At 65.7% G+C, this 227,656-nt stretch carries 206 protein-coding genes and 6 tRNA genes (2 of these 212 only partly in view); 100 read left to right on the top strand and 112 right to left on the bottom strand.

Annotated elements, in window-relative coordinates; genetic code table 11:
• Positions 1-929, bottom strand: partial view of a formate-dependent phosphoribosylglycinamide formyltransferase gene (gene purT, locus C8C96_RS06930; RefSeq protein ID WP_121941858.1) — the 5' portion only. Its footprint begins 274 nt before the window's first position; the window shows 929 of its 1,203 coding nt (coding positions 1-929); the start codon lies at positions 927-929; the stop codon falls past the left edge of the window.
• Positions 930-1,037: 108 nt separating this feature from the next.
• Between purT and C8C96_RS06925 the strand changes: the two genes are divergently transcribed.
• From C8C96_RS06925 to C8C96_RS06890, 8 genes are all read left to right on the top strand, one after another.
• Positions 1,038-2,669, top strand: a complete 1,632-nt coding sequence (locus C8C96_RS06925; protein ID WP_233584176.1) for a sigma-54-dependent Fis family transcriptional regulator — start codon at positions 1,038-1,040, stop codon at positions 2,667-2,669.
• Between the two features lie 234 nt (positions 2,670-2,903).
• Positions 2,904-3,815 carry a sulfurtransferase gene (locus C8C96_RS06920; protein WP_056745584.1) on the top strand — a complete coding sequence of 304 codons (912 nt, stop codon included), beginning with the start codon at positions 2,904-2,906 and terminating at the stop codon, positions 3,813-3,815.
• 84 nt (positions 3,816-3,899) lie between these two features.
• On the top strand, positions 3,900-4,469 hold the full coding sequence (locus tag C8C96_RS06915) for an OsmC family protein (RefSeq protein ID WP_008905298.1): 570 nt from the start codon (positions 3,900-3,902) through the stop codon (positions 4,467-4,469).
• A 43-nt stretch (positions 4,470-4,512) separates the two neighbouring features.
• Positions 4,513-5,670, top strand: a complete 1,158-nt coding sequence (locus C8C96_RS06910) for an acyl-CoA dehydrogenase family protein (protein ID WP_121941856.1) — start codon at positions 4,513-4,515, stop codon at positions 5,668-5,670.
• Positions 5,667-6,992 (top strand): FAD-dependent oxidoreductase, encoded by a 1,326-nt coding sequence (locus C8C96_RS06905; RefSeq protein WP_121941855.1) that lies wholly within the window; start codon positions 5,667-5,669, stop codon positions 6,990-6,992. The genes C8C96_RS06910 and C8C96_RS06905 overlap by 4 nt, the downstream gene beginning before the upstream one ends.
• A 156-nt stretch (positions 6,993-7,148) precedes the next feature.
• Complete coding sequence (locus C8C96_RS06900; RefSeq protein ID WP_055396334.1) at positions 7,149-7,727, top strand: DUF3455 domain-containing protein; 579 nt, start codon at positions 7,149-7,151, stop codon at positions 7,725-7,727.
• A 107-nt stretch (positions 7,728-7,834) separates the two neighbouring features.
• Positions 7,835-8,401 carry a sigma-70 family RNA polymerase sigma factor gene (locus C8C96_RS06895; RefSeq protein ID WP_055396332.1) on the top strand — a complete coding sequence of 189 codons (567 nt, stop codon included), beginning with the start codon at positions 7,835-7,837 and terminating at the stop codon, positions 8,399-8,401.
• Positions 8,398-9,168: an anti-sigma factor domain-containing protein gene (locus tag C8C96_RS06890; RefSeq protein WP_121941854.1), complete on the top strand. Its 771-nt coding sequence runs from the start codon at positions 8,398-8,400 to the stop codon at positions 9,166-9,168. The genes C8C96_RS06895 and C8C96_RS06890 overlap by 4 nt, the downstream gene beginning before the upstream one ends.
• A gap of 196 nt (positions 9,169-9,364) precedes the next feature.
• Here the strand turns inward: C8C96_RS06890 and cynS are convergent, their stop codons facing one another.
• From cynS to C8C96_RS06860, 6 genes are all read right to left on the bottom strand, one after another.
• Complete coding sequence (gene cynS / locus C8C96_RS06885) at positions 9,365-9,808, bottom strand: cyanase (RefSeq protein WP_008905293.1); 444 nt, start codon at positions 9,806-9,808, stop codon at positions 9,365-9,367.
• Positions 9,809-9,921: 113 nt separating this feature from the next.
• The gene (locus C8C96_RS06880) at positions 9,922-10,797 is read right to left on the bottom strand and encodes an ABC transporter ATP-binding protein (RefSeq protein WP_121941853.1); all 876 of its coding nucleotides are present in this window, start codon (positions 10,795-10,797) and stop codon (positions 9,922-9,924) included.
• Positions 10,787-11,656, bottom strand: a complete 870-nt coding sequence (ntrB, locus tag C8C96_RS06875) for a nitrate ABC transporter permease (protein WP_099731375.1) — start codon at positions 11,654-11,656, stop codon at positions 10,787-10,789. Before ntrB ends, C8C96_RS06880 begins: the two co-directional genes overlap by 11 nt.
• A gap of 1 nt (position 11,657) precedes the next feature.
• Positions 11,658-13,064 (bottom strand): CmpA/NrtA family ABC transporter substrate-binding protein, encoded by a 1,407-nt coding sequence (locus C8C96_RS06870; protein ID WP_121941852.1) that lies wholly within the window; start codon positions 13,062-13,064, stop codon positions 11,658-11,660.
• A 146-nt stretch (positions 13,065-13,210) separates the two neighbouring features.
• Positions 13,211-13,906 carry a response regulator transcription factor gene (locus C8C96_RS06865; RefSeq protein ID WP_121941851.1) on the bottom strand — a complete coding sequence of 232 codons (696 nt, stop codon included), beginning with the start codon at positions 13,904-13,906 and terminating at the stop codon, positions 13,211-13,213.
• The gene (locus C8C96_RS06860) at positions 13,903-15,111 is read right to left on the bottom strand and encodes a PAS domain-containing sensor histidine kinase (protein ID WP_108499167.1); all 1,209 of its coding nucleotides are present in this window, start codon (positions 15,109-15,111) and stop codon (positions 13,903-13,905) included. Before C8C96_RS06860 ends, C8C96_RS06865 begins: the two co-directional genes overlap by 4 nt.
• A gap of 89 nt (positions 15,112-15,200) precedes the next feature.
• Between C8C96_RS06860 and C8C96_RS06855 the strand changes: the two genes are divergently transcribed.
• Genes C8C96_RS06855 through C8C96_RS06845 form a run of 3 tightly spaced genes read left to right on the top strand, consistent with a single transcriptional unit; the run spans position 15,201 to position 17,913 of the window.
• Positions 15,201-16,052 carry an ABC transporter permease gene (locus C8C96_RS06855; protein ID WP_121941850.1) on the top strand — a complete coding sequence of 284 codons (852 nt, stop codon included), beginning with the start codon at positions 15,201-15,203 and terminating at the stop codon, positions 16,050-16,052.
• A complete protein-coding gene (locus C8C96_RS06850) occupies positions 16,049-16,564 on the top strand; it encodes a hypothetical protein (protein ID WP_121941849.1) in 516 nt (171 codons plus the stop codon). Before C8C96_RS06855 ends, C8C96_RS06850 begins: the two co-directional genes overlap by 4 nt.
• The gene (locus tag C8C96_RS06845) at positions 16,561-17,913 is read left to right on the top strand and encodes a GAF domain-containing protein (protein ID WP_121941848.1); all 1,353 of its coding nucleotides are present in this window, start codon (positions 16,561-16,563) and stop codon (positions 17,911-17,913) included. The genes C8C96_RS06850 and C8C96_RS06845 overlap by 4 nt, the downstream gene beginning before the upstream one ends.
• A 27-nt stretch (positions 17,914-17,940) precedes the next feature.
• On the opposite strand, the gene C8C96_RS06840 is transcribed toward C8C96_RS06845, so the two are convergent.
• On the bottom strand, positions 17,941-18,678 hold the full coding sequence (locus C8C96_RS06840; protein WP_121941847.1) for a hypothetical protein: 738 nt from the start codon (positions 18,676-18,678) through the stop codon (positions 17,941-17,943).
• Between the two features lie 188 nt (positions 18,679-18,866).
• The gene (locus C8C96_RS06835; RefSeq protein WP_121941846.1) at positions 18,867-20,456 is read right to left on the bottom strand and encodes a GMC family oxidoreductase; all 1,590 of its coding nucleotides are present in this window, start codon (positions 20,454-20,456) and stop codon (positions 18,867-18,869) included.
• Between the two features lie 128 nt (positions 20,457-20,584).
• Between C8C96_RS06835 and C8C96_RS06830 the strand changes: the two genes are divergently transcribed.
• The 11 genes from C8C96_RS06830 to C8C96_RS06780 all read left to right on the top strand — a co-directional run bounded on the left by C8C96_RS06830 (position 20,585) and on the right by C8C96_RS06780 (position 29,887).
• Positions 20,585-21,433 carry a 3-hydroxybutyryl-CoA dehydrogenase gene (locus C8C96_RS06830; protein WP_121941845.1) on the top strand — a complete coding sequence of 283 codons (849 nt, stop codon included), beginning with the start codon at positions 20,585-20,587 and terminating at the stop codon, positions 21,431-21,433.
• 81 nt (positions 21,434-21,514) lie between these two features.
• Positions 21,515-22,333 (top strand): crotonase/enoyl-CoA hydratase family protein, encoded by an 819-nt coding sequence (locus C8C96_RS06825; RefSeq protein ID WP_121941844.1) that lies wholly within the window; start codon positions 21,515-21,517, stop codon positions 22,331-22,333.
• Between the two features lie 271 nt (positions 22,334-22,604).
• Positions 22,605-23,069 carry a MarR family winged helix-turn-helix transcriptional regulator gene (locus C8C96_RS06820; RefSeq protein WP_056745613.1) on the top strand — a complete coding sequence of 155 codons (465 nt, stop codon included), beginning with the start codon at positions 22,605-22,607 and terminating at the stop codon, positions 23,067-23,069.
• Positions 23,070-23,141: 72 nt separating this feature from the next.
• Positions 23,142-23,558, top strand: a complete 417-nt coding sequence (locus tag C8C96_RS06815) for an organic hydroperoxide resistance protein (protein ID WP_121943912.1) — start codon at positions 23,142-23,144, stop codon at positions 23,556-23,558.
• A 4-nt stretch (positions 23,559-23,562) separates the two neighbouring features.
• Positions 23,563-23,949 (top strand): DUF1304 domain-containing protein, encoded by a 387-nt coding sequence (locus C8C96_RS06810; RefSeq protein WP_116748772.1) that lies wholly within the window; start codon positions 23,563-23,565, stop codon positions 23,947-23,949.
• Positions 23,950-24,083: 134 nt separating this feature from the next.
• A complete protein-coding gene (locus C8C96_RS06805) occupies positions 24,084-24,842 on the top strand; it encodes a metallophosphoesterase (protein WP_056745617.1) in 759 nt (252 codons plus the stop codon).
• A 1-nt stretch (position 24,843) separates the two neighbouring features.
• Positions 24,844-26,280, top strand: coding sequence for a bifunctional serine/threonine-protein kinase/universal stress protein (locus tag C8C96_RS06800; RefSeq protein ID WP_121941843.1), 1,437 nt, complete (start codon positions 24,844-24,846; stop codon positions 26,278-26,280).
• Between the two features lie 105 nt (positions 26,281-26,385).
• Positions 26,386-27,480, top strand: a complete 1,095-nt coding sequence (locus tag C8C96_RS06795; protein WP_121941842.1) for a DUF2855 family protein — start codon at positions 26,386-26,388, stop codon at positions 27,478-27,480.
• Between the two features lie 44 nt (positions 27,481-27,524).
• The gene (locus C8C96_RS06790) at positions 27,525-28,583 is read left to right on the top strand and encodes a serine/threonine protein kinase (protein ID WP_121941841.1); all 1,059 of its coding nucleotides are present in this window, start codon (positions 27,525-27,527) and stop codon (positions 28,581-28,583) included.
• A 166-nt stretch (positions 28,584-28,749) separates the two neighbouring features.
• Complete coding sequence (locus C8C96_RS06785) at positions 28,750-29,517, top strand: response regulator transcription factor (RefSeq protein WP_121941840.1); 768 nt, start codon at positions 28,750-28,752, stop codon at positions 29,515-29,517.
• 61 nt (positions 29,518-29,578) lie between these two features.
• Positions 29,579-29,887 (top strand): hypothetical protein, encoded by a 309-nt coding sequence (locus C8C96_RS06780; RefSeq protein WP_121941839.1) that lies wholly within the window; start codon positions 29,579-29,581, stop codon positions 29,885-29,887.
• A 175-nt stretch (positions 29,888-30,062) separates the two neighbouring features.
• On the opposite strand, the gene htpG is transcribed toward C8C96_RS06780, so the two are convergent.
• The 8 genes from htpG to C8C96_RS06745 all read right to left on the bottom strand — a co-directional run bounded on the left by htpG (position 30,063) and on the right by C8C96_RS06745 (position 39,645).
• Positions 30,063-32,036, bottom strand: coding sequence for a molecular chaperone HtpG (gene htpG, locus C8C96_RS06775; RefSeq protein ID WP_121941838.1), 1,974 nt, complete (start codon positions 32,034-32,036; stop codon positions 30,063-30,065).
• Complete coding sequence (locus C8C96_RS25400) at positions 32,033-32,191, bottom strand: ankyrin repeat domain-containing protein (RefSeq protein ID WP_370107390.1); 159 nt, start codon at positions 32,189-32,191, stop codon at positions 32,033-32,035. Before C8C96_RS25400 ends, htpG begins: the two co-directional genes overlap by 4 nt.
• A gap of 3 nt (positions 32,192-32,194) precedes the next feature.
• Entirely contained in the window at positions 32,195-33,130 is a 936-nt protein-coding gene (locus tag C8C96_RS06770; protein ID WP_056059691.1) for a hypothetical protein, read from the bottom strand.
• Positions 33,131-33,226: 96 nt separating this feature from the next.
• Entirely contained in the window at positions 33,227-34,528 is a 1,302-nt protein-coding gene (locus C8C96_RS06765; protein ID WP_233584175.1) for a triacylglycerol lipase, read from the bottom strand.
• Positions 34,529-34,572: 44 nt separating this feature from the next.
• Entirely contained in the window at positions 34,573-35,469 is an 897-nt protein-coding gene (locus C8C96_RS06760) for a pseudouridine synthase (protein ID WP_015012361.1), read from the bottom strand.
• Between the two features lie 281 nt (positions 35,470-35,750).
• Positions 35,751-38,087: a bifunctional diguanylate cyclase/phosphodiesterase gene (locus tag C8C96_RS06755; RefSeq protein WP_121941837.1), complete on the bottom strand. Its 2,337-nt coding sequence runs from the start codon at positions 38,085-38,087 to the stop codon at positions 35,751-35,753.
• Positions 38,084-38,692, bottom strand: a complete 609-nt coding sequence (locus tag C8C96_RS06750; protein WP_056060061.1) for a methylamine utilization protein — start codon at positions 38,690-38,692, stop codon at positions 38,084-38,086. The genes C8C96_RS06755 and C8C96_RS06750 overlap by 4 nt, the downstream gene beginning before the upstream one ends.
• A 59-nt stretch (positions 38,693-38,751) precedes the next feature.
• A complete protein-coding gene (locus C8C96_RS06745) occupies positions 38,752-39,645 on the bottom strand; it encodes a DUF4394 domain-containing protein (protein WP_121941836.1) in 894 nt (297 codons plus the stop codon).
• A gap of 405 nt (positions 39,646-40,050) precedes the next feature.
• Between C8C96_RS06745 and C8C96_RS06740 the strand changes: the two genes are divergently transcribed.
• Positions 40,051-41,766: a methyl-accepting chemotaxis protein gene (locus C8C96_RS06740; protein WP_056059694.1), complete on the top strand. Its 1,716-nt coding sequence runs from the start codon at positions 40,051-40,053 to the stop codon at positions 41,764-41,766.
• Positions 41,767-41,864: 98 nt separating this feature from the next.
• Here the strand turns inward: C8C96_RS06740 and C8C96_RS06735 are convergent, their stop codons facing one another.
• On the bottom strand, positions 41,865-42,590 hold the full coding sequence (locus C8C96_RS06735) for a Crp/Fnr family transcriptional regulator (protein WP_056059696.1): 726 nt from the start codon (positions 42,588-42,590) through the stop codon (positions 41,865-41,867).
• Positions 42,591-42,756: 166 nt separating this feature from the next.
• Between C8C96_RS06735 and C8C96_RS06730 the strand changes: the two genes are divergently transcribed.
• Positions 42,757-43,968: an ABC transporter substrate-binding protein gene (locus C8C96_RS06730; protein WP_099731395.1), complete on the top strand. Its 1,212-nt coding sequence runs from the start codon at positions 42,757-42,759 to the stop codon at positions 43,966-43,968.
• Positions 43,969-44,102: 134 nt separating this feature from the next.
• Here the strand turns inward: C8C96_RS06730 and C8C96_RS06725 are convergent, their stop codons facing one another.
• Positions 44,103-44,909 (bottom strand): general secretion pathway protein GspB, encoded by an 807-nt coding sequence (locus tag C8C96_RS06725; RefSeq protein ID WP_121941835.1) that lies wholly within the window; start codon positions 44,907-44,909, stop codon positions 44,103-44,105.
• 5 nt (positions 44,910-44,914) lie between these two features.
• Positions 44,915-46,657 carry an ExeA family protein gene (locus C8C96_RS06720; protein WP_121941834.1) on the bottom strand — a complete coding sequence of 581 codons (1,743 nt, stop codon included), beginning with the start codon at positions 46,655-46,657 and terminating at the stop codon, positions 44,915-44,917.
• 181 nt (positions 46,658-46,838) lie between these two features.
• Here C8C96_RS06720 and C8C96_RS06715 point away from each other — a divergent pair, with 181 nt between their 5' ends.
• The 9 genes from C8C96_RS06715 to C8C96_RS06675 all read left to right on the top strand — a co-directional run bounded on the left by C8C96_RS06715 (position 46,839) and on the right by C8C96_RS06675 (position 58,276).
• Positions 46,839-48,785 (top strand): long-chain fatty acid--CoA ligase, encoded by a 1,947-nt coding sequence (locus C8C96_RS06715; protein WP_056745640.1) that lies wholly within the window; start codon positions 46,839-46,841, stop codon positions 48,783-48,785.
• Positions 48,786-48,820: 35 nt separating this feature from the next.
• Positions 48,821-49,606, top strand: coding sequence for an ABC transporter ATP-binding protein (locus C8C96_RS06710; protein WP_056060064.1), 786 nt, complete (start codon positions 48,821-48,823; stop codon positions 49,604-49,606).
• Between the two features lie 15 nt (positions 49,607-49,621).
• The gene (locus C8C96_RS06705; protein WP_056059706.1) at positions 49,622-50,551 is read left to right on the top strand and encodes a branched-chain amino acid ABC transporter permease; all 930 of its coding nucleotides are present in this window, start codon (positions 49,622-49,624) and stop codon (positions 50,549-50,551) included.
• Positions 50,552-50,579: 28 nt separating this feature from the next.
• Positions 50,580-51,656, top strand: a complete 1,077-nt coding sequence (locus C8C96_RS06700; protein ID WP_056059708.1) for a branched-chain amino acid ABC transporter permease — start codon at positions 50,580-50,582, stop codon at positions 51,654-51,656.
• Between the two features lie 126 nt (positions 51,657-51,782).
• Positions 51,783-53,111 (top strand): ABC transporter substrate-binding protein, encoded by a 1,329-nt coding sequence (locus C8C96_RS06695; protein ID WP_056059709.1) that lies wholly within the window; start codon positions 51,783-51,785, stop codon positions 53,109-53,111.
• A gap of 227 nt (positions 53,112-53,338) precedes the next feature.
• Positions 53,339-54,151: an ABC transporter ATP-binding protein gene (locus C8C96_RS06690; RefSeq protein ID WP_056060067.1), complete on the top strand. Its 813-nt coding sequence runs from the start codon at positions 53,339-53,341 to the stop codon at positions 54,149-54,151.
• A gap of 222 nt (positions 54,152-54,373) precedes the next feature.
• Complete coding sequence (locus C8C96_RS06685) at positions 54,374-55,621, top strand: phenylacetate--CoA ligase family protein (protein ID WP_121941833.1); 1,248 nt, start codon at positions 54,374-54,376, stop codon at positions 55,619-55,621.
• Positions 55,622-55,968: 347 nt separating this feature from the next.
• Positions 55,969-56,955: a tripartite tricarboxylate transporter substrate-binding protein gene (locus tag C8C96_RS06680; protein WP_056059714.1), complete on the top strand. Its 987-nt coding sequence runs from the start codon at positions 55,969-55,971 to the stop codon at positions 56,953-56,955.
• 247 nt (positions 56,956-57,202) lie between these two features.
• A complete protein-coding gene (locus C8C96_RS06675) occupies positions 57,203-58,276 on the top strand; it encodes a Bug family tripartite tricarboxylate transporter substrate binding protein (RefSeq protein WP_370107388.1) in 1,074 nt (357 codons plus the stop codon).
• A gap of 111 nt (positions 58,277-58,387) precedes the next feature.
• Here C8C96_RS06675 and C8C96_RS06670 read toward each other — a convergent pair whose 3' ends face one another.
• Both C8C96_RS06670 and C8C96_RS06665 read right to left on the bottom strand, forming a co-directional pair.
• Entirely contained in the window at positions 58,388-58,702 is a 315-nt protein-coding gene (locus C8C96_RS06670; protein ID WP_121941832.1) for a DUF1840 domain-containing protein, read from the bottom strand.
• Positions 58,703-58,711: 9 nt separating this feature from the next.
• Complete coding sequence (locus C8C96_RS06665) at positions 58,712-59,998, bottom strand: class I SAM-dependent methyltransferase (protein WP_121943909.1); 1,287 nt, start codon at positions 59,996-59,998, stop codon at positions 58,712-58,714.
• A 113-nt stretch (positions 59,999-60,111) separates the two neighbouring features.
• Here C8C96_RS06665 and C8C96_RS06660 point away from each other — a divergent pair, with 113 nt between their 5' ends.
• Genes C8C96_RS06660 through C8C96_RS06635 form a run of 6 tightly spaced genes read left to right on the top strand, consistent with a single transcriptional unit; the run spans position 60,112 to position 67,091 of the window.
• On the top strand, positions 60,112-62,472 hold the full coding sequence (locus C8C96_RS06660) for a bifunctional salicylyl-CoA 5-hydroxylase/oxidoreductase (RefSeq protein WP_121941831.1): 2,361 nt from the start codon (positions 60,112-60,114) through the stop codon (positions 62,470-62,472).
• A 2-nt stretch (positions 62,473-62,474) separates the two neighbouring features.
• Complete coding sequence (locus C8C96_RS06655; protein ID WP_056059723.1) at positions 62,475-62,966, top strand: MarR family winged helix-turn-helix transcriptional regulator; 492 nt, start codon at positions 62,475-62,477, stop codon at positions 62,964-62,966.
• Positions 62,963-63,817: an enoyl-CoA hydratase family protein gene (locus C8C96_RS06650; protein WP_056059725.1), complete on the top strand. Its 855-nt coding sequence runs from the start codon at positions 62,963-62,965 to the stop codon at positions 63,815-63,817. Before C8C96_RS06655 ends, C8C96_RS06650 begins: the two co-directional genes overlap by 4 nt.
• Positions 63,818-63,821: 4 nt before the next feature.
• On the top strand, positions 63,822-65,018 hold the full coding sequence (locus tag C8C96_RS06645) for an acyl-CoA dehydrogenase family protein (protein WP_121941830.1): 1,197 nt from the start codon (positions 63,822-63,824) through the stop codon (positions 65,016-65,018).
• Between the two features lie 4 nt (positions 65,019-65,022).
• Positions 65,023-66,690 carry an AMP-binding protein gene (locus tag C8C96_RS06640; RefSeq protein ID WP_121941829.1) on the top strand — a complete coding sequence of 556 codons (1,668 nt, stop codon included), beginning with the start codon at positions 65,023-65,025 and terminating at the stop codon, positions 66,688-66,690.
• Between the two features lie 2 nt (positions 66,691-66,692).
• Positions 66,693-67,091, top strand: a complete 399-nt coding sequence (locus C8C96_RS06635) for a RidA family protein (protein WP_055400021.1) — start codon at positions 66,693-66,695, stop codon at positions 67,089-67,091.
• Here the strand turns inward: C8C96_RS06635 and C8C96_RS06630 are convergent.
• Positions 67,036-68,004 carry an EamA family transporter gene (locus C8C96_RS06630; RefSeq protein WP_121941828.1) on the bottom strand — a complete coding sequence of 323 codons (969 nt, stop codon included), beginning with the start codon at positions 68,002-68,004 and terminating at the stop codon, positions 67,036-67,038. The two genes, C8C96_RS06635 and C8C96_RS06630, sit on opposite strands and share 56 nt — an antisense overlap.
• A 97-nt stretch (positions 68,005-68,101) precedes the next feature.
• On the opposite strand from C8C96_RS06630, the gene C8C96_RS06625 reads away from it, so the two are divergent.
• The gene (locus C8C96_RS06625; RefSeq protein WP_056059735.1) at positions 68,102-68,563 is read left to right on the top strand and encodes an Lrp/AsnC family transcriptional regulator; all 462 of its coding nucleotides are present in this window, start codon (positions 68,102-68,104) and stop codon (positions 68,561-68,563) included.
• Between the two features lie 36 nt (positions 68,564-68,599).
• Here the strand turns inward: C8C96_RS06625 and C8C96_RS06620 are convergent, their stop codons facing one another.
• The 12 genes from C8C96_RS06620 to phnG all read right to left on the bottom strand — a co-directional run bounded on the left by C8C96_RS06620 (position 68,600) and on the right by phnG (position 78,303).
• Positions 68,600-69,184, bottom strand: a complete 585-nt coding sequence (locus C8C96_RS06620) for a phosphonate degradation HD-domain oxygenase (RefSeq protein WP_121941827.1) — start codon at positions 69,182-69,184, stop codon at positions 68,600-68,602.
• A gap of 13 nt (positions 69,185-69,197) precedes the next feature.
• Complete coding sequence (gene phnE / locus C8C96_RS06615) at positions 69,198-70,004, bottom strand: phosphonate ABC transporter, permease protein PhnE (protein ID WP_099731406.1); 807 nt, start codon at positions 70,002-70,004, stop codon at positions 69,198-69,200.
• 34 nt (positions 70,005-70,038) lie between these two features.
• Complete coding sequence (gene phnD, locus C8C96_RS06610) at positions 70,039-70,986, bottom strand: phosphonate ABC transporter substrate-binding protein (protein ID WP_121941826.1); 948 nt, start codon at positions 70,984-70,986, stop codon at positions 70,039-70,041.
• A 54-nt stretch (positions 70,987-71,040) separates the two neighbouring features.
• Complete coding sequence (gene phnC / locus C8C96_RS06605; RefSeq protein ID WP_121941825.1) at positions 71,041-71,892, bottom strand: phosphonate ABC transporter ATP-binding protein; 852 nt, start codon at positions 71,890-71,892, stop codon at positions 71,041-71,043.
• A gap of 112 nt (positions 71,893-72,004) precedes the next feature.
• Positions 72,005-73,159, bottom strand: a complete 1,155-nt coding sequence (locus C8C96_RS06600) for an alpha-D-ribose 1-methylphosphonate 5-triphosphate diphosphatase (protein WP_121941824.1) — start codon at positions 73,157-73,159, stop codon at positions 72,005-72,007.
• Positions 73,156-73,890: a phosphonate C-P lyase system protein PhnL gene (gene phnL / locus C8C96_RS06595; RefSeq protein ID WP_121941823.1), complete on the bottom strand. Its 735-nt coding sequence runs from the start codon at positions 73,888-73,890 to the stop codon at positions 73,156-73,158. Before phnL ends, C8C96_RS06600 begins: the two co-directional genes overlap by 4 nt.
• Complete coding sequence (gene phnK / locus C8C96_RS06590; RefSeq protein WP_121941822.1) at positions 73,887-74,675, bottom strand: phosphonate C-P lyase system protein PhnK; 789 nt, start codon at positions 74,673-74,675, stop codon at positions 73,887-73,889. The genes phnL and phnK overlap by 4 nt, the downstream gene beginning before the upstream one ends.
• Positions 74,672-75,133, bottom strand: a complete 462-nt coding sequence (locus C8C96_RS06585; RefSeq protein ID WP_121422103.1) for a GNAT family N-acetyltransferase — start codon at positions 75,131-75,133, stop codon at positions 74,672-74,674. Before C8C96_RS06585 ends, phnK begins: the two co-directional genes overlap by 4 nt.
• Entirely contained in the window at positions 75,130-76,050 is a 921-nt protein-coding gene (locus tag C8C96_RS06580) for an alpha-D-ribose 1-methylphosphonate 5-phosphate C-P-lyase PhnJ (protein ID WP_121941821.1), read from the bottom strand. The genes C8C96_RS06585 and C8C96_RS06580 overlap by 4 nt, the downstream gene beginning before the upstream one ends.
• Positions 76,047-77,150: a carbon-phosphorus lyase complex subunit PhnI gene (locus C8C96_RS06575; protein ID WP_121941820.1), complete on the bottom strand. Its 1,104-nt coding sequence runs from the start codon at positions 77,148-77,150 to the stop codon at positions 76,047-76,049. The genes C8C96_RS06580 and C8C96_RS06575 overlap by 4 nt, the downstream gene beginning before the upstream one ends.
• Positions 77,151-77,152: 2 nt before the next feature.
• Entirely contained in the window at positions 77,153-77,794 is a 642-nt protein-coding gene (gene phnH, locus C8C96_RS06570; protein ID WP_121941819.1) for a phosphonate C-P lyase system protein PhnH, read from the bottom strand.
• On the bottom strand, positions 77,791-78,303 hold the full coding sequence (gene phnG / locus C8C96_RS06565; RefSeq protein ID WP_121941818.1) for a phosphonate C-P lyase system protein PhnG: 513 nt from the start codon (positions 78,301-78,303) through the stop codon (positions 77,791-77,793). Before phnG ends, phnH begins: the two co-directional genes overlap by 4 nt.
• A gap of 75 nt (positions 78,304-78,378) precedes the next feature.
• Here phnG and phnF point away from each other — a divergent pair, with 75 nt between their 5' ends.
• From phnF to C8C96_RS06540, 5 genes are read left to right on the top strand one after another with little or no spacing between them, the layout of a single operon-like run.
• Positions 78,379-79,161 carry a phosphonate metabolism transcriptional regulator PhnF gene (gene phnF, locus C8C96_RS06560; RefSeq protein WP_121941817.1) on the top strand — a complete coding sequence of 261 codons (783 nt, stop codon included), beginning with the start codon at positions 78,379-78,381 and terminating at the stop codon, positions 79,159-79,161.
• Entirely contained in the window at positions 79,148-79,876 is a 729-nt protein-coding gene (locus C8C96_RS06555) for a DUF1045 domain-containing protein (protein WP_121941816.1), read from the top strand. The genes phnF and C8C96_RS06555 overlap by 14 nt, the downstream gene beginning before the upstream one ends.
• Positions 79,873-80,487: a phosphonate metabolism protein/1,5-bisphosphokinase (PRPP-forming) PhnN gene (gene phnN / locus C8C96_RS06550; RefSeq protein ID WP_121941815.1), complete on the top strand. Its 615-nt coding sequence runs from the start codon at positions 79,873-79,875 to the stop codon at positions 80,485-80,487. The genes C8C96_RS06555 and phnN overlap by 4 nt, the downstream gene beginning before the upstream one ends.
• Positions 80,484-80,906, top strand: coding sequence for an arsenate reductase (glutaredoxin) (gene arsC / locus C8C96_RS06545; protein WP_099731419.1), 423 nt, complete (start codon positions 80,484-80,486; stop codon positions 80,904-80,906). The genes phnN and arsC overlap by 4 nt, the downstream gene beginning before the upstream one ends.
• Before the next feature lie 39 nt (positions 80,907-80,945).
• Positions 80,946-82,145 (top strand): MFS transporter, encoded by a 1,200-nt coding sequence (locus tag C8C96_RS06540; protein WP_121941814.1) that lies wholly within the window; start codon positions 80,946-80,948, stop codon positions 82,143-82,145.
• A gap of 20 nt (positions 82,146-82,165) precedes the next feature.
• On the opposite strand, the gene C8C96_RS06535 is transcribed toward C8C96_RS06540, so the two are convergent.
• Positions 82,166-82,840: a DNA-3-methyladenine glycosylase I gene (locus tag C8C96_RS06535; protein WP_121943908.1), complete on the bottom strand. Its 675-nt coding sequence runs from the start codon at positions 82,838-82,840 to the stop codon at positions 82,166-82,168.
• 82 nt (positions 82,841-82,922) lie between these two features.
• Between C8C96_RS06535 and C8C96_RS06530 the strand changes: the two genes are divergently transcribed.
• From C8C96_RS06530 to C8C96_RS06520, 3 genes are read left to right on the top strand one after another with little or no spacing between them, the layout of a single operon-like run.
• A complete protein-coding gene (locus tag C8C96_RS06530) occupies positions 82,923-84,095 on the top strand; it encodes an aminopeptidase (protein WP_121941813.1) in 1,173 nt (390 codons plus the stop codon).
• Entirely contained in the window at positions 84,088-84,495 is a 408-nt protein-coding gene (locus C8C96_RS06525; RefSeq protein WP_121941812.1) for a polyhydroxyalkanoic acid system family protein, read from the top strand. The genes C8C96_RS06530 and C8C96_RS06525 overlap by 8 nt, the downstream gene beginning before the upstream one ends.
• A gap of 8 nt (positions 84,496-84,503) precedes the next feature.
• Positions 84,504-85,208, top strand: coding sequence for a nitroreductase (locus C8C96_RS06520; RefSeq protein ID WP_121941811.1), 705 nt, complete (start codon positions 84,504-84,506; stop codon positions 85,206-85,208).
• Between the two features lie 21 nt (positions 85,209-85,229).
• Here C8C96_RS06520 and C8C96_RS06515 read toward each other — a convergent pair whose 3' ends face one another.
• Positions 85,230-86,291: an ornithine cyclodeaminase gene (locus C8C96_RS06515; RefSeq protein ID WP_121941810.1), complete on the bottom strand. Its 1,062-nt coding sequence runs from the start codon at positions 86,289-86,291 to the stop codon at positions 85,230-85,232.
• A 201-nt stretch (positions 86,292-86,492) separates the two neighbouring features.
• Here C8C96_RS06515 and C8C96_RS06510 point away from each other — a divergent pair, with 201 nt between their 5' ends.
• A complete protein-coding gene (locus tag C8C96_RS06510; RefSeq protein ID WP_121941809.1) occupies positions 86,493-87,413 on the top strand; it encodes a hydroxymethylglutaryl-CoA lyase in 921 nt (306 codons plus the stop codon).
• A 64-nt stretch (positions 87,414-87,477) separates the two neighbouring features.
• On the opposite strand, the gene C8C96_RS06505 is transcribed toward C8C96_RS06510, so the two are convergent.
• Entirely contained in the window at positions 87,478-87,732 is a 255-nt protein-coding gene (locus C8C96_RS06505) for an acyl-CoA-binding protein (RefSeq protein ID WP_056745710.1), read from the bottom strand.
• A 149-nt stretch (positions 87,733-87,881) separates the two neighbouring features.
• On the opposite strand from C8C96_RS06505, the gene C8C96_RS06500 reads away from it, so the two are divergent.
• Together C8C96_RS06500 and C8C96_RS06495 are read left to right on the top strand one after the other, a co-directional pair.
• A complete protein-coding gene (locus tag C8C96_RS06500; RefSeq protein ID WP_121941808.1) occupies positions 87,882-89,516 on the top strand; it encodes a wax ester/triacylglycerol synthase family O-acyltransferase in 1,635 nt (544 codons plus the stop codon).
• A complete protein-coding gene (locus tag C8C96_RS06495; RefSeq protein WP_233584173.1) occupies positions 89,504-90,106 on the top strand; it encodes a DUF922 domain-containing Zn-dependent protease in 603 nt (200 codons plus the stop codon). Before C8C96_RS06500 ends, C8C96_RS06495 begins: the two co-directional genes overlap by 13 nt.
• A gap of 52 nt (positions 90,107-90,158) precedes the next feature.
• On the opposite strand, the gene C8C96_RS06490 is transcribed toward C8C96_RS06495, so the two are convergent.
• A complete protein-coding gene (locus C8C96_RS06490; RefSeq protein WP_121941807.1) occupies positions 90,159-90,767 on the bottom strand; it encodes a TetR/AcrR family transcriptional regulator in 609 nt (202 codons plus the stop codon).
• 89 nt (positions 90,768-90,856) lie between these two features.
• Here C8C96_RS06490 and C8C96_RS06485 point away from each other — a divergent pair, with 89 nt between their 5' ends.
• Positions 90,857-91,324 carry a nuclear transport factor 2 family protein gene (locus tag C8C96_RS06485; protein WP_056059789.1) on the top strand — a complete coding sequence of 156 codons (468 nt, stop codon included), beginning with the start codon at positions 90,857-90,859 and terminating at the stop codon, positions 91,322-91,324.
• A 33-nt stretch (positions 91,325-91,357) separates the two neighbouring features.
• Here the strand turns inward: C8C96_RS06485 and C8C96_RS06480 are convergent, their stop codons facing one another.
• A complete protein-coding gene (locus C8C96_RS06480; protein ID WP_121941806.1) occupies positions 91,358-92,305 on the bottom strand; it encodes a LysR family transcriptional regulator in 948 nt (315 codons plus the stop codon).
• Between the two features lie 119 nt (positions 92,306-92,424).
• Here C8C96_RS06480 and C8C96_RS06475 point away from each other — a divergent pair, with 119 nt between their 5' ends.
• The 4 genes from C8C96_RS06475 to C8C96_RS06460 all read left to right on the top strand — a co-directional run bounded on the left by C8C96_RS06475 (position 92,425) and on the right by C8C96_RS06460 (position 96,325).
• On the top strand, positions 92,425-93,363 hold the full coding sequence (locus C8C96_RS06475) for a dihydrodipicolinate synthase family protein (protein WP_121941805.1): 939 nt from the start codon (positions 92,425-92,427) through the stop codon (positions 93,361-93,363).
• A gap of 80 nt (positions 93,364-93,443) precedes the next feature.
• Complete coding sequence (locus C8C96_RS06470) at positions 93,444-94,418, top strand: tripartite tricarboxylate transporter substrate binding protein (RefSeq protein ID WP_121941804.1); 975 nt, start codon at positions 93,444-93,446, stop codon at positions 94,416-94,418.
• On the top strand, positions 94,408-95,106 hold the full coding sequence (locus tag C8C96_RS06465) for an SDR family NAD(P)-dependent oxidoreductase (RefSeq protein ID WP_121941803.1): 699 nt from the start codon (positions 94,408-94,410) through the stop codon (positions 95,104-95,106). The genes C8C96_RS06470 and C8C96_RS06465 overlap by 11 nt, the downstream gene beginning before the upstream one ends.
• Positions 95,107-95,158: 52 nt before the next feature.
• Positions 95,159-96,325 (top strand): mandelate racemase/muconate lactonizing enzyme family protein, encoded by a 1,167-nt coding sequence (locus tag C8C96_RS06460; RefSeq protein WP_121941802.1) that lies wholly within the window; start codon positions 95,159-95,161, stop codon positions 96,323-96,325.
• Positions 96,326-96,385: 60 nt separating this feature from the next.
• Here C8C96_RS06460 and C8C96_RS06455 read toward each other — a convergent pair whose 3' ends face one another.
• The 4 genes from C8C96_RS06455 to C8C96_RS06440 all read right to left on the bottom strand — a co-directional run bounded on the left by C8C96_RS06455 (position 96,386) and on the right by C8C96_RS06440 (position 101,755).
• Positions 96,386-98,026: a tannase/feruloyl esterase family alpha/beta hydrolase gene (locus C8C96_RS06455; protein ID WP_233584172.1), complete on the bottom strand. Its 1,641-nt coding sequence runs from the start codon at positions 98,024-98,026 to the stop codon at positions 96,386-96,388.
• Between the two features lie 186 nt (positions 98,027-98,212).
• Positions 98,213-99,187, bottom strand: a complete 975-nt coding sequence (locus C8C96_RS06450; RefSeq protein ID WP_056745727.1) for a LuxR C-terminal-related transcriptional regulator — start codon at positions 99,185-99,187, stop codon at positions 98,213-98,215.
• A 157-nt stretch (positions 99,188-99,344) separates the two neighbouring features.
• The gene (locus C8C96_RS06445; RefSeq protein ID WP_121941801.1) at positions 99,345-100,442 is read right to left on the bottom strand and encodes a M14 family metallopeptidase; all 1,098 of its coding nucleotides are present in this window, start codon (positions 100,440-100,442) and stop codon (positions 99,345-99,347) included.
• Between the two features lie 101 nt (positions 100,443-100,543).
• On the bottom strand, positions 100,544-101,755 hold the full coding sequence (locus tag C8C96_RS06440) for a M20 aminoacylase family protein (RefSeq protein ID WP_121941800.1): 1,212 nt from the start codon (positions 101,753-101,755) through the stop codon (positions 100,544-100,546).
• A gap of 77 nt (positions 101,756-101,832) precedes the next feature.
• On the opposite strand from C8C96_RS06440, the gene argE reads away from it, so the two are divergent.
• A complete protein-coding gene (gene argE / locus C8C96_RS06435; protein WP_121941799.1) occupies positions 101,833-102,990 on the top strand; it encodes an acetylornithine deacetylase in 1,158 nt (385 codons plus the stop codon).
• Between the two features lie 45 nt (positions 102,991-103,035).
• Here the strand turns inward: argE and C8C96_RS06430 are convergent, their stop codons facing one another.
• Positions 103,036-104,184 carry an ABC transporter substrate-binding protein gene (locus C8C96_RS06430; RefSeq protein ID WP_056745736.1) on the bottom strand — a complete coding sequence of 383 codons (1,149 nt, stop codon included), beginning with the start codon at positions 104,182-104,184 and terminating at the stop codon, positions 103,036-103,038.
• A gap of 137 nt (positions 104,185-104,321) precedes the next feature.
• On the opposite strand from C8C96_RS06430, the gene C8C96_RS06425 reads away from it, so the two are divergent.
• The gene (locus C8C96_RS06425) at positions 104,322-106,442 is read left to right on the top strand and encodes a molybdopterin-dependent oxidoreductase (RefSeq protein ID WP_121941798.1); all 2,121 of its coding nucleotides are present in this window, start codon (positions 104,322-104,324) and stop codon (positions 106,440-106,442) included.
• 146 nt (positions 106,443-106,588) lie between these two features.
• Here the strand turns inward: C8C96_RS06425 and C8C96_RS06420 are convergent, their stop codons facing one another.
• The 4 genes from C8C96_RS06420 to C8C96_RS06405 form a co-directional block, all read right to left on the bottom strand.
• Positions 106,589-107,269: a type 1 glutamine amidotransferase domain-containing protein gene (locus C8C96_RS06420; RefSeq protein WP_121941797.1), complete on the bottom strand. Its 681-nt coding sequence runs from the start codon at positions 107,267-107,269 to the stop codon at positions 106,589-106,591.
• Positions 107,270-107,414: 145 nt separating this feature from the next.
• Positions 107,415-108,428 carry an alpha/beta fold hydrolase gene (locus C8C96_RS06415; protein WP_199737519.1) on the bottom strand — a complete coding sequence of 338 codons (1,014 nt, stop codon included), beginning with the start codon at positions 108,426-108,428 and terminating at the stop codon, positions 107,415-107,417.
• Positions 108,429-108,679: 251 nt separating this feature from the next.
• Entirely contained in the window at positions 108,680-109,843 is a 1,164-nt protein-coding gene (locus C8C96_RS06410; RefSeq protein WP_121941795.1) for an iron-containing alcohol dehydrogenase, read from the bottom strand.
• Positions 109,844-110,096: 253 nt separating this feature from the next.
• Positions 110,097-111,014 carry a LysR family transcriptional regulator gene (locus C8C96_RS06405; protein WP_121941794.1) on the bottom strand — a complete coding sequence of 306 codons (918 nt, stop codon included), beginning with the start codon at positions 111,012-111,014 and terminating at the stop codon, positions 110,097-110,099.
• A 178-nt stretch (positions 111,015-111,192) separates the two neighbouring features.
• Here C8C96_RS06405 and C8C96_RS06400 point away from each other — a divergent pair, with 178 nt between their 5' ends.
• The 3 genes from C8C96_RS06400 to C8C96_RS06390 all read left to right on the top strand — a co-directional run bounded on the left by C8C96_RS06400 (position 111,193) and on the right by C8C96_RS06390 (position 113,987).
• A complete protein-coding gene (locus tag C8C96_RS06400) occupies positions 111,193-112,347 on the top strand; it encodes an alkene reductase (protein WP_121943906.1) in 1,155 nt (384 codons plus the stop codon).
• Between the two features lie 74 nt (positions 112,348-112,421).
• Positions 112,422-113,444: a zinc-binding alcohol dehydrogenase family protein gene (locus C8C96_RS06395; RefSeq protein ID WP_121943905.1), complete on the top strand. Its 1,023-nt coding sequence runs from the start codon at positions 112,422-112,424 to the stop codon at positions 113,442-113,444.
• A 129-nt stretch (positions 113,445-113,573) separates the two neighbouring features.
• Complete coding sequence (locus tag C8C96_RS06390; RefSeq protein WP_121941793.1) at positions 113,574-113,987, top strand: VOC family protein; 414 nt, start codon at positions 113,574-113,576, stop codon at positions 113,985-113,987.
• Positions 113,988-114,107: 120 nt separating this feature from the next.
• Here the strand turns inward: C8C96_RS06390 and C8C96_RS06385 are convergent, their stop codons facing one another.
• A complete protein-coding gene (locus C8C96_RS06385) occupies positions 114,108-115,085 on the bottom strand; it encodes a tripartite tricarboxylate transporter substrate binding protein (protein WP_056745756.1) in 978 nt (325 codons plus the stop codon).
• A 96-nt stretch (positions 115,086-115,181) separates the two neighbouring features.
• Positions 115,182-116,192 carry a fumarylacetoacetate hydrolase family protein gene (locus tag C8C96_RS06380; RefSeq protein WP_056059821.1) on the bottom strand — a complete coding sequence of 337 codons (1,011 nt, stop codon included), beginning with the start codon at positions 116,190-116,192 and terminating at the stop codon, positions 115,182-115,184.
• A 103-nt stretch (positions 116,193-116,295) separates the two neighbouring features.
• Between C8C96_RS06380 and C8C96_RS06375 the strand changes: the two genes are divergently transcribed.
• The 3 genes from C8C96_RS06375 to C8C96_RS06365 all read left to right on the top strand — a co-directional run bounded on the left by C8C96_RS06375 (position 116,296) and on the right by C8C96_RS06365 (position 118,766).
• Complete coding sequence (locus C8C96_RS06375) at positions 116,296-117,078, top strand: IclR family transcriptional regulator (RefSeq protein WP_056059824.1); 783 nt, start codon at positions 116,296-116,298, stop codon at positions 117,076-117,078.
• 23 nt (positions 117,079-117,101) lie between these two features.
• Complete coding sequence (locus tag C8C96_RS06370; protein ID WP_121941792.1) at positions 117,102-118,253, top strand: DUF3108 domain-containing protein; 1,152 nt, start codon at positions 117,102-117,104, stop codon at positions 118,251-118,253.
• A gap of 213 nt (positions 118,254-118,466) precedes the next feature.
• Positions 118,467-118,766 carry a DUF3567 domain-containing protein gene (locus tag C8C96_RS06365; protein ID WP_055392879.1) on the top strand — a complete coding sequence of 100 codons (300 nt, stop codon included), beginning with the start codon at positions 118,467-118,469 and terminating at the stop codon, positions 118,764-118,766.
• Positions 118,767-118,818: 52 nt separating this feature from the next.
• Here the strand turns inward: C8C96_RS06365 and C8C96_RS06360 are convergent, their stop codons facing one another.
• The 18 genes from C8C96_RS06360 to C8C96_RS06275 form a co-directional block, all read right to left on the bottom strand.
• On the bottom strand, positions 118,819-121,248 hold the full coding sequence (locus tag C8C96_RS06360; protein ID WP_121941791.1) for a tetratricopeptide repeat protein: 2,430 nt from the start codon (positions 121,246-121,248) through the stop codon (positions 118,819-118,821).
• Positions 121,249-121,371: 123 nt separating this feature from the next.
• Entirely contained in the window at positions 121,372-122,439 is a 1,068-nt protein-coding gene (locus tag C8C96_RS06355) for an AbrB family transcriptional regulator (protein ID WP_121941790.1), read from the bottom strand.
• 250 nt (positions 122,440-122,689) lie between these two features.
• Positions 122,690-123,169, bottom strand: coding sequence for a hemerythrin domain-containing protein (locus tag C8C96_RS06350; protein WP_233584310.1), 480 nt, complete (start codon positions 123,167-123,169; stop codon positions 122,690-122,692).
• Positions 123,170-123,294: 125 nt separating this feature from the next.
• A complete protein-coding gene (locus tag C8C96_RS06345) occupies positions 123,295-123,708 on the bottom strand; it encodes a ribonucleotide reductase subunit alpha (protein ID WP_121941789.1) in 414 nt (137 codons plus the stop codon).
• 45 nt (positions 123,709-123,753) lie between these two features.
• Positions 123,754-124,431, bottom strand: coding sequence for a nitroreductase (locus C8C96_RS06340; protein WP_199737448.1), 678 nt, complete (start codon positions 124,429-124,431; stop codon positions 123,754-123,756).
• 59 nt (positions 124,432-124,490) lie between these two features.
• On the bottom strand, positions 124,491-126,935 hold the full coding sequence (locus tag C8C96_RS06335; RefSeq protein WP_121941788.1) for an adenosylcobalamin-dependent ribonucleoside-diphosphate reductase: 2,445 nt from the start codon (positions 126,933-126,935) through the stop codon (positions 124,491-124,493).
• A 100-nt stretch (positions 126,936-127,035) separates the two neighbouring features.
• Entirely contained in the window at positions 127,036-127,713 is a 678-nt protein-coding gene (locus C8C96_RS06330; protein WP_015012284.1) for a carbonic anhydrase, read from the bottom strand.
• A gap of 36 nt (positions 127,714-127,749) precedes the next feature.
• Entirely contained in the window at positions 127,750-128,583 is an 834-nt protein-coding gene (locus C8C96_RS06325; RefSeq protein WP_121943902.1) for a peptidylprolyl isomerase, read from the bottom strand.
• A 147-nt stretch (positions 128,584-128,730) separates the two neighbouring features.
• On the bottom strand, positions 128,731-129,462 hold the full coding sequence (gene narI, locus C8C96_RS06320) for a respiratory nitrate reductase subunit gamma (RefSeq protein WP_121941787.1): 732 nt from the start codon (positions 129,460-129,462) through the stop codon (positions 128,731-128,733).
• Positions 129,459-130,160, bottom strand: a complete 702-nt coding sequence (gene narJ, locus C8C96_RS06315; RefSeq protein ID WP_108497439.1) for a nitrate reductase molybdenum cofactor assembly chaperone — start codon at positions 130,158-130,160, stop codon at positions 129,459-129,461. Before narJ ends, narI begins: the two co-directional genes overlap by 4 nt.
• A gap of 20 nt (positions 130,161-130,180) precedes the next feature.
• Positions 130,181-131,704 carry a nitrate reductase subunit beta gene (gene narH / locus C8C96_RS06310; protein ID WP_056745774.1) on the bottom strand — a complete coding sequence of 508 codons (1,524 nt, stop codon included), beginning with the start codon at positions 131,702-131,704 and terminating at the stop codon, positions 130,181-130,183.
• Between the two features lie 17 nt (positions 131,705-131,721).
• Complete coding sequence (locus tag C8C96_RS06305) at positions 131,722-135,525, bottom strand: nitrate reductase subunit alpha (RefSeq protein ID WP_121941786.1); 3,804 nt, start codon at positions 135,523-135,525, stop codon at positions 131,722-131,724.
• A gap of 34 nt (positions 135,526-135,559) precedes the next feature.
• Positions 135,560-136,969: a NarK family nitrate/nitrite MFS transporter gene (locus tag C8C96_RS06300; protein WP_056745778.1), complete on the bottom strand. Its 1,410-nt coding sequence runs from the start codon at positions 136,967-136,969 to the stop codon at positions 135,560-135,562.
• Positions 136,970-136,989: 20 nt separating this feature from the next.
• A complete protein-coding gene (locus C8C96_RS06295; protein ID WP_116748705.1) occupies positions 136,990-138,282 on the bottom strand; it encodes a nitrate/nitrite transporter in 1,293 nt (430 codons plus the stop codon).
• Positions 138,283-138,663: 381 nt separating this feature from the next.
• Entirely contained in the window at positions 138,664-139,359 is a 696-nt protein-coding gene (locus C8C96_RS06290; RefSeq protein ID WP_121941785.1) for an IPTL-CTERM sorting domain-containing protein, read from the bottom strand.
• A 149-nt stretch (positions 139,360-139,508) separates the two neighbouring features.
• Entirely contained in the window at positions 139,509-140,180 is a 672-nt protein-coding gene (locus tag C8C96_RS06285; RefSeq protein WP_121941784.1) for an IPTL-CTERM sorting domain-containing protein, read from the bottom strand.
• A gap of 88 nt (positions 140,181-140,268) precedes the next feature.
• Positions 140,269-140,940: a hypothetical protein gene (locus C8C96_RS06280; protein ID WP_121941783.1), complete on the bottom strand. Its 672-nt coding sequence runs from the start codon at positions 140,938-140,940 to the stop codon at positions 140,269-140,271.
• Positions 140,941-141,128: 188 nt separating this feature from the next.
• Positions 141,129-141,797 (bottom strand): IPTL-CTERM sorting domain-containing protein, encoded by a 669-nt coding sequence (locus C8C96_RS06275; RefSeq protein WP_121941782.1) that lies wholly within the window; start codon positions 141,795-141,797, stop codon positions 141,129-141,131.
• Positions 141,798-142,007: 210 nt separating this feature from the next.
• Between C8C96_RS06275 and C8C96_RS06270 the strand changes: the two genes are divergently transcribed.
• Positions 142,008-143,114, top strand: coding sequence for a helix-turn-helix transcriptional regulator (locus C8C96_RS06270; protein WP_121941781.1), 1,107 nt, complete (start codon positions 142,008-142,010; stop codon positions 143,112-143,114).
• A 130-nt stretch (positions 143,115-143,244) separates the two neighbouring features.
• Here the strand turns inward: C8C96_RS06270 and C8C96_RS06265 are convergent, their stop codons facing one another.
• The 4 genes from C8C96_RS06265 to C8C96_RS06250 form a co-directional block, all read right to left on the bottom strand.
• Complete coding sequence (locus tag C8C96_RS06265; RefSeq protein WP_199737447.1) at positions 143,245-143,616, bottom strand: hypothetical protein; 372 nt, start codon at positions 143,614-143,616, stop codon at positions 143,245-143,247.
• A gap of 130 nt (positions 143,617-143,746) precedes the next feature.
• Entirely contained in the window at positions 143,747-144,160 is a 414-nt protein-coding gene (locus C8C96_RS06260; RefSeq protein WP_121941780.1) for a globin family protein, read from the bottom strand.
• A 270-nt stretch (positions 144,161-144,430) separates the two neighbouring features.
• Positions 144,431-145,180 (bottom strand): response regulator, encoded by a 750-nt coding sequence (locus C8C96_RS06255; protein ID WP_121941779.1) that lies wholly within the window; start codon positions 145,178-145,180, stop codon positions 144,431-144,433.
• The gene (locus tag C8C96_RS06250; RefSeq protein WP_233584169.1) at positions 145,177-147,123 is read right to left on the bottom strand and encodes a type IV pili methyl-accepting chemotaxis transducer N-terminal domain-containing protein; all 1,947 of its coding nucleotides are present in this window, start codon (positions 147,121-147,123) and stop codon (positions 145,177-145,179) included. The genes C8C96_RS06255 and C8C96_RS06250 overlap by 4 nt, the downstream gene beginning before the upstream one ends.
• A gap of 71 nt (positions 147,124-147,194) precedes the next feature.
• On the opposite strand from C8C96_RS06250, the gene C8C96_RS06245 reads away from it, so the two are divergent.
• Positions 147,195-148,061 carry a ChaN family lipoprotein gene (locus tag C8C96_RS06245; RefSeq protein ID WP_121941778.1) on the top strand — a complete coding sequence of 289 codons (867 nt, stop codon included), beginning with the start codon at positions 147,195-147,197 and terminating at the stop codon, positions 148,059-148,061.
• 9 nt (positions 148,062-148,070) lie between these two features.
• Here the strand turns inward: C8C96_RS06245 and C8C96_RS06240 are convergent, their stop codons facing one another.
• Entirely contained in the window at positions 148,071-150,392 is a 2,322-nt protein-coding gene (locus tag C8C96_RS06240) for a bifunctional diguanylate cyclase/phosphodiesterase (RefSeq protein WP_056059861.1), read from the bottom strand.
• A 72-nt stretch (positions 150,393-150,464) separates the two neighbouring features.
• Here C8C96_RS06240 and purU point away from each other — a divergent pair, with 72 nt between their 5' ends.
• From purU to C8C96_RS06215, 5 genes are all read left to right on the top strand, one after another.
• A complete protein-coding gene (gene purU / locus C8C96_RS06235) occupies positions 150,465-151,313 on the top strand; it encodes a formyltetrahydrofolate deformylase (RefSeq protein ID WP_056059864.1) in 849 nt (282 codons plus the stop codon).
• Between the two features lie 12 nt (positions 151,314-151,325).
• Complete coding sequence (locus tag C8C96_RS06230) at positions 151,326-152,231, top strand: LysR substrate-binding domain-containing protein (RefSeq protein WP_056059867.1); 906 nt, start codon at positions 151,326-151,328, stop codon at positions 152,229-152,231.
• Positions 152,232-152,500: 269 nt separating this feature from the next.
• On the top strand, positions 152,501-154,000 hold the full coding sequence (locus tag C8C96_RS06225; protein ID WP_121941777.1) for an FAD-linked oxidase C-terminal domain-containing protein: 1,500 nt from the start codon (positions 152,501-152,503) through the stop codon (positions 153,998-154,000).
• A gap of 5 nt (positions 154,001-154,005) precedes the next feature.
• Positions 154,006-154,365 (top strand): CidA/LrgA family protein, encoded by a 360-nt coding sequence (locus tag C8C96_RS06220; RefSeq protein WP_056059873.1) that lies wholly within the window; start codon positions 154,006-154,008, stop codon positions 154,363-154,365.
• The gene (locus tag C8C96_RS06215) at positions 154,349-155,074 is read left to right on the top strand and encodes an LrgB family protein (protein WP_121941776.1); all 726 of its coding nucleotides are present in this window, start codon (positions 154,349-154,351) and stop codon (positions 155,072-155,074) included. The genes C8C96_RS06220 and C8C96_RS06215 overlap by 17 nt, the downstream gene beginning before the upstream one ends.
• Before the next feature lie 55 nt (positions 155,075-155,129).
• Here the strand turns inward: C8C96_RS06215 and C8C96_RS06210 are convergent, their stop codons facing one another.
• The gene (locus tag C8C96_RS06210; protein WP_121941775.1) at positions 155,130-156,425 is read right to left on the bottom strand and encodes a DUF445 domain-containing protein; all 1,296 of its coding nucleotides are present in this window, start codon (positions 156,423-156,425) and stop codon (positions 155,130-155,132) included.
• 33 nt (positions 156,426-156,458) lie between these two features.
• Positions 156,459-157,598 carry an aminotransferase class V-fold PLP-dependent enzyme gene (locus C8C96_RS06205; protein WP_121941774.1) on the bottom strand — a complete coding sequence of 380 codons (1,140 nt, stop codon included), beginning with the start codon at positions 157,596-157,598 and terminating at the stop codon, positions 156,459-156,461.
• A gap of 90 nt (positions 157,599-157,688) precedes the next feature.
• Here C8C96_RS06205 and C8C96_RS06200 point away from each other — a divergent pair, with 90 nt between their 5' ends.
• Positions 157,689-158,495 carry an AraC family transcriptional regulator gene (locus C8C96_RS06200; RefSeq protein ID WP_121941773.1) on the top strand — a complete coding sequence of 269 codons (807 nt, stop codon included), beginning with the start codon at positions 157,689-157,691 and terminating at the stop codon, positions 158,493-158,495.
• A 98-nt stretch (positions 158,496-158,593) separates the two neighbouring features.
• Positions 158,594-159,205, top strand: a complete 612-nt coding sequence (locus C8C96_RS06195) for a LysE family translocator (protein WP_121941772.1) — start codon at positions 158,594-158,596, stop codon at positions 159,203-159,205.
• Positions 159,206-159,233: 28 nt separating this feature from the next.
• On the opposite strand, the gene C8C96_RS06190 is transcribed toward C8C96_RS06195, so the two are convergent.
• Together C8C96_RS06190 and C8C96_RS06185 are read right to left on the bottom strand one after the other, a co-directional pair.
• Positions 159,234-162,506: a carboxyl transferase domain-containing protein gene (locus C8C96_RS06190; protein ID WP_121943899.1), complete on the bottom strand. Its 3,273-nt coding sequence runs from the start codon at positions 162,504-162,506 to the stop codon at positions 159,234-159,236.
• Between the two features lie 87 nt (positions 162,507-162,593).
• Positions 162,594-164,204: an AMP-binding protein gene (locus tag C8C96_RS06185; RefSeq protein ID WP_121941771.1), complete on the bottom strand. Its 1,611-nt coding sequence runs from the start codon at positions 164,202-164,204 to the stop codon at positions 162,594-162,596.
• 155 nt (positions 164,205-164,359) lie between these two features.
• Between C8C96_RS06185 and C8C96_RS06180 the strand changes: the two genes are divergently transcribed.
• The 3 genes from C8C96_RS06180 to ltaE all read left to right on the top strand — a co-directional run bounded on the left by C8C96_RS06180 (position 164,360) and on the right by ltaE (position 167,579).
• A complete protein-coding gene (locus C8C96_RS06180) occupies positions 164,360-165,010 on the top strand; it encodes a TetR/AcrR family transcriptional regulator (protein WP_121941770.1) in 651 nt (216 codons plus the stop codon).
• Positions 165,011-165,066: 56 nt separating this feature from the next.
• Positions 165,067-166,314, top strand: a complete 1,248-nt coding sequence (locus tag C8C96_RS06175) for a branched-chain amino acid ABC transporter substrate-binding protein (protein ID WP_056059897.1) — start codon at positions 165,067-165,069, stop codon at positions 166,312-166,314.
• Positions 166,315-166,508: 194 nt separating this feature from the next.
• On the top strand, positions 166,509-167,579 hold the full coding sequence (gene ltaE / locus C8C96_RS06170; RefSeq protein ID WP_121941769.1) for a low-specificity L-threonine aldolase: 1,071 nt from the start codon (positions 166,509-166,511) through the stop codon (positions 167,577-167,579).
• Between the two features lie 6 nt (positions 167,580-167,585).
• Here the strand turns inward: ltaE and C8C96_RS06165 are convergent, their stop codons facing one another.
• On the bottom strand, positions 167,586-168,305 hold the full coding sequence (locus C8C96_RS06165; protein ID WP_121941768.1) for a YggS family pyridoxal phosphate-dependent enzyme: 720 nt from the start codon (positions 168,303-168,305) through the stop codon (positions 167,586-167,588).
• A 37-nt stretch (positions 168,306-168,342) separates the two neighbouring features.
• On the opposite strand from C8C96_RS06165, the gene C8C96_RS06160 reads away from it, so the two are divergent.
• From C8C96_RS06160 to C8C96_RS06145, 4 genes are all read left to right on the top strand, one after another.
• Complete coding sequence (locus C8C96_RS06160; protein WP_015012257.1) at positions 168,343-169,386, top strand: type IV pilus twitching motility protein PilT; 1,044 nt, start codon at positions 168,343-168,345, stop codon at positions 169,384-169,386.
• Between the two features lie 67 nt (positions 169,387-169,453).
• Entirely contained in the window at positions 169,454-170,089 is a 636-nt protein-coding gene (locus tag C8C96_RS06155) for a Crp/Fnr family transcriptional regulator (protein WP_015012256.1), read from the top strand.
• Positions 170,090-170,147: 58 nt separating this feature from the next.
• A complete protein-coding gene (locus C8C96_RS06150; protein ID WP_056059906.1) occupies positions 170,148-171,284 on the top strand; it encodes a PilT/PilU family type 4a pilus ATPase in 1,137 nt (378 codons plus the stop codon).
• Positions 171,285-171,383: 99 nt separating this feature from the next.
• A complete protein-coding gene (locus tag C8C96_RS06145; protein WP_056059909.1) occupies positions 171,384-172,298 on the top strand; it encodes an NAD(P)-dependent oxidoreductase in 915 nt (304 codons plus the stop codon).
• Positions 172,299-172,502: 204 nt separating this feature from the next.
• Here C8C96_RS06145 and C8C96_RS06140 read toward each other — a convergent pair whose 3' ends face one another.
• The 3 genes from C8C96_RS06140 to C8C96_RS06130 form a co-directional block, all read right to left on the bottom strand.
• On the bottom strand, positions 172,503-173,168 hold the full coding sequence (locus tag C8C96_RS06140) for a BON domain-containing protein (RefSeq protein WP_056745822.1): 666 nt from the start codon (positions 173,166-173,168) through the stop codon (positions 172,503-172,505).
• Positions 173,165-173,764, bottom strand: a complete 600-nt coding sequence (locus C8C96_RS06135) for an SIS domain-containing protein (protein WP_056059914.1) — start codon at positions 173,762-173,764, stop codon at positions 173,165-173,167. The genes C8C96_RS06140 and C8C96_RS06135 overlap by 4 nt, the downstream gene beginning before the upstream one ends.
• A gap of 90 nt (positions 173,765-173,854) precedes the next feature.
• Positions 173,855-174,265 carry a YraN family protein gene (locus C8C96_RS06130; protein WP_121941767.1) on the bottom strand — a complete coding sequence of 137 codons (411 nt, stop codon included), beginning with the start codon at positions 174,263-174,265 and terminating at the stop codon, positions 173,855-173,857.
• Between C8C96_RS06130 and rsmI the strand changes: the two genes are divergently transcribed.
• The gene (gene rsmI, locus C8C96_RS06125; protein ID WP_121941766.1) at positions 174,265-175,194 is read left to right on the top strand and encodes a 16S rRNA (cytidine(1402)-2'-O)-methyltransferase; all 930 of its coding nucleotides are present in this window, start codon (positions 174,265-174,267) and stop codon (positions 175,192-175,194) included. The genes C8C96_RS06130 and rsmI overlap by 1 nt on opposite strands.
• Positions 175,195-175,295: 101 nt before the next feature.
• Here rsmI and C8C96_RS06120 read toward each other — a convergent pair whose 3' ends face one another.
• A complete protein-coding gene (locus C8C96_RS06120) occupies positions 175,296-176,549 on the bottom strand; it encodes an Hsp70 family protein (protein ID WP_121941765.1) in 1,254 nt (417 codons plus the stop codon).
• Between the two features lie 315 nt (positions 176,550-176,864).
• On the opposite strand from C8C96_RS06120, the gene C8C96_RS06115 reads away from it, so the two are divergent.
• From C8C96_RS06115 to C8C96_RS06075, 10 genes are all read left to right on the top strand, one after another.
• Positions 176,865-177,404 carry a helix-turn-helix transcriptional regulator gene (locus C8C96_RS06115; protein WP_370107351.1) on the top strand — a complete coding sequence of 180 codons (540 nt, stop codon included), beginning with the start codon at positions 176,865-176,867 and terminating at the stop codon, positions 177,402-177,404.
• Positions 177,401-177,739 (top strand): ogr/Delta-like zinc finger family protein, encoded by a 339-nt coding sequence (locus C8C96_RS06110; protein WP_121941763.1) that lies wholly within the window; start codon positions 177,401-177,403, stop codon positions 177,737-177,739. Before C8C96_RS06115 ends, C8C96_RS06110 begins: the two co-directional genes overlap by 4 nt.
• A 620-nt stretch (positions 177,740-178,359) precedes the next feature.
• Positions 178,360-178,605 carry a hypothetical protein gene (locus C8C96_RS06105; protein ID WP_121941762.1) on the top strand — a complete coding sequence of 82 codons (246 nt, stop codon included), beginning with the start codon at positions 178,360-178,362 and terminating at the stop codon, positions 178,603-178,605.
• Complete coding sequence (locus C8C96_RS24850; RefSeq protein ID WP_158605749.1) at positions 178,602-178,748, top strand: hypothetical protein; 147 nt, start codon at positions 178,602-178,604, stop codon at positions 178,746-178,748. The genes C8C96_RS06105 and C8C96_RS24850 overlap by 4 nt, the downstream gene beginning before the upstream one ends.
• Positions 178,745-179,470, top strand: coding sequence for a hypothetical protein (locus C8C96_RS06100; RefSeq protein ID WP_121941761.1), 726 nt, complete (start codon positions 178,745-178,747; stop codon positions 179,468-179,470). The genes C8C96_RS24850 and C8C96_RS06100 overlap by 4 nt, the downstream gene beginning before the upstream one ends.
• Positions 179,471-179,480: 10 nt before the next feature.
• Entirely contained in the window at positions 179,481-182,558 is a 3,078-nt protein-coding gene (locus tag C8C96_RS06095; protein ID WP_121941760.1) for a hypothetical protein, read from the top strand.
• Positions 182,559-182,665: 107 nt separating this feature from the next.
• The gene (locus C8C96_RS06090) at positions 182,666-183,118 is read left to right on the top strand and encodes a hypothetical protein (RefSeq protein ID WP_121941759.1); all 453 of its coding nucleotides are present in this window, start codon (positions 182,666-182,668) and stop codon (positions 183,116-183,118) included.
• On the top strand, positions 183,115-183,540 hold the full coding sequence (locus C8C96_RS06085; protein WP_121941758.1) for a hypothetical protein: 426 nt from the start codon (positions 183,115-183,117) through the stop codon (positions 183,538-183,540). The genes C8C96_RS06090 and C8C96_RS06085 overlap by 4 nt, the downstream gene beginning before the upstream one ends.
• A gap of 97 nt (positions 183,541-183,637) precedes the next feature.
• Complete coding sequence (locus C8C96_RS06080) at positions 183,638-183,844, top strand: hypothetical protein (protein WP_121941757.1); 207 nt, start codon at positions 183,638-183,640, stop codon at positions 183,842-183,844.
• A gap of 14 nt (positions 183,845-183,858) precedes the next feature.
• Complete coding sequence (locus C8C96_RS06075) at positions 183,859-184,584, top strand: hypothetical protein (protein WP_121941756.1); 726 nt, start codon at positions 183,859-183,861, stop codon at positions 184,582-184,584.
• 100 nt (positions 184,585-184,684) lie between these two features.
• Here the strand turns inward: C8C96_RS06075 and C8C96_RS06070 are convergent, their stop codons facing one another.
• The 24 genes from C8C96_RS06070 to C8C96_RS05955 all read right to left on the bottom strand — a co-directional run bounded on the left by C8C96_RS06070 (position 184,685) and on the right by C8C96_RS05955 (position 213,038).
• Complete coding sequence (locus C8C96_RS06070) at positions 184,685-186,463, bottom strand: fibronectin type III domain-containing protein (protein ID WP_233584168.1); 1,779 nt, start codon at positions 186,461-186,463, stop codon at positions 184,685-184,687.
• Between the two features lie 527 nt (positions 186,464-186,990).
• Positions 186,991-190,662 (bottom strand): hypothetical protein, encoded by a 3,672-nt coding sequence (locus C8C96_RS06065; protein WP_147455652.1) that lies wholly within the window; start codon positions 190,660-190,662, stop codon positions 186,991-186,993.
• Between the two features lie 77 nt (positions 190,663-190,739).
• The gene (locus C8C96_RS06060) at positions 190,740-191,993 is read right to left on the bottom strand and encodes an integrase arm-type DNA-binding domain-containing protein (RefSeq protein WP_121941753.1); all 1,254 of its coding nucleotides are present in this window, start codon (positions 191,991-191,993) and stop codon (positions 190,740-190,742) included.
• Positions 191,994-192,177: 184 nt separating this feature from the next.
• Positions 192,178-192,253, bottom strand: a tRNA-Phe gene (locus C8C96_RS06055).
• A gap of 60 nt (positions 192,254-192,313) precedes the next feature.
• Positions 192,314-192,997, bottom strand: a complete 684-nt coding sequence (locus C8C96_RS06050) for a response regulator (protein WP_060986598.1) — start codon at positions 192,995-192,997, stop codon at positions 192,314-192,316.
• Between the two features lie 42 nt (positions 192,998-193,039).
• The gene (locus C8C96_RS06045) at positions 193,040-195,334 is read right to left on the bottom strand and encodes an ATP-binding protein (protein WP_108498075.1); all 2,295 of its coding nucleotides are present in this window, start codon (positions 195,332-195,334) and stop codon (positions 193,040-193,042) included.
• A complete protein-coding gene (locus tag C8C96_RS06040; protein WP_121941752.1) occupies positions 195,331-195,942 on the bottom strand; it encodes a DUF4390 domain-containing protein in 612 nt (203 codons plus the stop codon). Before C8C96_RS06040 ends, C8C96_RS06045 begins: the two co-directional genes overlap by 4 nt.
• Before the next feature lie 10 nt (positions 195,943-195,952).
• The gene (gene rsmB, locus C8C96_RS06035; protein ID WP_233584167.1) at positions 195,953-197,425 is read right to left on the bottom strand and encodes a 16S rRNA (cytosine(967)-C(5))-methyltransferase RsmB; all 1,473 of its coding nucleotides are present in this window, start codon (positions 197,423-197,425) and stop codon (positions 195,953-195,955) included.
• Positions 197,426-197,443: 18 nt separating this feature from the next.
• Positions 197,444-198,052: a LemA family protein gene (locus tag C8C96_RS06030; RefSeq protein WP_121941751.1), complete on the bottom strand. Its 609-nt coding sequence runs from the start codon at positions 198,050-198,052 to the stop codon at positions 197,444-197,446.
• Between the two features lie 179 nt (positions 198,053-198,231).
• Positions 198,232-202,467 (bottom strand): DNA-directed RNA polymerase subunit beta', encoded by a 4,236-nt coding sequence (rpoC, locus tag C8C96_RS06025; RefSeq protein WP_121941750.1) that lies wholly within the window; start codon positions 202,465-202,467, stop codon positions 198,232-198,234.
• Between the two features lie 21 nt (positions 202,468-202,488).
• Entirely contained in the window at positions 202,489-206,601 is a 4,113-nt protein-coding gene (gene rpoB / locus C8C96_RS06020; protein WP_056745841.1) for a DNA-directed RNA polymerase subunit beta, read from the bottom strand.
• A gap of 266 nt (positions 206,602-206,867) precedes the next feature.
• The gene (gene rplL / locus C8C96_RS06015; RefSeq protein ID WP_008907085.1) at positions 206,868-207,245 is read right to left on the bottom strand and encodes a 50S ribosomal protein L7/L12; all 378 of its coding nucleotides are present in this window, start codon (positions 207,243-207,245) and stop codon (positions 206,868-206,870) included.
• Positions 207,246-207,285: 40 nt separating this feature from the next.
• Positions 207,286-207,810: a 50S ribosomal protein L10 gene (gene rplJ, locus C8C96_RS06010; protein ID WP_034695835.1), complete on the bottom strand. Its 525-nt coding sequence runs from the start codon at positions 207,808-207,810 to the stop codon at positions 207,286-207,288.
• A 241-nt stretch (positions 207,811-208,051) separates the two neighbouring features.
• On the bottom strand, positions 208,052-208,747 hold the full coding sequence (rplA, locus tag C8C96_RS06005; protein WP_056059944.1) for a 50S ribosomal protein L1: 696 nt from the start codon (positions 208,745-208,747) through the stop codon (positions 208,052-208,054).
• A complete protein-coding gene (rplK, locus tag C8C96_RS06000) occupies positions 208,748-209,179 on the bottom strand; it encodes a 50S ribosomal protein L11 (protein WP_008907082.1) in 432 nt (143 codons plus the stop codon).
• A gap of 160 nt (positions 209,180-209,339) precedes the next feature.
• On the bottom strand, positions 209,340-209,936 hold the full coding sequence (gene nusG, locus C8C96_RS05995; RefSeq protein ID WP_015012231.1) for a transcription termination/antitermination protein NusG: 597 nt from the start codon (positions 209,934-209,936) through the stop codon (positions 209,340-209,342).
• Positions 209,933-210,319, bottom strand: coding sequence for a preprotein translocase subunit SecE (gene secE / locus C8C96_RS05990; RefSeq protein WP_121941749.1), 387 nt, complete (start codon positions 210,317-210,319; stop codon positions 209,933-209,935). The genes nusG and secE overlap by 4 nt, the downstream gene beginning before the upstream one ends.
• A gap of 91 nt (positions 210,320-210,410) precedes the next feature.
• Positions 210,411-210,486: transfer RNA gene (locus C8C96_RS05985), tRNA-Trp, on the bottom strand.
• Positions 210,487-210,501: 15 nt separating this feature from the next.
• Positions 210,502-211,692, bottom strand: coding sequence for an elongation factor Tu (tuf, locus tag C8C96_RS05980; protein WP_099731469.1), 1,191 nt, complete (start codon positions 211,690-211,692; stop codon positions 210,502-210,504).
• A 74-nt stretch (positions 211,693-211,766) separates the two neighbouring features.
• A tRNA-Thr gene (locus tag C8C96_RS05975) sits at positions 211,767-211,841 on the bottom strand.
• Between the two features lie 60 nt (positions 211,842-211,901).
• A tRNA-Gly gene (locus C8C96_RS05970) sits at positions 211,902-211,975 on the bottom strand.
• 73 nt (positions 211,976-212,048) lie between these two features.
• Positions 212,049-212,134: transfer RNA gene (locus tag C8C96_RS05965), tRNA-Tyr, on the bottom strand.
• A gap of 102 nt (positions 212,135-212,236) precedes the next feature.
• A tRNA-Arg gene (locus C8C96_RS05960) sits at positions 212,237-212,312 on the bottom strand.
• A gap of 69 nt (positions 212,313-212,381) precedes the next feature.
• Positions 212,382-213,038 carry a TetR family transcriptional regulator gene (locus C8C96_RS05955; RefSeq protein WP_121941748.1) on the bottom strand — a complete coding sequence of 219 codons (657 nt, stop codon included), beginning with the start codon at positions 213,036-213,038 and terminating at the stop codon, positions 212,382-212,384.
• A 186-nt stretch (positions 213,039-213,224) separates the two neighbouring features.
• Here C8C96_RS05955 and C8C96_RS05950 point away from each other — a divergent pair, with 186 nt between their 5' ends.
• The 4 genes from C8C96_RS05950 to C8C96_RS05935 all read left to right on the top strand — a co-directional run bounded on the left by C8C96_RS05950 (position 213,225) and on the right by C8C96_RS05935 (position 220,131).
• A complete protein-coding gene (locus tag C8C96_RS05950) occupies positions 213,225-214,520 on the top strand; it encodes an efflux RND transporter periplasmic adaptor subunit (RefSeq protein WP_121941747.1) in 1,296 nt (431 codons plus the stop codon).
• Positions 214,521-214,533: 13 nt separating this feature from the next.
• Complete coding sequence (locus C8C96_RS05945) at positions 214,534-217,689, top strand: efflux RND transporter permease subunit (RefSeq protein ID WP_121941746.1); 3,156 nt, start codon at positions 214,534-214,536, stop codon at positions 217,687-217,689.
• Complete coding sequence (locus C8C96_RS05940; RefSeq protein WP_121943897.1) at positions 217,682-219,115, top strand: efflux transporter outer membrane subunit; 1,434 nt, start codon at positions 217,682-217,684, stop codon at positions 219,113-219,115. Before C8C96_RS05945 ends, C8C96_RS05940 begins: the two co-directional genes overlap by 8 nt.
• A gap of 155 nt (positions 219,116-219,270) precedes the next feature.
• A complete protein-coding gene (locus C8C96_RS05935; protein WP_121941745.1) occupies positions 219,271-220,131 on the top strand; it encodes a cytochrome c5 family protein in 861 nt (286 codons plus the stop codon).
• A 152-nt stretch (positions 220,132-220,283) separates the two neighbouring features.
• Here the strand turns inward: C8C96_RS05935 and C8C96_RS05930 are convergent, their stop codons facing one another.
• From C8C96_RS05930 to C8C96_RS05920, 3 genes are all read right to left on the bottom strand, one after another.
• Positions 220,284-220,832 (bottom strand): DUF2946 family protein, encoded by a 549-nt coding sequence (locus C8C96_RS05930; protein ID WP_121941744.1) that lies wholly within the window; start codon positions 220,830-220,832, stop codon positions 220,284-220,286.
• Positions 220,825-221,838 (bottom strand): YheT family hydrolase, encoded by a 1,014-nt coding sequence (locus C8C96_RS05925; protein WP_121941743.1) that lies wholly within the window; start codon positions 221,836-221,838, stop codon positions 220,825-220,827. The genes C8C96_RS05930 and C8C96_RS05925 overlap by 8 nt, the downstream gene beginning before the upstream one ends.
• Before the next feature lie 67 nt (positions 221,839-221,905).
• Positions 221,906-222,358: a nuclear transport factor 2 family protein gene (locus C8C96_RS05920; protein WP_056059073.1), complete on the bottom strand. Its 453-nt coding sequence runs from the start codon at positions 222,356-222,358 to the stop codon at positions 221,906-221,908.
• A 214-nt stretch (positions 222,359-222,572) separates the two neighbouring features.
• On the opposite strand from C8C96_RS05920, the gene C8C96_RS05915 reads away from it, so the two are divergent.
• From C8C96_RS05915 to C8C96_RS05895, 5 genes are all read left to right on the top strand, one after another.
• Positions 222,573-223,184 (top strand): LemA family protein, encoded by a 612-nt coding sequence (locus C8C96_RS05915; protein WP_121943896.1) that lies wholly within the window; start codon positions 222,573-222,575, stop codon positions 223,182-223,184.
• Positions 223,185-223,216: 32 nt separating this feature from the next.
• A complete protein-coding gene (locus C8C96_RS05910) occupies positions 223,217-224,140 on the top strand; it encodes a YgcG family protein (RefSeq protein WP_121941742.1) in 924 nt (307 codons plus the stop codon).
• Positions 224,141-224,244: 104 nt separating this feature from the next.
• Positions 224,245-224,682 carry a TPM domain-containing protein gene (locus tag C8C96_RS05905; protein WP_370107350.1) on the top strand — a complete coding sequence of 146 codons (438 nt, stop codon included), beginning with the start codon at positions 224,245-224,247 and terminating at the stop codon, positions 224,680-224,682.
• 578 nt (positions 224,683-225,260) lie between these two features.
• Positions 225,261-225,548 carry a hypothetical protein gene (locus C8C96_RS05900; RefSeq protein WP_056746105.1) on the top strand — a complete coding sequence of 96 codons (288 nt, stop codon included), beginning with the start codon at positions 225,261-225,263 and terminating at the stop codon, positions 225,546-225,548.
• 89 nt (positions 225,549-225,637) lie between these two features.
• Positions 225,638-225,934, top strand: a complete 297-nt coding sequence (locus tag C8C96_RS05895) for a hypothetical protein (protein ID WP_056062211.1) — start codon at positions 225,638-225,640, stop codon at positions 225,932-225,934.
• Positions 225,935-226,225: 291 nt separating this feature from the next.
• Here the strand turns inward: C8C96_RS05895 and C8C96_RS05890 are convergent, their stop codons facing one another.
• Both C8C96_RS05890 and atpD read right to left on the bottom strand, forming a co-directional pair.
• Positions 226,226-226,642 (bottom strand): F0F1 ATP synthase subunit epsilon, encoded by a 417-nt coding sequence (locus tag C8C96_RS05890; RefSeq protein WP_015012216.1) that lies wholly within the window; start codon positions 226,640-226,642, stop codon positions 226,226-226,228.
• A 75-nt stretch (positions 226,643-226,717) separates the two neighbouring features.
• Positions 226,718-227,656, bottom strand: partial view of a F0F1 ATP synthase subunit beta gene (atpD, locus tag C8C96_RS05885; protein WP_056058846.1) — the 3' portion only. The gene runs 468 nt beyond the window's last position; the window shows 939 of its 1,407 coding nt (coding positions 469-1,407); its start codon lies beyond the right edge, outside the window — the gene reads right to left on this strand; the stop codon is at positions 226,718-226,720.

Raw genomic sequence — 227,656 nt, 5'->3', positions numbered from 1 at the left:
TGCAGCTCGAACTCGCTCTGGTGCTGGGTGCACAGCGTGACCAGGCCCGTGTCGTGCGGGCGGGGGCTCACTTCGCTGAACCAGACCTCCTGGCCCTTGACGAACAGCTCCACGCCAAACAATCCCTGGCCGCCCAGGTTGTCGGTCACGGCCTTGGCGATCTGGCGCGACTTTTCGAGTGCGGCCGGGTGCATGGGGTGGGGCTGCCAGCTTTCCACATAGTCGCCGCTCACCTGCACATGGCCGATGGGGTCGCAGAAGCTGGTGGTGATCTGGCCGTCGGTGCCCACCGACCGCACGGTGAGCTGGGTGATCTCGTAGTCAAAGTCGATGAAGCCCTCGACGATCACGCGGCCGTGGCTCACGCGGCCACCGGCCATGGCGTAGTCCCAGGCCTTTTTCACGTCGGCGGGGCCGTCGATCTTGCTCTGGCCCTTGCCCGAGCTGCTCATGACGGGCTTGACGATGCAAGGGTAACCAATCCCGCCATCAATCGCGGCCTGCAACTCTTCGAGCGAATTACAGAATTTGTACGGGCTGGTGGGCAACCCCAGCGTCTCGGCGGCCAGCACGCGGATGCCTTCACGGTCCATGGTCAGGCGCGCTGCGCGGGCCGTGGGGATCACGCGCACGGTGCCCACGGCTTCCAGCTCTTCGAGCATGGGGGTGGCGATGGCTTCGATCTCGGGCACCACCAGGTGGGGCCGTTCGGCTTCGATCAGCGCCTTGAGCTGGGCCGGGTCGCTCATGGTGATGGTGCGCGCGTGGTGGGCCACCTGCTGGCCGGGCGCGTTGTCGTAACGGTCCACAGCGATGGTTTCCACGCCCAGGCGTTGCAGCGCGATCAGCACCTCCTTGCCCAGCTCGCCCGAGCCCAGCAGCATGACTTTGGTGGCATGGGGGGACAGAGGGGTTCCGAGGGTGGTCATGGTGGGGGCTTTCGAGAAGGTGAAAAAGTCGGTAAACGGCGGGACGCAGGCGACTTTAATGCACCCGGGCGCAGAACTTGCAATCGCCCTCACATGCCCCCACCGCCCATGCCCTCCCCTTCCAGCACGGCCCGCTCGCACAGCCCCACCGACTGGCACGCCCAGGAGCTGCTGCTGATGCGCGAGGTGATGCGCCTCATCGGCCGCAGCCTGGCGCCCGGCCTGGTGCTGCGCGAAATGCTGCACCTGATGAGCGAACTGCTGGGCCTGAACCGGGGGCGCATCGTGCTGGTGGACGACGCTCCCTCCTCCCCAGCCGGCGCGCCGCGCACCGCCTCCATCCAGCACGCCTACGGCCTCACCCAGGCCGAGGTGCAGCGCGGGCGGTACGCCTGGGGCGAGGGCATCACAGGCCGCGTGCTGGCCACGGGGCAGCCTGCCATCGTGCAGGACATTGATGCCGAACCGCTGTTCCTGGCACGCGCGGTGGAGCGCAGCCAGCTGCCGCCCGAGACGGTGGCCTTCATCGCCCTGCCCATCGAGGTCAACAACGCGCCCATCGGCGTGCTGGCCTGTCACCGCATCCGCAGCCGCCAGCGCCACCTGAACGACGACCTGGCGGTGCTGCGCGTGCTGGCCACGCTGGTCGGGCAGCTGCTGCAGCTGGAAGCCCTGGTGGCCGAGCAGACGCGGCAGCTGCAGGCGCGCAACGCCGTGCTGGCCAATGCGCTCAACACCAAAAGCGCGCGCTACGGGCTCATTGGCAGCTCGCCACCGCTGCTGCAGGCCTTGAGCGAGCTGGAGCGTGTGTCACAAACCCAGGCCACCGTGCTGCTGCTGGGCCAGTCGGGCACGGGCAAGGAGCTGTTCGCACGCGCCGTGCACCTGGCCAGCGGGCGGCGCGACCGGCCCTTCATCAAGGTCAACTGCTCGGCCATTCCGGACGCGCTGTTCGAATCCGAACTGTTTGGCTACGAAAAAGGCGCATTCACCGGCGCCAGCACAGCCCGCGCGGGCTGGTTCGAGCAGGCCGACAGCGGCACCATCTTTCTGGACGAGATTGGCGAGCTGCCGTTGGCCCTGCAGTCCAAGCTGCTGCGCACGCTGCAGGAGGGCACGCTGGTGCGCCTGGGCGGGCAGCGCGAGGTCAAGGTCAACGTGCGCCTGGTGGCGGCCACCCACCGCGACCTGGCGGCCGATGTGGAGGCAGGCCGCTTTCGGCAGGACCTGTACTACCGCCTGCATGTGATTCCGATCCATCTGCCCTCGCTGGCCGAGCGGCGCGAGGACATCCGCGCGCTGGCGCTGCACTTTGTGAGCCGCGCCAATCAGGCGCACCAGCGCAACGTGAACCTCTCGCCCGACGCGCTGGCGCGGCTGGAAGAACACCCCTGGCCCGGCAACATCCGCGAGCTGGGCAATGTGATCGAACGCCTGGTGCTGCTGACCAATGACACGCTGGTGGCGCGGGCGGAGCTGGACCGGTTTCTGCCGGCTGCGTCCGTGCCTTTGCCTCCGCAGCCCGCACCACAGCCTCCTGCAGCCACCACGGCAGCAGAACGCCCGGCCATTGCCCCGGCGCCGCTGGTGCGTGACTACGCGCCAGCCCAATCGCACAGCGTGTTGGTGCTGCAGACAGCACTGGCCGAGCACCACGGCAACCAGTCGCGTGCAGCGCAGAGCCTGGGGCTGACGCTGCGGCAGTTCAGCTACCGGCTGCGCAAGGCGGGTCTGAAGTGACGACGGACACTGTGTCGACAATTTGTAGACACAGTGTCTGGCGCGGTCTGCTCCACCCTGGCTACCGACAAATGGCCAAACCCAACTCACTATCAAATCAATAGCTGCCAACACATATTTCACTAGCGCTTCCAGCCATTTTTATTCAAATTTACCCATCTCCACCCGCTCTGGCACACCTGTTGCGATAAGGAAGGCAGGCATCCCGCCCACCACCGCACCGAAAGGTTTTCCATGAGCACCGTGACCGCCACCGCCTCCGACGCCGTCCTCATCTCACCCACCCAGTTGTTGGCCCTGCAAGCCGCAGAGCCTGTGGTGCTGATCGACACCCGCGACGCCGACACCTATGCTCTGGGGCACATCCCCGGCGCGGTGAACCTGCGCGAGACATTCACGTATCTCGCCACCTCCACGCCCCAAGGCCTGCAGGAGCTGAAAGACACCTTTGCCGCGCACCTGGGCGCCATCGGCCTGTCGGGCGCCGAGACGGCCGTGTTCTATGAAGATGCGCTCAACAGCGGCTACGGCCAGTCGTGCCGGGGCTACTACCTGCTGACCTGGCTGGGCTACCCCAAGGTCAAGGTATTGAATGGCGGCTACTCTGCCTGGAAGGCGGCAGAGCTGCCCGTCTCCACCGAGGCGGTGGTGCCCACGCCCGCCATCTTCCCCACCCAGCTGGCCACCACCGATGTGATGCTGACCAAGGAGGATGTGATCGAGGCCCTGGGCACCGACACCGTGCTGCTGGACGTGCGCGATGTGGACGAGTGGATTGGCGACAGCTCCAGCCCTTATGGCAAGGACTTCGCGCCACGCAAGGGCCGCCTGCCGGGCGCCAAGTGGCTGGAGTGGTACCGCTTCATGAAGCCCTCGCCCCAGGGTCCGGTGTTCAAGTCGCCCGACGAAGTGCGCGCCGAATGCGCCACGGCGGGCATCAGCCCGGCGGACACGGTGTACCTGTATTGCTTCAAGGGCGCACGCGCGTCCAACACCTTCCTGGCGCTCAAGCAGGCGGGCTTTGCCGATGTGCGCATGTACTTCGGCTCGTGGAACGAATGGTCGCGCGACGACAAGCTGCCGATCGAAAGCGGGCTGCCTCTGGTCAAGTTCCCCAAAAAGCCTGCGCTGGCACTGGCGGCCTGAGCCCCGTGCGTTGTTGCAGCGGGCATGGCCCGCTGCGAACCCTGTCCTTTTTTTGCATTCCCTTCTCTTTCTCCAAGGAACACCATGTCCACCGATCTGCTGGAACCCTCTGCCCCTGTCACCACCGTGCACACGCACCTGCGCCCCATCGACCGCGACGGGCTGATGGCCTTTGCCGACAAGGGACGCAACAACCCTGCCAGCCGGGGTACCAACAAGGTCCATACGGTGATGGAGGGGCAGTACCGCTCGCTGAGCTATGTGGGCAACCATGCGCCGGTGGTGGTGGACGAGCCCCTGCACCTGTTCGGCCAGGACACGGCACCTGCGCCCGGCGAGATCGTGCTGTCGGGCCTGGGCGGCTGCCTGGCCGTGGGCATCACGGCCGTGGCCACCTGGAAGCAGGTCAAGCTCAGCAAGATCGAGGTGTTCATGGAAGGCGACATCGGCAACCCCGCCGCCTGGGGTGCGGGTGGTGCATTGCAGAAGACGCCGCCGGAGATGGGCTTCCAGGCGATCCGCGTGAAGGTGCTGGTGGAAGGCGATGCACCGCGCGAGGTGCTGGACGAGATCGTGCAGCACGCCAACTTCTACTCGCCCGTGGCCAACAGCATGCGCAACCCCATTCCGTTCGAGATCAGCCTCGCGGACTAAACAGCCCCGCCACCGAGCCCGCCCTGCGCACCCAAGGAGCCCCATGAACCCCGCCGACCTCCCTCCCCAACTCCACCTGGACGGCGCCCTGCGGGGCGATGCGCTGCTGGCCGCCGTGCGCCAGATCGCGCAGGGCCCGCTGGCCGCGCAGGTGGAGGCAATTGACCGCACCGGCTACTACCCCTGCGCGGAGCTGCAGCAGCTGGCCGCCGTGGGCGCGATGAGCGCGCACCTGGACAGCACGGCCGGCCCGGCCGACTACGGCCTGGCCATCCGCGCCATGGCCGAGGCCTCGCGCGTGTGCGGCGCCACGGGCTTCATGATGTGGTGCCAGGCGGTGTGCGGGCTGTACCTGCAGCAGTCGGGCAACCCCGCGCTGATGGGCGATGTGCTGCAGCGCCACGCCAGCGGCGCAGGCATGGGCGGCACGGCGCTGTCCAACCCCATGAAGAGCTACGCGCAGATCGAAAGCCTGCTGCTCAAGGCCACGCCAGTGGAGGGGGGCTGCCTCATCAACGGCACCCTGCCCTGGGTGAGCAACCTGGGGCCCGACCACTACTGCGGCGCGATTGCGGCGGTGGTGGAGGCCGACGGCACGGCCAGCCAGCGCGAGGTAATGTTCCTGCTGCGCTGCGACGCACCGGGCGTGGAGATGCGCGAATGCCCCAGCTTCTCCGCCATGGAGGGCACGGGCACCTATGCGCTGCGGCTCAAGGACCATTTCATCGGCACGGCCGACATCATGGCCGACCCCACCCGCCCCTTTATTGCCCGCATCCGCGCTGCGTTCGTGATGCTGCAATGTGGCATGGCGGTGGGCATCACCCAGGGCGCCATCGACTCGATGTGGGCGGTGGAGGCCCAACTGGGCCACGTCAACCAGTTCCTGGAAGACCGGCCCGACGCCCTGCAGGCCGAACTGGATGCACTGACCGCACGCGTAATGCAACTGGCCCAGACGCCGTTCGACACAAGCACCGACTTCTTCATCGATGTGCTGGACGCCCGTGCCCATGGCGCGGAGCTGTGCCTGCGCGCCGCCCAGTCCGCCCTGATGCACCAGGGTGCGCGCGGCTACCTGATGAGCTCGGACGTGCAGCGGCGCGTGCGCGAGTCGCACTTTGTGGCCATCGTCACGCCCGCCATCAAGCACCTGCGCAAGGAGATCGCCCGGCTCAGCACCGAGGAGATGCCTGCATGACGCGCGCCCTCCCCACCGCCACCACGCCGTCGGTTACCTCCGAGTTCGTGTTGAGCGCGGCATCGCAGGCGCTGTGCGATGCGTTTGCCGACGCGGCCGCCCAGGCGCCCTGGCAAAGCTACATCTGCAACGCCTGCGGCTACGTCTACCACGAGGCCGACGGCGACCCCGATGGCGGCCTGCCGCCCGGCACGCGGCTGGCGGACATACCCGACGACTGGGCCTGCCCCTTGTGCGGCGTGACCAAGGCCGATTTTTCGCCGTACGAAGCCCCCACGCTGGAGGCGCTGCGGGCGCAGGCCAGCGCAGCGCCAGCCGCCTCCCTTCGCGTGCGTGGAGAGCCGGGCGTGGTCATCGTCGGCGCGGGCCGTGCAGGCTGGCAATTGGCCGAAACCCTGCGCCAGCACAGCGCCACGCTGCCCATCACCCTGGTGACGGCCTGCGCGGGCGACCGGTACGACAAGCCTTTGCTGTCGGTGGCCATGGCGCGCCAGCTGGACCCGCTGGCCCTGGTGTCCGAAACCGGCCGCGATGCGGCACACCGCCTGGGCGTCACCCTGCTGGCCCACACCCATGCCGTGCGCATCTGCGCCGCCACCCACCAACTGCGCACCACGCGGGGCGTGCTGCGCTACGGTCACCTGGTGCTGGCCCACGGTGCGCAGGCCGCCTTGCCTCCGGGCTTGCCCGCCAGCCTGTGCTGGCGCATCAACCACCTGGACGCCTACCAGCGCCTGCGCCAGCACCTGGGCGACCAGCCCAAGGACGTGCTCATCATCGGCGCGGGCCTGGTCGGCAGTGAGCTGGCCAACGACCTGGCACTGGGCGGCCACCACATCACGCTGCTGGACACGGCCACCGAACCACTGGCGCGCTGGCACGACCAGCAGGCGGGCCCGCAGCTGCTGGACGCCTGGAAAGACCTGTCCATCCGCTTTGAAGGCGGTCTGCAGGTGGAGCAGGTGGAACGCGTGGGCTCGCGCTACCGCGTCTCCACCACCAGCGGGCGGCGTTTTGCGGCGGACGAAGTGGTGGTGGCTGCAGGCCTGCTGCCCCCCCACCGCCTGGCGCAGAGTGCAGGGCTTGATTGGACCCATGGCATTGCGGTGGACGCAGGCACGCTGCAAACCAGCGTATCCCGCATCCATGCACTGGGCGATTGCATCAGCATCGACGGGCAGTGCAGCCGCTACATCGAACCGATTGCCCGGCAGGCGCGAACGCTGGCGGCCGCCATCCTGGGCCAACCGGTGACCCCCTATGAGCACCGGGCGGCCGTGGTGCGGGTCAAGACCACCACCCAGCCGCTGACCCTGCATTGAGGCAGCCTCGGGCCCGGGCGGCAATCTGGCCCGGTCTGGCACCGGCAAAAAATTTTTGGCATCCACTGCATCCAAACGGCGTTTTCGTGGGTAGTACCTTCAGCAGCGCATCTTGTTGCTGCTGTCCTATCAACCCACAGACCAGAGAGAAACGCCATGACCATACACACGTCCCCCATCTCCCGCCTGCTCCCCCTGACGGGCGCCATTGCTGCCGCCGTGCTGCTGAGCGCCTGCGGCTCGATGATGTCGTCGTCCTCCAAATCCATGTATTCGCAGGACAGCCTGCCCGACAGCATCAAGGTGCCGGCTGGCAACAAGGTGGCGATGGAAACCGTGGGCGTGGGCGAGATCACCTACGAATGCCGCGACAAGGCCAACATGCCCGGCCAGACCGAATGGGTGTTCGTGGGCCCCAAGGCCGTGCTGAATGACCGCAGCGGCAAACAAGTGGGCACCTACTACGGCCCGCCGGCCACCTGGGAGTCGAGCGACGGGTCCAAGCTGACAGCCACCCAGCTGGCCGTGGCGCCATCGGGCACGGGCAACCTGCCCTACCAGCTCGTCAAGGCCAACCCCGCCATGGGTTCGGGCGCCATGACCGGCGTGACCTTCATCCAGCGCGTGGCCTTGAAGGGTGGCGTGGCACCCGCTGCTGCCTGCACCACCGCCAACAAGGGCGAGCGCCAGATCGTGAAGTACCAGGCCGACTACATCTTCTGGAAGGCCGCGTAAACCACGCACACGCAATCCCCTGCCCAGCGGGGGCTACCGCCAGGCGGTGGCGGGTTTGCGGCTACGATGCGCCCACTCTTTAGACGAGGCCCCGCTGCCTGCACACCGTGCCCGACACCCCTGGCGATTTTGACTACGAAGCCGCTCTGGCCGCCTGCGCAGCGGGCGACCGGCAGGCCATGCACCGCCTGTACCAACAGGAGGGCGCGCGGCTACTGGGCGTTGCGCTGCGCATCGTGCGCCAGCGGGCCCTGGCCGAGGACATCGTGCACGATGCCTGCGTGAACATCTGGACCCGCGCCGCCAGCTACGACCCGCGCCGGGGCAGCGCACGCGGCTGGATCTACAGCGTGGTGCGCAACCTGGCCCTGAACGCCGTTCGCGACGCGGGCCGCCACGTTGATGTGGACGACACCACCACCCAAGCCCTGGAGGCCGACATGTCTGTGCAGGCCCACCATGAGGTCGAGGAAACCTTTGCGCTGAACGCCAGCCTGGGCCGCCTGCAGCATTGCCTGGAGGCCCTGGACCCCGCGCGCCGCAACTGCGTGCTGCACGCCTATGTGGACGGCTGCTCGCACGGAGAAATTGCGGAGCGCCTCGGCGCGCCGCTGGGCACCGTCAAGGCGTGGATCCGGCGCAGCCTGGTTTCGCTGCGGGAGTGCATGGCATGACCGACCAGCGCAACACACCGCCTACGCACTTGCCGGAAGACCTGAGCGTGCTGGCTGGTGAGTACGTGCTGGGCACCCTGCCCGCCGCCGAACGCCAGGGCGTGCAGCAACGCCTGCCAGGTGACAAGGCATTGCAACAGGCGGTGGCCGAATGGGAAGCCCGCCTGCTGCCGCTGACCCAGCTGGCGGAGCCCATCGCGCCGCCCGCTGCCTTGTGGGCGCGCATCGACCAGTCGCTGCAGGCCACCAGCGCACAGCCGACTGCGACACCCGTTGCCGCCCAACCCCGCGCAAAAACCGAGCGCAAGCCATCCGTGCGCTGGTGGGACCACCTGGGCCTGTGGCGGGCCCTCGCCGGCTCGGGCTTTGCCATGGCGGCGGTGCTCGCAGCAGTGCTCGTCACCCGCACCGCCCCAGTGGTCACGCCACCGCAGTTCTTGGTGGTTCTGGTCGCGCCACAGGACAAGGCCCCGGGCTGGGTGGTGCAGGCCAGCTCGCCCCGGCAGATCAGCCTGATTCCGCTGGGTATGGCCGAAGTACCGGCCGGTAAGGCCCTGGAGTTCTGGACCAAGGCCGACGGCTGGAGCGGCCCCGTGTCGCTGGGCCTGGTGCAGCCCGGTCAGCCGCTGCAGATCCCGCTGGACAAGCTGCCGCCGCTGCAGCCCAACCAGTTGTTCGAGCTGACGCTGGAACCGCCCACGGGCTCGCCGATTGGCAAGCCCACAGGGCCCATCCAGTTCATCGGCCGGGCGGTCAAGGTGCTCTGACTGTCTTCGTTACCCCACTCGGCGCAATGCATAGGCCCACGCCGGTGTAACAAGCACGGCCTATACCAGCGACCGCCGCGCAAGGGCCGCCAAGCCGCACAGGCGGCGCTTCGCTGACGGGCGCTGGCGGTGTCCCCCTTCCCGAATTGCGCAGCAATTCGAGAGAAAGAGGGAAGGCGCGAAGCGACTCAGGGGGTTAGTACTGTTTATACGGCAGGAATTTGCCGGACAGGACCACATTCACGCGGTCGCCATTGGGATTGGCCTCGCGCTGGATATCCATGCTGAAGTCGATGGCGCTCATGATGCCATCGCCAAACTCCTCGTGGATGAGCTCCTTGATGGTGGTGCCGTACACACTCACCACCTCGTACCAGCGGTAGATCAGCGGATCGGTGGGCACGGGCGTGGGCAGCGAGCCCTTGTAGGGCACCACCTGCAGCCACTTCTGCTCCTCGGCCGTGAGGCCGAAGATCTTGCCCACGATCTTGGCCTGCTCGGGCGTGGCCGTCATCTGGCCCAGGCACAGGGCCGTGGTCCATTCCTTGGACTGGCCGACTTTCTTGGCAATGGCCTCCCATTGCAGGCCCTTGGCGACCTTGGTGCTGATGATCTTTTCGGTAACGTCGTTGCGGTTCATGGTGATGGCTCCTTCGGTTGGATGGGTTTTGGAACAGGGAACAGGAACTTCAGGGTGCAGCACTCCCTGCCACCCCCAAGGGGCAACACGACAGTGCTGGGTTATTCAGGAAATCAGTGGGCTTTGGCGCGCGTCACCAAAAAGTCCACGATGTGGTTGCGCAGCGCGTAGTAGCCGTCCAGGTGGTGCAGGCTGGTGCGCGTACGTTCGCGTGGCAGTGGGTTCACCACCACCTCGGCGATGCCGCCGGGGCGGTAGCCCTCGGGCGTCTCGTTGCCGTTGCTCATGAGCAGGATGCGGTCGGCCAGCAAGATGGCTTCGTCCACATCGTGCGTGATCATGAAAACCGTCTGCTGCGTCTGGCGCACGATGGCCATCAGCTCGTCCTGGATGGTGCCGCGCGTGAGCGCATCCAGTGCGCCAAAGGGTTCATCCAGCAGCAACATCTTGGGCTGGATGGAGAACGCGCGCGCAATGCCCACGCGCTGCTTCATACCGCCTGAGAGTTGCGACGGCTTCTTGTCAATGGCGGGGCTCAGGCCCACCAGCGCCACGAACTTCTCCACATGCACATCCACCTGGCCCTTCTTCCAGTCAGGCCAGCGCGACTTCACGGCGAACGCGATGTTCTGGCGCACCGTGAGCCAGGGCATGAGCGCGTGGCTCTGGAACACCACGCCCCGGTCCAGACTGGGGCCGGCCACTTCGCGCCCGTCCATGATGACGGTGCCCGAGGTGGCGGTGTCGAGCCCCGCCAGCACGTTCAGGATGGTGGTCTTGCCGCAGCCCGAGTGGCCGATGATGCAGACGAATTCACCCTTGTCGAGCGTGAACGACACATCGGCAAACACGGGCTTGGCGGGCACAAAGGCTTTGCTCAGCCGGTCAATCTGGAGGAAGCCTTGGGTCACGGCAGAGGCCTTTCGTTGCGGGGCGTCAGTGGCAAGAGGGGCTGGAACAGCCGGGCGCTGGGCGACATCACTCCACATAGGTCACCACCTTCTGCAGCTGGCCGAAGGCCAGGTCGAGCAACATGCCCACCACGCCAATCACCAGGATGGCAAAGATCACGTTGGTGAGCGACAGGTTGTTCCACTCGTTCCACACAAAGTAGCCAATCCCCGTGCCGCCCACCAGCATCTCGGCCGCCACGATCACTAGCCAGGCGATGCCCATGCTGATGCGCATGCCCGTGAGGATGGTGGGCGCTGCGGCGGGCAAGATCACCAGGAAGGCCTTGCGCAGCGGGTTGACCTGCAGCGTGGCCGACACGTTGAGCCACTCGCGCTTGACCGATGCCACGCCAAACGCCGTGTTCACCAGCATGGGCCACACCGAGCAGATGAAGATCACGAAGATGCCCGAGATCGATGAGTCCTTGATGGTGTAGAGAGCGAGCGGCATCCACGCCAGCGGGCTGATGGGCTTGAGCACCTGAATGAACGGGTCGAACGCACGGCGCAGCAGCGGCGACATGCCGATGACGAAACCGAGCGGTATCGCCACCAAGCAGGCCAGGCCGAACCCTAGCGCGACCCGGCCCAGCGAATGCGCGAGCTGGATGGCGATGCCCTTGTCGTTGGGGCCGTTGTCATAGAACGGGTTGGACACGTGCCCCCACACGGTACGGCCCATCTCTGCCAGTGAGGGGAAGCCGCTGCCCTTGGCGCTGGCGCCTGGGTCCTTGCCCATCATCTTGGCGTACTCGATCTGCTCGGCGGTCATGCCGGCCGTGCTGTTGCCCGCGCCCGAAGAAGCGGTGGCGATGTACCAGATCCCCAGCAGGGCCAGGAAGATGAGCACGGACAACAGGCCCGCGCGCAGGTTGAGGTTCTTGGCGGGAGTCATGTCATGCCGCCTTGCGGATGGGGAAGCTCTTTGCGTACTCGCTCGCCTTGGCGGCATCGAATTCGCGCCCCATGATCTTGAACTTGGGGTATGCGCCTTCGGGCACCTTCTGGTCCAGCGCCTTCATCTGCTTTTTCGCATCGGTGATGAGGAACACCTTTTCGGCAATCTGCTTGTAGTCCACATCGCCCTTGATGTAGCCCCAGCGCTGCATCTGCGTGAGCATCCACACGGCCATGCTCTGCCACGGCATGGGGTCGAAGTCCGCGCGGTCCGGCACGTTCTGGATCTTGCCCAGGCCGTCGGCGAACTTTCCGGTGAGCACCTGGTTGAGCACTGCCTCGGGCTGGTTCAGGTAGGCCTGGGGCGCAATCACCTTGGCGATGAGCTCGCGGTTGGCCGGGTCGCGCGCCATCGCGGCCGAGGTGAGCACCGCGCGGTACAGCGCGGCAAAGGTGTTGGGGTTCTTCTGGATGAACTCGGTGCTGGTGCCGAAGGCGCAACAGGGGTGGCCGTTCCACAGGTCCTTGGTGAGCAGGTGGATGAAGCCGACTTCCTCGAACACGGCACGCTGGTTGAAAGGATCGGGGCCGAGGAAGCCGTCGATATTGCCCGCACGCAGATTGGCCACCATCTCGGCGGGTGGCACCACGCGCAGCTGCACGTCGGTGTCGGGGTTCAAGCCCGCCTCGGCCAGGTAGTAGCGCAACAGGAAGTTGTGCATGCTGTACTCGAAGGGGATCGCGAACTTGAAGCCCTTCCAGTTCTTGGGATCGCGGTTGTCCTTGTGCTTGAGGCTGAGCGTGATGGCCTGGCCGTTCACGTTCTGGATGGTGGCCACGTTCATCGGCATGGCGTTGGAGCCCAGGCCCATGGAGATCGCCAGCGGCATGGGGCTCAGGAAGTGCGTTGCGTCGTACTCCTTGTTGATCATCTTGTCGCGGATCAGTGCCCAGCCGGCCGTCTTGGTGACTTCCACGCTCAGGCCCTGCTTGCTGTAGAAGCCCAGCGGGTGGGCCATGATCAGCGGGGTGGCGCAGGTGATCGGGATGAAGCCGATCTTGAGGTTGGTCTTCTCCAGTGCGCCCTGCTTCTCTTGCGCCATGGCCTGCATGCTGGCCACAGGCAACACGCTCGCGATGGCCGCCATGGCCGTTCCCTTGCCCACCGCCTTGATGAAGCGGCGGCGTACTGCGTCTTGCGGAAACAGCGCCTTGACCAGCGTGGCTTCGATGAACTCGTTGCTGTAGAGCTCGAACTCACGGGTCTCGCTGCGCTGGCGCAGGGTGGCTGCGGCGGCATCGGCCGACACCTCGGTGTGGTGGTCGGCCACCGTGTGGTCGCGGCCACAGCTGCATTTCAGCATCAACGGGCGGTCGGCATCGTAGGGCGAGAAGAATTCGGACATGGCACACCTCGAAGAAGTTGGTGCCAGGCGTTACGCAAAGCGCGGGCCAGTTTTTGCCGGTGTCGGCCCGCTGTCATGAATTCGTGGGTGTGGTGTCTACAGCGTGTAGGGCCAGCACTACAAACCGGGCATGCAACGCACCGAATTCACTCTGCCGGTGCGCCACGCGCCAGCAGCGCAAGCTCCACATCGTTGCGCGCGCCGGTCTTTTCGAGGATGCGGGCGCGGTAGGTGCTCACCGTGTTGGGCGCGAGTTTGAGCTGCGCACCAATTTCGCTCACGCTCTGCCCGGCAGTGAGCAGGCGGAACACCTGGTGCTCCCGATAGGAGAGCGCGTCCACCCCGGCGGGCGTGCCCTGCTGGGCGGTACGCACCACCCCGGTGCGTTCCAGTGCACCTGCCAGGGCTTGCGCGGTCGCCTCTGTCAGGTAGCGCCCGCCTGCTGCCACCTTGCGCACGGCGGCCACCATGTCGTCGGGATCGGCGCTTTTGTGCAGGTAGCCCGCCGCGCCCATCTGGATGCAGCGCACCGCGTATTGCCGCTCGGGGTAGGTGCTGAGCATCAGCACCGGCAATGCAGGCCAGGCCTTGCGCAGCGCCTGCAACACTTCGAGGCCGTCCATGCCCGGCATGGCGATGTCCAGTAGCACCAGGTCCAGCCCCGGTGTTCCCGTGGCACCCCGCAGCGCCGTGACCTGCTCCAGCACCTCGCTGCCCTGGGTCGCCTCGGCCACCACGGTGATCTCGGGCGCGCCGTTGGCCGGGTCGCCAAGCACCTGCTTGAGCCCTTCCCGCACGATGCGGTGGTCATCCCCGATCAATACGCGAACCACGGAATTCATGACAGCTCCAGAGGAATCAGCAATTGCAGGCACGAGCCCTGCCCCGGCTCGCTGGTGATGCTCAACCGGCCCCCAAGCTGCCGTGCCCGCTCGCGCATGCCCATCACGCCATAGGCGGTGGGCGCCTCCAGGGCCTGGCGGGTGGCGCCCACGCCGTTGTCGCGCACGCGCAGTTGCAGCATCTCGTCCTGCACGTCGATGGCAATGTCGATGGCGCTGGCCTGCGCGTGGCGGCCCACATTGCTCAGCATCTCCTGGAAGATGCGGAACACGGCGATGGCGGCGGGCTCGGGCAGGTGCAGGGTGGCAGGCACCTCCATCTGCCACGCCAGCTCCAGTTCGGCCGACTGCACGAACTCCTGCGCCTGCCACTCCAGCGCCGCCCACAGGCCCTGGTGGTCCAGGATGCTGGGGCGCAGGTCGGTGATGATGCGGCCCACGTTGTCCACGGCGTTTTCGATCAGGCGGCTCATGTTCTGGCACTTGCAGCGCATCTGGGTGCGCATGTCGCCCGCGGCCTCGGGCGTGCGCTCGCCCTGCTCGCCCAGGCGCTTGTGCAGCCAGTTGACATCCATCTTCAGCGCCACCAGCAGGCTGCCCAGCTCGTCGTGCACTTCGCGGGCGATGCGGGTGCGTTCGTCTTCGCGCACCTGCTCCGAGTAGGCGGACAGCTCGCGCAGCTGCGCCAGCGCCTGCGACAGCTCCTGGGTGCGCGCGGCCACGCGACGCTCCAGCTCGTCATTGGCACGGGCCAGGTCATCGTGCGCGCGTTGCAGCTCATCGGCAGCACGCTTGCGGCTGGTGATGTCGACAAAGGCGATCACGGCACCCTGCACCTGATCGCCTTCCAAAATGGGGTGGCTCGAATATTCCACGGCAAACGCCGAGCCATCGCGGCGCCAGAACACCTCGGTGTCCACCCGGCAGGGCAAGCCCTGGCGGAACGCGTTGAAGATGGGGCAGTCGCTGTCGGCGTAAGGGCTGCCGTCAGGGTGGCTGTGGTGGGTGAGCGCGTGCATGTTGCGCCCCATCACCTCTTCGGGCGCAAAGCCCAGCATCTGCGCGCCCGCCCGGTTGATGAACACGCAGTTGCCCGCCAGATCAATGCCAAACACCCCCTCGCCCGTGGACTCCAGCAGCAGCCCCAGGCGGTTCTGCCAGAGGGCACTGGCACCGGCGGGCAGGTTCAGGACGTGGGTGGACATAGGGCACCCAAGCAATGGCCGTGCCCAGGTAGCGACCAGGAACACATCGGGGACTGTGCGCCCGCCCGCCAACATCGCACAATAAGCGGATGCAAACCGCTCACCCGCCCTCTGTGGCCACTGTGGCCCCGCCCCCGCCGTCGGTATGGCGCCCGCCCAGCCTGTCCGTGCGCTGGTGGCCCGTGTTCATGCGCAACCTGCTGGTCTGGCGCAAGCTGGCCATCCCCAGCCTGGTGGGCAACATTGCCGAGCCGCTGATGTGGCTGGTGGCCTTTGGCTACGGCATGGGGGCCCTGGTGGGGCAGGTGAACGTGGGCGGCGCGGCGGGCGACACCAAGGTGCCCTACATCCTGTTCCTGGCCAGCGGCTCCATCTGCATGAGCGCCATGAACGCGGCCAGCTTCGAGGCGCTGTACTCGGCCTTCTCGCGCATGCATGTGCAAAAGACCTGGGACGGCATCATGAACGCGCCGGTGAGCCTGGACGACGTGGTGCTGGCCGAAATGCTGTGGGCGGCGTTCAAGGCGCTATTCACCGTCACCGCCATCCTGGGCGTCATGCTGGCCCTCTCCATCAGCCACAGCCCCAAGCTGCTGGTGGCCTGGCCGGTGCTGCTGTTCGTGGGGGTGATGTTCTCCAGCATCGCGCTCATCTTCAATGCGCTAGCCAAGGGGTATGACTTTTTTACCTACTACTTCACGCTGGTGCTCACGCCCATGATGTTTCTCTCGGGCGTTTTCTTCCCGCGCGAGCAGTTGCCCCCCATCGTGCGCACCATCTCCGACTGGCTGCCGCTGACCAACGCGGTCGAGCTGGTGCGCCCGCTGTTCATGGACCAGTGGCCCGCCCACCCTTGGCGCCATGGCCTGGTGCTGGTGGTGACCACCGTGGTGGCCTTCTGGGTGGCGCTGGCGCTGACCCGCAAGCGCTTCAAGGCATGACCGTGCTGCTCGGCCCCAGCCATATCGCCATGGTGGCCAAGGGCGTGTCGGCCATCGTGGCGTCACGCGATGCGGCGCTGCGGCCGAGCATCATGCGGGCCGTGGGTAGCCATATCAGCGGCGATGGGCAGGAGGTCACGGTGTACCTGCGGCGCAGCCAGTCCGAACAATTGCTGCAGGACATTGCGCTCACCGGCGAGATTGCCGTGGTGTTCAGCGTGCCGTCCACCCACCAGACGCTGCAGCTCAAGGCCCGCCGGGCCACGCAGCGCCCGGCCACTGATGGCGACCTGCCGCTGTTGCAGGCCTACCTGCAGTCCATGGTGCAGGAGGTGGGCCAGGTCGGCTACGGGCCGCAGTATGTGGCGGCCATGCTGGCGGCGCCGCTGCAGGATGTGGTGGCCGTGAGCTTCACGCCCACCAGCGCGTTCGACCAGACCCCAGGGCCGCGCGCCGGCGCGGAGTTGTGTGCGTCGCCCGCACCACCCACACCCCCCGTACCGCAGCCATGAGCACCGCAGCGCCGTCCCTGCACAGCATCCGCCCCTGCCTGGAGGGGGCGATTCCGGCCATCATGGCGACCTGCGACCCTGACGGCACACCCAACGTGGCCTACATCTCGCAGGTGGTCTATGTGGATGCGGCGCATGTGGCGCTGTCGTTCCAGTTCTTCAACAAGACCCGCCAGAACATCCTGCGCAACCCGCGCGCGTCGGTGCTGGTGCTGGACCCAGTCACTGCCTATTTCTACCGCCTGCACCTGCTGTACGAACGCACCGAGGACAGCGGGCCGGTGTTCGAGAGCATGTGCGCGCAGCTGGCGGGCATTGCGTCGCATGCGGGCATGGCCGAGGTGTTTGAACTCAAGGGGGCCGACATCTACGCTGTGGAGCGCATCGAATCGGTGGCGGGCGAAGGCCTGCCGGCACCGGTGCCGCGTTCCGGCTTGCTGCACACACTGCGCCTGTGCAGCGAAAGCATCGCGCGCTGCTCGGGGCTGGATGAATTGCTGCAAGGCGCGCTGCAGGGCCTGCAGGACAAGCTGGGCATCCAGCACGCCATGGTGCTGATGCTGGATGCCAGCGCCCAGCAGCTTTACACGGTGGCCAGCTGTGGCTATGCCACATCGGGCGTGGGTTCAGAAATCCGGCTAGGCCAGGGAGTGATCGGCATGGCCGCGCGCGAGCGCACCCCGGTGCGCATCAGCCACATGACGCACGCTGCCCTTTACAGCCACGCCATCCGCGAAAGCATGGACGCGCATGCCGCGCCCGATGCGCCCCCGCTGCGCGGCATGGACATTCCCTACCCCGGCCTGCCCGAGCCGCACAGCCAGGTGGCAGTGCCGCTGCTGTCGGCCGGGCGCCTGCTGGGCGTGCTGTTTGCCGAGAGCCCCGAGGACATGCGCTTTGGCTTCGAGGATGAGGACCTGCTGGTGGCCATTGCGGGCCAGCTGGCCGCCGCCATCGATCTGCTGCAGGCCGCGCCCGATGCGCCCGAGCCGCTGCCTACTCCGACAGCGGCACCGCCAGTGAGCGGCAGCGCGCTGCGGGTGCGCCACTTTGCGGCCAACGACAGCGTGTTCATCAACGACGACTATTTGATCAAGGGGGTGGCGGGCGCCATTGTCTGGAAGCTGCTGCGCGACCACCAGCACACCGGGCGCGTGGACTTCACCAACCGCGAACTGCGGCTGGACCCCGCACTGCGCCTGCCCGATGTGGCCGACAACCTGGAGGCCCGCCTGCTATTGCTGCAGCGCCGCCTGCAGGAGAACTGCCCGCACATCCACATCGAAAAGACGGGGCGCGGGCGCTTTCGGCTGTGCGTGCTGCGCCCGGTGGTGCTGGAAGACGCCTGACGCCTTCACGCCACTGATTTCTCAGAGTCAGTGCATCAGACCCGGCACCACCGGCAGGCCCAGGCTGCGCATCAGCTTGGTCCACTCAGGCTGCGTGAGGTGCGGCTGCACTTGCGCCAGCACCGCTGCCAGCACAGGGGCAGGCGCATGTTGTTTCATGTCCGACAGCATGGCCGTGCGCTCGGCGGGTGACATGTAGGGCACCATCCAGCGGGCCACCACCATCATTTCCTGCGGCGGGATCGAGGCCACCAGCGCGTCGTGCACGCCCGCCAGTTCTGCGTCGGTGTAGCACTGCCAGAGCACGCGGTTGTGCGCAGTCTCTTCCTCGTGCATGTGCTCGAAGTTGTGCGCCACAAACAGCGCCAGCTGGCGGTATAGGGCCTGGGTGGCGGCGGGGCGTGCGGGCTTGGCACAGGCCATCAGGTGGTTTACACCGTCCGCCAAAGCGACGATGGCCTGTTCGTGCTCCACATGTTCACCGGCAATGCTCTGGCTGGATCCGGGCTGGCGCGCCTCCATGGCGGCGTGCACGAACTGGTTCTCATGGTGCAGGTGGGCGCGGCACAGGTCCAGCAGCTGCATCACGCGGTCGCAGGTGTGGGCAAACTCCAGGTCGTCCTCGACATCCATGCGGCCCAGGCCCAGCAGCGTGTCGGCCATGAAGGCGCGCAGCGCCTTGTGGATGCTGGCGTACATGTCCATGCGGGGGGCGGCGGGCTGGGCTTGTGTCAGTGCGGCAATTTCGCGGGCATCAATCTTCATCACGTTCTTTCATGGCCCCGGTGGGCTCTTTCAGCGCCTTTTTTTGGGCGCTGGGCCGGGTGCACCATGCACCCGTTTCCATGCAAAGAAGTCTAGAAATTCGCCACGCTTTTGCCTGTTAAAAACTCCTTAAACAGACCCTTTGAAAACCTTAAAAATCGCGTTCCGGGCGCCAAACGTGAAATCGTTCACGGCGCGGCGCGCAGCAGGTCCACCGCTTTTTCAGCAATCATCACCGTGGGCGCATTGGTGTTGCCGCTCACAATGCGCGGCATGATGGACGCGTCCACCACACGCAGGCCCGCGAGGCCATGCACACGCAGTTCGGCATCCACCACATCCAGCGGCCCGGGCCCCATGCGGCAGGTGCCCACGGGGTGGTAGATGGTGTCGGCGTACTGGCGGATGAACTGCTCGATCTCGGCATCGCTGCGCGCACTGGCCGAGGCCGCCAGCTCCTTGGCGCCGAACTTCGCGAGCGCCGGTTGCATGAGGATCTCCCGCGTGCGTTTGAAGCCACGCACCATGCGCGCCATGTCATCGGGATCGGCCAGGAAGTTCGGGTCCACCAAAGGCAAGGCCATGGGGTCGCGGCTGGCCAGCGTGACCGCGCCCCGGCTCTTGGGCTGCAGCAGGCACACGTGGGCCGAGTAGCCATGGCCGAACACGGTCTTGCGCCCGTGGTCCACCAGCTTGCCGATCACAAAGTGCAGCTGCAGGTCGGGCGCTGGCTCGGATGGGTCGCTCTTGATGAAGCCCCCCGCCTCGGCAAAGTTCGTGGTCAACATGCCCGTGCGGTGCTTGCGCCATTCGGCAATGCCGCGCAGCGTCTGCGCCATGCCCGACAGTGACAGGCCGAACAGGTCCTTGAGCTCGGGTGCGTCCAGCACCTGCACCACGTCGGGGTGGTCGTGCAGGTGCTGGCCCACGCCCGGCAGGTCGTGCAGCACCGGGATGCCGTGTTGCTGCAAGTGTGCGGCAGGTCCCACGCCCGACAGCATCAGCAGCTGCGGCGACAGCAGTGCGCCCGCACTCAGCAGCACTTCGCGTCCCGCCCGCACCTGCTTCAAGGCGCCGCCCTGGCGGTATTCGACACCCACGGCGCGTGTGCCCTCGAACAGGATGCGCGTGGCATGCGCACCGGTAATGACCTGCAGGTTGGGCCGCGCCAGGTGCGGCGTGAGGTAGCCTTTGGCTGCGCTATGGCGCTCGCCGTTCTTGTGCGTGACCTGGTACAGGCCCACGCCTTCCTGCGTGGCGCCGTTGAAGTCGGTGTTGTGCGGGTGCCCGGCCTGTACACCTGCGTCGGTGAAATATTGGCTGAACCGGTTGGGTGCACGCAGGTCTGCCACGTTGAAGGGGCCGCCCCGGCCATGCCAAGCGTTGGCGCCGCGTTCGTTGTTCTCGGCACGCACGAAGTAAGGCTTCACATCCTCCCAGCCCCAGCCCGGGTTGCCCTGCGCGGCCCAGTGGTCGTAGTCGGCGTGCTGGCCCCGGATGTAGACCATGGCGTTGATGGAGCTGGAGCCCCCCAGCACCTTGCCGCGTGGCTGGTAGCCGCGCCGGTTATTCAGCGCGGCCTGCGGCGTGGTGTTGAAGCCCCAGCCATTCAGTTCGAACTTGGCCATCACGGCCAGCCCAGCTGGGCAGTGGATGAGCACGCTCTTGTCGGCAGGCCCTGCCTCCAGCAGGCAGACGCGTACGGAGGGGTTCTCAGTCAGACGGCCGGCCAGCACGGAGCCCGCCGATCCGCCACCGATCACGATGTAGTCAAACATGTTTTGTGTCTCCTCCGCCATGCTGCGCAGCGGCTTGTTGGTTCAGGTTTGACGCACGATAACCGAACGGTCGTGCGATTCGCCTTACCATTCCGTCCATCCGTTTCACTTTGAAGAGGGCTCTCTATATGACGATTCAGACCGTAGGCATCATCGGCGCAGGCACCATGGGCAACGGCATTGCACAGGCCTGTGCGGTGTCGGGCATCAACGTGGTGATGGTTGATATCTCGGATGCTGCAGTGCAAAAAGGCCTGGCCACCGTGGCCGGCAGCCTGGACCGCCTGATCAAGAAGGAAAAGATCACCGAAGCCGACAAGGCTGCGGCCCTGGCGCGCATCCAAACCTCCACCAGCTACGACGACCTCAAGGCCGCGCAATTGGTGATCGAGGCCGCCACCGAAAACTACGAGCTCAAGCTCAAGATCCTCAAGCAGGTGGATGCCCTGGTCGGCCCCGAGGTGCTGATCGCATCCAACACCTCGTCCATCTCCATCACCAAGCTGGCCGCCGCCACCAGCCGCGCCGACAAGTTCATCGGCATGCACTTCTTCAACCCCGTGCCCATGATGGCGCTGGTGGAGATCATTCGTGGCCTGCAGACCAGCGATGCCACGCACGACGCTGTGAAGGCCCTGGCCGAGGCCCTGGGCAAGAGCCCCATCACCGTGAAGAACGCGCCCGGCTTTGTGGTCAACCGCATCCTGGTGCCCATGATCAACGAGGCCTTCTTCGTGCTGGCCGAAGGCTTGGCCACACCCGAGGACATCGATGCGGGCATGAAGCTGGGCTGCAACCAGCCCATCGGCCCGCTGGCGCTGGCCGACATGATCGGCCTGGATGTGTGCCTGGCCGTGATGGACGTGTACCTGACCGAGTTTGGCGACAGCAAGTACCGCCCCTGCCCGCTGCTCAAGGAAATGGTGGCCGCCGGCCGCCTGGGCCGCAAGACCGGCCAGGGCGTCTACACCTACTGACGGCCCTCAGCGCGCTGTCCCTCGGGGGACGGCGCGCAGTTTCCTTTGCGTTTTCAATCATGGGCCAGGAGACCTGCGCCCATGACAAACATCACCCCCACCACGCCCTCGCCCGAGGGCAGCATCGACACCCAGGTCATCGGCCATGTGCTGCTGATCGGCATCAACCGCCCCGCCAAGCGCAATGGCTGGACGCCGCCCATGTTCCGCCAGCTGGCCGAGGCCTACACGCGGCTGGACGACGACCCCGCCCTGCGCGTGGGCGTGCTGCATGCGTTTGGCGACCATTTCACCGCAGGGCTCGACCTGCCGGCCGTGAGCGCCTACATGCAGCGCGGCGAAAAAGCCATCCCCGAAGGCCTGGTGGAGCCGCACGACTACGGCCTGCCCGGCTACCGGCGCCGCACCAAGCCCATGGTGGTGGCGGTCAAGGGCATCTGCTTCACCGTGGGCATTGAGCTGATGCTGGGCGCCGACATCGTGGTGGCGGCCGACAACTGCCGCTTCTCGCAGATGGAAGTGCAGCGCGGCATCATGGCCACGGGCGGCGCCACGCTGCGCATGGCCGAGCGCGCGGGCACGGGCAATGCGCTGCTGCACCTGCTGACGGCCGACGAGTTCGGCAGCGCCGAGGCGTACCGGCTGAACTTTGTGCAAAAGGTGGTGCCCGCAGGCCAGGAGCTGCAGGAAGCGCTGCAGATTGCCCAGCGCATCGAAGCCCAGGCGCCACTGGCCGTGGTGGCCACGCGGCTCAACGTGCTCAAGGCCATTGAGCAGGGACAGGCGGCTGCGGTGGCAGAGTTCATCCCCGTGCAAAAGCAGCTGGCCAACAGCGAGGACGCGGCCGAAGGCGTGCGCGCGTTTGTCGAGCGCCGGCCCGCGCAGTTCAGCGGACGCTGAGGGCCTGGTGGTTTGTCGTCGCCCGAACCACCATGCGTCAAATTTCAAGCCCAATCGACTGCTAGCGTATATGAATCATGCGCCAGCAGCTCTGCTATTGATAGCATCTTCCGGAGAGTGACGGGGGCACGGCGCCCCCGCCTGCGCCAACGGCACGCGCGAATAGCACCGATGGCGCGGCGCCGCTCGCCCACCCACACAAGCCCACCCATTAACAAAGTTTTTCACAATTCAATTGCACGCAATTGAATTTGCACCCACAATTCACCCCATGCCCAGCCACAGCACACCCCACACTCCCAGCCCCGCCATCCTGCGGCTGGACAACCAGGTCTGCTTTGCGCTGTATTCCGCATCGCTGGCGATGACCAAGCTGTACAAACCGCTGCTCGACCAGTTCGGCCTGACCTACCCCCAGTATCTCGTGATGCTGGTGCTGTGGGAACAGGATGGCGTGACGGTGTCTGAGCTGGGCGAGCGCCTGTTCCTCGACTCCGGCACGCTCACGCCGTTGCTCAAGCGCCTGGAGGCACAGGGCCACATTGCCCGGTTGCGCGATGTGCAGGACGAGCGCCGTGTGCGCATCACCCTCACGTCGCAAGGCCGCGCGCTGCGCAACCAGGCCGAAGCCATTCCACCGTGCGTGCTGCAAAGCAGCCAGTGCTCGATTGCCGAGCTGACCACCTTGACCACCGAACTCAAGCAGCTGCGAGACCGGCTCAGCGAGCAACGCTGACGGCCTGCAGACAACGCAAGAACCGATTCCCTCCACCGCCCGCCAGTGGGCAACAACCGCAAGGAAGACACCATGACCAAGCTCGAAAAAGTCCTGTACACCGCCAAGTCGCACGTGACCGGTGGCCGCGATGGCGCCGCCAAGACCGATGACGGCCGCCTGGACGTCAAGCTGTCCTCGCCTGGTACGTCCGGCACCGGCACCAACCCAGAGCAGCTGTTTGCCTCCGGCTACGCAGCGTGCTTCATCGGCGCGATGAAGGCTGTGGGTGGCAAGATCGGCATCCCCGTGCCCCAGGACGTGTCCATCGACGCCGAAGTGGACCTGGGCCCCATCCCGAACGCCTACGGCATCGCTGCCCGCCTGGCCATCAGCCTGCCCGGCCTGGACAAGGCCACGGCCCAGAAGCTGGTAGACGCCGCCCACCAGGTCTGCCCCTACTCCAACGCCACGCGCGGCAACATCGACGTGACCATCACGATCGTCTAAGACCATGGGCCGCCTGCTGATCCCCCGCATCGCGGTGGCCCTGGTGGCCATCGAGCATGTGTACATCCTCGTGCTCGAAATGTTCTTCTGGAACAAGCCCCTGGGCATGAAGACCTTCAACCTGACCCAGGAGCTGGCCGACGCCACCACCACGTTGGCGGCCAACCAGGGGCTGTACAACGGTTTTCTGGCGGCCGGCCTGTTCTGGGGGCTGTTCACCGGCAACCGGGTGTTCAAGATCTTCTTCCTGGCCTGCGTGATCGTGGCCGGGGTATTTGGCGCCGCCACCGCAGCGCCCAAGATCTTCTTCAGCCAGGCGCTGCCCGCGATCATTGCGCTGGGCCTGGTGCTGGCGCTGGACAAAAAAGCCGCCGCACAGCGCAGCCTCTGAGTTACCAAAACCATAGCTGCCAGCGCTTGATCAATAAGCGCTGGCAGCTATTTTTGCTTTGAATCCACGCAGGTACTGCCACCTGCAAGCTGGCATTCAGCCATGCGCGCGATGATGGGGTTGGAGACAACCCCATGAAAATCGCCCTGCTGTCCGACATCCACGCCAACCGCCAAGCCCTGGACGCCTGCCTGCAACACGCCCGCGCACAGGGCGCCGAACAATTTGCGCTGCTGGGCGACCTGGTGGGGTACGGCGGCGAGCCCGTGGCCGTGGTGGAGCAGGTGCGCGACCTGGCCCAGCAAGGTGCCCTGTGTGTGCTGGGCAACCACGACGCCATGGCCCTGGCCCCGCCTGCCAACCCACGCAACCGCAGCGAGCTGGGAGCGCAATGGACGCACGACCAGCTCGGCAACAGCCACATCGCCTTTTTGCAGTCGCTGCCGCTCACGGCGCGGCTGGGCAGCAGCGCCTTGCTGGTGCACGCCAGTGCCGACATGCCCGCGCAGTGGCGGTATGTGGAGGACTCCAACGCCGCCGAGCGCAGCATGACCGCAGCGCAAGGCATCGACCCCGCCATCCGCTATGTGTTCTGCGGCCATGTGCACGAGCAGGTGCTGTACTTCCTCACGCCCACGGCCAAGCTGATGCGCTTTGCGCCCGAGCCCGGCGTGCCGGTGCCCGTGCCAACGCACCGCCAGTGGCTGGGCATCGTGGGCTCGGTGGGCCAGCCGCGCGACGGCGATGCGCGCGCCATGTACGCGCTGTTCGACGACACCGCCAAGCAGATCACGTTCTACCGCGTGCCCTACGACCACCTGGCAGCCGCCGCCGCCATCCGCGCGGCGGGCCTGCCCGGCTTCTACGCCGATCGGCTCGAAAAAGGCCAGTGACATGAAACTGCTGGAGCCCGGCACCGAGATCGACGGCTTCCGCGTGGTGGACTGCATCCACGCGGGCGGCATGGCCCACATCTACGCCGTGGAATACGCGCAGGCCGACCGCAGCCCCGGCTTTGCCATGGCGATGAAGATCCCGCGCATGACGGCGGGTGACGGGGCCGAGAACATCGTGAGCTTCGAGGTCGAGCTGCAGATCCTGCCCGTGCTCAGCGGCCCGCATGTGCCGCGTTTTGTGGCGGCGGGCGACCTGGTGCGGCTGCCCTACCTGGTCATGGAATACATCCCCGGCCAGACGCTGCAGCACTGGCTGGATGCACCGGGGCGCTGCGACATCGCCACCATAGCCCGCCTGGGCGCGGCCACGGCCCGCGCTGCGCACAGCCTGCACCAGCAGAACGTGTGCCACCTGGACCTCAAACCTGCCAATGTGCTCGTCAAGGAAGACGGCACGGCTGTGCTGCTGGACTTTGGCCTCTCGTGCCACGCCCACTACCCGGACCTGCTGGCCGAGGAAATGCGCCAAGCCGTGGGCTCGCCCGCCTGGATCGCACCGGAGCAGGTGGTGGGCGTGAGGGGCGACCCGCGCAGCGATATCTTCGCCATCGGCGTGATGCTGTACGAGCTGGCCACGGGCGAGCTGCCCTTTGGCGCCCCCACCACCAGCGGCGGCGTGCGCCAGCGCCTGTGGATGACGCCCGCGCCGCCGCGCAAACACCGCGCCGACATCCCGCCCTGGCTGCAGGAGGTCATCCTGCGCTGCCTGGAGCCCGAGGCCGCAAGCCGTTACCCCTCGGCCGCGCACCTGGCGTTTGACCTGTCCAACCCCGAGCAGGTACTCATCACCGAACGCGGCGAGCGCACCGAGCGCACGCCGCTGCGCACCCACCTGCGCCGCTGGCTGCGCGCAGCGGGCATGCACTACACCCCCAGCCCCCTGCCCTCGCAGCAGATCGAGGACACGCCTATCCTCATGGTGGCCGTGCCCCATGCCGACGTGACGGACGCCACGCTGTATTCGCTGCGCCAGGCGGTGGCGCGCTCCCTGGGCATCCGCCCCGGCGCACGGCTGGCCTGCGTGACGGTGGTGTCGCCCGGCGCCAGCAGCACCAGCGACAGCGAGCGCAGCGAAACCACGCTGCACCGCCAGCACATGGCGCGCCTGCGCCAGTGGGCCCAGGGGCTGGACCTGACCGGGCATGCCGTGAGCTACCACGTGCTCGAAGCGGGCGACGTCGCCCAGGCGCTGGTGCGCTATGCGGCCAGCAACCACGTGAGCATGATGATCCTGGGCGCCGCCACCCACGGGCTGCAAACCCAGCGCTTTTTTGCCACGGTGCCCATGCGCGTGGCGCGCGATGCGCCCTGCACCGTCATCCTGGTCAAGCAGGCGCTGCCGTTCGAGCAACTGGCCCAGCCCACGGCGGACTGAGCACGTCAGCATTCCGGCACTCCGGCGCACCGCCACGCCGCGCACCTGTCGCCCAGGCGGCGCGCGCTGCTTGAGCGCGGGCACGCTTTGGTTTAGCGTCGCGGCATGAGCACCACCACCCTTCTCGTGCGCCAGGACCAGCTGGCCACCACCCGCCTGTTGACCACCGACGACACCCCGCTGACCGAGGGCCAGGTCCGCGTGCGGGTCGAGTCGTTTGCCCTCACGGCCAACAACATCACCTATGCCGCGCTGGGCGACATGCTGAACTACTGGCAGTTCTTCCCCACCGGCGAGGCCGGCTGGGGCATCGTGCCCGTGTGGGGCTTTGGCACCGTGGTGCAGTCGCTGCACCCGGCCGTGGCGGTGGGCGAGCGGCTGTATGGCTACTGGCCCATGGCCAGCCAGGCCGTGCTGTCGCCCCAGCGTGTCAACCCCACGGGCTTCAGCGACGGCGCCCCGCACCGCGCGGGCCTGCATGCGGTCTACAACCACTACCTGCGCACCAGCACCGACGGGCTGTACCGCGCTGACAACGAGGACGTGCAGGCGCTGCTGCGGCCGCTGTTCATCACCTCGTGGCTCATCGACGACTTTCTGGCCGACCAGCAGTTCTTTGGCGCCAAGCGCATGCTGCTGTCCAGCGCGTCGAGCAAAACGGCCTACGGCACCGCCTTCCAGCTTGCACAGCGCGACGGCATCGAGGTCATTGGCCTCACGTCGCCCGGCAATGTGGCGTTTTGCGAAAGCCTGGGCTGCTACAGCCGCGTGGTCACCTACGACGCACTGGACCAGATCGACGGCGCCACACCCAGCGTCTACATCGACTTTGCGGGCAGCGTGGGCCTGCGCCAGCGCATCCACGCCCACTTCACGGGCCTGGCCTACAGCTGCTCGGTGGGCGCCAGCCACGTGCAGGACCTGGGCGGCGCAGGCCAGTTGCCCGGCCCGCGCCCGGTGATGTTCTTTGCGCCCGCCCAGGTCAAGAAGCGCCACGCCGACTGGGGCGCCCAGGGCCTGAACGAGCGCCTGGTGGCGGCGTGGAACCAGTTCAGCGCCGCCGTGTCGTCGGGGCCGCAGCCCTGGCTGGTGGTGCAGCGCCATGCGGGCCCCCAGGCCACGCAAACCCTGTTTGCCAGCGTGCTGGCGGGCAGCGGCGACCCGCGCGCGGGGCATATCGCGACGATGCTGCCCGCTTAAAGCCCGCAACCCGGCGGCCAAGGGCATGGCGGCGACAATGGGGCATGACCCCATTGCCCCCCGATACCGCTGCCAACGCCTCGAACGAGCAACACCCCTACGCCCGCCTCACCCCCGACCAGGTGCTGGACGCACTGGCTGGCGTGGGCCTGTACGGCGATGGCCGCCTCATGGCCCTGTCGTCGTACGAAAACCGGGTGTACCAGGTCACGCTGGAAGACGGCGAGCGCGTGGTGGCCAAGTTCTACCGCCCAGGCCGCTGGAGCGAGGCGCAGATCCTCGAAGAACACGCCTTTGCCGCCGAGCTGATGGCCGCCGAGGTGCCCGCCGTGGGCCCGCTGGTGCTGAACGGCACCACCCTGCACCAGCACGATGGCTTTGCGTTCTCCGTCAGCCCCTGGCGCGGCGGGCGCCAGCCCGAGCTGGACGACTTTGAAGTGCTGGAATGGATCGGCCGCTTTCTGGCCCGCATCCACACCGTGGGCGCCGCCCAGCCCTTTGCACACCGGCCCACGCTGGACCTGGCCACCTTCGGCACGGCATCGCGCGACTGGCTGCTGATGAACGAGATCATTCCGCTCGACATGCAAGCCGCCTGGAAGGCCCAGTGCGACAAAGCTCTTGATTTGATAGCTGCCAGCGCATATTCCACTGGCGCTACAGGCCAATTTGGCTTGAACAATGCCACCATGATCCGCCTGCACGGCGACTGCCACCCCGGCAACATCCTCTGGACCCCGCTGGATGAATGGGGCCGCGGCGGCCCGCACTTTGTGGACCTGGACGACGCACGCATGGGTCCGGCCGTGCAGGATCTGTGGATGCTGCTGTCGGGAGACCGGCGCCAGCGCACCCACCAGCTCGGCGCCCTGATCGACGGCTACGAGCAGTTCCGCAGCTTCGACCGCCGCGAGCTGGCACTCATCGAGCCGCTGCGCACCTTGCGCCTGATCCACTACAGCGCCTGGCTCGCGCGCCGCTGGCAAGACCCGATCTTCCCGGTGAACTTTCCCTGGTTTGGCACCAGCGACTACTGGCGCGGGCAGGTGGACATGCTGATCGAGCAGATCGAGGCGATGGAGGAAGAACCGCTGGTGGCCTGACAAGGCGGGCCGGGCGGGGACAGGCCCCACCAGCGCAGGCCTGGCCATTGCAAACGATTGTCAACCCGCGCGCACGGCGGGCAGATGTGGGGCAACATCAAAGCGCTCCCCAATTGGGGGTGTTTTGTTGATTCCAACGGGGTGCCAACCCCCAGAGCCCATCCCCATGCGTATCGCAGTCCTTGACGACGACCCGCTCCTGCTGGAGCAGATCAAGGGCACCCTGGAATGCCACCAGCACGTGTGCCACACCTTTGCCGACGGCACCAGCCTGCTGCAGGCGCTGCGCAACGACACCTTCGACCTGCTGATCGTGGACTGGCACCTGCCCGACATGGAGGGCACCGACGTGGTACAGACCGTGCGCAACACCCACGGCATGCAGCCGCCCATCCTGTTCATCACCCGCCGCAGCGATGAACGCGACGTGGTCGAGGCCCTGTCGCGGGGTGCCGACGACTTCATGAGCAAGCCCCTGCGCATGGGGGAACTGGTGGCCCGCGCCACCGCCCTGCTGCGCCGCGCCTTTCCCCAGTCCATGGGCGCCCGGCTGGAGTTTGGCGTGTACCGCTTTGACGCGGAACAACGCACCCTGCACATCCACGGCCAAGCCATCGGGCTCAAACACCGCGAATACGAACTCGCGCTGTTCCTGTTCCGCAACGCGGGCCGCCTGCTGTCCCGCTCACACCTGCGCGAAGCGGTATGGAGCGACGCCACCGACACCCCTTCGCGCTCCCTGGACACCCACATGTCGCGGCTGCGCAGCAAGCTGCAGTTGACGGAGGCCAACGGCTACACGATCACGGCGGTGTATGGGGTGGGGTACCGGCTGGATGCGGTGTCGCTACCGCAGAAAAGTGGAACTACAGCACCCGCTACCGAGCCATTGCCAGAGCGCAGCGACCTCCAGCCGCAACTGGCAACAAGCTGATGGCATTGCGGGCGACGCTGGGCTATGCTGCCAGGCATCCCACCCCGTACGCAGTGCCCCCATGAAAGACTGGATCCGCAACGCCCTATCGATCCGCCAACCGCGTCGGCCAGCGCCTGTGGGCTCGCTGCCTGTTGTGGGGGTGTTCATCGTGCGGGGAACGGTGAAGATGCTGGTCACCCACCCTGTGTCCACTGAGTTGTGGGACTGGCTGGTGCTATCGGGCTGGCGCAACATGCCGGTCAAGGCCGATCGCCGCAAAGGCCTGCTGCTGCCCGACGGTGCACTCAAGATGCTGATCGACGCCGACCCGGCGGAGCGCAACCAGGCGCATGCACGCATCCTGGAACTGGCCGAGTCCCAGGACTGACGAACCATACGGACCCTCGCCACCAGGGGCAAAAAACCCAGCCGCAGCGTCTGCCACCGTCCGTCGGCAAGAAAAAATCCCGGTGATGCCTGGCACCACCGGGATTCAAATTTGATAGCAGCCAGCGCATATGGAACTAGCGCCCGCTGCCGTTTTACCGGCAAAACGTCCGGGGTCAGACCAGCAAGGCGTTCACACGCTTCACATAGGCCGCGGGGTCTTCTGGCAAGCCGCCTTCGGCCAGCAGGGCCTGGTCGAACAGGATGTGCGCCAGGTCATGAAAGTGCACGCTGCCGTCGAGCTTCTTGACCAGCGCGTGCTCGGCATTCACCTCCAGCACGGGCTTGGTCTCGGGCGCCTGCTGGCCGGCCTGCTTGAGCATGCGCGCCAGCTGGGTGCTCATACCGTCGTCCTGCACCACCAGGCAGGCGGGCGAGTCGACGAGGCGGGTGGTCACGCGCACGTCTTCGGCCTTGTCCTTCAGGGCTTCCTTGAGCTTGGCGAGTACGGGCTTGAACGCCTCGGCAGCCTCTTCAGCGGCCTTCTTCTCGGCCTCGTCCTGCAGCTTGCCCAGGTCCACAGCGCCCTTGGCCACGCTTTGCAGCGGGGTGCCGTCAAACTCGTGCAGGTAGTTCAGTGCCCACTCGTCCACGCGGTCGGTCATCAGCAGGACCTCGATGCCCTTTTTCTTGAAGACTTCGAGCTGTGGACTGTTCTTGGCAGCAGCCAGGGTGTCGGCAGTGATGTAGTAAATCGCCTCCTGGCCTTCCTTCATGCGGGCCTTGTAATCGGCAAAACCGACCGTCACGGCGTCGCTGGTGGTGGATGCAAAGCGCAGCAGCTTGGCCAGGCGCTCGCGGTTGCCAAAGTCTTCACCCAGGCCTTCCTTCAGCACGGCGCCAAACTCGGCGTAGAACGCGGTGTACTTGCCTTCCTTGGCCTTGTCATCGGCATCCACCACGTCGGTCACGCCGTCGGCGCCCGCTGCGGTGTCGTGCTTGTCGTGCTTGGCCAGGTCTTCCAGCATCGAGAGCACGCGCTTGGTGGAGCCTTCGCGGATGGACCGCACGTCACGGCTTTCCTGCAGCAGCTCGCGGCTCACGTTCAGCGGCAGGTCGGCCGAGTCGATCACGCCCTTGACGAAGCGCAGGTAGGTGGGCATCAGCGCTTCGGCGTCGTCCATGATGAACACACGCTTCACATACAGCTTCACGCCAGCCTTCTTGTCGCGGTTCCACAAATCGAACGGCGCCTTGGCGGGGATGTACAGCAGCTGCGTGTATTCGGTGTTGCCTTCCACGCGGTTGTGCGCCCAGGTCAGTGGGGCTTCGTGGTCGTGGCTGATGGTCTTGTAGAACTCGGCGTACTGCTCGTCGGTGATGTCCTTCTTGGGACGCGTCCACAGGGCGCTGGCCTTGTTGATGGTTTCCCACTCGCCGGTCTTGACCATGCCGCCAGGCTGGCGGCCGCCGGCTTCGTCGCCGGGGGTGATCAGCTCGCCGTCTTTCCACTCTTCCTTTTCCATCAAGATGGGCAGGCTGATGTGGTCGGAGTATTTGGCGATGACCTGCTTGAGCTTCCAGGCGTTGAGGTATTCCTCGGCGTCGTCGCGCAGGTGCAGGATGATGCTGGTGCCGCGCTGGGCGCGGGTGATGGTTTCCACCTCGAAGTCGCCCGTGCCGCCGCTGATCCAGCGCACGCCTTCGTCGGCCTTCAGGCCCGCACGGCGCGATTCCACCGTGATCTTGTCGGCCACGATGAAGCCGGAGTAGAAACCCACGCCGAACTGGCCGATGAGCTGGGCATCCGCCTTCTGGTCGCCCGAGAGCTTGCCCATAAAGTCCTTGGTGCCGCTCTTGGCGATGGTGCCCAGGTGGTCGATGGCCTCCTGCTGGCTCATACCGATGCCGTTGTCGGTGATGGTCAGCGTCTTGGCTGCCTTGTCGAAGGTCACGCGCACTTCAAGGTTGGGCGCGTCTTCGTACAGGGCGGGCTTGTCCAGCGCCTCAAAACGCAGCTTGTCGCAGGCGTCCGACGCGTTGGAGATCAGCTCGCGCAGGAAGATTTCCTGGTTGGAATACAGCGAATGGGTAACCAGGTGCAGCAGCTGGGCCACTTCGGCCTGGAACGACAGGGTTTGCTTGCTCATGGAGGGGTTCTCTCTATGGAAATCGGTCTGAACGAATACGAATGGGATCGGCACAAAAAATCACGCCTGCCGAACCAGCAGGCGTGATGTAGGGGCGTGCGCCCGTTTTTCAAGGGCCGGGCATGGGGGTCGTTGACCGCCCGGCCCGGCCTCAGTGCTCAGCCGTCGGTGGTGATGCGCTCGATCAGCGTCTTGAGCATGGTGTCGGCCTTGTCGTTGGCCACCTGGCAGGTGCCCGCCGCCGCATGGCCGCCGCCGCCAAACTCCAGCATCAGGTTACCCACGTGGGTCTTGCTGCTGCGGTCCAGGATGGACTTGCCGGTGGCAAACACCGTGTTCTGCTTCTGCAGGCCCCACATCACGTGGATGGAGATGTTGCACTGTGGAAACAGCGCATAGATCATGAACCGGTTGGTGGCCCAGATGGTTTCCTCGTCGCGCAGGTCCAGCACCACCAGATTGCCGATGCGAATGGCACAGCTTTGCAGCTGGGCCTGGGCCTTGGGGGCGTGCTCGCGGTACAGATTGACGCGCTCTTGCACATCGGGCAGCGCCAGGATCTCGTCGATGGTGTGGTCGCGGCAATACTGGATCAGGTCCATCATCAGCGCATAGTTGCTGATGCGGAACTCCCGAAAACGCCCCAGGCCCGTGCGCGAGTCCATGAGGTAGTTCAGCAACACCCAGCCCTGGGGGTTGAGGATGTCGTCGCGTGAATACTGCGCCGAGTCGGCCTGGTCCACGGCGGCCATCATCTCGTCGGTGACGCGCGGGAACGCGGCCTTGCCGCCATAGTGGTTGTAGACCACGCGCGCGGCCGAGGGGGCGTGGGCCTCGATGATGTGGTTCTCGTCGCGGCGACCCGAGTTGCGGATGGTTTCGGACTCGTGGTGGTCAAACACCAGGTGCGCACCCGGCACGTAGGGCAGGTTGGTGGTGATATCGCGGCTGGTGATCGGCACCTTGCCGTCCTGCATGTCCTTGGGGTGGACAAAAGTGATCTCGTCGATCAGGTTCAGCTCATTGAGCAGCACCGCGCAGACCAGGCCGTCAAAGTCACTGCGGGTCACCAGGCGGTATTTCGCATCACTCACTAAATTCTCCTTGTTACGTAGCGCACCGCGACATGGTAGCCGCGCCCCGGCCCCTGGCAAGCGCCGCCTGCGTCAAAAAGCAGGCCGCCCAGGTACTCATACCTGCATCCATTCCTGAAGCTGCCGGGCCACGCCCGCATCTGCCAGCAGGTCCAGGTGGCCCAGGCGGTAGAACACCGCCTGCCGGGGCTTGGCAAAGCCCAGCGTCCTCTCGGGATCATCGTGGATGCCCAGCGCACTGTGCAAGGGCACCAACCCGTCCCCCACCAGCCGCTCGCCCACCGGGCTGCGCCGCGCAGCCAGGGTGGCCGCCACCGCGTGGCACGCCACTGCGGCAGGCAGCGGCACCGGGGTGCGCTGGTCGGGGCTTTTGCGAAAGCGATCGCGCCCCTGCCAGTCCGTATCGAGCACATGGCCGTAGCGCAGGTCGGTGATGCCCGCACTGCGCAACTGGGCCAGGCGGGCAAAGGGGCGTGAGTACGCGGTGCTGCCCAGCAGCACATCCACCCAGTGGCCCGCGCGCTCCAGGGGGGCGCCGTGGTGCGGGGTGCCCAGAAAAACCAGGTGGCGCAGCCGGGGCAGCCAGCCGCCGGAGCCTGCCGGGGCCTGTGCAGCATGGTGACAGGCGCTGCGCGCCACCAGCCCACCCATGCTGTGGGCCAGGATGGACAACTCCGTCACTGGCACGGGCCACGAAGCCACCAGGGATGCAAGCAGGGCCGATAACTCGGCACCGTTGGTGGACGTGTGCTGGCCCGTGTTGTAGCGCAGGTAGACAGGGGTGTAGCCCAGGGCCTCGGCCAGATGGGCGCCATGGTCATGGCCGTGGCGCAGCCACTGCAAGTCGTTCATGCACAGGCCATGCACCAGCACCAGCAGCTTGCCGGTGGCGGCGCCCGGGGCGGCCAGCGCGTGCAAGTCCAGAGGCAGACCCTGCTGGTACCAGCCCATGGGCGTGCACAGCGGGTTGCCGTCGCGCTGCAGGCGGTCGCCCATCACACCGTTGAGTGCAGCAATGACCGCCTCGCGCTCCCAGTGCACCTCGTCGGCCGACGAGGTCGGGGCAAAAAACGGCTCCAGCCGTGCCAGGCCGGCCTGCAGGCCCGTATCCACCAGCTGCGTCACCCCCCGGATGCTTTGGTACACCAGCCCGGTCAGTCCCCGCGTGCGACCCGGCTCGGCACCACCTGGCAGCCCCAGCGTGCCCAGCACCGACTGGTGCACCCCCTCGGCCACCCGGCTGATGCCGGTAGTGGCCTGCGTGGCCAGGCGCGCCACAGCGCGCAGGTCGGAGGCGCGCAACTGGCGCAGCGGGCTGGCCGTCGCCGCCTTGGCGCCGTCGCCCGCTGGGGTGGAAGCAGCAGGCTTGCGCAGCCGAGGCGCGGAAGGAGGGGGCATGAGAGGGGCTCCGTTTAAAAATGCTTGGAAGGAGCCCGGGGCTCTCAGAACCGTTCGTTGGGCGACAGGTAACGCCACTGGCCCACGGGCAGGTTGCCCAGGGTCACGCGGCCGATGCGGATGCGCTTGAGGCCCACCACCTTGAGCCCCACCAGCTCGCACATGCGGCGGATCTGGCGCTTTTTGCCCTCGGTGAGCACAAAACGCAGTTGCTCGGGGTTCTGCCAATCCACCTTGGCGGGCTTGAGCGGCTCGCCGTCCAGGCTCAGGCCGTGGCGCAGGCGCTCCAGCAGCTCTTTGGGAAACACCGCCTGCACATTGGTGCTGACGGGGTCACGCTCGTTGATTTCTTGAAGCGGCGCGGAGCGCTCCCCGGGATGGCGGGGCGCCGCCTGGCCCGGGGCCTGGTAGACCACGCGCACCAGGTACTCCTTTTCCATCACGGAGTCCTCGCCAATGATCTGCCGGGCCACGCGGCCGTCCTGCGTCAGCACCAGGAGGCCTACGGAGTCGATATCGAGCCGCCCACAGGGCGCCAGGCCCCGCAGCTGCGGCGGCGAGAAGCGGTTGCGGCTGGGGTCCTCGCGCCAGTGGGTGCGGGGGTTGATCAGCGCCACGGCGGGCGTGTGGCCGTCTTCGGCCTGGCCGCTCACGTAGCCGATGGGCTTGTTCAGCAGGATGGTGACGCGCTGCTCCTGGAAGCCCTGGGCAATCTTGTCCACCTCGATGCGGTCGGCCGCCGTGACCTGCTGGCCCATGGTGGCCACCACGCCGTTGACCTTGACCCAGCCCTGCTCCACCCAGTCGTCGGCCTCGCGGCGCGAGCACAGGCCCAACTCGGCCATGCGCTTGTTCAAGCGCGAGGTGGGCAAGCCGCCCACGGTGCCCGTCGCCGGCGCAGGCACCTGGCGCACCGGGGCCACAAAAGCGCCCGAGGCCACGCGGTAGTTGGAGGGTGCAGGGGCGCGGGACGGCCGTGGGGCCCGGGGCGGCGGGGCGGGCCGCGCAGAAGCAGGCCGTGCAGGTGCGGGCTTGGCCGTCAGGGTCGGGCGGCGCAGCACCGGCCGACCGGCGGCTGGCGCAGAAGACGATGGGCCGCCAACGTCGGAGGCTGGAGCGGCGGCAGAGCCCGCAGGCGGGCGAGAGGAGGAGGAAGACATTGCGCGTATTTTCGCCTGTGGCCGCCCGGACCCAAAATTGAGATGCAACGGCCTGGCGCCAGCTACCCCTGGCGGGCCTGCCAGGCCAGAAAATCATCCACCGGCAGGGGCCGTGCAATGTGATACCCCTGCGCCTCGTCGCAGGCCAGCGCACGCAGGCGGTCCTGGATGGCGGCGGTCTCCACGCCTTCGGCCACCACGGTGAGTCCCAGGTTGTGTGCGAGGTCGATGGTGGAGCGCACGATCATGGCGTCATCCTCACCGGTCTCCATGCCCATCACAAACGATTTATCAATCTTGAGTTCATCCACCGGCAGGCGCTTGAGGTAGGCCAGCGACGAGTAGCCGGTGCCGAAATCGTCGATGGACAGCTTGAAGCCCTGCTCCGACAGGCGGTTGAGCATGGCCTCGGCGCGCTGCGGATCGTCCATGATCGCGCTTTCGGTGATCTCCAGGCAAAAGGCACTGGCCGCCACTCCGTGGCGCGCCAGGATGTCAGCCAGCCGGTGGCTCAGCTCGGGGTCAAGAAGGTCGCGGGTGGAGAGGTTGACCGACACCCTGAGCGGCAGGCCCTGCGTGCGCGGGTCGGCCAGCAGGCGCGCGACTTCTTCAAACATCCACAGCGTGAGGTGGCGCACAAACCCGGTCTGCTCGGCAAACGGGATGAACTGCATGGGCGGCACCAGCCCGCGCTGCGGGTGTTGCCAGCGCACCAGCGCCTCGGCCGCCAGGCCCGGCTGCCCGTGCAAGGGCACCTTGGGCTGCAGGTACAGGCGCAGCTCATGGTGCTCCACGGCGTGGCGCAGCTCGGTCAGCAGCGACAGGGTCTGCGCACTGGACGAATCAAACGCTGCGTCGTATTGCAGGGCTCCGCTGAGCTTGCGCTTGGCGGCATACATGGCGATTTCAGAGCGGCTGAGCAGCGTGTCGGCGTCACCCGCATTGCCCGGCCAGCAGGCAAAACCAATGCCTGCGCTCAGGTCCACCGTCTGGTCCTCAAAGGCCAGCGGTTGCTCGAAAGACTGGTTGATGCGCTGGGCAATCTCGTGTGCCGCAGCGGCGTCGGCGCGCTGCAGCAGGATGGCGAACTCATTGCCCCCCAGGCGCGCCACCATGTCTTCGGGCGAACGCACCTGCTGGCTCAGACGCTCGGCCACGGCCTGCAGCAGGCGGTCGCCAAAGGCGTAGCCCAGCACGTCGTTGACATGCTTGAAGCGGTCCAGGTCCAGCGTGAGCACTGCCAGCGGCTGCGCAGGATCGGCACTTGCGGCGATGGCCTGCACCACGGCGTCACGAAAGCGCTCCCGGTTGGGCAGGCCCGTCAAGCGGTCCCAGTAGGCGAGGCGGCGGATTTCGGTTTGCTGCGCGCCGATGTCCACGCGCATGTGGTCGAACGAACGCGCCAGGTTGCCGATCTCGTCCGTGCGGTCGGTGTGCTCCAGCGGCACATCGTATTCACCGCGCGAGAGCCGCTGCGTGGCCGCCAGCAGCGAGCGCAGGGGCGTGGTGAGCCGTTGCGCCACCAGGCCCGTGCCTGCCGCAAACAGCAGCACGCCCGCCACGGTGATGATGGCCAGCAACACCTGCAGCTGGCGATAAGGCGCCACCACCTCGTCCACCGAACGCAGCAGCAGCGAGTGCACCTCCCCCCCCACGCTGTCGAGCTTGCTGGAGCGCGCGAGCAAGGTGCCCTCGACTGTCTGCAGCTCGCCTGCCGCGCCACCGGTGCTCAGCAGCAAGGCCCGCGCATCTGCGGGCAAGGTGCTGACAGACAGGGTCATCGCTCCCTCCGGGGACTTGATCATCAGGGCCACATGCACCGACAAGAGCTGCCGCATTTCGTCGGCACGCGACTGGTCGATGCGAAAACCCATCAACACCCAGCCAATGACCACAGGGGCACGCATGGGCACCATCACGAACTGGTAGGGCACGCCATCCATCACCGCGATCTGGCTGCCCTGGGGCTGCTGCGCCAGGCGCGGCACCACCTGCCGCAGCGTGGCCGGGAATTGCTCCATGCTGTCGGACAGGCTGACCGCGCGCAGCTCCAGGTCCGTTGCGAGCAGCGCAGTCACGGCTGCGCCGATGCGGCTGCCATGGTTCTCCAGCACCGACTGGATGGTTTCCTCGTCCCCCGAGTTGACCGCCGAGCGAAAGCCATAGTCAGCCGCGAGCAGGGCCGATCCCTGGCGCAGCTGCTCGGCATTCTGGTCGAGCAGGCGGCGCCAGATGTTTTCGTCCAGGTCCAGGGCCCGCGCGATCTGGGCGCGGGCATTGCGGTCGATGGAGGCCCGCACCACGGCAAACCCTGCCGCCTGCACGATGAGCAGCAGCAGCAGCGACAACCCCACCAACCGCAGGATCAGGCTGCGCCGGGCCAGGCGCAGCCGCTTCAAGGTTGCAACCCCGTCATGCGCACCGACGCCGTGGCGGAGCCTGTAGCGGGCACGGTCAGCGCCTGCTCCAGGGCTGGGGCACCCACCGGCAGGCGGGTGTGCCAGGTGCGCAGCGTGTAGGTGCCGGGCGGCACATTGTCGAGCTGCGCCTTGCCCGTGGCGGCGGGGGTACGGGCGTAGTACGGCGTGTCCACCACCAGCACCCAGCCCACCATCTGGTCATGGATGTTGCAGCCCAGGGCCACCACACCGGCCTTGTCAAACAGCACCGGGTTGGATGGCGTGCCGCTGTAGAGCTTGAGTTCGAACTTCTTGGCCGGCGAGAAGGAGTACACATGGTGCCGCACCGAGTCGCGGTTGGGGAACAGCACCTCGGTGCCCACCGGCACCACCAGCAGGCCGGGCACAAACTGCCGTTTCTCCTGCGCCATCTCCACACCGGTCAGCGGTTTGACCTGCTTGCGCGCCTCGGCCGAGTCCAGGAACACCACCGCATCGGCCACAGGCTTGCCCGCAGCGTCGGACACATCCACCTGCACGGTGCCTGCCTGCGCGCCGCCGGCCACCAACGCCAGCGCAGCGAGTGCCGCTGACGAGGTACGCATGGCGTGACGCAAGGCTTGGTGCACCGCGCGCGGCCGCAGCGTCGGCAGGCCGTCCGGCCTCATGGTTCGATCGCCAGGCCCACCAGGGGCGCGCCATCGCCCACCAGGCCCAGGGGGCGGGTGGCGCCGGTTGCCAGGTCCACCTGGTGCAGCCGGGTCTGGGTATCGGCGGCGGTGCGCACGGCGATGAGGGCGGTGTTGCCGACGTCGGCAATGTCAAAACTCACGTCCGTGAGCGGCCCCAGCCCCAGCGGGCCCACGGTGCGCAGCTGCCCGGCGTTGGGCGACACCACGGGCTGGGTGCCCTCGCGCGAGCCCTGCATCACCAGCACGCCCAGCGCACGGTCGATGGCGTAGTTGGTGGTGATCTTGCTGTCGTTGGGGTTGTAGGTGTAGGCGGCACCGGCAATGTCGGGCCTGCGGCGGGCGTTGACGTCGCCCCAGGCGTAGCGCAGGCTGGGGTCGGGCTGCACCCCTTCCACCGCAGTGTCGCCATCGACCACCGCCCCGGTGTCGGGGTGCAGACGCAGGTTCTGTCCGGTGTTGGACACCACCCGGATACGGTCGGCTGCCGGGTTGAAATCAAAGCCGAAGACTGCGCCTTGCAGCGCCAGCGCGGCGGGTGCAGGGCCCACCGGGCGCAGCGCGCCGGTGGGGATGTCGAGCGTGTACAGGCGGCCCGCCTGCGACAGCGCATAGAGCACGCCCTTGGCCACGCGGAAGTCGATGCCCACCAGCCGCTCGCCGGGCGCCAGGCCCGTCAAGGGGCGCCGCTCCAGGATGCGCTCGGGCTGCGCGGCCTGGAAGGTAATGAGCTCATGCGAGGCCGTCACGGCCACCAGGGTTTCGCGCAAACCGGCGTCTGGCCGGGGTGCCGCGCAGCCGGCCAGCAAGGCCAGGGCGGCTGCAGCGAGGGCGGTGCGCAGCGTGGAAGAGGGAAAAAACGGATGCATGAAAGACCTCGCAAGTGTTACAGGTTTATACCTGATCGGTAGCGCCCGTGGTGTGGACAAGGGCAAACCCCAAGCCCCACATTCACTTTGTTTTTGATAGCAACACAGGCATTCATTACCGGCGCCCGCGAAGGTTTTGCGAATAATTTCAGCGCCACCTTCTGTTGCACTTTGGCGCCAGTGCACCAGGGTTGTGCGTCGCGGTATTTGTAACAAATGCGGCTATGCAGATCGGGCATGGGACCATCCTCAACGCTCATGACACATTTTGTTGTTATTGCCTACACTGCACCGACTCCAGCGCCCGTTCAACGGACGCGCGGCGGCCGGTGGGCACCGTTATTGCTTTGCGCAGAGGCCCCCGTTTGATCACGCTTTGATCCTTTTCGATACCCAAGGACCCCCATGCCGGCTGCTTCCACCTTCAAATCCCTGTCGATTTCCAGCCGGCTCAGCCTGGGGTTCGGCTGCATGCTGGTACTCCTGGTGGCGGTGGCGGCAGTGGGCCAGCTGTCCGTGGGCAAAGTGCACGATCAGATGACGCAGATCACCGGCGTGGGCGCCAACAAGGCCAAGCTGGTCAACGGCATGCTGGAAAGCGTGAGCGCCATCGGCATCCAGAGCCGCTCCGCCGCCATGCTCAACGACATCGACCCCAAGCAGGCGCGCGAGCAGATCGTGGCCGTGGGCAAGACGCTCAAGGAATACGCCACGCAAGAAGCTGCTCTGACCCAGCTGCTCACCCCTGCCACGGCCACCCCCGCAGAACTCAAGCTGCTGACCGAGGTGCAGGCCCTGGGCGGCAAGACCCGCCCCGAACTGGACAGCGCCATCAAGGCCGCTGACGACGGCGACACCGTGAGCGCCACGCTGGCGCTGATGACCCGCGTGGCCCCCGCAGAAACCGCCTGGCGCGCCAAGCTGCGTGAGCTGATCGAGCTGCAAAACACCTTGAATGCCGAGGCCACCGTCTCGGCAGAGCAAACCCAGAGCAGTGCCCGCGTGGTGGGCGGGCTGCTGGTGCTGCTGGCCATCGGGCTGGGCGCGCTGATTGCCTGGCGCATCACGGCCAGCATCACCGCCCCCATTGGCCGCGCAGTCGTGGTGGCCGAGCGCATTGCACGCGGCGACCTCACCTCGCAGGTCGAAGTGCGCATCCACGACGAAACCGGCCGCCTGCTCGAAGCCATTGCCGCCATGCAGGAGCGCCTGCGCACCCTGGTGGGCGAAATCGGCCAGACCGCCGACTCCATCCTGGTGGCCAGCTCCGAAGTGGCTTCGGGCAACCTGGACCTGAGCCAGCGCACCGAACAGACCTCGCACAACCTGCAGGGCGCCGCGACAGCGCTGGTGGACCTGACCGGCACGGTGTCGCAAAGCGCCGACTCGGCCCGCCAGGCCAACCAGCTCGCGTCCACCGCGTCCGATGCGGCCACACGCGGCGGCGAAGTGGTGGGCCAGGTGGTGCGCACCATGGACACCATCAGCGCCAGCTCGCGCAAGATCGCCGACATCATCAGCGTGATCGATGGCATCGCGTTCCAGACCAACATCCTCGCGCTGAACGCGGCGGTGGAAGCCGCCCGTGCGGGCGAGCAGGGCCGCGGCTTTGCGGTGGTGGCGGGCGAGGTGCGCAACCTGGCGGGGCGCTCGGCCCAGGCCGCGCGCGAAATCAAGGCGCTGATCGGAACCAGCGTGGACCAGGTGCAAGAGGGCAGCACGCTCGTCAACCACGCCGGCAAGACGATTGAAGAACTGGTGCAGTCGGTGCGCCGCGTCTCCGACATCATGGGCGAGATCACGGCGGCCACGCAGGAGCAAAGCCAGCGCATCGGGCATGTGAGCCAGTCGGTGGGTGCGCTGGAAGAAATGACCCAGCAGAACGCCGCCCTGGTGGAGGAAGGCGCAGCCGCTGCCGACAGCCTCAAGGACCAGGCCGGGCGCCTGACACAGATGGTGGGTACCTTCCGCCTGACGCGCGACGGCGGCGACGAAAACAGCTGGGGCACAGCCAGCGCCTCCGCATCGCCCACCGCAGTGCCAGCGCCCACGCGCACGGCAGCCCCGCGCCATCTGGCCTCAGCCCCATCATCCCGCGCTCCCGCACTGCCACGTAGCTGACGGGACTTTCAATCGGGCGCACTCCACGCCAGGGGCGCCAAGCAAGGACCGCCCCGCAGCGAGGGCGTCGCCCCCTCAGGGGGAAGGCGCACAGCGCCTCAGGGGGGAGTCACACTCGATCGCAGCGCCGCCAGGTCCAGCACCCGCAGGCCGCCGTACTCCACCCGGATCGCCCCCTGCGCCTCCAGCGCCGCCAGCGCCTCGTTCACCCGCTGACGCGACAGCCCCACCAGATAGGCCAGCTCTTGCTGCGTGATACGCAGCACCTCGCCCACGCCCGGGTACAGCACGGGGTTGAACAGCGACGCTAGGCTGCGCGCCACACGCACATCGGGGTTGTTCAGGCGGTCGATCTCGCGGGCTGCAATGAACTGGCCCAGGCGCTCGTTGAGCTGGTTCATCACAAAGCGGTTGAAGCCGATGGAGTGGTCCAGCAGCCAGTGAAAGCTGTCAATCGGCAGCCCGGCCACCACGCTCTTGCGCAGGGCCTGGATGTTGTAGCGGTAGGGCTCGCGCTTGATGGTGGTGCCCTCGCCAAACCAGCCGCCGGGCGGCAGGCCCGCATAGGTCATGGTCTGGCCCTGGGCGTTGTCGGTGCTCATCTTGAGCAGGCCCTCCACCACCCCAAACCAGTAGGTCACCGGGCGCCCCACGCGGCACACATAGTCGCCCGCTTTGGCGTCCCCCACCAGCAACGAGGCCACGGCGCGCTCTCGCTCGGCGGGCAGCAGCAAGTCGAGCCACGGAATACCGTCAAGCTCCTGCGGCGTGGGCGAGCGGCGCCGCTGGTGCAGCGACAGGTCCTGGTGGGTGCGTGGGTCCATGGCGCAAAGGTTCTCACGAAAAAGGGTGCCCCGCGGCTGCCTCGGCATGCGGGAATACCACGATCCCAATTGTCGCCAGACCGACAAAAAAATGCCAATCGTGACGGGATGATGTCGCCTCGCGCCCCGCCCGTACAGGGCCGGAGCCCCCGAGGAGACAAGCACCATGACCCAACACCCTTCCATCACCGCACGCACCGTCCCACCCGCGCCCACCGCGCCGCGCCCCCTGGCCCGCCGCCAAGTGCTGGCCGCCGCAGCCGCCACCGCAGCGGCCGTCGGCCTGCCCGGGCTGGGCTGGAGTGGCGCGGCCCGCGCGCAGGAGGGCGCAATCAAGATTGCGCAATCCACCGCCCTCACCGGCCCGCTGGGCGACCTGGGCTCGGCCATGCACCAGGGCGCCAAGGCCGCATTTGCGGGCATCAACGCGCGCGGCGGCGTGCATGGCAAGGCCATTGAACTCGTCACCCAGGACGACACCTACGACGTGCCCAAGGCGCTGGCCAATGTGGAGCAGTTTCTGGCCGACCCTGGGTACTTTGCGCTGTTCAACTGCATGGGCACGCCCATGATCGACGCCATGCTACCCAAGGTGATCGAGAGCGGCATCCCGTTTTTTGCGCCCTTCACCGGCGCACAGCTCAGCCGCACCAAGAACGCCCGCAACGTGTTCAACATCCGCGCCAGCTACGCCGACGAGGCCGAGAAGCTGGTGCAGCACCTGTCCACCATCGGCATCCAGCGCATTGGCATCGTCTACCAGAACAACTCGTTCGGCAAAGAGGTGTTCAACGCCGCCAAGCAGTCGATGGACCGGCTCAAGCTGCCTGAGGCCGTCACGGTGACCGTGGAGAACAATGCCTCGGACGCGGGCAGCGCAGCGGCCAAGCTGGCTGGCGGCAACCTGGAGGCCATCGTGATTGGCCTGGCGGGCAAGCCCACGCTGGAGTTTGTGAAGGCGTTCCGCGCGCTCAAGCGGGGCGTGACGCTGTACGCGCTGTCGGTCATGGGCACCCCGGCGACCGTCAAGGCCCTGGGCGCGGACGCCACGGGCATGGCGATTTCGCAGGTGGTGCCCCTGCCCTCCAACGTGGTGATGCCCGTGGTGCGCGAATTCCAGGCCGCCTGGAAGGCCTCCGGCGCCACGGCCGAGCCCTCCCACCTGGCACTGGAGGGCTACATCAACGCCCGCGTGTTTGCCGAGGCCCTGCAGCGCGCAGGCCGCAACCCCACGCGCGCGGCCTTCATCGACGCCACCTGGAACCTGAAAAAGTGGGACCTGGGCGGGTTCGAGATCAGCGCCAGCACGCCGGACCGCAACGCCTCGCGCTTTGTGGAGCTCACGCTGGTGGGGCGCGACGGGCGGTTCTTGCGATAGCCCTGGGTCCCCCCAGTTCTCAGCGAATGTGAGCGGCACAGGTGGCTCAGCGCATGCCCACACAATTGCTATCAATTAAATAGCTACCAGCGCATATTGCACTGGCGCTACCTGCCAATTTTGCCCAAATACTGCTATTGCGAAGCCAATCCGTACCGGTAGCCCTTGAACGACCAGATGGTGCGGCCGGGCTCGATCTTCTCCAGCAGCAGGCCCGGCCCGGCCGGGTCGCCCTCGTGCAGCACCTGGCCGTTGACGATGGCCATGCGGTACACCGGGTTGCTGGAATAGGTGACCCCAGAAATCTTGAGCGACGGCAGCTGTGCCCGCACAGCCTCGGGCAGATCGGCCTGGGCAAACACGGTGCCCGTAGCCGCCGGTGCTGCTGAAGGAGCTGGACTGGCCGCAGCCATGTCGGGTACACGCGGCGCTGGGGCCGCAGGCACGCGCTCACGGGGGGCAGGCTCTGCAGGGCGTGACCGTTCGGAGTCTGTGGCGGGGGAGCGCGGCGCGACCGAGCTGCTGGACACCGGCGCGGGCCGCTCCCGCTGCGGTGCCGCCGCGCGAGGCGCGGCTGCCGGAGGGGGCGTCACCGCCGCAGGGGCCGCTTCGGGGGCAGACGGCAGAGCAGCAGGCGCTGCGGGCGGCGCCGTGGACGCTACCGCCGGCATGGGCGGCGCCACAGCGGCGGATGTGGCGGGCGCGGCAGCAACAACCACGGCGCCCGCAGGCACCGGCCGCTGCAAAAACCACCAGGTACCACCGGCAGCCACAGCAGCCACAACCACCACCGCCACGGCCACCAGCACCGGGCTGATGGCCGATCGCCCTGCCACCGGCACGGCACCGGGGACAGGCACCGCCGGGGTATGGATGCCGGGCACAGCGCCACGGCCGCGCTCAGCTTCTGCGCGCCGCAGCGCATCAAGGATGTAAGACACTGGGTTCAGCCTCCGGTGCGCAAGCGCGGTTCGCTCACGCCGTTGACACGGTTGAGCAGCATGAGGGTCAAGGGGCCCGCCCGGCCGTCCGGGGTCACCCCCTGGGCCAGCTGAAAGCGCTGGATGCGGGACTGGCGCTGGGCCGGCGTGGTCGCGCGGCCGGCTGCAGGTACGGCAGCCCGCGTGCCCCCTGCTGCAGCCGTGGCCAGTTGCTGGTCCAGCCAGGCGGCGCCAGCGGGGGTCTCCGCCAGGTCGCCCTTGTCGGGCATATCGGGCGGCGTGCGCCACAGCGTGGCGATGTCGCCGCGCCACACCTGGGCCAGCTCGGCCACGGGCACACGCACCGTGCGGCCCCCGCCTTCCAGCGTGGCCGTGTCGCCGTCCAGGCGGCGCAGCACGGCCGACACGGCCACGTCGCCCTCTTCGGACGGGAACAGTGTGAGCAGCACCGGACGATCGATCTGCCGCACCAGGTTCAGGCCGGCGCGGCGGTTGCGATAACAGCGCAAACCGTCGCGGGGCAATGCGGCGCAGGCGTCGGCGCCATCGGCCACACTGGCACCCCAGGCCGAGGCCAGCGCCTGCCAGGCGGCGGTGTCGCTGGCGGGCAGTGCGGCCACAAACTGCTGCAGGTCCGACATGGCCACCGGCGCTGCCCCGCGCGGGGCCGAAGCCCCTGACGCAGGGGCTGCGGGCGTTACCCCCGCTATGCTGGCAGCGCCGCTCGGTGGCGCGCTGGCAGATGTTTTGCTGGTCATCGCGCCCGCAGGCACGGCGGATGTCACGGCGCCTTGCCGAGACCATTGCGGCCAAGTTCCCAGTGCCCAGCCGCCCGCCACCAGGGCTGCTCCCGCCACCACGCCCAGGCCCGCAACCGCCCAGCGCGGCCACAGGCCACGGGCGTTGCGCGCAGCAGCGGCCGACGCTGGCGCATCAAACACCTCAGCCGCCGCGCGCTGGACGATGCGGGCGCTGACCTCGCGCACCCCGGCGGCATAGGCACCCAGCAGCGCCCGGTCGCACAGCAGGTTGATGCGCCGGGGAATGCCGCGCGACAGCGTGTGCACCCGCCGGATGGCGCTGCGACTGAAGGGCAGCGGCCCTTGCAGGCCCGCCACGGCCAGGCGGTGGGCGATGTATTGCTGGGTCTCCTGCGCGCTCAGCGCATCGAGGTGAAAACGCGCAATCACCCGCTGGGCCAGTTGCTCCAAGGCCGGGCTGGCGACCATGGAGCGCAGCTCTGGCTGGCCGATGAGGATGATCTGCAGCAGCTTGCGCTCGCTGGTTTCCAGGTTGGTCAACAGGCGCAACTGCTCCAGCACGTCGGCCGACAGGTTCTGCGCCTCGTCGATGATCAGCACGGTGTTGCGCCCGGCGCCGTGCGCCGCCAGCAGTGAGGCATTGAGCGGGTCGATGTAGTCCTTGACCGTCTCCACGCCTGCCACCGAGGGCCGGTGCGGCACGCCAAACTCGTCGCAGATGGAGCGCAGCAGCTCGCCCACGGTGAGCTTGGGGTTGAAGATGTAAGCGACGTTGCAATGCGGCGGGATCTGCTCCAGAAAGCAGCGGCACACCGTGGTCTTGCCCGCACCCACCTCGCCGGTCAGCAGCACAAAACCGCCGCCGGCGTCCAGGCCATACAGCAGGTGCGCCAGCGCCTCGCGGTGCCGCTCGCTCATGAACAGGTAGCGGGGGTCGGGGGCGATGGAGAACGGCGGGTGCTGAAGGCCGAAGAACGGGGCGTACATGCCCCGGAGGATACCGCCCGCCCGTGGGCAGGGTTTTACCCACCCGGGAGTTACCCCTAAATTGTCGTCGGCAAGACAAGATGACGTCAAAGTGGGTCCTAGCATTCCCCCATCGCGCAATCACAAGCTTGCGCGCCCGGCAGTCACCGGGCTGACACCTTCTCACTTTCAGGAACCTGCAATGTTGACCACGTTCCCGCAACTGCTGCTCAAGCATGCCGCCGAGCGCCCCAATGCCCCGGCCCTGCGCGAAAAAGAATATGGCATCTGGCAAACCCACAGCTGGGCCGACCTGGTGCGCCTGGTGGAACAGGTGGCCGCCGGCCTGCACCTGGCGGGCCTGAAGCGCCATGAACACATGGTGGTGGTGGGCGCAAATCGCCCCCGCCTGTACGCCACCATGCTGGCCGCCCAGTCGCTGGGCGCCATCCCCGTGCCGCTGTACCAGGACGCGGTGGCGGCCGAATGCATCTTCCCGCTCAACAACGCCGAGGTGCGCTTTTGCCTGGTGGAAGACCAAGAGCAGGTGGACAAGCTGCTCGAAATCCGCGAGCAATGCCCGCAGATCTCCAACATCTTCTTTGACGACCCCCGCGGCCTGCGCAATTACGCAGAGCCCGGCCTGGCTTCGCTGGACGCCCTGATCGAGTCCGGCAAGGCCTTTGCGGCAAAGAACCCCGGCTGGTTCAAGGCCGAGGTGGCTAAGGCCCAGCCCGGCGACGTGGCTGCAATGTTCTTCACCTCCGGCACCACGGGCAACCCCAAGGGCGTGGTCCACACCCACAGCACGCTGCTGGACCGCGCCAGCGCGGGCGCCGAGTTCGACAAGCTCACCAGCAGCGAAGAAGTGCTGGCCTACCTGCCACCCGCCTGGATCGGCCAGAACATCTTCAGCTATGCCCAGTGGCTGGCCTGCGGCTACGTGGTCAACTGCCCCGAGTCGGCCAGCACGGTGACCATCGATCTGAAGGAAGTGGGCCCCACCTACTACTTTGCGCCACCGCGCATCTTTGAAGGTCTGCTCACCAGCGTGATGATCCGCATGGAAGACGCGGGCGCCTTGAAGCGCAAGATGTTCGAGGCCTGCATGCGCGTCGCCAAACGCGTGGGCCCCGCCCTCATGGACGGCGAGCCCGTGGGCACCCTCGACCGCATCAAGTACGCCTTAGGCAACGTGCTGGTGTACGGCCCGCTGCGCAACAACCTGGGTTTCAGCCGCGTGCGCGTGGCCTACACGGCGGGCGAGGCCATTGGCCCCGACCTGTTCACCTTCTACCGCTCCATCGGCATCAACTTGAAGCAGCTGTACGGCTCCACCGAAACCGCCGTGTTCGTGTGCCTGCAGCCCGACAACCAGGCGCGCGCCGACACGGTGGGCGTGCCGATTCGCGGTGTGGAAATCAAGGTGGCCGACAACGGCGAGATCCTGGTCAAGTCGGCCGGGCTGCTCAAGGAGTACTACAAGAACCCGGCCGCCACGGCCGAGGTGCTGACGGCCGACGGCTGGTACCACACCAGCGACGCAGGCTTTCTGGATGCGCATGGCCACCTCAAGATCATCGACCGCGTCAAGGACGTGGGCCGCATCATGGGCGGCGCCAACGACGGCGCCATGTTTGCGCCCAAGTACGTGGAGAACAAGCTCAAGTTCTTCCCGCACATCAAGGAAGTGGTGGCCCTGGGCGACAAGCGCGAGAAGGTCTGCGTGATGGTCAACATCGACTTCGACGCCGTGGGCAACTGGGCCGAGCGCCGCAACCTGCCCTACGCTGGCTACACCGACCTGGCCCAAAAACCCGAGGTGTACGAACTGATCCGCGAGTGCATCGAGAAGGTCAACGCAGACCTGGCCACCGACACCATGCTGGCTGGCAGCCAGGTGAGCCGCTTCCTGGTGCTGCACAAGGAGCTGGACGCCGACGACGGCGAACTCACCCGCACCAACAAGGTCCGCCGGGGCTTCATTGCCGACAAGTACGGCGTGCTGGTGGATGCGCTGTACGCAGGCCGCACCGAGCAGTACATCGAGACCCAGGTCAAGTTCGAGGACGGCCGCACCGGCAGCGTGAGCGCCACGCTCAAGCTGTCGGACACGAAGACATTTGCGCCTGTGAAGAGTGCCGCATGAAGCCCGCGCTCTACCCGCTGGAGAAGCCCCCCACCATGACCACTAAAAAGATCGGCGACGTCATCCTCGACGTCAAGAACATCAGCCTCCGGTTTGGCGGCGTGAAGGCGCTCACCGACATCTCCTTCAATGTCAAGGAGCATGAGATCCGCGCCATCATCGGCCCCAACGGCGCAGGCAAAAGCTCCATGCTCAACTGCATCAACGGCGTGTACACGCCGTCCGAGGGCTCCATCACCTTCCGGGGCAAGACGTTTGACCACATGAACTCGCGCCAGGTGGCCGAGATGGGCGTGGCGCGCACGTTCCAGAACCTGGCGCTGTTCAAGGGCATGAGCGTGATCGACAACATCATGACCGGCCGCAACCTCAAGATCAAAAGCAACCTGCTGATGCAGGCGCTGCGCATCGGCCCGGCCGAGCGCGAGGAAATCCGCCACCGCGAATACGTCGAGCACATCATCGACTTCCTGGAAATCCAGGCCTACCGCAAGACACCCGTGGGCCAGCTGCCCTACGGCCTGCAAAAGCGCGTGGACCTGGGCCGCGCCCTGGCCATGGAGCCGCAGGTACTGCTGCTGGACGAGCCCATGGCCGGCATGAACGTGGAAGAAAAGCAGGACATGTGCCGCTTCATCCTGGACGTGAACGACGAGTTCGGCACCACCATCGTGCTGATCGAACACGACATGGGCGTGGTGATGGACATCAGCGACCGCGTGGTGGTGCTGGACTACGGCAAGAAGATCGGCGACGGCAGCCCCGACGAAGTGCGCAGCAACGAAGACGTGATCAGTGCCTATCTCGGCACCTCGCACTGATCAGGAGAAGACAACATGGCATTTTTTCTTGAAACACTGATCGGCGGCCTGATGGCCGGCATGCTGTATTCGCTGGTGGCGCTGGGCTTTGTGCTGATCTACAAGGCCTCGGGCGTGTTCAACTTTGCGCAGGGCGCCATGGTGCTGTTCGCAGCGCTGGCCATGGCCCGTTTTGCCGAATGGATCCCCAAGTGGACGGGCATCAGCAGCCCCATCGTGGCCAACCTGGCGGCCTTTGTGATCGCAGGCGCCATCATGTTTGTGGTGGCCTGGCTGATTGAAAAGCTGGTGCTGCGCCACCTCGTGAACCAGGAGGGCGCCACGCTGCTCATGGCCACGCTGGGCATCACCTACTTCATGGAAGGCCTGGGCCAGACGCTGTTCGGCAGCGACATCTACAAGATCGATGTGGGCATGCCCAAGGAGCCGATCTTCATGCTCGACAGCCTCTTTCAGGGCGGCATCCTGATCAATAAGGAAGACGTGATTGCCGCCGCCATCGCCGCTGCGCTGGTGGCCCTGCTGTCAGTGTTCTTCCAGAAGACCTCCACCGGCCGCGCGCTGCGCGCCGTGGCCGACGACCACCAGGCCGCCCAGTCCATCGGCATTCCGCTCAACCGCATCTGGGTGATCGTGTGGTGCGTGGCCGGTGTCGTGGCCCTGGTGGCCGGGATGATCTGGGGCAGCAAGCTGGGTGTGCAGTTCTCACTGACCACGGTGGCGCTGCGTGCGCTGCCCGTGGTGATCCTGGGCGGTCTCACTTCGGTGCCCGGCGCCATCATCGGCGGGTTGATCATCGGCGTGGGCGAGAAGCTCTCCGAGGTGTACCTGGGCCCCTTCGTGGGCGGGGGCATCGAGATCTGGTTTGCGTATGTGCTGGCGCTGGTGTTCCTTCTGTTCAGGCCTCAAGGTCTGTTCGGGGAGAAGATCATTGACCGCGTGTAACCCATAACAACAAGAACAGGAGACTTCCATGCTCTACCGCGAAAACGGCCAGTTCAAGACGAGCTACCGCGCTGATCAGCAGATCTTCCCGATCGCGCAGGATCGCATTGCCATCGGCATCATCCTGGCCATTGCCTTCATCGCCGTGCCCATGCTGGCCAGCGACTACATCTTCCGCGCCATCCTGATCCCCTTCGTCATCATGGCGCTGGCGGCCCTGGGGGTGAACATCCTGGTGGGCTACTGCGGGCAGATCTCGCTGGGCTCGGGCGCCTTCATGGCCGTGGGAGCCTACGGCGCCTACAACTTCTTCGTGCGCTTTCCAGGCATGCCGCTAATCCCGGCACTGATCCTGGGCGGCCTGTGCGCCACGTTCTTCGGCATCCTTTTCGGGCTGCCCAGCCTGCGCGTCAAGGGGCTGTACCTGGCCGTGGCCACGCTGGCGGCGCAGTTCTTCAGCGACTGGATGTTCCTGCGCATCAAGTGGTTCACCAACAACTCCGACTCGGGCTCGGTGTCGGTCAACAACCTGCAGGTGCTGGGCATGCCCATCGAAAGCGCCACCAGCAAATACCTTTTCTGCCTGGCGCTGCTGGTCATCGTGGCCCTGCTTGCCAAGAACCTGGTGCGTGGCGCCATTGGCCGCGAGTGGATGGCGATTCGCGACATGGACGTGGCCGCCGCCGTGATCGGCATCCGCCCCATGTACGCCAAGCTCAGCGCGTTCGCGGTCAGCTCGTTCATCGTGGGCATGGCCGGTGCACTGTGGGCCTTTGTGCACCTGGGCGCGTGGGAGCCAGCAGCCTTCTCGGTGGAAATATCGTTCCGCCTCTTGTTCATGGTGATCATCGGCGGGCTGGGCTCGATCATGGGCGGCTTCTTTGGTGCGGCCTTCATCGTGGTGCTGCCCATCGTGCTCAACCAGTTCCTGCCGGCCTTCATGGGGCTCTTTGGCATCGAGGTGTCCACGGCGGGCGTATCGCATGCCGAGCTGATGATCTTCGGTGCGCTGATTGTGTGGTTCCTCATCGTCGAGCCCCATGGTCTGGCCAAGCTGTGGTCCACCGCCAAGCAGAAGCTGCGCCTGTGGCCCTTCCCCCATTGACCGGACGGCATTGCAGGAAACCCCTTACTCGCAAGTCCCGATACGTGCCTGTCGCATTGCCGCGTTAACTGTCTATCTGTCCTGTTTTTTCCCGTGCTTCAACACATTCATCCAAAGGAGACATCCATGAAGCTTTCGAAAATCGTGATCGCCGCTGCGGTGGTTGCTGCCGGTGCATCGTCCATCGCGACGAGCGCTTTCGCACAAGCCAAGGAGCAGTTCTTCCCGCTGCTGTCGTATCGCACCGGCCCCTATGCGCCCAACGGCGTGCCATGGGCCAACGGCAAGCAGGATTACATCAAGATGATCAATGCCCGCGACGGCGGCATCAATGGTGTGAAGCTGACTTTTGAAGAATGTGAAACAGGCTACGCCACGGACCGTGGCGTGGAATGCTATGAGCGCCTCAAGAGCCGCCCCGGCGTGTCGCTGTTCGACCCCCAGGCCACCGGCATCACCTTTGCGCTGACCGAAAAAGCCCCCGTGGACAAGATTCCGCTGATGACGCTGGGCTACGGCCTGTCGGTGGCGCAGGACGGCCAGGCGTTCAAGTGGAACTTCCCGTTCATGGGCAGCTACTGGACCGGCGCCGACATCCTGATCCAGCACATTGGCAAGGCCAACGGCGGTCTGGACAAGCTCAAGGGCAAGAAGATTGCGCTGGTGTACCACGACAGCCCGTTCGGCAAGGAGCCTATCCCGCTGCTGCAGGAGCGCGCGAAGATGCACGGCTTTGAGCTGCAGATGCTGCCTGTGACAGCCCCTGGCGTGGAACAGAAGGCCACCTGGCTGCAAGTGCGCCAGAGCCGCCCCGACTACGTGCTGCTGTGGGGCTGGGGCGTGATGAACTCCACCGCCCTGAAGGAAGCCCAGGCCACCGGCTACCCCCGTGACAAGATGTATGGCGTGTGGTGGGCTGGTGCCGAGCCCGATGTGCGTGACGTGGGCGAAGGCGCCAAGGGCTACAACGCGCTGGCCCTGAACACCTCGGGCCAGCAGCCCAAGGTGATCCAGGACATCCTGAAGAACGTGCACGACAAGGGCCAGGGCACGGGACCCAAGGACGAAGTGGGCTCGGTGCTGTACACCCGTGGCGTGATCATCCAGATGCTGGCCGTCGAATCGGTGCGCCGCGCGCAGGAGCGTTTTGGCAAGGGCAAGGTCATGACTGGCGAACAAGTGCGCTGGGGCATGGAAAACCTGGCCCTGGACCAGAAGAAGCTGGACGCGCTGGGCTTTGGCGGCGTGATGCGTCCGCTGTCCACCAGCTGCGCCGACCACATGGGCTCCACCTGGGCGCGCGTGCACACCTGGGATGGCAGCAAGTGGAACTTCTCGTCCGACTGGTACCAGGCCGATGAGCAGATCCTGAAGCCCATGGTCAAGGCCGGTGCGGACAAGTACCTGGCCGACAAGAAGATGACGCGCCGGGATGCGGCGGATTGCCAGTCTTGAGCTCATCCCCCTGAGCGGCTGCGCCGCTTCCCCCTTCTCTCTTAGCGCTTCGCGCTGCGGGAAGGGGGACGCCATCGGTGCGGCGGGGCGGCCCTTGCGCCGTGGCACAGGTATTTCAGGCTGCGACCGTTTCAACGGCCAGTGATTCGCGGTTGCGCTCTCGGGAGCAGCCGCCAATCCAAAGGGTTGTGCAACAACCCTTTGGATTGGTACAGGAAGGCAACACCATGGACTCCAACAGCAATATCGTTCTCAACGTCAACGGCATCGAGGTCATCTACAACCACGTGATCCTGGTGCTCAAGGGCGTCTCGCTGCAGGTGCGCGAGGGCTCCATCGTGGCCATTCTGGGCGGCAATGGCGCAGGCAAGACCACCACACTGCGGGCCATCTCCAACCTGCTGCAAGGGGAGCGCGGCGCGGTCACCAAGGGCTCCATCGAGCTGCGTGGCGAGCGCATCGAGAACCTGTCGCCCGCCGACCTGGTGCAGCGTGGCGTGGTGCAGGTGATGGAGGGGCGGCATTGCTTTGCCCACCTGACGATCGAAGAGAACCTGATGACAGGCTCCTACACCCGCACCAGCAAGGCCGAAATCGCGGCCAACCTGGAGAAGGTCTACAACTACTTCCCACGCCTGAAGACGCGGCGTACCTCGCAGGCGGCCTACACCTCGGGTGGCGAGCAGCAGATGTGCGCCATCGGCCGCGCGCTCATGGCCAACCCCAGCATGGTGCTGCTGGACGAGCCCTCCATGGGCCTGGCCCCACAGATCGTGGAGGAGGTGTTCAACATCGTGAAGGACCTGAACACCAAGGAGAAGGTCACCTTCCTGCTGGCCGAGCAGAACACCAACATGGCCCTCAAGTATTCGGACTACGGCTACATCATGGAAAGCGGCCGCGTGGTGATGGACGGCGCCGCGAGCGACCTGGCCAACAACGAGGACGTCAAGGAGTTCTACCTGGGCGTGGGCGGCGGCGAGCGCAAGAGTTTCAAGGATGTCAAAAGCTACAAGCGGCGCAAGCGCTGGTTGGCTTGAGGAGCCCCCTGTGGCGCTGCGCGCCTTCCCCCTCAGGGGGACGCACCGGTGGCCTGGCACAGCCAGTTCCAAGGGTGCGCTGGTGGGTTAGCGCGGGCGACCAGGGTCGTGTTCTTTTTCAGACCTCGAACGGAATCACTCTCAATTTCATAGCTGCTTACGCTTGATCGAAAAGCGCTAGAGGCATATTTCACTCAAACAACCTCACAAGGAAACCCAGGCATGAGCACGTTCTATGACGCCCTGGAAACACGCAGCCCCGCCGAGCGCGAAGCGGCGCTGATGGCTGCGCTGCCGCAGCAGATCGCCCATGCCCAGAAGGCATCGCCCGCATTTGCCGGCATCCTGGCTGGTGTGGATGCAACCACCATCAACGGCCGCGCAGCCCTGGCGCAGCTGCCCGTCACGCGCAAGTACGAGCTGCTGGAGCGCCAGCAGGCAGGCCGCGCGGCCAACGTGTTTGGCGGGTTCAGTGCGCTGGGCTTCGGGCCGGGTATGACCCGGGTTTTTGCCAGCCCCGGCACCATTTACGAGCCCGAGGGCACGCGTCGGGACTACTGGCGCATGGCGCGGGCGATCCACGCAGCGGGCTTTCGCAGCGGCGAGTTGATCCACAACAGCTTCAGCTATCACTTTGTGCCTGCGGGTTCGATGATGGAAACTGGCGCCCACGCGCTGGGCTGCACCGTCTTCCCCGGTGGCACGGGCCAGACCGAGCAGCAAGTGCAGGCCATGGCCGAGCTGAAGCCTGCTGGCTACATCGGCACGCCCAGTTTTCTGAAAATCATCGTCGAGAAGGCTGCAGAGATGGGCGTGGCGCTGCCCACCGTCACCAAGGCCCTGGTGTCGGGCGAGGCCTTCCCGCCCTCGCTGCGCGACTGGTTTGCCGAGCGTGGCATCGCGGGCTACCAGTGCTATGCCACCGCCGACCTGGGCCTGATTGCGTATGAAACCTCGGCCCGCGAAGGCCTGGTGCTGGATGAAGGCGTGATCGTCGAGATCGTGCGTCCCGGCACGGGCGACCCCGTGCCCGAGGGTGAGGTGGGCGAGCTGGTCATCACCACGCTCAACCCTGACTACCCGCTGATCCGCTTTGGTACTGGCGACCTGTCGGCGGTGCTGCCGGGCCAGTGCCCCACCGGCCGCACCAACACCCGCATCAAGGGCTGGATGGGCCGGGCTGACCAGACCACCAAGGTGCGCGGAATGTTCGTGCACCCCGGCCAGATCGCCACCATCGCGCGGCGCTTTCCACAGGTGCAGCGTGCCCGGCTCGTGGTCAGCGGCGAGATGGCCAACGACCAGATGGTGCTGCAGGTGGAGACCACCGAAACCGCCGAGGGCCTGGCCCACCAGCTCAGCGACGCCATCCGCGAAGTGACCAAGCTGCGCGGCGAGGTGCAGATGGTGCCCCCGGGCACACTGCCCAACGATGGCAAGGTCATCGAAGACGCGCGCAGCTACAAGTAGCCCCTGAGAGCCCGCTGACGTTCTCGCAGGGGCCGCAGGAGCGCTGCGTGAGCCGGTGCTGGCAGCGCCGGCAACGCATGCTGGCGCCCAAAAGATGTGCATGCACATCAATGGCCAGGACATCGCGCCAGCCCTTGCGACAGCGCAAAACATGTCCACTTTGCGCGCCGGGGTACCGCAGTGTTTACCCTTACAAATGCTATCTTTTGAATAGCATTTAAGTCAATAAATATCTGCGCTACAGGCCTCTTTGGCTTAAAGACCATATGGCTTGTGTGCTACGTACTATCCGCAATGTTGCCGGAAATACCCCTCGCTATCATGGCCCGTCATTTACAGGAGCACCCATGAAAACAACGCTGAAACTCGCCCTCGTCGCTGCCGCTGCAGTGGCCGCCTTTGGCGCCCATGCGCAGGATTTCCCCGCCAAGGACAAGACAGTCACCCTGGTGGTGCCCTTTGCGGCGGGTGGCCCCACCGACCGTGTGGCGCGCGACCTGGCCGAGGCGCTGCGCAAGCCTTTGGGCGCGACCGTTGTGGTGGACAACACCGCCGGCGCAGGCAGCTCGATCGGTGCCGCCCGTGTAGCCCGCGCCACACCCGATGGCTACACGCTGCTGCTCAACCACATCGGCATGTCCACCATGCCTGCGCTGTACCGCAAGCTGTCGTTCAGCGTACCCAACGACTTTGAATACCTGGGCATGGTCAACGAAGTGCCCATGACGCTGATTGCTCGCCCCACCATGCCCGCCAACAACTTCAAGGAGTTGACGGCCTGGATCCAGCAGAACAAGGGCAAGATCAACCTGGGCAACGCGGGCCTGGGCGCGGCCTCGCACCTGTGCGGACTGATGTTCAAGTCCGCCCTGCAGACGGACATGACGGATGTGCCTTACAAGGGCACGGCCCCTGCCATCACCGACCTGATTGGCGGCCAGATTGACCTGCTGTGCGACCAGACCACTAACACCACCAGCCAGATCGAAGGCAAGAAGGTCAAGGCCTATGCCGTGACCACCGCCAAGCGCCTGACCACGCCCGCGCTCAAGGACCTGCCCACCCTGGCCGAATCCGGTCTGAAGGACTTCAACGTGAGCATCTGGCACGGCCTGTACGCCCCCAAGGGCACACCAGCCGATGTGCAGAAGAAGATCAACGAAGCCCTCAAGGTCGCACTGAAGGACCCTGAGTTCATCAAGAAGCAGGAAGCCCTGGGCGCCGTGGTCATCACCGACAAGCGCATCGATGGCCCGGAACACAAGAAGTTTGTGGCGGCTGAGATCGACAAGTGGGGCGCCGTCATCAAGGCCGCTGGCACCTACGCGGACTGATGCTTTCCCACACGGCAGGGCTCTGAACGCAGCCCTGTCAGCCCCCAAAAAAGCCGCCGCGTTGCGGCTTTTTTCATGGGTGCGTGGTGGGTTATTGATCGCACCATGCGCAAGACATAGCGCCTGGCAAATCCCATGCGCCGACAGGATTGGGGTTATCCATCTGCCCCCACTGCGCCAACGCGCGTAGAACCAGGGCAGACCTTTCTCATCTCCCCGACATCAAGGATCGATCTCCATGGCACGCATTCCCCTCCACGCACCCACTCGCCCATCCGGTGAGACAGTCGCCGTGCACCCACTTCGTGCGCGACGTCGCCAGGCGCTGACCCTGGCCGCCAGTGCGCTGGCACTGGCCTGCGCGGCGGCGCTGCTGCCCACCATGGCACGCGCCCAGGGGGCATGGCCCACCAAGCCGGTGCGCATCGTCGTGCCCTTTGCGCCCGGTGGCACGACCGACATCCTGGCCCGCGCCATGGCGCCCGAGCTGTCCAAGGCCTTCGGCCAGCAGTTCATCGTGGACAACCGTGCCGGCGCCGGCGGCAATGTGGGCGCGGAGATCGTCGCCAAGTCGCCCGGCGACGGCCACACGCTGTTGATGGGCACCGTGGGCACACACGGCATCAACCGTGCGCTGTACGCGAAGCTGCCGTACGACCCCATCAAGGATTTTGCGCCCATCACCATGGTGGCGGCTGTTCCCAATGTGATGGTGATGAATGCCGACAAGGCCAAGGCCCAGGGCATTCACAACGTGCAGGATTTCATCCGGGCGGCCAAGGCCAACCCCGGCAAGATGAACATGGCCTCCAGCGGCAACGGCACGTCGATCCATCTGGCTGGCGAGCTGTTCAAAAGCATGACCGGCACCTTCATGCTGCACCTGCCCTACCGTGGCTCGGGCCCGGCGCTCATGGACATGGTGGCGGGCAATGCGGACGTGATGTTCGACAACCTGCCCTCGTCCATGGCGCAGATCAAGGCCGGCAAGCTCACCGCGCTGGCCGTGACCAGCTCCGAGCGCTCGGGCGCCCTGCCCGATGTACCCACCGTGGAGCAAGCGGGCGGCCCCACACTCAAGGGCTACGAAGCCAGTTCCTGGTTCGGCCTGCTGGCCCCGGCGGGCACACCCGCCGACATCGTCAACCGCATCCAGCAGGAAGTCGCCAAGTCACTGGCCACGCCCGCCATGAAGGAGCGGCTGCTGGCACAAGGCGCCATCCCCGGCGGCAACACCCCGGCCGAATTTGCCAAGCACATCGACAACGAGCACAAGAAGTGGGCGCAGGTGGTGAAGACGTCAGGGGCCAAGGTGGATTGATGGTTGGCGCCACCGCATCAGCCGTGGCGCGAGCATGGGCTGCGACGCCTGGGGACCGCACGCAGCCAGGCCTGACAACGCTGGTGAGCGGCAGACGCACTCGCGATCAGGTCACACACCCCACACTACATCCACATCCGCCGCAGCACTGCGCTTGAGCATCTCGATGAACGGCGCAGCGCGCTGGCGCAGGCGCACGGCCTCTTTGATTTCTTCAGCCGCGGCCTCATCGTTTTCCTGTGCTTCGGGCTGGGCTTCGTCGGCGATCACGGCCGCCTCCAGCGCGGCAATGGCGCCGGGGATCTGGGCAGCGGTCACGATGCCGCTGGTGCCAGGGGTCTTGCCGATGATGGTCACGATCTGGCGCCCCTGGGGTTCGAGCATGATCAGGTCGGCGGTGGCACGGGATTTGAACTTGTAGAGCATGGTCTAGGCCTATCGGAAGAGGTTGCCAGGGTCCGCATACATATAGTCGCGGGTGAACGGATAGCTCGATTGTGCGCCGGGCAAAAGGCCTCTGGCCGTGTCGCCATCCGGCTTGATGGCCAGCATCTGGTGCAGCGCCATCCAGCCACGTTCAAAACCCAGGGCGCTGCCCGCAAGGTACAGGCGGTACGCACGCAAGACCTTATCACCCTGCTCCTCCCCTCCTTGTGCGACCAGCACCTCACGGGCTGCAGGCAATCGGGCTTCGAGCCCGTCGGACCACGCCCACAGCGTGCGCGCATAGTGCGGGCGCAGGTTCTCGGTGTCCACCATCTCCAGGCCCGCGCGCGCCATGTCGTGCAGCACCGCGCTCACATGCAAAAGCTCGCCGCCGGGGAAGATGTACTGCTCGATAAAGTCACCCATGCCTGCGCCCAGCTGCGCGTTGTCTGCGCCCCCGGCCGTGATGCCGTGGTTCAGCACCAGCCCGCCCGGGCGCAGCAGGCGGGCCACGGTTTCAAAATAACGCAGCATCTGCGCGCGGCCCACATGCTCGAACATGCCCACCGACGCGATCTTGTCGAAGGGCTGCTCCACCTGCAGCTCGCGGTAATCCACCAATTGCATGCGCACGCGCCCCTGCAGCCCACGCTCTTCAATGCGCCGCTGCACATGCGTATGCTGGTTGCGCGACAGCGTGATGCCCGTGGCATCCACGCCGTAGTGTTCGGCCGCCCACAGCAGCAAGCCACCCCAGCCCGCGCCAATGTCCAGAAACCGGTCCCCCGGTTGCAGCTGCAGCTTACGGCAGATGTGGTCGAGCTTGGCCTCCTGGGCCTGGGCGAGCGTCAGGTCCGGTGAACGGTAATAGGCGCACGAGTAGACGCGGCGCGGATCCAGCCACAGCGCGTAGAAGTCGTCCGACAGGTCGTAGTGAAACTGCACATGGCGCGCGTCGTGCGCCAGCGTATGCGCAGCCATGGACCGCGCCCTTGCCAGCCCCCTCTGCCACCAACCATGGTGCTGGTCGCGGGCCGGGTCGCGGGTCAGCAGGCCTGCAGCGGCGGCCATCAGGTCGCGCATGCCGCCTTCCAGCGCCACGCGCCCCTCGACGATGGCAGCCCCCACATTGCCGATCTCGCCCGTGGCCAGCGCCACCAGTGCCATGCGGTCACGAAAGCGCAAGGTGACGGCGGGCTCGGGCGCGCCCAGTTGCTGGCCCGCAGGCAACTGGACTGCCATCGGCACCGGCAAGGCCGCCAGCCGCCCCTCCAAGGTGTGCAGCAAGTGCTTCATGCGGCGCATCTTGAAAAATTTGCTGCACTGCGTCAACACCCCGCAATGGCATCAGGGGTTTCGCCGGGAAGGCCCCATTGACAGCGTTTTGTTTAAGCCTAAACTATTTTGGCATGAACATCCTCTGCATTGGCGGTGGGCCCGCCGGTCTCTACTTCGCCCTGCTCATGAAGCAGCAAAACCCCGCGCACCGCGTCACGGTGGTCGAACGCAACCGGCCGTTCGACACCTTCGGATGGGGGGTGGTGCTGTCGGACCAGACGCTGGCCAACCTGCAGGCGGCGGATGCGCCCACGGCAGCCCTGATCGGCGACGCATTCAACCACTGGGACGATATCGAGGTGTTCTTCAAGGGGCGCAGCGTGCGCTCCACCGGCCACGGCTTCTGCGGCATTGGCCGCAAGCGCCTGCTCAACATCCTGCAGGACCGGTGCCTGGCGGTGGGCGTGGAGCTGGTGTTCGAAACCGACGTGGCCGACGACCAGGCGCTGGCTGCGCAGTACAACGCCGATCTGGTCATCGCCAGCGACGGCCTCAACAGCCGCATCCGCACCCGCTACGCAGCCACCTACCAGCCAGACATCGATCTGCGCCAGTGCCGCTTCGTATGGCTGGGCACCAAGAAAAAGTTCGACGCTTTTACGTTTGCTTTCGAGCAGACCGAGCATGGCTGGTTCCAGGCCCACGCCTACCAGTTTGACGCCGACACCTCCACCTTCATCGTCGAAACGCCCGAGGCCGTGTGGAAGGCCCACGGCCTGGACCAGATGGAGCAGCCCGAGGCCATTGCATTCTGCGAAAAGCTGTTTGCCCAATACCTGGACGGCAATGCGCTCATCAGCAACGCCACGCACCTGCGCGGTTCGGCCAACTGGATCCGCTTTCCGCGTGTGATCTGCAACACCTGGGTGCACCGCGAGACCGTTGGCAGCAAGCAGGTGCCCATCGTGCTGATGGGCGACGCAGCGCACACGGCGCATTTCTCGATTGGCAGCGGCACCAAACTCGCACTGGAAGACGCCATGGACCTCGCCAACGAGTTCGCCACCGGCCTGCCCATCGACGAAGTGCTGCAGCACTATGAAGCGCGCCGCAGCGTGGAGGTACTCAAGATCCAGAACGCCGCGCGCAACAGCACCGAGTGGTTTGAAAACGTGGCGCGCTACGCCGGCATGCCCGTGGAGCAGTTCACCTACTCGCTGCTCACACGCAGCCAACGCATCAGCCACGAGAACCTGCGGCTGCGCGATGCCGCGTGGCTGGAGGGCTATGAGGCCTGGCTCGCGGGAGGCAAGGCCGCGATTCCGCCCATGCTCACGCCGTTCACTTTGAAAGGCCTCACGCTCAAGAACCGCATCGTTGTCTCGCCCATGGCCACCTACAGCGCAGTCGAGGGCGTGCCGCAGGACTTTCACCTGGTGCACCTGGGCGCGCGCGCCCTCGGCGGCGCGGCGCTGGTGATGGTGGAGATGACCAGCCCCACACCCGAGGGCCGCATCACGCCCGCGTGCCCAGGGCTGTGGAACGACGCACAACAAGCCGCCTTCGCGCGCATCGTGAACTTTGTGCACGGTAGCAGCACGGCCAAGATCGGCCTGCAGCTGGGCCACAGCGGCCCCAAGGGCTCCACCCGCGTGGGATGGGAGGGCACGGACGAGCCGCTGGAGGCGGGCAACTGGCCCCTGCTGGCCGCCAGCCCCGTCGCCTACGGCGCGCAGAACCAGACACCTGCCGCCATGACCCGCGCCGACATGGACCGCGTGACCGCCGCTTTTGTGGACAGCGCCCGCCGCGCCGTGGCCTGCGGCTTTGACTGGCTGGAGCTGCACTGCGCACACGGCTACCTGCTGGCCAGCTTTTTGAGTCCCGCCACCAACCAGCGTACCGATGCATACGGCGGCAGCCTGGAGAACCGCTGCCGCTACCCGTTGGAGGTGCTGACCGCGCTGCGCGCCGTGTGGCCGGCCGACAAGCCGCTCTCCGTGCGTATCTCGGCCCACGACTGGCTCCCTGACGGAAATACTGCCGACGACGCCATCGCCATTGCGCGCTTGTTCAAGGCGGCAGGCGCGGACCTGATCGACGTGTCCTCCGGCCAGACCACACGCGACTCGCGCCCGGTGTATGGCCGCATGTACCAGACGCCGTTTGCCGACCGCATCCGCAACGAGGTGGGTATTGCCACCATGGCGGTGGGCGCGATCACCGAGGCCGACCACGCCAACAGCATCATCGCGGCCGGCCGCGCCGACCTGTGTGCCATTGCCCGCCCCCACCTGGCCGACCCGGCCTGGACGCTGCACGCCGCCGCGCAGTTGAGCCCCGTGGCCGCAGCGCACACCGACTGGCCGGTGCAGTATCACAGCGGCCGCGACCAGATGCTGCGCGAAATTTCCAAGCAAAAGCAGGCACAAGCGCTAGTGAATCAAGCGCAAGCAGCTACCAAAAACAGAGCATCCGAGGAAGAAGGCTAGCCATGGACCTCGAAGCCCGCCTGCACGGCGCCGCTCCCAGTGAACACCCCGAGGCCCTGCGCCTGTGGCTGCGCCTGCTCACCTGCACCCAGCTCATCGAAAAACAGGTGCGCAGCCACCTGCGCGCGCAGTTCGACACCACCTTGCCACGCTTTGACCTGATGGCCCAGCTGGAGCGCGCGCCAGACGGCATGAAGATGAAGGAACTCTCGCGCCGCATGATGGTGACGAGCGGCAACATCACCGGCATCACCGACCAGCTCGTGGCCGAAGGGCTGGTGGAGCGCATGGACGTGGAAGGCGACCGCCGCGCGTACCTGGTGCGCCTCACGCCGCAAGGCCGCGAGCAGTTCAACACCATGGCGCGCCAGCACGAGCAATGGATCGTCGAGGCCTTCGCCACGCTGGGCGAGCGCGACATCGCCACCTTGTACCGCCTGCTGGGCAAGGTGAAAGAACACACACAAAACAATTCTTTGGAGACAGCCGAATGAAACACTACATCGGGGCGAGCAACCCCATGCGCGAGCAGTTCAACCCAGAGGCCCGCTACGTGGCCGAGCATTTCGCGTGGAGCTTTGATGCTGGCGTGGGCACCGTCACGCTCAACCGGCCCGACCGCAAGAACCCTCTCACCTTCCAGAGCTATGCCGAGCTGCGCGACTTCTTCTACGCGCTGCGCTTTGCCACCGATGTGAAAGCCATCGTTGTCACGGGTGCGGGCGGCAACTTCTGCTCAGGCGGCGACGTGCACGAGATCATCGGCCCGCTCACCACCATGACCATGCCCGAGCTGCTGGAGTTCACGCGCATGACGGGTGACCTGGTGAAAGCCATGCGCGCCTGCCCGCAGCCCGTGCTGGGCGCCATCGACGGCATCTGCGCCGGTGCGGGCGCGATGATGGCGCTGGCCTGCGACATGCGCTACGGCACCGAGGCCACCAAGACCGCCTTTTTGTTCACCCGCGTGGGCCTGGCCGGTGCCGACATGGGCGCCTGCGCACTGCTGCCGCGCATGATCGGCCAGGGCCGCGCCAGCGAACTGCTGTTCACCGGCCGCGCGATGACGGCGCACGAGGGTCTCGCCTGGGGCTTCTTCAACGATTTGTATGAGAGCGCTGACCTGCTGGCCAACGTGCAGGCCACGGCGCGCACGCTGGCCGACGGTCCCACCTTCGCCCACGGCATGACCAAGACCATGCTGAGCCAGGAGTGGAGCATGACCATCGAGCAGGCCATCGAAGCCGAAGCGCAGGCCCAGGCCATCTGCATGCAGACCGAAGACTTCCGCCGCGCCTACGAAGCGTTCGCCGCCAAGCAAAAGCCCGTGTTCCAGGGAGATTGAACCCATGCACGTTGCAACGCCCCCGGCCCCCCGCCCGCCCTCGACGGCGCACCTGGCCCTGCCCTTCTTCGACGACGCCCACCGCGCGCTGGCCGAGGGCCTGGTGCCCTGGGCTGCCGCACAGCAGGTCGATGAAACCGACGACCGCGCCGCCTGCCGCGACTGGGTGCAGCGCTTGGGCGCGGGCGGCTGGCTGCGCTACTGCGTGCCCGCCGCACACGGCGGCGCGCTGCCTGCGCTCGACTCGCGCGCGCTGGTGCTGCTGCGCGAGACGCTGGCCTACCACTCGCCGCTGGCGGACTTTGCGTTTGCGATGCAAGGACTGGGCAGCGGTGCGATCACGCTGGCGGGCAGCCCCGCGCAGCAGGCGCGCTACCTGCAAGGCGTGGCGCGTGGCGAACTGATTGCTGCGTTTGCGCTGAGCGAGCCCGAGGCTGGGTCAGATGTGGGCGCTATGCAAACCATAGCTGCCAGCACAGATTCGACTAGCGCTAGAGGCACTTTTTGCTTGAACGGCACCAAAACCTGGATCAGCAACGGCGGCATCGCCGACTTCTACTGCGTGTTCGCCAAGACCAACCCGAGCGGCGGCACGCGCGGCATCAGCGCCTTCATCGTCGATGCGAACACGCCGGGCCTGGACGCCTCGCGCCATATCCATGTGATGGCGCCCCACCCGCTGGCCACGCTGCAGTTCACCAACTGCAACGTGCCCGCCACCGCGCTGCTGGGCGACGAGAACGGCGGCTTCAAGCTGGCCATGCGCACGCTCGACATCTTCCGCGCATCGGTGGCCGCCGCCGCACTTGGCATGGCGCGCCGCGCACTGGCCGAGGCCGTGCACCACGCCCGCCAGCGCCGCATGTTCGGCCAGACGCTGGCGGACTTCCAGCTCACCCAAGCCAAGATCGGCGAGATGGCCGCGCTGGTGGACAGCGCCGCGCTGCTCACCTACCGCGCGGCCTGGCTGCGCGACACGGGCCAGGCGCGCGTGACTGCCGAAGCGGCGATGGCCAAGATGACCGCCACTGAAAACGCCCAGCGCGTCATCGACATGGCGCTGCAGCTGCACGGCGGGCGCGGCGTGGAAGTGGGCAGCAAGGTCGAATCGCTGTACCGCGACATCCGCTCGCTGCGCATCTACGAAGGCGCGACCGAGGTGCAGCAACTGATCATCGGCAAGGCCGTTCTGCAGGAGTAAACGCATGAAAGCCCCCTCCGCCCAGCCCGACCACTTCGTGCACGACCGCTTGCCGCCGCCCGAGGCCTGGCCCACACTGCGCTACGACCTGCCTGAGCTGCAGATCGCCAACCAGGCCAACCTGGTGCAGGCGCTGTTCGACCAGGCCGAGCGCGCTGGCCACATCGACCGCCCCCTGTTGCGCGGCCCGCACCGCACGTACACCTACCGCGACGCCCGCGCCGAGGCCGCGCGCATTGCCGAGGTGCTGACGCAAGACCACGGCCTGGTGCCCGGCAACCGCGTGCTGCTGCGCGGCGGCAACACGGTGGAGATGGCGCTGGCTTGGCTGGGTACCGTCTACGCGGGGCTGGTGGCGGTGGCGACCATGCCGCTGCTGCGCGCGGTGGAGCTGGGCAGCATCATCGACCGCGCCCAGCCCACGCTGGCACTGTGCGACGGCCGCCTGCTGGCCGAGCTGCAGGCCGCGCAGACGCAGCACCCCGTGCTCGCCACCATCGTGCCCTTCCACACAGCGCCGGATGCAGCCGACCTGCTGCAGCGCGCGCAGGGCAAGCCCGGCACCACGCCGCCCTGCCCCACAGCTGCCGACGACATCGCGCTGATGGCCTTCACCTCGGGCACCACCGGCGCGCCCAAAGCTGCCGTGCACACGCACCGCGATGTGCTGGCAGGCTGCGAGGCCTGGCCGCGCCATGTGCTCAAGGCCACGCACGATGACATCGTGGCGGGCTCGCCGCCGCTGGCGTTCACCTTTGGCCTGGGCGGCTTGCTGGTGTTTCCGATGTGGGCCGGGGCCAGCGTGTACTTCCCCGACCAGCCCTACACCCCCGAAACCATGGTGCGGCTGATGCGCGACGCGGGCGTGACCATCTGCTACACCGCCCCCACCTTCTACCGGCAGATGGCACCGTTCGCCAAACAGATCGGCCTGCCCCAGCTGCGCACCAGCGTGAGCGCGGGTGAGGGGCTGCCCGACGCCACGCGCCAGCTGTGGAAGGAGGCGACCGGCCTGGACATGACGGACGGCATTGGCGCCACCGAGATGTTCCACATCTTCATCTCTTCGCCCGGCAGTGAGAGCCGGCGCGGCGCCATCGGCAAGGTGGTGCCCGGCTACACCGCCAAGGTGGTGGACGACGAAGGTAATGAGCTGCCGCGGGGCACCGTGGGCAAGCTCGCGGTGATCGGCCCCACGGGCTGCAAGTACCTCGACGACCCGCGCCAGGCCAAGTACGTGAAGGATGGCTGGAACTACCCGGGCGATGCTTTCACGCAAGACGCGGACGGCTACTTTTTCTACCAGGCACGCGACGACGACATGATCATCACCGCCGGCTACAACGTGGGCGGCCCCGAGGTGGAAGACGCCCTGCTGCGCCACCCGGCCGTGGCCGAGTGCGGCGTGATCGGCGTGCCCGACGAGGAGCGCGGCATGGTGGTCAAGGCCATCTGCGTCTTGAAGCCCGGCCACACAGGCGATGCCGCCATGGTCAAGACGCTGCAGGACCATGTGAAAGCCACCATCGCCCCGTTCAAATACCCGCGCGTGGTGGAGTTTGTGACCGCCCTGCCGCGCACCGAAACCGGCAAGCTCCAGCGCTTCAAGCTGCGCCAGGGTGCGGCCGCATCACCCTCCGCCGCGTCGCCCACTTCCACAAAAACAACATGACGATGAAAAACACCCTTTTGCAGCCCGAAGGCTGGGTCACCCCCAAGGGCTACGCCAACGGCGTGGCCGCACGCGGCACCATGGTCTTTACCGGCGGACAGATCGGCTGGAATGCGCAGCAGCAGTTCGAGAGCGACGACTTCATCGACCAGACGAGGCAGACGCTGCTGAACGTGCGGGCGGTGCTGGAGGCTGGCGGCGCAGGCCCCGAACACCTGGTGCGGCTGACCTGGTACGTGACCGACCGCAACGAATACAACAGCCGCTTGAAGGAGCTGGGCGCGGTCTACCGCGAGGTGCTGGGTAAGAACTTTCCAGCCATGGCCTGCGTGCAGGTGGCGGGGCTCATGGAAGAGCGCGCGAAGATCGAGATTGAAGCAACCGCTGTAATCCCGGACTGAGCTTTTCCAGCCACCGCTGCAGCGCTTGCCCGTACAGGATGAACGCCAGCGCCGCCCCAATCAACGGCAGCGCGGCAAACACCCAGCCCGTGAGCAGCTCACCCCCCAGCGCCACGCCCACCAGCAAAGCCACCGCAGGGTTCACGAACGAATAGCTGCCCGCCAGCGCGGCCGACGTGTTCTGCAGCAGCCACAGGTACGCATTGAGCGCCACCAAGGTGCCAAACACCAGCAGATAGACCCACGCCGCCCACGACTTGGCAGTGACCTGGCCCAGGGCGCTCAACGGCTCAAACCACAACGCCACCACCAGCCCCATGGCGCCCCCCGCAAACCACTGCGCGGCCGATGCCATGGCGGGCGCGGGTAGCGACAGCTTGCGCGATGCATACGAGCCCACGCTCCAGCACAGCGGCGCGCCAAAAGCCAGCAGCGCACCGAGCCAGGTGGCTGAAAAGTCGCCCTCCAGCGCCAGCAGCAGCGCACCCACCACGCCCAGGGCCAGGCCGATCCAGCTGGTGAACGGCACGCGCTCGCCGCCCCAGCGCGACCAAAGTGCCAGCCACATCGGCATGGTGGTGACCACCGTGGCCATCAGGCCCGAGCCAATGCCCAGCTTTTGCGCAAAACCCATCAGGTTCATGGCCAGAAACACCATGCAGCCGCCCACCACCGCCGAGTTGCGCCATTGCACCCACGTGGGCAATGCATGGCCTTGCCACAGCGCAATCAGCAGCATCACCCCCCCTGCACACAGGAAGCGGATCGCATTCATCAGCAGTGGCGGCATGCTCTGCAGCGCAATACCAATGGCGAAATAGGTAGTGCCCCAGACGATGTAGACCAACAGCAGTGCCATGGCCACCGCCCCGTTGCGCTGTGTGCGGGCTTGCGCATTGAAAATTGCCGGCATATTCTTCACCTGACCGAATAATTTATGGAAACCACGAGGTTTTCGGAATTTTTACCAAAATCGAGCGGCTATGCAAGCAAATATTCAGACAGATGACATGGACGCCAGAATTATTTCGGCGCTAGGCGCCGATGGCCGACGTTCCTATGCCGATGTGGGGGCCGAAGTGGGACTGTCCACCGCCGCCGTGCACGAGCGCGTGAAGAAGCTGCTGGACAAGGGCGTGATTCGCCGGTTTTCGATCAGCGTGGACCCGGAACGCGTGGGGCTGAACTTCACCGCGTTTGTGGCGATCCGCAACGATGGCGGCGCGCACTGCCGCGACATTGCGCCGCGCCTGCGCGGTATCCCCCAGGTGGAGGAGTTGCACAGCGTGGCTGGCGAGCACGACTTCCTGGCCAAGATCCGCACCACGCACGCGCGCGGGCTGGAGGACGTGCTCTACCAGATCAAGGCGATTCCCGGCGTGGCGCGCACCACGAGCACCGTTGTCCTGAACACCGAATTCGAGGACCGGCCGCTGGACCTGGGCTGGGTGAATGGCGACAAGGGAGGTTGATGCGCAGGGGCGGCCTCGGCTTGGTCGCGCGGCTGTTTACGCAGCCACCGGGGCGAGTTCAGCCGCAGCGGCAACCGCCGCTGGAACTGGCGCCAGCCGCTGCACCAGGGCCATGTAGTAGCCCAGCGGGGGCGTGACCAACCCCGGCACCTTGGCATGGTCGTCATAGCGGCGCAGGCGGATGGCCTCCTGCGCAAAGGGCTGGGCCGCAAACTGCATCGCCTCTTTGGGCGTGAAGGCCCCCCCCTGCAGCACCAGGCTGTGCTGCGATGCGGGCGACAGCGTCTCCCAGTACCCCGGCTCCATAGTGCACAGGTAGCGCTTGGCATCCACATGCAGGCGGATGGGCTCCAGCACCGCGTCGGGCAGCAGGCCCCGCAAGAACGGAATGGCCATGTACTGGTGCAGGTCGTCTTGCTCGGCCGTGTCGCCCCCGGGTGCCAGCAGGTGCCCCAGGTCGTGCAGCAGGGCCGCGACGACAGTGGCCGGGGTTTCACCCGATTTTTCGGCCCACTGCGCGCACTGCAGTGCGTGCTCCAGCTGGCTGACCGCCTCGCGGCCGTACTGGTTCACGCCCCGCGTGACCAGCAGGCGGGCAATGTCTTCAAGGGTCAATGCCATGGTGTGCTCCTTGTCAGACCAGTGCCTTGCGGATGCGGGCCGACACCAGGTCGATCACACTCACCGTGACCACGATGATGAGCATGACCGCGCAGGTCTCGGCGTACTGGAAGCCCCGGATGATTTCCCACAGCACCACCCCAATGCCCCCGGCGCCCACCATGCCCACCACCGAAGCCGAACGCACGTTGGCCTCGAAGCGGTACAGCGTGTACGAGATCCACAGCGGCATGACCTGCGGAATCACGCCATAGATGATTTCGTGCAGTGCGCTCGCACCGGTGGAGCGGATGCCCTCCACGGGCTGCGGGTCAATCGCCTCCACGGCTTCGGAGAACAGCTTGGCCAGGGTGCCCGAGGTGTGGATCCACAGGGCCAGGACGCCCGCAAAAGGCCCCAGGCCGACGGCCACCACAAACAGCATGGCAAACACCATTTCGTTGATGGCGCGGCACGCGTCCAGCACGCGGCGCACCGGCTGGTAGACCCACCAGGGCACGATGTTGGACGAAGCCAGCAGTGCCAGCGGCACGGCGGTGACCACCGCCAGCGCCGTGCCCCACAGCGCGATCTGCAGCGTGACCAGCATCTCCTGCACATAGATCTGCCACTGCGAAAAATTGGGCGGAAAGAACTCCGCCGCATAGCTGACCATGTTGCCCGAGTCGTTCCACAGATCGAACGGGCGCATGTCGGCGCCCTTCCAGGACGCCGCCAGCAACACCAGCAGGATGCCCCACGACAGGTACCAGGCCAGGCTGCGCTTGGGCGACGTGGTGTTGGCCAGCGTGGCCAGCGAGGGATTCAAAGCAGAGGACATGGAGACACCCGGGTCGCAACAAGAAACCTACGGATTACTTCAACGACGCCAGCTGCTGGTCGATCTCGGCCAGGCGGGTCTTCTTGTCAGAATCAGCCAGCGTCGCGTCGGCCTCGATCTTGTTGCGCTTGCCGAACAGGTCCAGCTGGCGGATGGGGGTGAGCTGTGCGTTCGTTGATGGCTTGAAGCCCGAGAGCTTGGAGATCTTCATCACGATCTCCTTCTCGCGCGCATCGGTCTTGGCGTAGTTGTAGAAGAAGTCGCGGATCTTGGTCTTGGTGGCCTCGGGCAAGTCCTTGCGCATCACCAGAGGGTCCAGCGGAATCAGGGGCGAGGTCCAGACGATCTTGATGTCCTTGAACTTCTCGGGCTGGCGCTCCTTGATCTTCTCCAGGTTCTCGCTGTTGTTGGTGGCCACATCCACCTGCTTGTTGGCCACGGCCAGCGCGTTGGTCTCGTGGTTGGCACTGCGCGTGATCTTGAAGTGCGTCTTCGCGTCGATCTTGTTCTGTGCAAAGGCGTAGTAGCCGGGCACCAGGAAGCCCGAGGTGGAGTTGGGGTCGCCGTTGCCAAAGCTCAGCGACTTGCCGTTCTTGAGCACGTCATCCAGGGTGGCCAGGGGGCTGTCCTTGTGCACGATGAGGTGCGAGTAGTAGCCCTGCGTGCCGTCTGCGTTCACCATCTGCGCAAAGACTTCGCCATTGGCGCGGTCCACGGCTTCCATGGCCGACTTGTTGCCCAGCCAGGCCACCTGCATTTTGTTGAAGCGCATGGCTTCGATGAGGCCTGCGTAGTCGGATGCAAAGAAGGCGTTGATCTTCAGACCGGTCTGCTTGGCCATGTCATCCAGCAGGGGCTGCCAGTCGGCCCTGAGGTTTTGCGAGGCCTCGGTCGAGATCATGCCGAAGTTGATGTCCTGGGCCAACGCGCCCGTGGTCAAACCCAGCCCGATCGTCAGGGCGGCACACAGTTTCTTGAACATGTTGAAAACTCCAGAGAAAGGAATTGAAAAGAAACAAAAGACCGTTCAGGCGGCCTAGACCATGGCGGGCGTCCACTGCGGGACGGGTGTTGGGGCATGCACGGGTGCTGGTGGGGCACCCGCTGCATCCGACAGAATTTCATCGGCGTGCACGCCATAGAGGCTGCGCAGCAGTGCGGGCGTGAGGGCCGCCGATGGGCCGTCGTACACCACCTGGCCGTGGTGCAACGCCACCACGCGGGGGCAGTATTTGATGGCCACATCCACCTGGTGCAGCGACACGATGACGGTGCAGCGGTCCTCGCGGTTGATGCGGGCCAGGATGTCCATGACCTTGCGCGAGGATTCGGGGTCCAGCGAGGCGATGGGCTCGTCGGCCAGCACCACCTTGGCGCCCTGCACCAGCGTGCGTGCAATGGCCGCGCGCTGCTGCTGCCCGCCGGACAAGGTGGACGCACGCTGTGCATGGCATTCGGCAATGCCCACGCGGTGCAGCGCCTCCAGCGCCAGCGCACGCTCCTGCGGCTTGAACATGCGCAGCCAGCCGCGCCACCAGGGCGTGCGGTGCAACAGGCCCACCAGCACGTTCATCAGCACGGGCAGTCGGTCCACCAGGTTGAACTGCTGGAACACAAAGCCCACCTGCGAACGCACCTTGCGGATGTCACTGTGAATGCGCCCCGCCTGCTGCACGCAGCGGCCATCCACTTCGATCAGCGAATCGCTGGACGCATCGGCCACCACCAGGCCCGCCACGTGGCGCAGCAACGTGGACTTGCCCGATCCCGAGGCACCAATCAGCGCCACCATCTCGCCGCGCTGCACGGTGAGGTTGATGTCGCGCAGGGCGTGTTTGCCGTTGGCGAAGTGCTTGTTCAGTTGGTTGATGTGCAGTGCGGCAGTCATGGCAGCCTCCTGGGGGTTAAGTCGTCTAGACAACCGGAGTGTGGTTGTCGGGCGTGACAGTGCTTTGACAGTTGGGAGAAGTTTGGATGTCAGGAAACGACCTGCACGCGCTCTACAGGACGCGCTGCCCTTCGCGCCACACCCCCCGCACCACGGCCTGGCGACCGCCATCAGGCAGCTCGGCCATGTGCACCTGCACCAGGTCGGCGCGCAGGCCGGGCGCCAGCGCGCCCCGGTCGGCCATGCCCGCGGCCTTGGCGGGGTTGCAGGTGACGGTGGCCACAGCCTGTGGCAGGGGCAGGATGTCGTCCTGCACCAGCCGCATCACCGCGCTCAGCAGGCTGCCGGGCACGTAGTCGGACGAGAGGATGTCCAAGAGCCCCCGGCGCGCCAAGTCGGCCGCCGCTACATTGCCCGAGTGCGAACCGCCACGCACCACGTTGGGTCCGCCCATCACCGTGAGCAGGCCGCGCTCGTGCGCCGCCTGGGCCGCAGCCAGCGTGGTCGGGAACTCCGACATTGCGGCCCCTTCGGCATGGGCCTGCTCCACATGGGCCACCGTGGTGTCGTCGTGGCTGGCCAGCGAGATGCCGTGCGTGCGGCAGTAATCCACGAAGTACGCACGGTGCGGCTCGGCGTACTGCGCCTGCAGCGTGGCCGCGTGCGCCACCTGGCGCTCGAACTTCTCGGCGCTCCAGCCCTTCTTGCCGGTGTAGTAGGTGCGTGCCTGCTCGATGTTCTCCCACTGGCGCTGGCCCGGGGTGTGGTCCATCAGCGAGATCAACGACAGGCGCGGGTGCCCGTGGAAGGGCTCGAACAGGTCGATGGTGTTGGGCGCAGGCAGCTCGCAGCGCACATGCAGGTGGTGGTCGGCCCGCAGCAGGTTGCGCTCGGTGCAGGTGTCGATGGTGTCGAGCACGCGGTTCCAGGCGCTGCCGCGCAGGCTGTCCACATCGGCCTCGCCCACGCCCAGCGCATCCAGCACCGTGGTGATGCCTGCGGCCGCAATCTCGGCGTCGTGCGCCAGCAGTGCGGGCATCTCGGCCCATTGCACCTTGGGTCGCGGCATCAGGTGGCGCTCGAAGTTGTCGGTGTGGATTTCGACCAAGCCCGGCAGCAGGTAGTCGCCCCCCAGGTCGATGCCTTGCAGGGCCGCAGTGCCCCCACTATCCAGCGACGCAATGCGCCCGCCATCCACCTGCAAGCTGCCGTGCACCACTTCGCCCGGCAGCACCATGCGGGCGTTCTTGAACACGGTCGCGGTCATGCCGATGCTCCCCGAAAGTCGCCCACATTCACGCGGCGCGTGGCCACGGCGGCGCCCACCTGCGCGTCGTGAAAAATGCCCACCAGGGCCGCCCCGCGCGCCACCGCCTCGTGGATCATGGCGATCACGGTCTCGGTGTTGGCCGCGTCGAGCGATGCGGTGGGCTCGTCCAGCAGCAACAGAGGCTTGGGCTTGATCATGTTGCGGGCGATGTTGATGCGCTGCTGCTCCCCGCCGGAGAACGTGGCGGGTGGCAGATGCCACAGCCGCTCGGGAATGCGCAGGCGGGTCAGCCACTGGCGGGCGGCCTCGCGCGCGACCTCGATGCCCACAGGGTCGTCTCCGGCGTCTTCCGCCAGTGGCTCGGCCACCACGTCCAGCGCCGACACGCGCGGGATGACCCGCAGAAACTGGCTCACATAGCCCACGGTGTCGCGCCGCAGCTGCACCAGCGCACGCGGCGTGGCCTGTGTCACATCCACCACGGCGCCATCGGCCGAGCGCACCGTGATGCGCCCCGCATTGACCCGGTAGTTGGCGTAGATCATCTTGAGCAGCGTGCTCTTGCCCATGCCCGAGGGTCCGTCCAGCACCACACATTCACCGGGCTGCACGGCCAGGTCCACCTGGGCAAGCACAGGCAGTTCGATGCCGTTCTGGTGGTGCAGGGTGAAGCGCTTGGCCACCCCTTGCATCTGGAGAATGGGCGCAATGGAAGGGGGCTGGTTCATGGCTGCAGTACCGAAGAAACGAGGAGCTGGGTATAAGGGTGTTGCGGGTCGTCGAGCACCTGGTCGGTCAGGCCCGCTTCGACCACGCGGCCGCGTTGCATGACCACCATGCGGTGCGCCAGCAGGCGCGCCACGGCCAGGTCGTGCGTGACGACAATGGCCGCCAACTGCATCTGCCGCGTGAGCTGGCGCAGCAGGTCCAGCAGGCGCGCCTGCACCGATACATCGAGGCCCGAGGTGGGTTCGTCCATGAACACCAGGCGGGGCTGCGTGACCAAGTTGCGGGCAATCTGCAGGCGCTGGCGCATGCCGCCCGAAAACGTGCGCGGTGCATCATCGATGCGCGCCGCGTCGATCTCCACACGCTGCAGCCATTCCGTGGCCGTAGCGCGCAGGCGGCCGTAGTGGCGCTCGCCCAGGCCCATCAGGCGCTCGCCCACGTTGGCACCAGCCGATACATCCATGCGCAGGCCATCCGCCGCGTTCTGATGCACAAAGCCCCAGTCGGTGCGGGCCAGCAGGCGCTGCTGGGCTTCGGTCATGGCGTAGATATCCTGCAGCTCGCCGCTGCGCTGGCGGAACTGCACCGTGCCTTCGTCCGGGGCGCTGCGTGCTGCAATGGCGTTGAGCAGCGTGGACTTGCCGGAGCCCGACTCGCCCACCACGGCCAGCACCTCGCCGGGCCACAGGTCAAAGGACGCGTCTTGCAGCGCCACGCGGTCGCCATAGCGCTTGCTGACATTGCGCACGCTCAGCAGCGGCGCAGAAGGTTCGGGGTGATTCATGTGAGGGTCTCGACAACAAAGCTCAGGCCATGCTGCGCAAAGCCCAGGGATTCATAGAAGGCATGCGCGCCCTTGCGGCGGGCGTTGGACGAGAGCGCGAGCTTGTAGCAGCCCGCGTCGCGCGCCTGCTGCATGGCGTGGGCCATCATCTGGCGGCCAATGCCTCGGCCCTGCTGGTCCTGTGCCACTACCACGTCTTCCACGATGGCCGAGGGCGTGCCCCGGTGCGCCAGGTTGTGCATGACGAGCAGCGCATAGGTGCCCACCACGGCGCCGTGCTGCGCGGGGTCGCAGGCCACCCACAGGCGGTAGCTGGGGTAGCGGGCGAACTGGGACCATACGGCCTCGGCTTCTTCCAGGGTCAGCACGTCGGCCGGGCTGTCTTCAATGGCGGCATACAGCACCAGCACGCTCTCCAGGTCGGCCTGCCGGGCTTCGCGAATGTGCACGGCGCTCATGCCGCGCCGCCTTCCACCTGCGCCGTTTCGACCTGCTGCGCCTGGCGCTCGTGGCAGTAGTCCGAATCGGAACAGACATGCATGCGCCCGCCCTGGTCGTCGGTGATGACCTCGTCCAGAAAGCTGTCGGTGGCGCCACACAGCGCGCAAGCAGCATCCCAGCGCTGCACCTCGAACGGGTGGTCCTCAAAACCCAGGCTCTCCACCGGCGTATAGGGCGGCACGGCGTAGATGCGCTTTTCGCGGCCCGCACCAAACAGCTGCAGCGCGGGGTTCATGTGCATCTTGGGGTTGTCGAACTTGGGGATGGGCGACGGCGCCATCACATAGCGGCCGTTGACCAGTACGGGGTAGTCGTAAGTGGTGGCAATGTGGCCGTAGCGCGCGATGTCTTCGTAGAGCTTGACGTGCATGAGCCCGTACTCGGCCAGGCCATGCAGAGTGCGCGTTTCGGTCTCGCGCGGCTCCAGGCGCTGCATGGGCTCGGGCACGGGCACCTGGTAGACGATGACCTGGCCTTCGGTCAGCGGTGTCTCGGGGATGCGGTGGCGCGTCTGGATCAGCGTGGCCGCGCGTGTGCGGGTGGTGGTCTCCACGGCCGTGGTGCGCTCGAAGAAGCGGCGGATGTTGACCGCGTTGACCGTGTCATCCGATCCCTGGTCAATGACCTTGAGGCAGTCCTGCGGGCCGATGATGGACGCGGTAACCTGGATGCCGCCCGTGCCCCAGCCATAGGGCAGCGGCATCTCGCGCGAACCAAACGGCACCTGGTAGCCGGGGATGGCCACTGCCTTGAGGATGGCGCGGCGGATCATGCGCTTGGTGCGCTCGTCCAGGTAGGCAAAGTTGAAGTGGCCGTCCACCGGTGTGGCGTCGGCGGGCAGGCCCATCACGGCAGGTTCCAGGGGCGCGTTCATGCTGCATCCTCCTCGGCGGTGGTTGTGGGGTGGGCAGCAGCGGCGCGCATCTTGCGCACCAGCTCCAGCTCGGACTGAAAGTCCACGTAGTGCGGCAGCTTCAGGTGCTGCACAAAGCCCGAGGCTTCGAGGCTGTCGCTATGGCCCAGCACAAATTCCTGCATCTGCGCGGGCGACTCCACCGGTTCACCCAGCTCATCGGCACGGAGGGCTCGGTCCACCAAGCTCATGGCCATCGCCTTGCGCTCGCTGTGGCCAAAAGCCAGACCGTAGCCGCGCGTGAACTGCGGGGGCTGGCTCTTGCTGCCCGCAAACTGGTTCACCATTTCGCATTCGGTGATCTCGATGTCACCGATCTCGATGGCAAAGCCCAGCTCTTCGGGTACGACCTCCACCGCTACTGTGCCCAGGCGCACCTCACCCACAAACGGGTGCGAGTGCGAATAGCCGCGCTGCGTGGAATACGCCATGGCGAGCAGGAAGCCCTCGTCGCCGCGCGCCAGGTTTTGCAGGCGCGTGGCGCGGTTGGCGGGGAAGCGCAGTGGCTCGCGGGTCAGGTCTGTGGGCGCCGGGTCGCCCGGGGGCACGGGGCGGGTCTCGATCAGGCCTTCCTGGTTGAGCAGGTCCACCACGCGCGGCGTGGGGTCGGGCGGCACAGCCGCTGCCGCAGCGGCAGGCTGCGTCACCATGCCTTCGGCCAACAGCTTGAAGTCCAGCAGGCGCTGCGTGTAGTCGTAAGTAGGGCCCAGCACCTGGCCACCGGGCAGGTCCTTGAAGGTGGCGGAGATGCGCCGGTCCAGCACCATGCGGCTGGTGTCCAGCGCGCAGGTGGTGCCCAGGCGCGGCAGCGTGGCGCGGTAGGCGCGCAGCAGAAAGATGGCTTCCACCAGGTCGCCCGCCGCTTGCTTGATGGCCAGCGCGGCGAGTTCGGGGTCGTAGACCGAACCCTCGGTCATGACGCGGTCCACCGCCAGCTTGAGCTGCTGGCGGATCTGCGCTACCGAGAGTTCGGGCTGCGAGACATCGCCCCGGCGCTGGCGGGCCAGCAGCTGGTAGCTGTTGAGAATGGCGGCTTCTCCGCCTTTGACGGCTACGTACATGCTCAAGCCTCCCGAAGGGCTACGGCGCTGCGCGTCGCCAGCGTGGTGCGTGGCAGGCCCACGATGTGGTCTGGGGTGCCCAGCAACAAGTCCACACCACGCGGAAACGCTGCGTGGTTGGCGGACCACTGGGTCTCGAAGTCGTCGGGCAAGCCGTCCACCTGCAAGGCCGCCATCTCCTGAATTCCCGGTCCGCGCAATTGCCACGCATTGATGGCGTCCGCCTTGGTGGCGGTGGCGCGCGGTACATCGACCACGCAGGTGGCCGATTGGTCCGGGTAGACGTCGGTGCCCAAGGCCAGGCTGCCGAGCGCTGGCCATTCGTCGCCCTGCGCCACCCACACAAAGCGGGCCTGCACCGGATCGGTCACCACAGTGCAGCCTGTGTGAAAGCGCAGCCAGGCACCGGCATCGCTGTTTGCCAGCCTGGGCGAGAGCCACAACGTGCAGTCGCTGTCGAGCAGCGCCAGCAGCACGGCAGCCGATGCGGCATGCCCCACGGCAGGAGCCTGCGCATCGTGTTCTACCGCCACCGTAAGGCCGGGGTGCGACAGCGCCTGCAGCACGGCGCGGAACACCGCCTGGCTGCCAAAGGCTTCATTCGAAAATCCGGCACCCAGCGATGCCAAGGGGGTCGTGCTCATTCGGTGTCCTCGTCGTTGTCGGCACCGCTCTCGCGCGCCACGGTGAAAAAGTCCACCTTGGTGCTGGCGGCCCGCGCCTGGCGCTCGGCCTGGGTGTTGCGCAGGTGGTTGCGGATGGGTTCGAGCAGTTGTGCGTCCAGCACCGGTTGCTGAACAGGGTCTTGCAGTAGCGCATCGGCCAGGGCCGCCAGCTGCACCTGGCGGTGCGAGCGGCCCAGCACGTAGGCCACGCCCACAGTGGCCTCGGCGGCGTCCGATGCATCGGCCACGCGCAGCGCGCAGCGGGTGACGGTGACCTCGCCCAGGTTGAAGCGCTCGCCCGTTCCGCCAGCGCGGCCCTGCACCATCATCAGGCCGGTCTCGGGCGCACGCAGCCAGCGCGCGGGGCGCGTGGCATGCTCGTGCAAGGCAGATTCGAGCAGCCCCAGCGGCGCCCGGGCCAGCAGCGCCATCCAGTGCGCGCGGCCCAGGGGGCGGCCCGGTCCCGGGTTGTCAAAGGCTTGAAACATGGAAGTGGTACCCTGAAAGTTGTATAGACAAATTGAACAACTGGCGCCAGCTTAAAGAGCGCGCATGTAGGTTTCATGACAGCCAGCACCACTTCTCTCACGACCCCGCTACAGGTCCCGCAAGCACCAGCACTGCGCCCCGCGCGCGACAGCTTCTGGACGCGCATAGCCGCCGAGCTGGCCGAGGCCATCGGCAGCGGCGTCTATCCGCCAGGCCAGCGGCTGCCCTCGGAGCACGCGCTGGCCGAGCAGTTCGGCGTGAACCGCCACACCATCCGCCGCTCGCTCGCCAGCCTGTGCAGCCAGGGGCTGGTGCGCATCACGCAGGGCAGTGGCACCTATGTGGAAGACTTTGCGGTGGACCTGGTGCTGGGCAAGCGCACGCGCCATCAGCAGGGCCTGGCACAGGCGGGTCTGCGCGGCAGCCTGGTGGTGCTGCAGGCCCAGACCACGCGCGCCACGGCGGCGCTGGCGAAGGCGCTGCAGGTGCCCGCGCGCAGCCCGCTGCTGGCGCTGCGCGTTCGGGGCGACGCCGAGGGCCAGCCCCTGCACATCAGCGAGCGCTACTTTCCCCTGCCCCGCTTCGAGAACTTGGCGGCCGTGGTGCGCGAAACGGGCTCCATCACCGCAGGCTTCACTGCCCACGGAGTGGCCGACTACACACGCCGCGAAAGCCGCATCACCGCCGAGCTGCCGAGCGCCGAAGTGGCCGCCCAGTTGCGCCAGCCCACCTCACGCCCCGTGCTACAGGTAGAGAGCCTGAACGTGGACCTGGCAGGCACGCCCATCGAATGGGCCCGCGCCTGGTTTGCGGGCGACCGCGTGAAACTGACCATTGACCACAATGAACACGCCTGACATGCCACCCACCCACCACCGCTATGCGGTCTATTTCGCACCCAACCCGGGCAGCCTGGGCTGGCTGGCCGGCAGCCACTGGCTGGGGCGCTGCGCGGCGCTGCTGCAGCCGCTGCAACAGCTCGCCATCGACGGCGTGGCGGCGGACGACCTGCACCGCCTGACCGCAGCGCCCCGCCGCTACGGCTGGCACGCCACACTCAAGGCGCCGTTTGCGCTGGCGCCCGGCGCCGACTGGATCACGCTGCACCAGGCCGTGCAGTCCGTAGCGCGCGGGCTGCAACCCTTTGTGCTGCCGCCCCTGCAGGTGCAACGCATCGACGACTTTCTGGCGCTGGTGCCCCCGGCGCTGCACCCCGCCAATGCGCAGATTCAGGAGACCGCCGCCACCTGCGTGACGGCGCTGCAGCCCTTGGCCGCACCCTTGTCCGACGCCGACCTCGCCCGGCGCCGCTCGGCGGGGCTCACTGCCCGGCAGGACGCGCTGCTGCAGCAATGGGGCTACCCCTTTGTGCTGGACGAGTTCCGCTTTCACATGTCGCTCACCGGCAGCCTGGCGCAAGTGAACGCACCCACTCAGTCGCTGGTGTTCGAGGCCGCGCAGGAGTTCTTCTCGGACCTGCCCATCCTGAAGTTCAACAGCCTGGCCTTGTTCGCAGAGCCCGCACCCGGCGCAGACTTTGTGCTGCTGGACCACCTGGAGATGGGGGCATGACCGCGGGCCGACTGGTCTACTGCATGGGCCCCTCGGGTGCGGGTAAGGACAGCCTGCTGGACTGGTTGCGGGCACACCTGCCCACCCCGTGCCCCGTGCACTGGGCGCAGCGCACCATCAGCCGCTCCGCCATGCTGAGTGGCGAAGCCCATGAAAGTGTGTCGCCCGAAACGTTTGTTGCTTTGCGCCACGAACTGGCCTTTGCCCTGCACTGGGAAGCCAACGGCCTGGGTTACGGCGTGCGGCATGCGCAACTGGCGCCGCTGGCGCAGGGTCACTGGGTGCTGCTCAATGGCTCGCGCGCCTACCTGCCCGAGGCCCTGGCGCGCTTCCCGGGCCTGGTGGCTGTGCACATCACTGCCGGCCCGCAGGTGCTGCGCGAACGTCTGCTGGCGCGGGGCCGCGAGACGCGCGAAGAGGTGGAGGCCCGCGTGCAGCGCGCGCTGGCCTACAGCCCGCCGCCGGGCGCGGCCAGCCTGGAGGTGCACAACGACGGAGTGCTGGGCGATGCGGGCCTGCGGCTGCTGAACGCGTTGGAAAATTTACCGGGCTGGCCCCAGCGCAGTGGCAAACTTTCGCCCATTGTTTCCGTACTTTCCAGCACGCCATGACCACCATCACGATCTATCACAACCCCAAGTGCGGCACGTCCCGCAACACCCTCGCCATGATCCGCAACAGCGGCATGGAGCCCGAGGTCATCGAATACCTGAAAGCCCCGCCCGACCGTGCCACGCTGGTGGCGCTGATTGCAGCGACCGGCGAGCCGGTGATCAACGCCGTGCGCACCAAGGAAGCGATCTTCACCGAGCTGCAACTGGACGCACCGGGCGTCACCGACGCGCAGCTCATCGACGCAATGCTGCAGCACCCCATCCTCATCAACCGCCCCATAGTGGTCACGCCCCTGGGCACGCGGCTGTGCCGCCCGTCCGAGAAAGTGCTGGATATCCTGCCCGCACCGCAGCAAGGTGCCTTCACCAAGGAGGATGGCGAAGTCGTCATCAACGCGCAGGGCCAGCGTGTCTGAGGTAACCTCGCGCGCCCCCGCCATGGCCCACCGCGCGGCATGAGCGCCGCGTCACAACGCTGGACCGTGGCGCGCCTGGGCACGGCCCAGACGCTGGCCTGGGCCTCGTCCTACTACCTGCCTGCCATGCTGGCCGCGCCCATGGCGCGCGACTTGGGTGTGGCCACCCCCACGGTGTTCGCGGCGTTTTCCGTGGCGCTCATCGTGTCGGCACTGCTCGGGCCTTTCGCGGGCCGAGCCATTGACCGCCATGGCGGTCGCCCGGTGCTGGTGGGCACCAATCTGCTGTTTGCAGCTGCTCTGGTGGGCATGGCCCTGGCGCAAGGCCCGGTGGGGCTGTTTGCCGCCTGGGTGCTGATGGGCGTGGCCATGGGGTCGGGCCTTTACGAGGCGGCGTTTGCCACGCTGGTGCGGCTGTACGGCCAGGGCGCGCGCAGCGCCATCACCGGCATCACGCTGATCGCGGGGTTTGCCAGCACCGTGGGCTGGCCGCTGTCGGCCTGGATGGAGACGCAATGGGGTTGGCGCGGAGCGTGCGCGGGCTGGGCCGCATTGCACTTGCTGGTGGGGGTGCCGCTCAATGGCTGGCTGCCGCGCGCCGACGCCGCAGAAAAGGCCACCGAACCATCGACGGACGCCATCGCAGCGCCCGCCACAGAACCGGCCGTATCCGCCCCGCCCACTCCAGCACACCCGCTGCGCACCACCGTGCTGCTGTCCTTTGTGTTTGCGGTCACCTGGTTCACCAGCACCGCCATGGCAGCCCACCTGCCCCACCTGCTGCAGGCCAGCGGTACGTCGCTGCAGGCGGCAGTGGCAATGGCCGCGCTGGTGGGCCCTGCGCAGGTGGCGGCACGCCTGCTGGAGTTTGGTTTTCTGCGCCGCCTGCACCCGCTGCTGTCGGCCCAGCTGGCTGCCGCCGCACACCCCGTGGGCGCGGGCTTGCTGATGGTGCTGGGCGGGCCTGGGGCAGCGGTTTTCACCGTGCTGCACGGGGCAGGTAACGGGATACTGACCATTGCCAAGGGCACGCTGCCGCTGGTGCTGTTTGGGCCTGCGGGCTACGGCGCGCGCCAGGGCCTGATGATGGTGCCCGCCCGCGTGGCGCAGGCGTTTGCACCGGTGCTGTTTGGCATGGCGCTGGACCGTGCTGGCGCCGCCGCCCTGTGGCTCACCACGCTGCTGGGCCTGGCTGCGTTGGGAGCGCTGTGGCTGCTGCGTCCCGTGGCACGGGCCTGACCGATCTATCGATTGATCGGTCAGCCGCGCGGCACCACAAACGCCTTGCGCGCTGCCAGCGCTGCGGGGCGCGAATGGCAACCTTCCAGGTGGTCATTGACCAGACCCATCGCCTGCATGAAGGCGTACACCGTGGTGGGGCCCACAAAACTCCAGCCTCGCTTTTTCAGGTCCTTGGACATGGCAATGGATGCAGGTGACGTGGACAGGGTGCGCGCCACTTCGCGCGTGAGCCGCTCGGGCCGGTCGGCAGCGGCGGGCTCGTAGCGCCAGGCGTAGTGCGCCAGCGAGCCGAACTCGCTGCGCAGCTCCAGCACGCGGCGCGCGTTGTTGATGGTGGATTCGATCTTGCCCCGGTGGCGCACGATGGCCGCGTCCTGCACCAGGCGCTCAACCTCGGCCGGGCCAAAGGCTGCGACCTGCTCGGCGTCGAAGTGCGCGAACGCGGCACGAAAGCCCTCGCGCTTGTTCAGGATGGTGAGCCAGCTCAGGCCCGATTGAAAACCCTCCAGGCAGATCTTCTCGAACAGCCGGCGGTCGTCGGCCACCGGAAAGCCCCACTCGGTGTCGTGGTAGTGGCGGTACAGCGGCGTGGACTGGCACCAGGTGCAGCGCGGGCAACCGGCCTCGTCAGCGAACAGGCCGTCGGCCAGCGCAGGTGGGCGAGCAGGATCGGGAGCGGTCAAAGGGGTCATGCGCGGCATTCTAGAAAGCGCAACAGCCAGGCTGCTGACAGGGCGAACGCAAAGGGTTCAATCTGCCCATAAACTGCGCTGCATGCGCCAGCCACCTTCCCGCCTGCGGGCCACTTTCAGCCTGATGTTTTGCCTGGTGCTGGCCGGCTGCGCCAGCACCACCGGTCCCTCCAACGCGCTGGGCTACTACTGGCAATCGCTGCGCGGGCACATGCAGATCATGCATGCCGCAGAACCGATTGACGAATGGGTGGCGCGCAAGGACATCTCGCCCGCCCTGCGCGAGCGGCTGCAGCTGGCGCAACGTGCGCGGGCTTTTGCGGTGGCGGAACTCGGCCTGCCCGACAACGCCAGCTACCGCCGCTATGCCGACCTGAAGCGCCCCGCCGCCGTGTGGAATGTGGTCGCCGCGCCGCCCTATTCGCTGACGCTGCACACCTGGTGCTTTCCGGTCACGGGCTGCATCGGCTACCGGGGCTATTTCACCGAGGCTGCGGCACAGGCCGAGGCCGCCGAACTGGCCGCGCAGGGCCTGGAGGTGGAGGTGTACGGCGTGCCCGCCTACTCCACGCTGGGCTACATGAACTGGGCGGGCGGCGACCCGCTGCTGTCCACCTTCATCGCCTGGCCCGAGGGTGACTTTGTGCGCCTGCTGTTCCACGAGCTGGCGCACCAGGTGGTCTATGCCAAGAACGACACCTTGTTCAACGAGTCCTTTGCCACGGCGGTGGAACGCATTGGCGTGGCGCGGTGGCTGGCCACGCAGTCCCCCCCCGCCGCGCGCGAGGCCTACGCCACCAGCGAAGCGCGGCGCAGCGCCTTCCGCATGCTCACCCGGGCCACGCGCACCCGCCTGGCGGCCATTTATGAGCAAAAGGAGCTTCAAGCGCTAGAAGATCATGCCTTAATTGCTATGAAAAGAGAAGCAATGCAAGCATTTCGCGACGACTATGCCGCACTGCGCGCACGCTGGCTGGACGCGCCCGGCGGGACGCCCCCCCGAGCCACCACAGCCCAGGTGGCGGGCTACGACCGCTGGGTGGCCCAGGCCAACAACGCCAGTTTTGCCGCCCAGGCCGCCTACGACGAACTGGTGCCCGCGTTCGAGGCCTTGTTTGAACGCGAGGGGCGCAACTGGCCCCGGTTTTATGATGCCGTACGACAACTGACGCAGCAGCCCCTGCCCGAGCGGCACGACACACTGCGCGCCCTTTTACCTGACCCCCAACACCTCAAGGAGACAGCCGGTGCCTGACATTCATATCCACCGCGAACACCACCTGGGCTTCAAGGAAGCCCGCAAGGTCGCCTTCTCCTGGGCCGAAAAGGCCGAAGAAAAATTCGACATGGAATGCACCTACGAAGAAGGGGACAAGGAAGACCTGCTCACCTTCACCCGCTCGGGCGTCAAGGGCACGCTGCTGGTGGATGCCCACCAGTTCGAGATGAAGGCACAGCTCGGCTTTCTGTTCGGCGCGTTCAAGGACCGCATCGAGGCCGAAATTGGCGAGCAGCTGGACGCCCTCCTCAACGCGCCCCACCCCGGCGCCAAGAAGCCCGCCGCAGACAAGAAGAAACATGCAGTAGAAGCGGATGCTGACAAGCCGGCCCCCAAGTCAGCGGCCAAGCCTGCCACCAAGGCCAAGAAGGCCTAGCCACCGCAATGACATCCACCGCGAGCGAGACCGCCGCCCACAGCCCGGCGTTTGACACCCTCTCCACGCTGCTCCACACCCGCTACAGCTGCCGCGCTTTTCTGCCCGCGCCGTTGCCGCGCGGCACCATCGAAGCCATCCTGGCCACCGCGCAGCGCACGGCCTCGTGGTGCAACGCGCAGCCCTGGCAGCTCACCATAGCCAGCGGCGCCACGCTGGAGCGCCTGCGCAGCGCACTGCAGTCGCATATGACCACCGCAGCCCCCAACCCCGACCTGCCCTGGCCCCGCGAATACCGGGGCGTGTACCAGGAACGGCGGCGCGAATGCGGCTGGGGCCTGTACGAAGCCCTGGGCATTGCCAAGGGTGACCGCGAAGCCTCGGCCCGCCAGGCGGCGCAGAACTTCACGATGTTCGGCGCACCGCATGTGGCCATCGTCACCAGCGACGAGGCACTGGGCGTCTATGGTGCGGTGGACTGTGGCGCGTATGTGAGCAACTTCATGCTGGCCGCGCACAGTCTGGGCGTGGGCTCCATCGCACAGGCGGCGCTGGCGTCCTACCCCGGCGTGCTGCGCGAGGTGCTGGGCATTGGCAACGACCGCAGCATCGTCTGCGGCATCTCCTTTGGCATGGCGGACCCGGCCCACCCGGCCAACCATTTCCGCACCACACGCACCGACTCCGCCAGCAGCGTGGTCTGGAGGGACTGAGAAGGGGTGACCGGACAGGCGTCAGGCCACAGCGCGCAGCAGGGGGTTGTGCGTGCGCAGCAGCCCAAACAGGTTCTTGGGGTCTGACAGCTGGGGGATGAGTTCGATGGGTTGGCCCATGCCCAGCTCGGCGGCCGTATCGCGCAAGAAGCGCAGCGCAGAAAAGTCCTCCAGCGCAAAGCCCACAGAGTCGAACACCGTCACCGCTGCATCGCTGGCCCGGCCGGTGTGTTGGCCTGCCAGCACTTCCCACAGCTCGGTCACCCCAAAGTCGGCAGGCAGCTGCTGGATGTCGCCTTCAATGCGCGTCTGCGGCGCGTATTCCACAAACACCTGGGCCTGGCGCAGCACGTCGGCATGCAGCTCGGTCTTGCCGGGGCAGTCGCCCCCCACGGCGTTGATGTGCATGCCGGGCGCCAGCATGCCGGGCGTGAGGATGGTGGCGTTGGTCTTGTCAGCCGTCACCGTGGTCACGACGTCGGCGCCGCGCACGGCATCGGCCGTGCTGTTGCAGGCCACGGTGCGCAGGCCTGTGCCTTGCAGGTTGGCCTGCAGCTTGGCGGTGGCGGCCGGGTCGGTATCAAACAGCCGCAGCGTGGTGATGCCCAGCAGGTGGTGGAAGGCCAGTGCCTGGAACTCGCTTTGGGCGCCGTTGCCGATCAGCGCCATGGTACGGCTGCCAGGCCGCGCCAGGGCGCGGGCGGCCACGGCCGACATGGCGGCGGTGCGCAGGGCGGTGGTGAGCGTGAGTTCGCTCAGCAGCAGGGGCGCGCCCGTGGCCACATCGGCCAGCACGCCAAACGCCATCACCGTAGGCAGCCCCCAGCGCGTGTTCGTGGGGTGGCCGTTGACGTACTTGAACGCATAGGTCTGGTCGTCGGCAATGGGCATGAGTTCGATCACGCCGTCGCGCGAGTGGCTGGCCACACGTGCGGATTTGTCGAACGCTCCCCAGCGCAGAAAGTCGGCCTGGATGTAGTCGGCAATGCCGCGCAGGCAGGCCTCGACGCCCTTGCGCTGCACCATGTCGATGACATCGGTGGCACTGAGGTAGCGGGTGGAAAAAGGATGGTGTGAGGGCATGGCGCTTGTCTCCGAATGGGAATGGATACGGCTCCAAGCAGTGTCCCGAAGCGCCAAAACAATGGGAATCGCCCAATCTGCTGCATATTGCTGGGCTGTTTGCCGGTATGGCATCACAAATTGCCACTTTGTTCAAAAGCCCCAGAGCACCTTCTGGCAGCGCCAGCGCGCTATCCTCGGCGGCATCCTCCGTCCAGCACCATGACGCAACCCCAAGTCCTCATCAGCGAAGTCGGCCCGCGCGATGGCCTGCAGTCCGTCAAAGCCACCATGCCCACGGCCGACAAGCTGCGCTGGATCGACGCCCTGGTGGCGGCCGGCCTGCGCGAGATCGAAGTCGGCTCGTTCGTGCCCGCCCGCCTGCTGCCCCAGATGGCCGATGTGGCCGAAGTGGTGCGGCACGCGCTCACCCACCCTGGCATCACCGTGATGGCCCTGGCGCCCAACCTGCGCGGCGCCGAGGCGGCGCTGGCAGCAGGGGTGCACAAGGTCACCCTGCCGGTGTCGGCCAGTGCTGCCCATTCGCTGGCCAATGTGCGCAAGACACGCGAGGCCATGGTCGAGGAGGTGCGCGCCGTGGCACAGCTGCGTAACGCGCAGGCGCCCGGCGTGCTGGTGGAGGTGGGGTTGTCCACCGCCTTTGGCTGCACGCTGCAAGGCGTGGTGCCCGAGGACGATGTGATCTGGCTCGCAGGCCTGTGCGCCGAGGCCGGCGCCGACGAGGTGGGCCTGTCGGACACCACCGGCATGGCCAACCCGGCGCAGGTGCGCCGCCTGTTCACGCGCCTGCGCGCCAAGCTGGGTGCCAAGGCCGGTGCGGCCCACATGCACAACACCCGCGGGCTGGGGCTGGCCAACTGCCTGGCGGCCTACGACGTGGGGGTGCGCACCTTTGATGCGTCGCTGGGCGGCCTGGGCGGCTGCCCCTATGCACCGGGCGCGTCGGGCAACGTGGTGACCGAAGACCTGGTGTTCATGTTCGAAGCCATGGGCATTGCCACGGGGGTGGACCTGGAGCGCCTGATGGCCGCCCGCGTGCCGCTGCAGGCGGGGCTGCCGGGCGAGCCGGTCTACGGCATGACGCCGGAAGCCGGGCTGCCCAAGGGGTGGGTCCAGCGTTAGGCACCTCTGCCCCCAAAGAAAAAGGCGACCAAGGTCGCCTTTTTCTTTGGGGGTCACCGCCGTATCAGCTCAGCGAGGTGATCAGGTCCACATACAGTTGCTTGGCCTCGTCGGCACCCGTGCCCTTGAGCTTTTCCCAGGCGTCCCACTTGGCACGGCCCACCATGTCGGAGAAGCTGGGCTTCTTCTCGGTGTTGTCGCCGGCGGTGGCTTGCTTGTACAGCGCGTAGATCTTGAGCAGCGTGGCGTTGTCGGGACGCTCGCTCAGGTTCTTGGAATTGGCCACGGCGGCTTCGAAGGTGGCATTGAGGTCGGCCATGTCGGTGTGCTCCTTGGGATGTGTGGGGGGAGGGAAAGAACGGTGTCGGCAAGGGTTTGCTGCGTTGTATCTTACGGGCTGAGCACGGCCCGGGGCCGCTCAATCCATAGAGGCAAGCCCCCAAAAATCAAACAATAGGTGTACATCTGATGGTGACCCGCATTCCAGCCCCCCGCAAAGCCGCCCCCGGCCGCAGCACGAGCCCCCTGCGCACCATGCGCGACCAGGCGCCTGAGGTGGCACGCAAGGCCGCCCAGGCCCTGCCCCCCGCAGCCCGCAAGGCCGCCACCGTGGTGCAGAAGAACGTGCGCCGCGCGGCCACCGGCATGCTGGGCCTGTCGGGCGAACGCATGAGCAAGGTCGATACCGCCTGGCTGCGCATGGATTCGCACAGCAACCTGATGATGATCAACGGCGTGTGGACCCTGTCACCCGGCATCACCTGGGAGGCCTTGTGCGAACGCGTACAGCAGCGCCTGCTGCAGTACCCGCGCTTTCGCCAGCGGGTAGTGGAAGATGCCGCAGGCGCCACCTGGGTGGAGGACCGCAACTTCGACATCGCTGCGCATGTGCTGCGCGAAAAGCTGCCCCACCGCGCAGGCCACAGCATGCAGCGCGCACTACAGGACCGCGTGGGCGAACTCGCCATGCAGCCGCTCGATACACGCCGCCCGTTGTGGCAAATGCACCTGATCGAAGACTTTGTGGGTGACGACGGCGCGAAGGGCAGCGCGCTCATCGTACGCATCCACCACTGCATTGCGGACGGCATTGCACTCATCTCGGTGACCATGTCGCTGGTCGATGGCGGCTCGGAACCCCCCAAGCGCAAGGCGCGGGCAGACAAGGAAGCCGCCACCGCCGAGGACTGGATCGCCGACGCACTCATCAAGCCCTTCACCGGCCTCACCGTCAAGGCCCTGGACCTGGCGGGCGACAGCGCCGCCAAGTCGTTGCAGATGCTGGGCGACCCGGAAAAGGCCATGCACCACGGGCTGACCGGCACCATGGACATGGCCCGCGTGGCCTACCAGCTCGTCAGCGATGCGGCGGCATTGGCCCTGATGCCTGACGACTCGCCCACGCGCCTGAAGGGCCAGCCCGGCAGCGCCAAGCGCGTGGCCTGGTGCCCGCCGATTCCGCTCGAAGAGGTCAAGGCCATCGGCAAAGCACTCAACTGCTCCATCAACGATGTGCTGCTGTCGTGTGTGGCGGGCGCCATCGGCGGCTATCTGCGCAGCCAGGGCGACGACCCTACGGGCCAGGAGATCCGCGCCATGATCCCGGTGAATCTGCGCCCCATGGAAGAGGCCTGGAAGCTGGGCAACCGCTTTGGCCTGGTGCCGCTGGTGCTGCCGATTGGTGTGGCCAACCCTGTCGAGCGCGTGTACGAAGTGCGCAAGCGCATGAATGCACTCAAGGGCAGCACCCAGCCCATCCTGGCGTTTGCCATGCTCGCCGCGGCAGGCCTGATGATCAAGCCCGCACAGGACGCACTGCTCAACCTGTTTGGCCGCAAGACCACGGCGGTGATGACCAACGTGCCCGGCCCCAAGGAGCAGCTCACGCTGTGCGGTGCACGCGTCACGCAGTGCATGTTCTGGGTGCCGCAGTCGGGTGACATCGGCCTGGGGGTCTCCATCCTCAGCTACGGCGGCGGCGTGCAGTTTGGCGTGATCACCGACACCACCCTGTGCCCCGAGCCGCAGCAGATCATTGATGCCTTTGCGCCCGAGTTCGACCAGCTGTCCCTGCTCACGCTGATGCTGCCGTGGGGCGACTGAACGCATCTGCGTTGCCAGAGCCGCCACCCAGCGTGCGTCTGGGGTGGGTGGTGGCCTTGCTGCTGTCTGCGGGTGGGGCACACGCGGCCGTGGAGGAAGAAAGCACCCAGCGGCCCTACGTGGTGCGCGCCCAGCCCGGAGAGACACTGCGCGATGCCCTGCATGCTGCAACCCCCATTTCGGTGGGTGGACAGCGCTTTCATGGCTACACCCGCTGGAACGTGCGCTGGACCTTCCGCTGGTGGCGCGAAGCCTCGGGCCGCTGTGCGATCACCGAAGTCAACACCCGGCTGCGCACCGAAGTGCAGCTGCCCGACCTGCAGGCCGCCAGCCCGTCGCAGCAGGCGGTTTTTGACCGGTATGTGCAGGCGCTGTACCACCACGAGCAAGGCCATGTGCAGATCGGGCGCGACGCAGCGCAGGCTATTGACCAGGCCATCCGCCAGATGCCCGCGGCGTCCGACTGCGCCACGCTGGAGCGCGAAGCCAACGCCTTGGGCCACCGGCTGCTGCAGGACCACGTGGCGCGCGAGAAGCAGTACGACCAGCGCACCCGCCACGGTGCTACACAAGGCGCACGGCTGGACTGACCATGCGGGCGGCCGCCAGAAACGTTCCCATCTTTCCTATCGACCGACAGGCTCATCCCTTGCGCTGAGGAGGCGCCGCCACCAGCGCATCCGTCAGGCGGGACACTGCGGCCACCACCGCGGCGACAGGTTCGCCCATCTGCGCACGCACGATGGCGCCCTCCACCACCAGGGTGAGCGCCTGCGCGTCTTCCGCACGGTGGGAAGGCGCAGGCAACAAGGCAGCCAGCAACGCCGTCATGTCGCGCTTGTGGCGCTGCGCAATCTCCAGCACCTCCGGCACGGTGTCTCCCAGCTCGCTCACGCTGTTGATGAAGGCACAGCCCCGAAAGTGCTTGCTGCCCAACCATTCCGCCAGCGCGGGCGCCAATGCCCGCGTGCGATCCGCCACTGAGGGCAGCGCGTGCGCATGGCGCTGCAGCGCGTCGGCGAACCAGCCCATCCAGCCCGCGTGCCGGTACTCCAGATACGCACAGATGAGCGCGTTCTTGCTCGGGAAATGCCGGTAAAAGGTCACCTTGGTCACGCCAGACTCCGCAATCACCCGGTCGATGCCCGTGGCGCGGATGCCATCTCGGTAGAACAGCGCGTGCGCCGTGTGCAGCAGGCGGTCTCGGGCGGGCAGGTCTTGCCAGCCGACAGGGAGAGGATCAAAGGTCATTCGCTCATTGTAGACAAGTCTGTCTACATAGCTTTATGATGGCACGTAGACAGATCTGTCTACATCAACCCTTCACCGTCGAGGTTCCCATGGAAACACGCCCGCCTTTGCCCCCCTTTACCCAACACACCGCCGTCCAGAAAGTGCGCCTGGCCGAAGACGGCTGGAACTCGCGCGACCCTGCCCGCGTGGCCCTGGCCTACACCGAGGACACGCGCTGGCGCAACCGCGCCGAGTTCCCCGTGGGCCGCGAGGCCGCCCGGCAGCTGCTGGAGCGCAAGTGGGCACGCGAACTGGACTACCGCCTCATCAAGGAGCTGTGGGCGTTCAGCGGCCACCGCATCGCCGTGCGGTTTGCCTACGAATGGCATGACGACGCAGGCCAGTGGTACCGCAGCTACGGCAACGAGAACTGGGAGTTCAACGACGCAGGCCTGATGGCCGTGCGCCACGCCAGCATCAACGACCGCCCCATCCAGGCCGCAGACCGGCTGTTCTTCTGGCCGCTGGGGCGCCGACCGGACGACCATCCGGGGCTGAGCGACCTGGGCCTTTAAGAATCGGCTGCCAGCCAGGGGAACGGCAAGCGCTCAGGCCAGCGGTGCCACCTGCGCCACCGCCAGTTCCCACAAGGACTCGGCCACCGGCGACATCTCGGCACGCTGGCGGTACAGGCGGATCTGCACCGGCACGTTCCAGTCGGCGCCCCCGGCAGCCACCAGCGTGCCGGCGCGCAACTCGTCGGCAATCAGGCTTTCGGGCAGCCAGGCCACGCCCCGCCCTTCCTGGGCAAGAGTCTTGAGCAACACCGCGTGGTGCGCGGTGAACACCACCGCCACCGGGCCGTCAGCACCGTCAGCGAACACCCCGCGCATGCGGGCCCGCATGATGCGGCCCAGGCCCGACGCCTCGCTGTAGGCCAGCACGGGCACCGGGGCCTGCTGGCCCAGCGCATGCATCGGCTGGCCTGCTGCGCCGCCGGACTGTGGCGCACTGACTGGCAGCAGCCGGTCGTCCGCCAGGCGGCACATGGGGTACTGCGCCTCGTCCAGGCGCCCCGGCACCTCGGCGTGGCCATGGCACAGCACAAACTGCACACGCCGCTGGAGCATCAGGTCTTCGCAGGCCTGCGAGCTGTCGGACATGGTCTGGATGGGCCCCAGCCGCAGGCGCGCCTCCATGCCCACCAGCCAGCGCGGAAAAAACGTGAGCGAGAGCACGTGCGTGGCCGCAAAGCGCAGGCTGGCAGCCGCCAGGTCGTGTGCAGCACGGGCCTTGATGCGCGCGGCCTCCAGATTGGCCAGGATGGTTTCGAGCAGCGGCAGAAAGCGCTGGCCTGCCGCCGTGAGCGCCGCAGGATGGGCACTGCGGTCGAACAGCTCCACGCCCACCCAGTCTTCCAGTGCGCGGATATGGCGGCTGAAGGCGGGCTGGGCAATGGCGCGGGCCTCCGCCGCGCGCGAGAAATTGCCCGTCTCGGCCAGAGCTAGGAAATCCTCCAGCCATTCCAGGTCCAGGGGTCGGTTGCCGGGTCCCATGTGTCTCCGCGATGGATCGATAGATAGTTGTATGCGATTCGAGTATTGGACCGCTGCAGCATGGCGCGGAATGATCCACCCCGTTGTTCACCAGCTTTTCCCAACGGAGACAAGAAAGCATGCCTGCCATCTCGAATTATCGCGGGATCATCCCCGCCATCTCGTGCCCCTTTACCCCCGACCACCGCATTGATGAGCCCGCGCTGCGCAAGCTCGCCTCATGGCTGGCGGGCCACGAGGGCGTGGTCGCCATCATGACCAACGGCCATACCGGCGAGGTTTTCTCGCTGACGCCGGCCGAGCGCACCGAAGTCACCCGCATCGTGGCCGACGAACTCAAGGGCCGCATGCCCGTCATCTCGTCCATCGTCTGCGAAGGCCTGGCCGACGCAGCAGAACACGCCCGCGCGGCCGTGGCGGCTGGCGCCGTGGCGCTGGACGTGATGCCCCCGCACCACTGGCTGCGTTTTGGTTTCACGTCGGGCCACGCGCTGCAGTACTTCGAGGCCATCCACCAAGCCGCCCCCAGCGCCGACCTGGTCTGCCACGTCTACCCCGCCTGGACGCGTGCCTCGTACTCGTCGCAGCTGCTGGCCGACCTGGCCCGATTGCCCTACCTGCAGGCCTTCAAGGTGGGCCAGCGCGACATGAACAAGTACGCCCGCGACATCCAGGCGATCCGCGAGGCCGACGCGTCCAAGGCCATCCTCACCTGCCACGACGAGTACCTGCTGGCCTCGATGGTGCAGGGCGTGGACGGCGCGCTGGTGGGCTTTGCCACCTTCATCCCGCAACTCATCATCGACCTGTGGAACGCCGTGAAGGCGGGCGACCTGAAGAAGGCCATGGCCGTGCAGGCCCTCATCACCCCGCTGAAAGACGCGGTGTATGGCGGGGGCGAGCCGACAGGCGAGGCCCACGCCCGCATGAAGGGCGGCATGTACCTGGCCGGTGTGATCGACGACGCCACCGTGCGCCCCCCCACCGAGGCGCCGAACGCCAAGGAAATGGACGCGTTGCGCGCTGCCGTCCAGCAGGCAGGCCTGCTCAAGCGCTGAGCGGCCACATGGGCACAGGGGATGTCGAGTCCCCTGTGCCCCGGGGTCCTCATAGAAAAACCGACAGGAGACAAGACACCATGCAACGCAAACATTTCCTCCGCACCGCACTGCACGCGGCTTTCTGCGCCGCCACACTCGCGATGGCGGCCAGCGGCTTTGCGCAGTCCTATCCCACCAAACCGGTGCGAATGGTCATCCCCTTTCCGCCAGGCGGCACGCTCGACACCGTGGGCCGCATGCTCGCGCAAAAGCTGGGCGACCAGATGGGCCAGAACTTCATCGTCGAGAACAAGGCGGGCGGCAACGGCGTGATCGGCGGCGACGTGGTGGCCAAGGCCCCGGCCGACGGCTACACGCTGCTGTTCAACGCATCCACCTTCACCACGGCGCCCATGACCATGAAGTCCGTTCCCTACGGCGTGGTCAAGGACTTCACACCCGTGGCGCTGGTGGCCAAGGCCCCGCTGTCGGTGGCCATCAACAAGAACCTGCCGGTCACCGACATCAAGTCGCTGATGGCCTACGCCAAAGCCAACCCCGGCAAGATGACCTTCGCCGTGGGCTCCATCGGGTCGGCCGGGCACCTCTCGACCGAACTGCTCAAGCGCGCAGGCAACCTCGACTACCTGATCGTGCCCTACAAGGGCACGGCGCCTGCGTTCCAGGACCTGATCGGCGGGCAGATCGACGGCTTCATCGACCCCATCCTCGGCTCGCTGCAGTATCACAAGAGCGGCATGCTGCGCGTGGTGGCCGTCACCTCCGCGCAGCGCGCGGCCAGCCTGCCCGACGTGCCCACGGTGGGCGAAACGATTCCGGGCTACGAGTTCTACAGCTGGTATGGCCTGTGGGGCCCGGCCAAGCTGCCGGCCGACATCACCCAGCGGCTGAACACCGAGGTGAACAAGGCCCTGGCCGAGATGACGCCCAAGCTCAAGGAACAAGGGCTGCTGACCACGCCGGGCAGCGTGGAGGACTTCGCGAAGTTCCAGCGCAGCGACATGGAGCGCTCGCAGAAGATCGTCACCGAAGGGAACATCCGTGTCGAGTAATGCCCGCCACGCCATCGTCACCGGCAGCAGCAGCGGCATAGGCCGCAGCATCGCCGAGTCGCTGCTGGCCGGCGGCTGGCGCGTGACGGGCCTAGATGTGGCCCAGCCGACGGTCGTTCACCCCTCGTTCACCCATACACCGGTCAACCTGGCCGATGGCGCAGACATCGCCCGCGTGGCCGCTGCGCTGCCCGGCTTGGACGCGCTGGTCCATGCGGCCGGCGTGCTGCGCGTGGGGCCGCTGGGCCAGCTCGACCATGCGGGCGGCGAATTGATGTGGCGCCTGCATGTGGATGCCGCCACCCGGCTGGCCGATGCCATCGTGCCCGGCATGGCCCAGCGCGGCCAGGGGCGCGTGGTGTTCATTGGCAGCCGCGTGGCGCAGGGCATGGCCGGGCGCGGGCAGTACGCCGCGACCAAGGCCGCGCTGATTGCACTGGCGCGCAGCTGGGCCGCCGAGGTGGCCGCGCAGGGCGTGACGGTGAATGTCGTCTCGCCCGCAGCCACCGCCACCGGCATGCTGAACGACCCCGCCCGCCAGGGCAGTGCACCGCGCCTGCCGCCCATCGGCCGCCTGATCGAGCCTGCCGAGATTGCCGCACTGGTGGGCTTTCTTCTGTCTGAATCTGCCGCCGCCATCACGGGGCAGGACATCGCGATCTGCGGGGGCTCTTCGCTCGCCCGCTGATCTTTCCTTTTGATCCCGCACCTTTCCCTCTTTGCCAACGAACGCGACCACCATGAAGATCGTCAACATCCTCGAATCGACCCGTCCCATCAAGTCGGACATCCGCAACGCCTACATCGACTTCTCGAAGATGACGCTGAGCCTCGTGGCCGTGGTCACCGACGTGATTCGCGATGGCAAGCCGGTGATCGGCTACGGCTTCAACTCCAACGGCCGCTACGGCCAGGGCGCGCTGATGCGCGACCGATTCATCCCCCGCGTGCTGGAGGCTGAGCCGGCCAGCCTGCTGGACGAGACGGGCGAGAACCTGGACCCGCACAAGGTCTGTGCCCGCATGATGATCAACGAAAAACCCGGCGGCCACGGCGAGCGCTCGGTGGCCGTGGGCACCATCGACATGGCCGTGTGGGACGCCACGGCCAAGATTGCCGGAAAGCCGCTGTTCCAGCTGCTGGCCGAGCGCTACGGCAACGGCACGCCCAACCCGCGCGTGTTTGTCTACGCCGCCGGGGGCTACTACTACCCCGGCAAGGGGCTCGATGGCCTCAAGAAGGAAATGGAAAGCTACCTGGCGCGCGGTTACTCGGTGGTCAAGATGAAGATCGGCGGTGCCACGCTGGCCGAAGACTGCGAGCGCATCGAGTCGGTGCTCAAGATCCTGGGCCCGGGCCAGCAACTGGCGGTGGACGCCAACGGCCGCTTCGACCTGGCCACCGCCATCGACTACGGCAAGGCCCTGTCGCAGTACCCGCTGTTCTGGTACGAAGAAGCAGGCGACCCGCTGGACTACGAGCTGCAGGCTAAGCTGGGCGAGGTCTACAAGGGCCCGATGGCCACGGGCGAGAACCTGTTCTCGATGCAGGACGCGCGCAACCTGATCCGCCACGGCGGCATGCACAAGGACCGCGACTGGCTGCAGTTTGACTGCGCGCTGAGCTACGGCCTGGTGGAGTACCTGCGCACGCTCGACATGCTCAAGGAATACGGCTGGTCCCCCAGCCGCTGCATTCCACACGGGGGCCATCAGATGTCGCTGGCGATCGCGGCAGGCCTGGGCCTGGGCGGCAACGAGAGCTACCCCGACCTGTTCCAGCCCTACGGTGGCTTCCCCGATGGCGTGAAGGTCGAGAACGGCTACGTGACGCTGCCGCCGCTGCCGGGCATCGGCTTCGAAGGCAAGTCGGACCTGATCGCAGAGATGCGCGCGCTGGCATCCTGACGACTGGACACACAAAAAAGGCACGCCCAGGGGCGTGCCTTTTTGCATCCAGCACCGCGTTCAGGTCGCAGAGCAGGTAAAGCTCTCGGCCTTGGCCGGATCGCCCGTGCCGTTGTAGCGCGGGAACTTGGGGTACTCGCACACCGGGCGCTGCGCCACGGGGGTGCTGGTGCCAGGGGCGAACTTCGTGGCGACCAGCTTGTCAGGCGCCGCGCCCTTTTCCACCCAGGCGTCCATGGCGGCGAGCAGGTCGATGGAGCGCGGCTCGGTGCCTGCGCCGTCCAGGTCATGCCCGTTGGAGGGCGAGGTGACCATGCGCGCAAAGCCCTGCACCTTGCTGGCGCCCAGGCGCTGCTTGACCGTGTCGAAATAGTCTGCCGTGCGGTACAGCGACACGCAGGTGTCGCCCAGGCCGTACCAGATCAGCAGCTTGCCGCCGTTGTCGGCAAAGGCGGAGATGTCGGGATCCGTGCCATCGATCATCTCGGCCAGCCGCGCGTACTGCGCCTGGTACTGCGTGGGGTCGTGGCTCAGGATGTTGGCGTTGGGGTTGCCCTCCACCAGGCGCGCGGCTTCCGTTACGGCCATGTGGTTGAACGAATCGGGCGCGTCAAAGCTGGTGCCGAACATGTACGACTGCCAGTCCGACGTGGACGCCCCGCCCCGACCATAGCGCGGGTAGCCCACGGCACCGCGCGACAGGGTCACGGGTGTCTTGTGGTCGCTGTAGATGAGGCGGATGGATTCGATCTGGCCGGCCGTGAGGCAGCTGTCGTTGTCCGCCCCCTGGCACAGCAGCTCGGTAGGCACGTAGTTGCACGCCTCGATGTTGCCGATGATGCCGTCCTTCAGGCCATCGAGGCCATCACACGCCGCCACCTCGGCCTTGGCATACAGCGCGATCTTGGCGGGGCTCATCCAGTTGTCGCGGCTCTTGAAGATGTGGCGCAGCACCGTGGGCCCCAGGTTGACCTGGTGCGCCTGCTGGCTGATGGCGGGCTCCATGGCCACCACGCCGTCGTAGTCCTTGGGGTACTTCTGCGTGGAGATGAGCCCCGACCGACCGCCGTTGGAATGGCCCATGTGGTAGCGCCGCACGGGGCGCTTGCCATAGAACTCGGTGGCGATCGTGGTGCCCACCTCCAGCACGAAATGGTTGGCATCAAACGCGTGGTTGCGCAGCGCCACGTCGCTCTTGCCCCAGGCAAAGCCGCGGATCTGGTGGCCGGAGTCGGAGCTGATCTTCACGTACGGGTTGGCCGACGGGCCCACCAGCTGCTGGTACCACGGGTCGTCGGTGGGGATGAAGCCGTCAAAGCCGCCACCACCAATGGTCAGCGTCTTGCCGTTCCATTGTGTCAGCGTGGGCAGCTCCACCGCCCAGTTGATGGTGGACTCGGGCGACGAGACGATCTGCCCGCGCACGATGCACACGTCGGGCAACGTGCCATCGGCCTTGCGCAGCTCGGTACGGGTGACCTTGGCGCCATGGGGCAAGGCGGTGGATGCGTAGGCGGCACAGGCCTCAGCCAGGGGCTTGCTGGCCAGCGGGGGATTGGCGTCGCTGCCGCCGCCGCAGGCGGTCAGGGCCAGGGCTGCCACAGCACCCAGGGTGCAGACAGCGGTCCATCGCCCTGCGCGTGCCAGGGGGTGAGGGTGGCGTCGGGACGCCACGGCGAAGGGGTGGGGGGTCGGGAACATGCAAAGGTCTCCTGTTATGACGGTTCTTCAGGAGCCCAGCGGGGCGGCGGCATGACCGGCACCAGCGACTGGACTCCGGTGCGGACGATAGGAAAAGGCGGCGTGGTTGCAGCCTCTGCAAATGCAGAGGGAGCGGGAAACTACCGAGCCCTGCAAACCCGCGCGGGGCACCCCCGCAGCCGCTCGCTACTGGTGGCGCAGTGCGGCCACCAGCTCCAGCTTGTTGCTCACGCCCAGCGCGGCATAGGCCGTGCGCAGGTAGGTGCGCACCGTGGCGGGCGTGAGGCCCAGCGTGGCCGCAATGTCCTTGTGCGAGCGGCCCTGGGCGTACAGCATGGCGGCGCTCAGCTCGCGCGGTGCCAGGGCTTGCTTGTGCTGGCGCGACGCCAGGCTCACGGCCACCAGTGGCCCGCAGGGCTCCAAGCGCAGGCGGCAGGCCTTGCCCACCGACAGGGTGCAGGGCGCGCCCGCCAGCGCCTGCGCCACCACCGGCGGCAGGTGGGTGCCGTGCCAGCCGGGGCTGGCTTCGCCCAACGCCCGGCTGATGCGCAGCCCGGCAAACAGCAGTTCGCCCGACGGCCGGGCCAAGGCAAAGCTGTCCCAGGGGCGGCCGGGCGTGTCGCTTTGCAGGCGCTGCAGACGGTGGTGCCATTGCTGCAGCAGGTGCAGGACGAATTCGCCGAACAGCACTGTCTCTCCGTCCGAGAATTCCGGCCGCGTTGGCGGGCGGTAGATGGAGACAAAAAACATGAGCCCGCTGTGGGGCAGCTCGGCAGTGAGGGCCATGCAGTGGTACAGGCCGTGGCGCTGGCTGAAGGCGGCCACCTCCGGGTGCTCGGGTAACGGGCCCACCACGTCACGCTCACGGATCACCACCCCCAGCTGCTGCATGGACTGCAGCCCAAACAGGTCCACCGCCGCCAGCGCATTCCACTCCTCGGCAAAGCTGCGGCTCAGGCCAATGCTGCCGTGCAGCCAGTTGCGGGGTGCCACCTGCACATCGCCCGCCGAGACCTCGCCCCACCAGGCGGAATCAAAAGGCACCAGTCCCTGCAAGGTCTGCATGGCCTGGTGCAGCAAGTCCTGCGGGGCCACCTGCTGGGCCTGCTCCGACAACCGGAGCAGGCTGCGGCTCAGCGCGCGCAGAGGATCAGAGGCCATGGTGTCTCCTGGTTTTTGGGGCGATGGTAGCCGCCCCACGGTGGCAACCCCAACGCTCCTGAACCCGTACTAACCGCCAAACCCCTGCGCACCCACTACCATATTGATAGCATCTCAGGCATATAGCACTAGCGCCTGAGGCCTCTGGAACACAAAATCAGGCCGTCAACCCGTTCACCGCCTGGAACATCGACTGCCGTGCCTGGCTGATGATCTGGCCCTTCCACACGTCCGTGTCGGTGTAGAAGGCCGCCAGCATTTGCGCCTTGATCTGGGCAGCCTTGTCAGCCGGAGTTTCGGGGTGCAGTTGGAGCCATTGCTCGGCACGGATGGCGTTCATCACGTCGAGCACGGGCACGGTGCCGTACTCCATGGCAATGCCGGTGTATTCGGCATGGGGGCACTCGTCGTAGATCGATGTCCACATCAGGCCGGTGAGGAAGGCCGAGGTGGACGAGCCGTCGTAGATCGACGTGACCGGCGTGGCGCCGCCGCCGTCCCACCAGGCGCGCGCGCGGGCCACGGCCACGGCGTCGTCATTGCCCGCGTAGATGCGCTCGCCATGGCCGCTGGGGCCCAGGCCCGTGTGCAGGTCGATCCAGGCGATCTTCGACGCGGCCGCACCGTGCTGGCGCAGCACCTGGCGCAGCGTGTGGTTGCTCCAGGTGGGCTCGGTGCCGCCAAAGAACACGCCCTGCGGAAACTCGTGCTGGCCTTGCGAGATGGCGGCCTGCCACGCGGCCTCGCCCTTGGTGGCGATGTAATCCGCCACCGCTGCCTGGTTCTCAGGGCCGGGTGGCCACTGCTCGGGCAGCAGCAGGGGCTGCACCTCGCGGTAGGCCGTGTTCACGGGCAGTGGCTTGCTGAAGTCCTGGAAGTTGCGGTTCAGGTCCACGTTCTCGTGTGTGAAGCGGCGCACGTGCGAGAAGCCATAGGGGTTGAGCGCGTGGATGTAGAGCGTGGCCACACCGGCATCGCGCGCCTTGGCGCGCCACTCGGCATCGTGCAGCGCAAACACCTGCACGCCGCTGCCGCAGTAGCCCTCGACGCCGTGGCAGGCGCTGCTCACGATGAGCAGCTTTTTGGCATCGGCCGGGCCGTCGCGCACCACGTCCATGGCCAGGTCTTCGCCGTCGCGGCCCTTGAGCGGGTGGGCGTGCGATTCGATGGACAGGCCGGCGGCTGCGGCGGCCTCCAGAAACTTTGTGCGCGCCTGGGCGTAGCTGGGCGAGAAGGCTTCAACGATTCCGGTCATGGGCAGGGCTTTCAGGAGTCAGTGGGAAGACAAAAAGAAAACCCGGGCACGCGCGCTGCGCACGCCCGGGTGGAAGAGGATCAACGGCGCGTCAAGCTGCTTCAGGCCGCTTTGGCGGGCTGGGCCAGCCATTCCTCGGCCAGCTTGACCCAGTAGGTCGCGCCCAGCGGGATCAGGTCATCGTTGAAGTCATAGCTGGGGTTGTGCAGCATGCAGGGGCCGCCGCCGTGGCCCATCTCGCGGTGGGCGCCGTCGCCGTTGGCAATGAAGCAATACGCACCGGGCTTGGCCTGCAGCATGTAGGCAAAGTCTTCAGCACCCATGGTGGGCTCCTGAACCACCACACGCTCTTCCCCCACGATGCCGGTCATGACCTTGCGGGCAAATTCGGCCTCGGCGGGCGAGTTGACGGTGGGCGGGTAGTTGCGCACGAACTCGAACTCGCAGGTGGCATCGTGCGCAGCGCAGTGGTTCTCGGCGATCTGGCGCATGCGCTTTTCAATGAGGTCCGTCACTTCGGTGGTGAAGGTGCGCACCGTGCCCTGCAGCTCGACGCTGTCGGGAATCACGTTGGTGGCCTCGCCCGCGTGGATCATGGTGACCGAGATCACGCCGGCGTCCACGGGCTTCTTGTTGCGGCTGATGATGGTCTGGAAGGACTGCACCATGCCGCAGGCAATCGGCACCGGGTCGATGCCGGTGTGCGGCAGCGCCGCATGGCCGCCCTTGCCACGCAGGGTGATCTTGAACTCGCTGGTCGATGCCATCACCGGGCCGGGGCTCACGGCAAAGGTGCCCACCGGCATGCCTGGCCAGTTGTGCATGCCGTACACGGCTTCCATGGGGAACTGCTCGAACAGGCCGTCCTCGATCATCACGCGGGCCCCACCGCCGCCCTCTTCGGCCGGCTGGAAGATCAGGTACACGGTGCCGTCGAAATTGCGGTGCTTGGCAAAGTGCTGGGCCGCCGCCAGCAGCATGGCCACGTGGCCGTCATGGCCGCAGGCGTGCATCTTGCCCTGGTGTTTGCTGGCGTGGGCGAAGGTGTTGAACTCCTGCATGGGCAGTGCGTCCATGTCGGCGCGCAGGCCAATCGCGCGGCCACTGGCGCCACCGTCGCGCCCCTTGACGATGCCCACCACGCCCGTTTTGCCCATACCCCGGTGGATGGGAATGCCCCACTCGGTGAGCTTTTGCGCCACCACGTCGGCGGTGCGCACCTCTTCGAAGCACAGCTCGGGGTGGGCGTGAATGTCCCGGCGCACCGCTGCAATACTGGCCGCCTGGGTGACGATGGAGTCAATAACGTTCATGATATGTGTCCTTACGATCTCACAGTCTAGCCCGACAGCAACACACGTGCCAACCCGGGTTATTCGCTAGCCACTCCATGATTTCTGCCCACGCCCTCGAACTTGCGCAAACCCTGGTGCGCATGAACACCGTCAGCCATAACTCCAATCTGGAGCTGATCCATTTCATCCGCGACCATCTGGCCAGGCTGGGCGTGAAAAGCCGCCTGACCTTCAACGACGACAAGACCAAGGCCAACCTGTTCGCCACCCTGGGCGAGGGCAAGCCGGCGGGCGTGATCCTCTCGGGCCATACCGACACGGTGCCGTGGGATGGTCAGGACTGGACCATGGACCCGCTGAGTGCCCTGGTCAAGGACGGTAACCTGTACGGGCGCGGCAGTGCCGACATGAAGGCCTTTATTGGCATTGCCGTGTCGCACGCAGAGCAGTTCCTGAACAGCGACGCGCCTTTTGCGGTCCATCTGGCCTTCAGCTACGAAGAGGAGATCGGCTGCTTCGGCGTGAAGGAACTCATCGCCGACCTGCGCGACGCGAACATCAAGCCCCTGGCCTGCATCGTGGGCGAGCCCACCAGCATGATCCCCGCCATCGCGCACAAGGGTGTGTACCGCTACAAGTGCTGCGTGCGTGGCAAGGAGGCGCATTCGTCCCTCACGCCGCATTCGGTCAACGCCATCGAGATGGCCGCCCGCGTGGTGGGCCGGGTGCGCGACATGGCGGAAGACTTTGAAAAGAACGAGCCCCGCTTTGAGGGCTTTGACGTGCCGTTCTCGACCAGCAGCGTGGGCCAGTTCCATGGTGGCATTGCCGACAACGTGGTGCCGCGAGACGCCGAGTTCCGCTACGAGTTCCGCGACCTGCCCACAGCCAATGCTGCGCAGATGCAGTCCGAGGTGGTGGCCTACGCCAAATCGCTGGAGCCTGCGATGAAGAAGGTGGCGCCCGCAGCAGGCTTTGAATTCGAAACCATCTGCGAAATCCCGAGCTTCCTGGGCAGCAAGGACGACCCGGTGACGCGCCTGGCGCAGGAGCTGTCGGGCGAAAAAGGCACCACCCTGGTGGCCTTTGGCACCGAAGCGGGGCTGTTCAAGAACGCGGGCATCTCCACCGTGGTGTGTGGCCCCGGCAGCATCCAGCAGGCCCACCAGCCCGACGAGTACGTGAGCCTGGAGCAGCTAGGACGCTGCGAGGCGTTCATGCAGGGGCTGGCGCGCACGCGCACGCTGGGCTGATAACTGCGCAGCGGCGGGGGCCAACGCGCCCCCTCCTGAATGGGATCAGGTCCTGACCCGGCCGTCCCCGGTCAGCATCGACATCTCGACAAACTTCGAGGCTGCGTGGCTGGTGCCACTGAACGACACCGGAAAGCCCGAGATCACCTGGTTGCCGATGGACTCGGTGCCAGTGATGAAGCTCTCGCGCGTGATCTTTCCGCCGGCCTGGGCCTGGCGCAGGCCCTCGGCGAACACGCGTGCAGCCAGATAGCCTTCCATGCTGGAGTAGTTGGGCTGCACCTTGTCGCCGCCCTTCTTGATGGCCTCCAGAAACTCGCGCGTGATCTGGCGCGAGGGTTGGTAGGGCGAGGGCACCACCTGCGACACCACCACACCCGCACCGTCCTTGCCCAGCTCGTCGGCCAGCGCCTGGGTGCCCACAAACGACACGTTGTAGAACGTGCCGCCAAAGCCCGCCTTGCGCGCCGCACGCACAAACGCGGCAGCCGACGCGTAGGCTGTGATCTGCACTACGGCATCGGGCGTGGCGGGCACCAGCTTGTCCACGGCCGCTTTCACGTCCGTGGAGTTGCGCTCCACGGTGGCCGTCGCCACAGGTGTCAGCTTCAGCTCGGCCAGCGCGCGGTTCACGCCATCGAGCCCCGCCTTGCCATAGGCGTCGTTCTGGTAGAACACCGCAATCTTTTTGAGCCCCAGGTTGGTGAGCTGGCGCACGATGAGCGCGGTTTCGTCGTAGTAGGACGCACGCACATGAAAGATCAGCCGGTTGAACGGCTGGCGCAGCGCCTCGGCACCGGTAAAGGGGCCAAAAAACGGCACCTTCTCCTTGGTGAACAGTGGCAGCGCCGCCAGGCTGGTGGGAGTGCCGATGTAGCCAAACAGGGCAAACACCTCGTCGGCAATCAGCTTGCGGGTGTTCTCGGCGCACCGGTCGGGCTCATAGCCGTCGTCCATGGTGCGGATCTCCACCATGCGCTTGCCCACGCCGCCCTGGGCGTTGAGCTGGTCAAAAAAGAGCTTGGCGCCCTGGTTGAACTGCACGCCCAGCTGCGCCGCCGGGCCGGTGAAGGCGGCCGACTGCCCCAGCACGATGCGCCCCTCGCCCTGCGCACGCGCCAGGCCGAACCCGCCCAGCGCCACGGCGCCCATGCCCACCGAAAACTGCCTGCGCCCCAATACTGTCTGGTTCATGGTGAAATCTCTGCTCTTGTAAGAAGAAAGAAGGGGCATGCCCCTCTGCACTGCCGGTAGGCAGCCCCTTGGAAACGGGGGACCCATATGCACGCCCGTTCCAACCCTGACAGCCAGTTTAACGATCCAGCCCCCGAATGCCCACGCCTTCTGACGCTAATTCCCCTCCATCGGCACTGATTCAGGTGCGCGGCGCCTGCCCCCACGACTGCCCCGACACCTGCGCCCTGCTCACCACCGTGGACGAGCATGGCGTGGCCACCCGCGTGCAGGGCAACCCCGACCACCGCCACACCGATGGCGCGCTGTGCGCCAAGGTGAGCAAGTACACCGAGCGCAGCTACCACCCCGAGCGCGTGCTCACGCCGCTCAAGCGCACGGGCGCCAAGGGCGCCGGCCAGTTCGTGCCCGTGACCTGGGACGAGGCCCTGGCCGACATCGCCCAGCGCCTGCAGACCATCGCCGCGCGCGCGCCCGAAGCCATCCTGCCCTACAGCTACGCGGGCACCATGGGCATGGTGCAGGGCGAGAGCATGGACCGGCGCTTCTTCCACAAGCTCGGCGCCTCGCAACTGGACCGCACCATCTGCGCATCGGCCGGGGCCGAGGCCTTGGTGCAGACCCTGGGCGGCAAGGTGGGCATGAAGGTGGAGTTCTTTGCCGAATCGCAGCTCATCATCATCTGGGGCAGCAACTCCATCGGCAGCAACCTGCACTTCTGGCGCTACGCCCAGCAGGCCAAGCGCAATGGCGCCAAGCTGGTGTGCATCGACCCGCGCAAGAGCGAGACGGCCGACAAATGCCACGAGCACATTGCCCTGCGCCCCGGCACCGACGCCGCGCTGGCCCTGGCGCTGATGCACGAGCTGATCGCGAACGACTGGCTGGACCACGACTACATCGCCCGCCACACGCTGGGCTGGGACCCGCTGCGCGAGCGCGCACTGCAGTGGCCGCCCGAGCGCGCGGCCGAGGTGTGCGGCATTCCGGTGGAGCAGATTCGCCAGCTGGCCCAGGACTACGGCACGACGAAGCCCGCCGCCATCCGCCTGAACTACGGCATGCAGCGCGTGCGCGGCGGCGGCAATGCGGTGCGCGCCGTGGCCTGCCTGCCTGCGCTCACAGGCGCCTGGCGCCACCGCGCGGGCGGTGTGCTGCTGTCCAGCTCGGGACAGTTTCCGGCGCAGCGCGCCGTGCTGCAGCGGCCCGACCTGATGCCCGCCCAGACACCGCGCACCATCAACATGTCCACCATTGGCGACGACATGCTGCGCGAGGCCTCGCCCACCTTCGGCCCGAAGGTCGAGGCCATCGTGGTTTACAACAGCAATCCCGTGGCCGTGGCGCCCGACTCGGGCAAGGTGGTGCAAGGCTTTGCACGCGAAGACCTGTTCACCGTGGTGCTGGAACACTTCAAGACCGACACGGCCGACTACGCCGACTACATCCTGCCCGCCACCACGCAGCTGGAGCACTGGGACGTGCACCTGAGCTACGGCCACACCGACGTGCTGCTCAACCGCCCCGCCATTGCGCCCCAGGGCCAGGCACGCAGTAATGCGCAGATCTTCCGCGACCTGGCGGCGCGCATGGGCTTTGCCGAGCCCTGTTTTGCCGAGAGCGACGAGGCCCTGTGCCGCCAGGCGTTTGGCGACGCAGTGGACTACGCACTGCTCGAAAGCCAAGGCTTTGCCACGCTGGCGCTGCCCGATGCGCCGTTCGCCGAAGGCAACTTCCCATCACCCTCTGGAAAGTGCGAGTTCTACAGCGCCCGCCTGGCCGCCCAGGGCCTGGACGGCCTGCCCGACCACCTGCCCAACTACGAACTGCAGGGCACGGACGCCCGCCACCCGCTGGCCATGATCTCGCCGCCCGCGCGCAACTTCTTGAACTCCACCTTCGTGAATGTGCAGAGCCTGCGCAACATCGAGGGCCGCCCCGTGCTGGAGATCCACCCCGACGATGCCGAAGCACGCGGCATTGCCAACGACGCCGTGGTGCGCGTGTTCAACGACCGGGGCAGCTACCTGTGCCACGCCACCGTCTCGCGCCGCGCACGGCCCGGCGTGGTCAACGGCCTGGGCATCTGGTGGCGCAAGCTGGGACTGAACGGCACCAACGTGAACGAGGTGACCAGCCAGGCGCTGACCGACCTGGGCCGCGCGCCCACGTTTTATGACTGTCTGGTGGAAGTGGAGGCCACAGGCGCCGCCGATGCCGGCATGGATGCCGGGGCCCGCGTCGGCACCACGGCCTGAGGGCAGCTTGAGATGCTGGGTTTGCTATCTATTCAATAGCTGATAGCGCAATATCCACTAGCGCTTGAAGCCATTTTTACCCTTAACCTGCGCAAACACCCGTTCTGCGCAGGATCTGCGGCTGTGCAGGGTTCCTTCGCGGCCCCTTACCCCAACAGCTTCAGCAAGGCATGGGCGCCCTGCTCGGACGATGCCGGGTTCTGCCCTGTGATCAGCGTGCCGTCGGTCAGCACATAGGGTGCCCAGTCAGGGCCTTTGGAATACACGCCGCCGTTGGCCTTGAGCATGTCTTCCACCAGGAAGGGCACGATCTGGGTCAACTGCACCGCGTCTTCTTCGCTGTTGGTAAACCCAGTGACCTTCTTGCCCTTGACCAGGGGCGTCCCGTCGGGCGCCTTGGTGTGGCGCAATACGCCGGGTGCGTGGCACACCAGTGCCAGCGGTTTGCCGGCCGCAAAGGTCTTTTCGATGAGGGCAATGGACTGCGCGTCTTCCGCCAGGTCCCACAGCGGGCCGTGGCCGCCGGGGTAGAACACGGCATCAAAGTCCTCGGCCTTCACGCTGGACAGGGGCACGGTGCTGGCCAGCTGCTGCTTCGCTGAAGCATCGGCCTTGAAGCGGCGCGTGGCATCGGTCTGGGCGCTTTCGTCGTCGCTTTTGGGGTCCAGGGGCGGCTGGCCGCCCTGGGGCGATGCGAGCGTGATCTGCACGCCTGCATCCTTGAACACGTAGTACGGTGCCGCAAACTCTTCCAGCCAGAAGCCCGTCTTTTTGCCGGTGTCGCCCAGTTGGTCGTGGGACGTCAGAACCATGAGGATGTGTGCCATGGAAGTCGCTTTCGGTGTGGGGGGGTTGATCGGAAAAACCAAACCATCACCGTACCAGCCATCGGGCCCGTTGTCCCGCCATGCAGGCCGGTTTGCGGCATTGGCTTACAGCACGGCGCTACAGCACCTGCGGGCCCTCAACCTGTCAACGCAGCTGCCTAGCCAGGAACTCCGCCACCTCGTTCTCCAGCGTGGCGTGGTAGGCCACCCGGTCAAAGCCTTCGGGGTTGGCGGCGGCGTCGCCCGCCTCGGACGCCAGCGGCCAGACAGACTGGGCCATGAAGGCGAAGTGGCCTGCACCCGGCACCGTACTGGCCTGTGCAGACGGCAAATTCGCTGCCACATAGCCGCCGTGGTAGGGGCCCACAAGCACGGCATCGCGCTCGGCCACCATCAGCCGCACGGGCACGCTGATGGCCTTCAGGCTGTCTGGCGTGAACACCACAGCCATGGGCGCCATGGCCACCACGGCGCGGATGCGGGGGTCTGCCACCGAGACCAGCGGACCATCAAGCGCAGGGGCGCCGGCCTGTGTGGTTGCCGCGGTGGCGGCCACAGGTGCCTCCTTGGAAGTCTGGGCGGCCTGGCCACGGGCGGGCAGCTTGCCCAGGCTGCAAAAGCCGGGGTCGTCCGACACGCTGCGGCAGTGCTGTGCCGCACGGGCCGGTTCGGCCTGCGCACCGGCCAGGGCCAGCACGGTGTAGCCACCTGCCGAATGCCCCACGGCACCAATGCGCCCGGCCGGAATGCGGGGGCCCCATTCGGGGCTGGCCAGCAGCGCGTCCAGCACGCGGCTCACCTGGCGGGGGCGCTCGCTGAAGTAGCGGCCCGAGGTAATCATCGACCGGTCTTCCCAGTTGTCGCCCGGGTGGCGCAACGCCGCCACCAGATAGCCGTCGGCCGCCAGGCGCGTGGCCAGGTTGTGGTGGCCCAGTTCATGGCCGCCCGTGCCGTGCGAGATGAGGATCAGGCCCTTGAGGGGCGCGGTTGCCACCGGGGCGCCCGGCGTGACCACGGGCCGCCAGGGCCCCATGGGCTGGGTGCTCGCCACCACCGGCGTGGGGTAGAACAGCGCCACGGTCACGGGCTCTGCGCCCGGTACCACCAGGGTGCGCAGGCCGGCGTGCTGGGCCGATGCCGGCGCGGCCCAGGCCAGCATGGCCACAAAAGCTGCCAGCAACGGGGCTCGGGCGTTGCGCCACGCGGAGCGGAGGGCCAGGATGAGGATGAGGGTCACGGTGCGCCTTTCGTCAAATGCCACCCAAGGAGGTGGCTTGACGGCACTGTAGGCGGCGCAAGGGGCGGGCTCCAGCGCCCTGCGACGAAACGCTGCTGCGCGGCGCGAAATGCAGCGCAGGCGGGGCGAGCAGGAGAGAGAACCATAGGTCCGCCCTCCCCGCCCACCACCATTTACAGCGCAGCTTCGAGGATGCGGCGGCTCACCGCCGGGGTGATCTCGCGCTGTTCGCCCAGCGTCACCATGCCGTGCGCTTCCAGCTGCGCCACCACGGTGTTCACCACCTCGCTGCCCAGGCCGTAGCCCGACAGGCGCGTGGCGATGCCCATGCTCTCAAAGAAATCGCGCGTGCGCTCGATGGCGGCAGTGATGCGTTCGTCCTCGCTGCCGGTGGTGATGCCCCACACGTACTCGCCGTACTGCAGCAGCTTGGCGCGCTTGGCCACCCGGCGCTCGTTCAGCAGCGCGGGCAGCACGATGGCCAGGGTGCGCGCGTGGTCGATGCCGTGCAGCGCCGTCAGCTCGTGGCCGATCATGTGCGTGGCCCAGTCCTGCGGCACGCCCGCGCCGATCAGGCCGTTGAGCGCCATGGTGGCGGCCCACATCAGGTTGGCGCGGTCGTCGTACACCGGCTCGGGGGCAGTCAGCAGGCGCGGGCCGATCTCGATCAGCGTCTGCAGGATGCCTTCGGCAAACCGGTCCTGCACGGGTGCGTTGACCGGGTAGGTCAGGTACTGCTCGACCGTGTGCACAAACGCATCCACCACGCCATTGGCCAGTTGCTGGGGTGGCAGGGTGTAGGTCTTGGTGGGGTCGAGCACCGAGAACACCGGGTAGGTGTGCACGCTGCCAAACGACAGCTTGGCGCCCTTGGCGCGGTGGGTGATGACGCCGCCGTTGTTCATCTCCGAGCCCGTGGCGGGCAGCGTGAGCACGGAACCAAACGGCATGGCGCCCTTGATGTTGCGGCCGTGCTTTTCGAGGATGGCCCAGGGGTCATCGCCTTCAAAACGGACAGCGGCCGCGATGAACTTGGTGGCGTCGATCACCGAACCGCCACCCACGGCCAGCAAGAAGTCAAACCCGCCTTCGCGGATCTGCGCCACGGCCTTCATCGAGGTCTCGTAGCTCGGGTTGGGCTCGATGCCGCTGAAGGTGGCGTGCTGGCGCTCGCCCAACGCGGCGCGCACCTCGGCCAGGGTGCCGGTCTTTTCGGCGCTGGCACCGCCCACAAGGATCAGCACCTTGGCGGCAGCGGGCACGAGCTTGGCCAGGTCGGCAATGCGGCCTTGGCCGAAGGCGATGTGGGTGGGGTTGTGGAAGTCGAAATTCAGCATGTTGGTCTTTCTCCGTCAAAGGCCGTCGCGGCATCACCAGGAACCTGACCGCGCGGGAGGGCGCAGGGGGCGCGCCGCCCTGGGTTGCGACAGCAAGGGCGCGATTGTGCGGCGCACGGGAGCCCGGTGCCGGTCGCGCGTGCGATAGCCCTGCCGCCAGCAGAGCCTCATGCAGCACGTCGGGCGTAGCGTATGCGACTGCTGCTAGCGCTGGGAGCCTGTTGACGATCCAGCGGGTGTCGTCAACACGCACTCAGTACGGCGCCCGCTCCATCAGCGCCTGCAGCCGCTCGGCCATGAAGTCGCGCAGCGCCCGCACCAGCGGCGTGAACTGGCGGCGGCTGGGCGCCACCAGGAAGAGCGGCACGGCCTCGGTGGTCCAGCCGGGGCACAGCGGCACCAGGCGCCCGGCGGCCAAGTCGTCGGCCACATCAAAGTACGACTTGTACGCAATGCCCCGGCCCAGCACCGCCCAGCGGCGCACCGCGTCGCCGTCGTTGGCCACGTTGCGGCTGCGCACGCGCACCATCACTTCCTGGCCCGATGCGTCCCAGAAGCGCCAGCGGTCGTGCACGTCCTCGCCCAGCATGAAGCACAGGCCATCGTGCGCAGCCAAGGCGTGGGGCGTATCGGGCGTGCCGTGCGCTGCCAGGTAGGAGGGGGCGGCGCAGAGCACGCGCCGGTGTTCGGCGGCCAGCGGCAGCGCCACCAGGCTCGAATCCTGCGGCTTGCCGTAGCGGAAGGCGGCATCCACCGGCTCGCCGTAGACATTGGCCATGCGGTCCGACAGCTGCAGGCGGATGTCGATGCCGGGGTGCAGCGCCTGGAAGGCATCCAGCCAGGGCAGCAGCACATTGCGCCCCAGGTCGGACGGGGCCGCCAGTTGCAGCAGGCCACGCAGCTCGCCCGCCCGGCCGCTGGCGAGCTGGCCCTGCACCTGCTGCAGCGCGGCGAGTGCGGGGCGGCAGTGCTCCAGAAACAGCGCGCCCTCCTGTGTGAGCCGCAGGCTGCGCGTGGAGCGCACGAACAGCGCCACGCCCAGCTCGGCCTCCAGCCGCTTGAGCGCGGCGCTCGTGGCGGCGGGGGTGAGATCCAGCGCACGGGCCGTGGCCGAAAGGCTGCCGCTGTCCACGGTGCGCACAAAGATGTCGAGGTCTTGCAGGCTTTTCATGGCGAGGGTGGATGGGAAAGGGAAGACGACGGCGATGGAACGACACCACCACCAGGGGCTAGTATTCAAATTTTCTTTGAATATTCTTTCAATCAACCGTCTATTTAAAAACTATTGCAGAAAGCCCACCATTCACGTCATGTTCCACACCGGCCTGCCGCCGACCCGAGCCCCTGCCATGACCACCACCCCACACACCGCCACACCCGCCCTGTTCCGCCCCCTGCAGATGGGGCCGCTGGCACTGCCCCACCGCATCGTGATGGCGCCCATGACGCGCGCCCGCAGCAGCCAGCCGGGCGACGTGCCCAACGCGCTCATGGCCGACTACTACGCCCAGCGCGCCAGTGCGGGCCTCATCGTCAGCGAGGCCAGCCAGGTGTCACGCCAAGGCCAGGGCTACAGCTTCACGCCTGGCATCTACAGCGAGGCGCAGGTGCAAGGCTGGCGCCGCGTGACCGAAGCGGTGCACGCCGCGGGCGGGCGCATGGTGCTGCAGCTGTGGCACGTGGGCCGCATGTCGCACGCCAGCTTCCATGCCGATGGGCTGCCCGTGGCGCCCTCGGCCCTGGCCCCGGCGGCACGGGTATGGGTGGCAGGCGAAGACGGCGTGGGCCGCATGCTCGACTGCCCCGTGCCTCGCGCGCTGGAGGCCGCCGAGATTCCTGGCGTGGTGGACGACTTCCGCCGTGCCGCCGCCAACGCCATGCGCGCAGGGTTCGACGGCGTGGAGATCCACGGCGCCAACGGCTATCTCCTTGACCAGTTTCTGCGCACGACCTCCAACCACCGCACCGACGCCTATGGCGGCCCGCTGGAAAACCGCACCCGCTTCGCCCGCGAAGTGGCCGCAGCCGTGGCCAGCGAGGCCGGCGCCGAACGCACGGGCATGCGCCTGGCCCCGTTCATCACGCAGCGCGGCATGGACTGCCCGGAGATCATCCCCACCATCCTGCACCTGGCGCGCGAGCTGGACACGCTGGGCCTGGCCTACATCCACCTGGCAGAGGCCGACTGGGACGACGCCCCCCGCATTCCAGATGAATTCCGCCAGGCTCTACGCACCGCCTTCAGCGGCCGTGTGATGGTGGCGGGCCAGTACACACCCGAACGCGCGCACCAGATCCTCGCGTCCGGCATGGCCGACCTGGTGGCGTTTGGCCGCCCGTTCATTGGCAACCCCGATCTGCCTGCGCGCTATGCCGCCGGGCTGCCACTGGCCCCATTCGATGCGGCCACGCTGTTTGGCGGCGACGCACACGGCTACAGCGACTACGCACCGGCCCCGCTGGCTGCGCCCAAGGCCCGGGCTGGCGCGGCTGAAGTGGCCTGAAAACGGCACCACGCGCCCTTCCGAACTTCGCATATCCCCCGCTTCAACCCCCTTTGCACCTCAAGGAACCCATCATGAAAGCCGTTGGCTACCAAACCGCCCACCCCATCGACCACCCCGAGTCGCTGCTCGACATCACCTTGCCCGACCCGGTGGCCACCGGCCGCGATCTGCTGGTGGAAGTGCACGCCCTTTCGGTCAACCCCGTGGATACGAAAGTGCGCAAAAGCAGCTCGCGCAGCGGTGACGGCCCCGACTACAAGGTGCTGGGCTGGGACGCCAGCGGCATCGTGCGCGCCGTGGGCCCGGATGTGACGCTGTTCCAGCCCGGCGACCGCGTCTGGTACGCGGGCTCCATCGCACGCCAGGGCACCAACAGCGAACTGCACCTGGTGGATGAACGCATCGTGGGCCATGCCCCCCAATCGCTGGACTTTGCCGAAGCCGCCGCGCTGCCGCTGACCACCATCACCGCGTGGGAGCTGCTGTTTGACCGCCTGGGTGTGGCCCCTGGCAAGCAGCCCACCCACAAGACCCTGCTCATCATTGGCGCGAGCGGCGGCGTGGGCTCTATCCTCACACAGCTGGCGGCGCGGCTCACCAGCCTCACGATCATCGGCACCGCATCGCGCCCCGAAACGCAGCAGTGGGTGCGCGACCTGGGCGCCCACCACGTCATCGACCACAGCCAGCCGCTCACACAAGAGCTGGCCCGCATCGGCCACCCCACGGTGGACATCGTCGTGAGCCTCACGCAGACCGACGCGCACTTCGACCAGATCGTCGAGGCCATCGCGCCGCAGGGCCAGTTCGCGCTGATCGACGACCCCGTCTCACTCGACGTGACGAAGTTCAAGCGCAAGTCGGTGTCGGTGCACTGGGAGCTGATGTTCACCCGCGCACTGTTCGGCACCGCCGACATGATCGGCCAGCACCGGCTGCTGACCGAGGTGGCGCAGTTGGTGGATGCGGGGCTGATTCGCACGACGCTGGACCAGCGCTTTGGCACCATCAATGCCGAGAATCTGAAGCGCGCGCATGCGCTGATCGAGAGCGGCAAGGCGCGGGGCAAGCTGGTGCTGGAGGGGTGGGCCTGATGAACTGCGGGCCATGCAGGGGGCGTAGCACCACCCGCGCGGCAGATTGTGTGTCGGACTGAAAAATACTGTATTTATAAACAGTCTTTCAGGTATAAATCAGGGCACCACAACCCGAGGAGACCTCCCATGCTGGACCACATGACCTTCCGCGTCACCGACATCGCCCGCACCAAGGCGTTCTACACCGCCACCCTCGCGCCTTTGGGCTACAGCCTGTGTTTTGAAGGCAACTACGGCTCGAACATGCTGGGCTATGCCTACCCGGCTCCGTCTGAGCCCGACGGCAAGAAGGCGGATGTGTGGTTCATCGACGGCCCCTCGCCCTACGGCGGCCCGCCCGCCACCACGGGCTGCCACCTGGCGTGGCGGGCCGCCACGCGGGCCCAGGTCGATGCCTTCTACCGCGCCGCCATCGAAGCCGGGGGCCAAGACAACGGCGCCCCGGGCCTGCGGCCCGACTACCACCCCCACTATTACGGCGCGTTTGTCATCGACCCCGAGGGCAACAACATCGAGGCGGTGTGCCACCTGCCGGAGTAAGAAACACCGCTGCCCCCTCCGCAGAGGGCGCACCGCCAAGCGAGTGCACCCGTGGAACTGGCTTTGCCAGGCCACCGGGTGCGTCCCCCTGGGGGGAAGCGGCGCAGCCGCTCAGGGGGGTCAGTCGAGTTTCACGCCTGCCGCCTTGATGATCTCGCCCCAGCGCTTGGACTCGGAGCGTGCCATGGCGCGGAACTGCTCGGGCGTGCCGGGCAGGGCTTCCATGCCGAAGTCGGCCATGCGCTTGACCACGGCGGGGTTGAGCAGGGCCTTGTTCAGGTCGCCGTTCAGGCGCGCCGTGATCGCAGCGGGCAGACCGGCGGGCGCCAGGATGCCCTGGAACGCAAACACTTCGGTGTTGGGCACACCGGCTTCTGCCAAGGTGGGCACGTCCGGCAGCGCGGCCACGCGCTTGGCCGAGCCAATGGCCAGCGCACGCACCTTGCCCGAGGTGATGACGGGAAGGCCAGCGGCCAGGTCCAGGAACATGCAGGGCACCTGGCCGCCCATCACGTCCTGCAGGGCAGGCGCCGCGCCGCGGTAGGGGATGTGGGTGAGGAAGGTCTTGGTGCGGTTCTTGAACATCTCCATCGCCAGGTGGTGTGGCGAACCATTGCCGGGCGATGCGTAGTTGAGCTTGCCGGGGTTGGCGCGCGCGTAGGCGAGGAATTCCTTCACCGTCTTGGCTTCAAACGCCGGGTGCACCACCAGCGCCAGCGGAAAGCGGCTGATGCCGCCCACGTAGGTGAAGTCCTTTTCAGGGTTGAACGGCAGCTTGGTGAACAGGTGTTCGTTGTAGGCCAGGATGGCGTTGTCGGCCGACATGAAGGTGTTGCCGTCGGGCTTGGCCGTGGCCACCATCTGGCCACCGATGTTGGTGGATGCGCCAGGGCGGTTGTCCACCACGATCTGCTGGCCCAGCGTCTGGCGCATGGCCTCAGCCACGGTGCGGGCCAGCACGTCGGTGCCGCCACCGGCGGGGTACGGCACTACCCAGCGCAGGGGCTGGTCGGGCCAGGCGGACTGGGCGGCGGCCCAGGGCGCGGCGGTGGTGGCGCCTGCGGCGGCCAGGGCGGACAAGAGGGTACGGCGTTGCATGGGGTTGTCTCCTTGATACTATGAATTTGATAGCTGCAAGCGCATGTTCCTCTAGCGCATGCAGCCGTTTTTATTCAAATTTTGCTCTGCGGGGCCTCAGGCGGCCGGTGCGGCAATGGTCTGGTCGATGGCGCCGAAGATGCTGGCGCCGTCCTTGCCCTTGACCTCGATGCGGATGGTGTCGCCGAACTTCATGAAGTCGGTGCTGGGCTTGCCGTCCTGGATGGTTTCGATGCAGCGCTTTTCGGCGATGCAGCTGTAGCCCTTGGGCCATTCCATGCGGCCGTTCTGCTCCACGCCCTTGTTGCTGACGGTGCCGCTGCCCACGATGGAGCCGGCGCGCACGTTGCGCGTCTTGGCGATGTGGGCAATGAGCTGGCCGAAGTGGAAGGTCATTTCAGGCCCCGCGTCGCACATGCCGACCTTGCGGCCGTTCCAGGTGGACTGCACGGTGAGGTTGACGCGGCCGTGGTCCCAGGCGTCGCCCAGCTCGTCCAGTGTGACGGCCACGGGGCCGAAGGCGGTGGCGGGCTTGCTCTGGAAGAAACCAAAACCCTTGGCCAGCTCGGCCGGGATCAGGTTGCGCAGGCTCACGTCGTTGGCAATCATCACCAGGCGGATGCCGTCCAGCGCCTGGTCGGCGTTGGTGCCCATCTTCACGTCGCCGGTGATGACGGCGATCTCGGCCTCGAAGTCGATGCCCATGGCTTCGCTGGGCACCACGACGTCGTCGCAGGGGCCGATGAAGTCGTCGCTGCCGCCCTGGTACATCAGGGGGTCGGTGTAGAAGCTTTCGGGCACTTCGGAGTTGCGCGCTTTTCGCACCAGTTCAACGTGGTTGATGTACGCAGACCCGTCGGCCCACTGGTAGGCGCGGGGCAGCGGGGCCATGCACTGGGCGGGGTCGAAGGGGAAGGCGTGGCGCGCGCGGCCGCTGTTGAGCTGGTCGTACAGGTCCTGCAGCTGGGGCGAGAGGAAGCCCCAATCGTCCAGCACCTGCTGCATCTTGCTGGCAATGCCGGTCGCATAATGGGCCGTGCCCAGGTCGCGGGAGACGACAACCAGTTGGCCGTCGCGCGAGCCGTCTTTGTAGGTAGCGAGTTTCATGGTGGCAGGACCTTTGTCTCAGAAGGGTTGATGGGCACCGCTAGCGAAAATTACGCTTGGGTAAATTGATTTAACTAAACAAAACTCGCAAATTTTAGTGCACATGGACAAAGAACGTGCAGGAATTCAATCGGTCGAGGTGGGTTTTGCCCTGCTGGAAGGGCTGACGCGCTCGCGCGGACCGCTGATGCTCAAGGATGTGGCCGCCTCGGCGGGCATGAGCGCGGCCAAAGCGCACCGGTATCTGGTGAGCTTTCAGCGCCTGGGCCTAGTCACGCAAGACCCCCGCACCGCGCGCTATGACCTGGGCCCGGCCGCACTCAAGCTGGGGCTGGCCTCGCTGACGCGGCTCGATGGCGTGCGCCTGGCCCGCGAACGCATGCCCGCGCTCATGGAAACCATCGGCCACACGCTGGCGCTGGCCGTGTGGGGCAACCACGGCCCCACCATCGTGCACTGGGAGGAATCGCCCCAGGCCGTCACCGCCAACCTGCGCCTGGGCGACGTGATGCCGCTGCTGTCGTCGGCCACGGGCCGGTGTTTTGCGGCCTTCATGTCGCCCGAGGTGGTGGCGCCGCTGCTCAAAGAGGAGCTGGCCCGCGCCGTGAAGATGCGCCGCACCGACCTGCCCGCCACCATGGCCGAAGTGAACGCACTGCTGGCCGAGGTGCGCGAGCGCGGCGCCGCCCGCGTGGTGGACACGCTGCTGCCGGGCATCGTCGCCTTCTGCGCGCCGGTGTTCGATGCCGACGGTCACCTGGAGCTTGGCATCACCACGCTGGGATCCATCGCCACCTTTGACCCCGAATGGGGCGGCGCCATTGATGCGCCGCTGCGCGCGGCCGCAGCCCAGCTGTCCAGCGACCTGGGCGCGGGCAGCGCCTGACGGCCCCGCCACGCACGGACGAAATGCCACGGCGCGCGCTGGTTTTCATCACGGCCCTGGTGCTGGCCCTGCACTGGCTGGTGCTCAGCGGCGTACCCCTGGCCTGGGACAGCCCCGCGCAGCCGTCCCGCCAAGTGTTCAGCACGCGCAGCATCGCGCCCGCGCCGCCTCCCGCAGCCGTTGAGCCTCCCGGCGTGACCGCCGTCCCCGTTGCCGCACCGCAGCCCCCGGCCCGTAAAAAGGCGCCCTCCCCCAAGCGCCCCCCAGCCCCTGTTGCCACAGACCGTCCCGAGGCGCCACTGGCTGCCGCCCCTGTCACGGAAGTCGGCGCGCCTGCGGACCCTGGTGCCGCAACCACCGTGGCCAGCGCAACCCCTGAGACGCCTGCCGACGACGCCGCCCCGGCGCCCGCGCCTGCGGCATCGGCACCGGCCGCCCCCCCAGAGCCCACGGCTGAAGACGCCCAGCCCGGCACGGGCGTGGACATCCGCCCGCCCGGAGGCACCGGCCGCAGTGCCAGCGCCCCACCGCCGCCCGTGCGCATGCCTGCCCCCACGCGCCTCGCGTTTGATGTGAGCGGCCAGGCCAAAAAGTTCGCCTACAGCGCCCGGGCCGAATTGCTGTGGCAGCACGACGACAATCGCTACGAGGCGCGCCAGGAGATCAGCGCCTTCCTGGTAGGCACCCGCACGCAGCGCAGCGTGGGCACGGTCACAGCGCAGGGGCTGCTGCCCGAAAAGTTCTCTGACAAATCCCGCACCGAGCAGGCCGCCCATTTCGACTACGCCAAGGGCCGTGTCACCTTCAGCGCCAACACGCCCGACGCGGCGGCAGGGCCGGGCGTGCAGGACCGCCTGAGCCTGTTCATCCAGCTGGGCGCGATGCTGGCCGCAGACCCGGGCCGCTTTGCGCCCGGCACCCAGATCACGCTGACCACGGTGAGCGCCCGCAGCGCCGACCGCTGGACCTTCACCGTGGAAGGCCCCGAAACCCTGGACCTGCCCGCCGGGCCCACGCCCGCCCTCAAGCTGCTGCGCCTGCCCCGCAAGGACTACGACCAGAAGGCCGAACTCTGGGTGGCGCCGGGACTGGGTTATCTGCCCGTTCGCATCAAGCTCACCCAGGGCAACGGCGATTTCGCCGACCTGCTGCTGCGCGCCAGCAGCCCACCCTGAGAACCTGTTCAAAGCACTGCCTCCGATCGCTCGCGCCGCACGGAGTGTTGCGCCCATACGCCATCCGGGCAAAAAAGCCCCGCGAACCCGGCGTGCTCCGTTTTTCATGAAATACTGCAACGCAGCAGGGGACAAAAGCCGTGGCTTGGCCCGGGGCCCTTGAACTCTGCGCACCCGCTGTCATCTGACATCTATATCGACAAGGGGAACACGATGCACATGCTCTACGACTCAGAATCCTTCGTGGTGGTCCATATGCTGCCCGATGCCGTGGAGAAAAAGAGCGCCCAGGTGCTCAACGACACCGCCCCCGCCGTTCCCCAGCTTGCGCGCCATGGTTTTGAAATCGTGGACAAGCGCTCCGGCAAAGAGGTCTACCTGGACGGTTCCTGGGCCGAGATGTTCCAGGAACAGATCCTGGCCTGGCAGCGCGACACGCCCACCCAGGAGGAAGTGGAAGATGCACTGGACCGCTACGCGGGCCTGGCGCAGAACCCGGTGGTGGTGCACTGAAAGCGGGAGCTTCGAGTCCCGCCCCCGTCGCTCGGGGGCGGCTACCAGCCACTCATATCTCGATGTGATCGGGACGCAGGCCTTGCACACAACGCGCGTGCATTGCCAGATACGCCGCCTCCATGCCGCTCGCAAACTGTTTTGCGTTGAAGAGCGGGGCGTGAATCTTTTCCGCATCCAGTTTGTCGCGCAGCGCCTGCAACCGGACAGGGTCCTGCGCCAGCGCAATGGCGAGCGCTTCATATTCCTCTGCAGTGTGGGTCACCAACTTCGGCATTCCTACCGCCTGCAGCAGACTGGCGGCCACTCGCGCCGCGAACGATTGGCCTGCCCGCGTCAGGACTGGCAGGCCTGCCCAGAGCGCGTCACTCGCAGTGGTGTGGGCGTTGTACGGCAAGGTATCAAGGAACAGGTCGGCCAAGCGGTGCCGCGCCAAGTGATCGTCCAACGGCATGCGCGGGGCAAACACCAGGCGATCACCGGCTATACCCCTGGACTGCGCCTCTGCGCGCAGGTTGTCCATGACGCTGGCATTGCCTTCGAAGAGCCACAAGACACTGCCCGGCACCGCTTGCAGGATGCGCATCCAGCTGTCGAAAACCGGGGGACGAATCTTGTAATTGTTGTTGAAGCAACAAAATACGAAACCACTGCTTGGAAGCCCCAGTTCCTCACGCGTGAACACCCTGTCACTGATTCTGCGCTTCGCGTCATTGACTTGGTAGCTGTGCGGCAGGTACACCACCTTCTCGGTAAAGAACTCTCTCTCCTTTACCGGAATGACCACCCTGTCGGCCACGACGTAGTCCATATAAGGCGCCCCTGTCGTTCCCGGATATCCCAGGTAACTGACCTGCACGGGAGCACAGCGATGGGAAAAAATTCCAAAGCGCTGGTCTGTTGTGAAGCCCTTCAGATCGACGGCGATATCTATGCCCAACTCTCTGGACATGCGGGCAACATCAATGTCTCTGTGCTCACGCACGTCGATAAAGTGATCGAAGCTGGCGGCCAGGCGTTCTCGCATTGAGTCCTGGACATTCGGCCCGTAGGAAAACGCGAACCACTCAAAACGCTGCCGGTCGTGCTTTTCAAAAAGCTCCGCCATGAGGAATGCAGTCGCATGGCCGTAAAAATCTGCGGAATAGTAGCCCACGCGGATTTTTTGAGAGGGCGCACGTTGAGAAATGGCGCCCAGAGAATGGTTTTCCGGGAAGTCTGCCGCTACGCGATTGATAGCAGCCTGCATCTGCAATGCGGGGGCGTCAAACAACGACAACGCCACAAAAGGCGGCACATTGTTTTCCCCAGCACGAATACTTTCTTCGCAGCGCTTCAAATCGGCAGACAGCCCGCTCCAGTCGCACGCGTGAACACGGCTGTTCGCAATCCAGCCGAACAAATTCTGGTTGTCCGGCTGCATATCGGACGCCGCCATGAAGTCTGCCAGCGCCTGCGCATGTCTGTTAAATCGTACGTGGAGACCCGCGCGGTTGAAGTACAAGCCAGGCCTGTCCGGGGCCATCCAGATGGCCAAGTCGTATGTGCCAAGCGCGTCGGCAAACTGCCCTGCATCGGTCTGCGCGACGGCCAGCAAGGCAAGGATGTCCAGGTCATCGGGTTGCAGCTCTGCAGCCTTTCGCAATACAGGCACGGCCTGGGCATACTGGGCCAGCGCATGCAATGCCTGCCCCAGATTCTTGTGTGCTGACACCAGCTTCTCGTCCGACTGAATGGCGGCCTGGAAGTGCGGTACCGCCAACGCCCACTGCTCCTTCTGCGCCAGGATCGCGCCCTTGCCGTTGTGGGCTTGGGCGTGTTGAGGTTGCAGCGCGAGCAACTGGTCGAAGCCAGCCAGCGCCTCATCTGCCTGGCCAAGTGCCGCGTGCAGCGTTGCCATGTTCAGCAGCGCATCAACATAGTTGCCATCCAGCGCACACGCCCGCTGGTAGCACTCCAAGGCCTCATCCAACCGCTCCAACGTCCGAAGCGCGGTTCCCTTGTTGTTGTGGGCGGCTGCCATCCGGGGTTGGGTTGCGATGGCCAGATCGTAACTCTGGAGGGCCTCTGGAACCCGCCCCAACTCCACCAGTGTCTTTCCGCGGTTGACATGGGCCTCGGCGAAATCAGCGCGCAGGGCAATGGCACGATCAAAATGCGCCAGCGCCTCCTCGCGCAGTCCCAATGCACCCAAAGCAAGCCCGCGATTGACATGGGGCGCGGGGTCCTTTGGCTGCTGTGCAATCGCTTGCGCCATCAAGTCACATGCAGCCTGGTGGTGCCCCGTCTGGTACGCCAGAACGCCGAGCATGTGCAAGGCGCCAAAATGGCGCGAATTGGCCTGCAGGATAGCGTTGTAAATTTGATTGGCTTGTGCCAACTGCCCCTGCTGGTGCAAGCGCAGAGCCTGTTCGAACAATGCCGATTGCTGGGTCTGAAGACTCTGTGGAGGGCGGCCGCCCAAGTTGTACTTGATGCTCATGGTCAGGATATGCAGCCGTCCAGGGCCGCGCGCAAGATGGTTGTATGGGCGAACGCATCGCCATGGACCCTGATTGTGCGGGAGGCCGTGGCCCCACCCACCACAATCGGCCGCTGCGAGGCATCAGGTCCCGGGAGGCGGGTAAATTTTTCGGTACAGCGGGTCCACCAGCATCAGCACCGCAATCAGCCGGCACACCTGGAACGCCGTCACCACGGGCACCCCCAGCTGCAGCACCTTGGCCGTGATGGCCATCTCGGTGATGCCGCCGGGCGAAGTGCCCAGCAGCAAGGTGACCCAGGGCAGCCCCGTCGCGCAGGCCAGGGCACCGGCAAACAGTGCGCACACGCCCATCAGCGCCACCGTGCCCAGCGCCACCGACGCCAGCCAGCGCGGCGCGGTGTGCAAGAACTCCGCGCGAAACCGCACGCCCAGGCTCACCCCGATCACGAGCTGCGCTGCGTTGACCATGCCCTGGGGCACCGCCGACAGGCTCTGGCCCGCCATGGTCAGGCCCATGGACACCAGCATCGCCCCCATGAACCAGGGGTTGGCGCGGCCCAGCCGGTCCATCAGCAACGCCCCTGCACCGGTCAGCAGCGCCATCAGCGCCAGCCCCGGCCAGTTCACCACCCGCAGCGTGGGCGGCAGGATATCGAGGCCGTGCAGGCCGCTGAACTGCAGCGCGAACGGAATGGTCACCGTAACGATCAGCAGCCGCAGGCTGTGGCTGGCAGCCACCAGGTCAGTGCGTGCGTTTTCGCGCTCGGACAACAAGGTCATCTCGGACGCCGCCCCAATCGCGCCGGCAAAGTAGCTGGTGGCGCGCAGCATCGGCGCAGGAACACCGTGCATGCGGGGCGCATGCACGCGGTAAAGCCACGCACCAAACAGCCAGCCCAGGAACAGCGCCCACGCAATGCCCAGCACGATGGCCCACCACAGGCCGCCGATCAGCGCGACCACCTGGGGCGTGAAATACAGGCCTAGCGCGGCGCCAATCGTCCATTGCCCGGCGTTGCGCAGCGGGCCCCAGCTTTCGGTGGGGCCGCCGGCCATCGACACGACAGAAGTGGCCAGCAGTGGGCCGATCATCCAGGGCAGCGGGGTCTGCAGGGCCACACAGGCGGCGGCAGCGGCCCACGCCAAGGCCAGGGTGGCCAGGGTGCGAACAATAAAGAGGGGGCGCATACGGGAAACGGCAGGCAGGCAAGCAAACAAGCGCGGCGGGTCGCGCGCGCAACCCCGCAGTATCGCGCGAGCCACCGCCCCTGCAGCCGCCAAGGCGCTGCCCAGACGGAACGGCTGGCATCGCCACCGGGCAACGGCCGCTTGGCACCGGGCGCCAAGCAGTCCCTGGGGGCAGCAGGCGCCAAATTTCAGCCCTAGCGGCGTCTTGCGCCAGTCGAATATGTGCTTGCAGCTATATTTTTAATAGCAATCAGACCGCACCCCGCCGCGCAGCCATCTCCTGCCCCATCGCCGCAAGGGACGCGGGCGGCAGCAAAGCGGCAGCAGCAGGGTAGGCCACACCTTCTTCGGCGGCGATGTGGGCGTCGTACCGCATGGCAAAACGGTCCAGCGCGGCCTCGTCCTGGGGCGTGAAGCCGGTGGCGCTTTCATCCAGCAACGCTTGCAGCCCGGCCCGGGCCGCTGCCCAGTCGGTGGTCATGGCCACGTGGTCGTGCTGCAGGCGCGTGACCAGCGCCCGGACCTCGGGCGTGGCCTGGGCGAGCAGCAGGGGGAACACATGCAGTTCTTCGTCCTGGTGGTGCAGCGGTGCTGCGATGTCGAAATAACGCAGCACATCCCGCGCGGCCTGGCGGGCATCGTTGTCAACGCCCTGCTTTCGCACATGCTCACGCAAGCGGCCCAGCAAACCCAGCGTGCGTTGCACGCGCTCGTGGCAGGCCTCCAGCATGGCAAACGGCTGCTCAAAGCCCACGGCCGGTGCGCTGAAGCCGGGCAGATGCCTTGGCGCGGCAGCAGATGCGGGTGCAGATGCGGATGCGGACGCAGGTACGGACGCCTGTGCCATGGCAGGCCTCAGCCAAACCGCACAGGGTGGCCCTGGCGGTCAAACGGAATGAACGCCCCATGCGCCCCACCCTTGATCGCATCCACCATGCGCTGCAAGGGCGCCTCGGCATCGGCGCTGCTGGGCGCCTGGTTCAGCGTGCCGGACATCGCCGCCGCAAACACGATGGCCCAGTCGTGGCCCGGGGCGGTGAACTGGCGGGCCTCGGCCACCAGTGCGTCGAACGATGCCAGTTCCTGCGGCGTCTTGTCCACACACATCAGCGGCACCAGGGCACCGCCCTGCCCGGCCTCGAAGCGCGCGCGCTGCGCCGGGGTGGCGTCGTCGGGCAGCTCCACCGCCGCGAAGACGAACAGCAGGCGCTGCGGCTCGGGTTGCATGCATGCGGCCTGCAGCAAGTCGTCAAAACTGGAAATATCCATGAAAAGGTCTCGCAATCAATGAAAGGTGGGGGCCACCAGCGCGCTTCAAAATCCAGGCACCACGCCCCGCTTGGCATCCAGTGTGCTCACATAGGCGCCTGCCGCAGGGCGTGCGCGCACCGCCTTGCGCGACAACACGGTGCCGATGCTGATGAAACACAAGGCCTGCTCGGAGGCCGCCAGCTGAAACAAGGCCCGCAGGCTCGGCGCCTTCAGCGCCTTGCCGCTGGTCAGTGCCGAACCGTAGCCTTGCGCGGTGGCCATCAGCAGCATGTTCTGCACGGCACAGCCGGCAGAGACGGTGCGCTCGGCCAGATCAATCTCGGCGTCGCCCCGCTCGGCATCCACCACTGCCAACAGCAACACCGGGGAGCGGTACGCCTTCTCGCGTGCCTGCTCGGCCTGCTCGGGGGTGGCGGCAGGGTCGCGCTCCAGCAGGGCCTGCGCAAACACATCGGCCAGCGGCGGACGCGCGGCCTGCGGCACCAGGATGAAGCGCCAGGGCAGCAGCTGGCCATGGTCTGGCGCGTGGGCTGCGGCCTGGAGGATCTGCGCCAGCTCGGCCGCATTGGGGCCTGGCCCGCCCAGCCGCTTGGGCAGAATGGTCTGGCGTGACTGGATCAACGCCGCCGCCAGCCCGGCCACATCGTCAGGCGCACTGGCCCGCGCCGCAGCAGGCTGCGCGCGAGACGAAGGGTTCAACGGCCAGGGAATGACAGACATGGGGAATCCTTCCAATGCTTACCGTGTCTGCCGGGAAGGCCGATGCCGAGCCCGACCGTTCATCCACAGCTCCCCAGGTGCCCACACTGCGTGCAGTAGTCGCAGCCGTCCTTGCGGATGACCGCATGGGCGCCACATTCGCTGCACTTCTTGCCCGCCATGGCCTGGGGCACGGCCACGGGCAGCGGGGCGGGCTCGTCCAGCGGCAGTTGCTGCTGCACCGGGTCGGCCACGCGGCGCGCCAGGATGTTCTGGATGGCATAGGCCATGGCCGCCACCTCGGAGTCGTGCCACATGGGCACCAGCGTGCCGTCGTCCTTGCGGTGGGTGCCCAGGCGCACCGGGCCGCGGTCCCAGGCGACTTTGCGCATGTCAGACAGCGCCCGCTCCAGAAAACCGCCGCGCGCTGCGAGCGACAGCATGCGCATGCTGGACGTGATCCACTGCTGCGACTCGCCGCTCTGGCCCACCGGCATGAAGAACTCGATGGCGCGGTCCACCGTACCGGTGCCCACGCCCGTGGGCACGGGCAGGAAGGACACGATGAGGTACAGGGTCTTGTGGCCTTCCTGCGTCCAGTATTCAAGCTTCTCAGCCACCGCTGAAAGGCCCCCTTGCGGACGGCTTTCGATCACGGTGCGCATGGGGTCCACCGGGGGTGCGGGTGGCACCACAGGCGCCGCTGCGGGTGCGGGCGCAGGTTCCGCATGGGTTTCGAGCACCGAACCCAGAATGCTGTTGGGCCGGTAGGTGGCCAGGCCCTTGAGCTTGGCGCGCCAGGCCTGCAGGTACAGGTCCTTGAACCCTTCGTAGGGGTAGTCCGCGGGAATGTTGACGGTCTTGGAGATGGCCGTGTCCACAAAAGGCTGCACGGCTTCCATCATGGCGATGTGGCCTTCGGCCGGCATGGCCAGGGCCGAGACGAAGTAGTCCGGCAACGCCTCCACATCCCCGCCCAGCTCCCGGTACAGGCGCCAGGCATGGTCTTCCACCGCGTATTCGGTGGTGCTGCCGTCGGACTCGCGCTTCTTGCGCTTGTACATCCACGAGAACGGCGGCTCGATGCCATTGGAGGCATTGTCGGCAAAGGCCAGGCTCACGGTGCCCGTGGGCGCGATGGACAACAGGTGGCTGTTGCGGATGCCGTGCTGGTGGATCGCGGTCTTGAGCGATTCGGGCAGCCGGCTCGCAAACGTGCCTTCCGCCAGGTAGCCCCGCGCATCGAACTTTGGAAACGCACCTTTCTCGCGCGCCAGATCCACCGACGCGGCGTACGCGGCGTCGCGCATGCACTCGGCAATGCGTGCCGCCATCGTGCGGCCCTCGGGCAAGTCGTAGCGCAGGCACAGCATGGCCAGCGTGTTGCCCATGCCGGTAAAGCCCACGCCAATGCGGCGCTTGGCCATGGCCTCGTCGCGCTGCTGCGGCAGCGGCCAGTAGGTCACATCGAGCACGTTGTCGAGTGCGCGCACCTGCAGTGCCACGGCTTGGGTGAATGCGTCAAAGTCAAACGCGGCCACGCCCCCAAAGCCAAAGGGGTGCCGCACAAAGCGGGTGAGGATGATGGGGCCCAGGTCACAGCAGCCATAGGACGGCAGCGGCTGCTCTCCGCAAGGGTTGGTCGCCGCAATGTCTTCGCAGTAATGCAGGTTGTTGTCTTCGTTGATGCGCCCCAGGAACAGGATGCCAGGCTCGGCAAAGTCGTAGGCCGACTTCATAATCGTGTCCCACAGCTCGCGCGCGGCCACGGTGGCGTAGACCCACAGGCCATCGGCGCGCTGGCGAGCGCCCTGGGCCAGTAGTGCGGTGCCGGGGCGGGCCTTGTGCACCAGCTCCCACGGTGCGTTGTTCTGCACGGCCTGGATGAACTCGTCCGACACACCCACCGACACATTGAAATTGTTCCAGCGGCCTGGCGTGCGCTTGGCGGTGATGAACTCGTGCACATCCGGGTGGTCGATGCGCAGCACGCCCATCTGCGCGCCCCGGCGTGCGCCAGCGCTCTCCACGGTGGAGCAGGACTGGTCGAACACGTTCATGTAACTGCACGGCCCCGATGCCATGGAGGCGGTGGCCTTCACCTGTGCGCCCTTGGGACGGATGCGGGAGAAATCGTAGCCCACGCCCCCGCCACGGCGCATTGTCTCGGCCGCCTCGCGCAACGCTTCGTAGATGCCCGGAAAGCCTTCGTCATCCACGCCCTGGATGCAGTCACCCACGGGCTGCACAAAGCAGTTGATGAGGGTGGCCTGGATGTCGGTGCCTGCTGCGCTCATGATGCGGCCTGCGCCGATGGCGCCCGCCTTCAGGTTGGCGAGGAACAGGGCCTCGTACTTTTCGCGCAACTCGGGTTTTTCGACCGAGGCCAGGGCCCGTGCCACGCGCTGGTACAGCTCTTCGGCCGTGGTTTCGCCGGGTTTGAGGTATTTCTCCCGCAGCACATCCAGGCTGATGGGCTGCAGAGACGAGGTGGGGTTGAGTGGGGGCTGGGGTTCGCGTTTCATGGGGGCCGATGATTTGGGTTTCAGGCTGAAACGGGGTTGCGTTCCGTCAAGGAGCGCTCATTCCACTCCGAATGCAGCGCCATGGCAAGTCAGTGGCCGCTCACTCGTCCACCAGCACCTGCCCATCATGCTCCACGTAGGGCTGGTAGGGGCCGGTGCCGCTGTGGTCCGACTGCGAAGCGGGCACAAATCCACCGGTCTGGACATCGAACACATGCACTTCGCCGTCCTCGATCACATAGTGCCAACCGTGCAGGCTGATCTGGCCCGACTGCACCCGGCTGCGCACCATGGGGTACTCCATGAGGCGCTCCAGCTGCAGCACCACCGCGCGCTGCTCGGTGCGGCGCAATACCTCGGGACCCGGCTGCATGGGCAACAGTGCCTCGCGCCCCAGGTCCAGCCAGCGGTTGAGGTTGGGGGCCTCGGGCGACACCTCACCATACATCGCCTTGATGGCCCCACAGTGACTGTGGCCGCACACCACGATGCGGCGCACCTGCAGGTTGAGCACCGCGAACTCGATGGCCGCCGTGGTGCCATGGTGGCCATGCGACCCGTCGTACGGCGGGATGAACGCCCCCACATTGCGCACCAGAAACAGCTCGCCCGGCCCCGCACCAGTCAGCAGATAGGGCACCAGGCGGGAGTCGGAACATCCGATGAACAAGGTGGTGGGATGCTGCCCTTCGTCCACCAGCGCCTGGAACTGCTGGCGGTACTGGGGGAAAGCGTCGTCATGGAAGCGGCGCAAGCGGTCCAGCAACTCGTCGGGCATGGGCAGGCAATCAGATAACGGTGGTGTGTGGAGCAACTACTGTACGAGCGGTGTGTCGGCCGCGTCCAGCGCCACCCCTTCGACCACGGCGGCGCCCGCCAGCAGCTGCAAATATTGGCGCAACGCATTCACCCAGGCCTGCTGGCGCAGGGTGAGCGCAATGGCTTGGCGTACCTCTTCGAACGAGGGCTGTTGCCCCGGGTCACGGGCCACCACCTCCACCACGTGCAGACCAAAGCGGCTGTGCACCAGGCGTGCCAGCACGCCGATCTCAGCACCGCCAAACACCTCGCGCGCGAACTCGGGGGCGCAGTCGGCGCGGGTCAGCCAGCCCAGGTCACCGCCCTGCTGGCCACTGGGGCAGTTGGACCACTGGGCGGCGGCCTTGGCGAACTGTGCACCGCCATCGTCCGCGCAGCGCAGCTCGATCAGCAAGGCCTCGGCCCGCAGGCGCAGCTGCTTCACATCCACGCCCGGTGTCACCGCAAACAGCACATGGCGCAGTTGCGCACGCTCCCCCTGGGCATGGGCCGCAGGGTGGGCGTCGTGGTAGCGGCGGCAGGCTTCCTCTGAAGGATCGGGGAGGTCCAGCTCGCGCTCCAGCAACTGCTCAATGGCATCGGAGGCCTCGACGCTGATGGCGCCCAGAGCACCCGGCACATCGCTCGCGGGCAGCAGACCCACTTGTTGCGCCGCCTGGCGCAGCAACTCGGTGCACGCACGCTGGCGCAGGGCCTCTTCGTCCAGCGACTCGTGCGGGGCGTTGAGGGCCACGCCATTGACACGTGCCACCTCGGCCGCCACCGAGCCTCTGCCCCCCACGGTGCCGGCTTGTGGTGCCAGGGTGGCTTGCAGGGGCACATCGTCCATCGTTGCCACCAGGGCCTCGTAGGCCGCAGCCTGCGTCGGGGTCAGCGTGCTGGCAGGTGCTGCCGCCACGCCGCTGTCAGTGGAGCCGCATCCGCAGCTCCCGGTTCCACATCCGCTCATGGTGTGCTCCTTGATAGTCGGTGGATTTCAGGCGCGGCGGTCTTGCGACTGCATGTGGCCTGGGGGCAGGTTCAAGCGGCGCGCACGCACCACCTGGTAGGGGCGCAGCACATAGGCCAGCGTGCCAAAGCCACTCCACACATGCACCAGGCGGGTGAAGGGGAAGACCAGGAAGATGCTCATGCCCAGGAACATGTGGGCCTTGAAAATCCAGCCCGCCTCGGCCAGCAGCTCCACCCCGCCACTGCGGAAGGTCACCACCCGTTGCCCCCACTCGGCCAGCTTCATCATCATGGAGCCATCTAGATGCTGCGCCGACAGCGGAATGGTGGCCAGGCCCAGTGCCAGTTGCAGCCACAGCAGCACCAGGATCAGGATGTCGCTGGTCTTGGACGTGGCGCGGATGCGAGGGTCCGACAGGCGGCGGTGCAGCAGGATGGACAGGCCGATGAATCCCAGCGTTCCCGCAATCCCGCCGGAGACCATGGCCATGAGCTGCTTGGCGCCCGCACTCATGAAGTGCTCGTACACAAAGTGCGGCGTGAGCATGCCCACCGTGTGGCCGAAGAACAGGAACAGCACACCGATGTGGAACAGGTTGCTGCCCCAGCGCAGGCTTCCAGTGCGCAGCAGCTGCGACGAGTCACTCTTCCAGGTGTACTGGTCACGGTCAAACCGCGCCCAACTGCCGATGAAGAACACGGCCAGGCAAATGTAGGGATAGATGCCAAACAGCAGGGTGTCAAGCCAGGTGGTCATGCTGAGACTCCTTCGGGTGCCCGCTCGGCGCGGGGGGTACGAACAAAATGCAGGGGCTGCGGCTGGTCGGGCTTGGACTGGCCCTGGGTGCTGCAACCGCCAAACGCTTCGGGCTCGGCCCAGACCTCGTCCATGGGCGGCTCGGGCGTGAGCGCCACCGACTGCACACGCTGGCCCGAGACTTCGAGCACGGCGGCAATCACACTGGCGTAGGGGCTGTTGCGCGCAACGAGGGCGCTGAACAGCGCATTGAGGATGTGGGCCATTTCGCCCAGAAACTCCCTGGCCACTTCGGGCGGCTGGGTAGAGGCGAACTCCAGCACCACCGGCAGGTGGTCGGGCAGCTCCTCTGCCTGGAACTGCAGGCCTGCCTTCTCGTAGGTCTGCAACAGGTCGATGAGCGCCGGGCCCCGGTCACGCGAATCGCCGTGCACATGCTCGAACAGGTGCAGCGAGGTCTGGCGACCTCGATCAAAGTTGTCCACGTAGCGGGCTTCGGCTTCCAGCGGGTCGAGTGCAGCCAGGTGCTCGCACACCGCCTTCAACTCCTCCATGCGCTCGGCCGTCAGGGCTTGCTCGGCCTGCAGAGCGTCGATGAGCTGCGGCATCACGCTGCGCAGCTGAGCATCGGGGTAGCTCAGCAGGTAGCCCAGGGCGCGCAGGGTCAGGCGCACGGAGGTCGGGTTCTTCTTGAACATGGTGATTCCTTCCGTGTCGCTCAAACAGTCGCTTTGATGGGAATGGTCCGCGGCTTCTTGCCACCGAACATACTGGTCTCGGTGGCGCCGTCGGAGCAACCGTTGCCAAACGAGAAGCCGCAGCCGCCCCGGATGTCGAACGCGTTTTCTGCGTACTCGCGGTGGGCCGATGGGATGACGAAGCGGTCCTCGTAATTGGCAATCGCCATCACGTGGTACATCTCCTCCACCTCCGCCATCGACAGGCCGGCCTGCTTGAGCACCGACAGGTTCTGGCGCTGCTCCACATGCTTGTCGCGCTGGTAGGTGCGCATGGCCAGCATGCGCTCCAGCGCCCGCACCACGGGCCCGGTGTCACCGGCGGTGAGCAGGTTGGCCAGGTACTGTACGGGGATGCGCAGCTGCGACACGTCGGGGATCTCGCCATTCACGCCCACGTGGCCGGCATTGGCAGCGGCCGTGATGGGCGACAGGGGCGGTACATACCAGACCATGGGCAGCGTGCGGTACTCGGGGTGCAGCGGCAGGGCCACCTTCCAGTCCACTGCCATCTTGTAGACGGGGCTGTTGCGGGCGGCGTCCATCCAGCTGTCCGGGATGCCGTCGATGCGGGCCTGCTTGATGACATCGGGGTCGTTCGGGTTCAGGAAGATGTCGAGCTGGGCCTGGTACAGGTCGCGGTCGCGCTCCACGCTGGCGGCTTCCTGGATGCGGTCTGCGTCATACAGCAGCACACCCAGGTAGCGGATGCGGCCCACGCAGGTTTCCGAGCACACGGTCGGCTGGCCCGCTTCGATGCGGGGATAGCAGAAGATGCACTTCTCGGCCTTGCCCGATTGCCAGTTGTAGTAAATCTTCTTGTAGGGGCAGCCTGAGACGCACATGCGCCAGCCACGGCACTTGTCCTGGTCGATCAGCACGATGCCGTCTTCCTCGCGCTTGTAGATCGAGCCGCTGGGGCACGATGCCACACACGCCGGGTTCAGGCAGTGCTCGCACAGGCGGGGCAGGTACATCATGAAGGTGTTTTCGAACTGGCCGTAGATGTCCTTTTGCACATCGTCGAAGTTCTTGTCCTTGCTGCGCTTGCTGAACTCGCCGCCCAGGATTTCTTCCCAGTTCGGGCCCCACTCGATCTTCTCCATGCGCTTGCCGGTGATCAGGCTGCGCGGGCGTGCCGTGGGTGCGGCCTTGGTTTCAGGCGCGGACTGCAGGTGGTCGTAGTCGAACGTGAAGGGCTCGTAGTAGTCGTCGATCTGGGGCAGGTTGGGGTTGGCGAAGATGCGCATGAGCAGCTTCCACTTGCCGCCCTGGCGGGGCGCGATGGAGCCGTCGGGGCTGCGCACCCAGCCGCCATTCCACTTGTCCTGGTTTTCCCATTCCTTGGGGTAGCCGATGCCGGGCTTGGTCTCGACGTTGTTGAACCAGGCGTATTCCACGCCGGGGCGGCTGGTCCAAACGTTCTTGCAGGTGACGGAACAGGTGTGGCAACCAATGCACTTGTCCAGGTTCAGCACCATGCCGATTTGTGCGCGAATTTTCATCGTGTTTCTCCTTGGCTTCAGGCGTGGGCTGCGGTGCTGGACACAGGCTCATCGTCGAGCCAGTCCACACGGTCCATCTTGCGCACCAGCACGAACTCGTCGCGGTTGGTGCCGATGGTTCCGTAATAGTTGAAGCCGTAGCTGTACTGTGCGTAGCCGCCAATCATGTGGGTGGGTTTGAGCACGATGCGCGTGACCGAGTTGTGGATACCGCCACGGGTGCCGGTGATCTCGGAGCCAGGGGTGTTGATGATCTTCTCTTGCGAGTGGTACATCATCACCATGCCGGGGTTCACGCGCTGGCTCACCACCGCGCGGGCCGCAATGGCGCCGTTGGCGTTGAAAAGTTCGACCCAGTCGTTGTCCACGATGCCCGCAACCTTGGCGTCGTCTTCGCTCAGCCACACCACGGAGCCACCCCGGTTGAGCGTGAGCATCATCAGGTTGTCGCTGTACGTGCTGTGGATGCCCCACTTTTGGTGCGGCGTGATGAAGTTCAGCGCGATCTCGCGGTTGCCGTTGGGCTTCTTGCCCTCGACTTCTTCCAGCGTCTTGAGGTGCACCGGTGGGCGGTAGCTCACAAAGCCTTCGCCGAAGTCACGCATCCACGGGTGGTCCTGGTAGAACTGCTGGCGGCCCGTGAGCGTGCGCCATGGGATGTACTCGTGCACGTTGGTGTAGCCCGCGTTGTAGCTGACCTTCTCGCTTTCCAGGCCCGACCAGGTGGGCGAGCTGATGATCTTGCGCGGCTGCGCCTGGATGTCGCGGAAGCGGATCTTCTCGTCCTCGCGGTGCAGCGCCAGGTGCACGTGGTCGCGCCCGGTCTGCTTGCCCAGGGCCTCCCAGGCTTTGCAGGCCACGTGGCCGTTGGTTTCGGGGGCCAACATCATCACCACTTCGGTGGCGTCGATGTCGGTCACGATGCGGGGCATGCCCTGTGTCACACCCTCTTCCTTCACGCGGCCGTTCAGGTCACCCAGCTGGCCCACCTCGGTCTGCGTGTTCCAGCCAATGCCCTTGCCGCCGTTGCCCACCTTCTCCATCAGCGGGCCCAGCGCTGTAAAGCGTTTGTAGAGGTTGGGGTAGTCGCGCTCAACCACCGTGACCTGCGGCGCTGTCTTGCCGGGGATGAGTTCGCACTCGCCCCGCTTCCAGTCGCGCACACCATAGGGCTGTGCCATTTCGCCGGCCGTGTCGTGCATGATGGGCGTGAGCACCACGTCCTTTTCGACGCCCAGATGGCCCACGCTGACCTCGCTCACGGCCTTGGCGAAACCCTTGTAGATCTCCCAGTCGCTCTTGGCCTGCCAGGCAGGGTCCACCGCTGTGGACAGCGGATGGATGAAGGGGTGCATGTCGCTGGTGTTGAGGTCGTTCTTCTCGTACCAAGTGGCCGTGGGCAAGACGATGTCGGAGTACAGGCAGGTCGTGCTCATGCGGAAGTCGAGCGTGACCAGCAGGTCCAGCTTGCCTTCGGGCGCGTTGGTGTGCCACTGCACTTCCTCGGGCTTGGCTTCATCCTTGCCCAGATCCTTGCCCTGCACGCCGTGGGTGGTGCCCAGCAGGTGCTTGAGGAAGTATTCATGCCCCTTGCCCGACGAGCCCAAAATGTTGGAGCGCCACACGAACATGTTGCGCGGCCAGTTGGCGGGGTGGTCCGGGTCTTCGCAGCTCATCTGCAGGCTGCCGTCTTTCAGTGACTGGACCACGTAGTCCTTGGCGTCCATGCCCCGGGCTGCGGCGTCCTTGGCCACCTGCAGCGGGCTGGTCTTGAGCTGGGGGGCGGATGGCAGCCAGCCCATGCGCTCGGCGCGCACGTTGTAGTCGATCTGCGCGCCGTGATAAGCCTTCTTGTCGGCCAGCGGCGAGAGGACCTCCTCCATGCCCAGCTTCTCGTAGCGCCACTGGTCGGTGTGGGCGTAGAAGAAGCTGGTGCTGTTCATCTGGCGCGGTGGGCGGATCCAGTCCAACGCAAAGGCTAGCGCCGTCCAGCCGGTCTGTGGGCGCAGCTTTTCCTGGCCCACATAGTGCGCCCAACCACCACCGCTCTGACCGATACAGCCACACAACATCAGCATGTTGATGATGCCGCGGTAGTTCATGTCACTGTGGTACCAGTGGTTCATGGCCGCACCGATGATGACCATGGACTTCCCGTGGGTCTTGTGCGCGTTGTCGGCAAACTGGCGGGCCACGGTGATGATCTGATCGCGCGGCACACCGGTGATCTTTTCCTGCCAGGCGGGCGTGTAGGGGCGGTCGCTGTCGTAGGTGACGCCCTGCTCTTCGCCGGGCAGACCCCGGTCAATGCCGTAGTTGCCAGCCAGCAGGTCGAACACGGTGGCCACCATCACCCGGCCCTGGGCTTCGTGCCCGGCCAGCTCCAGGTGGGACACCGGCACGCGGCGCACCATCACGTCGCCGCCTTGTTCGTTGGCCGTGAAGTTGGGCGTTGCCACGCCGCCAAAGTACGGGAAGGCCACATCAGCTACTTCATGGGCCTGCGCGCCGTCCTCGATCACCGAAAGCTTGAGCTTGAAGGTGTTGGCGGTGCGTGCGTCCTTGTTCTCCAGGTTCCACAGGCCCTGGTCGGCACGTCCGTCGGCCCCCCAGCGGAAGCCGATGGAACCATTGGGCAGCGTGACCTGGCCCAGTTCGTCGTAGCCCACGGTCTTCCAGTCGGGGTTGTTGGACTGGTCGAGCTTGTTCGGAAAGTCGCTGGCGCGCACATAGCGGTCGGGCACCATCACCGTGCGGCCATCGGGCAGCGTCTTTTCCTTCAGCACCACCAGGAGCGGCAGGTCGGTGTAGCGGCGCGCATAGTCGTCGAAGTACGCCGAACGGCCCTTGCCGCCGTCCTTGAAGTAGAACTCCTTCAGGATCACATGGCCCATGGCCATGGCCACGGCAGCGTCGGTGCCCTGCTTGGGATGCATCCACAGATCGCCCAGCTTGGCGACTTCGGAGTAGTCGGGCGTGATGGACACCACCTTGGTGCCCTTGTAGCGCACCTCGGTCAGGAAGTGCGCATCCGGCGTGCGCGTCTGGGGCACATTGGAGCCCCAGGCAATAATGTACGAGCTGTTGTACCAGTCGGCCGACTCGGGCACGTCGGTCTGCTCGCCCCAGGTCTGCGGGCTGCTGGGGGGCAGGTCGCAGTACCAGTCGTAAAAACTCATGCACACGCCGCCGATGAGGCTTAGGTAGCGCGAACCCGCAGCGTACGAAATCATCGACATCGCCGGGATGGGCGAGAAGCCGATGATGCGGTCCGGGCCGTGCTTCTTGATGGTGTACACGTTGGCCGCAGCGATCATCTGGTTGACTTCGTCCCAGGTGCTGCGCACAAAGCCGCCCAGGCCGCGCTGCTTTTGCCATTCGCGCTTGGAGGCATCGTTCTCGACGATGCTGGCCCAGGCGTCCACCGGGCTCTTGGCCAGGGCGATGGCGGCGCGCCAGTGCTTGAGCAGGCGGCCGCGCACCATGGGGTACTTCACGCGGTTGGCGCTGTACAGGTACCAGCTGTAGCTGGCGCCGCGTGCACAGCCACGGGGTTCGTGGTTGGGCAGGTCGGGCCGGGTGCGGGGGTAGTCGGTCTGCTGGGTTTCCCAGGTGACGATGCCGCCTTTGACGTAGATCTTCCACGAGCAGGAGCCCGTGCAGTTCACGCCGTGGGTGCTGCGCACGATCTTGTCGTGTGCCCAGCGGTCACGGTAGGCGTCTTCCCAGGTGCGATCTTCACCATTGGTTTCGCCATGGCCCTGGGCAAAGGTCTCGCGGGGCTGCGAGAAGTACGAAAGGCGGTCGAGGAAATGGCTCATCGGGGGCTCCTTGTTCTGTTCTGTTCAGGGGTCATCAGCAAGGCATGGCGGCGTTCTTGCGCGCGTAGTGCCACCAGGTGATCACGATGCAAACGAGGTAGAAGGCGAAGAACGTCCACAGCGCGGCATGGGGGCTGCCGGTCAGCGCAATGGAGCTGCCATAGCTCTTGGGAATGAAGAACCCGCCGTAGGCCGCCATGGCGGCCGTGAAGCCCAGCGTGGCGGCGCCCAGGGTGTTGCCTTCCTTGTTGGCCTGGGCCACGGCTGCAGTGTTGCGGGGGTCCACACCGCGCATGGCTTCGGTCAGGAAGATCACGGGGATCATGCGGAAGGTGGAGCCATTGCCGATGCCGGTGGTGAGGAACAGCACCAGGAAGCACACGAAGAAGCCTGCAAACTGACCTTCATTGCCTGCGGATGGCAGGAACACCGTGACGCCCACCACGGCAATCGCCATGACGATGAAGTTCCACAGCGTGACGCGCGCGCCGCCGAGCTTGTCGGCCAGCCACCCGCCAAACGGCCGGACCACCGCGCCAACCAGCGGCCCCAGCCATGCGTAGGCCAGGGGGTTGATGTTAGGAAACTGGCTCTTGATGAGCAGCGGAAAGCCTGCGGCATAGCCGATGAACGACCCGAAGGTGCCGAGGTACAGCACACACATCAGCCAGTTGTGCTTGCGCTTGAAGATGGCGGCCTGCGCAGCGAACGAGGCACGCGCATCGGCAATGTCGTTCATGCCGAACCAGGCGGCCAGCGCCGTCAGCGCAATCCATGGCACCCAGATGAAGGCGGCGTTCTGCGTCCACACCTGCGCGGTCTGGCCGTTCTTCACAATGGTCTGGGCATCGCCACCAAAGACCCCAAAGATACCGGCCGTAACGACCAGAGGGCTGAGGAACTGCACTACCGACACGCCCAGGTTACCGAGGCCCGCATTCACACCCAGCGCGGAGCCCTTGCGCTCCTTCGGAAAGAAGAAGCTGATGTTGGCCATGCTGGAGCTGAAGTTGCCGCCGCCCAGGCCACACAGCAGCGCGAGGATGAGCATGGTGGGGTAGGCCGTGGTGTTGTCCTGCACCGCAAAGCCGATGCCGATGGCCGGGATCAGCAGCGAGGCGGTGGAGATCGCCGTCCAGCGGCGGCCACCGACCAGCGGCACCATGAACGAGTAGAAGATGCGCAGCGTGGCGCCCGAGAGCGCGGGTGCCGCCGCCAGCCAGAACAGCTGGTTGGTCGAATACTTGAAGCCCAGGCCCGGCAGGCTCACGGCGACCACGCTCCAGACCTGCCAGATGGCAAAGGCCAGGAACAGCGCGGGCACCGAGATCCACAGGTTGAGCTTGGCGATGGCTTCGCCTTCGCGCTCCCAGAACGATTTGTCCTCCGGGGCCCAGAGGGTGAGCAGACGCCCCTGGCGCCCGCTGGTGGTGGTGGCAGACATGGTGAGTTTTCCTTGAAAGATCAACGGGTGGCTGGTTGCGCAACAGCGCCCTGCGAACCCATGAGACGGGTGTTGCGCACTTCGGTGAAGTACATCCAGATGAGCGAGACCCACACCACGCCGTACATCAGCATGAAAGCGCTGGAGCGGATGCCGGTAAGGTCCATCAGCGCACCGAACAGGATCGGCAGCACGAACCCGCCCAGGCCGCCAGCCAGACCCACGATGCCGCTGATAGCGCCGATGTTGTGGGGGTAGTCGTCGCTGATGTACTTGAAGACACTGGCCTTGCCGAAGGCCCAGCAAATGCCCAGCAGAAACATGAGACCGGTGAACAGGTACACGTTCAGGCCGATGTGGAAGGTCTTGGGGCCGTTGACGGTGACGATGGTGAAATCAGTCTGGGGGTAGCTCAGCAGGAACAGGCAGATCCAGCTCACCCACATCACCCACCAGGTCACGCTGTGGGCGCCGTACTTGTCGGACAGCATGCCTCCAATGGCGCGCAGCACACCACCGGGCAGCGAGAAGCACGCGGCCAGCAGTGCCGCCACGCGGATATCAAGGCCAAACTCGCCCACGTAGTACTGCACCATCCACAGCGACAGCGCCACATAGCCGCCAAACACGATGCTGTAGTACTGGCAGTACTTGAGGACCTTGGGGTCCTTGAGCGCCTTGAGCTGGTCGGTGAACTTGACGTTGCTGGGCACCAGGTGGGCCGGATCGCTGTAGCTGAACAGCCAGAACAACACCAGGGTGCCCAGCATGATGGCCGCATACACCTGCGGAACCATGGTCCAGCCGAAGGCCACCAGCAGCACCGGCGCCACGAACTTGTTCACGGCTGCACCCGAGTTACCCGCGCCATACACACCCATGGCCGTGCCCTGGCGATGCTTGGGGAACCAGCGCGCCACATAAGGCGTACCCACTGAGAACGAGCCCCCCGCCAAGCCCACAAACAGGCCGATCGTCAGGAAGTGCCAGTACTCCGTGGCATAGCTCATGAGCCAGATGGCAGGCACGGTGGTGGCCATGACGGCCGCCATCACGATGCGGCCACCGAACTTGTCGGTCCAGATGCCCAGGGGCACCCGCACCAGCGAGCCCGTGAGCACGGGCATGGACATCAGCAGCCCGAACTGCGTGGAGTTCAGGTTCAGCATCTTCTTGATGGGGATGCCGATGACGCCAAACATCATCCACACCATGAAGCAGACCGTGAAGGCGAAGGTGCTGACGATCAGCACCGACCAAGCCTGGCGAGTGCGCTGCGGGCTGTCGCCCGGGGGCAGGGTTGCGTTGGCCATTGCGCGATTCCTCTCTTTTTTCATGAGAGGAATGGTCGCGTTTGTGGCGGCCTTTGCACATCCTTCACTCGACCAGCCGGGGCGCGGCAGAAGGACTAGGCCGCGCTGCGGGGCACATCATCCGAAAGAACTACTCCCTGCGGCAAGCATCCCGGGCAGGCAAGTGAGCAAACGCAGGCTGCGGAGCGCCGTGCCACCACCCAAACGCGTGACAGTGCGTTATTCAGTCGACACCTTTGAACTTGAAGCTGCCGTTCTGGCGGAGCCCTTCGACAGGCTCAGGACAGGCTTATCGACGCCTTGCGCGGCGCTTCGACTGCGCTCAGTGAACAGTTCCAGTGGGAACGGCACTCACCGAAACTGGCCGTGGCTTCTACAGGCTCAGCCCGAACGGTGGATAAACCGGCGGCGCTGGGTGGCCCACCAACCCATGCCAGCCAGTGCACACGCCAGGCACAGCACCGCCCAATCACCCAGCGCGGGAACGGCCTTGGCGGCCACGGGGCCAAGGCCCGTGACAGTCCACGCCCCAGGGGTGCCAGGCACTGAAAGAGTGACCCGGCTGCTGGCCGCATCGAAATCCACGTGTTGGCACACGTCTCGACCACTGGGCGACTGGAATACGACGCCTTGACACTGGCTATTCTTGCGCGCCAAAAGGCGCAGGATCATCACGTCCATGCGGCTGCCCAGCACATGGGGGCTGTTATCTGCCCAATGTTGAAAGCTGAGCTCTATCGCCAACACACCCCCGCTGGCATTGGTGGAGGCCTGGGCGCCGACCAAGGTGGTATCGGGGTCAGCGCTGTTGTACTGGGTCAACCCATCGCTGAATGAAAAGCTGGTGATCAGCGAAGCGATGTCGGCGTTGTTCAAATTAGCGGGTAACGGGGCCGCAGTGGTGAACGACCCCGATTGCGCCATCGCCGCCGTGAAGTTGCCACAGGCTCCAGCCGTGCAGCTGCTGTAGTTGGTGATGGCTGCGGCTGTGTACGGAACACCCGCGTAGGTGTAAGTGGCCGACCAGGCGCCCGCCTGCACCAGGGCTGCGGCCAGAAATACGAGGTACTTTTTCACGGGGATGGGTCGCCAGGTGCGCGAAGTGGAAGTGAGGGTGGTTTGATGAAAAAACTACTTCTAACGCTTATCTGGCAAGCGCAAACAGCTATTTTTTAGATAGCAGACTTGATGGCGAATGCCTGCAGGCCGCTGGGCAGAATTCGCACTCACATACGGCGCCGACCCACCGCCATCCAGCCCGCCCCGACCATCAGAGAGGCCAGCAGCAACAGGCCCCATTCGCCCAGCGTGGGAACTGCGGTGGAGGCCACGGGCGGAAGGCCGGAGGCTACCCAAATGCCGTTCACCAAATCGTCATTCCGCCAACTGGAAAACACGTCGCCCGCACTAGAGGCATAGCACTGATCCCCTTGCGGATTCAGCCCAACATCACTGCACACAGCGTTGTGCTGACCGCCTTGGCTCAGCGAAATCCGGTCGAGATGGTCTCCACTCGCATGGGGGGCAGGCGTTTGCCAGCGCAGCAGCGTCACAGAGAACTGAAGCACGCCGCCTGTGGTGGTGGCCACCACGCTCATGAGCGTGACCTGGGGGTCACCGCTGGCGTAAACAGTCAGCCCGTCAGAGAAGGAAAACGAAGTGACTTGCGACGTGATGTCTTCACTATTGAGATCGGCGGCCACAGGGACGGCCGTGGTGAACGAGCCAGTCTCCGCCATTGCCGTGGTGTAGGCCCCGCAATTGCCCGTACCCGGGGGGCAAGCCGTGAAATTGTGCAGTTCTGAAGCGTTGTAGGCAGGGCCCGTGTAGGTATAAGTGGCAGCCCAGGCGCCCGCCTGAAGAAGGGCCGCAGCCAGGAGTACAAGATATTTTTTCATGGTGCTCTATCGCCAAATACGCGAACTGGGTGGGTGGACGGGTGGATGCAAAAATCGCCTTCAGCACTTATCAGAAAAGCACAAGCAGCTATGTTTTGAAGAGCAGCTTCTGCCGCGCGTGCAATGCCAGGCCCAGCAAGCCGGCGGCGGTCAGCGCCAGGGCAAACGGGTTGTCAACGGGCACGGACTGCGGTCCGCCCGGCGCCACCACGGGGACATCGCTCGTCCAGCCGTCACTACCTTCGGCAAAGTGGGCAAAGCCGTGGCTGGCGGCGCTGTCGTCACCGAAGGTATTGCAGACGTCGGGGCTTTCTAGAGACGTGCAGGTCCGATTGAAGTAGCTGGCAAAGTTGACCGACATGTAGCTCAACCGGTCGCCCACACCATGGCTGCCGGTTTGCCACCACTGGAAAACGATGTCGGTATCGACAATCTGGCCCGCTGCGTCGGTGGATACCTTGGCCGTTGCCAGCCGGGTGTTGAGCCCGTTCATGGTGTAACTCGTCACACCATCATTGAAGTCGTACCAGGTGATGAGGGGCGCAATGTCCAGGCTGCTCTGGTTGGGTGGCAGCGGCTGGCTGGTGGTGAAGTGGCCCGTTTGCTGCATGGCCGCGTTGAAGTTGGCGCAGGTGACGACAGCGCAAGGCGCTGAGTAGTCTTGCAGGCTGGTGTAGGTGGGGCCGGCAAAGGTGTAGGTGGCGGCCCAGGCTCCGGTCTGGAGAAGGGCCGCAGCCAGGAGTGCGAGGTATTTTTTCATGAAGCGTCTGTCTGAAAATTTCAATAAAAGCAGGCGCGAACGCCCGTATGCAAATCGCATCAAGCTATCACTTGGATAGCAAACCAGACCAACTGCGCAGTGCGATGTGTGTGCAAAGAGCACAAGCAGCCTCGCCCCAGCGGAGTCCGGCGCGGGCGCTACCACCGCTGCTGGACGTGTTTGCGCGCTCATGCCGCGGGCCAGCGCGACGTGGCACGGCGCCGCACCTGCCGCCAGCCTGCGCCACCAACCAGACAGGCCATCAGCAGCAAGCCCCATTCGCTGAGCGTGGGCACCGACGTTGCGGCTGCGGCGGGTGCGGAGGTAACCCAACCACCCAGGCCGATACTTGCAGACACATAGCTGCTAGAGGCGTCTGTGTTCAACAGTGAACACACGTCAGGAACGTTCTGGGCTTGGCAATACGCGTTGGAATAGCTGCCCGCGTTGACGCTGAGATAGTCCAACCGGTCATTCGTAGCATGGCTTGCGGTTTGCCAACGGGAAATCCCAATGTTCTGGTCAACGATGTTGCCCGCCGCATCGGTGGTGACGTAGGCATATCTCAGCTGAGTCTCCGTGTCCCCGCTGTCAAACTGCGTGAGCCCGTCGTTGAAAGAATACGACTGGATCAATCCTGTGATGAGCACGGTGTCCAAGTTGGGAGCCAAGGGCGCGGCGGTGGTAAAGCTGCCCGTTTGCCGCATGGCCGTGGTGAAGTTGGCGCAGGTGGGCTTGGCGCAAGGGGCCGTGAACGGGTTCACGGTGGTGTACAGGGGCCCTGTGAAGGTGTAAGTGGCAGCCCAGGCGCTGGCCTGGAGAAGGGCCGCAGCCAGGAGTACAAGGTATTTCTTCATGGTGTGGTCGGCGGGGTCTGGCTTTTCAGGCGCGCTATTCAAAAGAGAGCACGAAAGCCCTCGATAGAAGGGGTTGGGCTGCGACAAAGTTTATGGAGCCCCCCTGCGCGGCGCCCCACCCCTAGGGGTTGGGCAACGACACATTCGATGTGCTACGTTGTGGCACACGCATTGCATTGATGCGCTGCAGCAAACTATTCAGTCACTTTCATGCCCCTCACCCGCATTCAGCAGCGGGCCATTGCGCGCCTGCAGCAGATGGCTTGCCTTGATTTCAACGGGCCTCAACTCATCGAGCCCGTTTTGCACGAGTTGCACTACCTCATCAGCTTTGATTCGGGCGCGTATTTCTATCCGGGCGGCAATGGGGGGATGGATGCGTATCTGGAGCCGTCGATGGGGCGGGACACGATCCACACCTACTTTGACCCGCAGGTGATGGCCAGCGAGCGCAAGGTGATGCGCCGCAGCGCCCACCAATTTGCCGACGCAGTGCGCTTTGACCACGGAGCGCAGGGGCTGGAGCAGCTTTTGGCGGTGCCGATCAGCGAGCTGCTGCGCAGCGATTTCTACAACGTGACGCTGCGGCCCGTGGAGGTGTTTGACCTGCTGAGCCTCGTGCTGCGCACGCCGCAGGGCGAGGGCCTGGGCACAATCAAGCTGTACCGCAGCATGGCGTCGTCGCGCTTTGGGGTGCGGGACCTGGCGATGCTGGGGCGGCTGGAGCCGTGGCTCGCGCGGATTCTGCAACCGGGGGAGCTGGACACGCAGGACAGCGTGGTGCACGACAGTGCTATGCTGGTGACCACGCCCCAGGGACGGTTGCTGTGGACGTCACAAAAATCCAATCAGCTGCTGGCGCAGGCCTTTGGTCCCAGTTGGCACCGCCGCTCTGAGCTGCCCCCCGCGCTGCAGGCTCTGCTGCAGCGCCTGCATTTTGCGGGGCGGCATGGTGACAGCCGCAATGGCCCTGCGGCGGCGTTGCCCCAGCTGGACCTGCACAACGCCAGCGGCTGGTTCAGCCTGCGCGCCACGCAGATGGCCGCCGCAGCGGGCGAAGGCCAGGCGGTGGGCATTCAGATCACCCACCGGGTGCCGCGCGTGGCACACCTGCTGCCCGCACTGCGTGCGCTGAGCCTGCCGCAGCGCCAGCACGAGCTGGCCTACTGGCTGGCGCGGGGCTTGCCCGAAGCGCAGATTGCCGAACGCATGGGGATCAGCGCCAACACCGCCACCTACCACCGCCGCCAGATTTACACGCGGCTGGGCGTGCAAAACCGGCTGGAGCTGCAAGCCCGTCTGCTGGCGCCCCGTTGAGGAGCCTCTGGTGGGGCGAAGGTAAGAGCCCGTTCAAAAGGGGCTTCATGAAGAAACACCCGGGCTTCGCTCCCTTCGGCTTTTTTTTCAGCCCGACCAGGGCAAGTCCAGCCAGGCCAGGCAAGCGCCACTACGGCACCGGCACAACACGCACCGCTGGTGTGTAGGGCTCCACGCGCAGGCTGTCGTGCGCCAGCACGCTGATCTTGGCCCGGGGGGCCATTTCCAGTGCGCCGTCGGCTGCCTTGCGTGTGGCGTATTGCCAGAGGGTGAGCGCGCCTTTGGCGGCCAGAGCCTGGCCAATGGCGGCGGCTTCGGGGCGCGGGGCACCGGCCTCGTCCGGCGACACGGCAACGATGACATCGTCCTTGACCGTAACGATCTTGAACAGCAGCGGCTTGGTGGTGTCGGCCACGGCAGTGACAGAGGCGAAGACGGTAGCAAGGGAGACTGCTGCCAGGGTTGCGGCTGCGCCGAAGCGGCGCAAGGAGGTGGTTTTCATGCGTTGTTGCTCCTGTATCGATGGGGGCCAGCGCCCCGGCACCGGGCGCTGGCGAAGGCATCATGCCCCGGGGCGTGCAACCAGACAAGGATCGGTCACCCGGGCAAGCAAACCGCCCGCCGCTGCAATGCTACGCCCCTGCGCCCCCCGCCCGCATGGTGGTGCCCACGTGGGCATACAAGGCGCCCCATGCCTCGCGCGTGGCGGGGTTGAAGGCGCCGCCAAGTGCTTCGGCCAGTGTGTCGAGCAGCGCCGCACCCACCGTGTCGTAGTGCGCGGCCTCTACGCCATAGCCCGCGTGCCGTTTGCCAAGTGCGCGCAGTGCGGCGTCCAGCTGCTCGGGTTGGCCGAGCATGCGCACGGCGCTGCCGATCATGTCCAGCAGCTTGCGCGCCTGTTCGTTCATGTCGGACGAGGCGAACAGCCCGCTGATAGCGGGATCGCGCGCGAACAGCTTGGCGTAGAACAGCGCACCCGCCTTCGCGGCGACAGGAGCAACCTGCGCAAAGCTCTGGCGAACCAGATGGATTTGTTCGGGGGACATCAAAGGCTTCCTCAGCAATACGGCCGTTGGCCAGTGGCAGGTAGAACACTGGAAAGAAGTCTATGAAGTTCCCCCGCGCTGCGCCCCACCCCCAGGGGTTGCATGACGGCAGGCGCTATGGGCGACGCGCAATGTGCGATTGGCGATGTAGCGGGCGTAATGGCTTCATGCGCCGGGCTCGCGCAGCGCGCGCTTGCGCAGGTGCACCGGCTTACGCGCGGAGTGGTCAGCGGCAAATCCCTGGCCGACCACGGCGGTTGCGCTGCCGCGCTACTCTGCGCGCTGCCGGTCCGAGGCGTACACCGCTGCCTGCACGCGTGAACTCAGGCCCAGCTTGCGCAGGATGTGCTGCACATGGATCTTGACCGTGGTCTCGGCGATGTCGAGTGTCCGCGCGATTTCCTTGTTGCTTGCGCCGCGTGCAATCTCGCGCAGCACGTCTTCCTCTCGCGGTGACAGGGGGGTGAAGCCGCTGACGGCGCCTGCAGCGACCGCAGCTGCATCGGCGGGTATGGGCGCGGCGGGCGCTATCTCGGGCGCGCCTTGCGACTGGAACGCCGCCACCAGCTTGCCCATGAGTTCGGGGCTTACCACGGGCTCGCCCCGGGCGGCACGGCGAATGGCCTGGGCCAACAGGTCGCCGTCGATGGTCTTGAGCAGGTAGCCCTGCGCGCCGTTGCGCAGCGCGGTGGCCAGGTCTTGCGCATCCTCGCTCACGGTGAGCATGAGCACGCGCGAGGTGGGTGACACCTCGCGCAGGCCCTGGATGGCATCCACGCCCATCACCCCGGGCAGGTGGTTGTCGAGCAGGATCACCTGCGGCTGCAGCTGGGGCGCAAGCCGCAGGGCCTGCGCGGCATCCCCCGCCTCGCCCACCACGGACAGGCCCTCATACTGGCTCAGCAGCGCGATCAGCCCGCGACGGAACAGCGTGTGATCGTCCACTACCAGCAGCGTGACCGGCGGTGACGTCGGCGCTGACGCGGGGGTTGTGGCAACGGGCGATACGGAGGTCGTCATGGCATGGTGGCTTGTTGGGGGGCTACGGCGTATATCGAACCCGCTGAATGGGTGGATGCGGCGGGCTGGTGAGGCTGGGTGGGTGCGACCGAGGGAAGCTCGATGCACACCCGGGTGCCCTGCCCCGGAGCGGACTCCACCTGGACCACCGCGCCAATGCGCTGGGCCCGTTCGCGCATGATGCCCAGGCCTACATGCAGCGAGTCCGGTGGCACGGAGGCCACCTCAAAGCCAGTGCCGTTGTCCTGCACCTCAAAGCGCCAGCGTGGATGGCGGTGCACCAGCACATCCACCCGCGTGGCGCCCGAATGTTTGCGCACGTTCGACAAGGCCTCCTGCACCATGTGCAGCACCTGGATCTGCACGTCCTGCGCCAGCGGCAAGCCGTGGCCCACCATGCCCAGCGTGGTGGCCATGCCGGTCTGGTGCTCAAACTTGGACAAGGTGGCGCGCAGCGCTGACTCGATGTCTTCCTCGCTGGTGCGGGTGCGGAAGTGCACCAGCAGCTCGCGCACATCGGAATAACACTCGCGCACACCCACATCCAGCTCGCCGATGCTGCGGTCGCGCTTGGCCTCATCGCCGCGCGCCACGGCATCGCGCAGCAGCTGGGTCTGGATCTTGAGGAAGGCCAGCGACTGGGCGATGGAGTCGTGCAGCTCCCGCGCCAGCAGGCTGCGCTCCTCTGCCACCGCCGCCTCGCGCTCCAGCGCGGTGGCACGCAGGCCCTCCATGGCACTGGCCAGGTGGCGCGTCATGGCTTCGAGCAGGTCGCGCAGTTCATCGGTCAGCTCCACTGGCGAGCGGAAGAACAGATCCACCTCGCCCAGCAGGCGCTGCAGCATCTGCACCGGGATGGTGACCATGGTCTGGAACCCCGCCTCGCGGCAATGGGGCAAGGCAACGGTGGTCGACGGTGTGATGGGAATGACCCGCGTGCGCGCCTGGGCCTGCGGCTGGCCACACAGGCAGGTGCCCGTGTGCAGGCAGTGCTCGCCTTCGGCCATGGTGCGCGGCAGGCCGTCGCCCGCCAGCAGCACATAGCGTTCGTTGGCCTCATTGGACCAGCGCACGGCGGCTGCGTCGGCCCCCGCCACGCGGCGGATCTGCTGCACAAAACCCTGGGCCAGCAGCTCCAGGCTGCCCGCCGTGCTGGCCAGCGCGCTCACCTCATACAACGCGGCCAGGCGCTGGTTCTGCACAGCGATGCTGGCGGTCTTTTCGCGCACCTTGTGCTCCAGCTCGTCGTGCGATGCCTGCAGTGCATGCGCCATGAGATTGAAGCCCGCCGACAGCTGACCGAACTCGTCATCCGTATCCACCGGCAGCCGCGTGCCCAGCTCGCCCTGGCGCAGCCGGGCCTGGGCCTGCTGCAGGCGCGCCACGGGATTGATGACCAGCAGATAGCTCACGGCCATGAAGGTGACGGCAGCCACGATGGCCAGCGCCATCATGAACAGCTGAAACAGGTGCAGCGCGGCGGTCCAGCCCGCGATCTGGATCTCGATGGCGTCCACAAAACCATCGACCTGCTGCACAAAGGCATCGGCCTCCGCCAGGTTCCGGGCGCGGTCCGGGGGCGATGCGCTGACCCACCCGGTGCGGGCCCCGGTCCACCGGGTGCGGATGCCATCGAACCGCGTACGTGTCTCGTCGCTCCACGGCACAAACAGCGGGCGCGACGGATCGCCCGTGCGCAGCAACTCCAGGCTGGCGTCGAACTGGCGGGCGCGTTCTTGCACGGCCTCGGGTGGCTCGGTCTGCAGCACCAGCACCATGCGCAGCATGTTCATGCGCAGGCGGCCGGCCTCGTTGACCGCCGCTGCGCCGCCCTCGAGCTTCCAGGTCACCCACAGGGTCAGGCCGATGGAAGCGAGCGCCACCAACAAGAAGCCCGCGCCCATGGCAAGGAGTTTGGTGGAGAGCGTGGGACGGGAGCGCATGGCGCAGTGTAGGGAAGGGGCATCACCACAACCTTGACCTGGGTCAAGAGCGACCCGCGTAGCATGGCGCCATGCAACGACTGCCCCTCCCTCTCCTGCGCACCTGGCTGGTGCTGGGAAGCGTCACCGTGGCGCTGGCTGGCTGCGCCTACGCCCCTGCCCCGGGCACGCCGCCCTCCCCCCTCTGGACCGACCGCTTGCAGAGCCTGCTGCCCGCCGATGTACTGCTGCTGGGCGAGCAGCACGATGCACCCGACCACCAGCGCCTGCAGCGCGAGGCCGTGGCGTGGCTGTCCTCGCGCGGGCAGCTGGCGGCCGTGGTGATGGAAATGGCCGAGCGGGGCCACAGCACCCGGGGCCTGCCGCGCGATGCCAGCGAAGCGCAGGCCCAGGCCGCCCTGCAATGGGACAACGCCGCCTGGCCATGGCAGGCCTATGGCCCGGTGGTGATGGCGGCCGTGGGCGCCGGAGTGCCCGTGTTGGGAGGCAACCTGCCCCGCGCCCGCATGCGGGCCGCCATGGCGGAGGCCGCCTGGGACCGGCACCTGCCCGCCCCCGCGCTGGCGCAGCAATACCAGGCGCTGCGCGACGGCCACTGCGGGCTGCTGCCGGAGCCACAAATTGCGCCCATGGCCCGCATCCAGATCGCCCGCGACGCCAGCATGGCCCGGACGGCCCAGGAGGCGTTGCGCTCCGGCCAGACGGTGCTGCTGGTGGCTGGCGGCGGCCATGTGCTGCGCCACCTGGGCGTGCCAACGCATTGGCCGGCAAATCTGGTGTCAAAAGTGGTGATAGCGCAGGTGGAGCACGCGCCAGACGCTATCCAATCAGGTGCACAAGCAGATGCCGTGGTCCAGACCCCGGCGCTGCCCCCGCGTGATGTGTGCGCAGAGTTGCGCGAGCAGTGGCGCCCTGCGCCCCCCGGACAGAAGGTCTGAGCGCGCCTTTTAGCCCTGCGCGGCGGCAGCAGACTCCGCCTGCGCGCGCAGCAGCGCCACAAAATCGTCGGCAGGCACAGGGCGGCTGCACAGGTAGCCCTGGTAGGCGTCGCAGCCCCGCTCGCGCAGAAAGGCCAGCTGGCCCTCGGTCTCCACCCCCTCGGCCAGCACCGACAGGCCCATGCTATGCCCCATGGCGATGATGGCGGCGCTGATGGCCATGTCGTCCTCGCTTTGCGGAATATCGCGGATGAATCCCTGGTCGATCTTGAGCACGTCGATGGGAAACCGCTTGAGCTGCGCCAGCGACGAATAGCCGGTGCCAAAGTCATCCACCGCGATGCGCACCCCCAGCTCGCGCAGGCGCACCAGCACCTGACGGGCTTCTTCGGTACGTTCGGCCAGGGCGCTTTCGGTGATCTCCAGCTCCAGCAGTGCCGCGGGGAACCCGCTGGCCTGCAGCGCGGCCGACGTGCAACCGGCCAAGTCGGTCAGGTGGAACTGGCGCGGCGACACATTCAGCGCCAGGGTCAGCGGTGGCAGCCCGGCATCACGCCATTGCTGGCCCTGACGGCAGACCTCGCGCACCACCCATTCGCCCAGCGGGCCGATGACGCCCGAGGTCTCGGCCACGGGAATGAAGCGCGCGGGGGAGATAAGCCCCTCTTGCGGGTCGTTCCAGCGCACCAGGGCTTCGGCGCCCTGGATGCGACCGGTGGCAATGTCGATCTGGGGCTGGTAGTACATCTGCAGATGGCCCTGGGCCAGCGCCAGGCGCAGGCGCGACTCCAGCTCCAGCCGCTCGCGGGCCGCCTGGGTCATGGCCTCGTGGAAGAAACACCACGCCCCCCGGCCGCGCGCCTTGGCGCCATAGACCGCCGCATGGGCGCCCTGCAGCAGCAGTTCGGTGGTGCCAGCGTGCTCAGGGAACATGCAGATGCCCACACTGACGCCCGCCACCACCTCGAGCCCGTCGGGCGAACGCCAGGGCTCGGCCACGGCGCGGATCAGGTGGCGCGCCACGGCGGCGGCACCATCGGCATGGCGCAGGTTGCGCGCCACCACGGCCAGCTCGTCGCCCGCCATGCGCCCCAGCACGTCTCCGGGCCGCAGGGCGGACTGTACCTGCCGCGCAATGTGCTTGAGCACCTCGTCGCCCGTGGCATGGCCGTAGCTGTCGTTCACGTCCTTGAAGCGGTCCAGGTTGAGCAGCAGCACGGCAATGTGCTCGCCACTGCCCTGCGCCTCCTGCACCGCCAGCTCCAGCTGGTGCCCGAACCAGGTGCGGTTGGACAAGCCCGTGAGCGGGTCGTTGTGCGCCAGGTATTCCAGTTGCCGCTGCTGGGCCTTTTCTTCGGAGATGTCGGTGAACATGCACACGTAGTGCGTGATCTCGCCCGCCGGGTCGCGCACGGCCGACAGGGACATGTGCTCCGGGAAGATCTCGCCGTTCTTGCGGCGGTTCCAGATCTCGCCCTGCCAGTACCCGGTTTCGGTCAGCGCCGACCACATCGCCTCATAAAAAGCCTTGTCGTGGCGGCCCGACTTGAAGACGCGCGGGGTCTTGCCCAGCAGCTCCTCCTCGGTATAGCCCAGCAGGCGGGTGAACGCCGCGTTGACCGACAGGATGCGGCTGTGGGCGTCAGTCACCACCACGCCCTCCATGGTGTTGTCCACCACTGTGGCTGCCAGGCGCTGGCGGGCCTCGCTGCGCTGCAGCGCCGCACGCGCGGCCTTGATCTCGTCGAGGTCCTGCACCACACACACAAGGTGCGCGGGCTCATCGCCCACTTCGGGCGCCAGTGTCACGGTGCACAGCACAGGCGCCCGGCGGCCGTTGTCCAGCCGCAGGCAGTGGCGCTCGCCCACATAGTGGTCGATCTCGCCAGCCAGCAGGCGCTCCAGCTGCGACGCCGCCCAGTCAGGGTCCTGGGCGATCATCACATCGCGAAAATTGAGGCCCAGCGTCTGCGCGGGCGTGGCCCCCAGCAGGTCGCACAGGCGGGCGTTGGCCCACAGAAAGCTGCCGTCCAGCGCCACCCGCGCAAACCCGGCCGGCGCATGGCGCACGATCTGCGTCAGCTCCTGCGCCATGGCCATGCGCACCTTTTCGGCACGGCGCATGCGCCGCAGCAGCCACCAGGCCAGGCCGCTGGTCAGCGCCACATAGCCCCAGCCCTTCCAGGTCTGAAAACGGGTCAACAGGGCCGGGTCGGTCACCCAGTGGGCCAGCAACACATCGCCCGCAAACACCCAGGCCACCCCCAGCACCAGGTACAGCAGCATGCCCCGCCAGGGGACCAGTGATGAGGCATAGCCCTCGTTGCCCATTGCGCTTCTTGCGCTCCTTGTTGATTTCACGGTTTCACGGCCTTTGGCCCTTGCTGCGACAATTGCACAGCTATGACCAACGCCTACATCCTTACCCTGTCCTGCCCCGACCGCCTGGGGCTGGTGCACGCCGTCTCCGGCTTTTTGCTGGAGCATGGCGGCAACATCGAAGAAGCCGCGCAGTACAACGACCACGCCACGGGCCTGTTCTTCATGCGGGTGCAGTTTGCCTGCGACCAGCATGACCACCCCACCCTCAAAGCGCGCCTGACCAGCTTTGCCGAGCCCTACAACATGCACTGGAGCCTGCACGCCACGGCAGCCCCCATGAAAACCGTGCTCATGGTCAGCAAGGAAGGCCACTGCCTCAACGACCTGCTGTTCCGCTGGAAGAGTGGCTTGCTGCCCATCGACATCCGCGCCATCATCAGCAACCACCGCGACTTCTACCAGCTGGCGGCCAGCTACAACGTGCCGTTTCATCACATCCCGATGACGGGCAGCACCAAGGCCCAGGCCGAAGCCAAACAGTTTGAGATTATCGAGGGCGAAGGGGCCGAGTTGGTGGTATTGGCCCGTTACATGCAGATACTTTCTCTTGACCTATGTCAAAAGTTGGCCGGTCGGGCCATCAACATCCACCACAGCTTCCTGCCCAGCTTCAAGGGCGCCAAGCCTTACTACCAGGCCCATGACCGGGGCGTGAAGCTGATCGGCGCCACGGCCCACTATGTGACGGCCGACCTGGACGAAGGCCCGATCATCGAGCAGGACGTGGCCCGCGCCGACCACACCGACACCGTGGAAGACCTCACGGCCCGCGGCCGCGACACCGAAAGCCAGGTGCTGGCCCGCGCCGTGAAGTGGCACAGCGAGCACCGCGTGATCCTGAACGGCCACAAGACAGTCATCTTCCGCTAGTCCAGCTTTCCCATGGCCACGGCAGCCCCGTCCTCCTTCCTCAGCAGCGCTGCACGGCGCATCCCGCCCATCCAGTGCCTGCTGACCTTCGAGGCGCTGGCCCGCCTGCGCAGCGTGACGCAGACGGCCGACGAGCTGTGCGTGACACCCAGCGCCGTGAGCCACCGCGTCAAGCAGCTGGAGCAGATCCTGGGGGTGCGGCTGTTTGGCCGGGCCGATTTTTCGCTCACCACCGAGGGCAGCGCCTACCTGGCCCATGTGCGCGAGGGGCTGGGCGCGCTGCAGCGGTTCCCCGGCCAGGCGGCCGCGCCCGGGCGGCGGCGGCTCAAGCTGGCCGTGACGCCCACGTTTGCGCGCACCATCCTCATCCCCCGCCTGCGCCAGTTCACCGAGGCCTATCCCGAGATCGACCTGGCGCTGCAGGTCTCCATCCCGCTGCTGGACGTGGTGGCCGAAGACGCCGACCTGATGGTGCGCTTTGGCCCCGGCCACTATGCCGACGTGGAGCATGTGGAGCTGGCGCGCGACGTGGTCACACCCCTGGCCTCGCCCGCATTTGTGCGCGAGCACGGGCCCTTTGACCGCCCCGAGGACCTGGAGGGCGTGCCCCTGCTGCGCAGCCCGCTGGAGCCCTGGCGCACCTGGTTTGCTGCCACGGGTCTCGACTGGGCCGAGCCCAGCGAGGGCTCGCAGTTCAACGACATCGGCCTGATGTGTGATGGCGCCGCTGCCGGCATGGGCGTGGCGCTGGTACGCCTGAAGCTGGGCGCGCCCTGGCTGGAGAACGGCACACTGGTGCGCCTGTTTGACACCGACACCGCCAGCCCCCACGCGCACTACCTGTGCTGGCGCACGGGCACCATGGACCGGTGGGAATGCGCAGCGTTTGCCGAATGGCTGCGCAAAACCATGGCGTAGTAGAGGTATCCCCCTGAGTCGCCTTGGGCGCCTTCTCCTTTCTCTCCGCTGCGCCGGGAAGGGGGACGCAGCCCTAGCTGCGGGGCGGCCCTTGCTCGGCTGCCCTCGCCCGAGTCACGCTCGCCTCCATCTGGTTCAGGTAAATTTGCCTCCAGCGCTTGCCCAACAGGCACCAGCAGCTATCAATTGGTGAGCAATCCGGTGTTTTTCACAATCCCCTGAAGAAAAGCTCAAGCCCGGGCACCGAACCATCCCCTACAGTGACAGCCATGAACACTGCCGCCGACCCCACCGTAGCCCTGTCCGAACGCGCCGCGCGCCAGGCCGAGGTTGTCCAGGCCCTGGGCCGCGTGCTGCCCGCCCACTCACTGCTCTGGCACAACGAGGACACCACGCCCTACGAATGCGACGGCCTCACCGCCTACCGCCAGCGCCCACTGGTGGTGTGTCTGCCGGAAACCTACGACGAGGTGCAGGCCGTGCTGCAGGTGTGCCACCAGCTGCAGGTGCCGGTGGTGGCGCGCGGTGCGGGCACGGGCCTGTCGGGCGGCGCCATGCCGCACGCCCTGGGCGTGACGATGTCGCTGGCCAAGTTCAACCGCATCCTCGACATCAACCCCGAAAGCCGCACGGCCGTGGTGCAGTGTGGCGTGCGCAACCTGGCGATCAGCGAGGCGGCGGCACCCTACAACCTCTACTACGCGCCCGACCCCAGCAGCCAGATCGCCTGCACCATCGGCGGCAACGTGGCCGAGAACTCGGGCGGCGTGCACTGCCTCAAATACGGCCTCACCGTGCACAACGTGCTCAAGGTAAAGGGCTTCACGGTGGAAGGCGAGCCCGTCGAATTCGGCAGCGAGGCACTCGACGCCCCTGGCTACGACCTGCTGGCCGCCGTGATCGGCAGCGAGGGCATGCTGGCCGTGACCACCGAGGTCACCGTCAAGCTCATCCCCAAGCCCCAGCTGGCGCGCTGCATCATGGCCAGCTTTGACGACGTGCGCAAAGCGGGCGACGCGGTGGCTGCCGTCATCGCGGCGGGCATCATCCCGGCTGGCCTGGAGATGATGGACAAACCCATGACCGCTGCCGTGGAGGACTTTGTGCACGCGGGCTACGACCTGACTGCGGAAGCCATCCTGCTGTGCGAGAGCGACGGCACACCCGAAGAGGTAGAGGAAGAAATCGGCCGCATGAGCGACGTGCTGCGCGCTGCAGGCGCCACCGCCATCTCGGTCAGCAACGACGAAGCCGAGCGCCTGCGCTTCTGGAGCGGCCGCAAGAACGCCTTCCCCGCCAGCGGCCGCATCAGCCCCGACTACATGTGCATGGACTCGACCATCCCGCGCAAGCGCCTGGCGGACATCCTGCTCGCCATCCAGGAGATGGAAAAGAAATACCAGCTGCGCTGTGCCAACGTGTTCCACGCGGGCGACGGCAACCTGCACCCGCTGATCCTGTTCGATGCGAACGATGCCGACCAACTGCACCGCTGCGAGCTGTTTGGCGCCGACATCCTGGAGACCAGCGTCGCCATGGGCGGCACGGTGACGGGCGAGCATGGCGTGGGCGTGGAAAAGCTCAACAGCATGTGCGTGCAGTTCTCTGCGGCGGAGAACGCGCAGATGTTCGGGCTCAAGCACGCGTTTGATCCGGCAGGGTTGCTGAACCCCGGCAAGGTGATCCCCACGCTGAACCGGTGCGCGGAGTACGGGAAGATGCTGGTGCGTGGGGGGCAGATCAAGCACCCCGACCTGCCGCGTTTCTGATCGCCATGAAGGCGCTGCAAGGGCTGGCCTTTCTTCTGCTCATGCAGTCGGGGGGCGAGGCGCTGTCCCACTTTTTGAAGCTCCCGGTCCCAGGGCCGGTGGTCGGCATGGTGCTGCTCTTGCTGGCCTTGCGTTGGCAGCCCGTGCGGGATGCCGTAGCCCCGGCGGCGGGCTTCTTGCTCCAGCACCTGTCGCTGCTGTTTGTGCCGGTAGGCGTGGGGGTGATGACCCACCTGGCGCTGCTGAGCACCTATGGCCTGCAGCTGGTGGCGGTGATTGTGCTGTCCACCTGGGTCGGTATGGCCGTGACAGCGCTGGTGCTGCGTCTTTTGCAGCCCAAGGAGACCCATGGCGAACTTCGTTGAGCTGTGGGTGTACCTGGCATCGGCCCCACTGTTCGGGCTGACCGCAACGCTGGCGGTGTATGTGCTGGCGCAGGCGCTGTCGGTGCGCTCGGGGCACGCGCCCTGGGCCAACCCGGTGATGCTGTCGGTGGCCATTCTGGCCACGGTCATGCTGGCCACCGGCACGGCCTATCCCACGTACTTTGCGGGCGCGCAGTTCATCCACTTCTTGCTGGGCCCTGCGGTGGTGGCGCTGGGCTGGCCCCTGTGGCAGCGCCGCGCGGCCTTGCGCTCGCGTTGGGGCCGGCCGGTGCTGGCCTCGCTGGCGGGTGGCAGCGCGGCGGCCGCCAGCGCTGTAGGCCTGGGCTGGGCACTGGGCCTGCCGGGTGATGTGCTGATGTCGCTGGCCCCCAAATCCGTCACCGCCCCGGTCGCCATGGGCATCGCCGCACAGATCGGCGGCGTGCCCGCCCTGGCCGCCGTGTTCGCGGCGCTGACGGGCATGGTGGGGGCGCTGTCTGCGCGCTGGCTGTTTGGCTTGATGCGCCTGCCCACCGACGCGCAAGGCATGGCACTGCGGGGCTTTGCGCTGGGCACGGCGTCACATGGCATCGGCGCGGCGCATGCGCTGCAGGTGCATGCCGAAGCGGGGGCGTATGCAGGGTTGGCGCTGGGGCTGCAGGTGGTGCTGGCTGCGGTGCTGATGCCGCTGGTGTTCCGGTTGTTGTGAGGGGTGCGGTAGGGGCATCACCTCTTGTCCCACGCTGCGCCGCGCTCAGCGGCCCTCACCCGCCCCACAAAGCCCGCCCCATCTCCCCCACATGCGACACAGCAAACAGCACCAGCCCAATGAGCCCGCCCACCACGGTGCCATTGATGCGGATGTACTGCAGATCCTTGCCAATGTTCAGCTCGATCAGCTGCGTCATCTCTTCCGTATCCCACCGCCGCACCGTGTCCTCGATGTGCTGCGCAATGAACGCCGACACATCCGGCGCCAGACCCTCCACCCAACGCTCCAGCCTGTCATTGAACGACTGCCGCAGCGCCGCGTCCCCCGCCAGCGACTCGCCCAGCCATAACCCCAGCTTGCCCACCTGCCGCGCCAGCACCGAGTTGGCATCGGCCAGGTCGCGTTGCAGAGCGCCGCGCAGATCCAGCCATAAGGTCTGCACATAACCTGCCACCGTGGCGTCGGTCTGCAACCAGGTGCGGATCTCCTCGCCCTTGCGCTCCCATTCCGGGTCGCTGCGCAGGCGCTCGATAAAGCGCTGCACCGCCACATCAAACTGCGCACGCAGTGCGTGCTGCGGGTTGGCGGCGACATCTGCCATCAGGCTCTCCAGCGCGCGGGCCAGCAGGGCCGAGCCCTTGTCGCCCAGCCAGTCGCTGGGCAGCAACTTCTCGGTGCGCGGGTGGTCCTTCTTGAGCCAGGCCACGATGGACTGCGCGACCCAGGTGCGGGTTTGCTCGTTCTGCAGCAGTTCGATGAGCTTGGCCAGCACGTCGTCCAGCAGCGCCTGGTGACGGCCGTTGTGCGTGAGGGTGTCGAGCACCGCCGCCAGGGCACGCGACATATCCACCTGCCCGATCAAGGCACGCGCGGCTTTTTGGATGAAGCGCTCCACCTGCGCGTCCTGCACCGTCTCCAGCGCGGCCGATGCCAGGCGCGTGGCCTGGTGCCCCAGCAGCGCGGCGTTGCCTGGCGCCGTGAGCCACTGCGCAAGACGCTCGGCCGGGTCGTGCCGGCGGATCAGCGACACGAGCGAAGGCACGTCCAGGAACTTGTCGCGCACAAAGGTGGCCAGGTTGCGGCCGATGCGCGCCTGGTTGCGCGCAATGACCGCCGTGTGCGGAATGGGCAGGCCCAGCGGGCGCCGGAACAGCGCCACCACCGCAAACCAGTCCGCCAGCGCACCCACCATGGCGGCCTCGGCCATGGCCTTCACACCGTTGAGCCACAGTCCGCGTTCGACCACGCTGGTGGCGATGAACACCGCCGTCACCAGCAGCAACAGTCCCAGCGCCTGCCGTTTGGCACGCCGCAGGGCGACGGTTGCGCTGTCAGTCTCTGGCCTCATCCGGGCCAGCCCGCCGACCTCGACCCCAATGCGTCAGGCCGCCACCGCAATCTGGTCCAGCGCCTTCGACAGGTGGCCCACCGTGCGGTCCACGTTGTGCCACTTCTCCAGGCCAAACAGGCCAATGCGGAAGGTCTTGAAATCCGGCCCCTCATCGCACTGCAGCGGCACACCCGCAGCCGTCTGCAGGCCCACTTCCATGAACTTCTTGCCGTTCTGGATGCCGGAGTCGGTGGTGTAGCTCACCACCACGCCAGGCGCCTTGAAGCCGTCGGCTGCCACGCTGGGGAAGCCGCGCGATTCGAGCAGCGCGCGCACCTTGGCGCCCAATTCGATCTGCTCGTCACGCACCTTGGCAAATCCATATGCACGCGTCTCGGCCATCACCTCGCGCAGGCGCACCAGCGCATCCGTGGGCATGGTGGTGTGGTACGCGTGCTGGCCCTTTTCGTAGCCCTCGGCAATCTGCATCCACTTCTTGAGGTCGCATGAGAAGCTGCTGCTCGTGGTGCCCTCGATGGCTTCGCGCGCACGCTCGGACAGCATCACCATGGCGCAGCAAGGCGATCCGCTCCAGCCCTTTTGCGGCGCGCTGATGAGCACATCCACGCCCGTGGCCTGCATATCGACCCACATCGCGCCCGACGCCACGCAGTCCAGCACAAACAGCGCGCCCACCTCATGCGCAGCTGCCGTCAGCGTGCGGATGTAGTCGTCCGAAAGGATGATGCCGCTGGCCGTTTCCACATGGGGCGCAAACACCACCTTGGGCTTTTCAGCGCGGATGGTGGCGGCGACTTCTTCTGCGGGGCATGGTGCCCAGGGCGCCTGCGGGCCACTGCCCTGCTGACGCGCCTTGCACACCACGGAACCGCCACCCAGGCCCTTGTCGGCATCAAAGATCTGCGTCCAGCGGTAGCTGAACCAGCCGTTGCGCACGATGAGCACCTTTTCCTTGTTGGCAAACTGACGCGCCACGGCCTCCATGCCGAAGGTACCGCTGCCGGGCACCAGCACGGCGGTGTGGGCGTGGTAGACCTCTTTGAGCGTGCCCAGGATGTCCTGCACCACGCCGGTGAAGCGCTTGGACATGTGGTTGAGCGCGCGGTCGGTGTAGACCACCGAAAATTCGAGCAAACCATCGGGGTCGATATCGGGCAAAAGGCCAGGCATAGAGGAGTCTCCGCGTGTGAAACTGAGGGAGGAAAAAGGGACGATCAGGTCAGCTTATCATGGCCCCGCGCCACCCCAAGGCCGCGCGCCATGCAGCAAAAACCCTTCCGATTCCTGCCCACCGCACTGCCCGGCATCGAAGCGATGCAGGCCGACTCCCGCCTCGTCTTCGGCAGGCACATGCACTTGCAGTTCGGCCTCGGCGTGATCGAGCGGGGTGCGCAGAAATCGGCCAGCGGCCGGGGGATTGTGGAATCGGGCCCAGGCGACACCATCACGGTCAACCCCGGAGAAGTCCACGATGGCATGCCGCTGGACGAGCGTGGACGCGCCTGGCGCATGCTCTACCTGGAGCCCGCCCTGGTGGCGCCATTGGCGGCAGAGGTGCATCCGGGCCCGCTCGGCTCCGCCTTCGAATTCCATGCTCCGACGATGCGCGATGCGCGGCTGGCGACCCAGGTACTGGCGCTGTTCGACGCGGCCACCCACCGCCCCAACCACTCGGCCGCAGCGCTGCATGTGGAGGAATGCCTGTTGCGGGTGCTGAGCGGCCTGCTGCGACCAAAGGGCCACCAACAATCCGCCGCGTCCATCGCCAGGGCTCGCACCATGATGGACGACGATCCCACCGCGCCCTGGAGTCTCGCGCAACTGGCCGATGCAGCAAGTTTGAGCCGCTACCAGCTCGTGCGCCAATTTGCCCAGGCCACGGGCCTGACGCCGCACGCCTACCTGCTGCAGCGCCGACTGCAGCTTGCGCGCCATCTGATGGGTGCGGGTACGCCCCTGGCTGATGTCGCCGCAGCCAGTGGCTTTGCCGACCAAAGCCACCTGACGCGCCTCTTCACGCGCAGCTTTGGCATCACACCGGGCGCCTACGTTCGCGCACGCGGCTGACAGCCCGGACCCTGCAATTTCGTTCAAGACCGTTGTGCGGGGGTTGGCGGATGCTGCGGGCATCGCCACTTCACACCGCCACCGCGCGGCCTCTCGCCATGGGCATCGAATTTCTCATCACCTCTCTCATCGTGGTCGTCTCGCCGGGGCCAGGAACCCTGCTGACCGTGGCGGCCGGACTCTCGGGCGGCGCGCGAGCCGCCGCCGTGACGGCGCTGGGCTGCACGCTCGGCATCGTGCCGCACCTGCTGGCGGCGATCACCGGGCTGGCCGCACTTCTCAACGCCAGCGCTACGGCATTCGAAGTCCTGCGCTACGCGGGGGTCGCCTACCTGGTCTACATGGGCTGGGCCACGTGGCGCTCGCCCGCCACACTGGAGGTTCGAACTGACGCACCCGCACGCACAGCCGGTGGGCGTATCGCGGAAGCCATGCTGATCAACCTGCTCAACCCCAAGCTGTCGCTGTTCTTCCTCACCTTTCTGCCGCAGTTCATTGCACCGGGTGAAGCGCAGCCCGCGTGGCGCATGGTCCAGCTCTCGCTGGTCTTCATGGCCATGACCTTTGTGGTGTTCTTGGGCTATGGCGTCTTTGCCGCCCGGTTTCGTGACCAGGTGCTGCAGCGCCCCGGCGCGCTGGTGTGGCTGCGCCGCGGCTTTGCGGCCGCGTTTGTCGGGCTCGGCGCAAAGCTCGCCCTGATGCACCGATAGGCACCACCGTGCCAGGTGCCGTGCTGCTTCACCAGGTATCGATACAACGTGGACCCAGCGGAGCCACCTGCGCCGACGCCAGCCCCCGCGCCAGCCAGGCCCGCGTGTCGGCCGGGTCGATCACCGCGTCGATCTCCAGCGTGGCGGCCATGTGCATCGCCTCGCCGTTGGCGTAGGACTTGGCCAGCAGCTTGGCAAACAGCGCGTCGCGCTCGGCGCCCTCGGGCAGCGCCTCCAGCTCCTTGCGAAAGCCCAGGCGCACCGCGCCTTCGAGCCCCATGGCGCCGAACTCGCCCGTGGGCCAGGCCACGGTGAACACGGGCGCATGGAAGCCCCCGGCCGTCATGGCCATGGCGCCCAGGCCGTAACCCTTGCGCAGCACCACGCTGAAGGTGGGTACACGCAGGCTGGCGGCGGTGACGAACAGGCGGCTCACGTGGCGCACCTGGGCCGTGGCTTCGACCTCGGGGCCGACCATGAAGCCGGGCGTGTCCACCAGGCTCACGATGGGCAGACCATGCGCGTTGCACAGCTGCATGAAGCGCGCGCCTTTGTCGGCCGCGTCGGCGTCGATGGCGCCACCCAGGTGCTGCGGGTTGTTGGCCAGCAGGCCCACGGGGCGACCTTCTATGCGCGCCAATGCGGTGTGGATGCCTGCGCCAAAGCCGGTGCGCAGCAGCAACAGGCTGCCCTCGTCCACCAGGCCCGCCATCGCCGCGCGGGTGTCGTACACGCGCAGGCGGTTCTCGGGCACCACGGCGCGCAGCAGGCGCTGGTCGGGTGCGGACCACTGGGATGTGCGGCCCTGGAAGAACGACAGGTAGTGGCGCGCGGCCTGCACCGCCCCGGCTTCGTCCTCCACCAGCACGTCGATCACGCCATTGGCATGCTGCACGCGGCTGGGGCCGATCTGCTCGGGCTTGAAGACGCCCAGCCCGCCACCTTCGATCATGGCCGGGCCGCCCATGCCGATGTTGCTGGCGCGCGTGGCAATGATCACGTCGCTGCAACCCAGCAGCGCCGCGTTGCCCGCAAAGCAGCGCCCGGCGGCGATGCCGATGACTGGCACCTGGCCCGACAGCGCCGCGTAGCTGGCGAAGGTGTGCACATGCAGCCCCGCCACCACGGGCATGTCGGTGTCGCCCGGGCGCCCGCCGCCGCCCTCGGCAAACAGCACCACGGGCAGCTTCTGCGCCAGCGCGATGCCGAGCATGCGGTCGGTCTTGGCGTGGTTGCGCGCGCCCTGGGTGCCCGCGAGCACGGTGGCGTCGTACGACATGACCACGGCGCGGGACTGCTCGGGCCCGAAGATTGCGCCGTTGATGCCGCCAATGCCCGTGACCATGCCGTCGGCGGGCGTGTTGGCGATGAGGTCTTCCTTGCTGCGGCGGCGCGTCTGCGCGGCGATGGCGAGGGCACCATATTCGATGAAGCTGCCGTCGTCGCACAGGTCGGCAATGTTCTCGCGCGCCGAGCGGCCGCCTTGCGCGTGGCGCTTGGCCATGGCGTCGGGGCGCGCGGCGTCGAGCGTGAAGGCGTGGCGGTCGATCACGCGTTGCAGGTCGGCGCGGATGTGGTCGGGGTCGTGCGCAGCGCTGCCCTGCACTTCGACATCGGCCGCATCGTCCACAGCCTCCAGCACCAGCAGCGGCTGCCCCTGCGCGACGTAGGCACCGGCCACGGCCAGCAGCGCGCCGACGCGGCCCGCGTGTGGGGCCAGCAGCACATGCTCCATCTTCATGGCTTCAAGCACGGCCAGCTCGGCGCCTGCGGCGACCAGGTCGCCCTCGGCCACGCTCAGCTGCACCAGGCGGGCGGGCATGGGGGCCAGCACGGCTCCTTCCGGCGCTTCAGAGGCAATACGCAAGTCTTTTTGCCCTATAGCGCTAGTCGAATCTGCCTTGATAGCTATATTTTTTGTAGCAATCAGAAGCTCTGGCAGCACCGACTCCAGCCAGCGCGTGTGCACCTGCTGACTCTCCATTTCGGGCCGTGTTGCCAGCGCCTGCAACAGCGCGAGGTTGGTGGCCACACCGTCGATGCGGCACTCGGCCAGCGCGCGCTGCGAGCGGCGCAGCGCATCGGCAAAACGCGGGCCGCGCGTATGCACGATGAGCTTGGCCAGCAGCGTGTCGTAGTGCGGCGACGGCGTGGCGCCTGCTGCGCCGTGCGTGTCCACGCGCACGCCGGGGCCTGCGGGCAGGTCAAAGCGGCTGAGCGTACCGCTGCCCGGGGTGGCGTTGCCCTGTGCGTCCAGCGTCTCGGCGTTGATGCGCCACTGCACGGCAAAGCCCAACACGGCAGGCGGTGCGGCAGGGTCGAGGCCGATGTCCTGCAACGTGCGGCCCGCGGCCAGCGCAATCTGAGCCTGCACCAGGTCCACGCCGGTGACCTCTTCGGTGATGGTGTGCTCCACCTGCAGGCGTGGGTTGCATTCGATGAAGACAAACGGCAGGTCGCTCGACGCCAAGTCCACCAGAAACTCGAAGGTGCCCAGGCCTTCGTACTGCACCGCCCGCGCCATGGACAGTGCGGCGGTGGTGATCCGCTCGCGCAGCACTGCGGGCAGCGAAGGGCTGGGCGCGATCTCCACCACCTTCTGAAAGCGCCGCTGCAGCGTGCACTCGCGCTCGCCCAGCGCGATCACCTCGCGCCCATCGCCCAGCACCTGCACCTCGATGTGGCGGGCGTTGCCCATCAGGCGCTCCACGTACACGCCGTCCACACCAAAGGCGGCCTGCGCCTCGCTGCGGCAGCGCGCGTAGGCAGCGGGCAAGTCATCGGCCGACGCCACCGCGCGCATGCCGCGCCCGCCGCCGCCACCGATGGCCTTGATGACGATGCCAGCATGGGCGTGCAGCTCAAAGAAGGCCTGCGCCTCCAGCAGCGTCACCGCCGCCTGCGTGCCGGGCATGAGCGGCACGCCCTGCTGCTGCGCCAGCGCACGGGCCTGCGCCTTGTCGCCGAACAGCGCCAGCTGCGCGGGCGTGGGGCCGATGAAGCGCAGCCCGGCGTCGGCGCACGCGCGGGCGAAGTCGGCGCGCTCGCTCAAGAAGCCGTAGCCCGGGTGCACGGCATCGCAGCCCTGCGCCTGGGCAATGGCGATGAGGCGCGCACCGTCCAGGTACGCCGCCGGGCCGGTGGCGCCCAGCGCCACGGCCGCACTGGCTGCGTGCACATGGGGGCTGGCGGCGTCATCGTCGGCATACACGGCCACACTGGCAATGCCCAGGTCGTGCAGGGCGCGCACAGTGCGCAGTGCGATTTCGCCCCGGTTGGCAACCAGCACTTTGGTGAACAGAACAGAAGATGGCATGGGGCAGTCGCTCTATTTTTTATAGCTGCCAGCGCATATTCATCAGGCGCCAGCAGCCAATTTCTCATTCAATCACGCAATATCCCGAAGCAGGCGGCGCAGCACCTTGCCCGCGCCCGTGGCGGGCAGTGCGTCGATGAAACGCACCTCGCGCGGGGCCTTGTAGGGCGCCATGTTCTCGCGGCACCAGGCCACCAGGCTAGCGGCGTCCACGTCTTGCCCGGGCTTCTTGACGATGAAGGCGCGCACCACCTCGCCCTTTTCCGCATCGGGAACGCCAATCACTGCGGCCTGGGCCACGGCGGGGTGCTTGATGAGCAGGGTCTCGACCTCTTCGGGGAACACGCTGTAGCCCGACACCTTGATCATTTCCTTGAAACGGCCGATGAAGGTGACATAGCCATCCGCATCAATTTTTCCCATGTCGCCGGTGTAGACCCAGCCATCCCGCAGCGTCTTGGCCGTGGCCTCGGGCTTGTTCCAGTAGCCCTTGAAGTTGCCGGGGCCGTGGATGGTGATCTCGCCCACCTCGCCGGTGGGCAGCGGCGCACCGGTGTCGGGGTCGACGATGCGCAGGGTGTTGCCCGGCACGGGCTTGCCCTGGGTACCCCAGCGGATCGCGTCCACCGGCATGGCGGTGTCCACGGTGTGCGTTTCGGACAGCCCATAGGCCGCCTCGTGGGAGATGCAGTTCGGCGCGAACTGCTGCCACTGCAGGGCCAGCGCCTCGGTGAAGGTGATGCCGAAGCTGGTGACTGGGTTGCGGCGCAGCGCGCTCCAGTCCATCTCGCGTGCGCCGGGCACCTGCATGAGCGCGCCATTCATGGGCGCGATGCTGTACCACCAAGTCACGCGGTGGCGCTCCAGCGCCTGGGCCACGCCCAGCGGGTCAAAACGGTACAGCAGCACGGCAGTGGCGCCGGTGTAGACCGGCAGGTTCACGCCCATCACCATGCCGGCGATGTGGTACAGCGGCGCCACCGCCAGCAGCGTTTCGTGCGGTGTCATGCCATTGCAGTCCGCCGATGCAGCGGTCTTGAACGTGGCATTGCCGTAGCTCAGCATCGCGCCCTTCGGCAACCCGGTGGTGCCCGAGGTGTAGGTCATGAGCGAGATGTCATCCATCGACCAGGCCACGGGCACAGGCCGCGCACCGGTGCGGGTGGCGGCCAGGAAGTCTTCGCAGCCCGCTGGCACCGGCGCCATGGCGGCGCGCATGGCCAGCAGCTCGGCCGGTACGTCGATGCTGGGCGAGCCCTCGGGCAGCAGCTCGGCATAGCGCACCACAAACACCTGCTGCAGCGCGGTCTTGGCGCGCACCTTGTCCACCACGGGCAGCAGCACATCGGCCGCGACGATCACGCGCGCCTGCAGGTCGGTGAGCTGGTATTCCAGCTCATGCTCCTTGTTCAGCGGCCCGCAAGGGCAGACGATGGCGCCGATCTTCTGGATGCCGTAGTGCGCCATCACGTACTGCGGGCAGTTGTTCATGAACAGCGCCACGGGCTCGCCCTTGGCCACACCCAGCGCCTGCAGGCGCGCGGCAAATGCATCACTGGCCGCATCAAGCTGCGCCCACGTGAGGGGCTGGCCGTACCAGAGGTAGGCGATGTGGTCGGGCGTTTCGCGCGCGTGGCGGCGCAGGTGTTCGTGCAGCGGCAGCTGCGGTGCGGCAGAAGGCATGGCGTTGTCTCCGAGGTGTCTGGAATCGCTGGTTCTTGGCGGCTACTCAGGGTTTTCTCTGAGCGCCCTCACCCGCCAGCGTCTTGCCAATATATACCGCTCGGTAGAACAATGCTACCCATGGGTATAACTTCAACGTCGCGCAAAGGACACCGATGAACCAGCAGCCCCCCGTTCAGGCCAGCGGCCGCCAGAAGGCCGCCACGGCCGGGTCGGACGAGAAGCGCGAACGCATCTTGCGCGCAGCCGAGGCGCTGTTCGATGCGCAGGGCTACGCCAACACCACCATCGAGCAGATCGTGCAGCAGCTGGGCGTGACCAAGCCCTTTGTGTACTACTACTTCCGCAACAAGCAGGAGATCTTCGAGACGCTGTCGTGGGCGCCTGCCGTGGCATGTTTCACTGCGATGGACTTTGCGGCGGACGATGACCGGCCTGCCCATGTGAAGGTGACGGAAGGCATCGAGCGGCTGATCCGCGCCACGCTGGAGCACCACCCCTCGGCCTTCTTCCCGTACCGCGAGCCGCAGGTGTACCGGCCCGAGTACCTGGCGGCGCAAAAGGACCTGGCGAACCACTTCTACGACCGGCTGTGCGCGCTGCTCGAACAGGGCCGCCAGGACGGCATGTTCGAGTTCAACGACACCAAGATCACCGCCCTGGCCGCCTGCAGCCTGCCCGGCTTTCTCTACAACTGGTACCGCCCTGACGGCCGCCTGTCGCAAGACGAAGTGGCGCAGGAGCTGGCGCAGCTGGCCTGGCGTGTGCTGGGGCTGCGGCGAACCCGCAAGCGCAACCCGGCATGACGCGAGCAGCTGCGCGGCCCCCTTCCCAAGCACAACAACCACCGAAGACAAAACCCATGAAAACCGTGTTCCTCACCCCCCTGGCCGCTGCGGCGGCCCTGCTGATCGGCACAGCCGCCAGCGCGCAGGAGACCTTCAAGGTCGCCTACATCGACCCGCTGTCGGGCCCGTTCGCCAATGTGGGCGAGCTGATGCTCACGCACACGCAGTACGCCATCGAGGACATCAACGCCAAGGGCGGCGTGCTCAAGGGCACCAAGCTGCAGCTGCTGCAGTTCGACAGCAAGCTCTCGGCGCAAGAGAGCCAGAGCGCGCTGCAGGCCGCCATTGACCAGGGGGCCAAGGCCATCGTGACGGGCGGCTCGGGCTCCTCCGTGGTCACGGCGCTGGTGCAGGCGGCAGCGCGCCACAACCAGCGCAACCCGGGCAAGGAGATCCTGGTGCTGAACCACTCCTCCATCGACCCCGAGCTGACGGGCAAGGCCTGCAACTTCTGGCACTTCCAGTTCGAGGCCAACACGGCCATGAAGATGAAGGCCATCGCCAACTACATCAAGAAGCAGCCGGACATCAAGAAGGTGTACCTGCTGAACCAGGACTACGCGCACGGCAAGCAGTGGGCGCACTATGGCCGCGAGATGGTGGGCCTGGCGCGGCCCGACATCCAGTTTGTGGGCGAGGCGCTGCACCCCATCGGCCGCGTGAAGGACTTTGCACCCTACCTTGCCAAGGTCAAGAGCACGGAGGCCGACTCGGTCATCACCGGCAACTGGGGGCAGGACATGACGCTGCTGCTCAAGGCGGCGGGCGATGCGGGCTACAACCTGCGCTACTTCAACCACAGCGCGGGCTCCATCCCCGGCACGGTGCTGGCGGTGTCGCAGGCCAAGCAGGGCCAGTTGACCTGGGTGGCCGAATGGCACCCCGGCCAGGCCGACACCCCCAAGGTGGATGCGCTGGCCAAGACCTACAAGGCCAAGACGGGCAAGGACTTTCTCGCGCCGCGCATCGAGATGACGCCGCGCTTCCTCGCCGCAGCCATCAACAAGGCCCAGTCCACCGACCCGGTGAAGGTAGCCCGTGCGCTGGAAGACCTGACGCTCGAATCGGTGGTGGGCCCCGTGCGCATGCGCGGCGAAGACCACCAGCTGCTGCTGCCCCAGGTGGTCAACACCATCGCGCCGGTGGACGGCAAGGCCGTGAAGGTGGGCTGGGAAGGCACGAACTATGGCTTTCGCACCGATGCCGCCTACACCGGCAATGAGCTGGCGCAAGGCACGGATTGCAAGATGAACAGACCGTAGCCCCCCTGAGTCGCCTTCGGCGCCTTCCCCCTCGGGGGGACGACGCCCTCGCTGCGGGGCGGCCCTTGCTCGGCGTCCCTGACCTAGGCAGCGCCCATTTCGCCGGCCGAGGGCATTGCAGCCGCAGGGGATGCCAACGCGACTAATATGGCCGGCCATTGCATTCATTGACCCGACCCACAAGGACCGCGCCCATGCCCGACTTTCGCAGCGACACCGTCACCCAGCCCACGCCCGCCATGCGCGAGGCCATGTTCCAGGCCCCGCTGGGCGACGATGTGTTTGCCGACGACCCCTCGGTGAACGCACTGCAGGACCATGCCGCCGAGCTGCTGGGTTTTGAGGCCGCGCTGTTCGCCCCCTCGGGCACGCAGACCAACCTGATCGCGCTGTGGGGCCACTGCCAGCGCGGCGACGAGGCCATCGTGGGCCAGAGCTGGCACACCTACCGCTGGGAGGCGGGCGGCATGGCCGTGCTGGGCTCCATCCAGCCCCAGCCGGTCGAGACCCAGCCTGACGGCACGCTGCGCGTGGCCGACATCGCGGCCGCCATCAAACCGGACGACCCGCACTTCGCGCGCACCCGCCTCGTGGTGCTGGAGAACACGACCGGCGGCCAGGTGCTGCCGCCCGCCTACATCGCCGAGGTGGCGCAACTGGCGCGCAGCCGGGGGCTGGCCATGCACCTGGACGGCGCACGCATGTTCAACGCCGCCACGGCCAATGCCGCGCGCAACGGCACCGATGTGTATGCGGAAGCGCGCGCGCTGTGCAGCCACTTTGATTCCGCATCGCTGTGCCTGAGCAAGGGCCTGGGTGCACCCGTGGGCTCGCTGGTGCTGGGCTCGCGCGACTTCATCCGGCAGGCGCGCCGCACCCGCAAGATCCTGGGCGGTGGCATGCGGCAGGCGGGTGTCCTGGCGGCTGCCGGCCACTACGCGCTGCAGCACCATGTGCGGCGCCTGGCGGAAGACCACGCCCGCCTGGACCGGCTAGCCCAAGGGCTGGCCGAAGCCAACCGCAGCCACCCCGTGCTGCAGGGCAAGCTCAACGTGCTGCCATGGCAGACCAACATCCTCTTCACCGACCTGCACGCAGAGGTGGCCCCAGCCTTCACCGCCTGGCTGGCGCAGCACGGCGTGCGCGTCACCAGCAGCCTGTATGGCGGCGCCACCCGGCTGCGCTGGGTGACGCACCTGGATGTGAGCGAGGCGGATGTGACAGCGGCGCTGGACTGCGTGGCGCGCTTCACGCTGCCGGGCTGAGCCCGCTCAGGCAGCGGGGTAGGTCCGTCCACCAAACACGCCGGTGCCCACGCGCACCAGCGTGCTGCCTGCCTGAATGGCGGCCTCCAGGTCGGCCGTCATGCCCAGGGACAGGGTGTCAAACTGCCCCAGGCTTGGCTCTCCCACTGCCGATATCTCGTCAAATAGCCTTCTGGCGCTAGTGTGGATTGCCAATTGCGCTTCAAATTCAGGAGCATGGTCCGGAATGCTCATGAGTCCTCGCACCACCAGTCGTGGCAGTTTTGCGACAGCGCGCACCAGATCCAGGGCCTCGGCCGGGGCCACGCCCGACTTGGTGGGCCCACCGTCGATGTTGACCTGGATACATACCTGCAGCGGCGGCAGGTGATCGGGCCGCTGGGCCGACAGGCGCTCGGCGATCTTGAGCCGATCCACCGTGTGCACCCAGTCAAAGTGCTCGGCCACCAGGCGGGTCTTGTTGCTCTGGATAGGGCCAATGCAGTGCCACTGCAGCGCCACGCCGCGCAAGGCAGCCCGCACGGCGGCAATCTTGTCCACGCCCTCCTGGATGTAGTTCTCGCCAAAGGCGCGCTGGCCTGCGGCCACCGCCTCCAGCACTGCATCGGCGCCAAAGGTCTTGGAAACGGCCAGCAGGCCCACCTGGCCCGGGTCGCGCCCGGCAGCCCGGCACGCCTGGGCGATCCGGCCCATAACCTGTTGGAGGTTGTTAGCAATCGTGGTCATAATGTTTGGCAAGCGTACCAAACGATAGAGGGACTCCGTGGACATTACCCAATTGCTCGCGTTCAGCGTGAAGAACAAGGCCTCCGACCTGCACCTCTCCGCCGGTCTGCCGCCCATGATCCGGGTCCACGGCGACGTGCGGCGTATCAACGTCGATGCGCTGGACCACAAGACGGTGCATGCCATGGTGTACGACATCATGAGCGACGCGCAGCGCAAGACGTATGAAGAGTTCCTGGAGGTGGACTTTTCCTTCGAGATCGAAGGCCTGGCCCGCTTCCGCGTCAACGCCTTCAACCAGAACCGGGGCGCGGCCGCCGTGTTCCGGACGATTCCGAGCAAGATCCTGACGCTGGAGCAGCTCAACGCCCCCAAGATCTTCGGCGACCTGGCCTTGAAGCCACGGGGCCTGGTGCTGGTGACCGGCCCCACGGGCTCGGGCAAGTCCACCACGCTGGCCGCCATGGTCAATTACCTCAACGAATCCGAATACGGCCACATCCTCACGGTGGAAGACCCGATCGAATTCGTGCACGAGTCCAAGAAGTGCTTGATCAACCAGCGTGAAGTCGGCCCGATGACGCTGTCGTTCGCGGCGGCCCTGAAGTCCGCACTGCGCGAAGACCCGGACGCCATTCTGGTGGGCGAAATGCGCGACCTGGAAACCATCCGCCTGGCCATGACGGCTGCTGAAACGGGCCACTTGGTGTTCGGTACGCTGCACACCTCGAGCGCCGCCAAGACCATCGACCGGATCATCGACGTGTTCCCCGCCGAAGAAAAGGAAATGGTCCGTGCGATGTTGTCCGAATCGCTGCAGGCCGTGATCTCGCAAACGCTGTGCAAGACCAAGGACGGCTCCGGCCGCGTGGCGGCGCACGAGATCATGCTGGGCACCAGCGCCATCCGCAACCTGATCCGCGAGGCCAAGGTGGCGCAGATGTACTCCACCATCCAGACCAGCAACAGCGTGGGCATGCAGACACTGGACCAGAACCTGACCGACCTCGTGCGCCGCAACATCATCAGTCCGGCCGAAGCACGCAGCAAGGCCAAGATCCCCGAGAATTTCCCCGGCTGAGCCCCCGACAGCACACCCCCATGAACGACTTTGCGGCCCCTGCAGGCGCCGCATACCGGAGCGCGATATGAAAGGCATTTTGAGCCTTCTGAAAATGAAAGCCCGCAGCGGCAAGCCATCGGACGACCACACGGATTCCGTGCTGTTCTCCACCGCGTTTGCGGGCCAGGGTGTGGACGACTCCATGCTGGTGCCCTGGGAGGCGCGCGCCGTGGAAGTGGGCGCCAAGCGCCTGCCTACCAGCCGGGGCGGCAAACTGCTGCAAGGGCTGTGGGCCAAGGACAAGTACATGGCGCACCTGGACAAGGACGCCGTGGAGCGCATGGAGCGCTTTTTTGAATTTGCGGCCGTTCCGTCCAATCGCGACGTGATTCGCCAGGATGAGTACGGCAACTTCATGGTGGTGCTGCTCACCGGCACCATCGCCGTGGACCGCGTGCAGCCTTGGGGCGAACAATTGCGCCTGGCCGAGACACGCCCGGGGGACATCCTGGGCGAGATGTCACTGCTGGACAGCGGCATCCGCTTTTCGGCCTGCACCACACTCACCGACTGCGAGATCGCCGTGCTCTCCGCCGAGGCCATGGACGACATGATGACCAAGGATCCGCAACTGGCCGCCAGCCTGATTGCCCTGCTGGCGCGCAAGCTGTCGCTGCGCCTGCGCGTGGTGAGCGCACGCCTGAGCGACAACCAGAAATGATGCACCTATCCACGACACAAGATCGTCCGGCAGACGACCACCCCCGGGAGAACTTCTGATGGAACGCGATCAGGCCAGTAAATTCATCAATGACCTGCTCAAGCTGATGGTGAGCCGCAACGGCAGCGACTTGTTCATCACGGCAGAGTTTCCACCCGCCATCAAGGTCGATGGCAAGGTGACCAAGGTGTCGCCGCAACCCCTCACGTCCAACCACACGCTCACGCTGGCGCGCGCCATCATGAGCGACAAGCAGGTGGCGGACTTCGAGCGCACCAAGGAGTGCAACTTCGCCATCTCGCCCGCTGGCATCGGGCGCTTCCGCGTCAACGCTTTCATCCAGCAGGGCAAGGTCGGCATGGTGCTGCGGACCATTCCGCTCACGCTGCCCACCATCGACGGCCTGGGTGTGCCGCAGGTGCTCAAGGAAGTGACGATGACCAAGCGCGGCCTGTGCATCCTGGTGGGTGCCACGGGCTCGGGCAAGTCCACCACGCTGGCCGCCATGGTGGACTGGCGCAACGAGAACTCGTTCGGCCACATCATCACGGTGGAGGACCCCATCGAATTTGTGCACCCGCACAAGAACTGCGTGGTGACGCAGCGTGAAGTGGGCTTGGATACCGACAGCTGGGAAGCAGCGCTGAAGAACACGCTGCGGCAGGCGCCCGACGTGATCCTGATGGGCGAAATTCGCGACCGCGAGACCATGGAGCATGCGGTGGCGTTTGCCGAAACCGGGCACTTGTGCCTGGCCACGCTGCACGCCAACAGCGCCAACCAGGCGCTGGACCGGATCATCAACTTCTTCCCCGAAGAGCGCCGTGCCCAGTTGTTGATGGACCTGTCGCTCAACCTGCGCGCCATGGTGTCGCAGCGCCTGATCCCCAAGCAGGACGGCAAGGGCCGCGCCGCAGCGGTGGAGGTGATGCTCAACACCCCGCTGATCTCCGACCTGATCTTCAAGGGCGAGGTCTCCGAGATCAAGGAGATCATGAAGAAGAGCCGCAACCTGGGCATGCAGACCTTCGACCAGGCGCTGTTCGATGCCTACGAGGCCAATGTCATCAGCTACGAAGACGCGCTGCGCAATGCCGACTCGCTCAACGACTTGCGCCTGCAGATCAAGCTCAACAGCCAGCGCGCCAAGTCACCCGACCTGGCACAGGGCACCGAGCATTTCGCGATCGTTTGACCCCAGAGCCAGGTCCACACACCTTCGCGCAGCTTCACCCGCCCTCCTGGGCGGGTTTTCGTTTTCACGCATACTTTTGCATCATCTTGCCGTCACACCATGCCAAGCACTAACCCCCGCAATTACGACACCACTCCCTCCCGCAAAGTCGCCTTTCTGGGCCTGGGCGTGATGGGCTATCCCATGGCAGGCCACCTGGCGCTGGCTGGCCATGAAGTCACTGTGTACAACCGGACCGCTACCAAATCCGTAGCGTGGTGCGCAGAGTATGCGGGCACCAAGGCTCCCCAGCATGCAGCCACGCCCCGCGAGGCGGCGGCAGGCGCCGACATCGTGTTCTGCTGTGTGGGCAATGACGACGACCTGCGCTCGGTCACCCTGGGCGCGGACGGTGCCTTCGCTGGCATGAAGCCCGGCGCGATTTTTGTGGACCACACCACGGCCTCGGCCGAGGTGGCCCGCGAGCTGTATGCGGCCGCCCAGGCGCTCGGCCTGCAGTTTGTGGATGCGCCCGTGTCCGGCGGCCAAGCCGGCGCTCAGAACGGCCTGCTGACCGTGATGTGCGGCGGCGATGCCGCAGCCTTCGAGGCTGCTCAGCCCGTGGCCATGGCGTTCTCGCGCGCCTTCACGCTGCTGGGTGCCAGCGGCTCGGGCCAGTTGGCCAAGATGGTCAACCAGATCTGCATCGCCGGGCTGGTGCAGGCCCTGTCGGAAGCCGTGGCGTTTGGCCAGAACGCCGGGCTGGACATGAAGCAGGTGCTGGAAGTGATCGGCAAGGGCGCTGCCCAGAGCTGGCAGATGGACAACCGTGGCAAGACCATGGTGGACGGCAAGTTCGACTTTGGTTTTGCCGTGGACTGGATGCGCAAGGACCTGGGACTGGTGCTGGACGAAGCCAAGCGCAACGGATCACGCGTGCCGGTGACGGCACTGGTGGACCAGTTCTATGCCGATGTGCAGAAGATGGGCGGCAACCGCTGGGATACGTCCAGCCTGATTCAGCGCTTGAAGTAACCCCCTCAGCCGCCTGCGGTGTCTGCCCCGACAAAGGGCAGGCCTGGCGGTCGTACAAAGCAGGCGTCGTCGCAGCCTCACCCCCGGGTGCAACGCCGGCGACGTGTGGCAGCGTTGCGGAGCCCCAGCGCTGCGCTGCAAGAAAAATGTCCCAGACCACGCGCTGCGGTCTGGGACTTTGACCCTCCGGTCTGAACCCCGTCCTCAGCCGCCGGCTGGCTTGGTGTCCGTGGTGACCGGCGCAGGCTGCGGCGCGATGCGGCGCAGCTCTTCCTCCGAAACGATCTCGAACACACGCACCACCTTGCGCACGTCGCTCACGCCCCGGGCGATGTCCGTGGCACGGTTGGCCTCGCGCTGCGAGACACGGCCCATCAGATAGACGGTGTTGCGCTCGGTCACCACTTTGAAGGAGTTGGCGGAGATGTCCTGCGCGTCCACCAGGCTCGCACGCACCTTGCCGGTGATGAAGGTGTCCGTGGACCGCTGGCTCAGGGTGGAGCTGGGCATCACGGCCAGATCGTTGACCACGGAGCGCACGTTCTCCACCTGCGACACCATCTGCTCCACCGCCTGGCGGTCCTGGGCCGTGGCGACTTCACCGGTCAGCAGGGCCTGGCGGTTGTAGCTGGTCACATTGACATGGGCCCGGTCGCCCAGGGCTTCGCGAATGCGGTTGGCCGCGCGCAGCTCAATGCCTTCGTCTTCGATCTGGGTGCCGGCCGTGCGGCGGTCCACCGCCATCACGCCGCCGACCACAGCGCCGCCCACGATCAGGGGCGCGCAGGCCGATAGTGCGGCGGCCAGTGTGGCAGCAGCCAGGGCAGTGCCCACCACGCGGCGGGTGCGGTTCAGGGTTGTCGGGTTCATAGTGGGATCTCCTGTTCACCAAGTAACTGTGCGTCCACGCCATCGCTGATGCAATGCAATACCAGCGTGTGGACTTCGCGCACGCGTGCCGCACGGTCGTGGGGCACGCTGATCAAGACGTCGGTCTCCCGCAGCATGGCGGCCAGTTTGCCGCCGGTGCGGCCCGCCAACACCACCACGGTCATGTCGCGCTCGTGCGCGGCCTCGGCGGCAGCCAGCAGGTTGGGGTCGTTGCCGTGCACCGTCAGGGCCAGCAGCACATCGCCCGCCTGGCCCAGGGCGCGCACCTGACGCGCAAACTGCTGGGTGGCATCGTTGCTGCCCGCAGCCGCCGTGAGCAGGGTGTTGTCGGATGTGAGCGCCAGCGCGGCCAGCTCGGGACGTTCGCGTTCAAAGCCCGCCACGCAAAAGGCGGCAAACTGCTGCGCTTCGGCGGCGGACGGGCCATTGCCACAGGCCAGCACCTTGCCGCCGCTGGTCACGCAGGCCAGCACCGCCTGTACGGCAGCGGCAATGGGGTGGCTCAGGGTCTGCGCGGCCTGGTACTTCAGGTCGGCGCTGTCGATGAAATGCTGTTGGATGCGTTGCTCAAGCATGAGGGCCCGATGATACCCGCCGGGTGTTACAGCTTTTGTAGCAAAGGGTAGCCACCTGCATTGCGCTGGCGACCGGTACGGCGCCCGCCGCTACTGCGCATCGAACGCCGCCTTGAGCCACTGCACCCCCTCCTCCACCAGCACCACGTCAAAACGGCAGGGCGGTGGCGACGGCAAGCGCATCAGGTAGTGCCGTGCGGCAAAGATGATGCGCTGCTGCTTGGTCGCGCTGATGCTGGCACCGGCGCCGCCAAAGCCGCCATGCGCGCGGCTGCGCACCTCCACAAACACCAGGGTGCCATCCCGGTCACGCATCACCAGATCAATCTCGCCCCCGCCGCGTCCGGGCGTCCGATAATTGCGCACCGCCAGTTGCAGTCCCGCTGCCTGCAGATGGGCCAATGCCTGGTCCTCGGCAGCGTTGCCCCGCTCACGCGTGGTGGCTTTTTTGGCAGCCCCCGGGGTGGCAAGGGCCGGTGGTCTTTTTCCAAGGAAATTCATTGAGCGCATCTTTCGCTTCAGCCCAGAGCGCGGCGCACGACGCCGCCGCTGCGCAGCATTATCCGCAGGGCGCGCTGTACGTGGTGGCCACTCCCATCGGCAATCTGGCCGACATCACCTTGCGCGCACTGCATGTGCTGCAACTGGCCGACACGGTGGCCTGCGAAGACACGCGCCATACGCAGTCGATGCTGCGCGCCTACGGCATCGACAAGGGCGCCAGCCAGCTGCTGGCTGTGCACCAGCACAACGAGGCCGAAGCCGCGCAGAACGTGGTGCACCGGCTGCAGCAGGGCCAGCGCGTGGCCTATGTGAGCGACGCAGGCACCCCCGGCGTGAGCGACCCCGGCGCACGTCTGGTGGCTGCCGTGCAGGCGGCGGGCCTGCGTGCCGTGCCCCTGCCGGGCGCCAGCAGCATCACCACCGCATTGAGCGTGGCCGGTGCCGTGGCCCACAGCACCGAACACGGCGGCTTTGTGTTTGCAGGATTCCTGCCCGTCAAGAACACGGAGCGTGCCAACGTGATTGCGCAGCAGCTGGCCCAGGAGCCCCGGTGCGTGGTGCTACTCGAAGCGCCCCACCGCATCGGCGAGCTGGCCCAGGCCCTGGCCGTATTGGGCGAGCGCCCCGTCACCCTGGCGCGCGAGCTGACCAAACAGTTTGAAGAAGTCACCACCCAGCCCGCGCAGGCGCTGACGGCGTGGCTGGATGGGTCGCCCCAGCGCTCGCGCGGCGAATTCGTGGTGCTGCTGCACCCGGTCCCTGTGGTCAGCGACGCGGGCGACAGCCACCGCGTGCTGCGCCTGTTGCTGGCCGAGCTGCCCCTGAAGACCGCCGTGCGCCTGGCCGCCGAGATCACGGGCGCGTCGCGCAACGTGCTGTACGACACCGCGCTGGAGTGGAAGCGCGAGGATGGCATACAGGACTGACTCCAGGTGCTCCCGGGCAGTGTTTGCAGTGGTTTTAGGCAGTAGCGCTAGTCCAATATGCCGTATCAGCTATTTAATTGATAGCAAACTGGATGTCGTGACTACTGCGAAACCGCCAGGCCCGCAGCCACCCCGCCGAACAGATCACCCTCCACTTGCGGAGTTGCCGGGAAGGCCGTGCGCAGTGCCTGGCGCAGGGGCCGCAATGCCGACGAGCCCCCGGTCAGGTAGATCGCATCCACCCCCCCATCGCCCAGTCCCGCCATCTGCAGGCAGTCGCGCGCGCAGGCCACCACCTGTTCCAGCGGCTGTGCCAGGGACTGCGCCAATCCGGGCGGCGTGATGGCGGCGCCGAGCCCGGCCTCGACCCAGTCCAGCGGCATGGGCGCCTCGGCATCGGCCAGAGAAGCCGCGATCTTGGCCTGCTCCACCGTGTTGGCCAGGCGGTGGCCCAGCCGCCCGTTCAACACCCGCATGAGCCGGGCATGCAGCGCGGCATCGGCATAGTCGGTGCGCAGGTTCTGCGCATCACGCAGTGCGCGCGGCGAATAGAGCCACTGGATCAGGTGCCAGGTCGAGAGGTCGAAAAACACGCGGCTGGGCACCTCGCGCCCCGACGGACCGATGTGGCGAAATCCCAGCAGCGGCATGAGCAGGTCCAGGCTGAGGCGCCGGTCAAAGTCCGTGCCGCCGATGTGCACGCCAGTGGTGGCCAGCACATCGCTGCTGCGGTCCGCGCGGGCCATGCGCTCTGGGCCCAGGCGCACTACCGTGAAGTCCGACGTACCGCCGCCAATGTCCACCACCAGCACCAGCGACTCCCGGTCGATGCGCTGCTCGTAGTCCAGCGCGGCCGCAATGGGCTCGAACTGGAAGCTCACGTTCTCGAACCCTGCAGACAGCGCGGCCTGGCGCAGCGCGTCCTCGGCCTGCTGATCGCGCTCGGCATCGCCGTCCACAAAATGCACCGGCCGCCCCATCACCACCCGCCCGGGCATGCCACCGAGTTCGTCGCGGGCCTTCTGCGCCAGCATCCGCAAGAAGAGGCCGATGATGTCCTGGTAGCTGACCAGCTGGTTGTGCACTGCGGTCTTGTCCTGCAGCAGCGCACTGCCCAGCAGGCTCTTGAGCGAGCGCATCAGCCGCCCTTCCGTGCCCGCGAGGTACTGCGCCACCGCATCGCGCCCAAAGTGCGTGCGCTGGTCTTCGGCGTTGAAGAACAGCGCCGTGGGCAGCGTGTGTGCATCCCCCTCCAGCGCCACCATCCGCGACAGGCCCGCGCCCTGCCGCACCGCCATCGCGGAGTTGGAAGTGCCGAAGTCGATACCAAGGGTGGTGTCCTGCAGAAGGGGCATGGGGAACGTGGGGAGAGACAACAAGGAAGGCAATGCGCGGTACGGGCGGCAACCAGCACCAAGGCAACGCAGGATTTCGGCATGCGCACCTGCCCTGCAAGGTGTGGCCCTGCTTCGGCGGTATGAAATTGAAAAAGCCCTTGATTCTTGCAAATCAAGGGCTTTTGTTTGGTGGCTGGGGCTCTACCGAAAGAACGCCTATAACCCGCATGAACCCTGGAAACTATAGCTTTTATAGCAAGCTAGTTGCCCCCAGAGTTGCCCCCAAAAAGCTCCGCCAATGATAACCAACTGTGAGAGCCCTCACAGCATCGGATGCAATGGACGAAGCGACGACTGCGCACAACGCTGGACGACCTCGCACGGCACTACCGCATGTGTACGGCTCACACACATGCTCATTCGCTTGCCGGTCAACGGTCCAAACTCGACCATAGAGGCATGCAAACGACCGAAGTAATCCAAGCCTCGACGGCGCCCTTTTTGGCCATCGCACCGATGCCCGGCGCTCCCGTAAAACCGTACCGTGACCGCCTGCTGCGTCTGAGTGACGTCCAGTTTTTGACGGGCCTGGGCAGAAGCAGCATTTACGCTGCCATTGCCCACGGCACTTTTCCCTCGGCCGTGAACGTCACAGACCACGCCGTGGCCTGGCGTGAATCCGAAGTTGACGCCTGGATTGCGGCACGCACCAAGATCGCCGCTGCCCCCGCAGCCCCAGCACAAGCCACGCGCGCTCACCCTTCCGATTCATCCAAAGAGAAGGTTGCGAAACCCACAGCCCGCCGCGCTGCAAAGCCCACCGCGAAACCGCCAACCAAGCCCCCTAGCAACAGCAAACGGAGTCGCCCATGAAAATGCGCTGCCCCCACTGCAAGAGCTGGGCAAGCGTGCGTAGCAGCGAACAGGTAACGCCCCTGCTGCGTGAGAGTTTCCTGATCTGCAAGAACGCCGCCTGCGGCCACACCTTCGCGGCCGCCACCGAGATCAACCGTACGCTGTCCCCATCAGCCACGCCTGATCCGTCCATCCTGCTGCCCCTGAGTCCGCACGTCCGGCGCCGTGACGTGATGGAACAGATGGCACGCCACCCTATCGCCCAGTGCGACCGCCTGCCCCCAGCAGAGGCCGACCACCCGGGCACCGACACCCAAGCCACCGAGACCGAACCGGCCGCCCTGGCGCCGTAGGTCCACCCCAAACCCAAAGCACCGCCTTGCGGAGCCGTTTTGCGGCCCTGTGGCCCGACCTACGCCCGAAGAACCCTGTTTGCCCTTCTTGCCCTTGATCCCCATGACCACCACCCCCAGCTCATGCAGCCCTGGCCAGCCTGTTTGCCGTCCGTGCAATACCGCACGCCCCGCGAACTTGCCGCGCCAGTTCGCCCCCAAACACCCACCAAAATCAACCAAACCCACCACGGCTCGCTACAATTGCGCCGTTACGTCACAAAAAGGCGTAATCGGGTTTGGCGACTCGTGTAACCGCTGCGACGCAAGCCGCAGTCTCTTCCGCAGAGCAACTGCGGCTTCGTTGTCTGTGCCTCCTTTTTTGGTGGCTCGATGGGAGGTCCGCAAGGGCCTGCCGGTTCGCGCAAGCGGTTCCCGGTTCGCCAACCCGTCGAGCCACCGCCCTCCGTTTGGCGACGGAAGCGGTGGTTTTTGCAAACCGAACCGCTTGGAGGCCTCTCATGGCTGACCGTATCCCCTCGGGCGCATCCGCGTCCGGCGCAGCTGCACGCGCGCATTCTTCCCCCTCTTGCTCCTGCTCTTCCTCTTGCCCTCCCCCACTGTCTGACCGGGCCCCGCGCATGCTGGCCCTGGATGCCAACGACAACGCAGGCGACCTGCGCACCACGCTGCAGGCCTATGGCGCCATCGAGAAACTCATGAGCTGCCATGGCGCAAAGGACAGCCAAACCATCGTCGCCCACCGCGACGAGCTGGGCGCCCTGCTGCGGCTGGTGAATGAGCGTTTCGCTCAGGACCTGGACGCGCTCGATACCACCCTGCAGACCCTGCACAGCGCCCTGGGCGCGCGGGAGACGCTGCAATGAAGACCTACCTCATCAAGTGCATTGACGGGGCGGGCATTTTTCACCGCTACACCCAGCAGGCCGCATCGCATGCGGCCATCGGCTCCAACGCTTTTGAGCGCTTCGGAGACCTGCGTTTGCTGAGCGTGCGGAGGGTGTCATGACGGCGCTCTCCCGCACGAATCTCCGACACGCCTACGAACTCAACCGCCAGCGCATCGCCCAACTGTGGAGCGAGGCGCAGCCCATGGTCGAAGGCGATCCTGCAAGCCAGTATCTGGCGCGCCAGGGGCTGCGCGGGCCATGGCCGGAGGCGCTGCGACTGCATCCGGCGTTGGAGTATTGGCACACCGATAACCAGGGCCACGCGTCTTGCATCGGCTCGTTCCCCGCGCTGCTGGCGGCGCTGGAGATTGATGTGCACACGTATGGCATGCACCAGCCTGCGGAGCACCACAAGGTCGCGCTGCAGCGGTTCTATCTGACCGCGCAAGGGACACCTGCGCCGGTGCCTGCGTTCATCAAGTCCACGGGCACGGATGGGCAGATCAAGGGCGCGGCCGTGCGCCTGTCGGCACCGCACGCGCGAGCTGATGGCGTGGTGCTGGGTGTGGCTGTGGGTGTCGTGGCCGCGCTGCGATTCGCAGCCGCTGCACGCCTGCCGGTGTGGGCGGTGGCAGACCCTGCAGCGCTCGCGCACTTCCGATGGCCGCGAGGCCTTACGCACCTGCATGTGTTCACCGACACCAGCGACGCGGCGCAGGCCGTTCCCGCATGCGAGCTGGTGCGCAAGGCCACGCGCTGCGGGCTGTCGTGCCACGTGCAGACGATCACGCCGCCGCGTGCCTTGCAGTCCCCTCACACCACCACCGCCCCCAACGTTTGAAGGAATCACCATGGCAAAGAACAAGGCCACCGCCACAAGCACGGGCGCGGCATCGAACGACACCAGCGCGCAGACTGCTGCACAAGCCGCAATGCCTGTTCGAGCTCCCGCGCTGCAGTTCACCGTGTTCACTTCCACCGAGCCCGAACGGCTTACCAAGGTGCTGAGCCTGAACCGCGACGGCACGCTGAACAAGCAGGCCGCCGCCTCGATGATGGCGGGCACTGCGCAGCGTGTGCGCGTCAGTGGCTTGCACGAACTCGCGCAGGCCCTCGACCACCTCAACCCCGCCCAGGCCGTGGGCTGGGGCATCTGCGCGCAGGAACAGGCCGCCATCGTGGCGGAGCGCGACGCGCAGGTGAACGATGGAGCGCACGGCGCCATCTCGCGCACGCGCCAGCACTTCGCGTTTCCGCGTGGCCCTGGCGTGCTCATGCTCGATCACGATGGATGCCCGAATGGCGAGCTGAATGCGGACGAGCTGCGTCAGCGTTTGATCGATGCATGCCCTGCACTCGCTGATGCGCCGATGCTCTGGCGCCCGAGCTGTTCGGCCGGAGTGCAGGCGCCGGATGGGCGCGTGCTGTCGGGCATTGACCGCCACCGCCTTTACATCCCGGTCCGCGATGCTTCACGAATCCCCGATGCGGGCAAGACGCTGTTCACGCTGCTGTGGGCCTTTGGCCAAGGCTGGTACGAAGTCGGGCGCGCTGGGCAAGCGCTGGAGCGGTCATTGATCGATGCCACGGTGTGGCAACCCGAGCGCCTGGACTTTTGCGCACCGCCTGTGCTGCTCGATGGTTTGGACCGGCCGGGCGCTGCAGCGCGCATTTATGGCGACCCAGACGGCCTGTTCGACCTGGGCTTGATCGAGTGCGATGGCGAGACCCGCAAGCAGGTGCAAAGCCTCAAGCGCGCCAAGCGCGAGGCCATCGCGGGCCAGTGCGCGGCGCAGCGCGAGCGCTGGGCCAATGCCAAGGCGCCCTCGCTCGCCATGCGGCGCGGCATACCGTTGGAGAAGGCGCGGGATGTGTTGGTACGGGCCAGTGAGAAGCGGGTGTTGATGGGTCACTTCATGCTGACCTCTGCCGAAGGCGAGCCCGTCTCCGTGGGCGAGATCCTGGACGCCCCGGACCGCTGGCACAACAGCCAGTTCGCGGACCCGCTGGACCCGGACACCGACCGGCGCGTGGCCGTGGTGAACCTCAAGAGCGGCCAGCGGCCCTACCTCTACACGCACCGCCATGGGGGCATGCGTTTTGAGCTGATGCGGCAGTCGGCGCGCGTGCAGATTGGGCGCGGGATGCGCGTGGCCACCACCGATGCCGTTCTCTCCGTGTTGAAGTCACGCGGGGAGCTGTTCGACTATGGCGAGGGCGCGATTGCCTATGTCAGCGAGGGCAAGGCGCGGCCCGTGTCACCCGACTGGCTCACGGACCACATGGGGCGCGTGTGTGACTTCTATTCGGTGCGCAAGCGCAAGGACTCTGCGGGCGATGACCAGACCGAGGAAGGTGCAGAAGACGCGCCGCTGGGCGTGGCCCGCGCCATCCTGGCCAAGCATGGCGAGCGCGGGTTCAAGAAGCTCGTCGCGGTCGTGACGGCACCGACCTTGCGCCTTGACGGTTCGATCCTTGACCGCCCCGGGCATGACGATGTGTCGGGCCTGCTGTTCTACAGCGAACACCCGAACCCGCCGAAGGTGCCCAGCAGTCCCACGCCTGCAGATGCGCTGGCCGCGCTGCGGTTCTTGTGGCGGCCTCTCGCGCTGTTCCCGCTGGTGGACGATGTGGCGCGCGGTGTGGTGCTGCATGGGCTGTTGTCGGCCGCACTGCGGGCGAGCCTGCCGACCGCTCCCGGCATCGGTTTGGATGCGCCTGCAGCCGGGAGCGGCAAGACCTTGCTCGCGCGCTGCATTGGCATCCTGGCAATGGGTGCCGACCCGGCCATCCTGCCGCCCGCCGACACCGACGAGGAAACGCGCAAGCGCTTGTTTGCCGTGCTGCGCGAGGGCCAGCGCGTGGTGCTGTGGGACAACGTGCGCGAGCCCCTGGGGTCCGCGTCGCTCGATGCGTTCCTGACCGCGCCCACGTTTGCCGACCGCATCTTGGGCAGTAGCGAGACAGTGACATTGCCCAACCGGGCGCTGTTCATCGCCACGGGCAACAACCTGCGCATGACTTCGGACACCTGCCGCCGGGTGCTGTTGGCGCGCATCGATGCGCAGAGCGAGAAGCCGTACACGCGGGACTTTTCTTTTGACCCGGCGCAGATGATCACGAACGACCGGCTGCAGTACGTGGTGGCCGCGCTCACCATCGTGCGGGCCTACATCACGGCCGGGCGGCCGAAGGTGGCCAAAGGGCGCACGGCAAGCTTTGAGCATTGGGATGATCTGGTGAGACAGCCGCTGTGCTGGCTGGCGGGGCTGGTGCAGCAATCGGGAGACTCTGAGCTGCCCACCTTGGCGGACCCGATGGAAGCCGCTGCCAGGGCCTTCGAACAAGACCCGGAGACCACCAAGCTAGCGGCCATGCTGGAGGCCTGGCACGAAGCGTTCGGGGGCATGCAAACGACCGTGGCCAGTGTCATCCGCCGGGCAGACACCGACGACCGTCTGGCGGGCGCCGTGGATGACATCGCCGGACAGGCGGGCCGGGTGAATTCCCGGATGCTCGGCCGCTGGATCGAACGAATGACCGGGCGCATCGTGGCTGGAAAGCTGTTTGTGCGTGTGGGCCTGCGCGCCGGGGTGCTGCATTGGGCCGTTTCTCAGCTGCGGTCATCCACTCACGCCAACCCCTTGGATGTGGGCGCGCAAGGCCCGATGCAGGACGCGCCATTCGCTGGGCAGAACCCACCAATTGGCACCAAACCCACCAACCGGAGCGATGCACAAGGCCCGACGCAGGACGCGCCATCCGCTGGCCAGAACCCACCAATTGGCACCAAACCCACCAAACGGGCACACGCAACAGGTGCCCAAGGGGGCGGTTTGGTGGGTTTGGTGCCTTCTGGTGGGAGTTTGACGGCCGATGGACGCGCCAGCGAAGGACCTGCAGCGGATGACGTGGAGGTGTTCGAGTGATGGCCGCGCCAACTTCGCCCTTGGTGGGTTTGGTGGCAAATGGTGGGTTTCTGCCAGCGAATCGACCGACCACGATTTGTCCTGATGGAATTTCCAGCGAGCCCGCTGTGGTGGGTTTGGTGGGCTTTGGTGGGTTCCAGCCAGCGGATGGCGCGTCCACGTTTTGCGCTGACGGTGGTTTGACCGATGCCGACAAGGCCCTGGCCACGGCCGCACGCGGCATCCTGCGGACGCTGGAATCCGCGGGTTTGACCCTGGCTGTGACGGATGCAGGAGCGCTGCAGGTCTCGCCCGCCAGTGCCTTGCGCCCCGACCAGCGCGTGGCCATCCGCGACCACCGCGCGGGCTTGGTGGCCCTGCTACGGCTGCGGGGTTCTCTGTTCATCGACGACGAGCGCCACCGCTGCAGTGACTGCGCGCATCTGCAGCGCAAGGGCTATTGCGCGATGGCGCAGAAGGGCCTGATGCCCGGGGTCAATCCGTGGTTCACGCCTGCACCCAACGTGCTGCAGCACTGCCACTTTTTCCACCCGAACGCGGTGGAACTGGGGATGCTATGAGCACGCGCAAAGCACCGGCCTCAGTACCAACCAAACGCGCGGCCTTGTCGAACGCAGAGCGCCAGCGCAAGCACCGGGAGAAGCGCAAGGCGGAGTTGCAGGCACTGCGCGCCGGTCCTGCGGCCCCGCTGTCGCTGCGGCTGGCTCTGCCTTTGCCATCGGCTTTGCCCGTTGCGGCCTCAGCACTGCCCGATGACTCGCCATCGCTGCGCATGCAGCTCGATGCAGCCCGCAAGCGCTGCGAAGTGCAGGCGGCAGAGCTGGCGGCCTTGCGTGCCGAGCATGAGCCCTTGGTGGCCCGTTTGCTGGCCTTGCGCACGGTGTTGAGGGCCGTCATCGGCAAGTTCTCACCGGCGGCCCGGCATGTGGCGCGCAGCCACTTGCAGGAGACCGGGTTTATCGAGTGGCTGGACGCTGATTGATCGTGGCCAGGGCCTCGCCCTGCCCGGCCGCTGTGCCCGGCTTTTGTTCTTCTTTTTCTCTGGGTTCCCTTCCATTTTTTACCTCTGAAAGTTCACCATGTTTGCCAATGAATCCAAGGCCCGCGCGGCCTATGTCTCCGCCAATCGCAAGCTCGAAGCCGCCCTGGCGGAATACACCCAAGCACGCACCGAGCTGCACAAGATCACGGGGGAGTTCTCCGCCGTCGATCAGAAGCTGTCCCTGCAGTTCAACACCCGCACGGGCCAAGCCCAGACCGCAGAAATCACGCTCACCGACTGCTGAAAGGAATCACCACCATGACCACCACATCCAACAACATCACCCCGATTCAAGACGAGCTGGCCCAAGCCCAAGCGGCCTACGACAACGCGCTGGAGAAGTTGCTCAAAGCCTGCGCGGAATTCAACGAAGGACCGGGCAAGGAGTACGCGGAACTGATGCAGCGCCATGCGGACCTGCGCAGCAAGATCGCCACCCATGAGGCCACTGCAGAGGCCGCCACGCTCGAGTTCAAGCAGTTGCTCGCAGCTGCGAACTACGAGAAGACAAAAGCCGTGAAGGACGCTCTGTTCAAGAAGAACGACGCGTTGGCCATTGCCGAAGAACTGCGCGAAGCCTTGGCCGATTCGGAGCGCACTGCGCTCCCCCTGCGCGCCGGTGCTTCACGTGCTGCGCAGACCTACGCAAACGCCCATGACATGGCCTATGCAGCCTATGCGCGGCTGGAAGTTGTCAAGGCTCTTGCAACGTCCGAAGAAGGGCTTTCTCGGGCGATGGCGCTGCTGTCGCATGTGCGGGATGCCATCGAGGTCGAACGGCACATGGACGACGCACAGACGCACCGCATGAAGTTCGTGTGGAACCGGCTGGTGGCGGTGGCCAAGCAGCAGCCGGAGGCCAAAGAGCAGCCGGAGGTCGAAGCGCTGGGGCCGCTGCAGTTGGGGCCGTTTGCGGGGCGTGCTTACCTCACGCCGGTGCAGGCGATGCGGCTGCAGCGGGCGGAGGCGGCTGCCACGGCCTGAGCGTCAACTTGAACCAAGCCAGGTATGCGCACTGGCGATGAAAAACAAAAGGCCCCGACAGTGATGTCGGGGCCCTTCCTTTGCGCCATCAGATCATCGTCTAGCGCTTCGCCAACCCCCTTCGGCTCAGGACCGCCAATGCTGCTGCCATCAGCGCTGTCAACGCCACACCAAACGGGGACAGCCCCGGAACTGGCGTAGGGCCGGGGCCCGCCACAGCCGTGGGCGTTACCGCCGCCGAGGTCAACGACACGGGACCCAGGCCATTTGGGTGCTGCGCTCGCACCGTGAATGTGTAGGGAGTGCCATTCACCAATCCAGTGACAGTACAGCTCGTCGCAGGTGCTGCCACGGAGCAACCCGGTCCGGCGTTCGATGTCACGGTGTAGCTGTCTGGCGGGTTGCCTCCGTTGTCCAAAGGAGGCGCCCAGCTCACAGTGACCTGCGCGTTGCCGGGGATACCGGCTGGCGTTCCCACAGGGTCTGTGAAACGAACCAATCGCCCCTCGGACGGAACACCGTCAACGATAAGCCGCGCCATGTAGAGCCCGGCGGGTAAGGTGCCCAGCGGGGGCGAGGTGAAACTGGTAGCGGTATGGCTGGCGGGAGCCCATAAGCTGATCGCGCCGTTCTCCGCGCGTTGCAGCTGAAGCTGAGGCGTACTGGTACCTGTGCCGCCCGTAAAACCCGTTCCGTTGAGAATCAACGCCGCGCCTGCACGCTGAAGCAGCGGCAATGCATTCGTCACCGCAGCAGGCCCAGGCGGCACGGCTGGGACATAACGGTCCACCGCACTATAGAAAGTGAGGCTAGGATTGCTCGAGAACCCGCCCGTCAACAGTACATCGCCATTGGGCAACAGATTGGCCGTCCCGTTCTCGCGCGCTGTTCCCATGGAACCTGCTGGCGACCAGTTTCCCGTTGCTGGGTCATATAACTCCGCTATGGGCTGCGTATTTCTTGCGATATCCGAGCCCCCCGCCATCAGCACCAAGCCAGAGGAAAGTACTGTCGCATGGGCCAGCGGCGAGCCCATTGCACCGTTGCGGGGAAAGTTCAGGGCCCCAGTGGCGGTCCACGTATTGGCCACAGGATCGTAGATCTCCGCATGCGTTGTAACGCCGCCAGCTGTAAAGCCACCTGCGAGCAATGCTCTGCCGTCCGCTAGCAGCGTCAGGCTCGCATAGTGACGCGGCACGAGGGGCGCCGCCGCCAATGACCATGTGCCTGCAACAGGGTCGTAGAGTTCCGCGACGGGGACTTCGCCCCCTGCGTTGAACCCTGAAGCCACCAGAACACGGCCATCCCGCAGCAACACGGCGCCATGGGCTCGATGAACCACCGACATGCTCCCAGTCGCCGTCCAGGTGCGCGTTTCGGGGTCATACAGTTCGGCCGTATTGAGATTGCTTCCTCCTGCCACCAGAACTTTGCCATTGGCGAGCAACGTCATCGACGGCAGCGAGCGAGATGCGGACTGTGTGCCAGCCGGGAGCCAGGTGTTAGCCACAGGGTCGTACAGCCGGGCATTCGTGCTGCCATCGGAGCGCACAAGCACGTGGCCCGTGCCAAGCGTGACGGCTTCGGTCACATTGCCGGCAATCCCAGAGCCGCCTATTGATGACCAGGAGCCGCCCGAATATCGCTCACCGGTGGCGACAAATCCCAGGCGGTTAACGCCGTTGAAAACAGCCACGGAGCCGTCATCCAGCAGCGCCCCCGCGTGCTGCGCCCGGGGATCCGCCATGGGAGCGTCGACATTCCAGCCGACCGCGGCCATTGCATGAAACTGCCACAGCAGGGTCACCAGACCAAGGGTTGTCGGGCGTGCAAATTGCCGAATGGGGGTTGCTTGGGCAGGGCGTCGAATCAACTTCATAGGTCCTTCTGTCGGGCTTGTGAAACAAAGGTTCATGGCGGTCCCACCGGCGCTCAAAAATCGCGATCGCCCTCGGGCAGCCGCGGAAGACTACACGGTTTTTCGCGGGGGGGGTTAGTCGCTTACTGGGGCCATATACATGCCCAGACAAAGAGCAAGGCCACCAGTCAGACAGCCGACACAAGGCAGCGAATCGGCCAAAAGGGGTCTAGGTTCAGCTGATTTCGGCGCACCATCGCTACAGGAACGTAACGTACCTAGCACACATGCTCCGCTGGAGTGCCTCCGCAAAAAGCCGTCAAAACCCGTCACTGTGGGTGGTCTCTGAACCCGCCGTGAGGCCGCACCAAGCCTCGCGCTCCTGTGGGTCGGCAGGGTCGGCAAAAGCGCCCTATTTAGCGGGCAGGTGAGGCGGGGTCTCCACTGCGCGCGCGCAGTTAGGCTCGGGCACAAAATCTTGTAGAGAGGCAGGGCATTCCCAAACGCTGTTCCGCCAATCCGCACAACCGTGGATGGCAACACACTCTCTACTTTTGAGCTAGACGGCCAAGCATGATTCCCTTATTCAGCAGCGCCTGATCCACCTGCTCACGTAAGAACGGACTTCTGTCCTGCCCATACCGTTGGTAGATCTCTTCGTAAGTCGCAATTGCTGCATTGCCACGTCCAATATCGCCGAGAGCGATGCCCTTGTTGAGAAGTGCCATGGCGACCTGTTCACGCAGGCCTGGACTGTCGTCACCACCGTACCGTTGGTCAACTTGGTCGTAGACAGCAATTGCACCCTCGTTGTCGCCCCGCTCACCTAAAGTGATGCCCTTGTTCACAAGCGCCTGGGCAACCTGTTCACGCAGGCTCAGACTGCAATCGCCTGCGTATCGACTATTGATCTCGTCGTAAATGGTAATTTCTTCATCGTTTCGGCCCAGGATGCCAAGCCTGACGCCCTTGTTCAAAAGGGCTCCTGCGACCCGCTCACGCAGGACCGGACTGTCGTCACGACCGTACCGTTTGTCGATTTGGTCGTAGAGAGAAATTGCACCCTCGTTGTCGCCCCGCGCACCTAAAGTGATGCCTTTGTTCATAAGCGCCTGGGCAACCAGCTCACGCAGGCTTAGACCTCCATCGCCTGAGTAGCGACTATTGATCTCGTCATAAATGGCAATTTCTTCGTCGTGTCGGCCCAGGACGCCAAGCCCGACGCCCTTGTTCAAAAGGGCTCCTGCGACCCGCTCGCGCAGGACCGGACTGTCGTCACCACCGTACCGTTGGTCAACTTGGTCGTAGACAGCAATTGCGCCCTCGTTGTCGCCCCGCGCACCTAAAGTGATGCCTTTGTTCACAAACGCCTGGGCAACCTGTCCACGCAGGATCAGACTGCCATCGCCTGCGTAGCGACTATTGACCTCGTCATAAATGGCAATTTCTTCGTCGTGTCGGCCCAGGATGCCAAGCCTGACGCCCTTGTTCACCAGGGCCCGGGAGACCTGTTCACGCAGGCCTGGACTGTCGTCACCACCGTACCGTTGGTCGATTTGGTCGTAGACAGCAATTGCGCCCTCGTTGTCGCCCAGCACGGCAAGCCGGACGCCCTTGTTCAAAAGAGCTCCTGCGACCCGCTCACGAAGGACCGGACTGTCGTCATTGCCATACCGTTGGTCGACTTGGTCATAGACAGCAATTGCGCCCTCGTTGTTGCCCTGCACGCCAAGCCGGACGCCCTTGTTCATCAGCGCCCGGGAGACCTGCTCACGCACGCCTGGGCTGTCGTCATCACCGTACCGTTGGTTGACTTGGTCGTAGACAGCAATTGCGCCCTCGTTGTCGCCCTGCACGCCAAGCCTGGCGCCCTTATTCACCAACGCCCGGGCGACCTGCTCACGCAAGCCAGGGCTGTCGTCACTACCGTACCGTTGGTCGACTTGGTCGTAGACAGCAATTGCGCCCTCGTTGTCGCCCTGCACGCCAAGCCGGACGCCCTTGTTCAAAAGAGCTCCTGCGACCCGCTCACGCAGGGCTGTACTCTCATCTCTACCGTACCGTTGGTCGACTTGGTCGTAGACAGCAATTGCACCCTCGTTGTCGCCCCGCGCACCTAAAGCAATGCCCCTGTTCACCAGGGCCCGGGCGACCTGTTCACGCAAGCCAGGGCTGTCGTCACTACCGTACCGTTGGTCGATTTGGTCGTAGACGGCAATTGCGCCCTCGTTGTCGCCCTGCAAGTTCAGCCTGAAGCCCTTATTCAAAAGGGCTCCTGCGACCCGCTCACGCAGGACCGGACTGGCGTCACCACCGTACCGTTTGTCGATTTGGTCGTAGACAGCAATTGCGCCCTCGTTGGCGCCTCGCGCACCTAAAGTGATGCCTTTGTTCACCAGCGCCTGGGCAACCTGCTCACGCAGGCTTAGACCTCCATCGCCTGAGTAGCGACTATTGATCTCGTCATAAATGGCAATTTCTTCGTCGTGTCGGCCCAGGATGCCAAGCCGGACGCCCTTGCTCAAAAGAGCTCCTGCGACCCGCTCACGCAGGACCGGACTGTCGTCATTGCCGTATCGTTGGTCAACTTGGTCGTAGACAACAATTGCGCCCTCGTTGTCGCCCTGCACGCTAAGCCGGACGCCCTTGTTCACGAGGGCCCGGGAGACCTGCTCACGCACGCCTGGGCTGTCGTCATTACCGTACCGTTGGTCGACTTGGTCGTAGACAGCAATTGCGCCTTCGTTGTCGCCCTGCGCGGCAAGCCTGGCGCCCTTGTTCACGAGGGCCCGGGAGACCTGCTCACGCACGCCTGGGCTGTCGTCATTACCGTACCGTTGGTCGACTTGGTCGTAGACAGCAATTGCGCCTTCGTTGTCGCCCGGCACGCTAAGCCGGACGCCCTTGTTCACCAGGGCCCGGGAGACCTGTTCACGCAGGCCTGGACTGTCGTCACCACCGTACCGTTGGTCGATTTGGTCGTAGACAGCAATTGCGCCCTCGTTGTCGCCCAGCACGGCAAGCCGGACGCCCTTGTTCAAAAGAGCTCCTGCGACCCGCTCACGAAGGACCGGACTGTCGTCATTGCCATACCGTTGGTCGACTTGGTCATAGACAGCAATTGCGCCCTCGTTGTTGCCCTGCACGCCAAGCCGGACGCCCTTGTTCATCAGCGCCCGGGAGACCTGCTCACGCACGCCTGGGCTGTCGTCATCACCGTACCGTTGGTTGACTTGGTCGTAGACAGCAATTGCGCCCTCGTTGTCGCCCTGCACACCAAACCGGACGCCCTTGTTCACCAGCGCCCGGGCGACCTGTTTACGCACGCCAGGGCTGTCGTCATTGCCGTACCGTTGGTCGACTTGGTCGTAGACAGCAATTGCGCCCTCGCTGTCGCCCTGCACACCAAGCTTGAAGCCCTTGTTTACCAGCTCTCTGACTTCCTGCTCAAGACGGCTAAGAGTGTCGCCCTCACCGAATTGCTGCTTACCCCCTTCAGTGGCAGGGAATGCGGCGTCCCTGGGACCACCGCCATCAGACCCCGCCGAGTTACTGGTGGACACTTCACCACCAAGAACCGGGTTTTCCAGCTCTTCTCGAACAGTGCCCCCCGCTGATTGATCCGTAGTAGGCGCAGACGTCTGATCTTGACCGCTCCCGCTAGGCGATGCTTGTTTAGTCACTTCATTAATTGCTTTGCGAGTCTCTTCTGCATGAGTGACAACATTTTCCTTTTGCTTGTCCATCTCACGGCGTATTTCAATAGAAAACTGCCGGAGTCTCTCTAATTCAGACTTCAAATTATCAGACTCCTCTCTCAAGTCGCTGATCTTTTTTTTGTATAAATCGCCATTGTCATCAAACCACTGTTCGGCTGCGGCTCGCGCTTCAACTATAGCTCGGCTTTTCGACGTCACGTATACGAAAAAGCCGGCAATTAGTGCAATAACCGTAATTCCCGCCCCAACCAATGCGGACACATTAGATATTGCAGCCATATAGTTTGCCTGCTGGGCAGTGGAAATTCCCAGATCGCCAATGCGCTTATCCTGCGCATCCAAGCGACTGTTCGCGACCTCCTTGATAATCGCCAAATCCCGTTCAAGCAAATGGACTTGGCCTGCAAGCCGAGCACCCTCGTCTGACTCATGTTCTGCAGAAATCACCGCCGAAGCGGCAAACAGCAAACACAAGCCCATAAAAACAAGTTTTTTACGCATTACTTCCCTCGGCTCTTAGATTAATTGATTTACGCCTAATATCTATTTTTTACCGCAATCCAGTAAAGACGCCATATTTAGCAAGGTGCCTCTTTCATTAAAGCAAAAATATAATTTGCCCAATGTTGCATCATTGATCGCCGCTCACTTATAAATTCAGTACGGTTGTATGCCCGTCCTAGACTATCTTTCACCGAATGAGCCAATTGCGCTTCTATTACAGATTCCGCAATCCCCAGCTGCTCCGCCAACATTGTGCGGGCAGTAGCTCGGAAACCGTGCCCCGTGACCTCATCCGCAGGAAACCCCATCGCCCGGAGCGCTGCATTCACAGCGGCATCACTCATCGGCCGGTCGTGATGCCTCTCCCCACGAAATACGTATGGGCTGCTGCCTGTCAGTGCGTGGAGGTCACGTAACACCGCCACGGCCTGGGTGGCCAGCGGCACAACATGCGGCTTCCCAAACAACTTCCCCGCCTTCTCCCGTTTCATCCGCTCTGCGGGCACGGTCCAAACGGCTTTGTCGAGGTCGAACTCTTCCCATCGCGCCTTGCGTAGCTCCCCGGGGCGCAGTAGGACCATTGGGAGCAACGCCAGCGCCGCCCGAACTACGTGTGTCCCCTTATATGCATCAATTGCGCGCAGCAGTTCACCCAGGCGGGCTGGATCGGTGATAGCAGGGAAGTGCTTCACCATGGGTTTGCGCAACGCGTCTTTTAGGTCTCGGGCTGGATTGCTCTGAACCCGGCCGGTGGCCACGGCATACCGAAACACCTGGCTACAGTTCTCTAAGGCTCTGTGTGCGGTTTCAACAACACCGCGCGCCTCGATACGGCGCAACACCGTCAACAGCTGGGGGGGCGTGATGGAGCTGATGGGCTCAAAGCCCACCCACGGGAACACATCAACCTCCAGCCGTCGCAGGATCTTTTCCCCATAGCTGGGCGCCCATTCGTCCTTCCGGGTATCAAACCACTCCCTGGCGACGTGCTCAAAGCTTTCTTCTGGGGGCAACCCTGCCTCGGCACGCGCGGCGGCCGCATCTTCGACAACGTTCCGTGCCTTCTCTGCTTTGCGCTGGTCGCTGGGGTCCTGGCCCCTGGCCAACAGTTCGCGGGCGCTGTCGGCCTTCTCGCGGGCATCCCGGAGGCCTGTTTCTGGATAGGTGCCCAGAGAGATACGCTTCTCTTTCCCGCCAATGCGGTACTTGAGCCGCCACCACTTGCCCCCAGTCGGGGAAATCTCAAGGTAGAGGCCTTTTGCATCGGCGAGCTTACGGGGCTTGGGCCCAGGCTGGGCCTTGCGAATTGCGGTGTCTGTCAGAGGCATTGGGGGCAACTTTTGCAGCAGTTGCCCCCGAGCCTAGCAGTTGCCCCCAAAGTTGCCCCCACTTTGTGCTGGCTTGGGGCGGATAACTATGGACGGGCCTGGAATGAAAAAAGCCCTAAGTCGTTGATTTACTTAGGGCTTTTTAACTTCTGCGGACGTCTATGGACGACTACAAAATGAATAGTGGTGGCCTGGGGCGGAATCGAACCACCGACACAAGGATTTTCAATCCTCTGCTCTACCGACTGAGCTACCGGGCCTGAGCCTCAAATTATAGCCAGAAAAATCAGCGCTTCCGGCAAAAGGCACAAATTAATTGATCAGCCGCGCTTGCCGCGCCCCAGATCCACGCCCAGCTGGCGCAGCTTGCGGTACAGGTGGGTGCGCTCCAGGCCCGTCTTTTCGGCCACGCGCGTCATGGAGCCGCCTTCGCGGGCCAGGTGAAACTCGAAGTAGGCTTTCTCGAAACCATCGCGCGCTTCGCGCAGGGGGCGATCCAGGTCAAACCCCTGGTGGGCGTGGGGGCCGGGGTCCACCCCCGCCATCACCGCAGAAACGGCAGGCAGCTGCGAGAACGTCGGATCGGCCGGAGCGGCAGCGGGTGCGGACACAGCAGCCACGGGTGCAGCCTGGTGGGCCGCGTTGCGGGCCAGGCCCTGCTCCACGGCCTTGAGCAGCTTTTGCAGGGTGATGGGCTTTTCGAGGAACGAGAAAGCGCCGATGCGCGTGGCCTCCACCGCCGTGTCGATGGTGGCGTGGCCGCTCATCATGATGACCGGCATGGTCAGCACGCCCGCAGTCGCCCACTCTTTGAGCAACGAGACGCCGTCGGTGTCAGGCATCCAGATGTCCAGCAGCACCAGGTCATAACTGTTGCCTGCCCGGGCGGCTCGGGCCTGGGTCGCATTTTCTGCGAGGTCTACGCTGTGACCTTCGTCGTTCAGGATTTCCGACAGCAGATCACGAATGCCGAGCTCATCGTCGACCACCAGAATGTTTGCCATGTGTGTTGAAGCGCCTTGGGGAGGTACTGCGGGGCGGTGTTGTTATGACGCCACCGCTGGTTCAGGGGCGAATGATAACGACACTTGGGCGCCGCGCACCACGCCTTCTTCGGTGCGGTTGGACAGTTCGATGCGCGCTCCGTGCTCATCTGCGATCTTTTTGACGACGGCCAAACCCAGGCCAGTGCCACGCGGTTTGGTGGTGACATAGGGTTCGAAAGCGCGCTGCAGGATGTGGGACGGAAAGCCCCCGCCGCTGTCCGACACCGTGAGCCGCACACGGCGTGACGATTCGCTCCAGCGGGTGCTGATGCGCACCGGCGGCACGGGCTCGGAGGCCCCGGCGCGGGCCTGCTCGGTCGAGTCCTGGGCGTTCTGCAGCAGGTTGTGTACGACCTGGCGCAACTGCTGCGCATCGCCCGCAATCCAGGGGCAGCGCGGGTCCAGCTCGGCTTCTACAGGCACGGTGGCGTTTTCTGCCCCATACAAATGGAGCACGTCGGCGACCAGGGCATTGAGGTCCAGCGCATGCAGTTCGGCGGCAGGCAAGCGCGCGTAATCGCGGAACTCGTTGACCAGTCGCTTCATCGCATCGACCTGGTCCACGATGGTCTTGACGGACTTGGCGAGGATGGCCTGTTCAGGGTCCGGCAGCTTGCCCGACAGCTTCATTTCAAGGCGCTCGGCCGACAACTGGATGGGGGTCAGCGGGTTCTTGATTTCGTGCGCAAGCCGTCGCGCCACCTCGCCCCAGGCCTGCGCACGCTGGGCCGAAACGATCTCCGAAATGTCGTCAAAAACCAACAGTCGGGTGGCATCGGGCAGCTCTGCGCCCCGCGCAACCAGGCTGGTGGCGTGTTGTCCGGCGCCGCCGGAGGAGGCATGCAGCTCGAACGGCTGCTGCCAATGGTCCAGGCCATGGCGTTCATGGTCCCCCAAAAACGCATCGAAATGGCCCTGGACCGACGCGGCAAACTCTGCGAGGCCCGGCACTTCGGACAGCGGCCGCCCCTCATAAGCGGCCATGGGGGCGCGCAGGATGCGGGTGGCACCCGGGTTGGAGGAGCGGATCAGCCCTTGCGCGTCCAGCACGATGACGCCCGCCGTGAGGTTGTCCAGAATGGTCTGCAGGTTGGCGCGGGAGGCATCGACCTCGCCCATGCTCTGCTCCACCGCCTGGCGCGCGTCCGCCAGTTGCTGGGTCATCAGTGCAAAGGAGCGTGTGAGCCCCCCCAGCTCGTCCTTGCTTTGCAAAGCGGCCTTGGGGCTCAGGTTGCCCGCAGCCACCTCGCGCACCCCCTCGGCCAGCACCAGCAGGGGCCGGGCCAGCTGGTTGCCCAGCAGCACCGCCAGCAGCACGGCGCCAAACACGGCCAGAAACAGGCTCAGCGTCAGCGTGCCCACATACATGCGCCGCAGCCCGCCCCGGGCCAGCGCGCGCTCCTGGTATTCGCGGTTGGCCTCCTGCACGGCGATGGCGTTGGCCACCAGGGCTGGCGGCAGGGGCAAGGTGGCCTGCAGGTAGCGCGGCTCCATCAACAGGCCCACGCTGGGGCTGCTGACCAGGGCCAGCACCTTGACCCGCGCGTTCTGCGCCGCAGCCGGGTCGGCGATGTCGTCCAGCCCTTCGATCTGCGCCGTGGCGCGCTGCTGGCGCGCCGTGCGCAGCAAGGCAGCGCCGGGCCGCTCGGGGTTGAGGCTGAACCGCGACTGCCCCGCGCTGGCCACCGCCTGACCGGACGCGTTCCAGAGCACCACATCGGTCGCTCCGAGCTGGTCGCGAATACGCTCCAGCACCAGGCCCGCAGCAGCATCAGGCACCTGGGCCACCTGGGCGCTGGCATTGCGGGTCTTGGCGGCCATGTCCGTGGCCAGCGAGTCCAGCGACACGCGGGCCAGGTTGACCCCCGCAGACAGAGCCCCCTCCACCTTCACGTCGAACCAGCTTTCGATGGAGCGCGTGACGAACTGGTAGGACACCACATAGATCAGCAGCCCCGGCATGAGCCCCACCAGCGCAAAAATGGCTGCGAGTTTGACCAGCAGGCGGCTGCCAAAACGCCCCTTGCGCAGGCGCAAGCCCAATCGCACCGCCACCCAGCCCAGCACCAGCAGCAGTAGCAGCGCCACAAATACGTTGACGCCGAAGAGCCAGGCGTAGTTGCGCTCGTACAGCACGCGGTTGTTGGTGGCCAGCGTCAGCAAGAACAGCAGTACCAGACCGATGGCCGACATGATGGCGGCACCCACGCCCACGGCCCAGCGCACTGCGCGGGACTGGCGGGCGGTGGCGTGGGTCGATGCCGAAACGCCGGTGGATGGGGGGGAAGTGCTCACTTGGCTGGCTCTGCGCCCAGGCGCTGGCTGCGGGACACCAGCAGGTTCCAACCCGACCGGCCGACCGCGCCGATCTGGAAAGGACGGGGCAGCTGGGACATGTCGAGGCGGAAGCGGAAGTTCACCGTATGCACGGCATCGGACTCGATCACATCGCGTTCAGCGATCTTCCAGCGTGAAAAACGCTGAATCGACGACAAGGCATCGGCGTAATTTTCAAAATTCTGACCCAGCACCACGCCCAACCCGCTGTTGGTGAAAGGCGTGGAGGAGATGTTGAGACGCCAACGGCGGGTGAGCGGCTGGTAGCTCAGGCGGAAGTACCGGGTGGTCTCGGCCACCTGCCGGTCGGACCAGTACCAGCGGTCGCGCAGCACCTGGGCGTCGGCCACGAAGAACATGGGAATGCCTTTTAGCAAGGCGTCTTCGGCCAGCTCGGGCAGTTCAAATTGCAGGTTGGCACTCAGGTACAGACCGTCGTCCCCGCGTTCGAGGCGCAGGTCACCCACCTCGGAGGAGGCCGCCTGTGCGGCTACGGCCTGCGGCACCCAGCAGAGCACCGTCCCCCAAAACAGCACAAACCATGCGCACACCAGCCACCAGCGCATGCTCCGGGGCTCATTGCGCCGATTTTTGCAACAGTGCGTAAAAAAAGCCGTCGTGGTCACCGGTGAGATTGTCCGGGACAGCCCCGACCTTGTCCGCGTTGCCGGGAATTAAATGCCCCGGCGACGGCAGCATTTGCGCATCGGTGTTGTGTGCAAGAAACGTTTGCACCTGGGCATCACCCTCTGCCCGGAAGACGGAACAAGTGCAATACAGCAGGCGCCCGCCGGGACGCAACAGCGGCCACAGGGCCTTGAGCAGGGCCGCCTGCAGGGTTGCCAGCTGGGCAATGTCGGATTCACGGCGCAGCCAGCGCACGTCCGGATGGCGACGCACAATGCCGGACGCGGTGCACGGGGCGTCAAGCAGGATGGCGTCGAACGGCACGCCGCCGCACTGCGACTGCCACCAGTCTTGCGGGCGGGCAGCATCGGCCACCAAGACCTGGGCCATCAGCCCCAGGCGCTGCAGGGTTTCACCAATGCGGACGCTGCGTGTGGCATCGATCTCCAGCGCCGTGACCTGCAAGGGAGACTGCGGACCCGCCATCTCCAGCAAGTGCGCCGTCTTGCCGCCGGGGGCGGCGCAGGCGTCGAGCACGCGCAAGGGCTGACTCAGATCCAGCCCCTGCAGCAGCAAAGGAGCCGCCTGCTGGGCGGCGGCGTCCTGCACGGACACCCAGCCCTCCGCAAAGTGTGGCAGCGACTGAACGGGCACCGCCTGACGCAGCGCGACGCCATGCTGGCCCACCGCAATCGCTCCTAAACCAATAGCATCCAAGGCATGTAAATACTGCGCTACCGTGCATTTTTGTTCGTTGACCCGCAACACCATGGGTGCGTGCTCATTGTTGGCCTGCAGGATCTGCTCCCAGTGCTGGGGGTGGTCCTTGCGCAGGCGCTGCACCCACCACGCCGGATGGTTCCAGCGCGCCACGGGATCGTTGTCGGTGGCGGCCACCAGGGTGTCGCGCTCGCGCAGAAAACGGCGCAGGCAGCCGTTGATGAACGAGGCCTGCGCGCGGGTGGCCGGGTGGTGCTTGGCCGCCTCCACCGCCTGGTTCACCAGGGTGAAGGGTTCATAGGGCGAGGCCTGCGGGTCCCAGCACAGCGCCAGTGCGCTGCACAGCAGCGCATCGGCGGCGGGTGCGGGGGCACGGGCGGCCAGCTGTCGGCGCAGGGCCTCGGCCCGCCCGGCCTGGCGCAATATCTGGAACAGCAGGGCCTGCGCGCCAGGGCGCAACGCGATCTCTATGGCGGTCAGCGCTGTCGTGCCGGACTGCCCACCCCGGATCGCCTGCAAGGCGCCAGCCACCGCTGTCAGCAACCGCCACAGAGGAACCGTCGTGGCACTCGATGGAGTCGCCCTATCGGGTGAGCTCGCAGCAGAACCCGCCTGCGGAGACTGCTGGTCGGAGCCTGCGCGCACGGGGCGCGGCGCGTTGCCACCGGTGCGGCGGGGACGGTGGTGGGGAGGTGGAGTCATCGTGATCCTGAAAACGGGTTACAGCGCACGTGCCGCCTTGAACCCGAACACCCAGGCCAGCAGGTTGGCCGGAAACTGGGCAATGGCACTGTTGTACTGCACCACGGCCTCATTGAACACGCGAATCGCTTGCTCGTTCTGCACGGCGTGTTCCTCCCAGCGCACCTGCCACACGGACAGGACCACGGGCGCAGACCCTGGGGTCACCGTACCGGCATCTGCGGTCGGGACCAACGCTGTTGGCTGTGCAGGGCCGGCCAGCAACTTCTGCAAGGCGGTGGCCCAGGTTGCTCGCAGCACTTCGCGGGCGGCCGTCAATGCAGCCACCGCGTCACCCTGCAGCGGGCGGGCGCGTGCCACGGCCAGCGAGGCACTCAATTGCGTCACGGCACCCTGCAGCGCAGCCAACTCCTGCGCACCTGCATCGGCCAGCAAACTGCCGCGCTGTACGGTCTGCGCCGCCCCGAACTCGCCAAGCAAGGCCACCAGCCGCACCATGTGTGCGTCAAAACTGCCGAACGACTGAACGACGGCCGAGCGCAGACGCATCAGACGGTTGTAGGCCCCCAGGGCCCAGAACAGAAAGACGGCAAAAGCAATCCAGAAGAGGGGCGACGACCACAGCATGCACAGTTGCCGGAGCGGATGCTGCTGCACCCGTCGCGGCCCGAAAAACAGAAAGTTGAAACAAACGACGGGCGGTGAAAAGACACGCGTCCATCAAAAACGCCCCCGGCCTGCCTGGGACAGGACGGGGGCGCTGTGGCGACCGCAGCAGGGCCTGGGGGAGGCCTTGCTGTTTTCTATCAGTCTGCCGCTGCGTCGGTGGCAGTGACGCTGCCACTGTCCACATCCGAGGCGTCCGACTGGGCTGCCATTTCGGCGGCTTCGGCTTCGGCGATGGCGCGGCGCTCGGCGTCGTCCATGGCGTCCTTGGCCTTGCGTGCCTGGTGGTAGGCCAGACCCGTACCGGCAGGGATCAGGCGACCCACGATCACGTTTTCCTTCAGGCCACGCAACTCGTCGCGCTTGCCCATGATGGCAGCCTCGGTAAGCACACGGGTCGTTTCCTGGAAGGAAGCGGCCGAGATGAACGAGTCGGTGGATAGAGATGCCTTCGTGATACCCAGCAACAGGTTGCTGTAGGTCGCAGGGATTTTGCCCTCGGCCTGCAGTGCCTCGTTGGTGTTGAGGATCTCGGAGCGCTCGACCTGCTCGCCGGCAATGTAGTTCGACTCGCCGACGTTCTCGACCACGACGCGGCGCAGCATCTGGCGAACGATCACCTCGATGTGCTTGTCGTTGATCTTCACGCCCTGCAAGCGGTACACGTCCTGCACTTCATCGACGATGTAGCGCGAGAGTTCTTCGATACCCAGCAAACGCAGAATATCTTGTGGGTCGGCCGGGCCGTCCACAATCGATTCGCCCTTGTTCACCACCTGGCCTTCGTGCACCAGAATGTTCTTTTCCTTGGGCACGAGCTCTTCGAACACGCGACCTTCAGGGTCAGTGATCTGCAGGCGAACCTTGCCCTTGGTTTCCTTGCCGAACGACACGGTACCGGTCATTTCGGCCAGGGTGCCCTTGTCCTTCGGTGTGCGGGCTTCGAACAGCTCGGCCACGCGGGGCAGACCGCCGGTAATGTCGCGGGTCTTCTGGCCTTCGACCGGAATACGCGCCAGCACTTCGCCGGGGCCCACGTCCTGGCCATCGCGCACCTGGATCAGAGCACCGACCTGGAAGCCGATGGTCACCGAGTGGTCGGTACCAGGGATCTTCACTTCGTTGCCCTGGGCGTCGATCAGCTTCACCTGCGGACGCACCACCTTGGCGGCACCACGGCGCTTCGGATCGATCACCACCAGTGTGGACAGACCGGTCACTTCATCGACCTGCTTGGCCACCGTCAGGCCTTCTTCGACGTTCTCGAACTTGGTCTGGCCGGCGAACTCGGTGATGATGGGTCGCGTCAGCGGATCCCAGTTGGCCAGGATCGTACCGGCCTTGATCTGCTGGTCGGCCTTCACCGTCAGCGTCGCACCGTAAGGTACCTTGTGGCGCTCACGCTCGCGGCCATGCTCGTCCTGGATGATGATTTCACCCGAACGTGCAATCACCACCAGCTCACCCTTGGTGTTGCTCACGTAGCGCATCGTGGCGTTGAAGCCGATCACGCCGTTGGACTTGGCTTCCACGCTCGACGCGATGGCTGCACGCGAGGCGGCACCGCCGATGTGGAACGTACGCATGGTCAGCTGAGTGCCGGGCTCGCCGATGGACTGGGCAGCGATCACACCCACGGCTTCGCCGAGGTTGATCAGGCCACCGCGGCCCAGGTCGCGGCCGTAGCACTTGGCGCACAGGCCGTAGCGGGTTTCGCAGGTCAGGGCCGTGCGCACCTTCACTTCGTCCACGCCAGCGGCTTCGAGCTCTTCGATCAGGTCTTCGTCCAGCATCACACCAGCTTCGACCAGCACCGCACGGTTCTCGGGGTGCAGCACGTCCTCAGCCGCAGTGCGGCCCAGGATACGCTCGCGCAGCGATTCGATCACTTCACCGCCTTCGACGATGGCGCGCATCAGCGAACCATTGGCCGTGCCGCAATCCTCTTCGGTCACAACCAGGTCTTGCGTCACGTCCACCAGACGGCGGGTGAGGTAACCGGAGTTCGCCGTCTTCAGCGCCGTGTCGGCCAGACCCTTACGGGCACCGTGGGTGGAGATGAAGTACTCCAGCACGTTCAGGCCTTCGCGGAAGTTCGCGGTAATGGGCGTCTCGATGATCGAGCCGTCTGGCTTGGCCATCAGACCCCGCATACCAGCCACCTGACGGATCTGGGCCGCAGAGCCGCGGGCACCGGAGTCGGCCATCATGTAGATGGAGTTGAAAGACTCCTGGTCCACTTCCCTGCCGTGGCGGTCGGTGACCTTTTGCTTGGACAGCTGGGCCATCATCACCTTGGACACTTCGTCGCCGGCCTTGCCCCAGATATCCACCACCTTGTTGTAGCGCTCGCCAGAAGTCACCAGACCGGACACGTACTGCTGTTCGATCTCTTTGACTTCCTTCTCGGAGCGCTCAATGATGCCGGCCTTCTGCGGAGGCACCAGCATGTCGTCGATGGCAATGGAGATACCGGCGCGCGTAGCCAGGCGGAAACCGTTTTGCAGCAGCTTGTCTGCAAACACCACGGTTTCTTTCAGGCCGCACTTGCGGAAGCTCACGTTGATGAGCTTGGAGATTTCCTTCTTCTTCAGCGCCTTGTTCATGTTGCTGAACGGCAGGCCCTTGGGCAGGATCTCGGACAGCAGTGCGCGGCCTGCAGTGGTTTCCACCAGCGAGGTCGAGGGCACAAACTCGCCCGTGGCCTTGTCCTTGGTCCACTCGGTCATGCGCACCGTGATCTTGGCAGCCAGTTCGACCTGGCCAGCGTCCAGGGCACGCTGCACTTCGCCGGTGTCAGCGAACACCAGGCCTTCGCCCTTGCCGTTGATACGGTCACGGGTGGCGTAGTACAGACCCAGCACCACGTCCTGCGAAGGCACGATGGAGGGTTCGCCCGATGCGGGGAACAGCACGTTGTTGGAGGCCAGCATCAGCGTGCGGGCTTCCATTTGTGCTTCCACCGACAGCGGGACGTGCACAGCCATCTGGTCACCGTCGAAGTCGGCGTTGAAGGCCGCGCAGACGAGGGGGTGCAGCTGGATGGCCTTGCCTTCGATCAGGATGGGTTCAAAGGCCTGGATGCCCAAACGGTGCAGCGTAGGTGCACGGTTCAGCATCACGGGGTGTTCCTTGATGACCTCTTCCAGGATGTCCCACACCACGGGGGTGCCGGATTCGACTTCCTTCTTGGCGGCCTTGATCGTCGTCGCGATGCCCATGGCTTCGAGGCGCGAGAAGATGAAAGGCTTGAACAGCTCCAGCGCCATCAGCTTGGGCAGACCGCACTGGTGCAACTTGAGCGTTGGGCCCACGGTGATCACGGAACGACCGGAGTAGTCCACGCGCTTGCCCAGCAAGTTCTGGCGGAAACGGCCGGACTTGCCCTTGATCATGTCGGCCAGCGACTTCAGCGCGCGCTTGTTGGCGCCCGTCATGGCCTTGCCACGGCGACCGTTGTCCAGCAGCGAGTCGACGGCTTCCTGCAGCATCCGCTTTTCGTTGCGGGCGATGATTTCAGGGGCCTTCAGCTCCAGCAGGCGGCGCAGACGCGAGTTGCGGTTGATGACCCGGCGATACAGGTCATTCAGGTCGGAGGTCGCGAAGCGGCCGCCGTCCAGCGGCACCAGCGGACGCAGGTCCGGTGGCAGCACGGGCAGCACTTCGAGCACCATCCATTCGGGCTTGATGCCCGACTTCTTGAAGGCTTCGAGCACCTTCAGGCGCTTGGCGTTCTTCTTGACCTTGACTTCAGAGCCGGTCAGGTCACCGCGCAGGCGTTCGATCGACAGGTCGATGTCGATGGATTCCAGCAGGTCCTTGATGCCTTCGGCGCCCATCTTGGCGATGAACTCGTCGCCGTATTCCTTGCGCTTGGCGTCGTAGTCGTCCTCGGACATGATGCTGAACTTCTTCAGCGGGGTCATGCCGGGGTCGGTCACCACGTAGGCTTCAAAGTACAGCACGCGTTCGATGTCGCGCAGCGTCATGTCGAGCACCAGTCCCAGACGCGAAGGCAGCGACTTCAGGAACCAGATGTGAGCGCAAGGTGCGGCCAGATCAATGTGGCCCATGCGCTCGCGACGCACCTTGGTCTGCGTGACTTCAACGCCGCACTTCTCGCAGATCACACCGCGGTGCTTGAGGCGCTTGTACTTGCCGCACAGGCATTCGTAGTCCTTGATAGGACCAAAAATCTTGGCGCAGAACAGACCGTCACGCTCGGGCTTGAATGTGCGGTAGTTGATGGTTTCGGGCTTCTTCACTTCGCCGAAAGACCACGAACGGATCTTTTCGGGCGAAGCCATGCCGATGCGGATGGCATCGAAATGCTCGTCCGGCGTGAATTGCTTGAACAGGTCGAGTAGCGATTTCATAGTGACTCTTTCCTTTTCTGCTTAGGAGCGTTCCAGCTCGATGTCCAGGCCCAGCGAACGGATTTCCTTGACCAGCACGTTGAACGATTCCGGCATGCCGGCTTCGATGGCGTGTTCGCCCTTGACGATGGACTCGTACACCTTGGTACGGCCCACGACGTCGTCGGACTTCACGGTCAGCATTTCCTGCAGCACGTAGGCGGCGCCGTAAGCTTCCAGCGCCCACACTTCCATTTCCCCGAAACGCTGGCCACCGAACTGCGCCTTACCACCCAGCGGCTGCTGCGTGACGAGCGAGTAAGGACCGGTCGAGCGGGCGTGCATCTTGTCGTCCACCAAGTGGTGCAGCTTCAGGTAGTGCATGTAGCCGATGGTGGTCGGGCGCTCAAAGCGCTCGCCCGTGCGGCCATCAAACAGATAAGCCTGTGTACGGGTCGGTGTCAGACCCTTGCGCTCAGCAATATCGTCCGGGTAGGCGATCTTGAGCATGTCCTTGATTTCTTCTTCCGAAGCACCATCGAACACGGGGGTGGCGTAAGGCACACCACTCGTCAGGTTTTCCGCCATGGCCATCAGGTCGTCGTCGCTCAGTTGCGACAGGTCTTCCTTGCGGCCGCGCGAGTTGTACACCTCTTCGAGGAAGGTGCGCAGCTCGGACGCCTTGGCCTGCTCCTGGAGCATGTTGCCAATGCGCTGACCAATGCCCTTGCCGGCCCAGCCCAGGTGGACTTCCAGCACCTGACCAATGTTCATCCGCGAGGGCACGCCCAGCGGGTTCAGAACAATGTCGGCAGGCGTGCCGTCGGCCATGTAGGGCATGTCTTCGACCGGAACGATCTTGGACACCACACCCTTGTTACCGTGGCGGCCGGCCATTTTGTCGCCAGGCTGCAGACGACGCTTGACGGCAAGGTACACCTTGACCATCTTGAGCACGCCAGCAGGCAGCTCGTCGCCTTGCGTGAGCTTCTTGCGCTTTTCTTCAAAGGCCAGGTCGAAGCTGTGGCGAGTTTGCTCCAGCGCGTTCTTGATGGATTCGAGCTGGGTGGCGACTTCGTCTTCCGCAGGGCGGATGTCGAACCAGTGGAACTTCTCGACGGAAGCCAGGTAGGCCTTGTCGATCTTCGTGCCCTTGGCGAGCTTCTGTGGGCCGCCGTTGGCCACGCGGCCGGTCAGCAGCTTCTCGATACGATCAAAGGCGTCGGCCTCCACGATGCGCAGCTGATCGTTCAGGTCCAGACGGAAGCGCTTGAGTTCATCGTCGATGATCTGCTGGGCACGCTTGTCGCGCTGGATGCCTTCACGTGTGAACACCTGCACGTCGATCACGGTGCCGGACGAACCCTGGTCCACGCGCAGCGACGTGTCCTTCACGTCGGAAGCCTTCTCGCCGAAGATGGCGCGCAGCAGCTTCTCTTCAGGCGTGAGGGTGGTTTCGCCCTTGGGCGTGACCTTGCCGACCAGCGTGTCGCCGGGTTGCACTTCGGCGCCCACGTAGATGATGCCGGACTCGTCCAGACGGTTCAGCTGCTGTTCCGACAGGTTCGGAATGTCGCGTGTGATTTCTTCTGCACCCAGCTTCGTGTCGCGAGCCATGACCACCAGCTCTTCGATGTGGATCGAGGTGTAGCGGTCTTCGGACACCACGCGTTCGGAGATCAGGATCGAGTCTTCGAAGTTGTAGCCGTTCCAGGGCATGAACGCGATCAGCATGTTCTGGCCGATGGCGATTTCGCCAAAGTCCGTCGATGCACCGTCGGCCACGACGTCACCCTTGACCAGCTTGTCACCCTTCTTGACGATAGGACGCTGGTGGATGTTGGTGTTCTGGTTGGAACGCTGGTACTTGATGAGGTTGTAGATGTCCACACCCACTTCACCGGCCACGGCTTCGTCGTCGTTCACGCGGACCACGATACGGGTGGCATCCACGTAATCCACGATACCACCACGTGTAGCGGTCACCACGGTGCCCGAGTCCACAGCGGCCACGCGTTCGATGCCCGTACCGACCAGGGGCTTTTCAGGACGCAGCACAGGCACAGCCTGGCGCGACATGTTGGCGCCCATCAACGCGCGGTTCGCGTCATCGTGCTCCAGGAATGGCACCAGCGAGGCCGCCACCGACACGATCTGCGCGGGCGACACGTCCATGTACTGCACGCGGTCTGCGCCGCACAGAATCGACTCACCCTTTTCACGGGCTGAGACCAGTTCGCCCGTCAGACGACCGTCCTTGTCGAGCTGCGCATTGGCCTGCGCAATCACGTATTTGCCTTCTTCGATCGCCGACAGATAGTCGATGTCGTTGGTCACCTTGCCATCCACCACACGACGGTACGGGGTCTCAATGAAACCGTACTCGTTCAGGCGGGCGTACAGAGCCAGCGAGTTGATCAGACCGATGTTGGGACCTTCAGGCGTTTCGATAGGGCAGACGCGACCATAGTGGGTCACGTGCACGTCACGCACTTCAAAGCCTGCACGCTCACGGGTCAGACCGCCTGGGCCGAGGGCAGATACCCGGCGCTTGTGCGTGATTTCCGCCAGCGGGTTGGTCTGGTCCATGAACTGCGACAGCTGCGATGCGCCAAAGAACTCCTTCAGCGCTGCCGAGATCGGCTTGCTGTTGATCAGGTCGTGGGGCATCAGCGGCTCTTGCTCGGCCTGGCCCAGACGCTCCTTCACAGCCTTTTCGATACGCGCCAGGCCTGTGCGGTACTGGTTTTCGGCCAGTTCGCCCACGCAGCGCACGCGGCGGTTGCCCAGGTGATCGATGTCATCGACTTCGCCGTTGCCGTTGCGCAGGTCCACCAGGATCTTGACAACGGCCAGGATGTCTTCGTTGGACAGCACCATGGGGCCGGTGGATTCGTCGCGGCCAATCTTGGCGTTGAACTTCATGCGACCCACGCGCGACAGGTCGTACGTGTCGGGGTTGTAGAACAGGCGCTGGAACAGGGCCTGCACGGCGTCTTCTGTCGGCGGCTCGCCGGGGCGCATCATGCGGTAGATGGCCACGCGGGCAGCGAACTCGTCCACCGTTTCATCGATACGCAGGGTCTGCGAGATGTAGGCACCTTGGTCCAGTTCGTTCGTGTAGATGACCTGCAGGTCTTGCACGCCGGCAGTACGCAGCTTCTTGAGCAGCGCTTCAGTCAGTTCTTCATTGGCCTTGGCGATGATTTCGCCCGTGTCGGCGTCCACAATGTTGCGAGCGACCACACGGCCAATCAGGAAGTCTTCTGGCACGCTGATGTGCGTGGTGCCAGACTGCTCCAGTTCGCGGGTGTGACGGGCCGTGACGCGCTTGTCCTTGGCCACAACCACCTTGCCCGACTTGTCGGTGATGTCGAAACGTGCCACTTCGCCACGCAGGCGCTCGGAGACAAACTCCATCTGCGCACCGCTGTCCATCAGACGGAAGTTGTCGTTGACGAAGAAGTTCGCCAGGATGGACTCGGGGTTCAGGCCGATGGCCTTGAGCAGAATCGTGACCGGCATCTTGCGGCGACGGTCCACACGGAAGTACAGGATGTCCTTGGGGTCGAACTCGAAGTCGAGCCAGGAGCCGCGGTACGGGATGATCCGAGCCGAGAACAGCAGCTTGCCCGAGCTGTGGGTCTTGCCCTTGTCATGCTCGAAAAACACGCCTGGCGAACGGTGCAGTTGCGACACGATCACGCGCTCCGTGCCGTTGATGATGAACGAGCCCTTGTCGGTCATCAGGGGCACTTCACCCATGTAGACCTCTTGCTCCTTCACTTCCTTGACCACCTTGGACTGCGACGTCGAGGACTCGCGGTCATAGATGATCAGTTGCACCTTGGCGCGCACGGCCGAGGCGAACGTCAGACCACGGGTCTGGCACTCACGCACATCGAAGGCAGGCTTTGCCAGGTTGTACTCAATGAACTTCATCTCCACAAAACCGTTGTGGGAGACGATGGGGAAGGCAGCGTCGAATGCAGCCTGAAGGCCTTCGATGGTTCTTTTCTGGGGTGCTGTATCTGCCTGCAGGAAAGCGGTGTATGCGTCCTTCTGCATCTGCAGCAGATAAGGAACTTCGAGCACGCTATCGCGGGTGCCGAAACTTTTGCGAATTCGCTTGCGTTCGGTGTAGGAATAGGCCATGAGATCTCCGGGCAAAGACATGAGTCCTGGGTCTTCGACGACTGACCCGCAAGGAGCGTGGTCCTTACGGGCTTGGCGGTTGGCCACTACCAACCATGGCGGACGGTGATGCGTTGCACATCACCCGAACCAAGGCGTCTTCTGCTGTCGGGGTTGTCAGAAGACACTCGAAAGCCTCGTTGCAGACGGGGCTTACGGGTGCTCTCTGAAAGCACCAAAGGCTGGAGGCCCTTTGAGGAGCACTCCAGCCCTTGAGCAAGACCGAATTACTTGAGTTCGGCCTTGGCGCCGGCTTCCACCAGCTTCTTGACGGCTGCTTCGGCGTCGGCCTTGGCAATGCCTTCCTTGACGTTCTTGGGAGCGCCGTCCACCAGGTCCTTGGCTTCCTTGAGGCCCAGGCCGGTGATTTCGCGCACTGCCTTGATGACGGACACCTTGTTGGCGCCGGCTTCGGTCAGCACCACGTTGAATTCCGTCTTTTCTTCAGCAGCAGCGGCGCCAGCGCCACCACCAGCGGCAGCAGGAGCAGCCATAGCTGCAGCGCTCACGCCAAACTTCTCTTCAATGGCCTTCACCAGGTCATTGAGTTCCAGAACCGTCATGCTGTCCAGCGCGGTCAAAAATGCGTCTTTATCGAATGCCATTTTGATTTCCTAACAATTGTGTTGGTTGACTGCCCAGCTATCAAGCTGCTGCAGGTTCGGCGGCCGGTGCGGCTGCGCCTTCGCCTTTTTTCGCCGCCAGTGCGCCCAGCACAACGGCTGTACGCGACATGGGGGACATAAGCAAGCCACAAATCTGAGCCAGCAGAACTTCCTTGGAAGGAATGTTGGCCAGTTGCTTCACGCCGTTGACGTCCAGGGCTTTACCACCGAAAGCGCCACCGCGAATCACCAACTTGTCGTTGGTCTTCGCAAAGTCAGCCACCACTTTCGCGGCAGCCACGGCGTCTTCGGAGAAGCCATAGATCAGGGGACCGGTCATCTGGTCTGCCACCACGTCAAACTGGCTGCCTGCCACAGCACGGCGGGCCAGGGTGTTCTTCAGAACACTCAGGCTCACACCCTTGCTGCGAGCATCAACGCGCAGTTTGGTCATGTCGGCGACCGTGATGCCACGGTATTCCGCGATCACAAGCGTTTGAGCTTTAGCGGCGAGGCTGGTCACTTCACTGATGACCGCTTCTTTCTCACTGCGATTAAGACTCAAGGTCTACTCCTTAAATTGCGCACTCAGGCTTGCACCCTCCTGCGCGCTCTTGTTGCAGCGACCAACTGTTTCGGAACGAATTCCATCTGCAGCGGGATCGCCATCTGCGTTGGCCCCGCAAGGGGATTAAGTGCGGCGAGCCACACACCAACGGTCTTGGATGGCCTGCAGGCAGGTATTGCACCACCCACAGCCCACCACATCAGGCCCTTTGAAAAAGGCCCGAAGATTTCAATCGCAATTACGCTGCGATGGATTGCGTATCCACGCGGACGCCAACGCCCATCGTGGAGGACACAGCGACCTTGCGCAGGTACAGACCCTTGCTCGAAGCTGGCTTGGCCTTGTTCAGTGCATCGATCAGCGCAGCCAGGTTGCCTTGCAGCTTTTCGTTGTCGAACGAACGGCGGCCAATGGTGCTGTGCACGATACCGGCCTTGTCTACGCGGAATTGCACCTGACCAGCCTTGGCGTTCTTCACAGCCGTGGCAACATCAGGAGTCACGGTGCCAACCTTGGGGTTAGGCATCAGACCACGAGGGCCCAGAATCTGGCCCAGCGTACCCACAACGCGCATAGCGTCGGGGGCAGCAATCACCACGTCGAAAGGCATGTCACCAGCCTTGACCATGGCAGCCAGGTCGTCCATGCCAACGATGTCAGCACCCGCAGCCTTGGCTTCTTCCGCTTTGGCGCCTTGTGCAAACACAGCGACACGGGTCGTCTTGCCAGTGCCATTGGGCAGCACCACGGCGCCACGCACCACTTGGTCCGACTTCTTGGCATCGATGCCCAGTTGCACTGCCACGTCGATGGATTCATCGAACTTGGCCGTTGCAGCTTCTTTCACGAGCGCCACTGCGTCTGCAAAAGCGTACAGCTTGGTGCTGTCAACCTTGCCCTGCAGGGCCTTTTGCTTTTTCGTCAACTTGGCCATTTACAAACCCTCCACCGTCACGCCCATCGAGCGTGCGGAACCAGCCAGCGTACGGACAGCAGCGTCAACGTTAGCGGCGTTCATGTCCTTCATCTTGGTCTTGGCGATCTCTTCGAGCTGTTCGCGCGTGATCTTGCCAACCTTAGTCTTCAGGGCATTAGAAGAACCCTTTTCGAGCTTGATAGCCTTCTTGATCAGAGTCGTCGCAGGCGGCGTCTTGATGATGAAGGTAAAGCTCTTGTCTGCGAACGCCGTGATGACCACGGGCAGTGGCAGACCTGGCTCCACACCTTGGGTCTGCGCATTGAATGCCTTGCAGAACTCCATGATGTTGAGGCCACGTTGACCCAGTGCTGGGCCGATCGGTGGGGATGGATTGGCCTTACCAGCTGGAACTTGCAGCTTGATAAAACCGACGATTTTTTTCGCCATGCTTTACTCCTGACGGGTCATAACGCTTGTGTTGCACCATGCAACCACCAGCTCCCCGGGTTAACGACTCACCGTGACGACGTCCGCACCGAGCCGAAAAGTGCGGCGTCCAAAATCATTGCCCTGACTGCCGAGGCAGTCAGGCTTGTGATCGACAGATTTATGTCTTTTCGACCTGCCCGAACTCCAACTCCACAGGGGTCGAGCGACCGAAAATCATCACAGAGACGCGCACGCGACTCTTTTCGTAATTGACTTCCTCGACAGAGCCGTTGAAGTCCGTGAAAGGACCTTCCTTGACGCGCACCAACTCGCCCACCATGAACTCGATCTTGTGGCGTGGTTTGTCGGTGCCTTCCTGCATCTGGCTGACGATCTTTTGCACTTCGTCTTCCGAGATGGGGGCAGGCCTGTTCTTGGCGCCGCCCACGAAACCCGTGACCTTGTTGGTGTGCTTCACCAAGTGCCAGGTGTCGTCATCCATCACCATCTCAACGAACACATAGCCAGGGAACAAGCGACGCTCCGTCGTCTTGCGCTGGCCGTTCTTCATTTCCACGACTTCTTCGGTCGGCACCAAGATCCGACCAAATTTGTCTTGCATGCCAGAGCGGCCGATGCGCTCCTGAATGTTGCGTTCGACCGCTTTTTCCATGCCCGAATAGGCATGGACGATGTACCAGCGCAGGTCTGGATTGGCCGAGGCAGAAGCGCCTGCAGGAGCTTGTGCTCCCGTGATTTCCGCAGCGGTCGTCATGACTTTCTCCAACCCAAAATCAAGTCGTACAAGACCCACTCTAGAGTCTTGTCCGTGAACCACAGAAAAAGCGCCATGATGACTACGAAGGCGAACACATAGGCCGTCATCTGCAAGGTTTCCTTGCGCGTGGGCCAGACTACCTTTTTCACTTCGCGCCATGCGTCTTTGGCAAACGCGACGAATTGACGCCCAGATTCCGACACCAAAAACACCGCCGCAGCCGCAACCAGCCCGACGATCAATGCCGCCCACTGCACGACAGCGCCTTGCTTGCTCAACAAATAAAAGCCCGCAACGGAGGCAATGACCAACGCCACTACCACTGCGAGCTTGGCCTTGTCTGCGCCTGTATTGACAGTTTCAACCTGTGAAGTGGCCATCTTTGAGTATTTCCTGCTTCCTAGTCACGGCATCACTTAAGACACCGAAGCCCGCCAGGGTCTGGCGGGCTTGTTGGGGGCCACATTCAAGTGGCAGGGGCAGTAGGAATCGAACCTACAACCTTCGGTTTTGGAGACCGACGCTCTGCCAATTGAGCTATACCCCTGTATATCTTGCTTGATTAAGCAATGATCTTGGCCACGACGCCAGCGCCCACGGTACGGCCGCCTTCGCGGATAGCGAAGCGCAGACCTTCTTCCATGGCGATGGGGTTGATCAGCTTCACAGTGATCGACACGTTGTCACCAGGCATGACCATTTCCTTGTCGGCTGGCAGCTCGATGGCGCCAGTCACGTCGGTCGTGCGGAAGTAGAACTGGGGACGGTAGTTGTTGAAGAAAGGAGTGTGGCGACCGCCTTCGTCCTTGCTCAACACATACACCTCAGCCGTGAAGTGGGTGTGGGGCTTGATCGAGCCGGGCTTGCACAGCACTTGGCCACGCTCCACGTCTTCGCGCTTGGTACCGCGCAGCAGCAGGCCGACGTTGTCGCCAGCTTGGCCTTGGTCCAGCAGCTTGCGGAACATTTCCACGCCGGTGCAGGTGGTCTTTTGCGTGTCGCGGATACCCACGATTTCGATTTCTTCGCCGACCTTGATGATGCCGCGTTCCACGCGACCGGTCACCACGGTGCCGCGACCGGAGATGGAGAACACGTCTTCCACAGGCATCAGGAAGGCGCCGTCCACAGCGCGCTCTGGCGTGGGGATGTAGGTGTCCAGGGCTTCGGCCAGCTTCATGATGGCTTCTTCACCCAGCTTGCCCTTGTCGCCTTCCAGGGCGAGCTTGGCGGAGCCACGGATGATGGGGGTGTCGTCGCCTGGAAAGTCGTACTTGTCCAGGAGTTCGCGCACTTCCATTTCGACGAGTTCCAGCAGTTCTTCGTCGTCCACCATGTCGCACTTGTTCAGGAACACGATGATGTAAGGCACGCCCACTTGGCGAGCCAGCAGGATGTGCTCGCGGGTCTGGGGCATTGGGCCGTCAGCAGCGGAGCAGACCAGGATAGCGCCGTCCATCTGGGCAGCACCGGTGATCATGTTCTTCACATAGTCGGCGTGGCCGGGGCAGTCCACGTGAGCGTAGTGGCGGTTGGCCGTTTCGTATTCCACGTGGGCGGTGTTGATCGTGATACCGCGGGCCTTTTCTTCGGGCGCAGCGTCGATCTGGTCGTAGGCCTTGGCTTCGCCGCCGAACTTGGCGGACAGCACGGTAGCGATGGCTGCCGTCAGCGTCGTCTTGCCATGGTCCACGTGACCGATCGTGCCCACGTTCACGTGAGGCTTGGTCCGCTCGAATTTTCCTTTTGCCATTTTTCCGACTCCGAAAAAAATCTACATCAACACAACAGGATCTCGGCGCAACCAGAACCGGACGCACCAGAAAATGGTGCCCATGGCGGGAATCGGACCCGCGACCTCTCCCTTACCAAGGGAGTGCTCTACCACTGAGCCACATGGGCAATTGGCGCCGCTCGCACAACACCAAAAATCTCTACTCAACAAGCCAACGCAGTGAACAATGGAGCGGGAGACGGGAATCGAACCCGCGTCATTAGCTTGGAAGGCTAGGGTTCTACCATTGAACTACTCCCGCGCAGACCACCGGCCTTTGCGAACTTGACCCCATCTTGCACGGCCAAGCAACACTCTCAACACTGCTCACTCACTGGTGGAGGGGACTGGATTCGAACCAGTGTAGGCGTAAGCCAACAGATTTACAGTCTGCCCCCTTTAGCCACTCGGGCACCCCTCCGGAGAATTTCGAATTATAGCACCAAATTTTTACGCATTCAGAAATTAAACGCATTTGACGCTCTTCACAAACGCTGTAAGCGCTCGCTGCTGCATGTACCGTTGGTGCGGCTGGCGGGGATCGAACCCACGACCCTTGGCTTCGGAGGCCAATACTCTATCCACTGAGCTACAGCCGCATACCTCTGATTGACGCAGCCTTTGATTATTGCACGCGGCAAGCATCCAAACAAACAAAGCCCTGGCGCTCAGCCCCCACAGGATGCAGCAGGCACTTTCGTACCGACCAGCGACAACCCCACACCACGCAAAAATGCGTCGGTGCTGGCGCCACCTACGCCAATGAGATCAAAGCCACCATCATTCAGAATCCAGTTGCGGATCAGCCCATCAAAAAGGGCATGCAGGCTGATGGCCGCGCCCATCGCCGACATCGACAGCACCACCCCTTGCGACTCAGCAGCCAGCGCAAAGTCGCGCGCCAGCTGCTGCGTAAACCCTTCGGAGGCAGCCACATGGCGCTCGCGCAGCCCCATCAGCTCGTTCACGTATTCCACCTTGTACAGCGCAATCTCGAAAACCCTTCGGGTGTGCTCGTCCGAGGCCACACTGCGCAGCACCAGCGCCATCACCGCCCGAAGGCGTTGCACAGGATCAGCGCAAGTGCTGTCTTCAAAACTGGCAAAACCCTGCTCCAGCGGCAGCGTGACACGGTCCATCATGGCGCTAAACAGGTCCACCTTGTCCTTGAAGTGCCAGTAGATCGCACCACGCGTGGCTCCCGCAGCCTGGGCAATATCACTCAGCGATGCGCGGGACACCCCTTTTTCCCGAAACACCAACTCAGCCGCATCGATCAACCCGTTGCGGGTTGCGATTGCATCTTCTTTTGTCCGGCGCGCCATAGTCAAACATCCTGTTGAGTCTCCAAAACCCCTACGACTGCCTAGGGGCATCTGCAGCAGTCAACAATTATACATTCATGTCTGTATGTATAATTTCTGATCAAACTGTCGGGGCATTGAGCGAAGCGCTCTAGACCTCCCACTTTTTTCCAGATCCCTTTTTTTGACGCCCACCAAAGGACTCTCATGCCTCAACTGCGTGACGCATCCGGCACCCCTTACTTGCGTGCCACCACCACCCGACGAGTGCTTTCGCTGGCTGCCATCAGCGCAGCGGTACTGCTTGTGTCCGCCTGTGGCAAGGCCGATGGACAGGCCGCCGGGGCAGGCGGTCCCAAGCCGCCCCCGGTCGAAGTGGGAGTCGTTACCGCCACGCCCGGCGACGTGGGGCTGATCACAGAACTGCCTGGCCGCGTGGAGGCGTCTCGGGTGGCCCAAGTGCGCGCACGGGCCGCCGGCATCCTTCAGCAGCGCGTGTTCAAGGAAGGTAGCGACGTCAAGGCCGGACAAGTGCTGTTCCGCATTGATCCCGCTCCCTACGCCGCAGCGGCAGAGAGCGCGCGCGCCAGCCTCGCCAAGGCCCAGGCCAATCTGGCACAGGCCAGCGCACAAGCTGAGCGCTATCGCCCCCTGGTTGCAGCCAATGCCATCAGCAAGCAGGACTTTGTGAACGCCGAAGCGGCCGAAAAACAAGCCCAGGCCGACGTGGCGGCCGCCAAGGCCGCAGTGCGCACCGCCGACATCAACCTCAGCTACGCCAGCGTGACCGCTCCCATCTCTGGCCGCATCGGTCGCGCACTGGTCACGGAAGGCGCCCTGGTGGGCCAGGGCGAAGTGACCGCCTTGGCCGTGGTGCAGCAAATCGACCCGGTGTACGTGAATTTCACCCAATCGGCCGCGGACGTGTTCCAGCTGCGCCGTGCCATGGAAAGCGGGCAATTCAAGCGCGCGGGCGGCGGACAGGGGGCCAGCGTCAAGCTGGTGCTCAGCGATGGCTCTGAATACGCACAAGCCGGCAAGCTGCTGTTCACAGATTTGTCGGTGGACTCCACCACCGGCCAGGTCACCCTGCGCGCCGAAGTGCCCAACCCCAAGGGCGAACTGCTGCCCGGCCTGTACCTGCGCGTGCGGATAGAACAGGCACAGGCCAGCAACGCCATCACCCTGCCCCAGCAGGCTGTCACGCGGACCCAGCAGGGCGACACGGTCAGCGTGGTTGGCGAGGACGGCAAGGTGTCCCAACGCACCGTCAAGATCAGTGCCGCGCAGAACAACCGCTGGGTGGTGCTGGACGGGCTGAAGGCGGGAGAAAAAGTGATGGTGGACGGGTTCCAGAAGCTGCAGATGCTGCCTCCCGGAACCCCGGTAAAGCCCGTCCCATGGCAAGCGCCAGGCACGCCTGCGCCGGCAGCGGCGACCGCCTCCGCGCCCACCTCCGCAGAGGCGCCGGCCGCACCTGCTTCGGCCGCATCCAAGCCATAAGGGGCAATCCAGCATGGCCAAATTTTTCATTGACCGCCCCATTTTTGCGTGGGTGATTGCGCTGTTCATCATGGTGATGGGCGGCGTAGCCATCACGCAGCTACCTATTGCCCAGTACCCGCCGGTGGCGCCACCGTCCATCGTCATCAACGCGGCCTACCCCGGCGCGTCAGCGCAGACCCTCGAAGACAGCGTGCTGTCGGTGATCGAGCGCGAGATGAACGGATCCCCAGGGCTGATCTACATGGAGTCGGTGGCGCAAGCCGATGGTTCCGGCAGCATCACGCTGAGCTTCCAGCCTGGCACCAATGCCGACCTGGCACAGGTGGACGTGCAGAACCGGCTCTCGCGCGCCTCGCCGCGTCTGCCGTCTGCCGTGACGCAGCAGGGCGTACGCGTGGACAAATCGCGCTCCAACTTCCTGCTGTTCACCATGCTGTCGTCCACCAACCCGGCCACAGACACCGTGGCCCTGGGCGACTATGCCTCGCGCAACGTGGTGCCCGAACTGCAACGCCTCAAGGGCATTGGTCAGGCGCAACTGTTCGGCACCGAGCGGGCGATGCGTATCTGGATCGACCCGGCCAAGATGCTGAGCTACAACCTGTCAGCCGCCGAGATCACCGCTGCCATCCGCGCCCAGAACGCGCAGGTGGCCAGCGGCACCATTGGCGACCTGCCCAATGTTGCGGGCCAGGGCATTGCCGCCACTGTGGTTGTCAACGGGCAGCTGTCCAGCGTCGAGCAGTTCGGCAACATCGTGCTGCGTGCGAACACCGATGGTTCCACCGTGCGCATCAAGGATGTGGCGCGTGTGGAACTGGGCGGCCAGGCCTACGCCACCGCTGCGCGCCTGAACGGCAAGCCCGCCGTGGGCATCGGCGTTCAGCTGTCGCCCAGCGGCAATGCGCTGGAGGCAGCCAAGGATGTGCGCGCCAAGATGGATGAACTCTCGCGCTACTTCCCCGAAGGCATGAGCTGGAGCATTCCTTACGACAGCTCGCGCTTCGTGGACATCTCCATCAAGCAGGTCGCAGAAACCCTGGTCGAGGCCGTGGTGCTGGTGTTCCTGGTGATGTTCGTGTTCCTGCAAAACTGGCGCTACACCATCATCCCGACCATCGTGGTGCCGATTGCGCTGCTGGGCACGTTCGCCACGCTGCTCGCGCTGGGCTTCTCGATCAACGTGCTCACCATGTTCGGCATGGTGCTGGTGATCGGTATCGTGGTGGACGATGCCATCGTGGTCGTGGAGAACGTCGAGCGCATCATGAGCGAAGAAGGCCTGTCTCCAGTGGAGGCCACCCGCAAAGCCATGCGCCAGATCTCGGGCGCCATCATTGGCGTGACGGTGGTGCTGATCTCGGTGTTCGTGCCGCTAGCCTTTTTTGCAGGCTCCACCGGCAACATCTACCGCCAGTTCTCGGCGGTGATGGTGGCCTCCATTGGCTTCTCCGCCTTCATGGCACTGTCGCTCACGCCGGCGCTGTGCGCCACCCTGCTCAAGCCCGTAGAGGCCGGACATCACCACGAGAAGACCGGCTTCTTTGGCTGGTTCAATCGCGGCTTTTCGCGCACTGCCAAGGGCTACGAAGGTTTTGTGGCGCGCATCCTCCGTCGCGCTGCGCGCTACTTGGTGATCTACGCCGCCATCATCGGCGCCGTGGCGGTGGTCTACATGCGCCTGCCCACATCGTTCCTGCCCAGCGAGGACCAGGGCAACATCATCGTCAACGTGCAGTTGCCACCCGGCGCCACGCAAGAGCGTACGCTGGCTGTGATGGAGCAGGTCGAAGGCTTCATCTTGAAGCAGCCCGAAGTGCAGAGCATGGTGGGCGTGCTGGGCTTCAGCTTCTCCGGCCAGGGGCAGAACGCGGCCCTCGCGTTTGTGACGCTCAAGGACTGGAGTGAACGCCATGGCCCAGGCCAGTCGGCGCAGGACGTGGCCAACCGGGCCTTCGGTGCGCTGATGGGCATTCGCGATGCGTTCATCTTTCCGTTGAGCCCACCACCCATTCCTGAGCTGGGCAACGCCAGCGGCTTCACGTTCCGCCTGCAAGACCGGGGCGGCGCAGGGCACGAAGCTTTGGTGAAAGCACGCAACCAGTTGCTGGGCATGGCATCGCAGAGCAAGGTGCTGACGCAGTTGCGCCCCGATGGTCTGGAAGATGCGCCGCAGCTGCAAATCGACATTGACCGTGACAAGGCCAACGCGCTGGGCGTGCCCTTCGACGCCATCAACTCTGCGCTCTCCACAGCGCTGGGTTCCAGCTATGTGAACGACTTCCCCAACCAGGGCCGCCTGCAGCGGGTGGTGGTGCAAGCCGATGCGCCAGCGCGCATGCAGCCTGACGATCTGCTGCAGATCAATGCCACCAACAGCCAGGGCAAACCGGTGCCGCTGTCGGCGTTCGCAACCACGCGCTGGGTGACAGGCGCGCAGCAAACCGTGCGCTACAACGGCTACCCCGCCATGCGCATCTCCGGCTCGCCCGCACCGGGCTACAGCACGGGGGCTGCGATGGCCGAGATGGAGAAGCTCGCTGGCCAACTGCCCCAAGGCTTTGGCTTTGAATGGACCGGCCAGTCGCGCGAAGAAAAGCTCGCAGGCTCGCAGTCGCTCATCCTGTACAGCTTTGCCATCCTGGCGGTGTTCCTGTGCCTGGCCGCGCTGTACGAGAGCTGGTCGATCCCGCTGGCCGTGATCCTGGTGGTGCCCCTGGGCGTGCTGGGCGTGCTGCTGGCCACGTTGCTGCGTGGCTATGCCAATGACGTGTACTTCCAGGTGGGCCTGATCACCATCATTGGCCTGTCGGCGAAAAACGCCATCCTGATCATCGAGTTCGCTAAGGACCTGCAGGCCCAAGGCAAGGGCGTGATCGAGTCGGCGCTGGCCGCTGCACACCTGCGGTTCCGCCCCATCGTGATGACCTCGATGGCGTTCGGCCTGGGTGTGCTGCCACTGGTGATTGCGTCGGGCGCCGGCTCTGCCAGCCAGCGGGCCATCGGCACCGGCGTGCTGGGTGGCATGGTCACCGGCACCGCCCTGGCCGTGTTCTTTGTGCCCGTGTTCTTTGTGGTGGTGCGCAGCCTGTTCAAGGGCAGCGCACGCCAGCAGGAAATGAACCGCCGCCATGCAGAAGAAGCAGGAGTTGGAACCCATGACTAATCACCGCCGCCCCCCCCTGGCGCTGGCAGCGGCCGCAGCGGCGGCGTTGCTGGCGGGCTGCTCGTTCATTCCGACTTACGAGCGTCCTCAGCCTCCCGTCCCTGCCACTTACACCGGCGCCGCAGCGACAACTGACGGCGCAGCGGTTCAGCCGGGCGCCACCGTGCCCTGGCAGAACTACTTTGCAGAGCCACGCCTGCAACAGCTCATCGACATTGCGCTGGCCAACAACCGCGACCTGCGGGTGGCCATGCTCAACATCGAGCAGGCCCGGGCCACCTACCAGGTGCGCCGTGCCGACCTGTACCCGGGTGTGGGCCTGGCGGCCAATGCCAGCCGGGCGCCCGCTGCGGGCACCGGCAACCTGACCAACTCGTTCAGCGTGGGCCTGGCCGTATCTGCGTGGGAGATCGACTTCTTTGGCCGCATTGCCAGCCTCAAGGAACAGGCGCTCGCCCAATATCTCGCCACCGAAGAAGGCCGCAACGCCGCCCAGGTGAGCCTGGTGGCGGCGGTGGCCAATGGCTGGCTGACGTTGCTGGCCGACGAGGAGCTGCTGGACCTGTCGCGCCAGACTCTCGCCTCGCGCGAGGAATCTGTGCGCCTGACCAAGATGCGCCTGGACGCGGGCGTGGCCTCCGAGCTCGACTTCCGCCAGGCAGAGTCGCTCACCCAGGCGGCGCGCGCCACGCTAGCACAGCAACAGCGCCAGCGCGCGCTCGACGAAAACGCGCTGGTCCTGCTGCTGGGCCAAGCACTGCCTCAGGACGTGCGCGCCAGTTTGGCCGGTGGCAAGCTGGCCGACGCGCCTGCGATGGCACCGTTGCCTGCCGGCGTGCCGTCGGAGCTGCTCACCCGCCGGCCGGACATCCGCCAGGCGGAGCAGCAACTGATTGGCGCCAACGCCAACATCGGCGCTGCGCGGGCCGCGTTTTTCCCGCGCATCTCCCTGACGGCGCAGGCAGGTACAGCTAGCGGCGAGCTGTCCGGCCTGTTCAAGAATGGCTCCTGGGGCTTCACCATCGCGCCGTCCCTGCTGCTGCCCATTTTTGACGCGGGCCGCAACCAGGCCAACCTGGACAGCGCCCGGGTCGGCCGGGAGATTGCCGTGGCGCAGTACGAAAAAGCCATCCAGACCGCGTTCCGCGAGGTATCGGATGCACTGGCGGGGCAAGCCACGCTGGGCGAACAGGCCCAGGCCCAGCAACAGCAGGCCCAGGCAGAGGCCGCGCGCCTGCAGCTGGCCGACCTGCGCTACCGCAACGGCGTGGCCAGCTATCTGGACCTGCTGGACGCACAACGCTCGCTGTTCACGGCCCAGCAGGCAGTGGTGCAGGTGCGGCTGGCGCAACTGCAAAACCAGGTGTCGCTGTACAAGGCACTGGGGGGTGGAGCGCCCGACACCAGCGCCCAACTCCCCTCCTGACGCCCTGCGCGGGAGCGAGCGCAGCCCCTGGGGCGCTACGCTCGCTCTGGGGCAAACCCGTGGTTGTCTGCATCCAGCGGGGATGGGAATAACCATCCCCGCAGATATAATTTAAGGTTGATTACACCGAAGCCCCCGATACACCTGAGGACGACATGAGCGACAACCACCACGAAGAAGCCCATACCGGCCCGATCAAGAACCCCAAGCAGTTGCTGGTCGCGGTACTTTTCTCGTTTGTGATTCCGATCTTTGCCATCATTGGCTTGGTCCTGTATGTGACGTCGGCGGACAAGCCCGCTGCCGGTGCCGTCAACCCCGAAAAGGCCATCGCCGAACGCATCCAGAAGATCGGCATGGTCGAAGTGCGCGACGCCAACCGCCCCCTCAAGAGCGGCGAAGAAGTATTCAAGGCCCAGTGCTCCGCCTGCCATGCTTCCGGCGCTGCGGGTGCCCCCAAGTTTGGTGATGCCGCTGCCTGGGCTGCGCGCATTGGCACCGGGTTTGAAGCCCTGGTGCAGTCGGCCCTGAAGGGCAAGGGCGCCATGGCCCCCCAAGGTGGCGGCGACTTCAACGACACCGAAATCGCTCGCGCTGTGGCCTACATGGCCAATGCGGGTGGGGCCAAGTTTGCCGAACCTGCTGCTCCCGCAGCCCCTGCCCCAGCCGCTCAGGCAGACGCAGCACCAGCCGCCGCTCCTGCACCAGCACCCGCAGCAGCCCCTGCAGCTGCTGCGCCCGCTGTAGCGGTAGCTGCCGCACCTGCAGCCGCCGCAGCAGGCGCTGGCGAGGCTCTGTACAAGCAGGCTTGCCAGGTGTGCCACGCTGCCGGTGTGGCCGGTGCTCCCAAGTTTGGTGACAAGGCCGCCTGGGCCGCTCGCCTGCCCGCAGGCATCGACGCGCTGTACACCAGTGTCGCCAAGGGCAAGGGCGCCATGCCTCCGCGTGGCGGCTCCCAAGCCTCTGACGCCGATCTGCGCGCCGCGGTGGAGTTCATGACAGCCGCCGCCAAGTAAGGCAGCGCCTTACCCTGCACGGGCGGGGTAGAACCCTCACCCAGAAAGCCGGTCCTTGCGACCGGCTTTTTTTCGTCTTGCAGGTTATCCAGTGCCGTGGTGAGCCGCTCTGAGTGCCTGCAACTCCGGGTTGAAGGCGGTGGGGTGGAGCTTCAGGTTAGCCGCGACGCGCCAGCTTGCGGCCAGGCGCGCGGGCTGCAGACATACCCGTAGCGTGCCGGAAGGTCCTGCGCCTGTACGTCCTGCGGCGTCCAGCGTCCGTCAGTCACTGCCTCTGCAGCCAGTGCCACATCCAGCGTGTGCACCAGCCCCAGGCCCAGGTCTGTCTCCAGGTACACACGGCCCTGCTCGTCCAGCAGGCAGTGGCGAACCGACGCCTCCCGGCCCGTATGGCTGATGGCGCGCAGGTCTTGCGGCTGCAGACGCCACACCCAGGGAGTGGCCTCCAGCTCGACATACACGCGCTGGGGGCCGTTCTGAAAGAACCACTGACCCTGGTCGTCATGCTCGTAGTTGCGGGCTATGAACGCGATGAGCTTGTCGTGCTGCAGCAACGACCCTTTGCTGTGCGGAAACGTACCCGCTGCCTGCACCGCGTCGTCGCGCAGATACCAGTGGCCGCGCGCATCCAGGCCCAGCCAGCCATAGCAGTCGGGCACGTTGGGCCATTTGGCCAGTGCCTGTTTGACGATGTCATCCATGGACGGATTGTGCGCCGTGCAGCGCCAGCGCGCCACTGTGCTCGGCCAGCCACCCTCCCACGGCGTCGGGCATGGCGCGCACATGCCCCGGTGGCAAGCCGCGCGGGAACCCCACATGCCCGCCATGCGGCGGCTGCCAGAGCGTCACATGGCGTCCCACCTCGCGCACGCCCGGCAGGCTGCCAGCGGGCACAAAGGGGTCATTGCGCGCGTTCACCACCAGCGCCGGAATACGGATGCGATGCAGCAGCGGCTTGGCCGACGCGCGCAGCCAGTAGTCCTCGGTGTTGCGAAACCCGTGGACCGGCGCGGTGAACACGTGGTCGAACGCGTACAGGTCCCGCGCGGCCAGCAGCGCCTGCCGGTCAAACAGCCCCGGGTGCTGGGCCAGCTTCTGCAGCGCCTTCGGCACCAGGGTACGCATGAACATGCGCGTGTACACCAGCCGGTTGAAGCCGCGCCCAATGGCATGGCCGCCCGCCGCCAGGTCGATGGGCGAGCACACGGCCGCCACCGCATCCGCGCTGCGCGCAGCGTCAGTGCCCACTTCGGCGGCCCAGCGCAGCAGGGCGTTGCCGCCCAGTGACACCCCTACCGCCATCAGCGGCCCCTGGTGGTGCACACGCAGCTGCTGCAGCATCCAGCCGATCTCCGCATGGTCGCCCGAGTGGTAGGCGCGCGGGGCACGGTTGATCTCCCCGCTGCAGCCGCGAAAGTGCGGCAGCGCGCAGGCCCAGCCGCGCTCGCGGGCCAGGTCGGCAAAGGCTTCGCAGTAATGGCTGCGTGATGAGCCCTCCAGCCCGTGGAACACCACCAGCAGCGGCCTGGGCGCGTCAGCCACCACACCGTCCTGGAGAAAGTCCACATCGACAAAATCGCCGTCGGGGGTGTCCCAGCGCTCACGGCGGTACTCGGGACGCGGGCCGAACACACGGCGTGCGTACAGCGCGGGCCAGATCGTTTGCAACTGGCCACCGGGGAGCCAGCGAGGCGCTATGTATTTCATAGCTATCAAGGCATATGTTGTCGGCGCATACAGGCAATTTGGCCCAAAATCCTCACGCAGGGGCCTCTCAATGCAGAACGGGGCGCTGCGCCAGCACATCCACCTGGGCGTCGGGCGCCACGCCCGGGCTGGCGTGGTGGGCCACCATGCGCCAGCCTTCGGGGGTCTTGTGGTACACGTTGGTGGCCATGACCACGGCCTGGTGCAGGCCGTCAGGCAGCATCACCTCGACCTGCTCGACCACGCTGTGCACGGCACTCGACAGCGCCACCACGCGGTGCACCTGCGCCGGCCGGGCACGCACCGTGCCATGGGAGAACATGGCCTCGAACGCCGCACGGATGGCGGCGGGCCCCAGCAGTCGCGGTCCGCCCGGGTGCACACAGACAATCTCGTCGTCGTCCGCCCAGCACGACATCAGCAGCTCGATGTCACCGCGCTGCAGCGCCTCATAAAACGCGGTTTCGGTTTCATCCGAAGAGCCACCCAGGGTGGCTGCTTTTGATCGGGCGCGGGGCATGTTAATTCTGGTGGTAAGTGGGTCGGAACGGCGTGACAGGTGCAACGCCAGCCTGCTATTGTGCGGCGGCGGTGCAATGCCTGGCTGCCCACCGATTTTGTACGCGCTCGGGCGGGGGCCCACCATCGCTGGTCTGCGACCAATTTGCGGACTGGCGCCCTCCGGTTTCTGGCACAGTCATCCCATTTCTCCATCGGCGGACTCCACCATCATGATGATCCAACGTCTACTTGCCCTCCTCACCTTGCTCGCCGCCACGCTCACGCTGAGCGGCTGCGGCTACAACGACTTCCAGCGCCTGGATGAGCAATCGAAGGCCGCCTGGAGCGAAGTGCTCAACCAGTACCAGCGCCGTGCCGACCTGGTGCCCAACATCGTCGCCACCGTGAAGGGCGAGGCCAACTTTGAACAGGAGACGCTGACCAAGGTGGTCGAGGCCCGCGCCAAGGCCACGGCCATCCAGGTCACGCCCGAGACGCTGAGCAACCCCGAGGCTTTCAGCAAGTTCCAGCAGGCCCAGGGAGAGTTGTCCAGCGCCCTGTCGCGCCTGATGGTTGTGTCCGAGCGCTACCCCACCTTGCAGGCCAACCAGGGCTTTCGCGACCTGCGGGTGACGCTGGAAGGCACCGAAAACCGCATCACCGTGGCCCGCAACCGCTACATCCAGACCGTGCAGGAGTACAACGTGCTGGCCCGCAGCTTCCCCACCAACCTCACGGCCATGGCCTTCAGCTACGCCCCCAAGCCCAGCTTTACCGTGGCCAACGAGGCGCAGATTTCCGTGCCGCCCACGGTGGACTTCTCCGCATCCAAGGCCAAGCCCTGAATACCCCTTGCAGGGCCTGATGTGAGCTGAATATGCTGCTAGCGCCTATTCGATATGCCCTGATAGCTATATTTTTTATAGCTGCATGGCCTATCTTTGGCTGGGCCCAATCGCAGCCGCTGGCTGTGCCCCCGCTGACCGGCCACGTCATTGATCAGACCGGCACGCTCAGCGCCAATGACATCCAGGCGCTCGAGGGCCAGCTCGTCGCCCTCGAAAAGTCGCGCGGCTCGCAGATCGTGGTGCTGATGGTGCCCACCACCGCACCAGAAGACATCGCCGCCTATGCCAACCGCGTCGGCAACCAGTGGAAGATCGGGCGCCGCGACGTGGGTGATGGTGTGCTGGTGCTGGTGGCCAAGAACGACCGCAAGATGCGCATCGAGGTTGCCAAGTCTTTAGAAGGTGCCATCCCCGACATCGCAGCAGCACGCATCATCGACGGCGCGATGAAGCCCCGCTTTCAGCAAGGCGACTTTGCCGGCGGCCTGAGCGCTGCGGTCACACAGATCGGCGCGCGCATTGCGGGCGAAGCCCTGCCCGCCCCGGCTGAGAGGTCCGCCCCTGCCGCTGGGGGCAGCAGTCATGGCCTGTTCGACTGGACGGACTTTGCCATCTTCCTGTTCTTTGGCGTCATGGTGGCCGGCCCGTTGGCTCGCAGCCTCCTGGGGGCTGCGCTGGGCGGACTGGCGGTAGGAGGCGGCGTAGGCGCCCTGGCGTTTGTGTTCACCTCCAGCCTGCTGCTGTCGGTGGGCGCGGGCATCATTGCGCTGCTCTACACCTGGCTTTTTGGCGGCAGCAGCGGCCCCATCAGCCTGGGGCATGGCGGCGGAGGTTCCGGGGGCTGGAGCAGCGGCAGCTCGGGCGGATTCAGCAGCAGCAGCAGTGACAGCGGCGGCTTCAGTTCCGGCGGTGGGGGCGATTTTGGTGGCGGCGGTGCATCGGGGGACTGGTGATGGGTGTTGAGAACAGCGCGCAACCAACGCACACGCTATGGCGTTCCATCTGGAGGCTCGTCCACCATCGCTGGCACGACGCCTTCGGCCGATCCGCCATCCCGTTGCAAGCACTGCAGCGCCTCGGCGCGCAGGTCGCTGCCAGCGAGCGGCAGCACACCGGGCAGATTCGCATCGTGGCGGAAGCGGGGCTCCCCTGGAGCTACCTGCGCCGTCACGCCAATGCACGCGAACGCGCGCTGATGCTGTTCAGCAAACACCGCGTGTGGGACACCGAACACAACAACGGCGTGCTGATCTACCTGCTGATGCCGGAACATGCGTTCGAGATCGTTGCCGACCGGGGCCTGGCACGGCATGTCCCACCCACCGCATGGCAGGAGATGGCGACGAAGATGTCGGCCCAGTTTCAGCAAGGCCACTACGAAGAAGGCCTGGCGCAGGCTGTGGGCGCGGTAGGCGCCCTGCTGGTGGAGCACTTTCCGCGCGCCACTGATTCGCCCTCCGTCAACGAGCTACCCGACGCGCCGCTCCTGCGCTGAATACCGGCTGGCGGCCATCCCGAGCATCTACAAGGCGACACGCATCAGAGCGCCCAGAGGGCGGCCATTGTGTGTATGGGCGGGCTGCGGCTCAGCCTGACGGTACATTCAGTTCAGCCGCAAACTGCTTTCCATGGGCATCGAATTGAACACCCCACATCGAGCCCCTGCAGGCCACATCGCTGAGCTAACCCGCTGACTCTGCGCAGGTGCGCCCGTCACACGCCTTCGGCTCTACAGCTCTGCAGATCTGCAGCTCTGCAGCTCTGCAGCTCTGCACTCTGCCACCGTCCTGAATATGTACCCGGGTTATCCATCAGTAGGTACCTATCTCCGGCCGAACCAGTGCCCCAAGCCAACGGACTTGTCCTCATCCCACCTTCATTGTTTCCAATACTGGAACAGTTAGTTCGCGACCCGGTGGTTTTTCTCTGCACCCCACCGGCGTACAGTTCATCCCATCGATGAGCCGAACCCGCAAGGCGACTCACCGAACCCGGTCCCAAGCAGCTTTCTTTGTTTTTGGCGCTTTGTTCCGGTTTTTTGAGCCGCTTCTTTAACTTCAAGGATTTTTCATCATGAACAACACCGCACGTTTCCTGTCTATCGCCGCTGTCGCCGCTTTCGCTTCTTTTGGTGCCCAGGCTGACGAAGCCGATGCTTCGCAGTTCGCCACCAAGTTTGAAACCAACCGCACCCGCGCTGAAGTGGCTGCCGAAGCCGCTACCGTGGCCCAGACCCGCTCGATCGAGCCCGCTGGTTCGCGTGTGGTGACTTACAAGTCCACGGCTGACCGTGCTGCAGTGCGTGCACAGGCTGCTGAAGCAGTGCGTACCGGCCAGATTTCTTCGGGTGAGCGCGGCTGATTCACCAGGGGCGGCTGAATCTGCCGCCCTGGTTGTGCCGTATCTCTCAGTACCCAAGTCCTCTTTTTAGAATTTTCCGGAGTTTCACCATGAACAAGTCTGTCCGTTTCCTGTCCGTTGCTGCTGTCGCCGCTTTTGCCGCTTTTGGTGCCCACGCTGATGAAGCCGATGCTTCGCAGTTCGCCACCAAGTTCGAAACCAACCGCACCCGTGCTGAAGTGGCTGCAGAAGCTGCTACCGTGGCCCAGACCCGCTCGATCGAGCCCGCTGGTTCGCGTGTGGTGACCTACAAGTCCACGGCTGACCGTGCTGCCGTGCGTGCCCAGGCTGCTGAAGCCCTGCGCACCGGCCAGATCTCTTCTGGCGAAATCGGCAACGCGATGTAATTGCGAAGGCCCCATGCGGACCGCATGAGGGCTTTGTGAAAATTGCCAATGTAAAAGGCCGGGGCCCTGTGAGGGGCCCCGGCCTTTTTTTAGTCTGGCGGGCAGCCGTTTCGTGTCGGAGCAGCGCTAAAAGTCACCGACCATCCACATCAAACGGAACTCATGGCAATCCACGGCTGGGGGAGCGTATGCATCATGGCAAGGCCAATGCTGGAGGGCATACACACGGCGCAGAAATAAAAAAACCCGGCATTGCCGGGTTTTTTGCCGCACAGGAGTGCTCGCTAAAGCTTACTTCTTCTGGCGGAACTTGCGCAGTGCCGCAATCTGGGCTGCCATAACAGCCAGCTCGGACTGAGCCTTGGCCAGATCGATGTCGCTCTTGGCGTTCTTGAGCGCTTCTTCGGCTGCAGACTTGGCTGCGTTGGCCTTCTCGTCGTCCAGGTCCTTGCCACGGATGGCGGTGTCGGACAGCACGGTCACGCAGTTGGGTTGCACTTCCAGAATGCCACCGGCCACGAAAACGAACTCTTCGCCACCGTCAGCCATTTCGATGCGCACCGAGCCCGGCTTGATGCGGGTGATCAGCGGGGTGTGGCGGGGGTAGATGCCCAGTTCGCCAGCTTCGCCTGGCAGAGCGACAAAACGCGCTTCACCGGAGAAGATGGACTCTTCGGCACTGACCACATCAACGTGGATGGTGTTCATCATTGCTCCTAGGAAAAGGTGGGTTGCTTGATTGCTGAAGGCCGCGCTGCCACGGGCTGCCCGGCCGACGGCTCATCAGGCCACCTTCTTGGCCTTTTCGAAGGCTTCGTCAATGGTGCCCACCATGTAGAACGCTTGCTCTGGCAGGTGGTCGCACTCGCCGTTCACGATCATCTTGAAACCGCGGATGGTTTCCGACAGGGGAACGTACTTGCCTGGCGAACCCGTGAACACTTCGGCCACGTGGAAAGGCTGCGACAGGAAACGCTGGATCTTGCGAGCGCGGGCCACGGCCAGCTTGTCTTCAGGAGCCAGTTCGTCCATGCCCAGGATGGCGATGATGTCGCGCAGTTCCTTGTAGCGTTGAAGCGTACCTTGCACGGCGCGGGCCGTGGTGTAGTGGTCTTCGCCCACCACGTTCGGGTCCAGCTGGCGGCTGGTGGAGTCCAGAGGATCCACGGCGGGGTAGATACCCAGCGAAGCGATGTCACGCGACAACACCACGGTGGAGTCCAAGTGAGCAAACGTCGTGGCAGGCGATGGGTCTGTCAAGTCATCCGCTGGCACATACACGGCCTGGATGGAAGTGATCGAACCGACCTTGGTGGACGTAATACGCTCTTGCAGGCGGCCCATTTCTTCGGCCAGCGTAGGCTGGTAACCCACGGCGGAAGGCATACGGCCTAGCAGAGCGGACACTTCGGTACCGGCCAGCGTGTAGCGGTAGATGTTGTCCACGAAGAACAGCACGTCACGGCCTTCGTCACGGAAGGATTCCGCGATGGTCAGGCCGGTCAGGGCCACGCGCAGACGGTTGCCTGGGGGCTCATTCATCTGGCCGTACACCATGGCGACCTTCGAGTCTTCGAGCTTCTCGAGGTTCACCACGCCGGAATCGGCCATTTCGTGATAGAAGTCGTTCCCTTCACGGGTACGCTCGCCCACACCAGCGAACACCGACAGACCACTGTGGGCCTTGGCGATGTTGTTGATGAGTTCCATCATGTTCACGGT

Origin of the sequence: Acidovorax sp. 100 (assembly GCF_003688355.1) — a bacterium.
GTDB classification, from domain to species: Bacteria; Pseudomonadota; Gammaproteobacteria; order Burkholderiales; family Burkholderiaceae_C; genus Acidovorax; species Acidovorax delafieldii.
This window is presented reverse-complemented; position numbering and strand designations above follow the sequence as displayed.

Excerpts from the sequence above, each read along its gene's own strand:
- C8C96_RS06585 (WP_121422103.1), bottom strand. The coding sequence starts at position 75,133 with ATGAGCGCCGTGCACATTCGCGAAGCCCGGCAGGCCGACCTGGAGAGC.
- C8C96_RS06740 (WP_056059694.1), top strand. The coding sequence starts at position 40,051 with ATGCCGGCTGCTTCCACCTTCAAATCCCTGTCGATTTCCAGCCGGCTC.
- C8C96_RS06870 (WP_121941852.1), bottom strand. The coding sequence starts at position 13,064 with ATGTCCGAATTCTTCTCGCCCTACGATGCCGACCGCCCGTTGATGCTG.
- C8C96_RS06670 (WP_121941832.1), bottom strand. The coding sequence starts at position 58,702 with ATGCTCTACAAGTTCAAATCCCGTGCCACCGCCGACCTGATCATGCTC.
- C8C96_RS06355 (WP_121941790.1), bottom strand. The coding sequence starts at position 122,439 with ATGCGCCCCCTCTTTATTGTTCGCACCCTGGCCACCCTGGCCTTGGCG.
- C8C96_RS06700 (WP_056059708.1), top strand. The coding sequence starts at position 50,580 with ATGCTCTACCGCGAAAACGGCCAGTTCAAGACGAGCTACCGCGCTGAT.
- C8C96_RS06635 (WP_055400021.1), top strand. The coding sequence starts at position 66,693 with ATGAAAAACACCCTTTTGCAGCCCGAAGGCTGGGTCACCCCCAAGGGC.
- C8C96_RS06910 (WP_121941856.1), top strand. The coding sequence starts at position 4,513 with ATGAACCCCGCCGACCTCCCTCCCCAACTCCACCTGGACGGCGCCCTG.
- C8C96_RS06460 (WP_121941802.1), top strand. The coding sequence starts at position 95,159 with ATGAAGATCGTCAACATCCTCGAATCGACCCGTCCCATCAAGTCGGAC.
- C8C96_RS06845 (WP_121941848.1), top strand. The coding sequence starts at position 16,561 with ATGAGCACCGCAGCGCCGTCCCTGCACAGCATCCGCCCCTGCCTGGAG.
- C8C96_RS06150 (WP_056059906.1), top strand. The coding sequence starts at position 170,148 with ATGGAACGCGATCAGGCCAGTAAATTCATCAATGACCTGCTCAAGCTG.
- C8C96_RS06070 (WP_233584168.1), bottom strand. The coding sequence starts at position 186,463 with ATGAAGTTGATTCGACGCCCTGCCCAAGCAACCCCCATTCGGCAATTT.
- C8C96_RS06925 (WP_233584176.1), top strand. The coding sequence starts at position 1,038 with ATGCCCTCCCCTTCCAGCACGGCCCGCTCGCACAGCCCCACCGACTGG.
- C8C96_RS06285 (WP_121941784.1), bottom strand. The coding sequence starts at position 140,180 with ATGAAAAAATATCTTGTACTCCTGGCTGCGGCCCTTCTTCAGGCGGGC.
- narI (WP_121941787.1), bottom strand. The coding sequence starts at position 129,462 with ATGACCACCTGGCTTGACACCCTGCTGTTTGGCATCTATCCCTACATT.
- C8C96_RS06515 (WP_121941810.1), bottom strand. The coding sequence starts at position 86,291 with ATGCCCTCACACCATCCTTTTTCCACCCGCTACCTCAGTGCCACCGAT.
- C8C96_RS06815 (WP_121943912.1), top strand. The coding sequence starts at position 23,142 with ATGACCAAGCTCGAAAAAGTCCTGTACACCGCCAAGTCGCACGTGACC.
- C8C96_RS06805 (WP_056745617.1), top strand. The coding sequence starts at position 24,084 with ATGAAAATCGCCCTGCTGTCCGACATCCACGCCAACCGCCAAGCCCTG.
- rsmB (WP_233584167.1), bottom strand. The coding sequence starts at position 197,425 with ATGACTCCACCTCCCCACCACCGTCCCCGCCGCACCGGTGGCAACGCG.
- C8C96_RS05920 (WP_056059073.1), bottom strand. The coding sequence starts at position 222,358 with ATGCCCCGCGCCCGATCAAAAGCAGCCACCCTGGGTGGCTCTTCGGAT.
- phnK (WP_121941822.1), bottom strand. The coding sequence starts at position 74,675 with ATGAATCACCCCGAACCTTCTGCGCCGCTGCTGAGCGTGCGCAATGTC.
- C8C96_RS06860 (WP_108499167.1), bottom strand. The coding sequence starts at position 15,111 with ATGTCCACCCACGTCCTGAACCTGCCCGCCGGTGCCAGTGCCCTCTGG.
- C8C96_RS06710 (WP_056060064.1), top strand. The coding sequence starts at position 48,821 with ATGACCACTAAAAAGATCGGCGACGTCATCCTCGACGTCAAGAACATC.
- C8C96_RS06105 (WP_121941762.1), top strand. The coding sequence starts at position 178,360 with ATGCTGGCCCTGGATGCCAACGACAACGCAGGCGACCTGCGCACCACG.
- C8C96_RS06060 (WP_121941753.1), bottom strand. The coding sequence starts at position 191,993 with ATGCCTCTGACAGACACCGCAATTCGCAAGGCCCAGCCTGGGCCCAAG.
- rpoC (WP_121941750.1), bottom strand. The coding sequence starts at position 202,467 with ATGAAATCGCTACTCGACCTGTTCAAGCAATTCACGCCGGACGAGCAT.
- C8C96_RS06750 (WP_056060061.1), bottom strand. The coding sequence starts at position 38,692 with ATGCGTACCTCGTCAGCGGCACTCGCTGCGCTGGCGTTGGTGGCCGGC.
- C8C96_RS06650 (WP_056059725.1), top strand. The coding sequence starts at position 62,963 with ATGAAACACTACATCGGGGCGAGCAACCCCATGCGCGAGCAGTTCAAC.
- C8C96_RS06265 (WP_199737447.1), bottom strand. The coding sequence starts at position 143,616 with ATGAAAACCACCTCCTTGCGCCGCTTCGGCGCAGCCGCAACCCTGGCA.
- C8C96_RS06220 (WP_056059873.1), top strand. The coding sequence starts at position 154,006 with ATGAAGGCGCTGCAAGGGCTGGCCTTTCTTCTGCTCATGCAGTCGGGG.
- C8C96_RS06390 (WP_121941793.1), top strand. The coding sequence starts at position 113,574 with ATGCTGGACCACATGACCTTCCGCGTCACCGACATCGCCCGCACCAAG.
- C8C96_RS06715 (WP_056745640.1), top strand. The coding sequence starts at position 46,839 with ATGTTGACCACGTTCCCGCAACTGCTGCTCAAGCATGCCGCCGAGCGC.
- C8C96_RS06440 (WP_121941800.1), bottom strand. The coding sequence starts at position 101,755 with ATGAACGTTATTGACTCCATCGTCACCCAGGCGGCCAGTATTGCAGCG.
- phnH (WP_121941819.1), bottom strand. The coding sequence starts at position 77,794 with ATGAGCACGACCCCCTTGGCATCGCTGGGTGCCGGATTTTCGAATGAA.
- arsC (WP_099731419.1), top strand. The coding sequence starts at position 80,484 with ATGACCACCATCACGATCTATCACAACCCCAAGTGCGGCACGTCCCGC.
- C8C96_RS05900 (WP_056746105.1), top strand. The coding sequence starts at position 225,261 with ATGAACAACACCGCACGTTTCCTGTCTATCGCCGCTGTCGCCGCTTTC.
- C8C96_RS06600 (WP_121941824.1), bottom strand. The coding sequence starts at position 73,159 with ATGACCGCGACCGTGTTCAAGAACGCCCGCATGGTGCTGCCGGGCGAA.
- C8C96_RS06785 (WP_121941840.1), top strand. The coding sequence starts at position 28,750 with ATGCGTATCGCAGTCCTTGACGACGACCCGCTCCTGCTGGAGCAGATC.
- C8C96_RS05945 (WP_121941746.1), top strand. The coding sequence starts at position 214,534 with ATGGCCAAATTTTTCATTGACCGCCCCATTTTTGCGTGGGTGATTGCG.
- C8C96_RS06665 (WP_121943909.1), bottom strand. The coding sequence starts at position 59,998 with ATGAAGCACTTGCTGCACACCTTGGAGGGGCGGCTGGCGGCCTTGCCG.
- C8C96_RS06120 (WP_121941765.1), bottom strand. The coding sequence starts at position 176,549 with ATGCCCCTTCTGCAGGACACCACCCTTGGTATCGACTTCGGCACTTCC.
- C8C96_RS06100 (WP_121941761.1), top strand. The coding sequence starts at position 178,745 with ATGACGGCGCTCTCCCGCACGAATCTCCGACACGCCTACGAACTCAAC.
- C8C96_RS06085 (WP_121941758.1), top strand. The coding sequence starts at position 183,115 with ATGAGCACGCGCAAAGCACCGGCCTCAGTACCAACCAAACGCGCGGCC.
- C8C96_RS06900 (WP_055396334.1), top strand. The coding sequence starts at position 7,149 with ATGACCATACACACGTCCCCCATCTCCCGCCTGCTCCCCCTGACGGGC.
- phnE (WP_099731406.1), bottom strand. The coding sequence starts at position 70,004 with ATGTCCTCTGCTTTGAATCCCTCGCTGGCCACGCTGGCCAACACCACG.
- C8C96_RS06720 (WP_121941834.1), bottom strand. The coding sequence starts at position 46,657 with ATGTACGCCCCGTTCTTCGGCCTTCAGCACCCGCCGTTCTCCATCGCC.
- C8C96_RS24850 (WP_158605749.1), top strand. The coding sequence starts at position 178,602 with ATGAAGACCTACCTCATCAAGTGCATTGACGGGGCGGGCATTTTTCAC.
- ltaE (WP_121941769.1), top strand. The coding sequence starts at position 166,509 with ATGCCCGACTTTCGCAGCGACACCGTCACCCAGCCCACGCCCGCCATG.
- C8C96_RS05955 (WP_121941748.1), bottom strand. The coding sequence starts at position 213,038 with ATGGCGCGCCGGACAAAAGAAGATGCAATCGCAACCCGCAACGGGTTG.
- C8C96_RS06295 (WP_116748705.1), bottom strand. The coding sequence starts at position 138,282 with ATGGCCAACGCAACCCTGCCCCCGGGCGACAGCCCGCAGCGCACTCGC.
- C8C96_RS06240 (WP_056059861.1), bottom strand. The coding sequence starts at position 150,392 with ATGGGCAACGAGGGCTATGCCTCATCACTGGTCCCCTGGCGGGGCATG.
- C8C96_RS06850 (WP_121941849.1), top strand. The coding sequence starts at position 16,049 with ATGACCGTGCTGCTCGGCCCCAGCCATATCGCCATGGTGGCCAAGGGC.
- C8C96_RS06730 (WP_099731395.1), top strand. The coding sequence starts at position 42,757 with ATGACCCAACACCCTTCCATCACCGCACGCACCGTCCCACCCGCGCCC.
- C8C96_RS06640 (WP_121941829.1), top strand. The coding sequence starts at position 65,023 with ATGAAAGCCCCCTCCGCCCAGCCCGACCACTTCGTGCACGACCGCTTG.
- C8C96_RS06430 (WP_056745736.1), bottom strand. The coding sequence starts at position 104,184 with ATGAACCAGACAGTATTGGGGCGCAGGCAGTTTTCGGTGGGCATGGGC.
- htpG (WP_121941838.1), bottom strand. The coding sequence starts at position 32,036 with ATGAGCAAGCAAACCCTGTCGTTCCAGGCCGAAGTGGCCCAGCTGCTG.
- C8C96_RS06255 (WP_121941779.1), bottom strand. The coding sequence starts at position 145,180 with ATGACGACCTCCGTATCGCCCGTTGCCACAACCCCCGCGTCAGCGCCG.
- C8C96_RS06065 (WP_147455652.1), bottom strand. The coding sequence starts at position 190,662 with ATGCGTAAAAAACTTGTTTTTATGGGCTTGTGTTTGCTGTTTGCCGCT.
- C8C96_RS06505 (WP_056745710.1), bottom strand. The coding sequence starts at position 87,732 with ATGGCCGACCTCAATGCCACCTTCGAAGCCGCCGTGGCCAATTCCAAG.
- C8C96_RS06195 (WP_121941772.1), top strand. The coding sequence starts at position 158,594 with ATGGGCATCGAATTTCTCATCACCTCTCTCATCGTGGTCGTCTCGCCG.
- phnN (WP_121941815.1), top strand. The coding sequence starts at position 79,873 with ATGACCGCGGGCCGACTGGTCTACTGCATGGGCCCCTCGGGTGCGGGT.
- C8C96_RS06145 (WP_056059909.1), top strand. The coding sequence starts at position 171,384 with ATGCCAAGCACTAACCCCCGCAATTACGACACCACTCCCTCCCGCAAA.
- C8C96_RS06230 (WP_056059867.1), top strand. The coding sequence starts at position 151,326 with ATGGCCACGGCAGCCCCGTCCTCCTTCCTCAGCAGCGCTGCACGGCGC.
- C8C96_RS06420 (WP_121941797.1), bottom strand. The coding sequence starts at position 107,269 with ATGGCACACATCCTCATGGTTCTGACGTCCCACGACCAACTGGGCGAC.
- C8C96_RS06540 (WP_121941814.1), top strand. The coding sequence starts at position 80,946 with ATGAGCGCCGCGTCACAACGCTGGACCGTGGCGCGCCTGGGCACGGCC.
- C8C96_RS06415 (WP_199737519.1), bottom strand. The coding sequence starts at position 108,428 with ATGCTGGCCTGGGCCGCGCCGGCATCGGCCCAGCACGCCGGCCTGCGC.
- C8C96_RS06155 (WP_015012256.1), top strand. The coding sequence starts at position 169,454 with ATGAAAGGCATTTTGAGCCTTCTGAAAATGAAAGCCCGCAGCGGCAAG.
- C8C96_RS06115 (WP_370107351.1), top strand. The coding sequence starts at position 176,865 with ATGCAATGGACGAAGCGACGACTGCGCACAACGCTGGACGACCTCGCA.
- C8C96_RS06520 (WP_121941811.1), top strand. The coding sequence starts at position 84,504 with ATGACATCCACCGCGAGCGAGACCGCCGCCCACAGCCCGGCGTTTGAC.
- C8C96_RS06200 (WP_121941773.1), top strand. The coding sequence starts at position 157,689 with ATGCAGCAAAAACCCTTCCGATTCCTGCCCACCGCACTGCCCGGCATC.
- C8C96_RS06030 (WP_121941751.1), bottom strand. The coding sequence starts at position 198,052 with ATGCTGTGGTCGTCGCCCCTCTTCTGGATTGCTTTTGCCGTCTTTCTG.
- C8C96_RS06340 (WP_199737448.1), bottom strand. The coding sequence starts at position 124,431 with ATGTCTGTCATTCCCTGGCCGTTGAACCCTTCGTCTCGCGCGCAGCCT.
- C8C96_RS06425 (WP_121941798.1), top strand. The coding sequence starts at position 104,322 with ATGCCCACGCCTTCTGACGCTAATTCCCCTCCATCGGCACTGATTCAG.
- C8C96_RS06300 (WP_056745778.1), bottom strand. The coding sequence starts at position 136,969 with ATGTCTGCCACCACCACCAGCGGGCGCCAGGGGCGTCTGCTCACCCTC.
- C8C96_RS05925 (WP_121941743.1), bottom strand. The coding sequence starts at position 221,838 with ATGAAATACATAGCGCCTCGCTGGCTCCCCGGTGGCCAGTTGCAAACG.
- C8C96_RS06365 (WP_055392879.1), top strand. The coding sequence starts at position 118,467 with ATGCACATGCTCTACGACTCAGAATCCTTCGTGGTGGTCCATATGCTG.
- C8C96_RS06810 (WP_116748772.1), top strand. The coding sequence starts at position 23,563 with ATGGGCCGCCTGCTGATCCCCCGCATCGCGGTGGCCCTGGTGGCCATC.
- C8C96_RS06075 (WP_121941756.1), top strand. The coding sequence starts at position 183,859 with ATGACCACCACATCCAACAACATCACCCCGATTCAAGACGAGCTGGCC.
- C8C96_RS06325 (WP_121943902.1), bottom strand. The coding sequence starts at position 128,583 with ATGGACGATGTGCCCCTGCAAGCCACCCTGGCACCACAAGCCGGCACC.
- phnG (WP_121941818.1), bottom strand. The coding sequence starts at position 78,303 with ATGTTTCAAGCCTTTGACAACCCGGGACCGGGCCGCCCCCTGGGCCGC.
- C8C96_RS06780 (WP_121941839.1), top strand. The coding sequence starts at position 29,579 with ATGAAAGACTGGATCCGCAACGCCCTATCGATCCGCCAACCGCGTCGG.
- ntrB (WP_099731375.1), bottom strand. The coding sequence starts at position 11,656 with ATGACTCCCGCCAAGAACCTCAACCTGCGCGCGGGCCTGTTGTCCGTG.
- C8C96_RS06250 (WP_233584169.1), bottom strand. The coding sequence starts at position 147,123 with ATGCGCTCCCGTCCCACGCTCTCCACCAAACTCCTTGCCATGGGCGCG.
- C8C96_RS06680 (WP_056059714.1), top strand. The coding sequence starts at position 55,969 with ATGAAAACAACGCTGAAACTCGCCCTCGTCGCTGCCGCTGCAGTGGCC.
- C8C96_RS06280 (WP_121941783.1), bottom strand. The coding sequence starts at position 140,940 with ATGAAAAAATACCTCGCACTCCTGGCTGCGGCCCTTCTCCAGACCGGA.
- secE (WP_121941749.1), bottom strand. The coding sequence starts at position 210,319 with ATGGCCACTTCACAGGTTGAAACTGTCAATACAGGCGCAGACAAGGCC.
- C8C96_RS06890 (WP_121941854.1), top strand. The coding sequence starts at position 8,398 with ATGACCGACCAGCGCAACACACCGCCTACGCACTTGCCGGAAGACCTG.
- C8C96_RS06660 (WP_121941831.1), top strand. The coding sequence starts at position 60,112 with ATGAACATCCTCTGCATTGGCGGTGGGCCCGCCGGTCTCTACTTCGCC.
- C8C96_RS06335 (WP_121941788.1), bottom strand. The coding sequence starts at position 126,935 with ATGAAACGCGAACCCCAGCCCCCACTCAACCCCACCTCGTCTCTGCAG.
- rplK (WP_008907082.1), bottom strand. The coding sequence starts at position 209,179 with ATGGCGAAAAAAATCGTCGGTTTTATCAAGCTGCAAGTTCCAGCTGGT.
- C8C96_RS06820 (WP_056745613.1), top strand. The coding sequence starts at position 22,605 with ATGCCCAGCCACAGCACACCCCACACTCCCAGCCCCGCCATCCTGCGG.
- C8C96_RS06165 (WP_121941768.1), bottom strand. The coding sequence starts at position 168,305 with ATGACCACGATTGCTAACAACCTCCAACAGGTTATGGGCCGGATCGCC.
- C8C96_RS06655 (WP_056059723.1), top strand. The coding sequence starts at position 62,475 with ATGGACCTCGAAGCCCGCCTGCACGGCGCCGCTCCCAGTGAACACCCC.
- C8C96_RS06555 (WP_121941816.1), top strand. The coding sequence starts at position 79,148 with ATGAACACGCCTGACATGCCACCCACCCACCACCGCTATGCGGTCTAT.
- C8C96_RS06575 (WP_121941820.1), bottom strand. The coding sequence starts at position 77,150 with ATGTACGTAGCCGTCAAAGGCGGAGAAGCCGCCATTCTCAACAGCTAC.
- C8C96_RS06835 (WP_121941846.1), bottom strand. The coding sequence starts at position 20,456 with ATGTTTGACTACATCGTGATCGGTGGCGGATCGGCGGGCTCCGTGCTG.
- purU (WP_056059864.1), top strand. The coding sequence starts at position 150,465 with ATGACCAACGCCTACATCCTTACCCTGTCCTGCCCCGACCGCCTGGGG.
- C8C96_RS06140 (WP_056745822.1), bottom strand. The coding sequence starts at position 173,168 with ATGAACCCGACAACCCTGAACCGCACCCGCCGCGTGGTGGGCACTGCC.
- C8C96_RS06745 (WP_121941836.1), bottom strand. The coding sequence starts at position 39,645 with ATGCATCCGTTTTTTCCCTCTTCCACGCTGCGCACCGCCCTCGCTGCA.
- C8C96_RS06455 (WP_233584172.1), bottom strand. The coding sequence starts at position 98,026 with ATGTTCCCGACCCCCCACCCCTTCGCCGTGGCGTCCCGACGCCACCCT.
- C8C96_RS06395 (WP_121943905.1), top strand. The coding sequence starts at position 112,422 with ATGAAAGCCGTTGGCTACCAAACCGCCCACCCCATCGACCACCCCGAG.
- C8C96_RS06855 (WP_121941850.1), top strand. The coding sequence starts at position 15,201 with ATGCAAACCGCTCACCCGCCCTCTGTGGCCACTGTGGCCCCGCCCCCG.
- C8C96_RS06500 (WP_121941808.1), top strand. The coding sequence starts at position 87,882 with ATGGTGACCCGCATTCCAGCCCCCCGCAAAGCCGCCCCCGGCCGCAGC.
- C8C96_RS06210 (WP_121941775.1), bottom strand. The coding sequence starts at position 156,425 with ATGAGGCCAGAGACTGACAGCGCAACCGTCGCCCTGCGGCGTGCCAAA.
- C8C96_RS05950 (WP_121941747.1), top strand. The coding sequence starts at position 213,225 with ATGCCTCAACTGCGTGACGCATCCGGCACCCCTTACTTGCGTGCCACC.
- nusG (WP_015012231.1), bottom strand. The coding sequence starts at position 209,936 with ATGACGACCGCTGCGGAAATCACGGGAGCACAAGCTCCTGCAGGCGCT.
- C8C96_RS06370 (WP_121941792.1), top strand. The coding sequence starts at position 117,102 with ATGCCACGGCGCGCGCTGGTTTTCATCACGGCCCTGGTGCTGGCCCTG.
- C8C96_RS06330 (WP_015012284.1), bottom strand. The coding sequence starts at position 127,713 with ATGCCCGACGAGTTGCTGGACCGCTTGCGCCGCTTCCATGACGACGCT.
- C8C96_RS06405 (WP_121941794.1), bottom strand. The coding sequence starts at position 111,014 with ATGAAAAGCCTGCAAGACCTCGACATCTTTGTGCGCACCGTGGACAGC.
- phnF (WP_121941817.1), top strand. The coding sequence starts at position 78,379 with ATGACAGCCAGCACCACTTCTCTCACGACCCCGCTACAGGTCCCGCAA.
- C8C96_RS06690 (WP_056060067.1), top strand. The coding sequence starts at position 53,339 with ATGGACTCCAACAGCAATATCGTTCTCAACGTCAACGGCATCGAGGTC.
- C8C96_RS06270 (WP_121941781.1), top strand. The coding sequence starts at position 142,008 with ATGCCCCTCACCCGCATTCAGCAGCGGGCCATTGCGCGCCTGCAGCAG.
- C8C96_RS05895 (WP_056062211.1), top strand. The coding sequence starts at position 225,638 with ATGAACAAGTCTGTCCGTTTCCTGTCCGTTGCTGCTGTCGCCGCTTTT.
- C8C96_RS06915 (WP_008905298.1), top strand. The coding sequence starts at position 3,900 with ATGTCCACCGATCTGCTGGAACCCTCTGCCCCTGTCACCACCGTGCAC.
- C8C96_RS06225 (WP_121941777.1), top strand. The coding sequence starts at position 152,501 with ATGAACACTGCCGCCGACCCCACCGTAGCCCTGTCCGAACGCGCCGCG.
- C8C96_RS06480 (WP_121941806.1), bottom strand. The coding sequence starts at position 92,305 with ATGGGACCCGGCAACCGACCCCTGGACCTGGAATGGCTGGAGGATTTC.
- C8C96_RS06625 (WP_056059735.1), top strand. The coding sequence starts at position 68,102 with ATGGACGCCAGAATTATTTCGGCGCTAGGCGCCGATGGCCGACGTTCC.
- C8C96_RS06410 (WP_121941795.1), bottom strand. The coding sequence starts at position 109,843 with ATGCTGAATTTCGACTTCCACAACCCCACCCACATCGCCTTCGGCCAA.
- C8C96_RS06535 (WP_121943908.1), bottom strand. The coding sequence starts at position 82,840 with ATGACCCCTTTGACCGCTCCCGATCCTGCTCGCCCACCTGCGCTGGCC.
- C8C96_RS06445 (WP_121941801.1), bottom strand. The coding sequence starts at position 100,442 with ATGACCGGAATCGTTGAAGCCTTCTCGCCCAGCTACGCCCAGGCGCGC.
- C8C96_RS06375 (WP_056059824.1), top strand. The coding sequence starts at position 116,296 with ATGGACAAAGAACGTGCAGGAATTCAATCGGTCGAGGTGGGTTTTGCC.
- C8C96_RS06470 (WP_121941804.1), top strand. The coding sequence starts at position 93,444 with ATGCAACGCAAACATTTCCTCCGCACCGCACTGCACGCGGCTTTCTGC.
- C8C96_RS05910 (WP_121941742.1), top strand. The coding sequence starts at position 223,217 with ATGCTGCTAGCGCCTATTCGATATGCCCTGATAGCTATATTTTTTATA.
- C8C96_RS06245 (WP_121941778.1), top strand. The coding sequence starts at position 147,195 with ATGCAACGACTGCCCCTCCCTCTCCTGCGCACCTGGCTGGTGCTGGGA.
- C8C96_RS06080 (WP_121941757.1), top strand. The coding sequence starts at position 183,638 with ATGTTTGCCAATGAATCCAAGGCCCGCGCGGCCTATGTCTCCGCCAAT.
- C8C96_RS06830 (WP_121941845.1), top strand. The coding sequence starts at position 20,585 with ATGACGATTCAGACCGTAGGCATCATCGGCGCAGGCACCATGGGCAAC.
- C8C96_RS06630 (WP_121941828.1), bottom strand. The coding sequence starts at position 68,004 with ATGCCGGCAATTTTCAATGCGCAAGCCCGCACACAGCGCAACGGGGCG.
- C8C96_RS06695 (WP_056059709.1), top strand. The coding sequence starts at position 51,783 with ATGAAGCTTTCGAAAATCGTGATCGCCGCTGCGGTGGTTGCTGCCGGT.
- C8C96_RS06825 (WP_121941844.1), top strand. The coding sequence starts at position 21,515 with ATGACAAACATCACCCCCACCACGCCCTCGCCCGAGGGCAGCATCGAC.
- C8C96_RS06345 (WP_121941789.1), bottom strand. The coding sequence starts at position 123,708 with ATGGATATTTCCAGTTTTGACGACTTGCTGCAGGCCGCATGCATGCAA.
- C8C96_RS06040 (WP_121941752.1), bottom strand. The coding sequence starts at position 195,942 with ATGCGCTGGTGGCTGGTGTGCGCATGGTTTGTGCTGTTTTGGGGGACG.
- rpoB (WP_056745841.1), bottom strand. The coding sequence starts at position 206,601 with ATGGCCTATTCCTACACCGAACGCAAGCGAATTCGCAAAAGTTTCGGC.
- C8C96_RS06260 (WP_121941780.1), bottom strand. The coding sequence starts at position 144,160 with ATGTCCCCCGAACAAATCCATCTGGTTCGCCAGAGCTTTGCGCAGGTT.
- C8C96_RS06800 (WP_121941843.1), top strand. The coding sequence starts at position 24,844 with ATGAAACTGCTGGAGCCCGGCACCGAGATCGACGGCTTCCGCGTGGTG.
- C8C96_RS06790 (WP_121941841.1), top strand. The coding sequence starts at position 27,525 with ATGACCCCATTGCCCCCCGATACCGCTGCCAACGCCTCGAACGAGCAA.
- C8C96_RS06905 (WP_121941855.1), top strand. The coding sequence starts at position 5,667 with ATGACGCGCGCCCTCCCCACCGCCACCACGCCGTCGGTTACCTCCGAG.
- rplL (WP_008907085.1), bottom strand. The coding sequence starts at position 207,245 with ATGGCATTCGATAAAGACGCATTTTTGACCGCGCTGGACAGCATGACG.
- C8C96_RS06135 (WP_056059914.1), bottom strand. The coding sequence starts at position 173,764 with ATGCTTGAGCAACGCATCCAACAGCATTTCATCGACAGCGCCGACCTG.
- C8C96_RS06645 (WP_121941830.1), top strand. The coding sequence starts at position 63,822 with ATGCACGTTGCAACGCCCCCGGCCCCCCGCCCGCCCTCGACGGCGCAC.
- C8C96_RS06475 (WP_121941805.1), top strand. The coding sequence starts at position 92,425 with ATGCCTGCCATCTCGAATTATCGCGGGATCATCCCCGCCATCTCGTGC.
- C8C96_RS05940 (WP_121943897.1), top strand. The coding sequence starts at position 217,682 with ATGACTAATCACCGCCGCCCCCCCCTGGCGCTGGCAGCGGCCGCAGCG.
- C8C96_RS06580 (WP_121941821.1), bottom strand. The coding sequence starts at position 76,050 with ATGAACGCGCCCCTGGAACCTGCCGTGATGGGCCTGCCCGCCGACGCC.
- C8C96_RS06215 (WP_121941776.1), top strand. The coding sequence starts at position 154,349 with ATGGCGAACTTCGTTGAGCTGTGGGTGTACCTGGCATCGGCCCCACTG.
- C8C96_RS06765 (WP_233584175.1), bottom strand. The coding sequence starts at position 34,528 with ATGCCCCCTCCTTCCGCGCCTCGGCTGCGCAAGCCTGCTGCTTCCACC.
- C8C96_RS06205 (WP_121941774.1), bottom strand. The coding sequence starts at position 157,598 with ATGCCTGGCCTTTTGCCCGATATCGACCCCGATGGTTTGCTCGAATTT.
- C8C96_RS06705 (WP_056059706.1), top strand. The coding sequence starts at position 49,622 with ATGGCATTTTTTCTTGAAACACTGATCGGCGGCCTGATGGCCGGCATG.
- C8C96_RS06305 (WP_121941786.1), bottom strand. The coding sequence starts at position 135,525 with ATGAGCCATTTCCTCGACCGCCTTTCGTACTTCTCGCAGCCCCGCGAG.
- C8C96_RS06880 (WP_121941853.1), bottom strand. The coding sequence starts at position 10,797 with ATGTGGAGTGATGTCGCCCAGCGCCCGGCTGTTCCAGCCCCTCTTGCC.
- C8C96_RS06175 (WP_056059897.1), top strand. The coding sequence starts at position 165,067 with ATGAAAACCGTGTTCCTCACCCCCCTGGCCGCTGCGGCGGCCCTGCTG.
- rplA (WP_056059944.1), bottom strand. The coding sequence starts at position 208,747 with ATGGCCAAGTTGACGAAAAAGCAAAAGGCCCTGCAGGGCAAGGTTGAC.
- C8C96_RS05935 (WP_121941745.1), top strand. The coding sequence starts at position 219,271 with ATGAGCGACAACCACCACGAAGAAGCCCATACCGGCCCGATCAAGAAC.
- phnD (WP_121941826.1), bottom strand. The coding sequence starts at position 70,986 with ATGTTCAAGAAACTGTGTGCCGCCCTGACGATCGGGCTGGGTTTGACC.
- C8C96_RS05915 (WP_121943896.1), top strand. The coding sequence starts at position 222,573 with ATGATCCAACGTCTACTTGCCCTCCTCACCTTGCTCGCCGCCACGCTC.
- C8C96_RS06620 (WP_121941827.1), bottom strand. The coding sequence starts at position 69,184 with ATGGCATTGACCCTTGAAGACATTGCCCGCCTGCTGGTCACGCGGGGC.
- C8C96_RS06050 (WP_060986598.1), bottom strand. The coding sequence starts at position 192,997 with ATGGCAAACATTCTGGTGGTCGACGATGAGCTCGGCATTCGTGATCTG.
- tuf (WP_099731469.1), bottom strand. The coding sequence starts at position 211,692 with ATGGCAAAAGGAAAATTCGAGCGGACCAAGCCTCACGTGAACGTGGGC.
- C8C96_RS06180 (WP_121941770.1), top strand. The coding sequence starts at position 164,360 with ATGAACCAGCAGCCCCCCGTTCAGGCCAGCGGCCGCCAGAAGGCCGCC.
- C8C96_RS06130 (WP_121941767.1), bottom strand. The coding sequence starts at position 174,265 with ATGAATTTCCTTGGAAAAAGACCACCGGCCCTTGCCACCCCGGGGGCT.
- C8C96_RS06380 (WP_056059821.1), bottom strand. The coding sequence starts at position 116,192 with ATGAAACTCGCTACCTACAAAGACGGCTCGCGCGACGGCCAACTGGTT.
- C8C96_RS05890 (WP_015012216.1), bottom strand. The coding sequence starts at position 226,642 with ATGAACACCATCCACGTTGATGTGGTCAGTGCCGAAGAGTCCATCTTC.
- C8C96_RS06400 (WP_121943906.1), top strand. The coding sequence starts at position 111,193 with ATGACCACCACCCCACACACCGCCACACCCGCCCTGTTCCGCCCCCTG.
- C8C96_RS06685 (WP_121941833.1), top strand. The coding sequence starts at position 54,374 with ATGAGCACGTTCTATGACGCCCTGGAAACACGCAGCCCCGCCGAGCGC.
- narH (WP_056745774.1), bottom strand. The coding sequence starts at position 131,704 with ATGAAAATTCGCGCACAAATCGGCATGGTGCTGAACCTGGACAAGTGC.
- C8C96_RS06450 (WP_056745727.1), bottom strand. The coding sequence starts at position 99,187 with ATGGCCTCTGATCCTCTGCGCGCGCTGAGCCGCAGCCTGCTCCGGTTG.
- C8C96_RS06350 (WP_233584310.1), bottom strand. The coding sequence starts at position 123,169 with ATGCTGGAGGCCTGCCACGAGCGCGTGCAACGCACGCTGGGTTTGCTG.
- C8C96_RS06530 (WP_121941813.1), top strand. The coding sequence starts at position 82,923 with ATGCGCCAGCCACCTTCCCGCCTGCGGGCCACTTTCAGCCTGATGTTT.
- cynS (WP_008905293.1), bottom strand. The coding sequence starts at position 9,808 with ATGAACCGCAACGACGTTACCGAAAAGATCATCAGCACCAAGGTCGCC.
- C8C96_RS06840 (WP_121941847.1), bottom strand. The coding sequence starts at position 18,678 with ATGAAGATTGATGCCCGCGAAATTGCCGCACTGACACAAGCCCAGCCC.
- C8C96_RS05930 (WP_121941744.1), bottom strand. The coding sequence starts at position 220,832 with ATGGATGACATCGTCAAACAGGCACTGGCCAAATGGCCCAACGTGCCC.
- C8C96_RS06275 (WP_121941782.1), bottom strand. The coding sequence starts at position 141,797 with ATGAAGAAATACCTTGTACTCCTGGCTGCGGCCCTTCTCCAGGCCAGC.
- C8C96_RS06485 (WP_056059789.1), top strand. The coding sequence starts at position 90,857 with ATGGAAACACGCCCGCCTTTGCCCCCCTTTACCCAACACACCGCCGTC.
- C8C96_RS06110 (WP_121941763.1), top strand. The coding sequence starts at position 177,401 with ATGAAAATGCGCTGCCCCCACTGCAAGAGCTGGGCAAGCGTGCGTAGC.
- C8C96_RS06865 (WP_121941851.1), bottom strand. The coding sequence starts at position 13,906 with ATGAATTCCGTGGTTCGCGTATTGATCGGGGATGACCACCGCATCGTG.
- C8C96_RS06735 (WP_056059696.1), bottom strand. The coding sequence starts at position 42,590 with ATGGACCCACGCACCCACCAGGACCTGTCGCTGCACCAGCGGCGCCGC.
- C8C96_RS06510 (WP_121941809.1), top strand. The coding sequence starts at position 86,493 with ATGACGCAACCCCAAGTCCTCATCAGCGAAGTCGGCCCGCGCGATGGC.
- C8C96_RS06385 (WP_056745756.1), bottom strand. The coding sequence starts at position 115,085 with ATGCAACGCCGTACCCTCTTGTCCGCCCTGGCCGCCGCAGGCGCCACC.
- C8C96_RS06920 (WP_056745584.1), top strand. The coding sequence starts at position 2,904 with ATGAGCACCGTGACCGCCACCGCCTCCGACGCCGTCCTCATCTCACCC.
- argE (WP_121941799.1), top strand. The coding sequence starts at position 101,833 with ATGATTTCTGCCCACGCCCTCGAACTTGCGCAAACCCTGGTGCGCATG.
- C8C96_RS06185 (WP_121941771.1), bottom strand. The coding sequence starts at position 164,204 with ATGCCTTCTGCCGCACCGCAGCTGCCGCTGCACGAACACCTGCGCCGC.
- C8C96_RS06795 (WP_121941842.1), top strand. The coding sequence starts at position 26,386 with ATGAGCACCACCACCCTTCTCGTGCGCCAGGACCAGCTGGCCACCACC.
- C8C96_RS06095 (WP_121941760.1), top strand. The coding sequence starts at position 179,481 with ATGGCAAAGAACAAGGCCACCGCCACAAGCACGGGCGCGGCATCGAAC.
- phnL (WP_121941823.1), bottom strand. The coding sequence starts at position 73,890 with ATGAACCAGCCCCCTTCCATTGCGCCCATTCTCCAGATGCAAGGGGTG.
- C8C96_RS06490 (WP_121941807.1), bottom strand. The coding sequence starts at position 90,767 with ATGACCTTTGATCCTCTCCCTGTCGGCTGGCAAGACCTGCCCGCCCGA.
- C8C96_RS06360 (WP_121941791.1), bottom strand. The coding sequence starts at position 121,248 with ATGAGCATCAAGTACAACTTGGGCGGCCGCCCTCCACAGAGTCTTCAG.
- phnC (WP_121941825.1), bottom strand. The coding sequence starts at position 71,892 with ATGACTGCCGCACTGCACATCAACCAACTGAACAAGCACTTCGCCAAC.
- narJ (WP_108497439.1), bottom strand. The coding sequence starts at position 130,160 with ATGTTCAAGAAGAACCCGACCTCCGTGCGCCTGACCCTGCGCGCCCTG.